The organism is Aliiroseovarius sp. CAU 1755 (genome assembly GCF_054482655.1).
This window is the reverse complement of sequence record NZ_JBTLRH010000003.1, coordinates 500,072-676,565: the sequence shown is the minus strand read 5'-3', so window position 1 is coordinate 676,565 and position 176,494 is coordinate 500,072. Positions and strand designations below refer to the sequence as shown.

The following is a 176,494-nucleotide window of genomic DNA, read 5'->3' as shown; positions in this document are numbered from 1 at the left end:
CAGAACGCGGCCATGTTCGAAGAAACCACAGCCGCCAGCCACGCGCTGACCCGCGAGGCCGAGGCGCTGACCTCGACCATGGCGCGGTTTGAAACCGGCGTTGCGCGTGCCGACCCGGCGCGGATCCTGACCGGCGCGCCCTTCGGCGGATCGGCGCAAGACCCTGCGCCAGACCGCGCCACCGCGCCCAACCCACCACCCGTGGCGCATTCCGGCGCCGCCCTCGCCATCGCCCCGGCCACCACGCCGCCCGACACCCAAACCGACCCGGAACAGCAAAACCTCGAGGCGTGGGAAGAGTTTTGAGACCGATTGACATTTCCGAAGCCATGTTCGACCCCTTGTGTCAACGAAAGGGAGCAACATGGCGGACGGGCAGTGGGAGTTTTGGATTGATCGTGGGGGCACGTTTACTGATGTTGTGGCGCGCAAACCTGACGGTCGACTGGTCAGCCACAAGCTTCTGAGTGAAAACCCCGAACACTACCAGGATGCCGCGATCCAGGGTATTCGCGATCTGATGTCTTTAGAGCCGACCGAGACCCTGCCTGCTGGCAGTATCGCCTCTGTAAAGATGGGCACCACGGTTGCCACCAACGCGTTGTTGGAACGCAAGGGCGACGACACCTTGCTGCTGATCACGCAGGGCTTTGGCGACTTGTTGCGGATCGGGTATCAAACACGGCCCAAATTATTCGATCTTGAAATCAAACGTCCGGATCTGCTCTATTCGCAAGTGGAGGAAGTTGCAGAGCGGCTTGCGGCAGACGGAACAGTTGTCACGCCGATGGATGAGGCCGCTATGCGGGCGACCCTGAACCATGCGTTCCAAAGCGGCCTGCGCGGTGTCGCGATTGCGTTCTTGCACGGATACATCAACCCCATCCATGAACGCCGTGCGGCTGAGTTGGCAAAAGAGGTCGGGTTTACACAGATTTCAGTCAGTCACGAGGTTTCACGACTTGCGAAACTTGTGGGCCGTGGCGATACGACCGTCGTTGATGCCTATCTTTCGCCAATCCTGCGACGCTATGTGGATCAGGTCACCGACGCGCTGGATATCGGCGCGGCCTGTGATCGGCTCTTGTTCATGCAATCCAATGGCGGGTTGACCGATGCTTCATTCTTCCAGGGCAGAGACGCCATTCTTTCGGGCCCCGCCGGTGGCATCGTCGGAATGGTGAAAACAGCGCAAGCTGCTGGATTTGAACGATTGATCGGTTTCGATATGGGGGGAACCTCGACCGATGTCAGTCACTTCGCGGGCAGTTTGGAGCGGAGCTTCGAAACCGAGGTTGCGGGGGTGCGCATGCGCGCGCCCATGATGGATATTCATACCGTCGCCGCCGGCGGTGGATCAATTTGTCAGTTTCGCGACGGCCGTTTTCAGGTCGGACCGGAAAGTGCTGGAGCAAATCCCGGACCGGCCTGCTATCGCCGCGGCGGTCCGTTGACCGTCACAGATTGCAACGTGATGCTGGGGCGGCTCAACCCCGATCATTTCCCACATGTCTTTGGTCCGACAGCAACAGAGCCGTTGGATCGTGACATTGTAAGGTCGCAGTTCGAGGCACTTGCCGCACGCATTGCAGCCGAAACCGGCCAACCCGCCCCGCCCGCCGAAGAGGTGGCGCATGGCTTTCTGCGCATCGCAGTGGACAACATGGCCAATGCGATCAAGAAGATCAGCATCGAACGCGGGCATGATGTGACCGATTATGTGCTGCAATGCTTCGGCGGGGCAGGCGGGCAACATGCCTGTCTGGTCGCTGATGCGCTTGGCATAACGCGGGTCTTCCTTCATCCATATGCGGGCGTTTTGTCCGCCTATGGGATGGGGCTGGCAGAAGTCCGGGCGCTGCGGCAAGAGCAGTTTGATGCACCTCTGGCTGCGCTCGATGTCGCGCAGGCTCGGCTGGATATCCTTGCCAAGGCCGCCCAAGATGAAGTTTCGGCGCAGGGCGTGGCGCAGGCGCGCGTCGCACAGGCCGCTCATCTTCGCTATGAGGGATCGCATCAGGCGTTGGAAGTGCCGTTCGGCACGGCAGAGGAGATGCGTCGCACCTTTGAGGCGCTGCACGACACGCGGTTTGGCTTTCATTCACCAGAACGCGCGATTTTGTTCGAGATGCTGGCCGTTGAAGCGATTGGAGCCTCAGCCGAGGCGCCGCGCGGTCACGCGACCCAAGGCCGACCTGATCCGATTGATCTGGTGCCTATGGCAACTGAAGCAGGCTGGAGCGATGTGTCGCTCTTTGATCGCGGGCAACTAGAGGCAGATGCGCAGATCACCGGCCCGGCCATCATTTGCGAGCCCACCGGAACCAACATCGTCGAGCCGGGCTGGACAGTGCGCCAAGACAGTGTTGGCAACCTGCTGATGGAACGGACATCGCAGAAAGAAAGCCCCCACGCCGCTGGAACCGATGCTAATCCGGTTCTGTTAGAGGTGTTCAATAACCTGTTCATGTCGGTCGCAGACCAGATGGGCGCGACGCTTGCGAACACGTCTTGGTCGGTGAACATTAAGGAAAGGCTCGACTTTTCCTGTGCAATATTTGATCGGCAGGGAGATCTGGTGGCCAATGCGCCGCATGTGCCGGTTCATCTTGGCTCGATGTCCGACAGCATCCGCACGGTGATGCGCGACAACGAAGGCACGGTGCGCGCAGGCGATGCCTTTGTGTTAAACAGCCCTTTCAACGGCGGCACGCATTTGCCAGACGTGACGGTGGTCACGCCGGTGTTTGTCGGTGATGACATTGCCTTCTGGCTGGGCGCGCGCGGTCACCATGCCGATATTGGTGGGCGCACGCCGGGATCTGGTCCACCCGACAGTCGCCATATCGAAGAAGAGGGTGTCGTGATCGAGAACACGCGCCTGGTTGCCGAAGGGCGGTTGCGCGACGCTGAAATGCGCGCGATTTTGGCCTCTGGGCGATACCCCTGCCGCAACATCGATCAGAATATGGCTGACCTGAAGGCGCAGGTTGCCGCGAACGAAACCGGGCGGCAGGCCTTGCTGGGCGTCGTGGCACAATACGGCATCGACGTGGTTCAGGCCTATATGCGCCACGTGCAGGACAACGCAGAAGAAAGTGTGCGGCGGGTCATCGACCGGCTGCAGGATGGCCAATTCACCTATCCGATGGACGGCGGGTCTGAAATCAAAGTGCGGGTCAGTGTCAACCATGCCGACCGGTCCGCCTGCGTCGATTTTAGCGGCACATCGCCCCAGCAAGAGGGCAACTACAATGCCCCCCTTTCGATCAGCAAAGCGGTGGTTCTTTATGTGTTCCGAACGCTGGTCGGTGCGGACATCCCGCTGAACCAAGGTTGCCTTGCCCCGCTTCAGATCATCGTGCCCGAAGGCTGCATGCTGAACCCCGTCTATCCTGCGGCGGTGATCGCGGGCAATACCGAGGTCAGTCAAGCCGCCTGTAATGCGCTTTATGGCGCGTTGGGCGTGATTGCAGGCAGTCAGGGCACCATGAACAATTTCATATGGGGCAATGATGCGTTCCAGAACTATGAAACCATCGCGGGCGGCACGGGGGCGGGGCCGGGGTTTTGCGGCTGCGATGCAGTGCAAAGCCACATGACCAACACGCGCATGACGGACCCGGAAATCCTGGAAAAGCGCTTTCCGGTCCGATTGGAATCCTTTTCGATCCGCCGCGGGTCTGGCGGCGCCGGCAAGTGGCGCGGTGGAAATGGCGTCGAAAGGCGGCTTAGGTTTCTGGCGCCGGTGACGGTCACAACGCTCAGCTCGCACCGCGTGGTGCCACCGTTCGGCGGACAGGGCGGAGACCCGGGCGCTGTCGGGATTAACACCGCAGAAAAAGCGGACGGCACGCGTATCGAGATGCCGGGCAATGGCGAGATCACGCTTGACGCTGGCGATCTGTTCGAGATGCGCACACCCGGCGGAGGCGGTTGGGGGCGAGCGTGAGAGCGACGCGCCCTAACGCGCGGACGTTCCCTTACGGTGACAAGCAGTCAAGGAAGGCTTTTGACTGGCCGCGCAAAAGGGCGTCGTAATGGTCTACCCCTGGCGGGAGCGTCGCCCCACTTGGGTCCAGTAGGCCAAGCTTTGCAGGCGTGCCTTCAACCAGTGTCGCCATGACCTGTTCGTCCTGAAATACTTCGGCAAACGCACACGCAACCTTGCCCGCGGCAATCAGATCGGTGATCTGTCGAAGCCGTGCCGCCGAGGGCGGGGCGGCGTCGCTTTCGCGGACTGAACCAAGGGCGTTTAGCTGATAGTGCTCGGTGAAATACCCGTATGCGTCGTGATAAAGCACGAACCCGACGGTGCGCAGGGGGGCCAGAATTTGCTGTATTTCATGGTCCATCTGGATCAGGTTTGCGCGCGCTTGGGCTGCATTCTTCTGATAGGTTTGGGCGTTTTCCGGGTCCAGCGCCGCCAATTCATCGGCAATCGCAAGAAGCCAGATTGCGGCATTTTCCGGCGACAGCCAAGCGTGCGGATCGACCCGTGCGCCGTCCTGCGGCGTGCTGTCATGATCGTCATTGTGATCGTCGCCATGATCGTGGTCGTGACTTTGGTCACCCTTGCGCAGGTGTGTCCCCTTGACCGTCAACAGCGACAGCGAGGCCGCATCCCCAGTCCCTGTCAGCGCACGTTCCAGCCAAGGTGTCATGTCACGCCCGACCCAAATGACCAGATCTGCGCCAGACAAATGTCGAACTTGCGACGGGCGCATCTGAAAGCTGTGCGGGTCCGCGCCTTGTGGCAGCAAAAGGGTCGGGGTCGCCACCCCGTCCATCACCTGCGCGGCCAAAGAATGGACGGGGGCAATGTCGGCGACAACGCGCGGTGCTTCGGCGCGGGCCGCTGTGGCACCCAGCAAGACGGCAAGAAACAGAGCTCTATACATGTTGGTCCTTGTCGGGTGATGTGTGATGTAATACTATCTCAAAAAGTGATAGTATAACTCAATGATGGTGTCAAACCCTATGCCAAACCCCGACCCTTCCTGTGCGTTTCACAGCCATGACCATGCCGCCTGCACCCAAGATGTGCTGACCCGCGCGGAAACCCTCTGCAAAGAAGGCGGCGCCCGTCTGACGCCTGTGCGGCGGCGGGTGCTGGAAATCTTGCTGGAAGAACATCGCGCGATGGGCGCCTATGATGTGCTGGAGCGTCTGGCCGCCGAAGGGTTCGGAAGCCAGCCGCCCGTCGCCTATCGGGCGCTGGATTTTTTGGCCGAACAAGGGTTGGTGCATCGTATTCGCCGGTTGAACGCCTTTGCCGCCTGCACCGATCCCGGGCAACACCACGCCCCGGTATTCTTCATTTGCAAGACCTGCAACGCGGTGGCCGAAGCGCCGGAGCAATCCGTGCGCGCGGCAATTGACGACCTTGGCCGCACACTGGGTTTTGCTGTCGAGCGCACCAATATCGAAGCCATGGGCCTGTGCCCGACTTGCCACGCGGGGCAGGGTCAGTGAGCTTGATCACAGCGAAAGACCTGACGGTGTCACACGGGCGCAAGCGGGTGCTTGAGCATGTGGATTTCACAATCTCAAAGGGTGAGATCGTGACCATTGTCGGTCCCAATGGGTCGGGCAAATCTACATTGCTGCGTGCGTTGCTGGGGATCTTGCCGGGGTCTGGAAGCGTTCAGCGAAAACCGGGGTTGGTGGTCGGCTATGTGCCACAAAAGCTATCGCTGGACCGCAGTTTGCCGATGCCAGTGTCAAGCTTTCTGGACTTGCCAAAAGCACATTCGCCCGCCGCGCAGGCCGAGGTGCTGCGCAAAGTGGGGATTTCCGGCGTGGAGGGGCAGCAGATCGCCGATTTGTCGGGCGGGCAGTTGCAACGCGTGCTTTTGGCGCGCGCATTGCTGTCTGATCCCGACATTCTGGTGTTGGATGAACCAACGCAAGGACTGGACCAAATGGGCGAAGCGGCCTTTTATCAATTGATCGAGTCCGTGCGGCGGCAAACCGGTGTGGCCGTCCTGATGGTGTCGCATGACCTTCACGTGGTGATGAGCGCCTCGGACCGGGTCATCTGTTTGAACGGACATGTCTGTTGTGAAGGCACACCCCATGTGGTGCGCGAAGCGCCAGAGTATCGCGCGCTGTTCGGGCATGGGACGCATGGCGCGTTGGCGCTCTATCAGCACGACCATGATCATGACCATGCCGCCTGCGATCATAGCCATACGGCGCCAGACGAGGTGCAAGATGCCTGATGATTTCTTGATCCGGGCCGCCGCTGCGGGGATCGGGCTGTCAATTGCCACCGGTCCGCTGGGCGCGTTTGTGGTATGGCGACGCATGGCGTATTTTGGTGATGCAACCGCGCATGCCGCCATTTTGGGGGTCGCGCTTGCGCTCTTATTGTCGTTCCCCATTTTGCTGGGCACTTTGATCGTGGCGCTGGCCATGGCCCTGACCGTCAGCTGGATGACGCTACGGGGTCAGTCTGCCGATACCGGGCTAGGGGTCTTGTCCTACGGGGCATTGTCGGCGGGACTGGTCGCTATCTCTTTTGCGCCGGGGGTGCGGGTCGACCTTTCTGCGTTTCTGTTTGGCGATATTCTGGCCGTCACGCGATCTGACCTGTTGGTGGTCTGGGGCGGCTCTGTCGCCGTGGCCGGAGTGATCGTCTGGCGGTGGTCGCGGTTGCTCCTCTCAACGCTCAGTTCGGATTTGGCGGCTGCCTCTGGCATCAACCCAAGCCGAGAGAGCCTCGTTTTGACGCTTTCCCTTGCGTTGGTCGTTGCGGTGTCCTTGAAGGTCGTCGGCGCGCTTTTGGTGTCGGCCATGCTGATCATTCCTGCCGCAGCCGCACGCCAGCGTGCGCATCGCCCCGCCGTGATGGCTGTTGTTGCGGTGCTGATCGGGTGGGGCGCGACGCTGTCTGGGCTGTGGGGGTCGTTGCGGTTTGACACGCCTGCGGGGCCTTCGATCATCGTTGCCGCCACGCTGATTTATGCAATCATGATGGCGCTGCGTTCGGCGCGGCCAGCATGAAACGGGACCGATTATGAAAATGGGGTGAACCTGACCGCGCCCAGATGCTAGGTTTACGAAAGGGGCGTGCCAGACTCTGGCAACCCATTGCGACCAAAGAAGGAATTGGATGTGTCTGAAGGACAAGAGGCGAAGGCTGCGCAGAAGATGAACATCTTGTTTGTCATGTATGATCAGTTGCGATTTGACTATCTGTCCTGTGCCGGCCATCCGCACCTTGAGACACCGAATTTCGATCGCGTCGCGGCGATGGGCGTGCGGTTCACCAATGCCTACGTGCAGTCCCCGATTTGTGGTGCCTCCCGGATGAGCTTCTATACCGGGCGATATACCTCGTCGCATGGTGCGCAATGGAACGGCTTTCCCCTGCGCGTGGGCGAACAGACCATGGGTGATCATTTGCGCCGCGCAGGTATGGCGTGTTGGCTGATCGGCAAGACACATATGAAGGCCGACGCGGACGGCATGGCGCGGCTGGGGCTGTCTCCAGATACCGTCATTGGCGCGCGACAGGCCGAATGCGGTTTTGACAGCTGGATCCGTGATGACGGATTGTGGGCCGAAGGGCCGGATGGGTTTTATGACGAAAAAAGATCGCCTTATAACGAATACCTAAAGTTAAAGGGCTATCCATCTCAGAACCCGTGGGCGGATTTCGCAAATGCAGGCCGCACCGCAGATGGGGACATCGCGTCAGGATGGATGTTCCGCAATGCCGACCAGCCTGCCAACATCCACGAGCAGGACAGCGAAACCCCTTGGCTTACCCGAAAAACGATCGAGTTCATCGATCAGGCCGACGGGCCGTGGTGCGCGCATGTAAGCTATATCAAGCCGCACTGGCCCTATATCGTGCCTGCGCCCTATCACGACATGTATGGCCCCAACCAGGTGCCAGCCGCCACCCGCCACGATAGCGAACGAGATGACCCACACCCTGTTTTCGGGGCCTACATGAACAACAAGGTCGCGCAAGCCTTCCAGCGCGACGAGGTTCGCCACAAGGTGATCCCGGCCTATATGGGATTGATCAAGCAATGCGACGATCAGTTGGGAGTCTTGCTGGACCACCTTGAGGCCACCGGCCGGATGGACAACACGATGATCGTTTTGACCTCGGATCACGGGGACTATCTGGGTGACCATTGGCTGGGTGAGAAGGATATGTTTCACGAACCCTCGGTCAAGATCCCCCTGATCATCTATGACCCGCGCAGCACGGCCGATGCGACACGTGGTTCGACCTGCGACGCGCTGGTGGAAAGCATCGACGTTGCGGCCACCTTTGTCGAGGCTGCGGGAGGAATGGTGCCAGATCACATCATTGAAGGACGCTCTTTAATGCCTTGGTTGCAGGGGGAAAAGCCGAACTGGCGCACGTTCGTGATTAGCGAATACGACTATTCTTCGACCCCGCAATGTGTCGCCTTGGGGCTGACCCCTCGCGACGCGCGGCTGTTCATGGTCTATGACGGCCGGTTCAAGCTGATCCATGCCGAAGGCGGATTTCGCCCCATGTTGTTTGATCTGCAGGCTGACCCGGATGAATTTCATGATCTGGGCAAGACCACCAATCATCGTGAAAATATTGACCGGCTGTATGGGTATCTTGCCCAATGGGGGCGCCGAATGTCCCAGCGCGTCACGAAGTCGGACAGTGATATCATTGGCGCGCGCGGGCGGTCGATGCGACGCGGTATCCTGCCATTCCTCTATGACGGCTCAGAGGTCGACGAGGCGTTGACGGTCAAGTATCGCGGCCCGTCACCAGCCCATTTTCGCGATGACTAGCGCAGGCTTGATCTGGGCCCGCGCAAAGGTTTACTGGTCTGACAGTCAGGGTCGCCAGGCCCGCCCAGCCCCTGCAAGGAGCATCCATGTCCGTCCTTGACCGCGCTTTTGATATCGCACGCAGCACAAAAGCCCGTGTTGTGTTGCCCGAAGGCGACGACCCGCGCATTGCGGCCGCTGGGCGACGGCTGGCGCAAGAGGGGCTGGCCCAACCTGTGCCCTTGGCGCCAGCATCCGGACGCTATCTGGAAACTCTGCTGGCGCAACGTCCTATGCGCGAAACGGTCGCCATCCGCCTGCTGCAGCGCCCTCTCATGCGCGCGGCGGCCATGGTTGCGAGCGGGGATGCAGAGCTGATGGTGGCCGGGGCAGTGGCGCCAACCAAACGGGTCATCGAAGCCGCTTCGATCGTGATCGGATTGGCCGAGGGGATCAAAACGCCGTCAAGTTTCTTTCTGATGGTGCTGCCCGATGGGCGCAATCTGATCTTCGCCGATTGCGCCGTCAATGTGGACCCGGATGCCGCACAGCTTGCAGATATCGCGCGCGCCTCGAAAGGGTCAGCTCAAGCGCTTTTGGGGCAGAGCGACGTGGCGTTCTTGTCGTATTCCACCGGTGCATCCGGGGTGGGGGCATCCGTTGAAAAGGTGAAAGAAGCGGCGAAGGCGACCGGCTTTCTGGGACCCTTACAGGGAGATGCAGCCCTGAACGAAGCGGTCGCGCGCCAGAAGGGCGCGGGCGCGGGCGGGCACGCCAATGTCCTGATCTTCCCCAACCTTGATGCAGGCAATATCGCCTATAAGCTGATGGTCGAACTGGCCGGCGCGCGCGCCTATGGGCCGATCCTGCAGGGCTTTCAGCGACCGGTATGCGACTTGTCGCGCGGCGCAACGGTTGACGACATCGTCGTCAGCACGGTGTTGGCCATCGCAGGTGACCGCATGGCCTAGCTGACGTCGCTGGCTTGTGCGGCCGTGACGGCGATCATGTGCAGAATGTCTTCGGAAGTGCACCCGCGCGACAGGTCATTGGCAGGTTTCGACAGGCCCTGAAGGACCGGGCCAATGGCGGTTGCACCACCGATCCGTTGGGCGATCTTGTAGGCAATGTTGCCGCTTTCCAAATTGGGAAAGATGAACACGTTGGCAGTGCCTTCCAAGGGCGAACCTATGGCTTTCTTGGCGGCGACATCTGGGACGAAGGCGGCATCGAACTGCAATTCGCCGTCGATCACAAGATCGGGCGCGCGGGTTTTTGCGATGGCCGTGGCGGTCACCACCTTTGACACGGCGTTATGCTCGGCGCTTCCGAGCGTTGAAAAGGACAGCATGGCAACCCGCGGCGCCTCGCCGGTCAGGATTTTGAACGAGACAGCCGACGACAAGGCGATTTGTGCCATTTCCTCGGCGGTCGGGTCTACGACAAGCCCACTGTCTGCAAAGATCATCGCCCCCTTGCGGGCGTGATGCTTTTCGCAAAAAAGCATCAGGAAAAAGCTTGATACCAACGGCGTGTCCGGTCTGGTGCCGATGACTTGTATCGCCGTGCGCACGATCTCGGCGGTGGTTGCAACGGCACCACCGACCGTGCCGTCTGCGTGACCGGCTTTCACCAACAAAGCGGCGAAGACATGCGGGTTCAGAGCAGCCTTGGCCGCGTCCTCTTCCCTGACACCTTTATGCTTGCGCAGCTTGTAGTAGAGCGCCGCCAGTTCGCCAGAGCACGGCGCGTCGGCGGGGTCGAGGGTTTCAATATCGCGGCCCAGCGGCAATCCCAACGCAGCGAATTGCGCTTCGATCTGGGTGCGCTCGCCAACCAAACTGATCTTCGCAATACCTTGCGTGGTCGCATCATGTGCGGCTTGCACAACACGGGGGTCGCTGCCTTCAGACAGGATAATCCGGTGTTGCGACCGTGCTGCGTTTCGCAATAACGTTTCCAGCGGTTTCATAGGGCCTCGTTTCCTGCATCTCGGGCAGTTTGTCGGGCTGCCAAAACGGGCTGACCGGGTCACGCGACGTGAGCGAAAGGCGCCTTCGGCGCAGTGGGCCGGGCAGGGTGAGCGGGCGCCGGAATAGCGCCCACTCTGATCTTATCAGACTTTCTGTGGCTTCATGTCGGCTTTGCTGATGCCGGCGACCACAACGGGTTTCTTCATCGCGTCGCGGCGGAAGGGTTCGCCGAGTTCCTGGTTGATCATGGCTTCGATCAGCGTCGTCTTGCCCGCCTTCTGGTCCTTGATGGCCTGATCCAGCGCCGCTGTCAGTTCATCCATCGTGCGCGCGACGACACCGTGCAAGCCACAGGCGTTCGCAATCCCGGCATAGCTGACTTCGGTGTCCAGTTCGGTTCCGACGAAATTGTCCTCATACCACAGGGTGGTGTTGCGCTTCTCTGCCCCCCATTGGTAGTTGCGAAAGACGACCTGAGTGATCGCGGGCCATTCCTCGCGCCCGATCGCCGTCAGCTCATTGACCGAGATCCCAAAGGCGCCATCGCCCGCGAACCCGACCACCGGCGTATCGGGGTGGCCGATCTTGGCGCCGACAATCGACGGCAGCCCATAGCCACACGGCCCGAACAGGCCGGGCGCCAAGTATTTTCGGCCCTCTTCAAAGGACGGATAGGCGTTTCCGATCGCGCAGTTGTTGCCAATATCGGACGAGATGATCGCCTCTTTCGGCAAGGCGGATTGAATGGCGCGCCATGCCATGCGCGGGCTCATCCAATCGGGTTTGGCGTCGCGGGCGCGTTCGTTCCATGTGGTGCCCGGATCGTCGTCTTCATGGTCCATCGAGCTAAGCTGCTGCGCCCACGCGGATTTCTTCTGTGCAATCCGTGTCTTGCGGTCTTCACGGCCCGCATCACCAGCGGTTTCGGACAGCTGGGCAAGCAGGCTTTTGGCGACTTTGGCGGCGTCACCCACGATGCCGACGCTGACCGTTTTGGTCAGACCGATCCGGTCAGGATTGATATCGACCTGAATGATCTTTGCCTCGGTGGGCCAATAGTCGATCCCATACCCCGGCAAGGTCGAAAACGGGTTGAGCCGCGTTCCAAGGCACAAAACGACATCGGCTTCTGAGATCAACTGCATCGCCGCCTTGGAGCCATTGTAACCAAGAGGACCTGCGAAAAGCGGGTGCGAGCCGGGAAACGCATCATTGTGCTGGTAGCCAACACAGACAGGGGCATCCAGACGCTCAGCCAGATCCATAGAGGCCGCAATCCCCCCCTTCGAAAGCACCGTTCCAGCGCCGTTCAGGATCACCGGGTTCTTGGCGTTCGACAACAGGTCAGCCGCCTGCGCCACGGCCAATTCACCGCCAGCGGGGCGCTCGAATGCGACGATTGCCGGCAGGTCGATGTCGACAACCTGGGTCCACATGTCACGCGGGATGTTGATCTGCGCAGGTGCGCTTGCGCGCCGCGCATTCATGATCACACGGTTCAAAACCTCGGCCACGCGGGTCGGGTCGCGGACTTCTTCTTGATAAGCGACCATGTCCTCGAACAATTTCATCTGTTCGACTTCCTGAAAGCCGCCTTGACCAATGGTCTTGTTCGCAGCCTGCGGGGTAACAAGAAGAAGCGGCGTATGGTTCCAATAGGCCGTTTTGACGGGCGTCACGAAATTGGTAATCCCCGGGCCGTTCTGGGCGATCATCATCGACATCTTGCCGGTTGTTCGGGTAAAGCCATCGGCCATCATTCCGGCCGAGCATTCATGGGCACAGTCCCAGAACGTAATGCCGGCTGCGGGAAAAATGTCCGAGATCGGCATCATGGCCGACCCGATAATCCCAAATGCATGCTCAATCCCATGCATCTGCAACACTTTCACAAATGCTTCTTCCGTCGTCATCTTCATCTTGGCTCTCCCTTGGAAACGGTTCAAGCGACCGAGGTCGCGCGTGACCGGCGCGCTGTGGCGTTGACTTTATTCTTAGGCAGCAGACCGGGTGCCCGATAGGGCCAGTTTTTTCGGCTATTTAGCACCAGTGAGCGCCGCTTGGCGGATCGCATCGCCGATCAGCGCTATGCCCTGTGGGATCAGCGATGAGGGGATCGAACTGTAGGCGATGCGGTAATGATGATCGGGTCGGTCTGGCGTGCCAAAGAAGGGCGCTCCCGGTTCGATCAGCACGCTTTGGGTGTGAAGCTGTTGGGCCAGAAGGGATGTGTCGACCCCCAAAGGAGCCTGCATCCAAAAAGCAGAGCCGCCGAACACGCCGCGACCGGCAATGGTCAAGCCCTGCTCTGAAATAGCGGTGTTCATAACTTCGCGTCGCTCTTGATACGCGGCCCCAATGCGCCTGACCATGGCGTCGTAGTGACCAAGGGAAAGGAAATAGGCCACCGTGCGCTGGATCAATCCAGGCGGATGGCGCAGCACTGCGGATCGAAGCGCGCGCGCCTCGCGAACGAAGGGTTCAGAGCCAACGAGAAAGCCGAGGCGCAGTCCGGGAAACAGCGATTTTGAAAAGCTGCCGACATAAACGACCCGCCCTTCCCGATCCAGGGATTTCAAGGCGGGGGAAGGGGGCTTGAGGAACGACATCTCGAAATCATAGTCATCTTCAACCACGATTGCGTCCAGTTCCCTTGCCCGTTCTAGCAGGTTCTTTCGCCGCTCGATGGGCATAGTGGCTGTGGTCGGGCTTTGATGGCTTGGCGTCGTAAAGATGACGTCGGTGCCTTCGGGCAAACCGTCAGGTGGTAGGCCGTCGCGGTCCACGGGGATCGGGCAGACATGACAGCGGCTTTGCATCAGGATGTCACGGAGCGAATAATAGCACGGGTCTTCGATCGCAGCCGTGCGACGCTGTGTCAGAAGAACCTGCGCTGATAGCCAAAGCGCGTTTTGCGCCCCCAGCGTGATCAGGATTTCTTCAGGTCGGGCCAGAATGCCTCGTCTGGGCAGGATGTGACGGGTGATGAATTCGATCAGCTGCGGGTCGTCTTGATCATAGTAGTCACCCATCATGGCCTTATGATCTTTTTGACCCAGTGCGCGCAGAGCACAAAGCCGCCACGCATTGTGGTCAAACAAATTTGAATCGGCCTGCCCATAGATGAATTGGTATTTGTTCGTGCGCCAATCGAGGGGTTTTTGGGGCGTACTGCCCCCGGTGAAGCTGGTGCCTATGGCGCGCTGCCAGTCGACCGTGTCTTCGCTGCGTGCGCGCAACTTGAAAGACGGAGGTTCTGGCGCGTTTTCAGAGACATAAAAGCCGCTTCTGCCCTTTGACGAGAGGTAATCATTTGCCTGCAGTTCGGTATAGGCCAAGGTCACAGTGATGCGACTGACCCCCAGATGGGCCGACAATCTTCGTGTCGATGGAAGCTTTTCGCCGCGCGGCAGGCGACCGGACAGAATAGCCTCGGCAATCATTTGCTGAATCTGCGCCTGAAGCGTGCCTTGGGCATCTTGATCCAGAAAGAATGTTTCGACGGGTGCGGCCATGTCACTAGCCTAGCGTGGCCTTAGTCGCCATGCAATCTGGATATATCGCAGTGCTCAGCGGTTGGACGAAATCCATGCCGACATCATGCCCGCGTCGCGGAAACATTCATCGGGGATGGCGCGCCGTTTGGCACGCGCGATCCGCTCGGCAAACTCGACCTGCCGCGAGGTGGCATGGCCACCACGGGTGCGCGTTTTCAGCTGCGACTGATGCTCCGAGATCCAAGAGGACAAGGAGGCGCGATCATTGATCTTGTCGCTTGGGATAGTTGCGCCCAGCCGTGCGGCGATGTGGCGGGCGAAATCCACCTGTTTGGGGGTTGGCGGCCGTGTATGAGCGTGTTGCATAACTGTTCCTCCTGTCCTTGGCGCAACGCCATAGAACAAAAGTAGAACAAAATGACCGAAAAGTCCAGCGAATTGGTTTTACACCTTCACGTGATACGGTGCTCGCAGGCTTAGTCTCGGGGGGCAGTCAGCTTGTGGGTCAGGTTGGTGCGCACGGTCGGCCACTCGGCGGCGATGACCGAATACACGGCCGTGTCGCGCAAGGCGCCGTTCGGTCCCTGCATGTGACTGCGCAGAACGCCATCCAGCTTCGCGCCAAGCCGTTCGATCGCGGTACGGCTTTGCTGGTTCATGAAATGCGTTCGAAACTCAACCGCGATGCAGTCCAGCGTGTCGAAGGCATGTGACAGAAGCAAAAGTTTGGCTTCGGTGTTCAAGGGGCCGCGCTGCACAGCCTTGCGATACCAGGTCGACCCGATTTCGAGCCGTCGGTTGGCGGCGTCGATGTTCATATAGGTTGTCATGCCGACCGGTGTGCCATCGGGTGTCATGACCGTAAAAGGCAGCATCGTGCCCGCGGCTTGAAGCGACAGGCGCCGCTGGATATCGGCCTCCATATCGTCGGGCGCGGGCACCCACGTATACCAAAGGCGATGCAATGCACCGTCTGCGCTGGCAGTTTTCAGGTCCGGTGCATGGGCCGGATCAAGCGGCTCAAGGCGGACATGTTCGCCCGCGAGGGAAACAGGCTCAGGCCACATTTGGTGGACCTTTCGAAATGAATTTGAGTGCGAAAAAGCGGCGTCTTGCCAACGCCGCTTTTCCTAGGTGGGTATTGGGTGGGATTACCCAAAGACCTTGGTCAACGCCTTGTCCACGGTGTCGGTGATGCGGTCGATGTCATCCGCCGACGCGATCAGCGCGGGGCTGAAACACAGCGCATTATTGCGCCCCGGAACAGACCTGTTGATCGCCCCGATGATCACGCCCTGCGCGCCGCAATCCGCGACGACTGCGGCGATCTCTTTCTCGGAAACGGGGTCTTTGGTGGTCCGGTCCGTGACCAGCTCGGCCCCAAGAAACAGCCCTTTGCCCCGCACGTCACCAATGACGCGGTGCTTTTCCATCAGGGCGCGCAGGTTGTCCAGCATCCTGTCGCCCATCTGGATGGTGTTATCAAGCAGCCCCTCGTCTTCGATGATGCGCATGTTTTCAAGGGCTGCAGCCGGACCAGCCGTGCAGCCGCCAAAGGTCGAGATGTCGCGGAAATAGTTCATCGGATCGTCGCTGTTGTCCTTGAACATCTCGAAGACATGTTCGGTCGTCACACAACAGGCAATTGCCGCATAGCCTGACGCCACGCCCTTTGCCATGGTGACGAAATCGGGCTTGATGCCGTAGTGCTGATACCCAAACCACGTTCCGGTGCGCCCGACGCCGCAGACCACCTCGTCGATATGCAGGAGCACATTGTATTTCGTGCAAATCTCTTGCACGCGTTCCCAATACCCGGGCGGAGGGGGGATTACACCACCACCTGCGGTAACCGGCTCCAAGCACAGCGCACCCACGGTGTCGGCGCCTTCGGCCAGAATGACCTGTTCGATCGCATCGGCTGCGTGTTGGCCATATTCCTCGCTGGAAAGATGGGCCAGACCCTGTTCGTGCGCGCGGTACTCCATACAGTGCGGCACCCGCACGAAATCAGGCGCGAAGGGGCCATACTGGGCGTTGCGCTCGTCTTGCCCGCCACAGCTCATCGCGGCGAGGGTCGAACCGTGATAGTCGCGGTCCCGATACAGGATTTTGGTCTTCTTGCCACCATAGCGCTTGTGCGCGATCTGGCGAACCATCTTGAAGGCCTTCTCGTTCGCTTCAGAGCCCGAGTTGGTATAATAGACCCGCGTCATGCCTGGCATTTTGGAGATCAGCTTTTCCGAGAACATGGCCCCGGGGATCGACCCGGCAGACCCCGAGAAATAGTTCAGCTTAACCAGTTGGTCGCGCACCACATCGGCGATGCTTTCGCGGCCATAGCCAACGTTGACAGTCCAGACACCGCCAGAGACCGCGTCAAGGTATTCCTTGCCGTTCTGGTCCCAAACGCGCATGCCCTTGCCTTCGACGATGATCCGGGGGTCAACCGTTTCAAACGGTTTATGCTGTGTCAGGTGGTGCCACACATGAGCCTTGTCAGCCTCGACCACCTTCGAGATGTCGTTGTCCTTGATCGCGCCGTCCATGGTATCCTCCGTCACTGGGTGTTCCCGCTGCGACCGGCAGTCATGAGAACAGAGATTCCTTGATCAAAAGAATGACCTCATTTGGGGTCGCAAGAAATAGGGCCAGTGGTTTCTATCTTTATGTCCAGATTGAGCGTGGTTTGGCATTGTCCTCGTGATTGCCACCCTGGTTCCTGGGTCGCTGCAGCTGGGGAGTCGTCGCGGCAATCAGGCTGGGGTGCGAAAGGTGCGGCAGGCACAGCTTGACTGCAAAGCGGTCATGGATCTGTTTGCAACGCTTGGCTGAGACATCGCTCACGCGCTGCGATCATGTTCGAAAAAGCGGACAATCCAGTCGGCGAACATGCCGTTATCAGCTGACTTGGGAAGAGACTTTCGCGCCGCGTCTATGACGGCGGCGGGTTTGTCATCAGCCAGTTCCTCGATCAACGCGGCGATGAAATCATGTGACATCTCAGGATGGTTTTGGGTGGTGAAGATGTGGTCGCCGACCACGAACCCACCGATGGGGCAGCCCGCATGGCGAAACACCACCTGCGCACCGTCTGGCAGGGCGGTAACCTGTTCGATATGTGCACCATATTGCCAGAAGCGTTTGACCTCGAGCCATGGCATGTGGCTGCAAACCTCTACTTCTGTCGAGCCGAACCCCCACCCATCGGGGTTTTGGTCAACCTGTCCCCCAAGGGCCATGGCGATAGCCTGATGACCAAAGCAGGCACCGAACATTGGCACACGTGCGTCCTCCAAGCGTTGGATCAGGTCCAGCAGCTTTACGATCCAACCGGCGTTGTCATGCACCGAGGCAGGGCTTCCCGTTACGATCCAGCCATCGAACTCCGAAGGCGATTGCGGAAATTCGTCATCCTTCACGCTGAACACCGTGAATTTCCAGTCAGGGCGCTTTGCCCCAATCAAGGTCTGCCACTTTTGCCCATCTTTTGGATGGCGTTGTGCAAATGCGCTTTCATCGGTGTTGGTCATCAAGATCGCGATCCGCATGATTTCCCCGCTTTACATATTTAACATGTTCTCTAACATATTTTCAGACGCGCAACATACAACTGCATAACGGCCAAGGAGGCGCGCATGACGGTCTGGACCCCCAATGACGACGGATTTGCCGATCTGTCCAGCCACGACACTTTCGTGAATGGTCCGCCACACAATACGTTTGCCCGCCTGCGCCGTGATGATCCGGTCAGTTGGTCAGATTGGGAGGGCGGAAAAGGCTTCTGGAACATCGTGCGCCACGCGGACATCACCGAGCTGAACCGCAACTACCAGGTCATGTCCTCGGCTCGCGGCATTCGCATGGAGGACCAGTCTTACGAAGAATATCTGGCGCGACGCACCTTTCAGGAAACCGACCCGCCCGAGCATTTGAAAACGCGCATGAAGGTGGGCAAGGCATTTTCGCGCCCCGTGGTGTCGGAGTTTGAACAGCAGATCCGTGATTTGTGCCAGCCAATTTTGGACAAAGCGCTTGCGATGGGCACGTTTGATGCGACCAAGGAGATTTCACGCCTGCTGCCTATGATGATGTTGGGCAGAATTCTCGGCACGCCCGACGAAGACCTGCCCTGGCTGGTTGAAAAAGGCGATGCGCTGATTGCCAATACGGACCCGGATTTCACCGATCATGTGCTTGATAAGATGGAAACCGACGAATACCGGATGATGCCGTTTAACAGCCCGGCGGGCGCCGAATTGTTCGACTATGCCCGCGATCTTTTGGCGAAAAAGGAGCGCGCGGGCGACACGGACGGTGTGCTTCAGATGATCTTGCAACCCGACAAAGACGGCAACGTCATGCCGGAACAGGAGTTTCGCAATTTCTTCTGCCTTTTGGTGGCGGCGGGCAATGACACCACGCGTTATTCGATCGCAGCGGGTATTCAGGCGATGTGTCACCAGCCGGAACTGCTGGGCCAGATGCAAGAAGGCGGCGATGTCTGGGCCACCGCCCCGGACGAGATCATCCGCTGGGCCACGCCCGCGCTTTATTTCCGGCGCACGGCGACATGCGACCATGAAATCCACGGCAAGACGATCCACGAAGGGGACAAGGTGCTCTATTGGTGGATTTCGGCAAACCGCGATGAAGAGGTGTTCGACGACCCGAACCGCGTTGACCTGCACCGCAGCCCCAACCGGCACATGTCCTTCGGGCAAGGCGGGCCGCATGTCTGCCTTGGCATGCATTTGGCGCGTCTTGAGGTGCGGGTTTTGTTTGAAGAACTCGCAAAACGCGTCAAACTGGTCGAACCGGCAGGGGATCACAAGTTCCTGCGGTCTAACTTTGTCGGTGGGATCAAGGAATTGCCTGTCACGATGCAGGCCAAATAACCCCGGCAATCGGGGTTGGCCCGGAAGTGATCGGGCAGGGAGGTTAGATGAAAGACCGATTGCGCGCCCTGTGGTGCGATCACCTGAGCATTCTGCGCGGCAAATACCTGCCCAACCACAAGATCGAAGATGGGAATACGCGCTTCTGCCGGTCCACCTTCGGCGTGCATTACGACAAAGACCTGCTGGACGCCCCCGGCGCAATGATGAAGGAAGGCCTGCCGGATATGGAGCTTCGCTGGCGCGAGGCGGATATCCGCGACAGTTGGGAAAGCTCCACTCAGATCGTGATTGGCGATCTGTATGATCAGGACGGTGCACCGCTTGAGCTGTGCGGGCGACAAGCGTTAAAGCGCGCGATTGCCGCGTGGGAAGCGCGCGGCCTGAAACCCATGATCGGGATCGAGCTGGAATGCTACGCACTGATGGCCAACGAAATCGGGCGCCTTGTGCCTTATGACGCGCCGGGCGGGGTGGTTTACGGGACAGGGCCGTTTTCGGACCCTCTCCGCTTCACCGATGACATCTGGGAACGCGCGGACAATCTGGGCTTCAATGTCGACATGATCACCGCAGAATATGACAGCCCGCAGTTCGAATTTACGCTGACCTTCGATGAAGCCTTGAAGCAGATGGACGATATCGTGTTGTTCCGCCAGATGGCGCGTGAGGTCGCGTTGGAACACGGATTGGTCCTGACCTTCATGCCGAAACCAATTGCCGAGGCTGGTGGGTCCGGCATGCATATCAACTTCAGCTTTCAGGATCAGGACGGGCGCAATGCGCTGGACAATGGCCCGGTTGGCGGACCCGATAACATGAACGAACTGGCGCGCGGCTGTATTTCGGGTCTGATGCATCACCACAAGGGGCTGTCGGGCTTGGTGGCACCCACTTCGAATTCCTATCAACGGCTGCAACCCGGCTCGCTGTCCGGCTATTGGCGCAACTGGGGCGGGGATCATCGCAACGTCACCACGCGCATTTCGGGCGAGGGCGGGGCCAAAACGCGGCTGGAACACCGGATGGCGGACGCGACGGCCAACCCTTACACGGCGGTCGCGGCTGTGCTTCAGGCATCGCTGCTGGGGGTGGAGCAGGGTTATGACCTTGGCCCAATAGAAACGGGCGATGGGTTTGATCGCACCGACGCGCGTGACGGCACGGCCGTCGACCTGAAACGCGCGATGAATGATCTGGAGGCTGACCAGGTGCTGGGTGACGCGGTGGGGCGGCTTCTGGTCGACAACCACATTTTCATGAAGCGCAAGGAAGTCATTAAAACCCGTGATCTGGAAGGCGACGGGCTTAGGGATTTTTATGTGCATTTTGTTTAATCTCAATTGAGGTGACCTGGGGGCCCGTCCGATTTGTGCTACACTGGGCGCACAAAACGGAGGATCACATCATGCAGCTTGGGGCATTTTCAGTCAGTCTTGCCGTCAAGGATTTGGCGAAATCCCGCGCCTTTTATGAGGCGCTTGGGTTCACCGCCTATGCCGGAACCGAAGAGCATAATTACCTGATTATGAAGAACGGAGACACGCTGATCGGGCTGTTTCACGGCATGTTCGAAGGCGCGATGTTGACCTTCAACCCCGGATGGGATCAATCGGCGGGCAACGTGGACCCGTTTGAAGATGTTCGGGACATCAAAGCGCGCTTGAAAGCAGCGGGGCTGGAAGTGACGCAGGAGCAAGGCGGAGATGACGGCCCAGCCAGTTTTGTTGTGATCGACCCCGACGGTGTGCCGGTTTTGATTGATCAGCACCGATAATGAGAAAAGCCGCCCAAATCGGGGCGGCTTTTGCATTTGCGCGACGTGGGTCAGACCGCCGCGAACCCCGCTTCCAATGCGGTCAGGATCGTTTGCACATCATCAGCCGTCAGCACCAGTGGTGGCGATAGAATGATGTTCGGGCCGGACACGCGGATCATGGCGCCGTTCTGATACGTGACCTCTTGAATGGTGTTGACCGTCTGCTTGTCGATGGGGGCTTTGGTGGCGGCGTCCGACACCAGCTCTAGCGCGCACATCAACCCGTGCCCGCCGCGCACGTCGCCCACGATATCATTGGCCGAGCCAATCTTTTGCAGTCCGGCAAACAACTCGGCCCCGCGTGCAGCGGCGTTTTCGTTGACCTTCAAACGCAGGGTTTCCTGCAGGCACGCGATGGCAGCGGCGGCCCCGACCGGATGACCAGAATAGGTATAGCCGTGGCCAATGGCGGCCTTGCCTGTCGTGTCTTTCTCAAACGTCTCCACCACGTGGTCGGCGATCATCACCGCGCCAAATGGGAAATAGCCGTTGGTGATGGCCTTGGCGGTGCACATGAAATCGGGTTGGACACCCCAATAGCGGCTGCCGCTCCAGCCGCCGGTGCGGCCAAAGGCGGTGATAACCTCGTCTGCAATCAGCAGTATGCCGTGTTTGGTGCAAATCTCGCGCACGCCCGGCATGAAGCTTTCATGCGGTGGGATGACACCGCCTGCGCCAAGGATCGGCTCCATGATGAACGCTGCGATGGTGCCTGCGCCTTGGAAAGCGATCTCGTCCTGCAACGCTTGCAGGCAAAGCTGCGCTAGTTTTTCCGGGTCGGTTTCGTTGAACGGGTTGCGATAGGTATAGGGGGCGGGGATGTGAAAGCAGCCCGGCAGAAGAGGTTCATACTGGGTGCGGAAATTGGCGTTTCCGTTCACCGAGGCGCCGCCCATATGGGTGCCGTGATAGCCTTTCTTCAGGCTCAGGAACTTGGTGCGTCCCTGTTCGCCCCTGATTTTATGAAACTGGCGCGAAAGCCGCAGCGCGGTTTCTATGCTGTCCGACCCGCCCGAGGTATAGAACGCGCGCGTCAGCCCGTCGGGCGCGAAAAAATCGCGCAGCATCTCGGACAGCTCGATCACCTTGTCATTCGTGGTGCCCCGGAAGGTCGAATAATAGGGCAGTTGGTCCAATTGGGCGGTGATTGCGTCCTTGATTGGTTGGCAAGAAAAACCAAGGTTCACATTCCACAGGCCGCCGACACCGTCGACCACTTCATGCCCGTCGACATCTGTAATCCGAACACCTTGCGCCCCGGTGACGATGGTGGGCGGATTGGCCAAGCTGTCCGCCGGGTGCGTCATGGGATGCCAAAGTGATCGGGCGTTTTTTTCTTTCAGAAAGTTGGAATCTTTCATTTCAAGCCTCTTTCTGCAGCGTCATCTGCGACTCGTAAGTTGGGAAAGTGTCAGGTGGAAAGCCACCCAGAATGCGGGTTGTATGGCGGGCATGGGCCATCAACTTGTCTCGGATCATCATGCGCAGCGGGTCCGTCATCCGCGACACCGGCGCGGCCACAGCCATCGCGCCAATACAGTATGACCTAGCGTTAAAGATCGGCACGGCGTGCGAGATCACATCTTCCTCAAATCCACCAGAGGATGTAGCGATGCCCTCGGCTCGGATCGACGGGAGTAAAGCGCGGATGTCGTCGGGATCGGTGATGGTTTGGGATGTGCGGGCTTTCAGCGGGCGCGACAGGGTTTCGTCGACAAAGGATTGCGGTGAATAGGCCAGCACGGCCAGTCCCGAACCCGTGGAATGAAGCTCCAACACTTCGGCGTCGTCCATCATCACCATCGTGCCGTGGCGGTTGGAATAAGCATAAGCGAGGTTTGACAGCACCTCGCCATTCAACAGCGACATATGCGCGGTTTCGCCCGTCGCGTCGCTGAGGTCTGTCAACTGATTCAGCGCAACATCGCGCATGGGCACGTGCTTTTCGCGCAGTGCTGCAAGACGGAGAAAGGCGGGGCCAAGGCGGTATTCACGGCCGGTTCCGACCTGTTCGACGAATCCATGCGCGGCGAGCTCACCCAGCAACCGATACACCGTGGCCTTATTAATTGCAGAAAGGCGTGCAAGATCGCTTAGCCCGATCTGAGGGGTGGCGCGGCTGAAATAATTCAGCAATGACAGGGCTTTGGATGGTGTCCCCATTGGTGATCCCATGTTCTTACGGGGCACAAGATCAGGCGCGACCCGCAAAATTACTTCGCATGTTCATTGTTTTGTTGACAGGATTGACCCGGCTCTGTCAATATAAATTTAAACCAAAGGTTCAAATAATGAACCGACACTTGCGAACACGACGTAACAGGGAGATCGTCATGAAAACCAAATCCATCCTTGCGGGGGCCGTCGCGCTGACCGCTGCTGCACTTGCTGGCCCGGCGCTGGCCGAATACCCAGAAAAGCCTGTCAGTTTCATCGTGCCGTGGCCTCCGGGCGACCTGGAAGACGTGCTGACCCGGATGATCGCCGAAGACTTTCAGGCCGAATACGGCGTGTCGGCGGCTGTGGTGAACAAACCCGGCGGCGGTGGTGGTCCGTTCCCCGGCGCGATCGACGTGGCAACCGCCCCGGCGGATGGTTACACCATCGGCAGTTTCGTCCCCGCCGTGCCGGTGATCGGCCACGAGATCGGCATCGACGAACTGACCCCGGCCAAGTTCGACCCGATTGGCATTTTCCTGACTTACCCGTTTGTGATCGCGACCAGCATGGACGCGCCCTATAGCTCGATGGAAGAGCTTGCGGCCTATGCCAAGGAAAACGACGTGGCGCTGGGCCATTTCGGCGACGTTCTGACCCCGACGCAGGTGACGAAAGCCTATGCGATCAATGCTGAATTTAGCTGGGGATCGGATGCGGCCTTCGACGCGCTGGATTGCAATACGCTGGCGTCCGGCGATGCGGACGTCATCAACACCACGTTGCAGTTGATCCTGCCCTGCCTTGACAGCGTAAAGGTTCTGATGGCTGTGACCGACGAGCGTATCAGCCTTATCCCCGACGTGCCGACCATCGGCGAATTGGATGAAAGCCTGAACATCGCACTATGGAACGGTCTGTTTGTCACCAAAGACACCCCAGCAGACGTGCGTGAAAAGATCGCAGCCGTTGCCTCGAAAACCGTGATGAGCGAACGGGCGCAGGCTGTCGCCAAGGAAACCGGCGCGCTGGTCTATTGGATGGATGCAGAGGCCTCGGCGGCCCGCATCGCAACCGATCAGGAAACCGGTGCGCGGATTGGCAAGATCCTCGAATAATACTCCCTGAGCAGGGCCGGCATCGTCTGGCCCTGTTTTCCGATGAGGGGCAGGCATGAGCGACGACATTTCCGAACATCCGGACCGACCGCAGCGCGGCCAAGTGCTGTTCGCAGCCTTGTTCCTGATCTGCGCGACGTTGTTGATCGCGGCCTTGGGCAGCCAGACCAAGTGGCTGGATGGCAAAGATTTCTTTGCCCAGCCCCGGTTCTGGCCCGCCATTGGCGTGGGTGGCATGGTGTTATTCACTGCCCTGCATTTCTGGCATCTACCTCGCAAACCGCGACGTCTGCCGCGCTGGATGCGTGAGGCGGACTGGCTACAATGGGCGGAAAGCCTGTTCTGGGGTGTGCTGGCGCTTGCCCTATCTCTGTGGCTGGGGCCGATCAAGGCCGCACCCTATGTGTTTCTGGTGGCGACCATTCGCGTGACGTGGCTGTACCAACACTGGACCGACCGGCGCGAGGCGAAGGTCTGGGCGTCCGTGGTTGAATGGGCGGGTTGGTTTCTGGCCTATGTCCTTTTGGTGCCGATCATCGGGTATCTGCCGGTGACTGTCGCCTTCACGTTGCTCTTGACATGGCGGGTGGGCTACCGCGACCGCATCATGATGATAAGCGCGGTTCTGTTCGCCATCGCCGTCGTGCTGGTTTTCAAAAGCTTCCTGCAAGTGAAAATCCCCGGCAGCGCGCTGTATGAGTATTTGCCCGGCGCGCTGCGCTCTTTCTTCATCCTGAATTTCTGAGGGGCCGATGGATCTGATTTTCGACTTCCTTGCACAGGTTCAGGCCAGTTCAAATTATCTGGCGCGCTGGGACGTGGTGCTGGCGCTTTTGGTCGGGTCGGTTGGCGGCGTGATCATCGGCGCGATCCCCGGCGTGGGACCAGCGGTTGCCATTGCGATCTTGCTGCCCGCGACCTTTTCGATGGACCCGATTGTTGGGCTGACGGTGCTGCTGGGTATCTATGGAAGTTCGATGTATGGCGGGTCGATCCCGGCGATCTTGATCAACACCCCGGGCACGGCGGTCAATGCGCTGACCACCTATGACGGCTTTCCGATGACCACACGGGGCGAGGCGCGCCGCGCGTTGTCGCTGGCCTACAGTTCGTCGTTTTTCGGTGGCGTTTTCTCGGTAATGTGCCTGATCTTTTTCGCGCCGGTATTGGCGAAAGTCGCCCCGATGTTTGGCAGCCGGGAAATCTTTTTGGCCGCGCTGTTGGGCATCATTCTTGTGGTGACAGCGCACCGCAAACACACGTTGATAGCCGCCGCCATGGCGTGTTTTGGCATTTGGCTGAACACGATCGGGCTGCATTCAGCCAGCTATTCCAAGCGCTATACGTTTGACCAAAGCTGGCTGTCGGGCGGCGTGAACCTAATCGTCGTCGTATTGGGGTTGTTTGCCTTGAGCCAAGCCTTCACGCTGCTGCATGGTGACGACGAAAAAGTTCGCCTGACCAAGCTGAAAGGCAGTTTTTTTCAGGGGTTCCGAGAGCTTGCCCGCCATCCGCGCATCGCCGGTGTGTCCGGAGGCTTTGGCGTGATCATGGGGATGATCCCCGGCGTGGGCGAATTTACCGCGCAGTTCATGTCCTACACCTATGCGCAGAAATCCTCGAAACGTCCCGAAGATTTCGGCCATGGATCAAGCGAGGGGCTGATCGCGGCCGAAACCGCCAACAACGCCGTGCCTGCGGCCGCCATGGTGCCGCTGCTCGCGTTGGGCATCCCGGGCGAGGCGCTGACGGCGATGATGCTGTCGGTCTTTTACGTCCACAACGTGATCCCCGGACCGCAACTGTTCCAAAACGAGATGGACTTCGTCGTCGCGCTCTACCTCGCGCTTTTGATCTTGAATGTGCTGGTGGTGATCTTCTTGCTTGTCGCCACCAACCAGTTGATCAAGGTTGTGAAAATCCCCAATCGGTTTCTTGGCGTCTGCATTCTGATCCTCAGCTTCGTGGGGGTTTATAGTCTGCGCAACTCGTTCACCGACTGCATTCTGGCGGCGGCTTTTGGTATCTTCGGCTTCATTATGAAACGGATGCAACTGCCCGTCGTGCCTATCGTGCTTGGTATGGTTCTTGGCGGCATCATGGAAGTGAAACTGCGCAGCGCCATGGCGCGGGTGAAAACCCCGCTCGACTTCATTGATCGCCCGATTGCGGCGATCCTGTTTACAATGATTATTCTGGTTTTGATCCTGCATTTTCGCCGGGTCTGGCTGGACCACAAGGAAAGAAAGACGGACGAATGGCAGACCAGTCACGCATCAACGAGCTTCGCAGCCATCCTGTCGCGCCGCAGAACCTTTATATTGACGGAGCGTGGGAAGAAGGTTCGGGGGAAACGCAAGACGTTCTCTCGCCGATTGACGGATCGACGCTGACGACGATCATCCGTGCGTCCGCACTGGATGTAGATCGGGCGGTGGCCGCTGCACGGCGCGCGTTTGACGACGGGCGGTGGAGCAGGGCTGCGCCTGCGCATCGAAAGAAGGTGCTGCACAAGCTGGCCGATCTGATCGAGGCCCATGCGCTGGAACTGGCGGTTCTTGGTGTCCGTGACAACGGGACCGAGGTTGGAATGGCGTTGAAGGCGGAACCCGGATCAGCCGCTGGCACGTTTCGGTATTACGCCGAAGCTCTGGATAAGGTTTACGGCGAGATTGCTCCGACGGCGGGCAACGTGTTGGGGCTTGTGCACAAGGAGCCTGTGGGCGTTGTCGGCGCCATTGTGCCGTGGAACTTCCCATTGATGATTGGGGCATGGAAGCTGGCCCCTGCACTGGCGGCAGGCAACTCGGTTGTGTTGAAACCTGCCGAAACCGCTTCGCTGAGTTTGCTCAAGCTCGCGGAACTGGCGTCCGAAGCGGGCTTGCCTGATGGCGTTCTGAACGTCGTGACCGGCAAAGGATCCATCACCGGTGAAGCGCTGGCCATGTCGATGGATATGGATGTGCTGGTCTTTACAGGCTCGGGCGGGGTTGGGCGCAGGTTGCTGGAGTACTCGGCGCGGTCAAACCTGAAACGCTGCTATCTGGAACTTGGGGGCAAATCGCCGAACGTGGTCTTCTCTGATGCGCCTGACCTCGAGATGGCGGCGAAAATGTCTGCCGCTGGGATCTTCCGCAATGCCGGTCAGGTCTGCGTCGCGGGCTCGCGATTGCTGGTCGAGGAAAGCGTGCATGATGAATTCGTTGAAGCTGTATCCCGACACGCCGCGGCCATGAAGGTTGGTGACCCATTGGACCTGACCACCAATATCGGTGCGGTGAATAACTTGACCCAGCTTGAGGGCAATCTGGGTTTTGTCACCCGTGCGCAGGAAGAAGGCGCGCATGTCGCGCTGGGCGGGTCGCGTGTGCTTGAGGACACCGGCGGATATTATATGGAACCGACCGTGCTGACTGGCGTTCAGCCACAGCATCATGTGGCCCAGAACGAGGTATTTGGCCCGGTCCTTGCCGTGACCCCCTTCAAGACCGATGAAGAGGCCGTGCAAATAGCTAATTCTACAAATTTCGGTTTGGCCGCAGGGGTTTGGACGTCGAACCTAAGCCGTGCGCACAGAATGGTGCGCGACATTCAGGCGGGCGTGGTGCATGTGAACACCTATGGCGGTGCGGACGGCACGGTGCCGTTGGGTGGCGTCAAGCAATCCGGCAATGGGCATGACAAATCAATGCACGCGTTCGACAAGTATTTCGACCTTAAGACAGCCTGGATGCAGCTATGAGCGATAAGACAATTCTGGTCGTCGGGACCTATGACACCAAGGATGACGAGCTGAATTACATCGCGGACGTGATCCGTGGGCAGGGCGGTGCGGTCAGGACGATGGACATCTCGGTCCTGGGCGACCCCAACGCGCCGTGCGACTATTCAAAGCATGACGTGGCCCAGGCTGGTGGGTCGACGATACAGGCCGCCATCGACAGCGGGGATGAAAACACTGCCATGCAGATCATGGCGCAAGGGTCGGCGGCGCTGGCATTGAGGCTCTATCGCGAAGGTGTGTTTGATGGGCTGATTGTGTTAGGCGGCACGATGGGCACCGATGCGGCGCTGGACTTGTGTCAGGCACTGCCGATCGGGGTGCCGAAATACGTGGTCTCGACCGTCAGCTTCTCGCCCTTGATCCCGCCAGAACGCCTTCCGGCTGATGTGCAGATGATCCTGTGGGCAGGTGGGCTTTATGGGCTGAACTCGATCTGTAAGGCCTCGCTGTCGCAGGCGGCGGGGGCCGTGTTGGGCGCGGCGCGTGCGGTTGAAAAACCTGACTTCTCCAAGCCACTGATCGGCATGACCAGCTTTGGAAAAACGGTCCTTCGTTACATGGTCAGCCTGAAGCCTGCGCTGGAAGAACGCGGGTTTGAGGTCGCGGTTTTCCACGCCACTGGTATGGGTGGGCGGGCATTTGAGTGTCTTGCCAAAAACGGGGCGTTTGCCGCCGTTCTGGACTTTGCCCCGCAGGAACTGGGCAATCATATCATGGGGTCGACAATTTCGGCGGGGCCGGATCGGATGACTGGCGCGGGGGCGTCTGGCACGCCTCAGATGGTGTCCATCGGGTGCTATGATCTGGTGGATTTCATTGGCTGGCAAGAGGTGCCATCGAAGCTCGCCGGGCAAGAGGTCCACGCTCATAACCGCCTTCTATCGTCGGTGGTGATGTCGCCGGATCAGCGCCGTGAGATGGCGCGGGCCATGTGTGCCCAGCTTTCCGACGCGAAGGGGCCTGTGACGCTGCTCCTGCCTTTGAAGGGTGGCAACGAATGGGACCGTGAAGGTGGACCGCTGCATGATGCCGATGGGCTGGCGGCCTTCATTGATGAAATCCGCACCCAATGCCCGGACAACGTGACCCTTCTGGAATTGGACGCCCATATCAATGACCCGGCGTTTTCAGACCGCGTGTTGACCGAATTCGATGGATGGGTCGCGGCAGGCATCGTCAAGGCATGAGGCAACTTGTTGCACCTACAATGAATTGCGTTTCCCAAGCGCGCGGTGTTTACTGCCAGTGTTAAGGAGTGACCATGCCGCACCTGTCTTTCGAATGCAGCCACGGGCTGGGCCAGCAGGCAGATTTGCCAGCGCTGGCCGAGACCATGCGCGCCGCACTGGCCGCCACGGGGCAGTGCCCCATCGGCGGCATCCGCGTGCGTGGGTTCGAAGCGGACGTTGACGCCATCGGCGACGGGGCAGGCGGGTACCACTTCCTTGATATGATCCTAAGGCTTGGACAGGGTCGGGACGAGGCGACGCGCGACGCCATCGCCGACCAGCTATATGCGGCAGTTGAGGCTGCTCTGCGCCCACAGATGGGCGATACGCCCTTCATTCTTAGCCTTGAGGTTCAGGACATTGAAACCCGCTTCAGCCGCAAAAGCTGGAGCACGATCCACGCGGCCCTCCGCGAAAAGGACTTGGAATGAGAAAACTTGAACGCGCCCTTCCCATCGCGCTGCTTCACGCGCGTGAAGCAACCCTGAAGCCCTTCCGCCACGAGCTGGACCAGATCGACCTGACCGTGCAGCAATGGCGGGTGATCCGGGTGCTGGCCGAGGGCAAAGCCTGCTGTGCGACCGAACTAGCGGAACGCTGCGTGCTGATGCCGCCAAGCCTGAGTCGCATCCTGAAAAACCTGACGGAACGTGGGCTGATTGAGCGGGTGAACGACAGCGACGGCCGCCGTCGAAAGGTGCAGATCGCGCCTGCGGGTTGTGCGAAATACACGCAAATGTCGGGCAAGGCCGCGAAGATCTATGAGGATCTTGAAAACCGGTTCGGGCACGAGAAGATGGAAACGCTGCTGGACCTGCTGAACGAGCTTTACGCGGTGGCCGAAGCCTCCTGACGCTGCAATGCGCTTGCGTCGTGACAGTGCGCGGCTTACCCATGGGAAAGGTTAGATTAGAACGAGGTTCCCATGAGCGACCAACACACCGCGCCCGAAGGCGACATTATCCTGCGAACACTGGCGATGCCCAAGGATACCAACGTGTCCGGGGACATCTTCGGTGGCTGGGTGCTGAGCCAGATGGACATCGCAGGCGGCATCATCGCTGGCGAACGCGCACAAGGCCGCGTTGCCACGGTTGCGGTGAATGCAATGAAGTTCATCCAACCGGTGAAAGTGGGCGACGTGCTGTGCGTCTATGGCCGGGTTGGACGGGTCGGCACCACGTCGATGGCGATTGAGCTTGAAGCCTGGGTCAACCGCGATCGTCTTGGCGAGCGCCAGAAGGTCACCGAAGGGGTGTTTGTGTTTGTGGCGTTGGATGACAAGGGGCTGCCGGTGGCGGTGGAGAAGGGGTAGCGCCCCAAACTGCAATGCCCCGTCCGGTCGATAGACCGGACAGCGCCCCGCTGATCGGCAGGTGATTGCTTGCAATCACCGAGAGATGACCCTCCCCACGGGAGGGCGCTTCACGCCCGCCTAGAGGTCAGGCGCTGTCCTTGTGTACCAAAGAAGAAGGGCGATCCGAAGACCGCCCGACGTTCAAACGAACAAGCCGATGATTGTCAGCAAGAGCGCAATGGTTCCAACAACGTCACCATATGACACTCGCCCCTCTATCTTGTATGAAAATCGCATTGGAATTGTCCTTAGCGATGCCCATGCGCACGAGCGTTAAAGAACACTCAGTGGATTATACTGCCCTTGCTAGCAGTTTGAGCAACCGTTCGGCCGATTGGCTGCTCGAGCGGAGCGCGACCCGCTAGCATTGCTCGTTGAATCACTCGCAGAGTTGCCTCGGACGTCCTTCGCCTTTCACCGCTAGGCTACTCGACTTAGCGCCGCTAAGCACTTCCCAGATCGTGGGCAGGTTTAACCTTGTTCCCGAAGGAGTGGCGCACCTTCCCTACAGCCGACCTCGTCGGCCTCCATGGGCTAGAACAATATAAGAACTTCCGCGTCGAGCTTCAATAGCAAACAAGCGCGAACGCGGATTTGAAGTCAAATCCACTGCCTCGCGCCGATGAAAAACGGCCCCTTAATCGGGGCCGTTTGTTCATCTCGTAAACTTCTTATGCTTCAACCGCTTGGGCTCCAGTGCATCCGGCCCCAGCCTGCGCTTCTTGTCCTCTTCGTAATCCTCGAAGTTGCCTTCGAACCATTCCACATGCGCTTCGCCTTCGAAGGCAAGGATGTGGGTACAGATACGGTCAAGGAAGAAGCGGTCGTGGGAGATGACGATGGCGCAGCCGGCGAAGTCCACCAGCGCGTCTTCGAGGGCGCGCAGGGTTTCCACGTCGAGGTCGTTGGTGGGCTCATCGAGCAGCAGGACGTTGCCGCCCTCTTTCAACAGGCGCGCCATGTGGACGCGGTTGCGTTCACCGCCCGACAGCAGGTTCAGCTTTTTCTGCTGATCGCCGCCCTTGAAGTTGAAGGATGAGCAATAAGCCCTTGAATTGACTTGCGCATCACCCAGTTCGATCAGCTCGGCCCCGCCAGAGATCGCTTCCCACACGGTTTCGTTCGCGTTCAGATCATCGCGGGACTGGTCGACATAGGACAGTTTCACGGTGTCGCCGATTTCGATGGTGCCGTCGTCGGGTGTCTCTTCCCCGGTGATCATCTTGAACAGGGTCGATTTACCGGCGCCGTTGGGGCCGATCACGCCGACGATGCCGCCGGGGGGGACGCTGAAGGACAGATCCTCGATCAACAGTTTATCGCCCATGTGTTTTTTCAGGCCGTCGACCTCGATCACCTTGGACCCCAAACGCGGCCCGTTCGGAATGACGATCTGTGCGCGGCCCACGCGGTCACGTTCAGACTGGCCTGCCATTTCGTTATAGGCGTTGATCCGGGCTTTGGATTTCGCCTGCCGGGCCTTCGCGCCCTGACGCATCCATTCCAGCTCTCGCTCCAGCGTTTTTTGCTTGGATTTGTCTTCGCGCGCTTCCTGCGACAGCCGCTTGGCCTTCTGTTCCAGCCAAGCGGAATAGTTGCCTTCGTAGGGGATGCCACTGCCGCGATCGAGTTCCAAAATCCAGCTGGTGATGTCATCCAGGAAGTAACGGTCGTGAGTGACGATCAGGATGGTGCCTTTGTAGTCGATCAGGTGTTGTTGCAGCCACGCGATGGTTTCGGCGTCCAGGTGGTTGGTCGGCTCGTCGAGCAGCAGCATGTCGGGAGCTTCAAGCAGCAGCTTGCACAGGGCCACACGGCGCTTTTCACCGCCTGACAGCTTGGTGACGTCGGCGTCATCGGGGGGGCAGCGCAGGGCCTCCATCGACACGTCGATTTGCGCGTCCAGATCCCAGAGGTTCTGGGCGTCGATTTCATCCTGCAGCTTGGCCATTTCCTCGGCGGTTTCGTCCGAGTAGTTCATGGCCAGTTCGTTATAGCGTTCGAGGATCGCCTTCTTATCAGCCACGCCTTTCATGACGTTGCCGCGCACGTCCAGCGATGCGTCCAGTTCCGGTTCCTGTGGTAGGTAGCCAACCTTGGCGCCCTCGGCGGCCCACGCTTCGCCCTGGAAATCCTTGTCGATCCCCGCCATGATCCGCATCAGCGTCGATTTACCGGTGCCGTTCACGCCGACCACACCGATTTTCACGCCGGGCAGGAAGCTCAGACGGATGTTCTCGAAGCATTTCTTGCCACCGGGATAGGTCTTGGAAACCCCGTCCATGTGGTAAACGTATTGATAAGCGGCCATGGGATGTGTCCTCGCGTTTGACTTCCGGTTGTCTTAGCCAGACAAAGGGGGCAGGGCAACCCGAAGGAGCTTTCATGACCTACCATCCGGCTGAAGATCGCTATGAAAAGATGGAATATCGGCGTTGCGGGGCGTCGGGTCTGAAACTGCCTGCGGTCAGCTTGGGGCTGTGGCACAATTTCGGGCATGACTTTCCACATTCAAACAAGCAAGCGATTTGCCGCGCGGCGTTCGACAACGGGATCACGCATTTCGATTTGGCCAACAATTATGGCCCGCCCGCTGGCAGTGCGGAGGAAGCATTTGGCGAGATTTTGCGGACGGATTTTGTGGGCTTCCGTGACGAGTTGATCATCAGCTCCAAAGCCGGCTACGACATGTGGCCGGGGCCCTATGGTGAATGGGGCAGCCGCAAATATCTGATTGCCTCGTGCGATCAAAGCCTGAAGCGGATGGGCGTTGATTACGTCGATATCTTCTACAGCCACCGGTTTGACCCTGACACACCGCTTGAGGAAACCATGGGCGCGTTGGATCACATCGTGCGGTCAGGGCGGGCGCTGTATGTCGGGATTTCCAGCTATAACAGTCAGCGCACGCGCGAGGCGGTGGCGATCCTGAATGATCTGGGCACGCCCTGCCTGATCCACCAACCCAGCTACAATATGCTGAACCGCTGGGTCGAGCGGGATGGGTTGAAGGATACACTGGCCGAATTGGGCGTCGGGTCCATCGCGTTCACACCGCTGGCGCAGGGCTTGCTGACGGGCAAATACCTGAAGGGCATTCCCAAGGACAGCCGCGCCAGTCAGGGCAAATCTTTGGCCCCATCGCTGGTGTCCGACAATGTGGTGAAAAGCCTTCGTGCGCTGGCGGGTATTGCAGAGCGTCGCGGGCAGACGCTGGCGCAAATGGCGATCGCATGGGTCTTGCGTGATGGCGGGATTACGACGGCCCTGATCGGTGCGTCGCGGCCTGAACAGGTTCTTGATTGTGCGGGCGCCGTTCACAATCTGGCGTTCACCAAAGACGAGCTGGCCGAAATTGACGCCTGTATCAGCGAAGAGACTGCAAACCTGTGGGCCGCCTCGTCCGAGACGGACTAGGGCAGGCGACACGCGAAACAGGCCGGGCAAAGAGATCCAGATGCGCTACGAACTGCCATATGCACGGCCCGGACAGGTGGTCGGTCTGTTGGGAGGGTCCTTCGATCCGGCCCACCAAGGTCACGCACATATCACGCGAGAGGCGCTGAAACGGTTCGGGCTTGATCGTGTCTGGTGGCTCGTTTCACCGGGCAACCCGTTGAAAGAAAACGGACCCGCAGCGATCGAGGTGCGGCTTGCGCGCGCGCGTGTGGTGATGCAGCACCCGCGCGTCGACGTCACAGACATCGAGCGCCACACTGGAACGCGCTACACCGCGCAAACGCTGAAAGCGCTTCAAGCCATGTATCCCGGTGTTCGGTTTGTCTGGTTAATGGGCGCGGACAATCTGGCCGACTTTCACCGCTGGGGCAGGTGGGAGTGGATTATGGCCAATTTCCCGGTCGGTGTGATCGCACGCCCGGGCAACCGGGTGGCGGCACGGATGTCCCCGGCGGCCAATCGGTTTCGACAGGCGAAAATATCGGGGCGCGCCTCGCATCTGCTGGCGCGCGCGCCATCACCCGCTTGGTGCCTTGTGAATGTGCCGATGGTCGATGTCTCGTCGTCCCAGATCCGCGCGCAGGGCGACTGGTAGGGGCACTCTTGCAGGCCCGCGGCCCCCTCCAAGCGCGACGTTCAGTCGTGGGCGGTTCTTTATCGGCTTGCTCTCATCGGGTCGGCAAGGTTTACTTGCCCGTATGACGGGAGTTATTTCACGGCGTGCGGTTCTTGGGGGGCTTGGATCAGGCCTTGCAAGCGTGGCTTATGCAAATGCACCGACCCGGTCGATCCGACCTGCGTCCAAAGCGCCGGGGTTTGACAAGCTTACACTTCCCAGCGCCGATGCCTTGGTCGCACAGGCAAATCTTGGCGGTAAGCTGGGGTTTGTCGTCGCCGACGCAAACACGGGCGAGGTGCTGGAAGTGCGAAGCCCCCTGTTGCCACTGCCGCCAGCCAGCGTCACGAAGGCCATCACCGCAGTCTATGGCATGTCGGTTCTGGGCGCCGAGCACAGCTTTCCGACCGAGGTGATCGCCACAGGCCCGATCGAGGCGGGTGTCGTTCAGGGTGATCTTGTCTTGGTGGGAGGGGGCGACCCGACGCTGGACACGAACGCACTTGCAGCAATGGCTGCGGCGTTGAAAGCCAAGGGCGTGCTGGCGCTGAAGGGAAAGTTCCTGGTGCACGGTGGACGGCTTCCCTATCAGCGTGTGATAGATCCCGGACAACCTGATCACCTTGGCTATAATCCGGCCGTTTCGGGATTGAACCTTAACTACAATCGCGTTCATTTCGAATGGAAACGCGCAGGGCAAAGCTTTGACGTTGCGATGGATGCAAGGTCGGACCGGTTCCGTCCATCCGTCAATATGGCCAAGATGCAGATCGTTGATCGCAAGGTGCCGGTCTATACCTATGAAGATGCGATGGGGGTGGACAACTGGACGGTGGCGCGCGGGGCGTTGGGCAATGGCGGATCACGTTGGCTGCCAGTCCGCCGCCCTGACCTGTATGCGGGCGAGGTGTTTCAGGTCTTGGCGCGTGCACAAGGCGTGCGGCTGCCGCCACCTGTCGCCTCTGGCGATGCGCCGCAAGGCGTGGTGTTGGCGCAGCACAGGTCACGCGCGCTGACAGAAATCGCGCGGGGTATGTTGAAATACTCAACCAACCTGACAGCCGAAGTCATTGGCCTGTCTGCCAGCACCGAGCTTGGCGCAGCACCAACCAGCCTGTCGGGGTCCGGTGCCATGATGGCCACCTGGGCCAAGGCCGAGCTGGGGGCAAACAGGCCGCAATTTCAGGACCATAGCGGGTTGGGTGATGGATCACGCCTATCGGCGCTGGACATGGTCAAGGTGTTGGTCAGCGCTGGTCCCGCCGGCGCGCTGCAGGGGCTGATGAAAGATGTCACGCCGCTTGACGTCAAGGGTCGGCCGAGAAACGCAGCCCCTTATGGCATTCAGGCCAAAACAGGGACGTTGAACTTTGTCAGCTCCCTTGCTGGCTATGTGACGGCACCGGATGAGCGGCGCTTGGCGTTTGCGTTTTTCTCGGCAGATTTGGACCGTCGCGCCGCGATTAGCCGCCAAGACCGAGAGCGACCCGCAGGCGCAAAGGGTTGGAGCCGTCAATCCCGCTGGCTTCAGCACCAATTGCTGGCGCGCTGGGCCATCATGCATGGCACCTAGGCGCGTTGTGGTGCTGCCAACAGAGGCTAAGGGCGACCCTTCACCGCCTTTGTTTAGGGCCGTGGCGGTATGTTGACCGCGATTTGCGAGGCCGGGCGATCGGCGCATTCGGTGTGCCAGCGCAAGACATTGGCGTAGCTTTCAAGCTGTAGGACATCGGCCGCTTTGTAGCCTGTAAAAAGCGCACGCACCCAAGGCCAGATGGCAATGTCAGCGATGGAATAGTCGTCGCCTGCTACCACAGAACGCCCTTCAAGCCTTTGATCCAAAACAGATAGCAGACGCTTGGCTTCGGCCTTGTAGCGATCCAACGGACGTGGGTCTTCAATCTCTTTCCCGCCATAGGCATAGAAGAAACCGAACTGTCCCAACATCGGGCCAAACCCGCCCATCTGCCACATCAACCACTGAAGGACTTCGGCGCGCTTTGCCGGGTCCGTGGGCAGAAACTGTCCTGACTTTTCGGCCAGGTAGATCAGGATGGCCCCACTTTCCCAAAGCGGCAGGGGTTTTCCGTCTGGTCCATTGGGGTCGATGATCGCCGGGATCTTGTTGTTGGGATTCAGCGACAGGAATTCAGGTGTGAACTGGTCGTCGGTCGAAAAGTTGACCAGATGCGCCTCGTAAGGGAGCCCGGTTTCTTCCAGCATGGCAGATGCCTTGATGCCGTTGGGCGTGGGAAGCGAATAAAGCTGGATCACGCTGGGATCTTTGGCGGGCCAGCGTTTGGTGATCGCAAATTGTTCAAGCATGAACGTCCTTTCAGGGGCGAGCGCCGTGAGATGATTGCAAGAAAGCGGGATTGAGCGCGCTTAAGGCGACAGGGATCCGCTTATAGGGTTGCGTGGCGCGCACGGGCGCCGCGTTCGATGGCAGCGGCATGCAGGCGGTCGATGTTCAACTCATAGCGGATCTCTTCCAGCAGACGCAGCTCGGTCTCGCGCAAGGCACCATCGGCTGCTGCCACGTCGCAGGCCAGCGCATAGGCGGTTTCCCACAAGGCTTCGGGAAGGTTGTCGCGCACGAGTCCGAAAAGCGCATCAAGCCCATCTTCTACACTGAACAGGTCAAACACTGTTTGTGACACTGTCTTGACCCGATCTGCGTCGTATGTCGCAAAGACGGGAAGGTGGTTGACGATGACCTCGATCTTGACCAGTTCGGCCGAGTTGATCTGTTCGTCTGACGCCGAAACCGCGATCATGACAGCGATCAGACAATCTTCGGCAGTCAGGGAATGTGGGATGCTTTGCACGTTGGATGCTCCTATTCGTTGCAGTGCAGAATATTGACCCGACGCGTTCATCGCAATAGGGAGAGCAATGAGCACGATATTGGTGTGCGGGCGTGGTGTCCGTGCCATGAAAGGAAATGCAAATGTCCGAAATGCGAGACGCTGCGATGAGTTCGAAAGCCTGGCCCTTTGAAGAGGCACGCCGGGTTCTCAAACGTTATCAAAAAGGCGCGCCGGAAAAGGGCTATGTGCTGTTTGAAACGGGCTATGGACCATCTGGCCTTCCCCATATCGGCACGTTTGGGGAAGTGGCCCGCACGACGATGATCCAGCGCGCGTTCGAAGTCATTTCAGACATCCCGACGCGGCTGATCTGTTTTTCGGACGATCTGGACGGCATGCGCAAGGTGCCGGGCAACGTGCCCAATTCCGAGGGTTTGCATGAACATCTGCAAAAGCCCCTGACTTCGGTGCCCGATCCGTTCGGCACCCATGAAAGCTTTGGCCATCACAACAACGCCATGCTGCGCCGGTTTCTGGACACGTTCGGCTTTGAATATGATTTCTACTCGGCCACTGATTTCTATCGCTCGGGTCAGTTCGACGAGGTGTTGAAACGCGCCGTCGAGAAATACGACGAGATCATGGAGGTGATGCTGAAGTCACTGCGTGAGGAGCGTCGCCAGACCTATTCGATCTTCCTGCCGCTGCATCCTGAAACTGGGCGTGTGCTTTATGTGCCGATGAAAAATGTCGATGCGGAAAATCACACGATCACGTTTGATGACGAGGACGGACGCGAATGGACCCTTCCGGTCACCGGCGGCAATGTGAAACTGCAATGGAAACCAGATTTCGGCGCGCGCTGGGCCGCGCTTGAAGTCGATTTCGAGATGTATGGCAAAGACCATTCCACCAATACGCCGATTTATGACGGGATTTGCCGGATTCTGGGCTGGCGTCCGCCGGAACACTTTTCGTATGAGCTGTTTTTGGATGAGAACGGACAGAAGATCTCGAAAACGTCTGGGAATGGCGTGTCGATTGACGAGTGGTTGACCTACGCTTCGACGGAAAGCCTTGCCTATTTCATGTATCTCAAGCCGAAAACGGCCAAACGGATGCATTTCGATGTGATCCCGAAGGCAATGGATGAATATCACCAGCAATTGCGGGCTTATGAAACGCAAGATCTGAAAGCGCGGTTGAACAACCCGGTTTGGCACATCCATGGCGGAGACGTGCCGCAATCGAAGATGGTGGTGTCGTTCAGCATGCTTTTGAACCTTGCCTCGGTCGCATCGGCGGATGACAAGGAACAGCTTTGGGGCTTCATCCAACGTTATGCGCCTGACGCCTCGGCCCAGACCCATCCGGATCTGGATGCGGCGGCGGGGTATGCCGTCAAGTATTATCAGGACTTCGTGGCACCTGCGCGCACGTTCCGGCTGCCGACCGATCAGGAACGCGCTGCGATGGAGGAGCTTGCGACCGCGTTCCGCGATGGCGATACCGCACTGGACGTGATCGCGCGCAAAAACGCGCAGATGGGCAATGACGACCCGCTGCCCGAGGTGGATTTCACCTCGGACGAGTTCTTGCAGTCGATTGTTTTTGCAGTTGGCAAGCTGCACGGGTTCGACAATTTGCGCGATTGGTTCAAAGCCCTTTACGAAGTGCTTCTGGGGGCAAGCCAAGGCCCGCGCTTTGGAAGTTTCGCAGCCCTTTATGGAGTGAGCGAAACCGCCGAGTTGATTGAACGGGGGCTGGCGGGCGACTTGACCAGCTAGAGCTTTTTCAACTGACAGAAGAAGAACGGCGCGCCCTATTTGGCGCGCCGTTTTGCGTTGCGGTGTGGCTGTGCAACGCGCGCCCCCGTTAACGCTCGTTAAACCCTTGTTGATAGCCCTTTTGGCGTTTCTTGCCCCGTTCGCGCGCGCGTGTCTGCGCGGGTGGCCCCAGCAGCCTGACAGGCGCAGAGGGTCCGGGGCATGCATGTCTAGACCTGAAAGGGAACTCTATGAACAAGGCGATTACCGACGGGGTGGTGTTCATGCCACCCGCGTTCGAAAACGGGCTTGGCGTCTGGTCCAGTGAGGATGGCACGCCGGGCTCTTTGACTTATGTTGGCGCAGGCAATGCGGCATTGGTCCCGGCGGATCAGGATTTTGATGGCTGTCTTGAGTTGTTCAAAGATCAGAACACGCAAAAATTGCGCTACATGGGCCAGACGCCGTTTGAACAGGGGTGTTATCTTCGTGTCTCGGCGCGGGTGAAAGCGATTTCGGGTCCGTTGCCCGAGGTGCGCGTGGCCACATGGGCCGCGCAGGCGAGCGGAGCGCATGCCGGTGGATACGTAGAAAACGGTCCGGCAACCGCACTGACGGCCTATGGCGAAGTGGTCGAGGTGTCCGCCATTATCGGGTCAGGCAGCCGCAATGGCGTCGACATGATCTGGGGGGCGGATGTCGCCTATGCCCATGTCGGGATCGACCTGACGGGAACGAACGGCGCCGTCGTTCGCATCGACGATATTGTCGTCGAAGATGTGACGGGCGCCTATTTGCGGGACATGATGGACTGGGTCGATGTGCGCGACTTTGGCGCGGCAGGCGATGGCGTCACCGACGACAAGGCGGCGTTTCAAGCCGCAGACGCTGCCGCCAATGGGCGCACTGTTTTGGTGCCCGAAGGCACCTATCGCATTGCGTCGAACCTGACCCTGCACGCCGATGTCCGGTTTGAGGGCACGCTGACCATGCCGGACAACGCCTATCTGTCACTGACCCGCAATTTTGATCTGCCAACCTATATCGACGCTTTCGGGACCGAGCTGCTTGGCTTTCGCAAAGCGTTTCAGGCCCTGTTGCACTATGCCGATCACGAAATTCTGGACATGTGTGGCCGCCGGATTGATGTAACGTCACCAATTGACATGCAGGATGCCTACAATTCAGGCGACAGCTTCCTGATCCGACGGGTCATCAAGAATGGGCAGTTTTATGTCGTCGGTGGGTCCGCTTGGGATGACGAGGTGACCACCGCCACGGCGCAGTATAACGCCGCCAACCCCTATCGGTTGACCAATGTGGCCAATATTTCCGCAGTTATGCCGGGGTCGGTTGTCAGCGGTTTCGGTGTCGGGCGCGAAATCTATGTAAAGACGGTGGATGTCGCCAACTCCGAGGTCGAACTGAGCCAACCGCTTTGGGGTGCGGCCGCAAATCAGACATATACCTTTACGCGGCACAAATACGTGCTCGATTTCGGCGGGTTTGCAGAGGTGAACCGACTGAACCTGATAGAGGTCGAGCTTCAGTGCAACGGGCATGCCTCGGGCGTGATGCTGCCGCGTGATGGCGAAAACTTCGTGTTTCAGGACTGCTTTTTCATCAAACCCAAAAACAGGGGGATCAGCTCGGTCGGGCGCGGGTGTCAGGATCTGCATTTGGATCGCTGCCAATTCATCTCGAACGAACAGGGCATTGCGGCGACTGACCGGGTGTCGGTGGCATTCAACGTGAACGCAAATGACGCCAAGGTCCGCGATAACCGGTTCCAGCGGATGGGCACCTCGATGGTGCTGCACGGATCGGGTCACATCATCCAAGGCAACCACTTGTTTCAAGGTGACGAGGTGACAGATGGCCCACGGGTTGCGGGCCTTGTTTTCACCTATGAAAACAACAAGACCGTTCTGAATGGCAACTACATCGACAATTGTTTCGTCGAATGGAACAACGAACACGATGCCTTCCCAGATTTCGGGTCCGAATACTCCTTTGGCGGCATGACGATCACCGGCAACATCTTCACGGCCAATGATGTCGCATCCTGGTTCAAGTGGATTTATGTCAAACCCTTCGGCACCGGCCACTATCTGTCGGGGCTTCACGTGACCAACAACACCTTCCGGACCATCGCGGGTGCCATCAATCGGGTCGAGGGCGTGTCCACTACCCATGCCGATCTGGATTACTGGAGCATGAAAGATGTCACCTTTGAAAACAATGCATTCGTCGGGATCAGCCAGAAGACGATTTCGCCGGTGACGCTGGAATTCAACCAGAACACTGAAGCCGCCACCTGGGTACTCGACGGCTCGGATTATCTTCCGTTTGGCGGCAACGCGCGAACGGTGCAAAGCGTCACCATCGAAGGGGATCTGCGCGATGCTGGCAACAACCAAGTTTGGGACAATCCGCATGTGTTGGTCAATCAAGGGCCGAGCTACAAAAAGGTGGCGTTGGCGTGGTCAAAAGCGGTGCGTGGAACGGCACATGTAACAATGCGCGTGGATCGGCCGGTCTGACCGGTCGCCGCGCTGTTTCCCTTTCATATGCGACCAAGGCCCGCCGTATGGCGGGCCTGATTTCGTTGGGAATTCTGCAAATCCATTGACCCGGATCAATGCAGCCAACCGACGCCAGTGCTATCAGCAATCTGACAGCACAAAAGGAGAGATGCGCATGACAGCGAAGCAACCCGCAGCAGCCACCCAAAAAGCCACGGCACAAGCCAAGAAAGCGGAAACCAAACCGGACAACGTGGTGCCCGATACGGTATCGTCGGACAAAGGTGGCTTTCCTACCGTCAGCGAAGACAAGATCCGCCAAACCTTCGAGAACGGCAAGTATCCTTATGCGCACAAGCTCGGGCGTAAGGACTACGAGGCGCAGAAGGCGAAGCTTCAAGCCGAGCTTTTGAAAGTTCAGCGCTGGGTCGGTGAGACCGGGCAGAAATTTGTTTTGCTGTTTGAAGGTCGCGATGCAGCGGGCAAGGGCGGCACGATCAAGCGCTTTATGGAGCACCTCAACCCACGCGAAGCGCGTGTGGTTGCGTTGAATAAACCCACCGATGTCGAACGCGGCCAGTGGTTTTATCAGCGCTATATCCAGCATCTGCCAACCGCGGGTGAAATGGTCTTCTATGACCGCTCGTGGTATAATCGCGCCGGGGTCGAGCGCGTCATGGGGTTCTGTTCGCCCAACGAATACTTGGAGTTCATGCGCCAAACACCCGAGTTTGAACGCCACCTTAGCCGCTCGGGTATTCAGCTTTACAAATACTGGTTCTCGGTCACACGCGAAGAGCAAAAGCGCCGTTTTGACAGCCGTAAGGGTGACCCGTTGAAGCGTTGGAAACTGAGCCCGGTGGATGTGGCGTCGCTGTCAAAATGGGACGATTACACCGAAGCCAAGGAAGCAATGTTCTTCTATACCGACACGGCCGACGCACCTTGGACAATCATCAAGTCAAACGACAAGAAACGCGCAAGGATTGCTTGCATGCGGCATTTCTTGTCCACGATTGACTACCCGGACAAAGACCACGAATTGGTTGGTCAGCCTGATCCTCTGATTGTGGGCCATGCCAGTCAGGTGATCCACAATGCGGATCACATTCTGGGCGCAAGCTTGCACCCCGAACAGCGCCGCAACTGATCGCGCGGCCGGGCCGCAGCAATCAATACGACAGGAAAGGGGGCTTCACGGCCCCCTTTTTCTGTGTCGTTGCCCGCTGATTGCCGCCGGGCGTGCGACCAACCCTTGCCTTCGCCCAACGTCCAGCTAAGGTCGGTTGAAAATGGGCAAAGGTGAGCAGGATGTTACAATCAAGACGGTTCTTTACGTTCGGCCTTGCCGGGGTGTTTTTGACAGCGTGTCAATCAGGAGGCGCCACCGCGCCCGCCGCACGCCCTGCAACTGGTGCTGCCATGCGGTCGGTCCCCAACGCGGGCTTTGACGCGTGGGTCGAAGGCGCCAAAGCGCGCGCCATCGCCGGTGGTATCAATCCTGCGACCGTCCGGCAGGCCTTTCGCGGGGTTGGCTTTCTTCCCGGTGTGGTGGAGCGGGACCGCAACCAGACCGAATTCGTCCGCTCGTTCGAAGACTATCTGGCCATCGCAGCCTCTGACGATCGCATTGCGAAAGGGCGTGTGATGTTGCGCAGTCATGCCAGTTTGCTGGCCGCGCTCGAAGCGAAATATGGGGTCGAGAAAGAGGTTCTCGTCGCCGTTTGGGGCGTCGAAAGCCGCTATGGTGAACGGCGCGGCGATGTGCCGGTCATCTCGGCCTTGTCGACCTTGGCGTATGACGGGCGGCGCGGTCGGTTTTTTGAAAGCCAGCTGATCGCGGCGCTCAAGATATTGGAACGCGGCGACACCACGCCTGCACGAATGACGGGCAGTTGGGCAGGGGCGATGGGGCACACACAGTTCATCCCGACCTCGTATTTGGCCTATGCGGTAGACTTCAACGGGGACGGGCGGCGCGACATCTGGTCAGATGACCCGACGGATGCGCTGGCCTCGACGGCGGCCTATCTTAGCCGCTCTGGCTGGAAGCGCGGACAGCGGTGGGGGGACGAAATTACCGGCCGCGCACCGACCGGGCAGGGCAGTGTGGTGAAGCCGGCGGGCGAAAATGGCCCGGTCTTCGAGGTCTACCATAACTACCGCGTTCTGGGGCGTTACAACAACGCGCAGAAATACATTATCGGCGTGGGACACCTGTCTGACCGCTTGGCAGGGCGTGGCCCATTGCGGGCGACGTTCGGGCCGGACGAATATGGGCTGACCTTGGAGGATCGCAAGGCGTTGCAGGTGGGATTGACGCGCGCGGGCCATGATGTGGGTGAAGCAGATGGCGTGATCGGCAAAAAGACTTTTGCAGCGATCGAGGCATTCCAGCGCGCCCGCGGTTTGCCGGTGACGGGCCGTCCCTCGCGGGCGTTGTTGTCCATGCTGCGCTGACCCATGCGCACCTCGCAGACCAGGCGGGGATGGCACGAAACCAAGCTTGCCCCGCCTTACCTTCCGGCATAGGTCTGGGTGATGAACCAAAGCCTGTCCTTCCCCCTTCACATGCGAGCGGTCCTTGTCCTGGGCCTGCCACTTGTGGCGTCGCATCTGGCGCAGTTCGCCGTGCAGATCATCGATACGGTGATGTTGGGGTGGTATGGGGTCGAGGAACTGGCCGCCGTGGTGCTGGCAGGCACGGTCTTTCTGCTTTTCCTGATCGTCGGCTCGGGGCCGGCTTGGGCGTTGATGCCGCTGATTGCCTCGGCGTCCGAGGCAGGCGATGACACGCGGGTTCGGCGGCTGACGCGCATGGCGCTTTGGGTGTCGTTCGGGATTGCCCTGCTGGTCCTGCCGATCCTGTGGTTCGCCGCGCCGCTGTTGCGCGCGATCGGTCAGGACGCAGCGCTTAGCGAAATTGCGCAGGATTATCTGCGCATCGCAGGCTGGGGGTTGATCCCGGCCTTGTTCGTGATGACCCTGAAAAGCTATCTTGCCGCGCTAGAGCGCACCCGCGTGGTCTTGTGGGCCACCATTCTAAGTGCGGCCATGAATGGAGTGATCAATTACGCGCTGATCTTCGGCAATTGGGGCGCGCCGGAACTTGGGGTGCGCGGGGCGGCGATCGCTTCGGTCGTGATCCAGGTTGCAGCCGGGTTGGTGATGGCAGTGTATGCCACCCGCGCCTTGCCGCAACACGCGCTGTTTCAGCGGATCTGGCGACCTGACTGGGAGGCCTTGGGCGAACTTGTGCGGATGGGTGTTCCGATCGGGTTGACCGGGCTGGCCGAGGTCGGGATGTTCTCGGCTTCCACAGTTGTTATGGGGTGGATCGGCACGTTGGAGCTGGCCGCCCACGGCATCGCCCTGCAGATCGTATCGGCGTTTTTCATGGTGCACCTTGGGTTTTCAAATGCCGCCACGGTGCGGGCGGGCCGCGCCCTTGGGCGGCGGGACGAGGACAGTCTGCGCCGCGGCGCACTGGCGGTTTTGCTGATGTCGGCACTGTTCGGCATCGTCACGGTGATGTTGCTGGTCGGTGCTCCCGACCCCATGATCCTTGCGTTCCTTGATCCCGATGAACCCCTGAAGGACGAGATCTTGAGCATCGGACGTTCGCTTTTGATCGTCGCGGCGCTGTTTCAGTTTGCTGATGGGGGGCAGGCGATCACCCTTGGCCTGTTGCGTGGGGTGCATGACACCAAGGTGCCGATGATCATTGCGACAGTCAGCTATTGGATCATTGGGGTGCCGATGTCCTATGTGATGGGGATCACATGGGGCTTTGGCGGCGAAGGTGTGTGGATGGGGTTGGTGATCGGGCTGCTGGTCGCGGGTGTCTTGATGTCGTGGCGGTTCTGGGCGCGATCGTCGCGCATTGGGCAGGCGGCCGAGGTCTAAGGGTCGTCTTATTCCTCTTTCATCAGCCGGTCAGCTTTCTTTCGCACCAAAACCGTCCGCAGATCATGCATCGCCAACAAAAGGGCATCCGTCACCTGCTCCAATGCCTCGTCCGAGGCGCGCGTCTGCGCCCAATGGGCGGTCAGATTCAGGTGGTCAACGGCGCGCAGAATGTCGTCAATATCCCGCTTGGCAAGCGTGTCGCGCCGGTCCCTGATCCAGTTGGAGATCGCGTCCTGATCTTCCTGGGTCAGCTCGCGCCCGCCACTGGCCTTCACCTCGCCATTCTTGATGTTGATCGCAGCGATCTGATCCATCTCGATCCGACGATGACGGTTTTCAGTGTCAACACGGAACACGAAAGCTCCGTTTTCACGGATGCGGAAGTAATAGTCCGGCAGGTCTGCGGGCATGGGTGCTCCTTGCCTTGGCGGCGTCTTGAGATGCTGGTTTCAGGCCAGTGCGGCACAGAAGCCTTGAATGCGTGTGCAGGCTTCTTTCAAAGCCGCGTCCGAGGTTGCATAGCTGACGCGGAAATTGGGGGACAGCCCGAAAGCCGCGCCGAAAACCACGGCCACGCCGGTTTCTTCCAGCAAAGCTTTGGCGAACACCTCGTCATCGGTGATTTTCACGCCTGCAGGCGTTGTCTTCCCGATGCAGCCCTTGATCGAGGGATAGACATAGAACGCCCCGTCCGGCACCGGGCAGTCTAGCCCTTCGGCGGCGTTCAGCATCTCAACCACCAGATTTCGACGGCGCACGAAGGCTTTGTTGTTTTCGGCGATGAAGTCCTGCGGGCCATTCAGCGCCTCGACCGCCGCCCATTGGCTGATCGAACAGGGGTTCGAGGTCGATTGCGACTGGATCTTGCGCATGGCTGAAATCAGCTCGACCGGACCGCCGGCATAGCCGATGCGCCAGCCCGTCATTGCGTAAGCTTTGGACACCCCGTTGCAGGTCAGCGTGCGGTCATACAGGCCCGGCTCTACCTCGGCCGGGGTGCAAAACTCGAACCCATCATAGGCGAGATGCTCATACATATCGTCTGTCATCACCCAGACATGGGGGTGACGCATCAACACATCCGTCAGCGCTTTCAGTTGATCGCGTGAATATCCCGCACCGGTCGGGTTGGAGGGCGAGTTGAAGATCAGCCACTTGGTCTTGGGCGTGATCGCGGCCTCCAGCTGTTCGGGCGTCATGCGAAAGCCCGTTTCAATCGGGCATTCGACCACGACAGGTTCGCCACCGGCCAGCAAGACCATATCCGGGTAGCTGACCCAATAGGGGGCAGGGATGATCACCTCGTCACCAGGATTCAGGGTCGCCATCAGGGCGTTGTACAGGATCTGCTTGCCACCCGTGCCGACCGAGATCTGACCTGGCGCATAGTCCAACCCGTTTTCCCGCCTGAACTTGTCGCAAATCGCCGCTTTCAGTTCCGGCATCCCGTCCGGGGCTGTGTATTTTGTCTTGCCCGCGTCGATTGCGTCTTTGCCCGCCTGCTTGATGTTGTCGGGTGTGTCAAAGTCAGGCTCGCCCGCGCCAAGGCCAATGACATCGCGCCCTGCGGCCTTCAATTCCGCGGCCAATGTCGAAACAGCGATCGTGGGCGATGGTTTTACGCGATCAAGTGTCGCTGATAGGAAAGACATGGGGCCCTCGGTTTGTAAGTTGGTCTCAATTCTTCTAGGGTCAGGCGCGAAACCGATCAAGCGCCAACCTTGGATCGGCGCAAGCGACGCGATGGAAAAGGGTATGACGATGAGCGAAATTCTCGACGATGAGGGCTGGTTTTCGGAAGAGGCTGCAACCTTCGGTGATCGCCTTGCGGGTGCACGCGAAGCCGAGAGGTTGACCCAAGCTGAATTGGCGCGCCGCGTCGGTGTAAAGCTCAAGACCCTGCGCGGGTGGGAAGAGGACCTGAACGAACCGCGCGCCAACAAGCTTCAGATGCTGTCGGGCATTTTGAACGTGTCATTGCGCTGGATGTTGACCGGCGAAGGCACCGGTGTCGAAGCCCCGACCGAGGCGCCCGACGATGCGCCCGACATCCGGGATTTGCTGCTGGAAATGCGCGATATCAAATCCCAGATGGCCCGATCTTCCGAACAACTTGCCCGACTGGAAAAGCGTCTGCGCAAACGTCTGGAAGGAACTGTGGCATGAGCAGCCTATCACTCGATCAACTGAAAGAAACGCCCGGCGCGCGGCCGGGTGAAACGCATGATCACCGCGTGAAGCGGCTGGCAATGCGGTCCATGCGGCGCGGTATAAAAGAGATGGATATCATCCTCAGCAAGTATGCCGACGATCAGCTTGCTGATATGAACGGCGCCGAGCTTGACCTATACGAGGCGCTGCTGGGCGAAAACGATCAAGACCTGTATCAATGGGTTTCTGGCCAGCAGTCCGCGCCGGCGCATCTGTCCGAGCTGATCGAACATATCGCGCGACACACCGGCGCGCGCTAAGCGGCGCCACCGGTTCGGATTTTGCGAAATTTTTCTGCAACTCCTTTCTGCATTTAACTGAATGTTCTTTTTTTGCCGCGAAGGTCGCTCCTGTTAATTAGGTCGGAGAGACGGATGAGCATGCAAACCCCCATTGGGCAGACAGGCAGCCAGACTTTTGTGTATCAGTATCTTGAAGCGCTTGCGTTGGTGGAACGGTTACACCGGCTTCTTCTGGATGTGATCAAGGATGAATTCGAGCGTGTCGGCGTGTTGGAGGTGAACGCCGTTCAGGCGTTGTTGCTGTTCAACATCGGTGACAACGAGGTGACGGCGGGCGAGTTGAAGTCGCGCGGCTATTACCAAGGGTCAAACGTCTCCTACAACCTCAAGAAGCTGGTCGATATGGGGTATATGCACCATCAACGGTGTGAAATCGACCGCCGATCGGTGCGGGTGCGGTTGACGGAAAAAGGTCGGTTCATCCGCGAAACTGTCGCGACACTTTTTGAGCGGCACGCAGACGGTCTGCAGTCGCGTGATGTGCTGAGCGCCTCGGGGATCGAAGACATCAATGCGTCACTCAAGCGGGTCGAACGGTATTGGACAGACCAAATCCGCTATATCTATTGACGGATCACAGTGGTGGTGTCGCCCGAACCGTCGGGCTCGACTTGGCTAACGATCATGCCCTGAAGTTCGCGTAGAAGTTTGCGCACCATCGCCTCTTCATAGTCTTGAAAGCCGAAGGCCTGTTCGACAAACCGTCCCCTGCCGTGGATCACAAGCTCTTTGTAATACGCAACAAGGTCGGACTTTGCATCGCCTGCCCCAATCACCAGACCATTGATCGTGATACCATCAAACCCCGCCAGATGCCTGACATCTTGCGGGCGGGGACCAGTATTCGCTGGCCCATCACCCGAGATATCCAATGTTCGCACCCAACAGTTTTGCTGCGACAACAGCCTCTGGCCGAAAATCATGGCCGCACCCAATCCCGTAGAAGGGTCGGCCTGAATACGTAGGGTCGCGCGCAAGCGATTGGCGACACCAAGCACCGCTGCACGGTCGGTCAACGACACCCAGTCCTGCAACAACCTCTGATGGCGTGGACCGCTCCATTCGAAAATCGAGACCTGAACCGGTGTCTTAGGGAAAGACAGGATCGCGCGCAGCACGTCTTCGTGTTCAAGGGCCGCAGCCAAGCCATTCATTTGCAGCCGATATTCGCCTGCATCGACCGACCCGGAAACATCCAAACCAAGCGCAAGGGCCTGCCGGCAGTCCGCACCAGTTTGGGCGCTGGCATCCGCCGGAGGTGTGATCCAGAACAGCCCGGCTGCGAACAGGAAGCCACAAACCGCAACACACCGTGTGACAACCCCGCGCGCGTGTTTCATCACCAGTGACCGGTGTTTTCCATGTTGACCCATGGCTCTGCCGGGGCCAGACGGTCGCCCGCTTGCAACAGCTCGATCGAGATATTGTCGGGCGAGCGAACGAAGGCCATGTGGCCGTCTCGCGGCGGCCGGTTGATGGTCACACCGTTGTCCATAAGATGCTGGCACATCTTGTAAATATCCTCGACCTCATAGGCCAGATGCCCGAAATGGCGACTGTCCGATGGCAGGCCTTCGTCGCCATCCCAGTTATAGGTCAGCTCCACAGGGCAGTCCGGCTGTCCCGGCGGGGCCATGAAAATCAGCGAAAACCGCCCTTGCTCGCTGTCCATCTGGCGGGTTTTCTCAAGCCCCAGAAGTTCAAAGAACCGAATGCTGTCTTCAAGGTTCTTCACGCGAACCATTGTGTGCAGGTAACGAATTTTCATCTGTATCCTCCGGTGATCAAGGCGGGTTCGCCAACAGCCTAACAGGTCAAGCGCCCAAGAAAAGCGCAAACGCCGCATCTACGGCATCTTGCTGTTTTGCGATCCGCCTCGACTATATATAGTGGCCGGGCAATCATGAGACGAGAGATTCGACATGCCCCTGAGCCCCGAACAGATCCGCGAAATCGAAGAACAACGTAGCACCCCACAGCCGACCCTTCGGGCGGTCAGCCCCGGCATGGAAAAGCACCTCTATACCGCGCATGAAGTGCTGGACCACGGCTTTGTCCGCGTCATCGACTATATGGGCGACGACGCTGCGATCTGTCAGGCCGCGCGGGTCAGCTACGGCAAGGGCACCAAAAGCGTGCAGAACGACGCGGGCCTGATCCGCTACCTGATGCGCCACTGGCATTCGACCCCGTTTGAAATGTGCGAGATCAAGCTGCACGTCAAACTGCCTGTCTTCGTGGCCCGCCAGTGGATCCGCCACCGGACCGCGAATGTGAACGAATACTCGGCGCGTTATTCGATCCTCGACCGCGAGTTCTATATCCCCGCACCCGAACACGTCGCCGCGCAGTCGGTGGTGAACAATCAGGGTCGCGGCGCCGCGCTGGAAGGCGAGGAAGCCGCGCGCGTGCTGGAAATCCTGAAAGCCGACAGCAACCGCGCCTATGATCACTATGAACAGATGATCTCGGATGACGGCCAACAGGGGCTGGCGCGGGAACTCGCGCGGATGAATCTGCCCGCCAATATCTATACGCAATGGTATTGGAAGGTGGACCTGCACAACCTGTTCCACTTCCTGCGCCTGCGCGCCGACCACCACGCACAATACGAAATCCGCGTCTATGCCGACGCGATCTGCAACATCGTCGCCGACTGGGTCCCCGCCGCATACGGCGCGTTCGAGGATTACCGTCTGGGCGGCGCCAACCTGTCCGGCCGCGCCATGGACTGCGTGCGCCGCATGCTGAAAGGCGAAGAGGTCACGCAGGAGAACTCCGGCATGTCGAAGGGCGAATGGCGCGAGTTTGAGGCGGAGTTGAAGGGGTAGCGGATGGATACGCCTGAACATGGGGCTTCAGAAACTAGTGGAGGCAACCGCTATAGCCACCAATACGCTCGCCCAGAGAAACTGTATTCTGATTCAAAACGGTTTAGGTTTCGGATGGCCCAGTTGTTTGAGGCGTTCTGCCGAGAGAAGGTCAAATCGACAGAACTCGGTGAGGAATTGGAATACGAACTCGGCGTCTCCGTGATTTCTCACGGGGGATACGCCCCATATGTCAATTGGGAACGCTTTTTTGAGCATTGCGAGCTGAGGGATGTCCTCGATACAGTTACGATAACCTATAGGTTCCTGAAAGATGAGCGATTAAGTGGCGCTCTTCTCGGTGAAACGAAAAGGTTTATGAAAGAGGAATGTGTTGGTTTCACAATTGATGATTCCGGAGGACTACATCCAATTGTAGATGAAGCTTTCGAAGTGAATCGGCAGCATCTACTTGAAGGGCTAACTGGAGAGCGTTTCGCGGCAGCTCTTGATCATTGCTCAGTAATTGACAAGGCAATGTTGCTATCTCCAATTGATGGAAGGCAGGCAATCAGGTCTTCTTTCGATCTGAATGAGAACCTATTCAAAACGGCTTTTGCGGGTGCAACCCACATCAATTCCAAAACGATAGAAAAGCATCTGAAACCTGCTGCAATGTCTTATGCTGATACCAATGGAGAGGTGCCCCACGTTATTGCAAAGCAAGTTTCTGGATTTGAAAACTGGGTAAACAGCGTGCACTTCTTTCGGCACGAAGCAGGCCGACCTGAACCGATGCAACCTTTAGAGGACACCGCCATCTTGTTGGTCTCTCAAGGATATTCCTACGCACGTTGGCTCTTGCGGGTTCTGCATGCAGGTTAGCCCGTGCGCCGCACGGGCAGCGCCCGACCCTCCCCACAGGAGGGCGCTTCGCACCATCCCAGGGTCGGGCGCTGCCCTTTGAAAACGAAGCGCGTCCCCAATCACTCGATCAGTTCTTAGGCCATAGCAGTCCCCCTTCCGTTTCACCCCGGACCAAGCCATAACAGGCGTTGGGCGGCATTCGTGCCTAGCCAAATTGATGCCAATCTAGGAGGCAATATGCGCGTTTGGGGTCTGAAAAACTGTGACACATGCCGCAAGGCGGTGAAGGCGTTGGAGGCAGCGGGCCTCTCTGTCGATTACGTAGATGTGCGTGCTGACGGCGTTGACCCTGCCGATCTGGCGCGGTTCCATGCGGCGTTTGGCGAGGCGTTGGTCAACAAGCGCTCTACCACGTGGCGCGGCTTGTCTGACAGTGAGCGCGCGGGTGATCCTATTGAATTGTTGACACAAAATCCGACATTGATGAAGCGCCCGGTGATCGAGGACAGGGACAAGTTGACGTTAGGTTGGGACGCAATAACGCGTGACAGCTGGTTGGAGGGCGCCGCCTGAGCGCCTATCTGTTCGGAAAGTAGGAGGTATCTGCATGCGCAACGCTGCATTGGTTTTGGGGATCATCGCCGGGATTTGGGGCATGATCGTTGGATTTTTCGGCTATGGCTATACCGAAGTGATCGCGCGGATGGGCGAGTTGCCCGATCTGGCCGAACAGGTGGATAATCCGGGCCGGGTCCGCGCCTTTGCCCTGATCGCGCCGGTGTTGGCGCTGGCAGGTGGGGCGATGGCCCGCTCGGCCGCGCAGATCGGTGGTATTTTGCTGCTTCTGTCCGCTGCGGGCATGTATTTCGCCTTTGGTTACGGCGTGTTCACCATGTTCCCAATTGCGCTGGCGGGTTTGGGTGGTTTGCTTGCGCTGATCGCGGTCAGGCCTGATCCGCACTAGCCCGCCGCGTCAGCGGATGTTCAGCAGTCGGTCGACAGATATCGGCCCCGCGCCTTTCAGCACCAAAGTCACCAACACCACCATCCAGAACAGACGTTGATCCAGGATTACGCTGTCTGGGATGCGGTCAAACCACGCGCCCAGCGTTTCGGGCTGCGCAATCCCGCCGTGGCCAAACAGGTCGGTCAGGCTTTGCACGATGACAAAGCCGATCATCCCAAGGGCGGTCAGGCGGGTCAGCAAGCCGATGGTGATCAGAAGCGGTAAGGCGAATTCAGCCAAGGTGCCCGCCACGACCACGGCCCAGTGGAACATGCCAAGCTGGCCCACGTCATACGATGCGGCCTCCATCGCTTTGGGGAAAATCTGCGCGTAGGCGCCAAGGCTGGGTTGGAAAACGCCAAGCAGGCCGTCGCCTGTTTTGGTCAGCGCCGAGGCCCAGAAATACCCAAGCAAAGTCGCGGCAAAGGTGAAGCGGGCCAGCGTGGGCAGGGTGGCCGGGGCCAACCGCTCGGCCAAATCAGCAAGCGGATTGTAGAGATTTGCCAAGGCGCGCATGGCGGTATCCTTCCGAGTATTTAGTCTGGTTTGTCGATGCCGATGATAGAGTGTGTTGCGATCAGGACGCCCAGAGTGGCAGTCAGATCGAAATCAGGTGTGTCTGCCGTGGCAAGCCCAAGCGCGGTTCCAAAGCTGCGCCCTTTGATCAGCGATGCGACGAAGCGCGCGCCGCCATCGGGCAGCCGTTCGGCCACGGGATCAAACCCAACACGGCTGATCAGGATGCTCTCAGCGCCACCCGTGGGCTGCGGGCCATCTTTCATATTGAAATCCCAGATCGCCTTGGCCGGCCATTTGGTGACCAAAACCTCGCAGGCAGGCGACATCTTAAGCCGGGTCGCCATTAACGCGCGATGGTCCAGCTTGGTCAGGTCATCAGGGTTAACAGGTGCCGCGTCGCCCGCGTGATAGGCACGCCGCAGGGCAAGTTCCAGCCGCGCCACATCGGGCAGGTATTTCAAATGAAGCGTGCCGGGGAAGCTTTCCAGAAACCCCGGAAGGGCGGCGCCATAATGCATCATAAGGGGCGAGGTTGGCGGGTGAATGCGTAGGTAAACCTTTGCCATTTCGCGAAAAAATTCGTCGCCGACCAATTTGGCAAGCACCGGGAACCCCGTCAGCATCGCCTCGGACAAGCCATGCACAACGTTGTTGCGGTAGACCGAGAACCGCTTGGAGGCTTGTTGACCGTCGGGGTTGGTCAGCCCGTCCGGAACCGCCTGTTGTGGATCAAGCAGCGCTTTGCGAAACGCCGTTTGCGTCACGGATACATCACCTGTGCGGGGAAGGGTTTCAGCGCGCGTCATGCCGAGACCTGCGCGGCCAATGCCGGTTCCATGTGGCGTGTCGCACGGGCGGCTTCGGCTTCCAGAATGTCCCAATCCGGGACGTCATTGTCCCATTCCACAAGGGCAGGGCGCGCGCCTGCACGGGCGATCACGTGGTCAAACAGGGTCCAGACGGGTTCGTCCACCGGCGTGCCGTGGCTGTCAATCAACAGCTTGCGACCCATCTCGTCGGCATCTTCGTCATGGCCAGCAAGGTGAAATTCTTCAACCAAGTCAAGCGGATAGGCGTCGATATAGGCGCGTGGATCAAAGCCCAGATTGGTCGCAGAGACAAAGACGTTGTTCACATCCAGCAGCAGCCCGCACCCGGTGCGCCGGGCAACTTCGCGCAGGAAATCCGGTTCGGACCACGTGCTTTCAGCGAAGGCCAAATAAGATGACGGGTTTTCCAGCAGCATCTTGCGCCCAAGGTGATCCTGCACCTCGTTGATATGCGCGGTGATGCGGGTGAGTGTGTTGGTTGTGTAGGGCAGCGGTAAAAGATCGTTCAGGAACGCGCCGTCATGGGTCGACCACGCCAGATGTTCGGAAAACATCGCGGGGTTCAGCCAATCGATCAAGCGCTTCAGGCGGGCAAGATGTTCGGGGTCCAAACGGGTTTCACCACCGATGGATAGGCCGACACCGTGCACCGAAATCGGGAAATGCTCGGCCAAGTGGCGCAGTTGCGCCATTGGGCGTCCGCCGTCGCCCATGTAGTTTTCCGCGTGAATCTCAAGCCAACTGACCGTGCCGGGGTTGTCGATGAGGGCCGCAAAATGCTGCGGTTTGTATCCGACGCCCGCCCCGTTGGGCAACGTGTTGTCATGGGCAATATCAAGCATGGAAAGCTCCATCGAAAGCTCGGGTCAGGCGGTTGACTTGGCAAAGGGTGCAGGCTGGTCAGGCGCGATGGTGGCTCCGGCCGGACAACCGGCCAGAGCGATTTGCAACCAGATTTAGCTGGCAGGCAGGTTGGTATCCAGAGCCTCCAACGAGCCCTTCATCATCATGCCTTCAGCGTCGGTGACCTCCATGGTCTCGCACGTGCCGGCCGGAACCAGTTTCCAGGCGTTGCCTTGGTAGTCGACGGTGGAAGTGCCTGCGCAGGTGGTGCCGGGGCCAGCGGCGCAATCGTTTTGACCTGCAAGGGACACACCAAAGCATTTTTCCTGCTCGCCATCAGCGAAAGCGGGCACGGCGCTGGCGGCAACTGCGGCAGAGACTGCACCAAGAACGGCGACGGTTTTCATGTTGTTGGACATCAAGTTTTCCTTTCGGGTTTTATTCTCACCGCTCATGGGCGGTAAGGGAAAGGTAAAGCGTGGGGGGCAGGCGGCTCCATTCACGAACGCGTAATTCACGGCTCCGTTAGCGGGAGTGATCGCTGCAAAGGCGCGTTCGTTGGCGTGGTGGCGCGTGGCTTGAGCCCGTTAAGCCCTCATATCAATGGGAAAATCTGGGCGATCGGAAAATCGACTTCGCAAACTTTGCGTGACCCGAGCCAATTGCGATTTCGAAAGTTTCAAGAAAAGCGCCGTCTTCTTGGCGTTTGTTACAGGCTTTTTAGCGAGTCTTTCCGTTTGTCACGGGCAATGTGAGGGGGTGCGACGTATTGGGATAGAAAAAAACCCCCGCGCTTGGCGGGGGTTTAAGGTCTTAGCCCTGCTATTCGGCCAGATCGGGCGGGGTCGCTTCGTGCGCCAGCATCCCGGCCACGTCTTCCAACGGCAGCACCTTCGAATGCTTGTCGCCCAAGCGGCGCATCGATACCGTGCCGTCTTCGACTTCCTTCATGCCGCAGGCCAGAATGACCGGCACCTTGCCGACCGAGTGTTCACGGACCTTGTAGTTGATCTTTTCATTTCGAATGTCAGCCTCTGCGCGGATGCCTTTTGCTTTCAGCGCGGCGACGACGTTTTGCACGTAGTCATCAGCGTCCGACACGATCGAGGCGACAACCACCTGACGTGGTGCGACCCAGAAAGGCAGCTTGCCCGCGTGGCTTTCGATCAGGATGCCAATGAAGCGTTCAAAAGACCCCAGCGTGGCGCGGTGCAGCATGACCGGGCGATGCTTGGCCCCGTCCTCGCCGATATAATTCGCATCCAGACGTTCCGGCAGGACGAAATCCACCTGCAACGTGCCACATTGCCAGTCGCGCCCGATGGCGTCGGTCAATACAAACTCCAGCTTGGGACCATAGAATGCCCCTTCGCCGGGGTTCAGTTCGCAGTCATAGCCCGCCGCTTTGGTGGCCCCCAAAAGCGCGGTCTCGGCTTTGTCCCAGACCTCGTCCGATCCCGACCGCTTTTCAGGACGGTCCGAGAACTTGATCGCGAAGTTTTCGAACCCAAGGTCTTCGTAGATCGCGGACAGAAACTCGATGAAGATTTTCGTCTCGTCCTCGATCTGCGCCTCGGTGCAGAAAATATGCGCGTCATCCTGTGTGAACCCGCGCACCCGCATGATCCCGTGCAGAGCGCCCGACGGCTCATACCGGTTGCACGAGCCAAACTCGGCCATGCGCAGGGGCAGGTCGCGATAGGATTTCAGACCCTGATTATAAATCTGAACGTGGCACGGGCAGTTCATCGGTTTCAGCGCGTTGACGGATTTCTCGCGCGCGTGTTCTTCGTCCACTTCGACGATGAACATATGCTCCTGATATTTTTCCCAGTGGCCCGAGGCTTCCCACAGTTTGCGATCCACGACCTGCGGCGTGTTCACCTCGACATAGCCGCCGCGCTTTTGCTGACGGCGCATATAGTCCTGAAGCTCTGTGTAGATCGTCCAGCCGTTGGGGTGCCAGAAGATTTGGCCGGGGGCTTCTTCCTGCATGTGAAACAGGTCCATCTCGCGGCCCAGCTTGCGGTGGTCACGTTTGGCGGCTTCTTCCAGCATGTGCAGGTGCTTTTTCAGTTGCTCCTTGTTCTGGAAGCCGACGCCATAGATCCGTTGCAACATCGCGCGATCTGAATCGCCACGCCAATAGGCTCCCGCCACGCTCATCAGTTTGAACGCGTCGGCGGGCAGTTGGCCCGTGTGTTGCAGGTGCGGACCGCGGCACAAATCCTGCCAATGGCCGTGCCAATACATGCGCAGCGGCTCGTCACCCGGAATGGCTTCGATCAGCTCGACCTTGTAGGGTTCGTTATTGGCCTCATAGAATTTCACCGCGCGGTCGCGTTCCCAAATCTCGGTGGTGACGGGTTCGCGCTTGTTGATGATCTCTTTCATCTTGGCCTCGATCTGGCCGAGGTCTTCGGGCGTGAACGGCTCTTCGCGGTCAAAATCGTAATACCAGCCGTTATCGATCACCGGGCCGATGGTAACTTTCACGTCGGGCCAGATCTCCTGCACCGCGCGCGCCATCACGTGGGCGAAGTCGTGGCGGATCAACTCCAGCGCCTGCGTGTCGTCCTTCATCGTGTGAAGCGAGATCGACGCATCGTCGTTGATCGGCCATTGCATATCCCAATGGGCACCACCGACCGTCGCGGAAATGGCTTTCTTCGCCAACGAATTTGAGATGCTCGTGGCGACCTCGGCAGGGGTCACGCCCGCGTCATAGTCGCGCGAATTGCCGTCAGGAAATGTAAGGGAAATCTGGCTCATTGGCCTTCTCCTCGTCGTTTTGGCGCCCACGGAACGCCCGGTTGCGGGTTATGTGTGGGCGACTTTTGAACCTTGCGTGCGCGGCTGTCAACGGCTTGAAGGGCAAGTTGGGGATTGCAGAGCATTTCGCGCCCGGTATGGTTTGCGCGACACATCAGACGGGAAAGACCATGACCGACATTCAGTATCTCGACACCGCCAATGGCCGCCGCATCGCTTACGTGAAAACAGACGGGCAGGGGCCGACGATCCTGTTTCTGTCCGGCCTAAAGTCGGACATGGAGGGCACCAAGGCGGTCGCGCTTGAGGCTTGGGCCAAGGCCGAGGGGCGGGCGTTCCTTCGGTTTGACTATTCCGGGCACGGCAAAAGCTCGGGCGAGTTTACCGAAGGCTGCATCGGAGATTGGCATGAGGACACACTGGCAGTTGTCGACCAGTTGATTGACGGCCCCGTTCTGGTGGTCGGCAGTTCAATGGGCGGCTGGCAGTCGCTGTTGCTGGCGCGCGCACGACCGGGCCGGGTGGTGGGTCTTGTCACCATCGCGGCTGCCCCTGACTTCACCGAAGATGGCTATTGGGCCGAATTTAGCGACGATCAGAAGGCGGAACTGGAGCGTAAGGGCTTCGTGACGCTCCCCTCGGACTATGACGAGGATTACATTATCACCAAGCGCCTGATCGAAGATGGGCGCGATCATCTGGTTCTGCGCAGCCTGCTGAAGCTTGATGTGCCTGTGCGTTTTCTGCAAGGGACCGAGGACACCGCCGTGCCGACCGCGCAGGCGGTGAAACTGCTTGAGCATGTCGAAGGCGCCGACATCCGGCTGACGTTGGTGAAAGGCGCCGATCACCGGTTTTCAGACGAAGAATGCCTGCGCACCATTCAGAAGATGGTGAAAGTCGTGCTGTCGCGCGGATGATTGCCGCATCTTTCTGCGGCTTCCGCGATAGCGCTTGCGCAATTCGGCGCTGCGCTTCAAAGTCCCGACCGAGGCAAGACAGACAAGCGAGCGAATGATGCCAGACCCCTTGGTGCTAATTCCGGGAATGATGTGTGATGCGCGCGTTTTCGGGCCGCAGATCAACGATCTTTCGCGTGATCACGCCGTTCACGTGGCCGCCCCCGTGGTGGGCGACACCATTCGTGAAATGGCAGCGCATATTTTGGATCAAGCGCCGGCGCGCTTTGCCTTGGCCGGGCTGAGCATGGGCGGCATTGTCGCGATGGAGATGGCGCGCCGCGCACCCGAGCGGGTCAACCGGCTGGCATTGATTTCAACCACGCCACTGCCCGACACCCCAGCGCAAGCCGCGTGGCGTGAACCGCAGATTGTGCGCGCAAGCGCAGGGCGGCTGGATGAGGCGCTGAACGAAGCAATGTCGCCGGACAATCTGGCCCCTGGCGCCGGTCGAGCTCCGATCCTGGAGCTTGTGCACGACATGGCGCACGGGCTTGGTGCCGAGATGTTCGTGCGCCAATCGCGCGCGCTACAGCGCCGCCCGGATGCACAGCGTGCGCTTCAGAAATTGCGTGTCCCGGCGATGGTCATGTGTGGGGCGCATGACGGGCTGACACCTCCGAAAAGGCATGAAACCATGGCGGCGCTTATCCCGGGGGCAGAGCTTGTCACATTGCAGGATGCAGGCCATCTGCCCACGCTTGAGGTGCCGCTTCAAGTCACGATCGGGTTGCGCGCCTGGTTGGAAATGCCGCTTGAACTTCGGTAGGTAAGTTGCAGAAAACAATAAAAGAAAGGCGCACCGTTCAGGCGCGCCTTCTTTTGTTTTTTCCGCCGGATGCTTGGCTGCTCAGACGGCTTTCAAAACAGCAGACTTGCGTGCTTTGGTCGCCCGTTTCTTCGCGGCTTGCGCGGCGTGGCGCCCTTTGTTCTGGTCAATGAAGTCCAGCACCAAGGGACGGATGTTGTTGCGCCAGCTTTTGCCCGCGAAGATGCCGTAATGTCCGGCGCCTTCTTCCACATGGCTGGCCTTCTTGCTGTCGGGCAGGCCGGTCAGCATCTCAAGTGCCGCGATACACTGGCCCGGTGCCGTGATATCATCTTTGGTGCCTTCGACAGTTTTCACCGCGACATCGGTGATCGCACCGATATTGACCTTGTGGCCGTCGACGACGAATTCGTTCTTGGCGATCTCGCCCTTTTTGAACACGCGTTCAACGGTGGACAGATAGAATTCTGCAGTCATATCCATCACGGCAAGGTATTCGTCATAGAACCGATTATGTTTGTCATTCTCGGTCGCTTCGCCTTTGGCCACGCGCATGACCTGATTTCTGAACGCCTTGGAGTGGGTTTCGGAATTCATCGACATGAAGCCGGCCAGTTGCAACAGTCCGGGATAAACCATCCGGCCTGCGCCCTTGTATTTGAACCCAACGCGCTGGATGGCGAGCTCTTCCAATTGTCCCATCGTCACGCGACGCCCAAAGTCCGTCACGTCGGTGGCGGCGGCGTCGGGGTTGATCGGCCCGCCAATCAGGGTCAGCGTTTGCGGTTGGGCCTCGGGGTCAACTTCGGCCAGATAGGCCGTCGCGGCAAGGGTTAGGGGGGCCGGTTGGCAGACCGCTACCACATTGATGTCCGGCCCAAGATGGCGCATGAATTCAACAAGGTAGAGCGTATAATCCTCGATATCGAACTTGCCTTCGCTGACCGGGATATCGCGGGCGTTGTGCCAGTCGGTGATATAGACCTCGGCGTCAGGCAACAGGCTGGCGACGGTCGAATGTAGAAGCGTGGCATAGTGGCCCGACATCGGCGCAACCAGCAATATGCGGCGCTCTTTCTCAGGCCGACCTAGAACTTTGAATTGGATCAAGTCTCCGAACGGGCGTTCGACCAACTTATCGATCTGCACGATGTGATCACGCCCATCTTCGGCGACGACGCTGGTGATGCCCCAATCCGGCTTCATCACCATGCGGTGAAAGCTGCGTTCTGTGACTTCGCCCCAAGCGGCCATCATTTGAAAGAACGGGGTCGGCATAAGCGCCGTTGCCGGATAGGAACCCATCGCGGCGGCGGTCGCACCGAGCCACTGATTCGTGTTGCGGATGGTTTCCATCAGGTCGTAGGTCGCCATATATCGCATGTGAATTACCCTTTGATTTTTGCTCGCTGCATTCGCATAGTCGAAAACACATGCGGATATCTCGATGCTGCACGTGCGAAATCATACGGGGGAAATTGCTTCATGACAACTGACCAAAATAATCAGGGCCAGGAGTTGAGTGAATTAAACGACAATCTTGCCCGTATCGAGGCATTGTCCACGCGACTTGCAAATATCATTGCGCATCGCAAGCCCGTCAGGTCCAGTTTGCAGGCCCCCGGTCAGGAATTCTTTTTGGAGACAGCCGGCAAGGTGTGGGCAGAGATCTTGGCCAACCCAGCCAAAATGATTGAACATCAGGCGAGCTATTGGGGCAAAACGCTTGAACACGCTATCGAAGCCCAGGCGGCGATCGCCAGAGGCGACTTCAATTCCGCCGATGATGAAACGCCCAAGGATCGGCGCTTTTCCAATCCGCTTTGGGATTCGCATCCGTATTACAGCTACCTCAAGAAACAATACCTCACGACCTCGCAAGCCATGAAAGAGGCTCTTGGCGATGTCGAGGGCGTGGAAGACAGCGAACGCAAGCGTCTGGAGTTCTTCACCCACCAGATCATCGACATGATGAGCCCGACCAACTTCCTGGCCACCAATCCCGAAGCGATTGAGCGCGCTGTCGAAACCAAAGGGCAATCCTTGGTCGCCGGATTGGAAAATCTGGTTGCGGATCTGGAAGCGCATGACGGCGAATTGCTGGTCAAGCTTGTCGACGATACCGCCTTCGAAGTGGGCAAGAACATCGCAACAACGCCGGGGCAGGTCGTCTATCGCAACCGGATGATGGAGCTGATTCAGTATGCCCCGACGACCGAAAAGGTCCACACCACGCCGTTGATCATCTTCCCGCCCTGGATCAACAAGTTCTACATTCTGGACCTGAAAGAACAAAACAGCCTGATCAAGTGGATCGTCGAACAGGGCTTTACGCTGTTCGTGGTCAGTTGGGTAAACCCGGATGCCTCTTACGCCGATGTTGGTATGGGGGATTATATCGAAGACGGCTATCTGGCCGCGATGCGTGAAGTGAAGGCGATCACGGGGCAGAAGAAGGTGAACGTGGTTGGCTATTGCATCGCCGGCACAACGCTGTCGCTGACACTGTCGCTGATGAAGAAGCGCGGCGATACCTCGGTGAAGTCGGCAACCTTCTTCACGACCCTGACGGATTTCTCGGATCAGGGAGAGGTCGGGGTCTTCCTCGACAATGATTTCGTGAACGGGATCGAGGAAGAGGTGAAAGAGGCGGGCTATCTAGACAGTTTCTTCATGTCGCGGACGTTTTCCTATCTGCGTCCCAATGATCTGATCTATGGGCCGGCCATCAACAGCTATATGCTGGGCAAGACGCCACCCGCCTTTGATTTGCTGTATTGGAACGGCGATAGCACAAACCTTCCGGCCAAGATGACGGTCGAATACCTGCGCGGGCTGTGTCAGGGTGACCAGTTCGCCAAAGGGGACTTCCCCTTGTTGGGCGAGCATCTGTCGATCGAAGATGTGAATGTCCCGCTGTGCGCGATCGCATGTGAAACGGACCACATCGCCGCGTGGAAATCGTCTTACGACGGTTTCCGGCAGATGGGGTCGAAGAACAAGACGTTCATCTTGTCGGAAAGTGGCCATATCGCGGGCATTGTGAACCCGCCTTCGAAAAAGAAATACGGACACTACACCAATGAGGACTGGCCAGCAGCGTCGTCGGATTGGCTGGACGGGGCCACGTTCCACGAAGGATCGTGGTGGGGCAGGTGGGCCGAGTGGCTTGGTGCGCAGTCTGGCAAGATGATCGACGCCCGCGAGATAGGCGATTCGGATCATAAACCGCTGGCGCCCGCTCCCGGAACATATGTCGTCGCGAAGCCAAATATCTGAATTTCAACGTCTTCTGAAGAAATTATGCTGCAGTGCAGAAAAAGACTTGATTTGCTGCGCTGCAGCATGCATATTGTCTTCAGTTGAGAAATTCAGACGCCACCTCCTCACATCGGCGTCGCACCACGGAGAATAGAAATGACTAAGACACAAGACTTCACCAAGATGTTCCAAGACATGATGGGTAACTTCCCTGTTGACATGTCGGTCGCTCAAGACGCTTTCAAAAACCAAGCCGCTCTGGCCGAAAAAATGTCGAAAGTTGCTCTGCAAGCTGCAGACAAATCGGCTGAGATTTCGACCAAGTGGACCAAAGAAACGCTGACCAAAATGGGCGACGTTACCACTGCAAAAGAAGAAGCAGCTGATTATGGCAAAGCCGTAACCGACTTCGCTTCGGCTCAGGCCGAGCTGGCCGCTGAGAACCTGGCTGCTTTCGCTGAAGTTGCTAAAAAAGTTCAAGCTGAAACAGTTGAACTGATGATGGCTGCTGGCAAAGAGATCGGTGACGACGCTCAAGCCGCTGTTAAAAAAGCCACTGACGAAGTTCAGAAGGCCGCCAAAAAAGCGACTGCTAAGTAATCGGAACAATCGCCGGACTTACCTCCCAACCGGCATTTTTCCTAAGGGCGAGCATCATGCTCGCCCTTTTTCTTTGTCGCGACTGTTCGGCCGATGCTGCATCAGGTGCGCAAAAGGCTTGCCTTTGAACTTGTCGCTGTTAGGATTTTGCAGTGCAGCACAAAATTGCTGCGGGGAGGTACAATGGCACAGAAACAGGACACGCTGCTGATCAAGCGCTACGCAAGTCGGCGGCTCTATAATACCGAAACCTCGGATTATGTGACGCTTGACGACATCGCCGGGTTCATCCGCGATGGGCGTGAAGTGCAGATCATTGACCTGAAATCCGGGGATGATCTGACGCGGCAATATCTTTTGCAGATCGTCGCTGAACACGAAAGCCGGGGCGAAAGCGTTCTGCCGGTGGATGTTCTGACGGATCTGGTCCGATCCTATACCACGCAGGCGCAAAGCATTGTGCCGCAGTTTCTGGCCGCAAGCTTCGAGATGCTGCGCGATGGGCAATCCAAGATGCTGGGCAACCTTGGCCCGATGGGAAACCCTTTGGCCCAGATGCCAGGGTTCGAGGTGATGCAAGCGCAGCAAGAAGCGTTCATGAAAGCAATGATGAGCGGATTTCCCGGGGCGTCTTCACCGCCGGAAGAGGATGAAGAGGCAGCGTCCACGGACGACAAAGCCGGCAATGACGATCTGGACGCGATAAAAAAGCAACTTGCTGAGCTGCAGAAAAAACTGTCCGGCCTCGGCTGACAGGCAAGCCGCGCGGGAAAGAGCGACTGATCCAAGTTGACGAAAAAAGAGACGCGCCCGAGGCGCGTCTTTTTTTGTGGCGTTGCGACAGATAGCCCGTGAGGGGCGACGCTCAATAGGTGCGGATCAACCCGACCAATTTGCCCTGCACCTTGACCTGACCTTCCGGTAAAAGCCGGGTTTCATAGGCAGGGTTTGCAGCCTCAAGCGCGATCATGTCACCGTTTTTGCGAAACCGTTTCAGGGTGGCCTCATAGCCGTCGACCTGAGCCACAACGATATCGCCGTTCTGGGCATGGCTGGTTTCGCGAATGACGACGACATCGCCATTGTTGATCCCGGCTTCGATCATCGAATCGCCTTTGACCTCCAGCGCATAGTGGCGCCCGCCGGTGCCCAGCATGTTTTCGGGAACCGAGACATGTTGAGCGCCGTCGGTGATCGCTTCGATCGGTTCGCCAGCGGCGATCCGACCCAAAAGAGGCAAGTCGCTGACGCCCATGCCTTCCAAAGCAATCGCGCTGGGGGGCGTGCTGGAGGGTCGATTGCCTTCAATCACCCTTGGTTCGAAACCCGCACGTCCAGCGTTTTCCATTGGTTCGGGCAGTTTCACGATCTCGATCGCGCGGGCGCGGTGGGCAAGGCGGCGAATGAAGCCGCGTTCTTCGAGTGCTGTGATCAAGCGGTGAATGCCGGATTTGGAGCGCAGGTCCAACGCTTCTTTCATTTCGTCGAATGAGGGGGGAACACCATCCTTCTGAATTCGCCCATGGATGAATTCAAGAAGTTCCAACTGTTTGCGGGTCAACATGATCGCGCGCCTCCATTTTTGTCTGATCGGGGATCAACGCGTAAAGATATGCCAATCCCGGCCCCGTGAATGGGGGCGTTCAAGGTATGTTCTATCCATGTTCCCTTTTTGTGTCAACATGGTGCAACTGGAGGGTGTGGGAGGTGTGTCCGATCAGATCGGCAGATACTCTGCCTGGCTGCCCGCATCGCCGGCGGGGGCGTTGACCGGGCGGACCAAAAGCGCGTTGGCTTGGGCCAGGACACTCAGAAGGGCGCTGTCCTGGCTGTCAAAGACCGTGATCTTGCCACCTTCGACGCGCGCGCGCATGTAGTGTTCGCGCGGCCCGTTGGCTTTGACTGGGGCTGCCAGCACCGCTGTTTGGCGCGGGGCTGGGGTCGCACCCAAGCCCAGCATAGCGCGCAGGGCAGGGACCAGAAACACATGTCCGCACACCATCGAGGACACAGGATTGCCCGGCAGTCCGATCATGGCAGCGTCGCCCATGCGTCCGGCCATCAGGGGTTTGCCGGGGCGCATCAGCACTTTGTAAAAGCTTTGGTCCATACCCATTTCGGCCGCCACAACACCGACCAGATCATGATCACCGACCGAGGCGCCACCAATGGTAACGATCAGGTCCGCACCCGCCGCCAGTTCAAAAGCCGTGCGCAAGCTGTCGAAATTGTCACGCGCGATGGGCAACATGCGGGCGTGGCCGCCATTGGCCTCGATCAGGGCTTTCAGGCCAAAACTGTTGGAGGCGATGATCTGGTCCGGTCCCGGTTCCTCGCCCGGCATGACAAGCTCATCGCCCGTCGCCAAAAGCGCCACGACAGGTTTGCGGGTCACGGTCAGCGTCGGCACATTCATTGCCGCAGCCAGCGCGAGATCGGCGGCGGTCAGAACGCGGGGGGCCGGGATCGTGTTACCGGGCGCAAAGTCAGCACCGGCAGGGCGCACATGCGGGCCCTTGTCCAGCTTGCGTGCCAGTGTGATCAGGTAGCCCTTACGCTCCACATCCTCTTGAATAATCACGCGATCCGCGCCAGTGGGCATCGGCGCGCCAGTGAAAATGCGCACGCATTCGCCGGGGCCGACTTTGCCGGCAAATCCATGCCCCGCCGCGCTTTCGCCGATGACGCGGAACATCGCTTCGGGGTCGGCCTCGACCCCGTTCAGCGCATAGCCATCCATGGCGGAGGCGGCAAAAGGTGGTTGCAGCCGGGTCGCGGTAACAGGGGCCGCAAGCACGCGACCAGCGGCGTCGGCCAGCGTCACCTCTTCGCTGTCCAGTGGCGTGACAAGATCGAAGATGGCGTCCAGCGCCTGGGTCACGGAGATCATCCGTCGGCCTCATAGATGCCTGATTTTCCGCCTTCCTTGCGCAGCAGGCGGATGCCGGTGATTTCCATCCCCTTTTCCGCCGCTTTCAGCATGTCATAGACGGTCAGGCAGGCGACGGATACGGCGGTCAGCGCCTCCATCTCGACGCCCGTTTGCCCGCCAGTCTTGACGGTCGCGGTGATCCGCACGCCAGGCAGGTCGGGGGCAGGGGTCAGGTCTAGCGCGACCTTGGTGATGGGCAGTGGGTGGCACAGCGGGATCAGGTCCGAGGTGCGTTTCGCCCCCATGATCCCGGCCAGCCGCGCCACGCCCAGCACGTCGCCTTTCTTGGCGCTGCCCGACGTAACCAACGCCAGCGTCTCGGGCGTCATTTTCACAAAGCCTTCCGCCAGCGCAACCCGGTCGGTCACAGCCTTGTCGGACACGTCGACCATATGGGCCTGCCCGTCGTCGTCGAAATGGGTGAGGGGGGATTTGTCGCTCATGCGGGCACCGGGTTGGCAAGCAGGTTTCGGGTCGCAGCCTCAACATCGTCCTGCCGCATCAGGCTTTCGCCAATGAGGAAGGACCGCGCGCCATATTCGGCCATATCCGCCAGATCCTGTGGTGTCGACAGCCCGCTTTCGCACACAAGGTGACGGTCGGCGGGGGCTAATTTCGACAGGCGGCGGGTGGTGTCGAGCGACGTCTCGAACGTCTTCAGGTTTCTGTTGTTGACGCCCAGAAGCGGGGATTTCAATGCAAGGGCGCGGTCGAGTTCGTCCTCGTCATGCACTTCGATCAGAACGTCCATGCCCCATGAAAAGGCGGCGTCCTCAAGCTCTTGCGCTTGCGCGTCTTCCACGGATGCCATGATGATCAGGATGCAGTCTGCGCCCAAAGCGCGCGCTTCAGCGACCTGATAGGTGTCATACATGAAGTCTTTGCGCAGGGCAGGAAGGCTGACCGCCGCACGGGCTGCGACAAGGAACTCGTCCGCGCCTTGAAAGGACGGTGTGTCCGTCAGAACCGACAGGCAAGTCGCGCCGCCAGCCTCATAGGCGCGGGCCAATGCGGGCGGGTTGAAATCGGCGCGGATCAAGCCTTTGGACGGGCTGGCCTTCTTGACTTCGGCAATCAGGCCATAGCCTGTTTCAGCAGCCTTCATCAGGGAGGCGGCAAAGCCCCGCGTGGGGGAGGCGTCACGGGCGGCGGCCTCAACCTCGGACAGGGGGCGGGCTGCTTTGCACGCGGCCACATGGTCCAGCTTGTAGGCTTTGATCTTGTCTAAAACAGTGCTCATGGGCTTGGTTTATGCCTTCGTGCGCTGGGGGGCAAGGCGTGGAATGTCACGCGGCCGAGGTCAGCTTTGCCAGTGCTTCGATCTTTGCTTTCGCGGCCCCGCTGTCGATACTGTCAGCGGCCATTTCAACACCGGATTTCAGGTCGCCCGCCTTGTCAGCCACCACCAAAGCAGCGGCGGAATTCAGCAGCACTGCGTCGCGAAAGGCGGATGCCTCGCCCGCCAGCAATGCGCGGAAGGCGACGGCATTCTCGGCAGGCTCACCCCCAAGGATCGACGCAAGCCGGTGCACTGGAAGCCCCGCATCTTCGGGGTGAATTTCGCGCGCATGGATCTTGCCATCCTCAAGAGCCGCCACCGACGTCACCCCGGTGATCGAGATCTCGTCCATCCCGTCCGCCCCATGCACCAGCCATGCTTTCTCTGATCCCAGTGATTGCAGTGTTTCCGCCATCGGAAAGATCAGATCGGCGGCAAAGGCGCCGGTCAGTTGGCGTTTGACACCGGCCGGGTTGGTCAGGGGGCCAAGGATGTTGAAGATCGTCTTGCACCCCATTTCCTGCCGCACGGGCATCACATGTTTCATCGCCGGGTGGTGCATGGGCGCCATCATGAAGCCGATGCCGACCTCGTTGATCGCGCGTTCGGCCACATCAGCACCGACCATGACGTTCACGCCCATCTCGGTCAGCGCATCCGCCGCGCCGGATTTGGACGACAGGTTGCGGTTGCCGTGCTTGGCGACCGTCACACCCGCGCCCGCCACGACAAAGGCCGTCGCGGTCGAGATGTTCAGCGTGCCCATCCCGTCGCCGCCCGTGCCGACAATGTCCATCGCACCGTCCGGGGCGCTGACCTTGGCGCACTTGGCGCGCATGACAGCGGCAGCGGCGGCGTATTCCGCGACGCTTTCCCCACGCGCCCGCATCGCGGCCAGAAGCGCACCGATTTGGGCAGGGGTTGCTCGACCATCGAACAGTTCTTCAAAGGCAAGCTCGGCCTGCGCGCGGGACAGGGGGCCTTCGGTCGCGGCATAGATCAGGGGTTTCATCGCGTCACTCATGCCGACACCTTCGTTCTGTTCAGGAAGTTTTCCAGCATCTTGTGCCCATGCTCGGACCTGATGCTTTCCGGGTGGAACTGCACGCCTTCAACCTCAAGCGTCTTGTGGCGCAGACCCATGATCAGACCATTGTCCAGCTCGGCGGTGATCTCAAGGCAGTCGGGCAGGGTGTCGCGATCCACCACCAGCGAATGATAGCGCGTGGCCAAAAGCGGCGAGGGCAGGCCTTCGAACACACCTTTGCCCTGATGGATGATCTCGCCCATTTTGCCATGCACGATCTCGGGCGCGCGCACGACCTTGCCGCCGAACGCCTCGCCAATCGCCTGATGGCCCAAGCAGACGCCAAACAGCGGCACTTTGGCTTCGGCAGCGGCAGCTGTCAGGGCCAGACAAATCCCGGCTTGTGCGGGGTCACAGGGGCCGGGGGACAAAACGATTCCATCCGCGCCCATGCCCATCGCCTCTTGCACATCCAGCGCGTCGTTGCGTTTGACCACAACATCTGCCCCCAACTCGCCGAAATAATGGACGAGATTGTAGGTGAAGCTGTCATAATTATCGATCAGCAAGATCATTTTGCGGCCTTTCGCCTAGTTTTTCGCAGCGGGGGTTACGTCCCGCGTCTGTCGGGCTATACATGATCCACGCAGGCGCCGAGGGTCAAGAGCGGCGCGCGTTTGGATTGAGGTTTCGGGGAGAGAAAGCCATGCCAAAGGGCTTCCTGTCAGGCGTATTGTGGGGATCGGTTGTTTCGGTCCTTGGACTGGGCGTGGTATCGCTTCAGTTGGATCCGGTTTCAATGAAACCATCGACGGTGCCGGTGGCGGAAACTCTGCCAGAACCGGACACAGACACAGCATCCGATGCCGATGCGCCCGAGGCGACAGAAACCGCCCCAGCTGACATCGCCGCACCCGAAAGCGCTCTTGATGATGCAGCGGTCGAACCGGCACCAGATACAGGTGTCGAACCAAGTGCGGCACCGGGGGCCTTGCCGGGTGCAAGTGCCTCGATCGACGCGGCGCCGGTCGAAACGGATGGTCCGGCAGCGGCCCCGGTCCCGGCAGAAACACCGTCTGCATCGGCCGCAGACACACCAGCGACTGCGCCAGATGCGCCGGTCGAAGAGACCACGCCACCGGAGGCCAACGCCCCGGCCCAGTCAATCCCCGAGCTTGCCAACACGCCTCAAATCAGAAGCGAACCTGTGGCGCCGATCAAAGATCAGGCCGACGGCGTGACAACGAACCGGTTGCCGACGATCGAAGCTGCCCCAACCGAAGAGGAAGGCACCGATGCACCAGATGCCGCCGAGGCGCAGCTTCTGACCGACACGTTGTCGCTTGCCATCATGCGAAACGCAGAAAGCTTCGCGGACCCTGAGGGGCGGCCATTGATGTCTGTCGTTTTGCTGGACCAAGGCGAAAAGCGGCGGGCGATGGGTGACCTCAAGAACCTGCCATTTCCGGTCAGTTTCATCGTGGACGCCAGTGCAAGCGATGCAAGTCAGGCGATTGCGTTTTACCGGGCTGCTGGTGCCGAGGTGATCGTCGAACCTGTTCTGCCCCCCAACGCGACGCCAACCGATGCCGAAGTAAACCTGCAAGTGCAGGCCCCGCTGTTGGACCAGGCGGTCGCGATTTACATGGACCAAGACAGCGGCTTTCAGAGCGACAGCCAACTTGCCGCCCAGATTGCCGCGATCCTGGCGGCCTCTGGCCATGGTTTGGTGACCCAGCCACAAGGCCTGAACACCGGCCATAAAACGGCGCTCAAAACGGGGGTTGCTTCGGGCTTGGTGTTTCGGGATTTGGACAGCGAGGGGCAGGACGGCAAGGTCATCCGGCGTTTCATGGACAATGCGGCTTTCAAGGCTGGGCAAGAAGGTGGCGTGATCATGTTTGGTCGCGCCAACGTTGAAACGGTTCAAGCCTTGATCGAATGGAGCCTTGGAAATCGGGTCAAGTCGGTGGCCATGGCGCCTGTGTCCGCGATTTTGTTGGGGAATTGATCACGCACCCGCAACGATCTTAGCTTCGAGGAATATCGAAACTTGGGGGCGCTAGGGTGAAACCTTCGAACCGGAACCCCGGCGACACCGTGCAGCTGACCAGCGTGTATTCACCGGTCGAGACCGCAGACTGCCAATGACCCCTCGGCACGATCAGTTGGGGGGCCTGATCGGCGGAAAGTTCAGGGCCAAGCACGCGGCCCTTCGCAGGCCCCGCGTCAGTCGCCGCCGTAGACAGAACCAATGGCGCCCCCGCGTGATACAACCAGATTTCTGTCGCATCGACCTTGTGCCAATGGCTGCGCTGGCCCTTTCTCAGTAAGAAATAGATGCAGGTGCCCGTCGGGCGACCATCGCTGTCGGCGTCCACCCAAGTCTGACGATAATGCCCGCCTTCCGGATGCGGGGCGAGGTTGAGGTGGCGAATGATCTGCTCAGCCGTCATGTTCATTTCGATCTCCGGTCCGGCCCCGTGGCGCGCGGGCCAAGAAATGACAAAAGCGCGCATCCATGATAGGGTCCGGCCACCAGACTGCACAATGGGGCAGGCGCCATCGGCATGAAACCTTCCAAACAAAAAAGGAAGATCAGATGTCGTTTTATATGTTCAAAGGTCAATACAGCACGGATTCATTGCGCTCCCTCGTGGAGAAACCGCAAGATCGCGAAGCTGCCGCGGGGAAGATGATCGCGGCGATGGGTGGGAAGTTACACCACATGTTCTTTTGCTTCGGCGAAGATGACGTGATGGCGCTGATCGAAGCGCCAAGCGACGAAGTCATGGCGGCATGTGCCTTGGTGGTTGGCGCCTCGGGGACCATGGCGGGTGGATCAACGACCAAGCTCATGACCAGTAAAGAGGCCATGTCAGCGATGAAAAAAGCGCAGGAAGGCCAAAAGTCATATCAGGCCGTGGCAAGCTAGGCGTCTTGATCGGGCCGCGCCGACCCGCGAGGCGGAGCGGCCCACTGCATTTGCTTGTAACGGGCCATCGCCTAATATCGCTTTGTGGTTAGTCAGTTGCGATGTCTGGTGCGTCACCGTCACCGTCACCGTCACCGTCACCGCCTTCATCCAGCAGCCGGTTTACATCTCTTGTCTCAACAGTGGAGGCAAATATTCCGGCTGCGGCCAATGTCGGGACGACATAGACCATTTTATCCGTCAAGTAGGCGACAAGATAGGACGGGACGAGGATCACCGCCGCCTTAAGGAATGACGCTCTAAGGTTTGGGGTGATCCTCTTGTTCATGGCTTACTTCAATATCGACCGCCCGGCATATTCTGCCGTTTCGCCCAGCAACTCCTCGATCCGGATCAACTGGTTATACTTCGCCAGCCGGTCAGAGCGCGCAAGCGAGCCGGTTTTGATCTGGCCGCAATTGGTGGCGACGGCAAGGTCTGCGATGGTGGCGTCCTCGGTTTCGCCGGAACGGTGGGACATGACGTTGGTCATGCGCGCACGGTGCGCCATGTCGACGGCTTTCAGCGTCTCGGACAAGGTGCCGATCTGGTTCACTTTCACCAGCATCGAGTTGGCCGCGCCCTTGGCGATCCCCTCGGCCAGACGTTCGGGGTTGGTCACGAACAAGTCGTCGCCGACCAGTTGGATCTTGTCGCCCAACAATTCGGTCAGCGCGACCCAGCCGTCCCAGTCATCTTCCGACATGCCATCTTCGATCGAGATGATCGGGTAGTCATCGCAGAGCGCTTTCAGATATTGCGCATTCTCTTCCGAGGTCAGCGATTTACCTTCGCCTGAAAAGACATATTTGCCATCTTTGTAATACTCGGTCGCGGCGCAATCGAGCGCCAGATAGATATCCTTGCCCGGCGTATAGCCCGCTTTCTTGATCGCGTTCATGATGAAGTCGAGCGCTTCACGGGTTGATCCGATATTGGGCGCAAAGCCGCCCTCATCCCCGATGCCGGTGGACAAGCCAGCGGCGGAGAGTTCCTTTTTCAGAGTGTGGAACACTTCCGACCCCATGCGCACAGCTTCGCGGATGTTTTCCGCTGCGACCGGCATGATCATGAATTCCTGAATGTCGATCGGGTTGTCGGCATGTTCGCCGCCATTGATGATGTTCATCATCGGCACCGGCAACACGCGCGCGGACGCTCCGCCGACATAGCGATAAAGGGGCAGGGCGGACGCGTCGGCGGCGGCTTTCGCCACGGCCAGCGACACGCCCAGAATGGCGTTGGCGCCAAGGCGGGCTTTGTTGGGCGTTCCGTCCAATTCGCACATGGTCGCGTCGATGGCTTCCTGCTCTGTCGCGTCAAAGCCGACCAGTGCATCTGCAATCTCGCCGTTCACCGCCTCGACCGCTTCCAGAACGCCCTTGCCCATATAGCGCGATTTGTCGCCATCGCGTTTCTCAACCGCTTCATGCGCGCCGGTGGAGGCACCCGATGGCACAGCCGCGCGGCCCAGCGTGCCGTCGTCCAGAATGACATCCACCTCGACGGTGGGGTTGCCGCGGCTGTCCAGAATCTCGCGGGCGAAAATATCGACGATGGTGCTCATGTTAGCGCTCCCAATAAGAAGAAAACTTCAGTTGAGGCTCTTTAGCGCGTCCTGCGCCTTTCGACAACTGTCATGCAGCTTGTTCGGGCGCCTCGTCGCGGGTGGCGCGGCGTTCGCGCAGGAAGGTGTAAATGCCCATGCCGATCACGATGCTGGCCCCAAGATAGGTCCACCTGTCCGGGTTCTCGCCAAACACGATCATGCCAAGGATCATCGAAAAGATCAGCCGGGCATAGCGAAACGGCATGATGATCGAGGTTTCGGCGATCCGCATCGCCAGAACGATCGCGTAATACCCGGACACGCCAAAGCAGATTGCGCCCAGGATAAACGCCCATTCGACCCCGACTGGCATGACGAACGGGGCGGTGAAAATCGACATGGCAAGCCCTGCCGGGATCACTGCGGCGAACCCATAGAAAGCCACGCTGACGGAGGGGATGGTAGGGTCGAGCTGGCGCGTCAGCAGATCGCGCAGTGCGATGCCGAAAACGGCCGCCAGTGGAAGTAGGGCGGCGATTTGAAAGCCCTCAGCGCCCGGTCGAATGATGATCAACACGCCGATAAACCCGACCGCGATGGCGGTCCAGCGGCGCCAACCGACCTGTTCGCCCAGAAAAAGCGCAGCCCCCGCGGTGATCGCCAGCGGCGTGGCTTGAAAGACGGCCGCCACGGTCGAGATCGGGACAAGTGATAGCGCGGTGATGAAGAACATCGCCGATATCGCCTCGGACGCGTTGCGCCACAGCATGATGGGTGCGCGCATGTCGCGATGCACCAGCGGGGCCAATGTGCCGCGTTGGACATAGGTCAGGATGGCAAATGCCACCGACCCGCCAAGCCCCAGCATGACCAAGACCTGCGACACGGGCAGGCCGCGCGACATGGATTTGATGAACGTATCCTCGACCGCGAAAGCGGCCATGGACACGATAACAAGGATGATGCCACGGATGTTTTGCATGGGGCGTCGGAGCTTTGCGCGGTTCGGGGACAGACAGTCACGCGACCAAACCCGTTTTTTCATGACAGGGCAAGTTGTTCCGGGTGATGGGGCAGATCACGCGGCGTGATCGGTCGCGCCTATTTCGGGTCTTTCCGGCGCACGCCATACAGCTCCAGCCGATGCCCTTTGAGCTGATATCCCAGCTTGGCGGCGATCTTTTCCTGCAAGGCTTCGATCTCTGGGTCCAGAAACTCGATCACCTGCCCGGTTGTCAGGTCGATCAGATGGTCGTGATGGTCGCGATCCGCGCTTTCATAGCGCGCGCGCCCATCGCCAAACTCGTTTTTGACAAGGATGCCTGCTTCTTCGAACAGTTTCACAGTGCGATAAACGGTTGCCAGAGAGATACGGCTGTCCAGACGGGCCGCCCGCGCGTGCAGCTCTTCTACATCGGGGTGGTCACGGTGGGCTTGTTCAAGAATGCGCGCGATGACGCGGCGCTGCTCGGTCATGCGCAGCCCAAGCTCTTCACAACGTTTCAAAACAGACGCAGCTGCCATGTAACCTCCGGTCGGCTCAATCAAGTGGTGTCCGTTATGACGTGAAATCGCACCGGGGGAAATGGTCAACCTGACGGAAGCGGCAGGTTGATTGGTCAGTGATGTATGCTTTCCCTTGCAATTGCAGTCACCCGGCGCGGATAGTAGGGCGGTATGATCAACTGGTGACCATTTCAGGGCGCGACTGCAAACGATCGGGGAACAGAATTGGACGGGACAGCGAAACGCGCGCGATCAGTCGACCAGAAAGCCGAGCGGCAGAAAGCGATCCTGTCGGCGGCACGTGGACTGATCAGCGATCTTGGGTTTGACGGCGTCACGATGAGCGCCTTGGCCAAACGTGCCCAAGTCGCCAAAGGCACCCTTTATCTCTATGTGCGAAGCAAGGAAGAGCTGTTTCTTTTGCTGTTCGTGGAGGCGATGGAAGATGTCGTGACCCGCTTCGAAGCCGAGGCATGTGCCGATCAATTGCCCGAGCAGCTGACCCGCCTGGTGTCGGACACACCGTTGTTTCTGCCGCTTTATGCGCGGCTCGCAGCGGTGATCGAGGCCAATGTCGCGGACGAGCCATTGTTTGCCGCCAAGCGCCGGATTCTTGCGACCAGCAACCGGTTTTCAAACAAGCTGGCGACCCTGTTGGAGGTGCCACCCGCCCGCGCCGAGGCGCTGTCTTTGGTGTTGTTTCAGGCTTTGCTGGGGGCGGCGCAGCTTGATTTGCCATCCGGTCGCGACCCCGCGACACTGCCCGCCGATTTGCGCGACAGCTTTGCCGTGCACCAATTCGACCGCGCCTTTCCACCGTCCGTCCGCCACATTCTTGGCGTGGACTGACGGCGCTACATCAGTTCAGGTTCGCGACCCAAGCGGGACGCAAGGGGGGCCACGGTCAAGCCCTGAACGATGATCGAAAACACCACGATGATATAGGTCGCCGTCAGGATCAGCGGTTTCCATTCGTTGTCAGGCAAGCTCAGCGCCAAGGCGACCGAAATCCCACCCTTCAAGCCGCCCCATGTCATGATCGGCACCACGCCCTTGGAAAAACTGCGGAAGGGTTTGAGCAAATACACCGGCACGGCGACGGCAGTCAGGCGGGCAAACAGGGCCAGAACGATCGACAGGACGCCGGCGGTCACGGCGTCGGTGGTGAAGGCGACGGCGAAGACCTCGAACCCGATCATCAGGAACAGGACCGCGTTCAGGATCTCGTCAATCAGCTTCCAGAACGCTTCGACATAGCGGCGGGTTTCTTCGGTCATGCCGTGTTTGGTGCCAACATCGCCGATCAATAGACCCGCACAGACCGCCATGATCGGGCCGGACACATGCAGCGCCACGGCCAGCTCGTAGCCGCCAAAGGCCAGCCCAAGCGTCAGCAGCACCTCAAGCGAATAGTCGTCGATGTGGCGCATCACGCGGAAGGTCAGCCACCCCAGCACAACGCCCAGCACCGCGCCGCCGACGGCTTCTTGAAAGAACAGGGTGAAGGCGGCTTCAATACTCGGGTCGCTGGCATGGTCACCGTGGCCGGACGGAAAGGCCAGCCCCACCAGCACCAAGAAAACCACATAGCCGACGCCGTCATTGAACAGGCTTTCGCCCGCAATCTTCGTCTCAAGCGACTTTTGCAGATTGGCTTCGCGCAACACGCCCAATACGGCCACCGGGTCGGTGGGTGAAATCAGAGAGCCAAACACCAGCGCGATCAGCAACGGTGCGCCAGTCAGCCAACTGAACCCGACGCCGACCACCAAGGTGGACAGCGCGACGCCCATCGTCGCCATCAAAAAAACAACGCCCCATTGCGCCCGCAAATCGCGGATTTTCACGTGCAATGCGCCGGCAAACAGCAGCAGCCCCAACATCCCCTCAAGCAATGTGTCTGAGAAATCGAGGTTCTCCACCGTGGTGCGCACCTGATCGGCAACGCCCATCGCGGGTATGAGAAAGTCCAGCCCCATCAGCGCCAGCGACGCCATCAGAGACACCAGCAAGATCCCGATGGGCGAGGGAAGCTTGAGGAACAGATAGTTGATCGACCCAAAAGCGCCAGCCAGCACGATCAGAAGTGAGGTGATTTGTAGGATGTTCATGCGCGGTCCTGAGAGGTTCAGCCCCCTCTTATCATGCGGGGTCGCCATGACAAATCGCCAAGACTGACCCAACACGACAATTGCGCGCTTAGTCCTTCAGGCGCACAGACGCCCAGACCGGCAGGTGATCGGATGCCACCTTGGCCAGCGGAGACTGGTCCACACCTGCGTCGCGCAGTTCGACACCACGGCTTAGCGCCAGCCTGTCCAACGCAGCAACCGGGCGGGACGCATGAAAGGACCGGCCGGGCGACACCACGTCGAAGCGATGTTCCAATGGCTCGAACCCGCGTTTCGGGGACCATTCGTTGAAATCGCCCATGATGACCGTGGGCAGCGGCGTGATGGCCAGCTTCTTGGCCAGTTGCCGCATCTGCTGGTGGCGATAGGGACGCAGCAGGCCCAGATGGGTGCCCACAAGTTTCAACCGCCCGTCGATCTCGACCGAGACGGCGCCGCGTGGTTCAAGCCCTGGCAGCTCCAGCTGTTCGGCCGCGTGAAAGGTCAGCCCCTTGCGCACAAGGATCGCGTTTCCGTGGCTGCCAAGCGACACGCCATTGCTTGCAAAGGGCACAGCCACGAAATCGGTCTCGTCCGACAACAGGTGATAGGGAAGGGCCGTTGGTCGGGGGCCAAGCCGGCGGTCGGCTTCTTGCAGCACGACCACGTCCGCCTCGAGCCGGTTGATCACGTCCAGAATGCGGTGCGGGTCGCGGCGCCGGTCAAGGCCCACGGCCTTGCGCATGTTGTATGTGACCAGTTTCAGGTCCTTGGCATGGGATTTCATACTCACAACTTAACAACCGCAGCAGGGCATTTCCAGAAGTCGGCCAGTTTAGGTGCCGCAGAACGTGCGCAACACGCGTTCATCTGCGCGCGGCGGGGTGGCGAGGTCCAGATGCTCGGGCAGCGGATCAAAGGGACGGGCGAGGGCATCGACAAGGCGGTGGAAAGGCGCGCAATCCCCGTCAATTCCGGCCTGAATGGCTTCTTCGACCCGGTGATTGCGGGGGATCAGAACGGGGTTGGCGGCGCGCATCGTGGCTTTGGGATCACCGGGTTCGCGTGACAGGCGGGCCTCCCAATCGGGTGCCCAACTGTCCCATGCGCCCTCATCGGTGATGTGGTCGCGCGCATCACCTTCGGTCAGCGCCGTGAAGGTGGCGGTGAAGTCCGCCTGCGAGCTGGCCATGCGGGACAAAAGCCCGGTGATCAGCGCCTCGTCCCCGTCTTCCTGCGTGGTCAGGCCGATCTTGGCACGAAACAGTCGCAACCATTCCGGGCTGAAATGGGTGGCAAACCCTTCCAGCACGCGTGTCGCTTCGCCTGCGGCATGTTCGGGGTCGCCATCCATCAGCGGCAACAGCGAGGTCGCCAGTTGCGCCAGATTCCAGACGGCCACGTTGGGCTGTTCCTGAAACGCATAGCGCCCCTGCTGGTCGATCGAGGAAAACACCATGCGCGGGTGATAGGCATCCATGAACGCGCAGGGGCCATAGTCGATGGTTTCGCCCGACACGGCCATGTTGTCGGTGTTCATCACGCCGTGGATAAACCCCACGCTCATCCATTTCGCGACAAGCCGCGCTTGTGCGGCCACCACTTCGGCAAGGAAGGATAGTGGGTCGTCCGCTTGGGGGTAATGGCGCGCGATGCAGTGGTCCAAAAGCAGGCGCAGGGCGGGGCGGTCGCCACGTGCGGCGAAATACTGGAAGGTGCCGACGCGGATATGGCTGGCGGCGACGCGCATCAGGACAGCGCCGGGATAGCGCCGCTCGCGTTGCACGCCTTCGCCGGTCAAAGCGGCACCCAGCGCGCGGGTGGTAGGGATGCCAAGCGCGTTCATCGCCTCGGAGACGATATATTCGCGCATCACCGGACCAACCCACGCCCGCCCGTCGCCGTTGCGGCTGTAAGGCGTGATGCCGGAGCCCTTAAGCTGAATGTCGCGCCGCCCGAAATCGCCGGCGACCTCACCCAGCAAAATCGCGCGCCCGTCGCCCAGACGTGGCACCCAACCGCCAAACTGGTGGCCCGCATAGACCTGCGCCAACGGATCGGTGCCGGGCAAAAGCGTGTTGCCGGTCAGAACCTCGGCGGTCAGGTCAGAGGGATCTATCCCAAGCTCCCGTGCAAGGGCGTCATTGACGCGCAAGACCTGCGGATTTGCGACCGGGACAGGCGGCAGCTTGGTGTAAAACCTGTCGGGCAGACGGGCGTAGGAATTGTCAAAGTCGTCGCGCATTGCCAGCACCCTATCAAAATTCACTACCCGCTACATCACCCGCGTCATCAGGTGATAGCGGTTGCGGGACTGGAACCCGACCCGTTCATACAAAAGACGCGCGCGGTCATTGTCGGTGTCGACCTCAAGATGCATGGCATTGATGCCCTGTTCGGACAGTGCCCGCACCAGAGCAGACAATGCTTCGCTGCCCATGCCGCGGCCACGGACGCGTTCGCGCACATAGATTTCGTCCAGAAAAGCATCCAAGCCGCCAAACTCGATCGACCAGCCGAAGCTGACAGCGATATAGCCGACCGGGGCGACGCGTGGACCGATCAGCCAGATTGCCCCATGCGGCGAGCCCTCCAGCAGAGGTTGCAGCGCGCCGCGCCGTGTCTCTTCATCTTGTTCGATACCGTTTTGGGCGTGAAAGCCGGCCACAAGCGGCATCAACCGGTCAAGATCTTCCGGGGTGGCAAGGCGCAGGCTGCTCATAACCGGGCGATCCTTTCGGTCAGAAGGGTGAAAAAGGCGTCGCTGTCCAGATCTCCGACAAACAGCGCGTTGGGCGCATGATCGGTCACGCCCCACCAATCGGCAACGGTCATGCCCATGGTCAGTTCGGACTGGGTTTCGATCTGCACATTCACGTGGCGGCCACGAAACATGTCGGGCCGGATCAGATAGGCGATGACGGTCGGATCGTGCAAAGGCGCACCGTCCGAGCCGTATTTTTCCTTGTCGAACCGCTCAAAAAAATCCGTCATCTCTGCCACCGCATGACCCACGTCACCGGGCAGGGCGCGAAAGGCGTCGTTGCGCGCTTTCGTCACCAGCGCCTTGTGGGTGACATCCAACGGCATCACTACCAGGGGCACGCCAGATCCGAACACGATATCAGCGGCTTGCGGGTCAACGTAAATGTTGAATTCAGCGGCGGGGGTGACATTTCCCACCTCGAAATAAGACCCGCCCATCAGGACGATTTCCTGCACGCGGTCGACGATGTCGGGTGCGCGTTCAAAGGCGGTGGCGATGTTGGTCAGGGGACCAAGCGGGCACAGGGTCACGGTGCCGGCATCATGGGCGCGCAGGGTGTCGATGATGAAATCCACCGCGTGCTGGTCTTGAAGGGGCATGGTCGGGTCCGGCAGAACCGGGCCGTTTAGTCCCGTCTTGCCATGCACATATTCCGCTGTGACCAGATCGCGGCGCAGCGGGCGGTCACAACCCGCGAATACCTTGGTGTCGGGCTTTCCGGCCAATTCGCAAACGATCCGGGCGTTCTTGGCCGTCAGCTCCAGCGGCACGTTACCAGCGACGGCGGTGATGCCCAGAACCTCGATATCCTCGGGGCTGGCCAAGGCCAGAAGGATGGCCACGGCGTCGTCCTGACCGGGGTCAGTGTCAATGATGATTTTTCTTACCATGTCAGGTCCTTATGCCGCCAACTCAATCCAAACCGGAACGTGGTCGGAGGGCTTTTCACGCCCGCGCACCTCTTTGTCGATCTGGCAGTCGGTCAGAAGGTCGGCGCATTCTGGTGACAAAAGGAAATGGTCGATTCGTATGCCGTCATTGCGCTGCCACGCGCCGCGCTGGAAGTCCCAGAACGAATATTGCTCTGGCGCTTGATTGCGGGCACGGAACGCCTCGGTCAGGCCAAGGTTCACGATCTTGCGCCATGCCTCACGGCTTTCGGGGCGGAACAGAGCGTCCTCAACCCAATCTTGCGGGCGGGCGGCGTCTTCAGGCTGCGGGATGATGTTGTAATCCCCCGCCATCAAAAAGGGCTCCTCGGCGGCGAGCAATTCTTCTGCACGCGCTTGCAGACGCTTCATCCACGCAAGCTTGTAGTCGTATTTCGGCCCCGGCACAGGGTTGCCATTGGGCAGGTATAGCCCACAGATGCGCACGGCGTGATCGCCGACCACCGTCGCCTCGATATAACGAGCCTGTTCGTCGGCGTCGTCACCGGGCAGGCCGCGCGTCACATCTTCCAGCGGCAGCTTGGACAGAAGCGCAACCCCATTGAAGCTTTTCTGCCCGTGGGTTTCGAGGTTATATCCTTTGTCCTCAAAGACTTCTCGCGGGAAGTTCTCGTCGATTGACTTGATCTCCTGCAAGATTGCGACGTCGGGTTGCGCCTCGTCCAGCCAGTCCATCAATGCAGGCAAACGTGCTTTGATACCATTGATGTTGAAACTGGCGATTTTCATGAGGCCCCTCCTGTTCGTGGCGGACAATGTGGGCGCAAACGGGCGGGTGTGCAAGCGATGCGTCTTAGGTTTCGGCGATATGCCGCCCGGCGGCATGCGCGCTGGACCACGCCCATTGAAAGTTGAACCCGCCAAGCCATCCGGTTACGTCCACACATTCGCCGACAAAGTATAACCCCGGGACCGTCTTGGACATCATCGACTTGCTGTCGATCCCATCGGTCGATATGCCGCCCAACGTCACCTCGGCTGTGCGGTAGCCTTCCGAGCCAGAGGGCGTCAGCACCCAATCCGACAAGTGATCTGTCAACGTGCGTAGCGCCGTATCCGACTGGTCTGCCAGACGAGCGGTCAGGTCGAACTGGTCGGCCCATTCAGTGGTCAGAAATTCCACCAACCGCGCGGGCAGATGGCGCGCAAGCTCGGTCGAGATCTGGCGACGTCCCTCAGTTTGGCGCTGGTCGCGCAAAGCTGTGAACACGTCGCGTCCGCCGGTCAGGTCCACATGGATCGGTTCGCCCTCGCGCCAAAACGATGAGATTTGCAGGATCGCAGGGCCGGACAAGCCGCGATGTGTGAACAGCATCGCCTCGTCAAAGCGGGCAGCGTCGGTCCAGACGCAAACGGGCAGGGACACACCGGCGAGGGCTGCAAAACGGCCTTCGGGGAAGGTAAGCGGGACAAGGGCGGGGCGCGGCTCGATTACCTCGTGGCCGAACTGGCGCGCAATGTCATAGGCAAAGCCCGTCGCGCCCATTTTAGGGATCGACTTGCCGCCCGTCGCAAGGACAAGATTGCGGCAGGTCAGATCACCGAACGAGGTTTTAAGGGCGAACGTCCCGTCTTGACGGTCAATGCGTTCAACCGTTGTGGACAGCCGGATCTCAGCGCCCGCCTCGTTCATCTGTTCCAGCAACAAGTCGATGATCTGCGTGGCTTTGCCGTCGCAAAACAACTGCCCCAATGTCTTTTCGTGCCACGCGATGCCCGCGCGGTCGATCAGCTCGATGAAATCCCACTGCGTGAAGCGGGCCAAAGCTGACTTGTGGAAATGCGGATTCTGACCGGTGAAATTGGGGGGCTCGCAATTCATGTTGGTGAAATTGCAGCGTCCACCGCCCGAGATCCGGATCTTCTCGCCGGGTTTGGCGGCGTGGTCGATCAGCAACGTGCTCTTGCCCCCCGATGCCGCGAAGGGCGCACAGAACAGGCCGGCGGCGCCTGCGCCAATGATGATCGTATCCCAGTCGGTCTTCATGGGCTGCACCTAGCGCGTTCGAATTTTAGGGGGAAGAAAAATGCGACGTTGGGGCAGATTTTCTGCACTTGGTTAGCTTTTGTTAACGCAGATCCGTCAAATTCGACGCAAATCTGCATCATCGCAAAAGGATCGCGACCATGGATCAACTCACACGCGCACAATGCCAACACAGTCTGGATCTTCTGGTCGGGCAGGAACGGGAAATTGCCGACGCCTTTTTTCCACTCCTGTTTGAACGGGCGCCCGAATTGAAGGCGATGTTTCCCAAGGGTATTGACGACCCGATGGTGCAAACTCACACGCTTTATCAGATGATTATAGCGTTTGTCGGGGATGAGCAGGCCTTGGCAACGAAGCTGCAAGTGCTCGGCTTTCGAATGGCAATGCGCGGCATGTATCGTGATCACGCCGACATTCTGGTCAACACGCTGATCGGTTCGCTGAAACGACAGCTCAAACAATCCTGGCAAAGCGATTTTGCCTATGCGTGGCGGATTGCGAAGATGGAAGCCTTGCGCGACATAGAAGCGGGCGCTGTGTTGATGGCAGCTTAGGTGCCGCTACATCGAAAACGACGTGCCACAGCCACATGATGCCGAAGCATTGGGGTTTTCGATGACGAACCGAGCGCCGATCAGCTCTTCGGAAAAGTCGATGACCGCGTTGCCAAGAAATGGCAGCGATACCTCGTCCACCACCACCTGTTCGCCGGCCCCTTCCAGCACCAAATCGCCTTCGGCCGGCTCATCCAGAGAAATGTCATATTGAAACCCCGAACAGCCACCGCCCTCGACGGCAACGCGTAGGGCTTTCCCCTGTGCGCCAGCGCCGATTTCGGCCAGTCGCGCGAAGGCGCGTTCGGTGACGGTTGGGGGAAGGGTCAGATCCATAGGAAATCCATTTCATGTTCACGCTAAACAGAATATAGGGGGGGCATGCGGGCGCGACAAGACGCCCGGACGGCGCGTTTCGGTCGGGACAACCGCACGCACCAGCAGTGACAGGCAAAAAGGGGGCAGAGCATGCTCGCCATTTATGCAACCCAACCGGGCAATTCCCGCGGTCGGCTTCACGATGAACCCGAAAGCGCGTTTCGCGAACCGTATCAGCGCGATCGCGACCGGATCATCCACAGCTCGGCTTTTCGGCGCCTCAAGCACAAGACGCAAGTTTTCGTCGAGCATGAGGGCGATTATTTCCGAACCCGACTGACCCACTCGATCGAGGTGGCGCAGGTCGCGCGCACGATCGCAGGTGCGCTGGGGTTGAACAGCCACCTGACCGAAGCTGTCGCGCTGGCCCATGATCTGGGCCACACGCCCTTCGGTCACACCGGCGAAGACGCGTTGAACGCGTTGATGGCGCCCTTTGGCGGCTTTGATCACAATGCACAGGCATTAAAGATCGTGACATCGTTGGAACGCCATTATGCGGAATGGGACGGGTTGAACCTGACCTGGGAAACCCTTGAAGGAATTGCCAAACATAACGGCCCTGTGGTGGGTGATCTGCCCTATGCGCTGGCCGAATATGATGCGCGGCACGATCTGGAGCTCAACACCCATGCAGGCGCAGAAGCGCAGGTGGCGGCACTTGCCGATGACATTGCCTATAACAACCATGATCTGCACGACGGTTTGCGGGCGGGACTGTTTACCATGGACGAGATTGCCGCGCTGCCCATCGTCGGCCCGGCCATCGCCGATGTCGATGCCACCTATCCCAACCTTGATCCCGGCCGTCGCCAACACGAGGCATTGCGGCGCGTCTTCGGGGTGATGGTCGAAGATGTGCTTGCCACCTCGCAAACCCATCTGGCCCGCGCCGCGCCGCAATCAGTCGAGGACATTCGCGCGCTGGATCATGCTGTGATCGGGTTCTCTGCGGATTTGTGGGGCGATCTGAAGGCGATCCGCGACTTCTTGTTCACCCGCATGTATCGCGCCCCGTCGGTGGTCGCGATGCGCAAGCGCGTCACCTGTGTGGTTGAAGAGCTGTTTGCCCATTTTCAAGCCACGCCAAGCGACTTGCCGGAAGAATGGCGCGACGAAATCGCAGCCGCCCGAAGCGACATCCAACTGGCGCGGCTGGTGGCCGACTATATCGCGGGCATGACCGACCGCTTCGCGCTTCAGGAACACAAACGTCTGGGGCTGGGCAGCTAGGGCGTGGCTGCGTTTGGGTTTCGGGGTTGCACGTTGCCCGCTTGACCTTTGGGGCGGGACTGGTAGGAGTGCGCCACGAGAAAAGGACCCAAGCTATGAACCTGTTTGCCGATATCCGCAGCCTTGTGATCGACGCCCTGAACGCGATGGTTGCCGAGGCAGCATTGCCCGAAGGCCTGAGCTTTGACAACGTGACTGTCGAACCGCCACGCGATGCGGCCCATGGCGACATGGCGACCAACGCTGCGATGGTGCTGGCGAAGCCTGCCAAGATGAAGCCTCGCGACATCGCCGAGGCTCTGGCGGCCAAGTTGGTTGAAGACGCACGGATCGACACAGTCGATGTGGCCGGACCCGGGTTTCTGAACCTGCGTTTGGATGCGGTGATCTGGACCAAGCTGGTAGAACAGGTTCTGGCGTCTGATCACTATGGCCAATCGTCGATGGGGGCGGGGCAAAAGGTGAATGTGGAATATGTGTCGGCCAACCCGACCGGCCCGCTTCATGTGGGTCACACGCGGGGTGCGGTATTTGGTGACGCGCTTGCCAGTTTGCTGGAATACGCCGGTCATGATGTGACGCGCGAGTATTATATCAACGATGGCGGCGCGCAGGTCGATGTGTTGGCGCGGTCCGTTTACCTGCGGTATCTCGAAGCGCACGGTCAGGCCGTCGCGTTCGAAGATGGCACCTATCCCGGCGATTATCTGGTTCCGCTGGGCCACGCGCTGAAAGACAGGGTTGGTGACGCCTATGTCGGTAAGGGCGAACAGTTCTGGTTGGCCGAAATCCGTGAGTTTGCCACCGAAGCCATGCTGGGCCTGATCCGCGAGGATCTGGCGATGCTGGGGGTGAAGATGGATGTCTTCTTCTCGGAAAAATCGCTGTATGGCACGGGGCGCATCGAAGCGGCCCTTGAAGCCTTGGAAAGCAAGGGCTTGATCTACGAAGGTGTGTTGGAGCCGCCGAAGGGCAAAACGCCTGAAGATTGGGAGCCGCGCAAGCAGACATTGTTCAGGTCCACCGATCACGGCGATGATGTCGATCGGCCGGTCAAGAAATCTGATGGCAGCTGGACCTATTTCGCCCCCGACATTGCCTATCATTTCGACAAGATTGAACGCGGCTATGACGCCTTGATTGATGTGTTCGGGGCAGATCATGGTGGCTATGTAAAACGCATGAAAGCCGCGGTATCGGCGCTGTCGGATGGCCGTGTGCCTCTGGATGTGAAGCTGACGCAGCTTGTGAAGCTTTACAAGAATGGTGAACCGTTCAAGATGTCCAAACGGGCGGGCACGTTCGTGACCCTGCGCGACGTGGTGGAACAGGTTGGTTCCGATGTGACCCGTTTCGTGATGCTGACGCGGAAAAACGACGCGCCGCTGGATTTCGATTTCGACAAGGTGTTGGAGCAAAGCCGCGACAACCCCGTGTTCTACGTTCAATACGCCCACGCACGGGTGCGGTCGGTGTTGCGCAAGGCAGAAGATCAGGGGATTGCCCTGACCGACACGCCCAAGATCGAGGACGAGGCCGAAGTTGCGGTGGCCAAGAAGCTGGCCGAATGGCCGCGCCTCGTCGAGATTGCCGCGCGCACCCATGAGCCCCACAGGATCGCGTTTTACCTCTATGAGCTTGCCTCGGATTTCCACAGCCTGTGGAACCGCGGCAATGACAAAGCTGAACTGCGCTTCCTTCAGGATGGCAATAACGCATCATCAGCGGCGAAAATCGCCCTACCGCGCGCAGTAGCCGTTGTTATTTCGGCCGGCTTGGGTATTTTGGGCGTCACCCCGGCTGAGGAAATGCGCTGATCACAAGTGCTGTTCGGTCTTGGGGAGAGGTTGATGCAGTAACCGGAACAGGACGCCGACAGAGCCGAAAACGGCCAGGGTGTCCATCGCCGGATGTGAGGCAAGATGGCAGAAACGAATTGGAGTCACCGCACTCCGCAGGCGACGTATCAGAACCAATATGATCAGGGCCACGCCCCAGCATATCGACCGGAGCCTCCGGTCGTTGATCCGAGACATACCATGGCAGCGTCGCGGCATGTTCATCCCGCCCACGGTGGGCCCGCGCCGCATCCGCAACAACACCCGTCACATCATCACCCGCATCTGAGCGCGGTGCCCTATGGGCATGACGCGCCGATGGCAGACCTGACCGAAGACCCGACACAGACCGACCCCGGTGCCATGGGCGGGCCTGCCGCACCTGGTGGGCTTGGAACAGTCTTCAATTACGCCGGAGCCGCCCTGTCTTTGGCGTTGATCGTCGGGCTGGGTGTCTGGGGCTACAAGCTGGCGGTGCGCGACGTGACGGGTATTCCGGTCGTGCGTGCGCTGGAAGGCCCAATGCGTGTGCAACCTGACAATCCCGGCGGCCTTTCGGCGGCCCATCAGGGTTTGGCTGTGAACAGCGTTCAGTCCGAAGGCCAAGCCTCTGCCCCGGCTGACCGGCTTGTCTTGGCCCCCGCACCTGATGAACTTGCCGACGAGGATATCGCCACCCAGGTATCTGCGCGCAGCGATACATCGCCATCGGAACTCTTGCCCCTGCAAGAGGCATCCGCTGTCATACCTGCGCCCGAACCGCTGCCGGTGGACCCGGTCGCTGCTGCGTTGGCAATTGCCGAACGCGTGGCCGCCAGCGCCGAACCGCTAAGCAGCGATGCTGTGGTGGCCGCTGTCGCCGCAACTCCAGAAACTGCGCCTGCTGCCGAGGCTGCCGACGGGCCGAAGATCATCCCGGCCTCGGTTCCCGGCGTGCGCCAATCGCCGCGCCCCGAAGGCCGACCGATGGATTTGGACACTCGTGTCGCAGCCGCCCCCGCAGCCGGAGCCGCCAACGGTGTGGCCGCCGTCACCGATGTCGCCCCTGACCAGATCGCCGCTGGCACCCGTCTGGTTCAATTGGGCGCGTTTGACAGCGCCGACGTGGCGCGTGCCGAATGGGACAAACTTGCTGTGCGCTTCGAAGACTATTTGGACGGTAAATCGCGGGTCATCCAACAGGCACAATCAGGTGGCAAAACCTTCTATCGCCTGCGCGCGATGGGGTTCGAAGATCTGGCCGATGCGCGTCGGTTCTGTTCGGTGCTGATGGCCTCGAAAGCTGCGTGCATACCGGTCGTAAACCGGTAAAATCATGACAGGGCAGGGCGCCTATATCTTCGGTTGCAAGGGGCCACGACTTACCCCGGACGAACGAAGTTTTTTTGAACGCGCCCAGCCTTGGGGCTTCATTCTGTTCGGCCGTAATGTCGAAACCCCCGATCAGCTCCGCGCGCTGACCGCCGAGCTGCGCGGTGCGGTTGGTCGTGATGCCCCGATCTTTATCGACCAAGAAGGTGGGCGCGTGGCGCGGATGACCGGGCCGCATTGGCGCGAATGGTTGCCTGCGCTGGATCAGGTGACGCTGAACAAACGCGACGCCCTGCGCACGCTCTTTATCCGGTATCGCCTGATCGCCGATGAATTGTTGGCCGTCGGCATCGACGGAAACTGTGCGCCAATCGCTGACATTGCCAACGCCGACACCCATCCTATCCTGCGCAACCGCTGTTACGGCGAAGATGTTGTGCGCGTGGCTGAACGCGCAGGCACGGTGGCGCAAGCGCTTCTGGAAGGCGGCGTCTTGCCAGTGGTCAAGCACATCCCCGGCCACGGGCGCGCCAATTTGGACAGCCACAAAGTGTTGCCGCACGTGAAAACCAAGGCCAAGGAATTGGCGCGCACAGATTTCATGGCGTTTGAACCCTTGGCCGGTCTGCCCATCGGCATGACCGCGCATATCGTCTACGAAGATATCGACGCTGAAAACCCTGCCACGCAAAGTCCCGCGGTGATTAAGCTGATCCGCGACCGGATCGGGTTTGGCGGCCTGTTGATGACCGATGATCTGTCGATGCAGGCGTTGTCGGGCCCGCTGTCTCTGCGCGCGCGCCGGTCGTTGCAGGCCGGGTGCGACATGGTCCTGCATTGCAACGGTGTGTTGGAGCAAATGGAAGAGGTTGCTGACGCCACCGGGCCGCTGGGCGGCCCCGCGCAGGCACGCGCTGATGACGCGCTGACATGGCGCAGGTCCCCCGATCCCATTGACATTCCCGCGCTTGACACCGAGTTTCAGAACCTGATGACAGGTCAGGGGTCTGAACGGGCGGCGGATGAACGAGACTGACGAATTTGAAAGCGACGCGATGTCGGTCTCGGAACGCTTGGCGGCCGAGGCTTTGATCGTGGATGTCGAGGGGTATGAAGGCCCGCTTGACCTGCTGTTGACGTTGAGCCGCACCCAGAAGGTTGACCTGCGCAAGGTCTCGGTTCTGGAACTGGCCGAACAATATCTGGGGTTTGTGGAAAAGGCGCGCCACCTGCGCATCGAACTGGCGGCGGACTATCTGGTGATGGCGGCGTGGCTGGCGTTTCTGAAATCCCGCCTGTTGTTGCCACCTGATCCGTCTGAAGACGGCCCGTCAGGCGAAGAACTGGCAGCCCACCTCGCGTTTCAGCTTGAACGCCTTCAGGGGATGCGTGATGCGGCGGCCAAGCTGATGGCGCGCGACCAGTTGGGGCGCGATTTCTTTGCCCGCGGTATTCCCGAAGACGTGACGCGCGTGCGCCGCGTGACCTATACCGCGACCCTTCTGGACCTGATGCAGGGTTACGCACGCATCCGCACCAAGGATGAATTCCGCCCCTTCGTCATGGACCGTGACGCGGTGATGACGATGGAACAGGCGCTGGACCGGATGCGGGGGCTGATCGGTTATGCGGGCGACTGGACCGACCTGACCTCGTATCTGCCGGAAGGCTGGCAAACCGACCCTGCGCGCCGCCGCTCGGCCACCGCCGCAAATTTTGCAGCCACGCTGGAACTTGCCAAACGTGGTGCCGTAGAACTTAGACAGGGGGAGGTCTTTTCCCCCATTCAGATCCGCAGGAAGACACATGACGGATGATGTAACGCGTGACGATGTACCCGCCGACAAGGGGGCAGCCGCGCCCAATGACAGCCTGTTTGAGGCCCCGCCGATGGGCGAACAGGAACGCATGGTCGAAGCCATCCTGTTTGCCTCTGCCGAGCCTGTGACGGTCAAGGAACTTGAGGCGCGCATGCCGCATGGGTCAGACGCCGCTGAAGCGCTGGTCTATCTGCGCAAACGCTATGAAGGGCGGGGCGTGTCGGTGGTGAAGGTCGGCGACGCGTGGGCCATTCGCACCGCGCCGGACCTTGGCTATCTGATGCAGAAAGAAACGGTTGAGACGCGCAAACTGTCGCGCGCCGCCATCGAAACGCTGGCGATCATCGCCTATCACCAACCTGTCACCCGCGCCGAGATCGAAGAAATCCGTGGTGTCTCGGTCAGTCGCGGCACTGTGGATCAGTTGATCGAAATGGAGTGGATCCGTTTCGGCCGCCGCCGTATGACACCGGGCCGTCCGGTGACGTTCGTCGTGACCCAGATTTTCATGGACCATTTCGGACTGGAAAGCGCGCGCGACCTGCCGGGGCTGAAAGAACTGCGCTCGGCTGGCCTTCTGGAAAGCCGCCCGCCGCCCGGAACCCTACCCGGCCCGGACACGGATGACGAAGATGAAAGCCCTGAAGGCCAGTCAGAGCTGTTCGAGGACTAAGCGAGCCCGCGCGCGATCTGCGGCATGTCTTGTGAAGGGACATGAAAATACCCAAATATTGGGATAGACTGCGCCTGAGCAGGCAAAGGAAACACGGATATGAATGTGAACCAGATCATCAATATGATCATCCGTCGGGTGACCCGTCAGTTGGTTAACAAAGGCGTTGATGCCGGGATTGATATGGCGGCGCGGCGCGGCAAGTCTGACGACGAGATGTCGCCAGAAGACAAGGCGCGCGCGCGTCAGAGCAAGGACTTGGCCAAACGTGCCCGGAAGGCGCAGAAAGTGTCACGCAAGCTGTTCTGATACCGCGGTATGGCCAGACCAAACGTCATACGGATTTGAAATGTTTAGATAATTTCAATCCCTGCCCCTGATAGTTCGATTTGATATCTTCCCCATAAAGGGCGCTCGGCCGGTCCGACATCTTCTCATAGACCAGCCGTCCAACAACCTGTCCGTGTTCCAGCACAAATGGCGCTTCGTGACAGCGCACTTCAAGCACGCCGCGCGACCCTGAGCCACCCGCGGCGTCATAGCCAAAGCCCGGATCGAAGAAGCCTGCATAATGGACGCGAAACTCGCCGACCATGGCAAGGTAAGGGGCCATTTCGGCGGCGCAATCGGGTGGGATTGCGATGGCTTCACGGCTGACCAGAATATAAAACGCACCGGGGTCCAGGATGATGCGTCCCTCGGTGGTGTGCACCTCTTCCCAATAGTCTGCCGGGTCGTAATGGGCGAGCTTTGACAGATCAACCACGCCGGTGTGCCGTTTGGCGCGGTAACCGACCAGATCGCCCGAGCGCGGTTTCAGATCGACCGAAAACCCCAACCCGTCGGAAATTACCGGATCGCCCGACACGATCGGTGTGCGGGCATGAACCGCGAGCAGTTCGTCATCCGTCAAGATCGTTTTGCCCTGCCGAAAGATGATTTGGTTCAGCAATTGCCCCGGCTGCACGACGACGGAGAAGCTTTGGGGGCAAAGCTCGGCATACAAGGGACCGTCATAGCCTTCGGGCACACGGTCAAACTCGATCCCCTGATCGGTGATCACGCGGGTCATCAAGTCCACCCTGCCAATCGAGCTTTTGGCGCTGGCGGCGGCGGTCATGCCCTGGGGCAGCTGCAGGCGCTCCATCAACGGGACGACATAGACGCAGCCTTTCTCCAGAACGGCACCACCGGTTAGCGTGACCTCGTGCATGGTTAACTGGTCCAGGCGCTGGGTCACGGTGGACCCCTTGCCGGGCAAGAACGAGGCGCGCACACGATAGGCGATGTCACCCAGACGCAGATCAAGCGATGCGGGTTGAATCTGTTCGTTCAGGATCGGGGACGAGGCCGCGATTGCGCCGCCCACGACCATCTGCTTGATCTGGTGGTCTGCCAAAACGCCGGTTTTCATACCCATCCTCCCCTTGATCCTGATCGCGGATACAAAAACACCCGCCCGAAAGTCGGGCGGGCGGTTTTGAATTTGGTCGGGCTAGCAGGACTCGAACCTGCGACCTTCCGTCCCCCAGACGGACGCGCTACCAGGCTGCGCCATAGCCCGACTGGAGACCTTACATAGTGATTTTCGCAGGCAGGGCAAGCGGGAAACGGCAGGAAAGTCATGTTTCGCCTGTCCTTTTTCGGGGCGCGACAAAGCGGGGGCCGCAAGCGCTGCCTATGGCTGGCGCCCACGCGCCTGACGCATCTGTGCGGCCAGCGTCTCAAGGCGATCAGCAAGTGCCTGCACCGCTGCAATATGCGCGTCGGTGCCATTGGTCCGCGCTTTACGCAGGGACACGGCAAGGATCGGGGCGTCTGCGATGGCATCCTCATCCGACGGATCATCAGGGATATGCGAGATGTCGGGCAGGGCAGGGCCGCTGGGTGCCGCATCAGCCGAGGGCGGCGATTCGGCTGAAGCTGTTGGGTCGACTGCAACGTCAGAAGCGGTGGGGCCTTCTGGCGTTTCGACTGCGGGAACAGGGTCAGAGGTCACATCATCTGGTGCAGACGCTGCCGTTTCTGCGTCAATTCGCTGGCTGATGTCGTGCTGATCACCGGCGGACGTCGCAGCCTCAGCGGCGACCTCTGACGGGGCGTCAGGTGCTGTGTCAGGCTTGGTGTCAGACGTGTCCACGTGCTCTGCGGCTTTCGATGCGTCAACGTGTTCGGCTTGTGTCGTGTCCTGCATGGGCATGTCAGGCTCGACGTCGGTCTCGACGATCTCGGCATCCTCGACCAAATCGGCCTCAGCGCGTTCGCGCGGCTCTTTGGGCACCTCGGACGTTGTGTCGGTGGATTGCACGTCAAGCGGCACCACATTTGAGGGCGTCACATCGCGCATATCGTCGCTGTCCAGTGATGGCGACATGGCGGCCACGTGTTTGGCGCCTTCTTCGCGCAAAAGCTTCTGCACACCGCGTATGGTCATGCCATCTTCGTGCAGAAGTTTGCGAATGCCGCCCAAGAGCTCCATGTCCGACGGACGATAGTAGCGACGGCCACCCGCCCGTTTAACCGGTTTGACCTGACTGAACCGACTTTCCCAGAACCGCAGAACATGGGTCGGCACGCCCAACCATTCGGCCACCTCGCTGATGGTGCGAAAGGCGTCAGGAGACTTCTTTTCCATGCTCAGACCTGTCCGTTCTACTGGTTATCAAATGGCGTGACCCGCACACAGCCCCACGCGCAGGATCAGCGTTTGTTGCCGTCTGCGACCCGGTCTTTCATAAGGTGCGACGGGCGGAAGGTCAGCACACGACGCGGCAAGATCGGCACTTCTTCGCCGGTTTTTGGGTTGCGCCCGACGCGCGCGGCTTTGTCTCGGACGGAAAAGGTGCCGAAGGACGAGATTTTGACGCTTTCGCCGTCGACAAGAGAATCGGAGATGTGGCCCAGAACGGTTTCGACAAGCTGCGCGCTTTCGTTGCGCGATAAGCCCACTTCGCGGAACACCGCCTCGCTCAGATCCATCCTGGTCAAAGTCTTTTCACTCATGCTGTCCCCCTGAAATGATTTCCGGAAGCATGGGAGGTTTGAATTTCCGAGTCAATATCAATGACTTGTTCTGTTGATCTGCGTCAGGCGTTCAGGCCAAGGCCACGGCCTACCAGCGAAGGACCACAGCCCCCCACGCCAAACCGCCCCCGATTGCCTCGGTGACCAGAATGTCGCCCTGCTTAATCTTGCCCTCGGCCTGTGCGACCGACAAGGCCAGCGGGATCGACGCGGCCGAGGTGTTGCCATGATCTTGAAGCGTGACGACCACCCGATCCATCGGCACACCCATTTTCTTGGCGGTGCCCTGAATGATGCGGATATTGGCCTGATGGGGCACGATCCAGTCAACATCATCATCGGTCAGGCCGACCTTGGTCAGCGCTGTCTCAGCGGTTTCGGTAAGCTTTCCAACGGCTTGGCGGAATAGGGGGTTGCCTTGCATGCGCAAATGGCCCGATGTCTGCGTGGTCGACACACCGCCATCGACATAGAGCATGTCGCGCATCCGCCCATCTGAATTGAGGTCCGCCGACAAGATGCCACGGTCCGTGGTGTCGCCTTTGCCGTCTTGCGCCTCAAGCACCAGTGCGCCGGCGCCATCACCGAACAGCACGCAGGTGGCGCGGTCGGTCATGTCGAGGATCCGCGAGAACGTCTCGGCGCCGATCACGAGCACACGATCAGCCTGTCCCGCCATAATCAGCGCGTTCGCATTGGTCAGCGCAAAAACGAAGCCTGCACAGACGGCTTGCACATCAAAACCGAAGCCACGTGTCATGCCCAGTTCGTTTTGAACCATGGTCGCAACAGATGGAAAGGTCAGGTCAGGGGTCGAGGTCGCCAGAATGATCGCGTCGATATCGTCCACCACCAACCCCGCATTGGACAGTGCGGCGCGGGCGGCATGGGCTGCCATTTGCGAGGTGGTTTCCCCCTCGGCGGCAAAGTGGCGCCGTTCGATGCCAGAGCGGGTGCGAATCCATTCGTCCGTGGTGTCCACGATGTCTTCGAAAAAAGAATTCGGGACAACGCGTTCAGGCAGATAGTGCCCGACGCCTTTGACCACGGCGCGTCTTATCATTCTTGCTGCTCACCTTGCCGGCTTTCCGTAGCGACATCTTGGCGTGATGCGTCCCCGGATGCAACCCGAGCTGCGAGCTTCTGGTTGAAACCGCTTTTGCCCAGTTGAAAGGCCAGCCGGACCGCTGCGGAAATACCTGTGGCATCTGCTGATCCGTGGCTTTTCACAACCGTCCCGTTCAGGCCTAGGAACACACCGCCATTGTTGCGGCTGGGGTCCACGCGCTGGCCCATACGCTTCAGCGGTCCCATTGCCAGAACGGCGGCGATCTTGGAGAAGATCGTGGCGCCGAACGCCTCGCGCAACAGACCGGAAATCAGTTTGGCTGTGCCTTCGCCGGTTTTCAGGGCGACATTTCCGGTGAACCCGTCGGTGACGATCACATCGACGCGATCCGACGGAAGATCAACCCCTTCAATGAAGCCGACAAAGTCGATTTGCGCGCCATCTGCGGCATTCGAGATCAGCTCATGCGCCGCCTTCAATTCGCTGCGGCCTTTGTGTTCTTCGGTCCCGACATTCAACAACCCGACGCGGGGGCGGTTGATGCCCAGCCCGTTGCGCGCATAGGACGCGCCCATCATGGCATATTGCAGCAGGTCGTTTTCATCGGCGCGCACATCGGCACCCACATCCAGCATCACGTTGAACCCGGACGGGTTGTGCGACGGCCAGAGGCAGGCGATGGCGGGGCGGTTGATGCCGGGCAGCTTGCGCAGGCGCACCATCGACAACAGCATCAGCGCACCGGTGTTGCCGCAGCTGACCGCCACATCGGCGTCGCCGTCGCGCACCGCCTCGATTGCCGACCACATAGAGGTCTTCTGACCGTTGCGCATCACATGGCTGGGTTTGTCATCCATCGTGACGACTTCGTCGGCGTGACGCACTTCGCACACCTCGGACAGGCCCTTGGTGCGGGCGATCAGTTGGTCAAGTTCTGACTTGTTGCCGTGCAGGATGAACCCGATATCCGGGTTCTTGTCCGCAGACAGCGCAAGACCGGCAACAACGGCTGCCGGTCCAAGATCTCCGCCCATGGCGTCGACCGATACGATTGTGCGTTTGGGGGCGTCCATTGTCATTCTTCATCCCATGCTCGGGGATTTTCTGACACGACCACCCGCGTCGGGCAAGAGCCTTACGCCGCGTCTTCGTCGTCAAACTCGACTTCGTCGGCAATTGCGACCACTTCACGGTCGTCATAATGGCCGCACGAAGGGCACACGTGGTGAGGGCGCTTCAGCTCGCCGCAGTTCGAACATTCGTTCGGGTTTGCAGCAACCAGAGCGTCATGTGCACGACGGTTGTTGCGACGCGACTTTGATACTTTGTTCTGTTGGACAGCCATCGTCTCAACCTTTGGAATTCGGGGGCATAGAGCCCGGTGTATTTCTGGGGCGGGATCGCCCGGTGTTCTCAAGTCATTCCTGAGTCTCGGCGCCTCATACGCTCTTTGCGGTGCGCTGTCCAACCCATCTTGTGGAAGAAGGCGGGAAAATACTGGGATTCGCTCGCGGCGCAAGGGGGTAATTGCACCGAATTCGGCAGATTTCCGTCGTTTTTGCACGCTTATCGGTGAATACCCCGGATCTGCGTCACAATTAGGCGCTTTGGCACCCTATGCAGCCCCACCTTCACCACCTTCGCCATCATCGCTGTCGCTGTTGTCACCGAATTTGTCGCGCAAGGCGGCCAGCCCGGCAAACGGTTTGGCATCTTCGTCGGTCATCGGTTTGGCGTCAGGTTCGGTAAAGATCAGCTCTCCCGTCTGTGCACCCTCGGCGCGGGGGTATTGCGGCAGGGCAAGCGCAAGCGCCTCGATCATCACCTGACCCAGATCGATCACCTCGGTCAGCGGTTCGGTGCTGACATCCCCAGCCATCTCGACCTCGGATAAGGTGGTGTCCGTTTCGGGCATGTTCTGCAGCCAGCGCAGATCGACAGTGTCTTCCAGCCGCGTGGTGACAGGTGCCAGCGTGACGACACAGTCCTGAACGACGGTGGCGCCAAGCTGCGCCTGCATCTGCCAGTCACGCTTGCCCAAAGGACGCAACGCGCCCGTGAAGCGCAGTTTGCGCAGCCCGGTCAGACCCAGATAGGCAGCGATTGCGTCGCAGTCCTGTGCGGACGGCACCAGTTCGAAAGATGTCGGCGCACTGGTGGAAAGCGCAGCAGGCCGCACCGGATGGGTATAGGGCAGGGCGTCCGAAAGGGGGTCCGCGCCATTGGGTGTCTCAGTCATCTTGCGTCTCCGCGTCCTGTGGTGGATATTCCGACCGGGGTCGGGACATCCAAGAGGGTGTCACGTGCCGGGTGATCGTTTCTTGAACCAGCGGCGATCCTAGGCTAAGCCGATACCCAAGAGCGAGTAGCTAAGGCAAGGGGGGCGGCATGTCTAATCTGCACCAGATAGGCAAAAACATCAGCAAGGCAGTCACTGCATTGCTGCTGGTTGCAGTCGTAAGCGGCTGTTCTGCAACCTTTCGCAACCATGGCTACATGCCACCGAACGAGGATGTCGATCTGATCGTGGTCGGCAAGGACACCCGCGAGACGGTTGCGGCCGCCATCGGCAAACCGGGCACGGCGGGGCTGTTGGTTGACAGTGGCTATTACTATGTGCGCTCGCGGTTCAAGCACTACCTCTATAACGCGCCGCAAGAAATTGACCGCGAAGTGCTTGCGGTCTCGTTCACCGAAAAGGGCGTCGTTGAAAACATCGAGCGGTTTGGCCTGGAAGACGGGCGGGTCGTAGTGCTTGAGCGTCGCGTGACCGACAGCAACATCAAAGGCGTTGGGTTCCTGCGCCAGCTGTTCGGGTCGATCGGACGCATCGACGTGGCAGAGCAGTTGACCGGGCGCTAGACGCCCGGCCGGAATTGCCAACGAATAGAAACGAATAGATAAGGCGCGGGGCTGTCACGGCCGCCGCGCCTTTTTCGTTTGCCAACCTTCAAGAGGGCGTCAGGCGTCCGTGTCGTCGGTGGCCTGATCCGGTTCGAAATCCAGCGCAACCCCGTTGATGCAATACCGCAAGCCGGTCGGGCCGGGGCCGTCGGGAAAAACATGCCCCAAATGGGCGTCGCAATTGGCGCACAGCACCTCGGTGCGGCGCATGCCGTGGCTGGTATCGACCTTTTCCGCCACTGGGGCGGTGTCGCGCGGGGCAGAAAAAGCGGGCCAGCCGCAGCCGCTTTCAAACTTCTCGGCCTTGTCGAACAGGGGTTCACCACAGCATGTGCAGCGAAAGACGCCGTCGCCTTCGGGAAATCCGGGATGCGAAAAGGCGCGCTCGGTCGCCGCATGACGGGTCACTTGAAAAGTAAGCTCGTCGCCAAGTGTGTCGCGCCATTCCGCTTCGGTTTTCTTGATCTTCGCCATAAGGCCTCCTTTTCTATCCGGTCAGGAACAACATCATCCAGTTGCACCTTGCGGCGGTCGTGTGCCGCAGACATATTTAGGAACGAAAGCGCGTTGCGCCAAGGGCGGAGAGCCTTGATGCCGAGTATGTGTAAAGCCCGATACAGGGCAAGGTTTGCCGATGACGCCCGTGATCTGCGTGCCGCGCAAGCCTTGCGCCACCGTTGCTTTCGCAAAGGCAACGGGGTCGACAGCGACCGTTTCGATGACCTGTGCCGACATGTGTTGGTCGATGATGCCACGTCAGGGCAGCTTGCCGCCTGTTTCCGGTTGTTCCCATTGGCGGAAGGGCACCAGATCCATGACAGCTACTCTGCGCAGTTCTATGACCTGACGGCACTTGGCCAGCTCAAGGCCCCGATGGTCGAGGTCGGCCGGTTCTGCATCGACCCAGAGGCCAAGGATGGGGTCGAGGCGCTGCGCGTCGCGTGGGGATCAATAGCGCGGTATGTGGACGAGCAGGGGATTGCAATGCTGTTCGGTTGTTCCACGTTTCATGGCACCGACCCGATCCAATACCGCGACGCCTTCGCGGTCTTGCACGACCGGCATCTGGCGCCCAAGCGCTGGCGGCCTCGCATCAAGGCCCCGCACGTTATCCGATTCTCGCAAGATACAGACCATGTGCCGGATCTGAAACGCGCGGCGCAAACAATGCCGCCGCTTCTGCGGTCGTATCTGGTGATGGGGGGCTGCGTGTCGGACCATGCTGTGGTTGATCGCGATCTGGACACGCTGCATGTGTTCACCGGCGTCGAGGTGAACGCGGTGCCGCCGGCGCGGGCACGCCTGTTGCGCGCACTTGCAGGCGCGCAGGCTGGTTGACGTCATGGCGTCAATTGCCTAACCCGGCGCCATGGCTCGTATACCTCTTTTACAATTGACCGATATCTCGCTGACCTTTGGCGGCGATCCGGTTTTTGATGGTCTGGATTTGGTCATCCAACCCGGCGACCGGGTTGCGCTGGTTGGCCGGAACGGGTCAGGCAAGTCCACCCTGATGAAGGTCATGGCGGGGCTGGTCGAACCCGATCGTGGCGCACGGGTTTTGTCGCCCGGCGTGTCGGTGGGGTATATGGAACAACACCCGGATTTGTCCCAATACGCCACTTTGGGCGATTTCGCGGTATCGGGGCTTGAGCCGGGGCAGGACTATCTGGTTGAACGGGTGGCCGAGGGCTTGAAGATGCGGCTGGACGCCCCGGTCGGCACGGCGTCGGGCGGTGAACGGCGGCGCGCGGCGCTGGCCAAGTTGCTGGCCGAGGCGCCTGACCTGATGTTGCTGGACGAACCCACGAACCATTTGGATATCGAAGCCATCGAGTGGTTAGAAGCCGAGCTGACGCAAACGCGCGCGGGTTTTGTTCTGATCAGCCACGACCGCGCCTTTCTGCGGGCGCTGACACGTGCCACGCTTTGGGTGGATCGTGGGCAGGTGCGCCGACAGGAAAAGGGCTTTGAGAATTTCGAAACATGGCGTGACAAAGTCTGGGACGAAGAAGACACCAGCCGCCACAAACTGAACCGCAAGATCAAAGCCGAAGCGCGCTGGGCGGTCGAAGGCATCAGCGCACGGCGCAAGCGAAATCAGGGACGATTGCGCGCCCTTGGCGATCTGAGGGCGGAACGTTCGGCACAGATTTCCCGGCAAGGTGCTGCTGGAATGATGCTTGACGCGGGCCCGAAATCGGGCCGCAAGGTGATCGAGGCGAAAGGCATCTCTAAATCCTACGGTGACCGTGTGATCCTGCGCGACTTCGACCTGCGTGTCATGCGCGGCGAAACCCTTGCGCTTGTGGGGCCGAATGGGGCGGGCAAGACCACGCTGTTGAAAATTCTGATTGGGCACGAGGCACCCGACACGGGAAGTGTCAGTCATGGCACCGGGTTGGAAATCGCAGTGTTCGATCAAAATCGCACCGGGTTGGTCGAAGATGACAGCCTGTGGGAAAATCTGGTGGGTGATCCCGAAATGCGAGTGTCGGGGAAGGCCGATCAGGTGATGGTGCGCGGCACCCCGAAACACGTTGTCGGCTACCTGAAGGAATTCCTGTTCTCTGACGCGCAGGCCCGCGCACCGGTCCGGTCGCTGTCGGGTGGCGAAAAGGCACGCCTGATCTTGGCCAAGATCATGGCGCGGCAATCGAACCTTCTGGTGATGGACGAACCCACCAACGATCTGGACGTTGAAACGCTGGACCTGCTGCAAGAGCTTATTTCAGCCTATGACGGCACGGTTCTGGTGGTCAGCCACGACCGTGATTTTCTGGACCGCGTCGCCGAACGCACCATCGCGATGGAAGGGGACGGCCGCGCCACGATTTATCCCGGTGGCTGGTCGGATTATCAGTCACAGCGCAAGGCGCGCGCGAGTGAACCAGAGCAAAAAGCCACAAAATCAAAGCCTAACGAGGTGAAGGTCAAGCAAAATCCGCGCCACGAACAGGCAGGCCTTTCTTTCACCGAACAGCACCGTCTTGACGCGCTGCCCGCCGAAATGGACCGTCTGTCTGCCGAGATCGCCAAGCTGGAAGAGTTTCTGATGGACCCCGATCTGTTCACCAAAGAACCGGTGAAGTTCAAGAAAGCATCAGAAGGTTTGGCCCAGCGGCAACATGCCTTGGCCGACGCCGAAGAGGAATGGCTGGCGCTCGAAGAAAAGGCAGAGGCCGCGCGCGGGTGAGGCGGGGCCGCAGGCCCCGCATCTTATCTTTTATACGGGAAGGTGAATGTTGAACCGCGCCCGGATCGCCGCGTCAACTTGCGGGTCAAAGCGCGCACTGCCCCGCTGCGCCAGAATATCCTCTTTCCGCGCGGTGGCGGCAGCGATCAGATCGGGTTTGCCAACCTCGGCCCATTCTTTCGGGGATGTCCGATCGCCAAGGGTCGGATAGACAAAATCTGTCTGCATCCGGCTCAGCGTCTGATCTTCCCCGAGGTAATGACCCGGCCCCCCAAGACAGACCGATCTCATCATTTCGATGCTGACCGAATCCTCAGTGATCTCGATCCCGCGCACGCAGCGCAACGCCTGCCCGACGATGTCGTCGCCAAGGATCAGGCTTTCATGACAGAAGCCCAGAAGCGAAGCGTGCATGCCTGCGGCCTCGTAGACCATGTTCAGACCCGACAGACCGGCCAGCACATTGGAACACATCTGTTCCCAGCCAGCCTGCATATCCGGCAGTTTTGAATCCGAGAACCCGGCGGCCGCCCCACCGGGCAGGCCATAGAACTGGTGCATCTGCGCGCAACCAGCCGACATCAAAGCCTGTTCGCCCGATCCGCCCGACATCGCCCCGGACCGCAGATCGACCAGGAAGGGCCACGTGCCGAAGATCGCGGGGTGCCCCGGTGCGATTGAATTGACATAGACAACGCCCGCCAGACATTCCGCCACGGCCTGAACGATCGCGCCGGCCAGCGTGGGGGGCGCAGTGGCTGTGGCCATGCCGGCTGACAACAGCAACACGGGCATGCCAGCCGCGATGACCTTCTCCATCACCTGACAGCTTTCGGTGGCGAATTTCATCGGCGGCACGACAAAACAGTTGGTGTTCGACACGAAGGGGCGCGTGCGCCACGCGTCCTCGCCGCCCGCGATCATGTGCAGAAGCTCGATCCCGTCTTCTACAAAGTCGGGCTCTGAAAATGAGACGCCGACATGCTTTTTTGTCCCTGATGTGCAGGCGTAGATTGAGTTCAGGTCCATCTCGCGGTTGTCGGGAATATCCCGGCAGACCATGGGCCGCTGAAGGAAATGGATGTTGTCCAGCTGATCGACGATGCGTGCAGCATCATGCAGGTCCTGAACCGTGCTTTCTCGGTATTCCCGTCCATGTGGGTCGACCATGTGAACTGCCGCGCCTGCGGTGCCGTAATGCACGCGCTTGCCGCTGAGGGTCAGGTCGTGCTGTGGATCGCGACCGCACAGGGTGATGTCCTTGGCCGCCTTGGCCAGCATGTCTTCGACCAATGCGCGTGGGAAGCGAAGGCGCCCGTCATCTCCCAGAATGGCCCCGGCGCGGGTCATATGGTCGATGCCTGATCGCGGGGCATCCGCCAGTCCGATCTGTTCGAGCGCGTCCAACGCTGCGGCATGGATGCGCGCGATGCCATCCGGCGAAAGCGGCGTGTATGTTCCGCCTTCCATCCCCGGGCGCACTGGGCGAAGGTCACGGGACAAAGGCGCTGAACGAAGGGCTTGCCGGGCGAGGCGACCACCAGAGCGGCGGGCAGAGGAATTGGTCATGTGAGAAACCTGAGGATAAGGGCAAGGAATGGCGACAAAATTGCGCCTTCAGGGCCGCCCGCGCGCGGCGCGCCCACGCTCTGCACCGATGGTGCGCGTGATGATGGTCACGAGCCAGTCCAGTTGGTCCATTCCGCCCCCTCCTGCCGAGCAGCCTGGAAGACAATTTGCGACAGGTCTATCGCGTTTGCGGCATCCCGCGTCGCTCAGGCAGGGTCAGAAGCCGGCAACCATCACCACAGCCGCATAATGGGCCGCAGCCCCCAGCAGCACATGGGCATGCCAGATCGCCCGATTGAACGGAAGATGATCGCCCAGATGAAATACGATACCTAGGGTGAACAGAACGCCGCCACCGACCAGCAACACAAGCACGACGGGGCTGAACACAGCGATCAACGGGCCGATCATCAGCACAGCCATCCAGCCCTGCATCAGGGTCAGCATAAAGCTGAGCCGTTCGAAACGGCGAAAAAAGAACAGCTTCAGCGTGACGCCGATTAACGCCAGCGTCCATGCCCCGGCCGCCAGTGCGATGCCATTGGTCCCGCCAATGCCGATCAACGCAATCGGCGTGTAAGTTCCTGCAATCATGAGGTAAATGGCTGCATGGTCGAAGCGACGCAAGACCCTGCGCGCTGATTTGTGCAGCGTCATGTTATAGGCTGCCGAAAGCGTGAAACTGGCGATCAATCCGGCACCATAGGCCAGCATGGGAGGCAAATATCCCATGGGCGCATCCCCCAGCGCCCAATAGATCAGAGCCGCTGCGCCGATCAGGGCGGCAAAAACACCAAACCCATGGACAACGCCATCTGCGATATATTCGCGGTATGTAAAGTCCTTCCCGAACTCCATCGAACCACCCTTTCGCTTATCTAATAGATAAGAGCCAATACGGGCATCGGCATGTCGATATGCGGGAAATAAAATGTCAACCGCACGTGACACGACGCACTTTCAGTCTAAAAGCTGGCAGAGAAATGTAAAGAAATAATGACCTTAGAGGCCCTGCGACATTTCCGACAGGATGGTTGGGATCATCATGACATCGTCGCGTGTGCAAGCGAACTGGCCGACCGTGACGCGAATGACGAACTGGCCCTGGTGGCTGGTCTGCGTCAGATAGATCCGCCCGTCCCGGTTCACACGATCCAGAAGGGTGGCCGTTGCCTCATCATCCTTGAAGCGGAAGGTGAACAGCGACAGGATCGGGGGTGTCGTGATGGCAAAGCCGGGCAGGGCCGCGATGGCACGCGCGGCATCATTGGCCCATGCAACATGGTTGCGGATGCGGGTGCGCAGGCCGGACAGTCCCTCGGACCGCAACAAGAACCAAAGCTTCAACGCCCGAAAGCGGCGCCCCAGCGGCAAGGTCCATTCGTTGTAGTTAACGACCTCGTCGCCACCTTGTGTCTTCAGATATTCGGGCCGCAGTCCCATGGCCCCGATCTGGGGGGCGGGGTCGCGCAGAAACTGCACCGCACAGTCGAACTGCGCACCAAGCCATTTGTGCGGGTTGAAGACGATGCTGTCGGCGGCTTCGATCCCAGCCCAGAGCGCCCGAAACTCTTCGCAGATCATTGCCGAGCCTGCCCAAGCCGCGTCGACATGAACGGTCAACCCGTGGCTATGCGCCACTTTGATACAGGCGCCGATATCATCACACGCCCCGATCGATGTGCCACCGACGCACAGAACGACGCCTGCGGGTTTCATCCCCGCCTGAATATCCGCGCGGATCATTGCCTCCAGCGCGTCAGCGTCCATCGACCAGGTGGGGTGGTCGGGGATGGTCGGCACTTTCACAAGGTTGTCTTGCCCGATCCCGGACAGGCGCACCGCCTTGTCCACGCTGGAATGGGTTTGCGCGCTGGCATAGATGCGCAGGCGGGGCGCACCAGACAGGCCCTTGGTGATCCCTTGATGGCTCAACGCAAGCTCTCGCATCGTGGTCACGGCTGAAAATGTCGCGGTGGTCGCGCTGTCATGAATGGTGCCGGTGAAATCGGCAGGCAGCCCCAAGGCGTCGCGCAGCCAGCGGATGACAAGGTCTTCCATCTCGTTGGCCGCCGGCGCCGTTTGCCACAGCATCGCCTGCGCCGACATTGCGTTGGCAAGCTGTTCGGCCAGCATCGAGGCCGGGGCCGCATTGGCTGGGAAATAGGCAAAGAAGCGCGGGTGCTGCCAATGGGTCATCGCGTCGGGCACCAGCCGGGTGAAATCGTCGAAGATCGCCTCGATCGGTTCGGGCGCTTCGGGGACGGGGGCCTCGATCCTGGCCAGAAAGTCGCCTGGCGCGATGTCGGGGCGCACCGGGCGGTCGCGCAGCCCGGCGTGGTAGTCACGCGCCCAGTCGGCTGCGCGTTTTTGCCAGTCTGCCAGTTCTGAATAGTCCATTGCTCGCTCCAACAGGTATATTGTTAACTTGTTAACCGAGTGAGTGGCAGCGTCAAGTTATCCATAGCGTCAACACCAGACGATCGGATCGGCTCAGGCGTTTTCAAGTGCCGTGATGATCGGCGAAAAATCCGCGGCCGACAGGCTTGCCCCGCCCACCAGCGCGCCATCCACGTTGGACACGGCAAAGATCTGGGCCGCGTTGGAGGCTTTGACCGACCCGCCATACAGGATACGCGTCGAGCGGCCGACCCCTTCGCCAAAGCGGCGTTCCAGACGGGCGCGGATGAAATCATGAACCTCGCCGATCTGGTCCAATGTCGGAACCTTGCCCGTGCCGATGGCCCAGACCGGTTCATAGGCGACGACAAGGTTTTCGCCCGTCATATGGTCCGGGATGGACCCTGCCATTTGACCTCCGATGATTTCCAGCGTGTTATGAGCGTCGCGTTCGTCAAGCGTTTCGCCGACACAAACCACGGTTTTCAAGCCTGCGGCGATGGCGGCATACACCTTCTGGCGGATATTTGCGTCGCTTTCCTTGTGGTCTTCGCGCCGTTCTGAATGGCCAAGGATCACAAACTGCGCCCCCGCATCCGCCACCATCCCGGCCGAGATATCGCCCGTATGTGCCCCGCTTTCCTGCGCGTGGCAGTCCTGCCCGCCGATGGCAATTTGTTCAGGCACTATGTCAGCGGCCCGCGACAGAAGCGTTGCCGGGGGACAGATCAGGATGTCGCATCCCGGCGTGGGGTGGGCAGATGCCAGTGCCGTCAACTCGGTCAGGCTGGCGTTGGTTCCGTTCATCTTCCAATTGCCCGCTGCCAGTTTGCGCCGCATCTTTTTTATCCTTCCTCTGTCTGATGGGACCGTTGTCCGATGCAGGGCGGGGGGCGTCAAGCCCCGGCGCAATCCGCAGGCCTTGCGCGGGCAGGTGGGATCGCTACAACCATACGGCACAATGGACTGCCAGAAGGAATGTCGCCATGGTCCCCAGACTGGACGCTGCACTGATTGACGCGCGCGATCCTGCGACAATGGATGCCCTTCGACACGCCGTCGAAAAGGTCGGCTTTTTGACAGTGCACAACACAGCGATTTTGCGCGCCGACATTGCGCGCGTCATCGAAGCCTATCGCGCCTTTTTTCATTTGCCCGACGCTGAAAAACGCGCCGTAGATATGGCCCAGACCGGGGCCAACCGGGGCTGGGGCGCTCAGGGGGCCGAGCAGGTCGACCCGGCGGCCAACCCCGACTACAAGCAAGTCTTTGATAGCGGCTTTGCGTTGGAGGCCGACGATCCCTTGCGCGCCCAAAACCTGTCGGTCTACGGCGACAACCTTTGGCCTGACGTGCCGGGCTTTCGCGACGTGATCGAAGGCTATTATGCAAAGGCCCTTACGGTGGCGATGGGGCTGTTGCGCGCAATCGCCGCCGCGATTGGTGAGGACGAGGACCATTTCGACGCAGCCTTCACCCGACCGATGGCGCTGTTGCGCGGAAATTACTATCCGCCGCGGCCCGATTGGGCGGCTGAAAAAGACTTCGGCATCGCAGCCCATACCGATTATGGCTGCCTGACACTTTTGGCCTCAGACGGCGTGGCAGGGCTGGAGGTTCTGAGCGCCGATGGCAGCTGGTCCAAGGTGAACGCCCCGATCGGAGACTTCGTCATCAATTTCGGTGAAATGCTTGAGATGTGGACGGCAGGGCGCGTCAAAGCAACGTTGCACCGCGTCATTGGCACGGCCGAGGAACGCATTTCGGTCCCTCTGTTTTTCAACCCCAATCACGACACCAACGTCGCGCCGCCGGGCGCGGGGCGGGTCATACTGGCGGGGGATCATATGAAGAAGAGGTTTGACGAAACCTATCTGCACCTGAAAAAGGCCGCGCGGGATTAAGACAAGGCCGCAAGCGCCCGCTGCGCCCAATCGCAGGCAAGCTCCGGGTCATCCAAAGCGGCCTCGGGCAGGGTCCAGTAGCCCATCGTCTTTCCATTCATGCCGAAGATGCGGCTGCCGTCAGCCTGCAAAGCGTCGGCAAAATCGCCCTTGGCCTTCAGAAAAACCTGGCCGTCGCTGGACAGGATCGCAAAGACTTGCCCGTCGGCATAAAAGGTCGCGCCGCCCATCATTTTGCGATGTGTCAACGGGCCAAGTCCGCTGAACAGCTCTTTGACGAAGGCGATATCGGCGTCTGAAACCGCCATCAGCTGGTTGAGGTCTGCGTGGTCAGGTTGTCGTCGAACTTGATCGATTCTCCGCAGCCGCAGGCTTCGCTGACATTGGGGTTGCGGAACTTGAAGCCAGCTTCAAGAAGCGACACCTCATAGTCGATTTCGGTCCCGAACAAGAACATCTGCGCCATCGGGGCGATGATCACACGCGCATTGCCTTGTTCGACAACCTCGTCATGGGGGTCGACCTCGTCGACATAGTCCATGGTGTATTCCATACCCGCACAGCCACCTTTCTTGACGCCGATGCGCAAGCCTTTGTGGCCCCCAGACGCCATAAGCTTGGCGATCTGCGCTTCTGCGGTGGCGGTCATGGTGATCGGCGATTTGCCGGGAATACCAAACATGGATGTCTCCTTCGCCTTCAAGGTAAGGTCTCGAAGGGTGTCACTCAAGTGGCTGGCGTCCGGGCTTACATGAAGCCCAGTTCAAGTCGGGCTTCGTCGGACATCATTTCCATCCCCCAGGGGGGATCCCACGTCATTTCCACGTTCACGTGCTTGATGCCCGCCACCGGCTCGATCGCTTCGACCAGCCAACCCGGCATTTCACCGGCAACCGGACAACCGGGCGCGGTCAGCGTCATGGTCAGATCAACTTCATTCTGGTCGTTGATCTCGATCGTGTAAACAAGGCCCAAATCATAGATATTGACTGGAATTTCGGGGTCATAGACCGTTCGGCATGCCTCGACAACACTGTCATACAGGGGGTGATCCACTGTTGACGGCTTGATCAGGGGTTCGCCTTCAAGTTGGTCCGGAGTGTTCATGGTCATGCTGTGTCCGTCTTAATCCTGACTGAACATATAAGGATTGGAGCGGCAGAGGTCCAGTGGCGGCGTCGCGTTCAATGATGTGTTTGCAGCGCGACCTTTGCGCACAGCGGAACAGACAACCGGCGCGGTGGCCGCTTGGGCCACATTGCGCGGCTGCCTTTCGTTTCTTTTCCGACGCCAATAAGCGTCAAAAGCGAGAACTGTCGCCCAATTGCCAGAGGATTGATGCGCAATCGACAAGAATTTGCCTTAAAATGGACGATATCCGCGCTGACGTTGACGATGGGTCAATCATTTGCGTCCATGCAGAATCCGTGTTGTTAGGGGAGCACAAAGAAGTGAAACCGACAGGTAGTGGCGAAAACCGTTCACCTACATGTAAAGAGCAGTTGGATGAGGCTGCACGCATGGTGCAGGACGTGGCCTATACGCTGGCCAACCGTGTCGACAGCACGACCCTGACGGAGCTCATGCTGGCCTGTCGCAAGCTTGAGCGGCTGTCTGAACGGTTTTCGACCAGCAGCTATGGACGCGTCCCGTTAGAACAGGACGAAACGACCTGACATGTCGCGCCCAACACCCGTTACATCACCTGCGAACAGAAAACTCTTGGCAATCTTGCCGGCATGCGCCACATCAGCCGCATGCAAGATCAAAACCCACCCCGCATAACGTTTTCCCTTAAGACCACGGACGGCAAGGCCCGCACCGGTGTGATCGACACGCCGCGCGGCCAGATCCGCACACCCGCCTTCATGCCTGTCGGAACGGCGGCCACGGTGAAGGCGATGATGCCGGAAAGCGTGGCGGCGACCGGGGCCGACATTTTGTTGGGCAACACCTATCACCTGATGCTGCGCCCGACGGCAGAGCGGATTGACCGTCTTGGCGGGCTGCACAAGTTTATGAACTGGGACAAGCCGATCCTGACCGACAGCGGCGGATTTCAGGTGATGAGCCTTGCGGGCTTGCGCAAGCTGACCGAAGCGGGCGTGACCTTCAAATCGCATATCGACGGCTCGAAGCATGAACTGACGCCGGAACGCTCGATGGAGATCCAGAAGCTGCTTGGATCGGACATCGTGATGTGTTTCGACGAATGTCCTGCGCTGCCCGCTGATCGCGACCGGATTGCCGAAAGCATGCGCCTGTCGATGCGCTGGGCCGCACGGTCGCGCGATGCGTTCGGGGATCGCCCCGGCCACGCCCTGTTCGGGATCATGCAAGGTGGGCTGGAACGCGACTTCCGCGAAGAAAGCGCCGAGGCCCTGAAAAAGATCGGGTTCGACGGCTATGCGGTGGGCGGTCTGGCCGTGGGCGAAGGGCAGGCGGCAATGTTCGATTGCCTTGATTTTGCGCCGGATTTCCTGCCCGACGACAAGCCGCGCTATCTGATGGGCGTTGGCAAGCCTGATGACATCGTCGGCGCGGTCAAACGCGGCATCGACATGATGGACTGTGTGTTGCCGTCACGCTCGGGGCGCACAGGGCAGGTGTTCACCCGTCACGGCGTTTTGAACATCAAGAATGCCCGCCACCAGGACGACCCGCGCCCGCTGGATGAAAACTGCGGATGCCCCGCCTGCCGCAACTATTCGCGCGCCTATCTGCACCATGTTTTCCGCGCGCAAGAGATGATCTCGGGGATGCTGCTGACATGGCACAATCTGCACTATTTCCAAGACATCATGCAGGGTATGCGCGACGCAATTTCAACGCACAGCTTTGTTGATTGGGAAGCAGATTTCCACGCGAACCGCGCGCAAGGCGATATTGAACCGCTTTAAGGGTTCCGAAACCCGGACCATGCCAATTTTGCGCCAGCTTTCCCCTTGTCGTCAGCGCGCGGCAGGGGCAGAGTGTTGGGGCAAACCGGGTTGACGTTGGGCGGCACGATCCCCATCTGAATACCCGAACAGGAGGTGCCCGCGCTGCCGAAACACAGGGGCAGGGCGCTTTGCCAATAACAAGGAAATCCTATGAGTGAGCAACTGAGCCAATCCTTCCCGGTCCTGCCGCTGCGTGACATTGTGGTCTTTCCCCACATGATCGTGCCGCTTTTTGTCGGACGTGAAAAATCCGTGCGCGCGCTGGAAGAAGTGATGGCGGATGACAAGCAGATCCTTTTGTCCAGCCAGATCGACCCGTCGGTGGATGAACCAGACGTGGATGGCATCTATTCTGTTGGCGTTCTGGCGAATGTCTTGCAGCTTTTGAAGCTGCCCGACGGCACTGTGAAAGTGCTGGTCGAAGGGCAATCGCGTGTGCGCATCAGCGACTATGTCGACAATGCAGATTATTTCGAGGCCTTCGCTGAGGTGATCGAGGAACGACCCGGCGATCCCAACGACGTCGAAGCGTTGCTACGGTCAGTCGGGGACGAGTTTGAACGCTACGCCAAGGTCAAGAAAAACATCCCGGAAGAAGCCCTTGCCGCCGTGTCCGAGACGCGCGCGCCTGACAAGCTGGCCGACCTTGTGGCCGGCCATCTGGGCGTCGAAGTTGATCAAAAACAAGAGCTGCTGGAGACCTTCGTGGTCAGCGAGCGGCTGGAAAAAGTCTATGGGCTGATGCAGGGCGAAATGTCCGTGCTGAAGGTCGAGAAAAAGATCAAGACCCGCGTCAAAAGCCAGATGGAGCGCACTCAGCGCGAATATTATCTGAATGAGCAAATGAAGGCCATTCAGAAAGAGCTTGGTGACGGCGAAGAAGGCCAGAACGAACTGAACGAACTTGAAGAAAAGATCGAAGCCACCAAACTGTCGGCCGAGGCGCGCGAAAAAGCGGATGCCGAGCTGAAAAAGCTCAAGAACATGTCGCCCATGTCAGCGGAAGCGACCGTTGTGCGCAACTATCTTGACTGGATGCTGGGCCTGCCATGGGGCACGAAAAGCCGCGTCAAGCGCGATCTGAACAACGCTCAAAAAGTGCTCGACGCAGATCACTACGGGCTTGAGAAGGTCAAGGAACGGATCGTCGAATATCTGGCGGTTCAGCAGCGCTCGAAAAAGCTGAAGGGGCCGATCATGTGCCTTGTCGGCCCTCCGGGTGTGGGTAAGACCAGCTTGGGCAAGTCGGTCGCCAAAGCCACGGGGCGCGAGTTCATTCGCATCTCGTTGGGTGGGGTGCGCGATGAAAGCGAGATTCGCGGCCACCGCCGGACCTATATCGGCTCGATGCCCGGCAAGATCATTCAGGCGCTGAAAAAGGCGAAAACCACGAACCCGCTGATCTTGCTCGATGAGATTGACAAGATGGGGCAGGATTTCCGTGGCGACCCGGCGTCGGCGATGCTTGAGGTGTTGGACCCGGAACAGAACTCGACCTTCGTCGACCACTATCTTGAGGTCGAATATGACCTGTCGAACGTGATGTTTCTGACCACGGCGAACTCCTACAACATGCCCGGGCCGCTTCTGGACCGGATGGAGATCATCACGCTGGCGGGCTACACCGAAGACGAGAAGCGCGAGATTGCGACGCGTCACCTTCTGCCGGAAGTGATCAAGGATCATGGGCTGAAAAAAGACGAATTCGCCGTCAAGGAAAGCGCGCTGACGGACATGATCCGGTATTACACACGCGAAGCGGGTGTGCGGAACCTGAAGCGCGAACTGGCCAAGCTGGCGCGTAAAGCCGTGACCAAACTTGTGAAAAAGGAAGTCACCTCGGTCGAGGTAACGCCCGATCTGCTGGACGACTATCTTGGCGTGCGCAAGCACCGCTTCGGGCTGGCAGAACAAGAAGATCAGGTGGGTGTCGTCACGGGGCTTGCCTGGACCAGTGTCGGCGGTGACCTTCTGTCGATCGAAGCCCTGCGTCTGCCGGGCAAGGGTCGGATGAAGACCACGGGCAAGCTGGGCGATGTGATGAAGGAATCAATCGACGCGGCCAGCTCCTATGTTCGTTCGATTGCGCCTGAAATCGGCGTGGAGCCTCCGAAGTTCGAAAAGTGGGACATCCACGTGCACGTGCCCGAAGGCGCGACGCCCAAGGATGGGCCGTCGGCGGGTTTGGCGATGGTGACCTCGATCGTGTCGGTTCTGACGGGTATCCCGGTGAAGAAGGACATCGCCATGACCGGCGAAGTGACCCTTCGCGGCAACGCGTTGGCCATTGGCGGGCTAAAGGAAAAGCTGCTGGCGGCGTTGCGTGGTGGTGTGAAAACCGTGCTGATCCCGCAAGAGAACGAAAAAGACCTGCGTGAGATCCCCGACAATGTGAAAGAGGGGCTGGAGATTATCCCGGTCAGTCACGTGTCGGAGGTTCTGAAGCATGCGCTTGTGCGCCAGCCCGATCCCGTCGAATGGGACGAAGCCGCCGAAGAAGCCGCCGCCAAGGCCTTGGCCAAGGACGCGGCAGGTGCGGCGCCCATGGCACACTGACCCCAAACGGGACGTATGAAAGACCGAAAGGCGCGGCAGCCGATTGCCGCGCCTTTTGCTTTGCCGCGTTGCAAAGGTGGAAGTCTGCAGCCCGCCAGCCTATGATGTGTTCAAACGCATATAATGAGGTTCCAGACATGGCGAGCAAGCCGAAATCCCCCGCGACCGCGACCCGCAAGACGACTGCCAAGGCGCCTGCCGCTGCAGGGTCCGTCCGAAAGACGGCCAGTACGCCTGTGCCCCGCAAAACGTCCACGTCACCCAAAACCGCGGCATCCGCCAAGCCCGCCGCGGGCTTCCAAACCAGCGACGCGGTGGTTTCGGTCGTCAACAAAAAGGCGATGCTCGCGCGCGTCGCCGCACGGGCCAACGTGCAACCCAATAAAGCGCGAGAGGTCTATGAGGCTGTGCTGGAAGAGCTTGGTGATGCCTTGCTGAATGGAGACACATTGAAGCTTCCACCTTTGGGAACGCTAAAGGTGAACCGCCAAAAAGAGCTGCCGAATGCAAATATCGTCATTTGCAAGTTACGGCGCAAAAAGCCCTCTGCGGTGGCCACAGACCCCCTTGCACCCACTTCGGAGTGAAGCTAAAACCCCGATGGCTTGGGTGATTAGCTCAGTGGTAGAGCGCTTCGTTCACATCGAAGATGTCAGGAGTTCAAATCTCTTATCACCCACCATTTTCTTTTTGAGGTCAGCAAAGACAGCGTTTCCCTGATCGTCTGAGAACAGGTTTTTCAGGCGCCGCGATTTGTCGGAAGCACGCGTGTTCAGCCGCCACCCGCCGAGAATTTGTGCGGCGACATGCCGAAGGCTTCGCGAAAGCGTTTCGAAAAGTAGGCCGCGCTGTCATAGCCGCAGGCCGCAGCCACATCGACCACAGGCATATCCGTTTCCGCCAGCAAAATCCGCCCCCGTTGCAGTCGCAGGTCCTGCAGGTATTTCTTTGGGGTGGTGTTCAGGTGATGGCGAAACAGACGCTCCATTTGCCGCCGCGAGACGCCCAGCTCTTCGGTCGCGATGTCCAGATTGACGTGGTCTTCCAGATGCTCTTCGAAATGGGCGATGATACGCACCAGCTTTTCGTTGCGCACCCCGATCGAGGCCGAGGTCGAGCTTTGTTGCCGGTCGGTTTCAGACCGTTGCACGCTGTGCAGGCACATGTTCAGAACCGCTTGCGACAAAACCGGGCCATGCGTTTCATAGATCAGCTTTAAAAACAGATCGGTGGCCGCCGCCCCGCCTCCGCAGGTCATCACCCTGTTGTCGATCGTATACAATTGCTCGACCGGGGTCAGATCGGGGAAATGTTCGCGAAAGGGTGCGATGTTTTCCCAATGCAGGGTGAATTTATGCCCTGCCAGAATGCCCGCGCGCGCCAGTGTGTAGGCACCCGTGCACAGCGCGCCGACAGTTCGCCCAAGGCGCCATTGTTTGCGCGTCCAATCCGCCACTTTGGCGCTGGTCGACAGGTCTGGCTGGACCCCTGAGCAAATGAAAATCCGGCTGTTGATGGGCGTTTCCCCCAACGCGCAGTCGATGCCGATCTCGATCCCGTTCGAACAGCGCACGCTTTTGCCGTCTTCAGACATGGTGGTCCAGCGATACAAGGTCTTTCCGGTCAACTGGTTGGCAATGCGCAACGCTTCTATGGCCGAGGTGAAGGCCAGCATCGAAAGGTTGTGAAGCAAAACGAACACGATGGTTTCCGGCGTTTCCGGCGCGTCGATTTCGACACGCGCGATACCTTTGGGAATGACGGGGCCGGTCATGCTCACTTCCTTGCAGTTTGGGTGTGTGACACCATATGACACATCGGCCAATGTTCAACTGACAACATCCAAACCGCGAGCTCATGCGCTTGTGAGCGGGAAGGATTTCAGTTGGGTTCAGCCCACGCCTGGCCAGTGTGATCGCCGCAGCGGCGCTGCATGAACTTTTTTCGGGATTTCCGCAATCCGCCTCTTGCATTCAGCATTATGAGGACGCTATTAGCAGGCCTTGGAAGGGTGATTAGCTCAGTTGGTAGAGCGCTTCGTTTACACCGAAGATGTCGGGAGTTCGAGTCTCTCATCACCCACCACTTTCCTGTCTGTATGAATACGGTTGCGAAAAGAGCATGCTGGATGGCATGTGTCGCAGACCTTGCGAGGCGCCTGCTTATGTCGACGACCTATCCCGAACTCTTCGTCATCCGCCACGGTCAGACCCTATGGAACGTGGAAGGGCGCCATCAGGGGCGGCTGGATTCTCGTCTGACGGCCACGGGCACGGAACAGGCGCGGCGCATGGGGACCATGCTGCTAAAGCGGGTGAAAGATCGTCGCGATATGACGGCCGTTACATCGCCGCAGGGTCGGGCGCATTCGACCGCTCAGATCGCCATGGCGCCGCTGGGGTGGCCGGTGACGGTTGATGACCGGCTGTGCGAAACCTCTTTTGGCGCATGGGAGGGGCTGGCCTTGGATGAAATACGCCAAAACTGGCCGCAACAGGCGACTTTTGGCGAAGACAACCCGCTGGAATGGAACTTCAAGTCGCCCGGCGGAGAGAGCTTGACGGACTTGCAGTCGCGCGCTGACAGCTTCTTGGGTGACCTTACCGGACCAGCCATCGTGTTTACGCATGGCATCTTTTCGCGCGTGCTGCGGGCGCGCTGGTTGGGGCTGACAGACGAGGGCATGCTGGCCCTTCCGGGCGGGCAGGGGGTCATCTTTCACCTGTGCCCCGATCACGGCCATCAGCTGATCGAAAAATAATTTGTAAAATCTCTATTGGCCGCTTGACGCCCCCCGGCCTGCGGCCTAGAACGCCCGAACAAGCCGAAAGGCTGGCAGTGAGCGGTTGTAGCTCAGATGGTTAGAGTACCGGCCTGTCACGCCGGGGGTCGCGGGTTCGAGCCCCGTCAACCGCGCCACCGCTGCCCGAAAGACACCCCGCCTCAGGCGGGGTTTTTTCGTTTTGAACCTGCCGTTGAAGGTGCAATTGCGCGGGTCGGACCACGTGATTTCCCCATTGACGCCTGCCCATGCGCGCTGTATCCACGCCGCCACGCGCGGTTGTAGCTCAGCTGGTTAGAGTACCGGCCTGTCACGCCGGGGGTCGCGGGTTCGAGCCCCGTCAACCGCGCCACTTCACCACATTTTCGGCTGTTTGCAGTGCAGTTAGTTTGATGTGGCAGCCGTTCATGGCCAAGAGAAAGGTGAGGTCCGCGCATGTCTGTCATTGATGACATCCCACTTCTGACGGTGCTCATCTTTTGTGCGACCATCGGACTTGCCCCATTCACCCCCCCGCATGTCTGGGAAAAGCTTGTGATGCTGTTCAGCGGCACGTTGGTGCGACCCATAGACATGTTTGATCTTTTGATGCACGGCACGCCGTGGGTGGTGCTGGTTGTGAAGCTTGTCAGGATGCGCGGTGGCGATCAGCCCGGGGAAGAGGGCTGACCGTAGCGGTTTTCGCGGCTGTTGCGGGCACCTTAACTGGGTGGCTTAGGACAGCTCCGCCAGAATGCGCGCCCAGCTACGGATGCCCTTGTGGAAGCTTTCCAGATCGTATTTCTCGTTCGGGCTGTGGATGTTGTCGTCATCCTTTGCAAACCCGATCAGCATCGCGTCCACACCAAGGATGTCCTTGAAATAGCCCGCAATCGGGATCGACCCACCGCAACCCGCAAAGGCAGCAGGGATGCCCCATTCGTCACTCAGCGCCTTGCGGGCTTGTTCGAACATCGGATTTTCCGTTGAGACCTGCGCGGCGGGCGATCCTTTTTCGGTGCGATATTCAACCGTGAAGCCCTCGGGCAAGCGGTCTTCCAGATAGGCGCGGAAGGTCTTGCGGATCGCGTCTGGGTCTTGCTTGCCGACCAGTCGGAAACTGACCTTGGCCGAAGCTTTGCTGGGCAGCACGGTCTTGAACCCGTCGCCGGTGTATCCGCCCCAGATGCCGTTCACATCGCAGGTGGGGCGCGACCACAGCATCTCGATCGGCATACGGTCTTGTTCGCCCGCCGGGTGTTTTAGGCCCACGTCACCAAGGAAAGACACGTGATCAAAGCCCAACCCCTGCCATTGGGCGCGCATCTCGTCTGACAGTTCCTCAACCCCGTCATAAAAGCCGGGCAGGGTGATGCGGCCCGTGTCGTCATGCAGATCGGCCAGCGCACGGGTCAGGATGCGGATCGGGTTCATCGCGATGCCGCCATACATGCCTGAATGCAGGTCGCGGTCGGGGCCGGTGATGGTGAAATCTTCGCAGGTCATGCCGCGCAATTGGGTGATGATCGCGGGGGTCTTTGATTCGAACAGACCGGTGTCGCAGATCAGCGCGATATCGGTGGTCAGCTCGTCTTTGTTGTCCTCCATGAACGGGATCAGCGAAGGCGAGCCTGATTCTTCTTCGCCTTCGAAAAACAGCGAGATACGGGCGGGCAGGCTGCCATGGACTGCGATCCAGGCGCGGCAAGCCTCAACGAAAGTCATCAACTGTCCCTTGTCGTCAGATGACCCGCGGCCCCGGATCACCTTGCCAGCAGGTGTGTCTTCCAACTCAGGTTCAAACGGGGGTGTATCCCACAAATCCAGCGGGTCGACCGGCTGCACATCGTAATGGCCGTAAAACATCAGGTGTGGGCTGCCTTCGGGACCGTCTGCGTGCCCGACGACCATAGGGTGGCCGGGCGTTTGGCGTTTATCTGCCTGAAACCCAATGGTTTTTAGATCCTCCACCAACCAATCCGCGGCCTTCTGACATTCCACGGCATAAGCAGGGTCCGTCGAAATGGACGGGATGCGCAGCAGCGCAAGAAGGCGGTCGATGGCATCGGGAAGGTCTGCGTCAATACGGGCCAGAACAGGGTCGAGCGACATGGGAAAGGCTCCAATTTGGTGGTTGTTGGCGTCGAGCCTACCAGCCCGGTCGCCGCTGTCCAGCCGGTGTGACAACGGAGGCGTAGTGTCGCGGAAATCCCAAAAAGGGTTCCGTTTGCGCTGGATCAATGTAAAACCCGCGTGCAAACCGTTAACACGGCAAGCAGCGACGATCAGGGAAAAACATATCTAATTTTTGAATATGTTTGTGAGGTGATACCCTGTATGTTGAGCGAACGAACAGGATCAGACCGGCCAGGAGGGAACCTTGGACTATAATCACGAGCTCGACGCAGCGCTGCAGCGCCTGCACGACGAAGGCCGCTATCGCACATTCATCGAGATTGAGCGTTGCCAAGGCCAATTCCCCCACGCCACTTGGAACAAACCCGATGGCACCGAAGCGCCCGTCACCGTTTGGTGCGGCAACGACTATCTGGGTATGGGCCAGCACCCCGCTGTGCGCGATGCCATGCACGAAGCGATTGAAGCCACCGGCGCCGGTTCGGGCGGCACACGCAACATTTCTGGCACGACCGTCTATCACAAACGCCTAGAGGCCGAGATCGCGGACCTTCACCAGAAGGAAGACGCACTGATCTTCACCTCGGCCTACATCGCCAATGACGCAACCCTGTCGACATTGCCGAAACTGTTTCCCGGCCTGATCATCTACTCTGATGCATTGAACCATGCCTCGATGATCGAAGGTGTGCGCCGCAATGGTGGGGCAAAACGTATTTTCCGCCACAACGACCTGGCGCACCTTCGCGAGCTTCTGGAGGCCGACGATCCCGCCGCGCCCAAGCTGATTGCGTTTGAAAGCGTCTATTCGATGGATGGTGATTTCGGCCCGATTGAGGCGCTGTGTGATTTGGCCGACGAGTTCGGCGCGCTGACCTATATCGACGAAGTGCACGCGGTCGGCATGTATGGCCCGCGCGGGGCTGGCGTGACGGAACGCGACAACCTTGCCCACCGCATCGACATCATCAACGGCACGCTGGCCAAGGCCTATGGCGTGATGGGTGGCTATATCGCGGCGTCGGCGAAAATGTGTGACGCCGTGCGCTCTTACGCGCCGGGCTTCATCTTCACGACATCGGTGCCGCCTGCGGTTGCAGCAGGGGCGGCGGCGTCGGTCAAGCACCTGAAGACCGATCAAGCGTTGCGCGACGCGCACCAGACGCAAGCAAAGATTTTGAAAACCCGCCTGAAGGGGTTGGGCCTGCCGATTATCGATCACGGTTCGCACATCGTGCCGCTGATCGTTGGCGATCCGGTCCACACCAAGCAACTGTCGGATATGTTGTTGGAAAACTTCGGAATTTACGTCCAGCCGATCAATTTCCCCACCGTGCCGCGCGGCACTGAACGGCTTCGGTTTACGCCGTCGCCGGTGCATGGTCCGAAGGAAATGGATGCGCTTATCAATGCACTTGACCAACTTTGGTCGCATTGTGAGCTAAATCGCGCCGAACTGTCCGCGTAACCTCAATCGTCGACTGCACATATTGTGGAGTTGTGTTAGGTTACCACTAGGGAAGGCGATGGATTCGAATCGTTGCCTTTTTTCGGGACAAGAGAGGCAGTAGGAGCAGCTGGATGATCGGGCGTTGGACCACGTCTCGGGTCGAGGAAGAAGAGAAGCCGACAGGCTTCGATTCCTTTGACCTTCGCTTGGGCGACGTCATGCGTGGCGAGCGTGCGACGCTCGGCAAATCGCTGCTTGATGTGCAGCGCGAACTGAAGATCAAAGCCACCTACATCGCCGCCATCGAAAACGCGGATACCTCGGCGTTCGAGACGCAGGGTTTCATTGCCGGCTATGTCCGGTCTTATGCGCGTTATTTGGGGATGGATCCGGAATGGGCCTATAAGACCTTTTGCGCCGAAAGCGGTTTCACCACCGCGCACGGACTTGCCCCAAGTGCTTCAAGCCAAACTGACAAGGCGGCGAAAGCGGCCAAACGGGCCGACCACAAGGGCGACCCGCTGGCCAATCCAAACGCCAAATGGGTGCCTCAAACCGAAAGCGTATTTGCCGGGATTGAACCGGGTGCCGTCGGATCGGTCGCTGTGTTGGCGGCCTTGGTCGGCGTCTTGGGCTTTGGGGGCTGGTCGGTCCTGCAAGAAATTCAACGGGTCGATTTCGCCCCGATCGAACAAACGCCCGGCGTGCTGTCCGAGCTGCCTGATGTGGGGTCTGGCCCCTCTGTGCTTGGTGAAAGCGACGGCACTGAACGGTTGGCGGATGCAGGTGTCGGTCTGACTTCTCCGCCGTCTGCCGAGGCATTGGACCGGCTCTATCGCCCTCAGGCGCTGGATGTGCCGGTTCTGACCCATCGTGATGCGCCGATCTCGACGCTTGATCCGTCCAGTGTTGGCGTGTTGGCCAGCGTGGCGACACCGACATTTGGTTCAGCGCCAGAGCAGCCGGGCATCGGGCAAGGCATCGGATCTGGCATTGCGTCGTCATTGCCAGGGAACATGGGGCTTGACGATATTGCGGTCGCCGCGTTGGAGGCTGATGGCAACGCTGCCTCCACACCGCGTGCGGTGAAGGTGCTGGGCGACGATGCGGCCGAAGTGGCAGTCTTCGCGGTGCGTCCGTCATGGGTGCGCATCCAGTCTGCCGACGGCACCGTGATTTTCGAGAAGATCCTTGATGCCGGTGAGCACTATGTTCTGCCCAAGACCGAGCAGGCGCCTGTCATGCGCACCGGTAACGCGGGATCGGTCTATTTTGCCGTGAACGGAACGGCCTACGGGCCATCGGGTGACGGGCCATCCGTCGTCAAGAATGTCGCCTTGTCACAAGAGGCGCTGACAGATGCCTTTGCACTGGCTGATCTGGCTCAGGATTCGGACCTCGCGACCTATGTGGCCGAGCTTCAGCCCAGCCAGTAGTCTCACCAGCTAACCTACGAACGAAACTTCGATATCGCCACGACGCAGGGGTGCTTGTGGACGCTGCGCGTGCACGTTATTCCTAGCGCCAAGACAACAGGCTGAAGGGTGGTCCCCATGTCCCACAATCCAATCCGTCCTTGGCGGGATATCGAGCGCCGCAAATCACGTCAGGTGATGGTGGGCAATGTCCCTGTTGGCGGCGACGCGCCGATCGCGGTGCAGACCATGACCAACACTGATAGCTCTGATGTAAAGGCGACGCTTGGTCAGGTCATCGCGGCCGCAGAAGCAGGCGCGGACATCGTCCGTATTTCCTGCCCCGATGTCGGGTCGACAAAGGCGCTGAAGGAGATCACGGCTGAAAGCCCGGTTCCGATCGTTGCAGACATTCATTTCCACTATAAGCGCGCCATCGAGGCCGCCGAAGCCGGCGCTGCGTGTCTGCGCATCAACCCCGGCAATATCGGTGATGAAGGCCGTGTGCGCGAGGTGATCAAGGCCGCGAAAGACCATGGCTGTTCGATCCGGATCGGCGTGAACGCCGGGTCGTTGGAACGGCATCTGCTTGAAAAATATGGCGAACCTTGCCCAGAGGCGATGGTGGAAAGTGGTCTGGAGCATATCCGCATCCTCGAAGACAACGACTTTCGCGACTACAAAATCAGCGTGAAGGCGTCTGACGTGTTCCTGTCCGCCGCCGCCTATCACGGCATCGCAGAGGCCACAGATGCCCCGATCCACCTAGGCATCACCGAGGCCGGAGGCTTTGTGTCGGGCACCATCAAAAGCGCCGTCGGGCTTGGCACGCTCTTGTGGGCGGGCATCGGTGACACGATCCGCGTCAGCCTGTCGGCAGATCCGGTGGAAGAGGTCAAAGTCGGCTTCGAGATTCTGAAGTCCCTTGGTCTGCGCCACCGGGGCGTCAACATTATCTCGTGCCCCAGCTGCGCCCGTCAGGGGTTTGACGTGATCAAGACAGTGGCCACGTTGGAAGAACGCCTTGCTCATATTCACACCCCTATGAGCCTGTCGATCATCGGCTGCGTTGTGAACGGTCCGGGCGAAGCCTTGATGACCGATGTCGGCTTCACCGGAGGTGGTGCGGGGTCGGGCATGGTCTATGTGGCGGGCAAGCAGGACCACAAGCTGGACAACGAGAAAATGGTGGATCACATCGTGGCGCTGGTCGAAAAGCGCGCGGCGGAAATCGAAACGGAAAGCAGTGAGGTCAGTGCGTAAGGGGCTTGCCCCTTTACCGCCCTGCCAATCACAGACCGGCTTAGTTGCGCGCCACGGATTGGATCGGGAACCGCAAGCCGTCTTCGGTGATGACCACCAGCGCGTTGTCGTTCATCACATATAGATCGCAACGTGACACGCCAGTTACAAATGTAACGCAAGCGGTGCTGTCGTTGCCAAGCACATATTGGCCCAGCCACGTGCCACCGCCGCCATAGGTATAGACATAGCGCCCATCAGGATAGAAGGCCGAACGACCCTGATCGTAATAGATCAATGTGTTGCCCGTCAGGTGTTGGGAAAGCTCGGCAGGGCTGAGCAAAACATCATCCGTTCGGGTCTGCCAGTCTGTGGCGAAGGCCGGGCTAGCAAGCATGAAAGAGGCCAAGAAGCGCGCGGTGGTGGCGAAGGGACGGGTCATCGGCAGTCCTTTTACCCCAGCCTGCGCGGTCGGCGCGACCGGGTCACGTCACGAAGAGGTGAGCACGGTCACTCTTTCGCGAGGCGAGCCTTGCGACCCCCACGGCGTTTGGTCAACAGCTCTTTGCGCGCTGGCAGGTCAGCCATGACCGCGCGCCGCGCTGCCGGTGACAAGCGCGACCAAATGCCGATTTCCTCGATCGACCGCAGGCATCCGGTGCAGATCCGGGCCGTGGGGTGGACGACGCAGATCTTGACGCAAGGGCTTTCGACTTCGTCCCGCTTCCACAGCTCATCTGCCATCACAGGTGCCTCATTCGGTCCAACACACCTTGCAGGATATACCCGGCGGCAACGTGGTCGATCACCTCGGCGCGACGCTTTCGGGACGTATCCGCCTCCAGCAGGGCGCGCTCGGCGGCGACGGTCGACAGGCGTTCATCCCAAAAGGTGATCGGAATATCCGTCAGCTTTTCCAGATTGCGCGCGAAAGCTCGGGTGGACTGGCAGCGCGGACCTTCGCTTCCGTCCATATTGCGCGGCAGGCCGAGAACCAAGCCTCCAAGCTGGCGGTCGGTGATGATCTTCAGCAGGTGCGCCGCATCGACCGAGAACTTCGTCCGTTTGATCGTTTCCAGCGGCGTCGCCACCTGCCGGAAACTGTCAGAGACCGCGACGCCAATCGTTTTGGTGCCAAGGTCCAGCCCACCCAAAGCCGCCATCGGGGGCAAGGTGGGTGCGAACGCCTCGATCGTGTCAAAGATCACTTGGCGACCCCAGCCTGTTCAGCTGCCGCGCGCACGGTTGCCAAGGCGTCGGGATAATCCGCAAAGAGGCTTTGCGCTTCGCCCCAGATCGCTGTGGCCCGTTCGGTGTTGCCGACAACGCCAAGAACGCTGATCAGACGCGCCCATTCTTCGGGGCTGCCGCCTTCGGTGGCGAGGCGCTCGGACAATTGTTCGATCATGCTTTGGATCATCGCCGTGCGATCTTCTGCGTCCATGTCCTTTGCCGCTTCGATATCTTCGGCAGTTGGACCAGACAAGCCGGGCATGGCGCTCGGGGCGGTCGGGGCGCTCGGGCGAGTGGGTGCCTCAGGCGGGCTGTAATCTTCGCCGGCATGGGCGGCCAGGCTGCCAATCTGCGACCGGACTGAGGTCCACCAGATCGCCGTTTCAGGCCCTTCTTCCAGCAATCCGCGCCACAGGCGAAAGGCCATGTCAGGTCGTCCGTTCTGGGCGAACAAAAGACCTGTGTAATAGCGGGCCAACTGATGACGGGGCTCGCGTTCCAATGCCGCTTTCAACATCGCCTCGGCTTCGGGCGAGATGAAGCCGCCGGTTGCGTTCACCATCAGGTCCGCTTGCCGGACAAAGTCGTCCGCGGTTGCGGTTTCACCTTTTACCTCAATCAGTTGCCCCATGGCTTTGCGGGCGGCGATCATGTTGCCAAGCGCCGCTTCGTGCTGTGCCAAAAGGTCCAGACCACGCGGATCATCGGGGCGCTGTGCCACGGATTGGCGCAGCCCTTCGATCAATTCAAGGTAATCGGCGGGCGCTTCGGGCGGTGGTCCGGGCCACGCGGGCATGTCGGCTTCGACCTCTGCCTGACTGGGGCGACTTTCACGCATCTCCTGGCTAAGGGCGATCCGTTTGGCGCGGCCAAGGTCCTGATACCCCGGTGTGCCCAGTTGCCAGTAAAGCCCGAAGGCACTGGCGGCAATGATGACGGCGACCACCCCCATCATCACGCGGTTGGTCGTCGCCGGCGCATTTACCGGAGCCTCTTTCGCTTGTGCGATGCGGTCAGCCTCAAGCAAGCGGCGCGAAATCTCGACGCGCGCGCGGTCGGCCTCTTGTGAGGACAGGGTGCCGCGCGCCACGTCGCGCTCCAGTTCCTTCAACTGGTCGCGATAGACCTTCATATCGGAACTCTGTTTGCGATCGCCCGTCGGTTCAGCACCAGACGACGTATGCCCCTGCCGGAGCATCTTTTGCGCCAAGACAAGAATTGTGACGAGCGTCATCGCCCCTACGATCAGCCAGAAAACCATGTTCCCTCCGCGAATTGCGTTTCCCCCCATGTAAAGGGCAAAGCACCGGTGCAAAACCCCCAATGGTCAAGTGCGACAATCACGTTCGCGCGTGTGGCGCGCTTTTTCATGCCATGTCGTCTTTTTCTTTCCAAATGACGCTGGTTCGACTTCTTTTACCGGCGCTTGGGCGTAAAAATTAACAGGAACCGGGAACCCAACAGGGGAATCGCATGCGACGTTATTCTGCATTTGCCATTGCGCGCGAGGCTGCGCGCTATCACCAGGGATGGGAGCGCGCGTGGGCGTCGCCCAAGCCGAAGAAGAAATACGATGTGGTCATCGTGGGCGCGGGCGGCCACGGGTTGGCCACGGCGTTTTATCTGGGCAAGAATTTTGGGATCACCAATGTGGCGATCATCGAAAAGGGCTGGCTGGGCGGCGGCAATACGGGTCGTAACACCACGATCATCCGGTCGAACTATCTGCAAGATCCCTCGGCCGCGATCTATGAAAAGGCGCGTTCGCTTTACGAGACGATGAGCCAGGACCTGAACTATAACGTCATGTTCTCGCCCCGTGGCGTCATGATGCTGGCCCAGACCGAAAGCGAAGTTCGCGGATACGAGCGCACGGCGCATGCCAACGCGCTGCAAGGTGTCACGACTGAGTTCATCAGCCCACAGCGGGTAAAAGAGCTTGTGCCGATCATGAACATCGACGGCCCACGCTATCCCGTTCTGGGCGCGTTGTGGCAGGCCCGTGCGGGCACCGCGCGTCACGATGCGGTGGCTTGGGGCTATGCGCGTGCGTGTTCAGACATGGGCATGGACATCATCCAGAAATGTGAAGTGACCGGGGTGCGCCAGTCGGGCGGCAAGGTCACGGGCGTTGATACCACGCAGGGTCAGATTGATTGCGACAAACTGGCCATGCTTGTGGCCGGAAACGCAAGCCATCTGGCCGAAATGGCGGGCTTCCGTCTGCCGATGGAAAGCGTGGCGTTGCAAGCACTGGTGTCCGAGCCGATCAAACCCTGCATCGACGTGGTTGTGATGGCCAACACCGTGCACGGCTATATGTCTCAATCCGACAAGGGCGAGCTGGTCATCGGTGGCGGCACGGACGGCTACAACAACTACACCCAACGCGGATCGTTCCACCATGTGGAAGAAACCGTGCGGGCCTTGGTCGAGACGTTCCCGATCATCTCGCGCCTGAAAATGCTGCGCCAATGGGGTGGCATCGTGGACGTGACAGGCGACCGTTCGCCCATCATCGGCAAAACGCCTTTGGGCAACTGCTTCATCAACTGCGGCTGGGGCACCGGCGGCTTCAAGGCGATCCCCGGGTCGGGCTGGGCCATGGCCGAAACCGTCGCCAAGGGCGAACCCGGCGCCTTGGCCAGCGAATTCGGCCTGAACCGCTTCACCGAAGGACGCTTCATCGATGAAAGCGTGGCTGCGGGGGTGGCTCACTGATGGCTTTTGAAATGCATTATATGAATTCTTCCGTCGCGCTTGCCGCGACGGATCACGCCCGACCCGCCCCACAGGGCGGGCGTGAATACGCCCACCCTCGGGCCGGGCGCGATCCTCTGTTTATCTTGAAAGGAATGCAGCCATGCTGATCCTTGAATGCCCCTATTGCGGCGTGATGGCCGATGAAACGGACCTGCATGGCGGCGGCGAGGCGCATCTGAAGCGCTATGGCCCCGGCTCGTCCGATGAAGATTTTCAGACCTATCTGTTCCACCGCGCGAACCCCAAAGGCGTTCACTTTGAACGCTGGCGGCACGTGTCGGGTTGCGGCAAGTGGTTCCACGCGGCGCGCAATACCATGACGCTCGAGGTTTACGGCACCTATTCCGCCCAGACCTTTGAGCCGCCCAAAGCGATCATCAACGCGGTTCAAAAGAAACATCCCGAATGGGAGGGCTATAAATGAGCACCCGTCTGGCAAAGGGCGGTCGTCTGATCGACCGTTCGAAACCGAAAAACTTCACCTTCAACGGCAAACGCATGAAGGGGTATGAGGGCGACACGCTGGCAGCAGCCCTTCTGGGCGAAGACCAGATGCTGGTCGGCCGGTCGTTCAAATACCACCGTCCGCGCGGCATCGTGGCAAGCGGCGCGGAAGAACCGAACGCCTTGGTCAATCTGGGGCAGGGCGGGCGTTTTGAACCCAACCAGCGCGTCACCACGACCGAGCTGTTTGACGGCCTGACCTGCACCTCGCAAAACCACTGGCCGAGCCTTGAGTTCGATGTGGGCGTGATCAACAACTATGCCGCGCGTTTCCTGCCGGCGGGGTTCTATTACAAAACCTTCATGGCGCCCGCGCCCGCATGGAAACACGTGTTCGAACCGATCATCCGCAAATCCGCTGGTCTGGGCAAAGTCCCGACCGAGGCTGACGTGGATCGTTACGAGCATTTCTATCACCACACTGATGTGCTGGTGATCGGCGGCGGTGTCGCCGGTCTGGCCGCCGCTCTGGCTGCAGGTCGGTCGGGCGCGAAAGTGCTGGTGATGGAGCAGACGCACCATTGGGGCGGCCGTGCGCCGGTTGATGGCGGCGAGATTGACGGGCTATCGCCTGAAGATTGGATCAATGCCACTCTGGCCGAGCTGGAAGGGATGGACAGCGTCACCCTGCGCACCCGCATGATGGGCTCGGGCGTTTATGATCACGGCTATGCGCTTGGCTATGAACGTGTGGCGGATCACACGCCGGGCGATGACCGCCCGCGCCATCGCCTGTGGCGCATCCGTGCACAGCAGATCGTCACCGCGACGGGGTCGATCGAACGCCCGTTGTCCTTTGCGGGCAACGACATCCCGGGTGTCATGCTGGCCGCTGCCGTGCGTGATTACGCCGTGAATTGGGGCGTGTCGGTGGGCGACCGCACCGTGGTTGTGACCAACAATGACGACGCCTACCGCACGGCACTTGTGTTGAAAGAGGCCGGGCTGGACGTGCCGGTCATTCTGGACGCACGCGACCAAGCCACCGGTCCGCTGGCAGAGGCTGCCCGCGCCGCTGGCATTCGTGTCGAGGTCGGCAAAGCAATTGCCAAGGTGAACGGCGGCAAGCGCGTCACGGGCGTGTCGATCTGTTCGCAGGCAGGCGAGGGTTCGGCAGTCGAAGATATCGCTTGCGACGCGGTCGCCATGTCGGGCGGCTGGTCGCCTGTCGTGCACCTGTGGTCGCATTGCGGCGGCAAACTGATCTGGGACGACGAACAGAGCCATTTCCGCCCCGACCCTGACCGCGCGCCCACAGGCCATGATGGCCAATCCTTTGTGGTCACCGCGGGTGCCGCTTCGGGCGCGATGAGTTTGGCGGATGTGCTGTCGGACGCTTATGCGGCGGGCCAGCAAGCTGCGAAAGCGGCAGGCGGCAAGGCCGTGCGCAAGGCTGGCCCCAAGGCAGACCCCGAGGCGACACAGCCAATGGCTCCTGTCTGGATCATGCCGCAGGGTGCTGGTCATCAGAAACGCATGAAAATGTGGCTGGATTATCAGAACGACGTGAAGGTGTCGGACGTGCAGCTTGCTGCCCGTGAGGGATATGAAAGCGTTGAGCACACTAAGCGTTATACCACGTTGGGCATGGCGACGGACCAAGGGAAGCTATCTAATATCAATGGTTTGGCGGTGCTTTCTGATGCATTGGGTCAACCCATTCCGGCAACCGGCACAACCACCTTCCGCCCGCCTTACACGCCGATCAGCTTCGGCGCGATTGCAGGCGAAGCGCGTCACGAGATCTTCCAACCGATCCGTCGCACGCCGATGCATCAGTGGCACGAAGACGCGGGCGCCTACATGGAACCTGTCGGCCATTGGCGGCGCCCCTATTGCTATGCCAAACCGGGTGAAACCAACGAACAGGCCGTGCATCGCGAAGTTCTGAACACTCGCGAAAAGCTGGGCCTGCTCGATGCCTCGACGCTGGGCAAGCTGATCGTCAAAGGTCCGGACGCGGGCAAGTTTCTGGACATGATGTATACCAACATGATGTCGAACTTGGCGGTGGGCAAATGCCGCTATGGTCTGATGTGCTCGGAAAACGGGTTCCTGTCAGACGATGGTGTTGTCGCCCGAATCGACGAGGATACGTGGCTGTGCCACACGACCTCGGGCGGGGCCGACCGCATCTATGCGTGGATGGAGGAATGGCTGCAAACCGAATGGTGGGACTGGAAAGTCTACGTCGCGAACATCACCGAGCAACTGGCGCAGGTCGCCGTGGTCGGCCCCAACGCGCGCAAGCTGTTGGAAAAGCTGGGCGGGATGGATGTGTCCAAGGAAACGCTTCCCTTCATGCAGTGGAAAGACGGCAAGATCGGCGCGTTCGATGCGCGCGTCTATCGCATCTCGTTCTCGGGCGAGCTGTCATACGAGATCGCCGTGCCCGCCAGCCAAGGCCGCGCCTTCTGGGATGCGCTTCTTGAGGCCGGAGAAGAATTCGGCGTCATGCCGTATGGCACCGAATGTTTGCACATCATGCGGGCCGAGAAGGGCTTTATCATGATTGGGGACGAAACCGACGGCACCGTGATCCCGCAGGATCTGGGGCTGAACTGGGCGATTTCCAAGAAGAAAGAGGACTTTCTTGGCAAGCGCGCTCAGCTTCGTAGCCATATGACAGACCCGGATCGCTGGAAGCTGGTGGGGCTGGAAACGCTGGACGGATCGGTTCTGCCGGACGGCGCCTATGCGGTTGCCGACGGCAATAACCAATACGGCCAGCGCAATATGATCGGGCGCGTCACCTCGACCTACTATTCGCCGACGCTGAAGAAAGGCATCGCGATGGGGCTTGTGAAGCACGGGCCAGACCGGATGGGCGATGTGCTCAGCTTCCCGACCGTGGATGGCTCTAACACCGAAGTAAAGGCGCGGATCTGCGATCCGGTCTTCTATGACAAGGACGGGGAGAAGCAGAATGTCTAATGCTGTATCCGCACTGCAAGGCGCGTCGTTTGATGGCTATTGCAAGGTCGAAGAGGCCGGATTGGTCGGCATGATCACCCTGCGCGGCGATCTGTCGTCTGCGGGCGTTGCCAAGGCGGTCAAGGCCGCAACGGGCGCAGACATGCCAGGGCAGGGCGAAATCATCGAGGGTGCAAAAGGGCGCGCGGGCTGGATGTCGCCGGACGAACTGTTGTTGGTCGTCGATCACGCCAAGGCGGTCGACGTAGTTGCGGCCGCCAGCAAATCGCTGGCGAAAGAGCACGCGCTGGTTGTGAACGTGTCTGACGCGCGTGCGGTCTACCGCGTGACCGGAGACGCTGTGCGCGAGGTGCTGGCCAAGCTCAGCCCTGCCGACACAGCCGCCATGGTGCCCGGCCAACTTCGGCGCACCCGGATCGCGCAAATCCCGGCTGCGTTCTACCTGACCGACGAGAAAACGGCGGAACTGATTTGTTTCAGGTCGGTGGCACAATACGCGTTTGATATCTTGAAGGATGCAGCGATGTCTGGCGGAGAAGTCGGCGTTTAAGAACTGCGCCGGCTCGAAAGCAATTTGCAACCAATGGTTGAGATGCTAGAGTGCGGGAATGCGTATTCTCGCCCTCTTCCTCATACTTCTAACGCCGGCCACCGCGACGGCCACAATCTACAATTGTGACATCACGCCCAGCGGAACGGGGGACTGGCTGCCGACGCGGCTGCTGGTTGAACATGAGGTTGGAGCGCCTTCAGCGGATGTTTGGGACCCCCTGATCAAGTATTTTGTAGGGGCGCCAATGCAGGCCCGTGTTGTTGTAGAGAATTCCAAACGGGTTACCATGACGTGGGACATAACGCGCCTGACAAACACCCAAAGAGGTGACCGGCAATATACGCCAGCGCTCAGTTTTCGGGCGACGATCCTGAAGCCGTCCCTGAAACTGGTAATTCGGTCGAAACCTCGCGGGTATTCGAACGCCTATTTGGGGCAGGGCATTTGCCGAACGAAGTGAACGCGAAATTGGCAGCACGGGTTCATTCGCACGACGCCGGTCGATACGAATATAGCCGGTTCTCTGGGTTGCCCCTTGACCTTCCCCCGCCCGCTGCCCCATCTAAGACGTAACGGAAACACGCACGAACAGGAGGCCAAAATGGCTTTTGAACTTCCCGATCTTCCTTACGCACATGACGCACTGGCCGAATTCGGCATGTCGGCGGAAACGATGGAATTCCACCATGACCTGCACCACAAAGCCTATGTCGACAATGGCAACAAACTGATTGCCGGGACCGAGTGGGAAAACAAGTCGCTGGAAGACATCATCACCGGCACTTACGACAAGTCGGCTGTTGCTCAGAACGGTATTTTCAACAACATCAGCCAGCTTTGGAACCACAACCAGTTCTGGGAAATGATGGGTCCGGGCAAGACCGCGATGCCGGGTGAGCTTGAAAAAGCGATCAAAGACAGCTTTGGCTCGGTCGACGAATTCAAGTCGCAGTTCGCCGCTGCCGGTGCAGGCCAGTTCGGCTCGGGCTGGGCGTGGTTGGTGAAAGACACCGATGGCGGGCTGAAGGTCACCAAGACCGAAAACGGTGTGAACCCGCTCTGCTTCGGCCAGACCGCTCTGTTGGGCTGCGACGTGTGGGAGCATTCCTACTATATCGACTTCCGCAACAAGCGTCCGGCGTATCTGGACAACTTCCTGAACAATCTTGTGAACTGGGAAAACGTGGCCTCGCGCCTGTAAGGCATTGCGGCACGCAACCGAAGATCCGGTTGCGCGACGCATCACAGAATGTCATGGCGGTCACCCCTTGGGTGGCCGCTTTTTCTGTGCCATGACAGTCCGATACGCAGCAGGAGCGCGCCATGAGCGACACCACAAAAGGGATTGCGGCAATAATAGCCGCCTGCGTCGTCTGGGGCACGTCTCCGTTGTTCTACAAGATGCTGGAACACGTGCCGCCGCTTGAGCTTCTCAGCCACCGAACCTTGTGGTCGCTGGCACTGTTCGGGTTGCTCTTGGGCGTGCAGGGCCGGTTGGGCGAAGTCCCAAAGCTGTTGCATGGCCGATCGCTGCTGCTGATCGCGGTTTCGGCTTTCGTCATCTCGGTCAATTGGGGCGGCTTCATCTTGTCGGTGCAGATCGGCATGGTGGTGCAAAGCAGCCTTGGGTATTTCATTTTCCCGCTGGTGATGGTCGCTTTGGGGCGCCTGCTGTTTGGGGAAACCATCACCCGCGCCAAGGCGATGGCCTTGGGGCTCGGTATTTTAGCGGTGTTGACGCTGACGTTCGGTTTGGGTGTCACGCCATGGCTCTCGCTGCTTTTGGGGGGGACATTTGCCGTCTATGGCGCGGTCAAAAAGGTCGTCGCCTCGGGTCCGATCGTGTCTGTAACCGCCGAGGTTTTGTTGCTGGCCCCCTTGGCCATCATCTGGTTGCTGGGCACGCATTTGGCCGGCTGGGAGGGGATCGTAGGCCGCAACGGCGCCGTTTTCGGCCAGCATCTATGGGACAGCGTGTTGCTTGTCACATCGGGTCTGATCACGGCAGGGCCGTTGGTGATGTTCAGCTATGCCTCGCGCCGGTTGGCCTTGTCGACGGTGGGGCTGGTGCAATACCTGAACCCGAGCTTGCAATTCACCTGTGCCGTGGTTGTTCTGGGCGAGGTGATAACCCCGTGGCATATGATTGCCTTCCCAATGATCTGGTTGGCGCTTGCGATCTATTCTGCAGATGCCATCCGTCGCGACAGAGCATCGCGCAAGGCCGCAACGGCCTGATCCACTGTGTCTGCAACGGTGATGAAATCACGCAAGCTGGCCTCGGCGTAGCCTTGGTCGATCACGTGGTCCACCAATCCGATCAGCGGGTCCCAGAACCCGTTGACGTTCAGCAGCAGGATCGGCTTGTCATGCAGCCCAAGCTGGCGCCAGGTCAGCACTTCAAAGAATTCATCCAGTGATCCGGCGCCGCCGGGCAAGACCACGACGGCGTCTGAGTTCATGAACATAACCTTCTTTCGCTCGTGCATGTTCTCGGTCACGATGAAGGTGGTCAGGTCGCGCTTGCCCACTTCGCGCTGTAGCAGGTGCTGGGGGATCACCCCGAAGGTTGTCGCGCCCTGCGCCTTGGCTGCCGCTGCGACCGTGCCCATCAGCCCGACATCGCCCGCACCATAGACCAGCCGCCATTTGTTTTCGGCAAGTGCGGACCCGAGGTCGCGTGCAGCCTCGGTGAAAGCCGGATCAGCGCCAAATCGTGAGCCACAGTAGACGCAGACAGAAGCAGGTAGAATGGGCATGGAGCATCCCTTTGGTGCAGTGGTGAGAATGAGCTTTTGACCGGTGTTAGCGGGATTGATAGACTTCAACAAGGCAGTGCGACGCAAAGATCGCCAGCAGAGGAAGCATATGACAGCAGAAACAGGCGGCACCGGCCCCTCGAAAGGGCTTTTGATTGCAGGCGGGGTGGCAATCGTGCTTGGCCTTGCGGTCTTGGGATATGTGATGCGTCCAGACCCGGCGCCGATGGCTGACACGACCGCTGATCAAACCACTGACACAACGCCCGGTGGGCAGGTCGCGATCACGCAGGACGCCACCACGCCCGACGCGACAGACGCGACGCCACCCGCTGGATTGGCGGGCTTTGATGTGGTGCGCGTGGACCCCGAGGGTCGCGCCGTCGTGGCAGGGCATGGCACTCCGGGCAGCACACTTCAGTTGACGATCAACGGTGCGCCGCTTGAAACGGTGATTGTCGATGCTGATGGAAACTTCGTGACCTTGCTGGACATGCCCGCGGACACGCCGGGCACGCTGGGGCTTGACGCTTTGGATGAAACCGGTGCCGTTATCGAAGGCGGGGCGATGGCGCAGACGGTGTTGATTGAACCTGCTGCCTCTGCGACGGCAGACGACCAAGTTGCCGACGCGGGGCCTGCGCCCGAAACAGGCGACGCCACTGTCCCGACAGTGGAAACAGGCGAACAAGCCGCTGCCCCACGCGTTCTATTGGCCGACGATCAGGGCATTGCCGTCTTGCAGGATGGCACCGGGCGACCTGCGGTGGGCAACGTGGTCATCGACGCCATTTCCTATAACGAAGCCGGAGAGGTCGCGCTGTCCGGGCGCGGGCAGGGCGGCGGCAATGTGCGCGTCTACCTGGATAACACCCCCGTTCGAACGGCCAAGATCGCCGAAGATGGCCAATGGCGTTTGCCGCTGCCCGAGGTCGAGGGCGGCGTCTATACACTCAGGGTCGATGAGTTGTCAGACGATGGCACGGTTCTGTCGCGCACAGAGACACCATTCAAACGCGAAGAGCCTGAACAGTTGGCGGAGGCCACCGCACAGGTGGCGGACGCGGCGGCCCGCGTTCAGGCGGTCACGGTGCAACCGGGTTTTACCCTTTGGGCCATTGCGCGCGACCATTTGGGTGATGGTCCGCTATATGTGCGGGTGTTCGAAGCCAACCGCGACCAGATCCGCAATCCCGACCTGATCTATCCCGGACAGGTCTTTAAAATTCCGGACGCCAACTAGCGCCTCGCCACCGCATCACGCATCTGATGCGCTGCGATCCGGTCGCTATGGCGTGACGCGGTCCGTGCAGGCGCAAATATCCGGGTCGCGGGCGCAGCAATCGTTCAGCAGATAGGCAATGACACCACCAAGGGCGGCGCGGTCGGTGGCGTAAATCACCTGGCGTGAGACCCTGCGCGATGTCACCAACCCCGCGGCCTCCAGTTGCGACAGGTGAAAGGAAAGCCCTGACGCCGAGACACCAAGCGCATCCGCGATCGACCCTGCGGGCAGTCCTTCCTCACCCCGCGGCACAAGAAGACGCACGATCTCCAACCGTGTGTCATGTGCCATCGCGGACAGGGATTTGAGGACTCGACTCTGCTCCATATTTCAAATATCGGTGAAATATTGAAATAACACAAGCCCCAGAGAACCCCTTGCGCGCGTTCCTTAAGTGGGCCTGCGAGAATAAGGTTTCGAATGGCTCCCTCCCGTATCACATCGACAGAAACGCCAAAAGATGGCTGGCGCACGATCAAGCGCGTCGCGCCGTATCTTTGGCCCGAAGATCAGCCCTGGGTAAAACGGCGCGTGGTCATTGCGCTTGTGATGCTGCTGGCATCCAAGGTGATTTCGGTGCTGACACCGTTTCTTTACAAAGGCGCGGTCGATGCGCTGAGCGGCGAGGCGACCAACGAAGCGTGGATGCTTGGGGCGGGCGCGATTGGGCTGACGCTGGCCTATGGTATGGCGCGGATGATGACCAACGGGTTCCAACAGCTGCGCGATGCGGTGTTTGCCCGTGTGGGCCAGCGCGCATTACGTCAACTGGCGCTGGAAACCTTCACCCACATTCACCGCCTGTCGATGCGCTATCACATCACGCGCAAGACGGGCGGGTTGTCGCGGATCATCGAACGCGGGGTGAAGGGCGTCGAGTTCCTGTTGCGCTTCATGCTCTTTTCCATGGGGCCACTGGTGCTGGAACTTGCGCTGATCTCGGCCATCCTCTTTTTTGTCTTTGATGTGTGGTATCTGGCGGTCGTTGTGGGCACGATCGGTGCGTATGTCTGGTTCACCTTCAAAGTGACCGAATGGCGTGTGCGCATTCGCAAGGAGATGAACGACCAGGACACCGACGCCAACCAAAAGGCCATCGACAGCCTGCTGAACTTCGAGACCGTGAAGTATTTCGGGGCCGAAAAACGCGAAGCCGCGCGCTATGATGTGGCCATGGCTGGGTATGAGGTTGCCGCGCTCAAGACCTCGTATTCGCTGGCGTTCCTGAATTTCGGGCAGGCCTTCTTGATCACGCTGGGGCTTGTCGGTGTCATGGTTCTGGCCGCCATTGGTGTGCAGGCGGGCGACCTGACCGTGGGCGATTTCGTCATGGTCAATGCCTATATGATCCAGATCACCATGCCCTTGAACTTTCTTGGCACGGTCTACCGCGAGATCCGCCAATCGCTGGTCGATATGGGCGAGATGTTCGACTTGCTTGAGCAACCAGCCGAAGTGACGGACAAACCGGATGCACCCGATATCAAGGTCACGGGTGGTGCCTTGCAATTTGAAGATCTGAAATTTGGCTACGACGCCAAGCGGCCGATCCTGAAAGGTGTCTCGATCGACGTGCCGGCGGGCAAGACGGTTGCCATTGTCGGCCCCTCAGGGTCTGGCAAATCTACCATCGGTCGATTGTTGTTCCGGTTTTATGACGTCAGCGGCGGCAGCCTGAAGATTGACGGGCAGGACGTGCGCGACGTGACCCAAGACAGCCTTCACGGTGTCATTGGGGTCGTGCCGCAGGACACGGTGCTGTTTAACGACAGCGTCTATTACAACATTGCCTATGGTCGGCCAGAAGCCTCGCGCGACGAGGTCGAAGGGGCTGCGAAGGCGGCCAAAATACACGATTTCATCATGAGCTTGCCTGACGGCTATGAAACACAGGTTGGCGAACGCGGGTTGAAGTTGTCGGGCGGTGAAAAACAGCGGGTGGGCATCGCACGCACGCTGTTGAAGAACCCGCCGATCCTGCTGTTGGACGAAGCCACATCGGCGCTGGACACCCAGACCGAACGGGATATTCAGGAAAGCCTGCGCGAAATGGGCGAGGGGCGCACGGTGATCACCATTGCACACCGCCTGTCCACCATTGTTGATGCCAATGAAATCATCGTGCTGGAAGCCGGCGAGGTGGTCGAGCGTGGCAGCCACGACGCGCTTTTGGATCACGGCGGCCGCTATGCCGCGATGTGGGCGCGTCAGGCCAGCGAAGAAGAAAAGAGCGATATCGCTGCCGCCTGAACAAGTGCCACGCACAACAGGCGCCAGTGGACCCGGAGAATGAAAAAGGGGCGCCCGCTTTGACAGCCGGGCGCCCCTTTTTTTCCACGTGCTGATCGCGTGACCGGTTACTCTGCCGCTTTCATCGAGCTTTCGTCGCCGTCTTCTGGCGCTGCATCATCGATGTCCGCGTCACCCTCGCGCTTCGCGTGTTTCACGTTCAGGTCATCCAGTGTTGCCTGCGCGGTGTTCAGGACCCGCTGCAGGTCTTCAAGACTGACGGGTGTGTCATCGGTGTCGTCGTGTTCGGCATCGTCAAGCTCGCTTGCGGCGACCCAGACGACCTCTCTCACAGGTTGCTTTTTGGCAGCCTTTTCAAGCGCGACATCGCGCGCAGTTTGTCCCGATCGGCGGGCCAGTGCGCGCAACGCATTGGTGGACCGATAGGCGCCCGCTGACACCCAGACCCGCAGCGCCAACATCGAAGGGGTGAAGACCAGCGTCAACACCGTTGCGATGCCAAGCCCGAACACGACTGCCGTTGCCAGTTGTTTCCACCACAACGCCGTGGGCGCGTCGATGGAATAGCCCCCGTTGAAGAAGTCCAGCGACAGGCCGAACATCATCGGGGCAAGCCCCGCCATGGTCGTGATCGTGGTCAAAAGGACGGGGCGGATGCGCGCCTCGGCGGTGCGGGTGATGGCTTCGAGCTTGGGCATGTAGCGCGAATAGTCCTGATAGGTGTCGATCAGCACGATGTTGTTGTTCACCACGATCCCCGCCAGCGCCACAATGCCTGTCCCTGTCATGATGATCGAAAACGGCTGTTGCATCACCATCATCCCCACCAGAACACCGGTGGTCGACAGCACAACCGCAAGCAACACCAACACCGAGTTGTAGACGCTGTTGAACTGCGCCAGAAGGATGATGAACATCAGGCCAAGCGCGCCGAGGAAGGCCTGGCCCAGAAAGGCCTGACTTTCGGACTGGTCTTCCTGATCGCCAGTCCATTCATAGCTGACGCCTGCGGGCAACCCTGCGGCTTCGACCCATTCGGTCAGCGCGGCAATGCGATCATTTGGTGTCACGGGCGTGCGGGTCAGATCTTTGCCGGCATCATCAGCCATGATCTGGTCGGCCTGGGCAAGGTTGACATATCGGTCCGCACCCGCGTCATCTGTCAGGCGCACGAGGTCGGGAACCACGCCCGCTTTCACATCGTAATAGCGGCTTTGATCGACACGGTCGATCTGGGCAAGGCTGGGCACCGGTTTGCGCGTGACGAAGTTGGACAGCGGCACAAGGCCGGTAGCTGTGCGCAGTTTCAGCGCGTCTAGCGTGGACAGCACCCGGTCCTGTTCGGGCAGACGAACACGGATTTCGATTTCCTCGTCCGAGCTGTCGACCCGCATCGTATCCAGCAAGATCCCGTTGGTGATCAGCTGCACCATGCCACCCACGGTCGCCACGTTGGTGCCATAGCGGCCAGCCTCTTCGACATCGACCTGAAGCTGCCAGTCAACGCCAGGCAGGGGCAAGGTGTCTTCGACAGCCACCAGACCGGGCGTGTCGTTGAACTTGGCGATCACAGCGTTGGCGGCGGCCTCAAGTGTCTTCCAATCCTGACCTTTCAGGCGCATGTGAACGGGCTTGGCCGAGGCCGGACCACGATTGAGGTTCAGCACCTCGGACCGCACCCCCGGAATGGTTGCAAGCCGTTCCTCCAACCGGGCCATCACCGCGTCGCCGTCAAAATCCGGGTCAATCTCGGTCGTGGTGAAGGGGATCAGGCCCAAAAGCTTGATTTGCTTCTCGATCGAGGGCCGATCATCCCAAGCCACAAGCTCGATCTGAAGCTGGCCGACCGTGTCGCGCGGACCTTGCGCCCCGCCGGTGTTCTGGTTCAGCCCGCCGGCCCCCGCGAAGGCAAAGACGCTTTCGATGCCCTTGGTGGACAGGGCGATTTCTTCTGCCTGACGCACCATGGCGTCTTTTTCCTGAAGGCTCAGATTGCCACGCGCACGGACATAAACGATCGCCTGTTCCGGCTCGCTATCGGCAAAGAACTCGACGCCCAGATTGTTGCGGCCATAGAACATGAAGGTCGTTGCCACAAAGCCAACCACCAGCGCGATGGTGACCAGCGGCATGACCGGGTTGCCTGAAATGAAGTGTATGAGGTGGCCGAACCATGTGCGCCGATACCCGCCCTTGATCTTCTTGGCCGCCCGCTGGCGCGAGATCGAGCCAAGCGTGATCGAGGTGGCCGAGGTGCCAACAAGAAACATCAGTGCGCCGGGCAGGATCGCCATCGCCCCGTCAAAGGGCGCTGTGCCGCCAAACAGGTAACCGGGGTTCAAGAGCTGGAAGGCCGACAGGTAAAGCACGTAGGCCGAAGGCACCACCAGCGCGAGCCGCACCCAGATCGGAAAGCCGCGCAGCGCAGTTGATAGGGTCGCAAACATTCGACTGATCCGGCCCGAAACGCCGCCCACCACCGGAAGATAAACAAGCGCGACCAGAAGCGAGGCGGACAGCACATAGATCAACGTCTTGGGCAACCAGCCCATGAACTCGCCCGGAATGCCGGGCCAGAACAGCATGGGAAGGAACGCACACAGGGTGGTGGCTGTTGAACTGACGATGGGCCAGAACATCCGTTTGGCCGCCGCCGTGTAGGCCGCCATAGGCCCAACCCCGTCGCGAATTTTCTTGTCGGCATATTCGACAACCACAATGGCGCCATCGACCAGCATCCCGACGGCAAGAATGAGCCCGAACATCACGATATTCGAGATGGTAACCCCAAGGGCGCCAAACAGCGCGAAGGTCAACAAAAACGAGGTGGGGATAGCGAAACCGACCAACAGCGCAGGGCGCGTGCCAAGCGCCCCAAGCACCACGATCATAACCAGTGCAATCGCCGTGATGACCGAGCCTTCGAGTTGACGCACCATACTGTCGACGACAAAGCTCTGGTCGTTGGAGGTGCCGATCCAGACCGCCTGCCGCAGATCTTCTGGCCAGGAATCGCGCGTTTCCGCAACAATTTTGCGCACCTCGGCGGCGGTGTCGATCAGGTTGTAGCCTTTGCGCTTGACCACCTGAAGCGCCACAGTTGTGTCGCCATTGAACCGCGCGGTGCCCTCTCGATCCTCAAAGGTCAGACGGATCGTTGCCAGATCACCAAGCGTGATGACACTGTCGTCGTTCACCTTGACGGGCAAGTTATACACATCCTGCACCTCGTCGAAGGAGGATGGGATTTTGACGGCGGTTGATCCGGTTGGGGTCTTGATATCGCCCGCAGCAATCAGCTGATTGTTGCTTTGCACAACATTGATCAGCTCGTTGGCCGTTACGTTGTAGGCCTCAAGCTTCAGCGGGTCGATTTCGACCTCAAGCATCTCGTCGCGATATCCAGAGAGCGACGCCTCCAACACCGCATCCAGCCCTTCCAGCGTATCCTGCAGATCACGCGCAAGCCGCACCAGCGTGCGTTCGGGCACATTGCCGGTCAGGTTGACGATGATGATCGGGAATTCGGAAAAGTTGATTTCGTTTACGGAATAGCTGTCGAACCCCGAGGGAAACTTGCCTTCAGCAGAATTCATCGCGTCGCGCACGTCGGCCATGACGGTGGTCTTGTCCCAGCCGAACTCGAATTCCAGCGCGACACCGGCATACCCTTCGGCGGCTGTCGCGGACATGGTTTTCAGCCCGTCGATATCGGCCAATTCGGTTTCCATCGGCCGGACCAGAAGCTGTTCTGCATCGGCGGCGGAAATGCCGGGGAAGGGGACCGAGACGAAAAGAGCCGGGATTTCGATATCCGGCTCTCCTTCCTTGGGCAGGCTGACATAGGCGATCGTGCCGGCAAGCACCGACAGGATCACGAAAGCTATGACCATCCGGGCCCGATTGGCGGCCCAGTCAACGATCCCTATCATGTGCCGGGCTCCTGATAGGTGATGTTGAGCGCGACACCATCAATGACATAGTGCTGGCCAATGACGATCACTTCGGCGTTGGCGTCCAGACCAGACACCCAGACCCCTTCGACGCTGTCTCGGATCATCGTCACAATCGCGAAGCCCGCGGTGCCATCGGGGTTGACGATCCGAACCCCTAGTTGCCCGTCATCGTCCAGTGTCAGAGCGCTTTGTGGCAGCAAATGAGCCTCCAGCCCATTGCCGGTGATGACGACTTCGGCCGTCTGACCCGCGCGCACAAGGGCGGCGTCAGGCAGCTGGGCGACCTCGACATCGACACGGAAGGTCCGTGTGACAGGGTCCGCAGTGTCTGCAACAAAGGATACCGCGCCGGTCAGGTCGCGGCCCGAGGCCAGACGCACCGTCGCTTCAAGACCGGGCGTCAGTTTGTCCACCTGCAATTCCGAGACATAGCCCACGACGCGGACGGGATCATATTGAACGACCGTGGCGCAGGTTGCGCCCGGTTGCAGCAAAGTGCCCAATTCAGCACTGTCGGTTTCCAAAATGCCGGGGAAGGGCGCTCGTATCTCAAGCCGCGCAATCTCGCGTTCGGCGGCGGCGACGGCCGCTTCGGCGGATTGGATCTGGGCGGACGAGCTGGCGGCGCCGGATTGTGCGGCGATGAAACCGGCGCGCGCACCTTCAACCGAGGCCCTTTCGCTGGCCACACGCGTGTCCGAGGCGAACCCGCCTGCCGACAGTTTTTCAGCCGCATTCAGATTGATCAACGCTTCGTCCAACCGGGCCTGCGCTTCGATCACGCGGGCGTCGGCCTCTGGTGCGCGGGCGCGTGCTTCGGCCAGCCGGGCGCGCGCTTCGGCAAGGCTGGCTTCGCGCGTGCCGGGGTCAAGGCGGCAAAGCACATCGTCCGTTGCGACCTCGGCACCCTTGCCAAGCTTGGTCGAAATCACCTTGCCCGAGGTTTCGGCCCGCAGTTCAACGCGCCGGTTTGCCTCGGTCTTGCCACGCAGAAGCACTGGCATATCAATGGTGCGCGCTGCGCTTTTCAAGACAACCACCGACACCCCGCCTTGTGCGGCTTCGGTTTCAGCTGTGGCAGATGTTGCTTGATCCGTTTCGACTGTTGCGGCGCTTTCGCTGACCCCCGCTGCAGTTTTCAAACTGTCCCGCTGAAATACCAGCATGAACAGGCCTGCGATTACGAGCAAAGCAGTTAGAATCGGCAAAAGGCGCATAACAAGTCCTGTTCAATAAAGCTTTGCTGTGGAAGATAAGGTTAGTTTACCAGCGTCACAAGCGCACAGGTGCGCTTTTCTTAACGGATCAAGTAAATCTGCCCCCGCCTTTCCTGACCCAAAAACCCATAGCTTTACGCCCCACCGCCTTGCCCTCTTGGCAACCGGGCACCTTTGAGGCAAAAGGAACCAACAACAACACGCCGGAGGCAAAGTCGTGAGCGAGACCGACACTTTTATTGATGAAGTGACCGAAGAGGTCCGCCGCGACAAGTTGTTTGCGATGATGCGCCGTTATGGCTGGATCGCCGTCTCCTTGGTTGTTTTGCTGGTGGGGGGCGCGGCCTATAACGAATGGCGCAAAGTCAGCGAACGCGCTGCGGCGCAAGCCTTGGGCGACACCATACTTGCCGCTGAAGAACAAGATGACGCAGTGGCGCGGGCCGAAGGGCTGGCCGCCATTGACGCCAGCGGTGATGCGGCTGCGGTCATTGCCCTGTTGGCGTCCGTGGACGGGGCGGAGGGCGCGCAGACCCTTCGCGACGTCGCCGACAATGGCGATATTGATCCGCTGTATCGCGATCTGGCCCAGCTCAAGCTGGTGTCCATGACCGAAAGCGGCCTGTCGCCAGTTGATCGCCGCACACGGCTTGAACCGCTGGCCATGGCAGGCGCGCCGTTCCGTGTGTTGGCCGAAGAACAGTTGGCATTGGTCGAGGTCGAAGCGGGCGACGTGGAGGCAGCCCTTGCGCGCCTTCGGGCGCTTTTGGTCGATGACGAAGCGTCTGGGGCCTTGCGTCGACGTGCGTCTCAGTTGATTGTGGCGCTGGGTGGGTCGTTGGAGGCATCCTGACCTGCACCGCTGGGGCTCAACACCCCGGCTGCGCCAAGAAAAAATTATCGGGTATCTCGGGGGACACATCGTGAAATTGACACAGAGCGCCGCAATCTTGGTCTCGCTTGGTCTTTTGGTGGCCTGTTCCCAGCGGGAATACATTTTGCCGGGGGACCGCGAAGAGTTGCGCAGTCCAAATCCGCAGACGTTGGGCGCCGATGCCGCAGCAGCTGCCGCGGCCAAGGCGGATGACCGTCAGGACGGACCCCGCCCCATCGCGCTGCCCGCGCAGGTCAACCACGCCAGCTGGACCCATTTGGGCGGCAGCGTGACGCATCAGGTGCAGCACCCGGCCCTGTCGTCCGCACCGCAGTTGCGGTTTGCCGCCCCGATCGGGCAGGGCAATGACCGAAAACATCGGATCACCGCCGAACCTGTCGTGGCCGGTGGGCGCATCTTCACGCTTGATAGCCGCGCGCAGGTCGTCGCGACCTCGACTTCAGGCGCGTCGGTCTGGGCGCGCGACCTGACCCCTGCCTCTGACCGGTCAGACGACGCATCCGGTGGTGGCTTGGCCTATGCGGACGGCACCGTCTATGTAACCTCGGGCTTTGGCCTTGTCAGCGCGCTAGACGCCGCAACGGGCAAGATCAGGTGGCAACAGAAGATGGATGCGTCTGGCTCGGGCGCGCCTGCCGTGTCAGGCGGGCTTGTCTATGTGGTCAGCCGTGACAACACCGCCTGGGCGATTGAAACGGGCACGGGCCGGGTCAAGTGGCGGCTTTCCGGCACCCCCAGCCTTGAAGGTGTGGTAGGTGTCTCGTCGCCCGCCGTGACCGACCGCATCGTGCTTCTGCCCTTCGCCTCTGGCGAGGTGGTCGCCGCCCTCAAGCAAGGCGGGCTGCGCACGTGGTCGAATTTCGTCTCCGGTGAACGTGCGGGTCGGGGCTATTCGATCGTCACCGACATCACCGGCGAGCCCGTCGTTAAAAACGGCGTGATCTACACCGGCAACCCGGTTGGACGCACACTTGCCCTCAACATGTCAGGCGAACGCCTTTGGACCGCCAAGGAAGGCGCGACCGGCCCCGTTTGGGTGGCCGGTGGATCTGTGTTCCTTGTTTCGGACGAAGCGCAACTGGTGCGGTTGGATGCCGCCACAGGTGAACGCATCTGGGGCGTTCCGCTGCCCTATTACACCAAATCCAAAACACGTCGCCGCAAAGCGATCTATGCCAATTTCGGCCCGGTTCTGGCGGGCGGAAAGCTGTGGGTCGCGTCCTCGGATGGGGTCATGCGCGGGTTTAACCCGGTGGACGGGGCCATGGTCAGTCAGGTCGCCATTCCCGGCGGAGCGGCAACGCGTCCGGTGGTTGTGAACGGCACCGCATACCTGGTCTCGCGTGACGGTAAACTTCTGGCTTTGCGCTAACCGAAAAAACCGTGTAAGCGGGGCGCTTGACGTGACCCGGAGAGCGAAATGAGCTTCACCCTTGCCATTGTGGGGCGCCCGAATGTGGGCAAATCCACCCTGTTCAACCGACTGGTCGGCAAGCGCCTTGCGTTGGTCGATGATCAGCCCGGTGTGACCCGCGACCTGCGCGAAGGCGAGGCGCGGCTGGGGGATCTGAATTTCACCGTGATCGACAGCGCCGGACTTGAAGAAGCCACTGACGAAAGCCTTCAGGGCCGTATGCGTCGGCTGACCGAACGCGCCGTGGAAATGGCAGATGCCTGTCTGTTTCTCATTGATGCGCGGGTAGGTGTTTTGCCATCGGACGAGGTGTTTGCAGACATTCTGCGCCGCAAGAATGCACATGTCATCCTGGCGGCCAACAAATCCGAAGGCAAAGCGGGCGAAGCCGGTTATCTCGAGGCGTTCTCGCTTGGGCTGGGCGAGCCAATCCGCCTGTCGGGTGAACATGGCGAAGGCATGGGCGAGCTGATGGATGTTCTGCGCCCACTTTCAGAGAAATTCGAAGCGCGAGCGGCTGAGCTGGCCCCTGAAACAGATGTGGATTTCGATGAGGACGCAGACGAAGGCCCGCGTGTCCCGACCATCGACAAGCCCCTTCAGGTGGCTGTGATCGGTCGCCCCAATGCAGGCAAATCGACGCTGATCAACAAGCTGATCGGCGAGGAACGACTGCTGACCGGGCCAGAGGCCGGCATCACCCGCGATGCGATTTCGCTGCGGTTTGACTGGGGCGGCGTGCCCACGCGGATATTTGACACGGCCGGGATGCGCAAACGCGCCAAGGTTCAGGAAAAGCTAGAGAAACTGTCCGTCTCGGATGGATTGCGGGCGGTGAAGTTCGCCGAGGTGGTCGTGGTCTTGCTGGACGCGGCCATTCCCTTCGAGCAACAGGATCTGCGCATCGCTGACCTGGCCGAACGCGAAGGCCGCGCTGTGGTCGTCGCGGTGAACAAGTGGGATGCGGAACCTGAGAAACAGGCGAAGCTGAAAGAGTTGAAGGAAGCGTTCAACCGACTGCTGCCACAGCTTCGGGGCGCCCCCCTGATCACGATCTCGGCCAAGACGGGCAGGGGCATGGAGCGGCTGCAAGAGGCCGTGATGCGCGCCCATACCGTTTGGAACCGCCGCGTGAAAACAGCGCAATTGAACGGCTGGCTGGCCGAAATGGTTTCGGCGCATCCGCCGCCTGCTCCGGGTGGCCGCCGTATCAAGTTGCGCTATATGACACAGGTCAAAACGCGCCCGCCGGGGTTTGTTGTGATGTGTTCGCATCCTGACAAGCTGCCGGAAAGCTACAGCCGCTATCTGGTGAATGGACTGCGGGAAGACTTCGATATGCCGGGCACGCCGATTCGGCTGACGATGCGCGGGCAGGGGGACAAGAACCCCTATAAGGACCGCAAAAAATCGACGCCATCGCGGTTGCGCAAGCACCTCGGAAAGGGGCGCGCAGACGACTAGAATGTGGCGCAACCGGCCATCGAATGAAGCTCGAAACGCGCTCTGCTGGTCTGACTGATCGGCAGGGCGTTGCTTTGCAGCTCGGTTAAATTTGCCAAACCAAGCCTTTCACTGTCATGATGAACGCCTAGCCCGTTTCCGTTCACATCTTGACCCGGAGGTTTCCATGTCTCTTACCCTATCACGTCGCGGCTTTCTTGCCGGCACGGCTGGGTTCATCGCCCTGCACCCTTATTCCTTGCGCGCGTCACCCAATCAGGCGCATCTGCGGATCATGGAAACCACGGACCTGCACGTGCATGTCTTCCCCTACGACTATTACGCGGACCGTGAAACCGACACGGTCGGGTTGGCGCGCACCGCGTCGCTAATCGGTGATATCCGTGCCGAGGCGACGAATTCGTTGCTATTGGACAATGGAGATTTCCTGCAGGGCAACCCGATGGGCGACTATATCGCCTATGAGCGGGGCATGAAGGAGGGCGACACCCATCCGGTGATCAACGCCATGAACACGCTGGGGTTTGATGCCTCGACCCTGGGCAATCACGAATTTAACTATGGGTTGGAGTTTTTGTCAAAGTCCCTTGCCGGCGCTGGGTTCCCGGTGGTGTGTGCAAATATTGCGAAGAAAATGGGCGCGACCCCGCGCGAAGATGAAACTCTGCTTCCCCCGTATGTGATCGTGGACCGCGAAATCACCAATGGGGGTGGAACAGTGCAACCTATTCGCATCGGTTTCATCGGTTTTGTGCCGCCGCAGGTCATGAATTGGGACCGGCGCCATCTGGAAGGCAATGTTATGGCGCGCGATATCATCGAGGCTGCCCGCGCCTATGTGCCGCAAATGCGCGAAGAGGGTGCGGATCTGATCATCGCCTTGTCCCATTCGGGCATCGGCGCGGCCGAGCACACAGATGGGATGGAAAACGCCTCCGTCCCGCTGGCCGCGGTCGAAGGCATCGACGCGATCCTGACCGGCCACTCGCACCTTGTGTTCCCGTCTTCGACCTATGCCGATCATGAGGGGGTGGATGTCGAGGCCGGAACGATCATGGGCATCCCCGGCACGATGGGCGGCTTTTGGGGGTCGCATATGGGGTTGATCGACCTGATGCTGGAACATGACGGCGGCGCATGGCGGGTGGTGTCGCATTCCAGCGAGGCACGACCGATCTACAAGCGCAACGAAGACCGCTCGATCACGCCCTTGGTGGAAAGCAGTGCTGCTGTGCTGGCATCGGTTCAAAAGGAACATGACGAGACTTTGGAATATGTCCGCCGTGCGGTCGGCAAGACCGATGCACCACTACATTCCTATTTTGCGCTGGTCGCCGATGACCCGTCCGTGCAAATCGTGTCGAATGCCCAGCGGTGGTATATCGAACAGATGATGAAGGGGACCGAACACGAAGGTCTTCCGATCCTGTCTGCGGCTGCGCCCTTCAAGGCTGGCGGACGCGGGGGGCCTGACTACTACACCGACGTGGCCGTCGGGGATGTGGCGATCAAGAATGTGTCCGATCTTTACCTGTATCCCAACACGGTGCGGGCGGTTCGGATCAACGGGGCAACAGTGCGCGAATGGCTGGAGCGTTCGGCGGTGATGTTCAACCAGATTACGCCGGGATCACAGGACGCAATTTTGCTGAACCCCGAAATGCCGTCCTATAATTTCGACGTGATCGACGGTGTGACATACCAGATCGATCTGTCCCAGCCACCGCGCTATAACAAGGACGGCGAGGTGATCGCACCCGACGCACACCGCATCGTGAACCTTAGCTTCGATGGTCAACCCATTGAAGATGAACAGGAGTTCATAGTCGCCACCAACAACTACCGGGCCGGTGGCGGAGGCCATTTCCCAGGTGCGGGTGGCGATACGACGGTGTTCGAGGGCCCGGACACCAACCGCGATGTGATCGTGCGCTACATCGTTGAAAAGGGCACCATCAACCCGCGTGCCGATGCCAACTGGACCTTTGCACCACTGCCCGACACCAGCGTGTTGTTTGAAACGGGCCCTGCTGCATCGCCCCATGCCAGCAACGTCGATGGCGTAACCATCGAAGAGGCCGGAATGTCAGACACTGGGTTTGCACTGTTCCGCATTTCGCTGTGATCATGTGTCATATCACACCAAAAGGGCCACCTTCGCGGGTGGCCCTTTTGTTTTCAGCAAACACAATGAATGCCGGTTAATTCAAGTAGGGCATAGGGTCGACGGGTTCCGTGCCTTTGAAGACCAGAAATTGCACGGCGTTATACTGGTTCTTCGATGCAACCGCGATCTGTTGACCGCGTTTGATCTTTTGACCCTTCTTCACCTTGATGCCTTCGATGAAGCTATAGGCGCTTTGGGTGCCGTTGCCATGGTCGATGACCACGATCTCTTCCCCTTCGACATCCTTCGAGACAAGCCGGACCGTGCCGTTGGCGGCGGCTTTCACCGGGTCACCCGGTTTGGCCGAGACAAGGATATAGCCCGCCTTTTCAGCGTCAAACAGGCTGGTCACCTTGCCAGCAACGGGCAGTGACATGCGCGATGTGCTGGCTTGCGTTCTGGTGTCCGACAGCTTGGGCGAGGCCGGTGTTTCAACCTTTGCAGGCGTCGCGTCGACTTTTGGCAACGGTTTTGTCGCAGATGGCGGTGTCGGGGTCGATGACCCAGAGCCCGGCTGGCTGATGCGGGTCTGCGCCGCAGGCGTGTCCACCTTGACCGGGATCAGCAGATGCTGCCCTTCGCGCACGTCCAGGCTTGACCCCAGGCCGTTCCAATCCGCAAGCGCGCGGACCGACACGCCGTATAGGCGGGCAATGGAGTAAGCGGTTTCACCGCGTTTCACACGGTGGCGTGTGGGTTCTTCGCCAGATGCCACTTTGCCGGAAGCTGCAGCAGCAGGTTTGGTATCTGCGCGATCAATGGCGTCGCCCGCCAAAGTTGTGATGTCGATGCTATCTGACGGCTGGATCACACCAGTTGCAGGTTCAGCGACACGGCGTGGCAGGGCCAGCACCTCTCCATCGCGCAAGGAGGCGTCGATCGGCAGTCCGTTGTAACGGCCAAGTTCAGCGGGCGCCATGCCGATGCGGCCTGCAACCTGCGCCACGGTATCGCCACGCCGCGCCACGGCGACCTGATAGCCGGGATAAGAAATCACACCGCGCGCGTCGGCCTTGGGCCGGCTTGCCGTCTGAACACTTTGCGCGGCTTGCGTGGTCGAAAACCCGCCATCGGCAAACCGTCGCAGATCCATGTCGAAATTATTGTCGCAGGCCGTCAGCCCGGCCAAAAGCCCGATCAGGGCGGCAGAGCGCAGATGGCGCCCCCGCTTGGCGCGGGGCGCACGCAATTCGGTCGTGCAGTGGAGTGGCATTGCTCGTCTTCCTCAATCCATTGGCCTGTTTTCAGGCTCTGGTTGCGACCCTTTGCGGGCCTTGTCACTAGGGTGCGGGGTTTGGTCCCCGCAGGTCCGGTTCATCCGGCACGTATCTTGGTTCGGGTCCGCTATTCCTGCCCCAGCCCTTCTAAAAGGGGCACGAACCGCACCGGCAGAAGTTCCTCATACTGAAAACCATCTTCGTCGCGCGTGACCTTTATCAGGCTTTGCACGGTGTCGGACTGGCCCACCGGCACGATCATGATACCGCCAATAGCAAGCTGCGCCAAGAGGGGACCGGGAGGGTCCTCGGCGGCGGCGGTCACGATAATGCGGTCAAAGGGCGCTTGATCCGGCAAGCCGCGTGATCCATCGCCGGTGATCGCGGTGATGTTGTGCAGATCCATCGCTTCGAAAAGGTCGCGGGCTTCGCGCACCAGTCTTTGGTGTCGGTCGATGGTATAGACGCGCCGCGCCAGACGCGACAGGATGGCCGCCTGGTAGCCAGACCCGGTGCCCACTTCGAGCACCTTGTCACGCGGGGTGATTTTGGCGGCCTGGGTCATCAGACCGACAACCGAGGGCTGCGAAATGGTCTGCCCGCAGGCGATCGGCAGCGGCATATCTTCATAGGCGCGTTCAGCAAACAGGCCGCGCACGAAGGGGCCTCGGTCGATTTCTTCCATCGCAGACAGCACGCGCGGGTTCGTCACCCCCTTCGAGCGAAGGGCGAACAGAAACTGCATCTTGCGTTCCGCGTCGTTCGCGCTTGTTTCGTTCATGTGAACAGCGACCCCAGTGCATCCAGTTGATCATGCGCGGTCAGATCGGCGCGCATCGGCGTCACGGAGACATAGCCATCAAGGTTGTGCGTCACATCCATGCCCGGCGCGGACCGGTTGGCCTGTGGGCCCCCCTTGATCCAGAGAAATTTGCGGCCTGACGGGCTGTTCTGGGCTTCGATTTTGAAGAAGGCATCATTGCGCCAGCCTTGCGGGGCAGCCTTGACGCCTTTCACCTGATCCGCCCCGACGGGGGGGAAGTTTACGTTATAAAACAGTCGGTAATCTGCCCCGTGTTCCCACGGCGCGTCGGCGAGCAAGAGGCGCACGATGTCGCCACCGCATGCAGCGGCAGCGTCAAAAATGTTATCCAACCCCATCGTGCCCTTGCCCATGTATTGCGACAGGGCAATCGCCGGAAGGCCCTGTAGGGCGGCTTCCATCGCGGCCCCGAGGGTGCCAGAGTAGAGCGCGTTTTCAGCCGAGTTGTTGCCTCGGTTCACGCCGGAAATCACCAGATCGGGACGGTCTGGCATCACGTCATAAATCGCGGCGATGACGCAATCGGCGGGGCTGCCTTCGGCGGCAAAGCGGCGCGGGGCGTGTTCGGCAATCATGAACGGATGGGTGTAGGAAATGCAGTGACCGACACCTGATTGTTCGAACGCAGGCGCGACGGTCCATATTTCAGCCTTTTCGCCTGCAAGCTCCAACGCGACCTCTTGCGCGATGGCTTCGGCCACCTTCAGGCCTGGCGCGTTGATCCCGTCGTCATTGGTGATGAGAATACGCATGGTCTGGCCCTTCCGCCCTTGGCGAGTTGCGGTCTTGTTTTCTCAATAAGACAGCTTGGCGCGCGCGGCAAGCACAGCGCGCCGTTTGGCGAAAGGCTTGTCGGGCAAGATCGCCTAGGTCAGCCCGGCATCGGACAAAATGCGGCGTGCCTCGTCCTCGGCCGCGGCCAGTTTGCTGCGGTCTTCACCGGGAAAAAACCGCGTGCGCATGGTTGTGGCAAGCGGCTTGGGTTCGGCAATGACAATGCGCGGACCAAGCTTGGTGTTCTCAGCCGCCCAACTGCGCACCAAGGCCATCTGAGCAGCCTTCGTGGCTCCGTAACCAGCAAAGAATTTCTGCCCAGCGTGATCGTCGGCAAAGAACAGGGCGGTGCTGTCATCGGTCATAAGGGCGTTGACCATGAAAATCAGGTTGCGCGTCGCTTCGACATTGGTGTTCAGCGCCTGCGTCCAACCCTTATCATCCAGATCCGGCGTGGGCATCAGCGCGGGTCCATAGATCGCCGTATGCGCCCAGACATCAATCGGGCCCCAACGATCATGGATCGAGCGGCACAGATGCGCCATCGCATCCTTGTTGGTGATGTCCATCGGGGCCAGCGTGGCCGCGCCGCCTGCGGCTTTGATCTTGTCGTCCAGTTCCTCGAGCGCGCCGGTGGTCCGGGCCACCGCCACGACGTGGTGGGTCTTGGACAGTTCCAGCGCCAATGCCGCGCCAAGACCGCGCGAGGCACCAGTGACCAATGCAATTTTCTGTGTGTCTGTCATGACGGCGTCATTTCATCCATGTGTTTGTAGGGCAGGGCAAAGCTGGTCGCGGGTTAAGGCGTCACTCTGCCGCTTGAAGCTTGAACCCACTTTCGACCTTGTCAGAAGGCGTAACCGGATATTCACCGGAAAAACAGGCATCGCAGTATTGCGGGCAAGCCTTGTCGCGGCCCTTCGCCTCGCCAACTGCGCGATACAGGCCGTCCAGCGAAATGAATTTCAGGCTGTTGACATTGAGGTGCTGTCGCATCTCGTCTTCGGTCATCGTGGCTGCCAGCAGCTTTTCACGCTCGGGCGTATCCACCCCGTAAAAGCAGGGCCAAGCGGTGGGGGGGCTGGCGATGCGGAAATGAACCTCGGCGGCACCGGCATCCAGCATCATGTCCTTGATCTTGCGCGTCGTCGTGCCACGCACCACGCTGTCGTCGACCAACACCACCCGCTTTCCCTTGATCAGCGCGCGGTTCACGTTGAGCTTCAGGCGCACACCCATGTTGCGGATCTGCTCGGTCGGCTCGATGAAGGTGCGGCCCATATACTGATTGCGAATGATCCCCATCGCATAGGGGATGCCGCTTTCCTGACTGTAGCCGATGGCCGCTGGCGTGCCGCTGTCGGGGACGGGGCAGACGATGTCGGCCTCCACCGGATTTTCGCGGGCAAGTTCGACACCGATCTGGCGGCGGGTTTCATAGACGGACCGACCGTCATAGCTGCTATCGGGACGCGAGAAATAAACATGTTCGAAGATGCAAAACTTCGAGGGTTTCGGACGGAAGGGGAAACTGCTTTCAACGCCGCTCGCGCTGATCACGACCATTTCGCCCGGTGCAATTTCACGGATAAACTCGGCCCCGATGATATCAAGCGCGCAAGTCTCGGACGACAAAACCCAGCCATCGCCCAGTCGGCCCAGCACCAGTGGGCGCACGCCGTGCGGATCGCGCACACCAATCAGCTTGGTGCGGGTCATGGCGACCACCGAGAACGCACCTTCGACGCGTCGCAGGGCATCTTCCATCCGTTCGGGGATGCTGCGCTGAAGTGATCGCGCCATAAGGTGGATGATGCATTCGCTATCCGACGAGCTTTGAAAGATCGAGCCGCGCTCAATCAGCTCGCGGCGCAGGGCATTGGCATTGGTGATATTGCCGTTATGTGCAATCGCTGCGCCACCCATGGAAAACTCGCCAAAGAAGGGCTGCACATCGCGGATGACGGCCCCTTTGGACCCAGCGGTGGAATAGCGCACGTGACCGATGGCGATCGGTCCGGGCAGGGTCTCCATCAAGCTGGCTTTGGTGAAGTTGTCGCGCACATAGCCAAATCGCCGCGCAGAGTTGAAGCCTTGTTCGGCGTCATGGCAGACGATACCGCCCGCCTCCTGTCCACGGTGTTGCAGCGCGTGTAGGCCAAGAGCCACAAAATTTGCGGCATCCACCATGCCAACGACGCCAAATACGCCGCATTCTTCTTTCAACTTATCATCGTCAAAAGGATGCGCAGGCGGCATGGAAGGCGTGTCGTTGGGCGAGGTGTCGGACATGGCAGCGAACTCCGATTCCGTGGCGTTGGCCCCGTCTTAATCGACAGTCCACGATCTGTCACGAAACTATCTGGCAACTGTGATGGTTTTCGGCAACGCTGCGTGGCTGGTTATGCGGCCAAACGCAAAAAAACGCGCCGGGTCAGGCGCGTTTTTCGTTCCGTCGCGGCAAGCCTGCGTTGGTTACTGTGCAGGTCCTGCGCAGGCGCCAACCAGCTCTTCGTATTTACCGACGATCCAGCCCGGCGCATCCTCGGGGATCTGTTCGTTGATCTTATCTTGCGCGCGCGCAAAGATCTTGGCGGTGCGGCTGTCATCAACCATCGGAATGGTGTCCGTGGTGACGATCCGATCATAAACGACCAACGCAATGGCGACCAACAAAAGCCCGCGCAGAACGCCGAAAACGAAACCAAGGCTTTGATCCAAACCGCCAAGTGCCGATCGTTGCACGGCAGAGGAAAAGAGCGGTGTGAAGATCGACACGATCACCAGCGCCAGTGCAAACACACCTGCGAAGGCTGCGATCATCGACAATTCGCAACTGTCGGCGATGAAGTCCTTCAGGACCGGGATTTCCTTGACCAGCGGCAGGGCGCGCGGCGCAAAGATATAGGCCAGAACGGCCGCCGCGATCCACCCGAGGATGGACATGCCTTCGCGCACGAACCCACGCGAATAGGCCAGAATGGCCGAAATCAGGATGACCGCCGCAACGATCCCGTCAATCAAGGTAAAGCCTTCCATGTCGTCTCACTTCGGTCCGGGAAATAGTCCGTAACCGTCCTTTATCGAGGGGCTAACCGGCCCCGAAAATCTCACCAACGAACCCGGTCAGGTCCGCCATCTTTTGTATCTTCAACCCGGAGCCCGAGCCGATCTTGCTGCGCGTGGGCGCGATTGCGGCGGTAAAACCAAGTTTTTGCGCTTCTTTCAACCGATTTTCGGTCTGTCCCACGGGGCGCAACGCCCCTGATAGACTGATTTCGCCAAAAACCACAGTCTCTTTCGGGATTGCGGCGTCCTCGCGCGCGGAAAGTAGCGCCGCCGCCACAGCAAGGTCGGCAGCCGGTTCGGAAATCTTCATGCCGCCTGCGACGTTAAGATAGACGTCAAGCCCGGCAAACGGGATGCCGCAACGCGCTTCCAGCACGGCCAAGATCATCGCCAGGCGCCCGCTGTCCCAGCCCAGAACCGACCGGCGCGGCTGGCTGAGGGAGGAGGGCGCGACAAGGGCCTGAAATTCGACCAGCACAGGGCGCGTGCCTTCGATACCGGCAAAAACAACCGAGCCGGGGGCCGGGTCTTCGCGGTCAGACAAGAACAGGGCGGATGGGTTCAGCACTTCGGCCAAGCCTTTGCCTGTCATCTCGAACACGCCGATCTCATCAGCCGGGCCAAAGCGGTTCTTGACGGCGCGCAGGATGCGGAACTGGTGGCCGCGCTCGCCTTCGAAATACAGCACCGTGTCCACCATATGTTCGACCACGCGGGGGCCAGCGATTTGGCCGTCTTTGGTGACGTGTCCGACCAGAACGACCGAAATGCCGCGTTTTTTGGCGAAGGTTGTCAGCTCATGCGCAGCGGTGCGCACCTGGCTGACCGATCCCGGTGCACTGTCCACGTGGTCGGCCCACATGGTTTGAATGGAATCGATGATCGCCAGCGCCGGGCGTTCGGTGTCCAGCGTCGTCATGATGTCGCGCAGATTGGTCTCGGCGGCCAGGCGGACCGGGGCATCGGTCAGGCCCAAACGCTGCGCGCGCATCCGCACCTGGGCCGAGGCTTCCTCGCCCGAGACATAGATCGTCGGCAACCCAGCACGCGCAAACTTTGCGGCGGCCTGCAACAGCAAGGTCGACTTGCCAATGCCGGGGTCGCCGCCGACCAGAATAGCCGATCCGGGGACCAACCCACCGCCCAACACGCGGTCAAGTTCGGCCATACCGCATTCGGTGCGCGGTGGCGGGGCCTCTTCGGTGGATAGGTCTGTCAGTTTGATCGCCGAGCCGCGCTTGCCTCCCAAGGATTTTGAGGCAGGGCCAGCACTTAGCGGCACCTCTTCAACGATCGAGTTCCATTCCCCACACGCCTCGCACCGCCCCGACCATTTGGACGAGGACGCGCCGCAGGCGTTGCAGGTGAAGGTTTTCTGAGCTTTTGCCATGGGGCTTTTTGCCTGACGGCGCAGGGGTGTGCAAGAGGTGTCAGACCCGCTGACGTTTGGCCGTCGTGAAGCTGATCGAGATGGAGGCCAGAACGCAGGCGGTGAACAGATAAAGGCCCCAGCCGGTTTCAATCTTCGCCATGCCGACACCCTTCACGATCACGATGTAAAGCGCGATCAGGAAGATGTCGGCCATCGCCAGTTTGCCCAAGACGTTGAAGATCGGCAGCATCTTGCGGCGCATCATGCCGAACTGGATCAGCGCGAGGCCAAGCACCTTCATGATCGGCGCAAAAACCGCGAAGAAGGTGACGAGCAGCGCAAGGATCACGTCTGTGTCCCACAGCGCTTGCAGGCCCGAGATCACGCTGACTTCCGTGAGGCCAAAGAGCGGCAGGTTCAGACCCGCGCGCATGAGAGGGGCGAACCATGCGATGGGGAAGGCGATGAGGAGGGCGAGGTTGAGGTATTTGAGCATGGGGAAGTGCCGTCCGGGTTGGTGAGTTTCAAAGAGCGACAGAGGGCTGCAAAGACACGCGGGGTGGCGCAATCGCGCCGCCCCATGGGGGCGGGTCGGCGCGGCCCGGCAGGCCTGCCGGGCGTCTTTCCCTACCGCACCGCTTCAATCGGCCCCTCGGCACTGCCCGAAATAAACTGCGTCAGGTAAGGGTCGCCCGAGGCATCCATCTCACTCACCGGTCCCGTCCACTGGACCTTTCCGCCGTGGATCATCGCAACCTTGTCGGCGATCACGCGCACGGATGACATGTCGTGGGTGATGGTCATGGCGGTGGCGCCCATTTCGACGACGATCTCGCGGATCAGGTCGTTGATGACGCCGGACATGATGGGGTCAAGGCCGGTGGTGGGTTCGTCAAAGAAGATAATCTCAGGCTCGGCGGCGATGGCGCGGGCAAGGCCGACGCGTTTTTGCATCCCGCCCGAAAGCTCAGCGGGGAACAGGTCGGCCACATCCGGGGTCAGGCCGACACGGCGCAGCTTTTCGACCGCGATCTCGCGTGCCTCGGGCCACGGGCGGGCCAATGATCCGCGCAGCAGGCGGAAGGCGACGTTTTGCCAGACCGGCAGGCTGTCAAACAGCGCGCCACCCTGAAACAGCATCCCGAAGCGGGCCAGAAACGCGTCGCGTTCGGCTTTCAGTGTGTCTTCGCCATCCAGCGTGATGGTGCCGCTGTCTTGTGTCATCAAGCCAAGAATACATTTCAGAAGCACCGATTTCCCGGTGCCTGAGCCGCCGATCACCACCATGCTTTCGCCACGCGGAATGGTCAGGTTGACACCTGCCAGAACTTGCTTGGGGCCGAACCCCTTATGGACGTTTGATAATTCAATCATGAGGTAAAGAAGAAGCTGGTGAGAAGGAAGTTGGCGGCAAGGATCAGGATGGCGGCGGCCTCGACCGAGGTTTTGGTGGCCCGGCCCACACCCTGTGCGCCGCGTCCGGAATTCATCCCGTGATAGCAGCCCATCACAGCTGCAATGAACCCGAAAACTGCGCCCTTCACAAGGGACGACACGATGTCAGCGGTTTCAAGGAAGTTCCACGTGTTGTTGATATAGGCGCCCGGCGCGAAGCCCAACTGCTCGGTGCCGACAATATAGCCCCCCATGATGCCGATGATATCTCCGATGCCGACCAGAGCAGGCACGACAAGGATTGCGGCCAGCACACGGGGCGCAGTCAGGTATTTCATCGGGTGGGTGGACAGGGTGACAAGGGCGTCGATCTGCTCGGTCACTTTCATCGTCGCAATCTCAGCCGCAATGGAGGAGGTGACACGCGCGGCAATCATCAGGCCCACCAGCACCGGGCCAAGTTCACGCACCATGCCGATGGCAACGATCTGCGGCACCACGGCCTCGGCCGAGAACCGCTGGCCGCCCGAGTAGATTTGCAAGGCAAGCGCCGCGCCGGTGAAGATCGCGGTGAGGCCCACCACGGGCAGGCTGAAATAGCCTATATTCAAAAGCGCGTTCAGAAACTCGCGCGGATAATAGGGTGGGCGCACGATATGGCTAAGCGACTGGCCCGCGAAAATCGCGACGCGCCCCACCATGGCCAAAAAGCCCAGCGTGGCACGGCCAAGAGCCGCCAGAGGGTATGTGATCGGCTTCATCCGCGACCTCGCGCGTAATAGCGGGCATAACGCGCGCCAAGTTGTGTCAGGACTTCATAACCGATTGTGCCCGCCACGTCAGCCAGATCATCAACGCTTTGGTGGTCGCCCAGTATGGTCAGAGCCTTGGGTGTCTCGCTCAGGTGGGTGACATCGACGCAGATCAGGTCCATGGACACGCGGCCAAGGATTGGGCAGGGCGTGTCTTGATGAAACATGACCGCCTTGTTTGATACGTGCCGGGCGAGGCCGTCTGCGTAACCGCCGCTGACCGTGGCCACGCGGGTCGGGTGTTCGGCGATCCAGGTGTTAGAATACCCAACACTTTCGCCCGCAGCCACGTCGCGAATTTGCACCACAGGCAAGTCGAGCGAGACGACGGGCTGGGCCTTGTCGAAGGGCAAACCACCGTAAAGACCGATACCGGGTCGGGTCAGGTCGAAATGGTAGTCAGGCCCCATCAGGATGCCGCCGGTCGCCGCGAGGCTGCGGGGTGCGTCCACGTCGTCGGTCATTTCATGGAACGCATCAAGCTGTTGGCGGTTCATCAGGTGCGTGGGTTCATCCGCGCAAGCCAGGTGGCTCATGACAAGACGCGGACCTTGTGCCAGAACCAGTTCCCGCAAGGCGGCCCATTCTGCCGGTTCCAGGCCAAGGCGGTTCATTCCGGTATCAAGCTGCACACCGAACGGATGGCCCGGCAGGGCTTCAAAATGGCGCGTCAGCTGATCGACGGAATTCAGCATCGGCACGAGACCCAGATCGTGGATCATGTCGGTGTCGCCAGACATATGCCCGGCAAAAACGCTGATCTCTGGCCCTGGGCCAAGCGCTTCGCGCACCGCGGCGCCTTCTTCGGCCACCGCAACAAAGAACCGTCGCGCACCGGCTGCAGCAAGCGCACGTGCAACTTTTCCGACGCCCAGCCCATAGGCATCGGCTTTGACCACGGCGGCTGTTTGCACACCTTGGTCGCTTTTTGCATCGAGCGCCCGCCAATTGGCGGCCACGGCGTCAAGATCAATCGTTAGTCTACCCGTACTCATGAGGGGGTTTTTGACGTGCGTGTGGCTCAGGTCAAGGCAAAAAGCCTGTCGCAAGCAGTGTCACGCGGATTTCCCCGTCGCGTGTCGTTGAGGTCGCGCGTTGGCAGTCAGTCCACCAATGTCGTTTGGACCTTGCTTGACCCTTCCAATGTGCGGTGAACCGGGCAGCGGTCTGCGATCTCCAACAAGCGGGTCCGCTGTTTTTCATCCAATGTGCCATCAAGGTGAATGGCGCGGTGAAACCTGTCGATCCGGTCGCGCGTGCCTGTTTCTGCGTCCTGTGCATGCACTTTTTCGTGGCTGACATCGACCCAGACATGATCCAGCGCCCAGCCCTTGCGCCGTGCATACATACGAATGGTCATCGAGGTGCAAGCGGCAAGGCCGGCTGCCAAGAAACCATAGGGCGACATGCCCTTGTTGGTTCCGCCATAGGCCAAGGGTTCGTCTGCCAGTGTGTGATGGCTGGGGCCGGACTGAATGTCTTGCAAAAACCCGCGGGGGTCGGCCTCGGTCGCGCGCACGACCCCTTCGGGCGCGCCCGGCGGGGGGGCAGGGGCTGCAAGGCGCACATATCTTGCCGCCCATGCCGCGATCACTTCGGCCACGTATTCCGCGTCTTGCGGACGCGTGATCAGGTGATCTGCGTCATCCAGAGTCACAAAGCTTTTTGGATGCTTCGCTGCGGTGAAGATGCGCGCGGCATTGTCGATCGACACGATGGCGTCGCGGGGTGCATGAAGCACCAGCAGCGCCGGCCGAAACGAGGAGAGCGTTTCCTCCAGCTTGCTTGTGGTCACGTCGTCGAGAAAATCAACCCCGACCTGAAAGGGCCGCCCACCCACAGAGACTTGGGCCACGCCCTCTGACCGGATGCGGGGCACGGCGTCTTCGAAGGTCTTCACCACATGGGCCGGGTCCGCAGGGGCGCCGATCGTGACCACCGCTTTGGTCTTGGGCAGGTTGGCCGCAGCCATGATGACGGCAGCCCCACCCAGCGAATGCCCGATCAACAGGCTGGGCGACATGCCGCGATCGGACAGCGCCTTGGCCGCGTGTTCGATATCGCGGACGTTTGAGGTGAAATGGGTGTTCTCAAATTCGCCGCCCGAATGGCCCAGACCGGTGAAATCAAAGCGTAGAACGGCGATGCCAAGCCCGGCCAGACGGGCCGCGATCCGGCGGGCTGCAATGATGTCCTTGCCGCATGTGAAGCAATGCGCGAACAGCGCGGTGGCCAGATGTGGGCCATCCGGCAGATCCAGTCGCGCAGCCAACGAATGGCCGCCATGGCCGGTGAAGGTGAATTTTTCAGTGGTCATTGGGCCTCCAGACGATGTGAGTTGCACATTGGGTGTCTTGGCGCAGCCTCACAAGGTCGGCGGAGCGTTGCTCACGCACAGGTGATGGAATGTTCCCTTTTTCGAAGGAAGGCGTATCAAGAGCGCATGATAAAGCGCGGTCTGAAAATCTTGCTGGTGGTGCTGCTGTTCGCGGTCGGTGTGGGCTATCTTGGCCACCACCACCCGGCAGGGGACAGTTTCGCGGTGTTTCGCCCGCAACTGGCCGCTGGTCTGTTGGCGCTGGGTGTCCTGCTCTGGCTGGTTTCGGCGCGCAAGCTGGCCGTGTTCGCCATTGCGGTCGCAACCCTTGCTCTGGGTCCAATCTTGCGCATGAACGGTGTTCTGAATGCCGCAAGCGAGATGGACCTGAGCGTGTATCAAAAGAACATGCGGTTCCGTGTGGAAGATCCCAAGCTGCTGGGGGACGACGTTATGAAACGGCGTCCGGATTTTCTGACCCTACAAGAGGTGAGCGGGGCGAATATGGCGCTGTTTGACACGTTGGGGGCAACCTATGGCGCGCGTCAATTCTGTCCCTTTGCCACGGTTGGCGGGGTCGGTGTCGCGTCGCGTTGGCCGATTGTCGAAGGGTCTGGGTTCTGTGCCGAAGCTGACGGGCTTGCCGCTATGCAGGTCACCACCCCGAAAGGCCCGGTCTGGGTGGTGTCGATCCATCTGCACTGGCCATGGCCCTACAGCCAACCCGCCCATCTGGCGCGTCTTTTGCCCCGGCTTGCGAAAATGTCGGGACCGATGGTGATTGGTGGTGATTTCAACATGGTGCCTTGGAGCGACGCGCTGCGCAACGTCGCCATGGCAAGCAACACGATGCGGATCGGGCCGCCCCACGTGACTTTGACCAAGCTGAAGGGCTGGATGCGTGTGCCGATTGATCATATTTTTGTCAGCGAAGGAGAGGGGATCGTCCAGCGGTTGCCGCGTCTCGGATCTGATCACTATGGCCTGTTTGCACGCTTCGCGCTTCCTTTCAACTAAGCGCGCGCGTCGAGCTTGCCTTTGCGCGTTGTCGCGCAGATGCTGCAGGGCGCATGAGAACGAGGCCGCAGATGGTGGAAATCTGTCAGAACGACCTTCCCATACGCCCGTGGGAGGACACCCGCCTGAACCGGTTGCCGGGTCTGAACCCGACCGCGCCTGGCGAATGGTTGATCCAAGACGATGCCTATGCGGCGCAGATGGCCTATCGGGTTACACTTATGCGCGACCATCAAGACGCTGTGCATCGTCTGTCACCTGATGCGCGGGCCGCGGCGCGCGAGCTTCTTGATACGGTGTTGGACGAGCTCGCGAATACGGACGGGTTTCAGGTCTCAAGGACCGAGGTGCGCTGTCCCGACGGGCGGGTGGTCAAGATAGACGAGCGCGCGCCCCTTCTGACCTGTGGGGCATTGGTGCAGGAAGACTTTGTCATCATGCAAAAGCAAGGCGACGAGCATGTGCTGACCGGTGCCATCCTGTGTTTTCCGGCTAGTTGGTCGCTGGCGCAGAAATATATGCGACCAATGCTGCGCATTCACAAACCGGTCGCTGCGTATACGGACGACATCGCCCGACGGGTTCAGCGGTTGTTTGATGGCATACGGACCCAGCGCCCGATGTGGCGCGCCAATCATCTGCTCTATGACGACCCGGAGCTTCATCAACCCAGAACCGAAGAGGACCGTCGCGACGGGTCGGGCGAGGGGCCAAAATGGCTGCGTGTTGAGCGTCAAGGAATGCGGCGGTTGCCGGTGACGGATGCAGTCGTGTTCTCGATCCATACATATGTGCTGTCAGATGTGCGACTTAGGCAGTTGAACATCCAGGTGCCGGGGCTGCACAACTAGGCGCTTTCGCCAAACGATGGGTTTTGGCGCGCTGATATTCTCCTGCAGGTAGGCGAAATTCGCCTCATGAGAGCGGTGCGTTGCCTGTTCGCATCGGATTTAGACTTCGGGTCGAGATGACCGCTTTTTTCATGGTAGATTCTGACAGCAGCAATATGATCCGCCCGAAATTCGGTCACGCGCGTGGTTTTGCACGGGTTGGTCTGATCGGACACCTCGCAACGAGGTGCATTTTATTGTTGAATGAAAGTAGGGTAGATGATGAAGCTCAAAATCTCCATTCTCGCGGTTGCATCCGCAACTATCTTGTCAGGTTGCTTTGATCGGGCCGGCTATGAAACCATCCCCGTCAAGCTTGAGACGCCGGAAGGTGTTGTGACCTGTCAGCTTTACACCCCCAAGCGCGTGATGTGGGATCGCGCGATTGCGGCGCCTGATGGAATGACCACCGAAGAAGCGAACGCCTATTGCGTCGAAGAAGGTCAGCGTCAGGTGGATGCCTACAAAGCCAGCAAAGGCTAGGCGACACACTGTTCTAGAATGCCAAAAACGGGCCAGTCGCGAACTGGCCCGTTTTTTGTTGTCTTGTGGTTCAAGCCTTCACAGCTTTGGCGCAGCCAATCGCGCGGTGGCAGTTGACCTGCGGGTCTTGAGCGGTTCGCGCATCGTATGGCGAACGCGGTGAGAGCCGCTTATTTTGCCGGAGCCTGATTGGTTTTCAAAATGCTTTGCATCCACCGCCGAAGTCCGGTCTGTGCAGCGCCCTTGTTTGGTGCGTCTTTAGACCCGACCTGACGGAAGGCATCGTTCAAGCGAAGCTCGGCCTGGCGAGTTTCTTTCGCAGAACTGCGGTAGTCGCTTTGTGATGTCATCAAGCCCATGTTCATTTCTTTCCCGTAGTAATCCTGACACCTCGCAAGCTGCACACAGAGCATGAGATTTGTTGGGAAAGATTGTGGCATTTTCGCAGAAGATTTGGCGGTGGTCGCCACAATTCAGGGTGGTGGGGTGCCGGGGTGCGCACGCAAAAAGGGCGCCGCATGGGCGCCCTTTCAATTGAAGTGCCGCGCGTGGATCAGCAGCTGTAATAAAGCTGGTATTCCACTGGGTGGGGTGTGTGTTCGTAAACGTAAACCTCTTCCCATTTCAGGTCCATATAGCCTTGGATCTGATCCTTGGTGAACACGTCACCGGCCAGAAGGAAGTCGTGATCCGCCGCAAGACTGTCCAGCGCTTCGCGCAGGGATGCACAGACTGTGTCGATGCCTTCCAGCTCTTCTGCCGGCAGGTCATAGAGGTTTTTGTCCTGTGCGGGGCCCGGGTCGATCTTGTTCTTGATGCCGTCAAGGCCCGCCATCAGCAGCGCTGCAAAGCACAGATAGGGGTTTGCGGCCGGATCGGGGAAGCGGGCTTCCACGCGCTTGGCTTTCGGGCTTTCCGTCCACGGGATGCGGACGCAACCCGACCGGTTACGGGCCGAATAGGCGCGCAGGACGGGGGCTTCAAAACCGGGGATCAGGCGCTTGTAGCTGTTGGTCGACGGGTTGGTGAAAGCGTTCAGCGTCTTGGCGTGCTTCAGGATGCCGCCGATGAACCAGATCGCTTCCTGGCTGAGGTCGGCATATTTGTCGCCCGCGAATAGCGGCTTGCCGTCTTTCCAGATCGACATGTTCACGTGCATCCCGGTGCCGTTGTCGCCCGCAATCGGTTTGGGCATGAACGTCGCCGTTTTGCCGTAGGCGTGCGCCACGTTGTGGATCACATACTTATACTTCTGAAGTTCATCGGCCTGTTTGGTCAGGGTGTCGAAGATCAAGCCAAGCTCGTGCTGGCACGACGCCACCTCGTGGTGGTGCTTGTCGGTCTTCATGCCAAGCTGTTTCATCGTGGTCAGCATTTCCGACCGCAGGTCTTGCGCGTCGTCAATCGGGTTCACGGGGAAATAGCCGCCTTTCAGGCCCGGGCGGTGGCCAGTGTTGCCCATTTCATATTCGGTGTCCGAATTCCACGACGCATCAATCGCATCGACTTCGAACGAGACCTTGTTGATGGTGTTCGAGAAGCGGACATCGTCAAACAGGAAGAACTCGGCCTCCGGACCCATATAGGCGACGTCGCCGATGCCAGAGGCTTTCAGGTAAGCCTCGGCTTTCTGGGCGGTGCCACGCGGGTCACGACCGTAGGCTTCACCGGTGTCCGGCTCGACGATCGAGCAGTGAATGCACAGGGTCTTTTCCGCATAGAACGGGTCGATATATGTGCAGGTCAGATCGGGCATCAGCTTCATGTCTGAGTTTTCGATCGACTTCCAACCCGCGATGGACGAGCCGTCGAACATGAAGCCTTCTTCAAGGAAGTCTTCGTCGACAAGGTCGCAATCCACGGTCACGTGCTGCAGCTTGCCGCGCACATCGGTGAAACGGATGTCGACATAGGCAATGTCGTCTTCCTTGATCTGTTTGAGTACGTCTTTAACGCTCATGTCTCTTATCCTCTGGTTCTTATCTTAACTGGGACTGTGTCAAACCGCGTCCAAACCGGTTTCGCCGGTGCGGATGCGGATCGCTTGTTCTACGGGGGTGACGAAGATTTTTCCGTCACCGATTTTATCTGTCTTGGCGGCCTCGACGATCGCCTCGATGGCTTCGTCCACCTGATCGGCGGGCAGGACGACTTCGATCTTCACTTTGGGCAGGAAGTCGACGACATATTCCGCGCCGCGATAAAGCTCTGTGTGGCCTTTCTGACGGCCAAACCCCTTCACTTCGATCACCGAAAGGCCTTGCACCCCGATGTCCTGAAGCGCTTCTTTCACTTCATCCAGCTTGAACGGCTTGATGATGGCTTCGATCTTTTTCATTGCATCCCTCATGTGGTTGCTCGCGTCGCGACCCAAAGACCACTTTCCCAAGGGCGGGACAATTGGATAGGCTGACGCAGGGCGGTCCCATCTGACCGATTTCCGGGCAACTGCACAAAATTTAGGCAGTTGGTTCAAGATTTGAGCATGTGACGAAAGGTGATCCATGAGTGAATTGCTGACAGCGGCCCAGATGAGGGCCATCGAGCAAGCCGCAATCGACTCAGGCGAGGTCACCGGGCTGGAACTGATGGAGCGCGCGGGTAGGGGCGTGGTTGAAGCCATTTTCGAGGAATGGCCTGAGCTGGCGAAGACCTCTCACAAGGCGGTGGTGCTGTGCGGGCCGGGGAACAACGGTGGCGACGGGTTCGTTGTGGCGCGGCTTCTGAAAGAGTGGGGCTGGGCGGTGGGGGTGTTCCTGTATGGGGACGCCGAGAAGTTACCGCCGGATGCGCGGGTGAACTATGAGCGGTGGCTCTCCATTGGTTCCGTGTCGGGTACTAGCGCCGATACAAGCGTATTCAATGATCAAAACGAGACTCGGGAAGATGTCGCTCTGTATGTAGATGCCCTTTTAGGAACCGGTCTGATGCGTCATTTTGGCGATCTGCCGGTCGTGCAGGACGATTTGAACATTGTAGCAAAGCAGTTTCGTAAGAAAGCTGGTGTTGGACGTGTTGTCGCCATCGATATTCCCAGCGGTCTTTCATCAGATACTGGATATTACCCGGGGTATACTCACAGTGATCCGATTGAGGATTGTATAATCGCAAACCTCACAGTTTCTTTCCATACTAAGAAGGTAGGGCACGTTCGCGTTTTTGGACCTGCTGCTTGTGGCAAGGTTGTAGTCAAATCGATCGGACTTGAGGGCAGTCCCCGGCCGCGGGGGGGGATGCAATCCCCGCCCGGGAGGGCGGTCGGGGATTGCCCGGCGGTTCCACCGGGCGAGATCGTCAAATTGGTCGAGCGGCCTAATTCGTTGGGCAAACAGAGCAACACCCACAAATACTCCCACGGCCACGCCCTCATCCTTGCGGGCTCTTCTGGCAAAGGCGGCGCGGCGCGTCTTGCGGCACGTGGGTCGTTGCGTATCGGGGCAGGGCTTGTGACCGTCGCGCCGACACCTGGCGCGCTTCAGGAAAACGCGGCGCGGTTGGATGCCATTATGTTGTCGCCTGTTGGGGATGCCCCGACGCTTGAGGCCGTTTTGGCGGACGAGCGGCTCAATACACTTTGTCTTGGCCCCGGATTGGGGCAAGAGCGGGCGCGGGAGTTGGTGCCGGTGGCGCTGGCGGCCAAGCGGGCGACGGTGCTGGATGCGGATGCGTTGACGGCTTATGCCGACAACCCTGCCGAGCTTTTCAGCATGCTGCATGAAAGCTGCGTAATGACGCCTCACGCGGGTGAGTTCGCGCGGTTGTTCCCGGACATCGCGGAGAAACTCAACGCCCCCGCCACCAAGGGCCCGGCCTATTCCAAAGTGGACGCGACACGAGAGGCCGCCGCGCGAGCAGGGTGCGTGGTGCTCTTCAAGGGGCCGGATACGGTGATCGCTGCTCCGGACGGACGGTGTTCCATCAACTCCGCTGCATATGAGCGGTCCGCGCCTTGGTTGGCGACAGCCGGATCTGGCGACGTGCTGGCGGGGTTCATCACCGGGCTGCTCGCGCGGGGCTTCAACCCGATGCAAGCGGCTGAGAGCGCCGCTTGGCTGCATGTGGAATGCGCGCTGAGTTTCGGACCGGGGTTGATTGCCGAGGATTTGCCAGAGGCCCTGCCAGAAGTGTTTAGAAAGCTGGATGTTTAGGCGTCTCGGTCGCTGTCTGGCGCGCGGGCGTAGCAAGGACGTTCAGCCCTCCGACGCGGACCAACTGCGGTGTATCAAAATGCAGCTGGAACAGGGGCAGTTCGGCGTCCAGATCCATGTGGCGGATCAGTTCTCCGTCTGTGATGGCGGAGACGGGCACAAGCGCCCGGTCGTGTCCAAACATAGCCCGCGCCATCCAGCCGTCCACCATCACATGCTGCTGATCTGATAGGACAACAGGGTTGGGGTCGGTGCGCGCGCGCCCCGCGGCCAACTCATTGGGCGAGATGCGGCACAGCTTGCGTGCAGGGGCGACATGGCGACTGACAGAGGCAAGACGCGCGCGGGTGCCATCAGAGGTGAGGATGCGGTCGCCGGGGGAGAGTGTGTCGATCGCGCGATTGCCGTGCAAGGTGCGCACCAATGCGCCGGGGCCAATACCAGCGGTTGGACATGTGCTGCGCACATATCCAGCCACCGCGCCCCCTGAAAAGGAGATGGGTGTCATAGGTCGTCCTGCCTTCGTCTGTGGCCCGGTTGTTGGGCTCTGCTCATTACCGGCAGGCTAGCAAGCTGGTGGGCGAAATCACCTGTTTTCTGGTGGGCAACGGGGTCTTGGGGCAGATCGCTGCAATCACTGTGGCCATTTCGTCGCGAATTGCCGCTGATCAATGGCCAAAGCGGGCGTTTTTCCTCTCGCATCCCGTCCATACCGGTGCTAGAAGGGCGCGAATTTGGGCGGCCCCTCCGATTTGGCGCGGGCTGCCCACGGTTTTTTGCGGGTGTGGCGGAATTGGTAGACGCACCAGATTTAGGTTCTGGCGCCGCGAGGCGTGGGGGTTCGAGTCCCTTCACCCGCACCAGAAATGGAAAAGGACAAGATGATGCAGGTCACCGAGACCCTGAACGAAGGTCTGAAACGCGGCTATAAGATTGTGGTTCCGGCCTCTGATCTGGACGCAAAAGTCAACGAAAAGCTGATCGAGGCGCAGCCCGAAGTCGAAATGAAGGGCTTCCGTAAAGGCAAAGTGCCGATGGCTCTGCTGAAAAAGCAGTTTGGTCAACGCCTGATGGGCGAAGCCATGCAAGAAGCCGTTGACGGCGCGATGAGCAAGCATTTCGAGGACAGCGGCGACCGCCCTGCGATGCAGCCCGACGTGAAGATGACCAACGAAGATTGGAAAGAAGGCGACGACGTTGAGGTCGAGATGAGCTATGAAGCTCTGCCCGATATTCCCGAGGTCGACCTGAAGAAGATCAAGCTTGAGAAGCTGGTCGTCAAAGCCGGTGACGCGGATATCGAAGAAGCGCTGGGCAGCCTTGCTGAAACCGCGCAGGACTTCAAAGACCGCAAAAAGGGCTCTAAGGCGAAAGATGGCGATCAGGTTGTGATCGACTTCCTTGGCAAGGTTGACGGCGAAGCTTTTGACGGTGGTGCGGCGGAAGATTACCCGCTGGTGCTGGGGTCAGGTTCGTTCATTCCGGGCTTTGAAGAGCAATTGGTTGGCGTGAAAGCCGGCGACGCGCTTGACGTGAAAGTGGCCTTCCCGGCCGAATACGGTGCGGAGAACCTTGCGGGCAAAGACGCTGTCTTTGAATGCAAAGTGAAAGAGGTCAAGGAGCCTGTTGCCGCAGAGCTTAACGACGAGCTGGCCAAGAAGTTTGGCGCAGACGATCTGGCGGCCCTGAAGGGTCAGATCGGCGAGCGTCTGGAAGCCGAGTTTTCGGGTGCGGCGCGTGCCGTGATGAAGCGCGGCCTGCTGGACGAGCTGGACAAGTTGGTTGATTTCGACCTGCCGCCGTCGCTGCTCGATGCAGAAGCCAAACAGATTGCCCACCAATTGTGGCATGAAGAAAACCCGGACGTTCAAGGTCATGACCACCCGGAAGTCGAGCCGACCGAGGAACATGTCAAACTGGCTGGTCGCCGTGTCCGCCTTGGCCTTTTGCTGGCCGAGCTGGGCCAAAAAGCCGAGATCGAAGTGTCCGACGCTGAGATGACCCAAGCGGTCATGAACCAAGCGCGCCAATACCCCGGTCAGGAACGTCAGTTCTTTGAATTCGTTCAGCAAAACCCGCAGATGCGTCAGCAAATCCAGGCGCCGCTGTTTGAAGACAAAGTCATCGACTATGTTTTTGAACTGGCCAAAGTGTCGGAAAAAGAAGTGTCCAAGGACGATCTTCAAAAGGCTGTTGAGGCTTTGGAAGAAGAATAAGACCGGCCACGCCGATCAAAGAAAAGGCCGCCTGATTGGGCGGCCTTTTTTTGTTTTGGGGCATCGATGGTCTGGGCAAAGATCTAGCCGGGTCTCAAGCCCGTTTCGACCAACAACCCCTTACGCTTGGCTTCGTAGTAGTAGCCCCTCGCATACCATTTCATCGCTCCGTCGATATTGCCACCTGACACGATATAGGCGCCGCGCAGGTATTTGCCGGCGTATTTCAGGTTCACGTCCGGGTTCAATAACTCTTTGGCCGGGCCGCGATGCCCCATTGTTCGTGCCGTCTGTGGAAGGATCTGCAACAGCCCCCAATATGGCCCATTGCGCGCTGACGGACGGTGCGTGCTTTCGCGCACGGCTTGCCGGTGCACCAACTCGCGCGGGATCTGATAGTGGTCCGCCCATTTGTTAATAAGCGCGCGAAGTTCAGGCGTTTCGTTGGGGTAAAGGGGTGGGTTGAATCGTTTACCCGCATTGGTGCTGGAGGCACGTTCAGACCTGTCACGGCCCATGCAGGCAGAAAGCGCCAAGGCGGGGACGGCAAAAAGGAGCGCACGGCGCGTGTGATGTTTCATGCGACGACTGTAAGACGGACAGAAACGCGTGGGTAGGGGCTGTTTCGAAATGGGCGAAAGGGTGCTGGTTGGCGTTAGGGTAACAGCGGCGTATCCCTGTCTTTCCTTGGCGGCCCGCTATAACCACTTGGCGAATTTGAAGATCAGGAACAAAGCGATCCCCAAGAGCGCTGAAACACCGGCCAGAAGCCAGAACGCCATCGGTGCGCTGGTTCCCGGCATTCCGGCGACATTCACGCCGAACAGGCCCGTTAGGAACCCCAACGGCAAAAAGATCGCCGCGACGACCGACAAAACATAGCTATTGCGGCTGAGGGCGTGGGCCCGGTTTGCGTCGACGTGATCGTGAATCGTCGTCAGGCGGTCCCGTGTGGCGTCAAGTTCCTCTACGATGCGCCGTGTTCTGTTGCTGGTTTCGCGCAACTGTGCCAGTTCGTCCGGCGCAAAGATCCACCCTTCGATTGCAGCCAGATTCGCGATGGCGTCGCGTTGCGGGTTGATGAAACGGCGCATTTTTATCACCGCGCGGCGCAGCTTGGCGAGCTGATCCGGGGCAAGCGTGCTTCCTTCTGAGGTGGTCTCTTCCATCTCATCGGTTTCGTCTTCCAGCGCAAGAGAAACAGCTTCGATCCGGTTGGTAAGCCCATTGGTGAGTTCTGCCAGAAACTGCCCAACCGTTGCCGGTGCGATACCATCTTCGGCGGCTTCGCGAATGGCATCGACGGCCCAGACCTTGCGCAGCCGCGCCGACACGATTGCGCTTTCTGTCACCCACATGCGAAGCGATACCATATCTTCAGGATCGGATTGTGGGTTGAGGTTGACGCCTCTCAAGTTCAGGATCAAGCCGCCCTGCAGGCGTTCGCATCTGGGCCGGGTTTCGCTTTGCAACAATGCCCGTGCGGCGATATCGGGCAGGTGTTCGTTGACCCATATCGCCGTTGCCGGATCATCCAAAGCGAAGTGCAACCAACGGTAGCCCTGCACAGCGTCGATGTTGGGCCAATCATCTTCGATTGGCCGTAGTGAGTTGCCTTCAAATGCAAATGCGGCGATGGGCTTGATAGATTTGCTGTCCATAGAACTAGCTTATTGCCGAACCAACCCCTATTGCAAAAGCCTTCGTGGACTTGCGAAGATATTTGTTCGATTGAGACGCAGGACAGTCAAGACGCGACACACGAGCGGCGCTTAGAAAACCAAAAGGCCGCCCCAATCAGGGCGGCCTTCGGTGTTAGCATGAAAGGAGGATTAGTCCTCTTTCTCAGCCTCTGCGGGCGCGGCTTCTTCTTCGACAGCTTCAGCCAGATCGTCGTCTTCGGACGCAGCGGCGCCGATGTCGTCGAACAGTTCACCGATCTCGAATTCAGCTTCGGCTTCGGCTTCAGCAGCCAATTCCTGAATGGACTTGCCCGAGGCTTGCAGTTCGGCCTCTTCGATCGAACGTGCGACGTTCAATTCGATTTCGACTTCGACTTCGGGGTGCAGAACCACGTGCACACTGTGCAGGCCCAGATCCTTGATCGGGGCTTTCAGTGCGACTTGCTTCTTGTCGACGGTGAAACCGGCTTCGGTGGTGACGTCAGCGGCGTCACGCGGGGTGACCGAACCGTAAAGCGCGCCAGCGTCCGAGGCGGAGCGAATCACGACAAACTGCTGTCCGTCGAGTTTTGCGGCCAGTGCTTCGGCTTCTTTCTTGGTCTCCAGGTTGCGCGCTTCAAGTTGCGCTTTCTGAGCCTCGAAATTGTCGATGTTGGCTTGCGACGCGCTAAGCGCCTTGCCTTGCGGCAGAAGGAAGTTACGAGCAAAGCCGGACTTGACGTCGACGACGTCGCCCATCTGCCCCAACTTGGCCACACGTTCCAGAAGGATAACTTGCATGTTCAGATCTCCTTACTTCACGGCGTAGGGAAGCAGGGCGAGAAAGCGGGCGCGTTTGATGGCGCGCGACAGTTCACGTTGCTTCTTGGCCGACACTGCAGTGATCCGTGAGGGGACAATCTTGCCACGCTCAGAGATGTAACGCTGCAGAAGGCGCGTGTCTTTATAATCGATCTTCGGCGCGTTGTCGCCCGAGAACGGGCATACTTTGCGACGGCGGAAAAATGGTTTAGCTGCCATGGTTTAGATCCTTTCGAACTTAGCGGTCACGAGGGCGGCGATCGGCCCGCTCGTCACGCTTTTGCATCTGGACCGACGGACCTTCGGCGTGGTCGTCAACCTTGATGGTCAGAACACGCATGACATCGTCATGCAGGCGCATCAGGCGTTCCATTTCCTGAACGGCCGGTGCAGGTGCATCGGTGCGCAGGAACGCATAGTGGCCTTTGCGGTTCTTGTTGATCTTGTAGGCCATCGTTTTGACGCCCCAATACTCGCTGTCAACGACTTTACCGCCGTTGTCACCCAGCACGGTGCCAAAATGTTCGATGAGGTTCTCAGCTTGCGTGTTGGAAAGATCCTGACGCGAGATGAAGACATGCTCGTAGTGCGGCATGTGAACTCCAGTTCTATTGTAAGCGCGCTTCAAAGGATGGGTGCTTATGCCTTCCCGCTACCCACCCACGAGAGGCCACGCGGTTCATTACTTACGGAAAGGACGGTGCCTTATACACGCCTGACCTTGTGGCGCAAGGCTGTTCTGGCCAAATGGCGAACGGGTGCTGTGCGGAGGCAAGGGGGGGGGCGATGAAACGTTGCTGATCCGCGCAATGCCCTTGAATGACCAGTCGCTTGCCGCAATCCCGTCACAGTTCGGTGCGAGCAATAAACCATACTGGTGGTGGGAAAGACTTCGCCATCAAACGTTGCCAATACTCAAGGACGAGGGTGCCCGATGTCGCTTTCCAACACGTTCAGTCAATTTCAAACACGCCAAGACGAACCCGTCGCCGGGCCAGAGCTTGTGCACACCCATTGGGGCTATCGGCTTCATACCGCAGATTTTGACGAAGGGCTGCCGCGCTTCGGTCGGGCCATCGGACGGTTTGTCGGGCTTGTGCTGTTGTTGGTGATTGCCGGCATCTGGTCTTATTCCGCAAATACCTTTGCTGATCCGCTTATGATGTCGATGAAGCTTGGCATGACGGGGCTTTTGTTTGTGTTCGGCTGGCTTTTGTTCTGGTTTGGTCGCGACACCAGCCGCCCTGAAGCGCAGATCGACCTGAACCATCGTGAAATTCGGATCGGGCGGTCTGACCGGTTGGGCCGCTTCAACCTGGACACGCGAGTGACCTTCAGCGAAGTCGGTTCCGTCCTGATCTTGCGTGACGCAGACACGACAGGCAAAGCAGGGCTGTATGCGCGTATCGGCAGCGGTATGGACGCATTCGAGATTATCTCGGGCCAAGAAGACGTGCTGGAGCCGATCCAGAACCGGTTGGTTCAAGACCTGACAACGGCCCGCCGCACCGTGCGCAACAAATCCGCCTGGCCGTCGTTGTCCGGCGAAGGCTCGGTTTCGCTGGCACGTGTCTCGGCGTCCTGACACGGCGACGCCTGCACACACGAATTAATCTGCATTCAGGCACGCACCGGTATCCGGCTGCGTGCCTTTTGTGTTCTCACCAAAGCTGATTGCGCCAGAGCCCCCCGCGCGCTATTCCCAAGGGGAACGTTCTTGGCAAGAGGAGAGCCCATGAGCCGCGCATTCGTATTCCCCGGGCAGGGCGCCCAAGCGATTGGTATGGGCAAGGCCCTTGCAGATGCATACCCAGCCGCAAAAGCCGTTTTTGACGAAGTCGATGACGCGCTTGGCGAAAAACTGTCGGCTCTAATCTGGGAAGGTGCGCAGGAAGACCTGACACTGACACAGAATGCCCAACCTGCGTTGATGGCAACCTCGCTTGCTGCGATGCGTGCGTTGGAGGCAGAAGGGGTGACGATCGACGCTGCATCCTATGTCGCGGGCCATTCCTTGGGCGAGTATTCGGCACTGGCAGCGGCGGGCACGTTTTCAATAGCGGACACAGCGCGCCTGTTGCGCGCGCGTGGCAAAGCCATGCAGGACGCCGTGCCGGTCGGCGTCGGCGCGATGGCGGCCTTGTTGGGGCTGGACTTCGAAACGGCGACCGCTGTAGCGCTTGAGGCGGCGCATGATCAGGTCTGCCAGGCGGCCAATGACAATGACCCGTCACAAGTGGTCGTTTCAGGCCACAAAGAAGCGGTCGAGCGCGCGGTCGAGATTGCCAAGGCCAAAGGTGCGCGCAGAGCGGTCTTGTTGCCAGTCAGTGCGCCTTTTCACTGCGCCTTGATGCAGCCCGCCGCAGAAGCCATGGCCGAAGCGCTGTCGCAGGTCGAACTGAAGACCCCGAAGGTGCCATTGGTGGCCAACGTCCGTGCCGCCGAGATTTCCGACCCGACTGTGATCCGGTCGCTGTTGGTCGAGCAGATCACCGGGTCGGTGCGCTGGCGTGAAAGCGTGATGTGGATGGCCGAGCACGGTGTCACCGAGATTTGGGAAATCGGCGCGGGTAAGGCGTTGTCCGGCATGATTCGGCGCATCTCGAAAGAGGTTGGAACCCTTGCCGTCGGCAGCCCTGAAGATGTCAAAGCCGCAGCGCTGTCCCTGAACGGCTGACGCCAGAGTTTACAAGAAGAAGGAAGAGCAGATGTTTGATCTGACAGGAAAAACGGCACTTGTGACAGGTGCATCCGGGGGTATTGGCGGTGAGATCGCGAAGGCTCTGCATGAAGCGGGCGCCACTGTTGGCCTGTCGGGCACTCGCGTTGCCCCACTGGACGCCCTGGCGACCGAGTTGGGAGAGCGGGCGCATGTTCTGCCTTGCAACCTGTCGGACGCAGATGCCGTCGATGCACTGCCCAAACAAGCCATTGAGGCGATGGGGTCCGTCGATATTCTGGTGAACAACGCCGGTATCACGCGCGACCAGATTTTCATGCGGATGTCGGATGAGGAATGGGACAGCGTGATCAACGTAAACCTGACCTCGACCATGCGCCTGTGCCGTGGCGTGATGCGCCCCATGATGAAGTCGCGCTGGGGCCGCATTATCAACATCAGCTCGATCGTGGGCGCGACAGGCAATCCAGGGCAGGTGAATTATGCGGCCTCCAAGGCTGGGATGGTCGGATTGACCAAATCCATCGCCTATGAGGTTGCAAGCCGCGGGATCACGGCCAACTGCGTTGCCCCCGGTTTTATCGCCACCGCGATGACCGACAAGTTGACGGATGACCAAAAGGACAAGATCAACGCCCAAATTCCCGCCGCCCGCATGGGCACCCCCGAAGAGATCGCGGCGGCCGTTTTGTATCTTGCATCGCCGCAAGCTGGATATACGACCGGCGCGACGATCCACGTCAACGGCGGTATGGCGATGCTTTAACCCGAACGGCCGGATTGGCAATGATCGACTTGATGATCTATTGTCCTCCGAAAGCGTTTGCCTATCGAATGTGATGTGCTATAGGCGGCGCATGTTTTTCCCCAAAGAGCCCTTTCGGGTCGGGGAGCTCGGCGTAACGCGCTGGAAACTGAGTGGCCCAAGCCGGGTCTATCGAAGAAGGGCCAAGTGCCTGAATAAACGTGAGGATTTATCATGAGCGACGTCGCAGATCGCGTGAAGAAAATCGTTGTTGAGCACCTGGGTGTTGAAGAGGACAAGGTTACGGAATCGGCCTCGTTCATCGACGACCTTGGCGCTGACAGCCTGGATACTGTCGAGCTGGTTATGGCTTTCGAAGAAGAGTTCGGCATCGAGATCCCGGACGACGCTGCTGAAACCATTCAGACCTTCGGCGACGCCGTGAAATTCATCACCGAAGCCGTCTGAGCGCTCGGTTGAAAAAGTCGGAACGCGGCGTCCTTCGGGGCGCCGTTTTCTTTTGCGTTCAGGGATTTGCAGCACGTGGACAAGGTTCTGCTGCCGCCGGATGGCGTTTGCCGCCGATCCTGAGAGGTCTTGGGTGAAGCCTCTTGCCCCTGAACCCTTCACCGCGCTATCAAGCGTGGGATTTCAGACTTCCTGAGAAAGGGCAGCACAAATGCGTCGAGTGGTCGTTACGGGTCTTGGAATGGTTTCTCCCCTTGCGTGTGGGGTCGAAGAAACTTGGAAGCGTATTCTAGATGGTCAATCGGGCGCCGGTCCGATCACCAAGTTTGATGCCTCGCGTGTGACAACAAAATATGCGTGCGAAGTGCCGCTTGGGGACGGAACGGATGGCACGTTCAATCCCGATGATTGGATGGAGCCGAAAGAACGCCGTAAAGTAGATGACTTCATCCTTTACGGTCTGGCCGCTTCCGAGATGGCGGTGAAAGACGCTGGCTGGATGCCGGAAGACGAAGAAAGCCGGTTGCGCACGGGCGTGATGATCGGGTCCGGCATTGGCGGTCTGGCGACCATTGCCGAGACCTCGATTATTCTGAACGAGCGCGGCCCCCGACGGGTTTCGCCCTTTTTCATACCCGGATCGCTGATCAATCTGATTTCAGGTCAGGTGTCGATCAAGTTTGGCTTCAAGGGGCCGAACCATGCAGTTGTTACCGCCTGTTCGACGGGCGCACATGCCATCGGTGACGCCTCGCGTTTGATCCAGACGGGCGACGCGGACGTGATGATCGCAGGCGGGGCCGAGGCTGCGATTTGTGAGCTTGGCATCGCCGGGTTCAACGCCTGCAAGGCGCTGTCGACCAAGCGCGCCGACGATCCGCAAGCCGCAAGCCGCCCCTATGACGAAGACCGCGACGGGTTCGTGATGGGCGAAGGTGCTGGTATTGTCGTGCTTGAAGAATACGAACATGCCAAGGCGCGCGGCGCCAAGATCTATGCCGAGGTGCTGGGCTACGGCCTGTCAGGCGACGCCTATCACATCACAGCCCCGTCCGAGGACGGTGATGGTGGGTTCCGTGCGATGCAGGCTGCCCTTGCCAAGGCGGGGCTTGAGCCGTCGGCGATTGACTATATCAACGCGCATGGCACCTCGACCATGGCCGACACGATCGAACTGAGCGCCGTCGAACGCCTGTTGGGCGACGCGGCGGACAAGGCCACGATGAGCTCGACCAAAAGCTCAATCGGTCACCTGTTGGGGGCTGCGGGCGCGGTGGAGGCGATTTTCTGCATCCTCGCCCTTCGCGACCAAATCGCTCCGCCGACCATCAATCTGGACAACCCCGCCGTTGAGCCGCGCCTGAGTTTGGCCGCCAACAAGGCTGAGAAGCGCGTGATCAACACGGTTCTGTCCAACAGCTTTGGTTTTGGCGGCACCAATGCCAGCCTGATCATGGGCAAGGTCGCTGACTGATGTGGCGTAATATCGCCTCGAACGCGCTAAGCCTGTTCGTTGTCATCATGATCGTTGCGGTCGGGGTGATCGCATGGGGCAAGAAACAGTATACCGGTCCCGGTCCTTTGGCAGAAGCCATTTGCCTGCGCGTCGAGAAGGGCTCTAACTTCTCTCGCGTCGCAGATAAGCTGACGGATCAGGGCGCGATATCCAGCGCCACGATCTTCAGGTTGGGGGTTGAGTATTCCGACAAGACCTCGGCGTTGAAGGCCGGGTCTTTTCTGGTGCCCGAAGCCGCGTCGATGCAGGATATCGTGGATGTTGTGACGCGCGGTGGGGCCTCGACCTGTGGCACTGAAGTGCTGTATCGGATCGGCGTTCTGACGGCGGTCATGCAGGTGCGTGAACTGGATCCGGCAACACAGGAATACGAAATCACAGCTGAGTTTAAGCCGGCTGAACTGGAAGGCGCTGCACCCGAAACCTATACAGAGGTGCGCGGCGAGAGCGACACGCGCTATCGCATCGCGTTGGCGGAAGGTGTGACCAGCTGGCAGATTGTGGACAGCCTGAACAAAGCTGATTTTCTTGCCGGAGATGTCACCGAAATTCCAGCCGAAGGCAGCCTTGCGCCAGACAGCTATGAGGTTAAGCCGGGGGCCGAACGCGCGACGCTACTGGCCAATATGCAGGCGGCCCAGAGCAGCATTCTTGCCGCTGCCTGGGAGGCGCGCGCGCCTGATCTGCCCTATGCCAGCCCGGAAGAAGCGTTGATCATGGCGTCTATCGTCGAAAAGGAAACCGGCGTGGCCGAAGAACGGCGGCAGGTGGCAAGCGTGTTCGTGAACCGTCTGAACCAAGGGATGCGGCTGCAAACCGACCCGACCGTGATCTATGGTGTGACCAATGGTCAAGGGGCGTTGGGGCGAGGGTTGCGCCAGAGCGAGCTTCGTCGCGAGACGCCTTATAATACCTATGTGATTGAGGGCCTGCCGCCGACACCGATTGCCAATCCCGGCAAGGCGGCCATCGAGGCGGCGATGAACCCGGACACGACGGACTACATCTTCTTCGTGGCCGATGGCACGGGCGGTCATGCATTTGCGGAAACGCTGGATGAACACAACCGCAATGTCGCCAAGTGGCGCGAGATCGAAGCGGAGCGTGCGAACCAGTGATTTGGTAAATAAAACATGACCTTGCCGCACGCTGTTGCCGCGGGTCAGTTTGACAGAACGCACGGTCGCCCGTAGGTTCTGAGATACGCTAGAAGACGTGAATGTAACGGCCTTGGGCACCTGCCCGGGGCCGTTTTTTCATGTCGCTCGTGCGGAGAAGAGCATGAGAGGCAGACACAATAATGACAATGATCACGCCCTTGGGGAAGGATGCGGCTTCGGAAGATTACCTGAAGATCGCGGACACGTTTTTTCTGCGTGTTTTGAAAGAGCTAGACCGCCAGTTGAGCGCGGCGGAACTGGCCGATTGCGAGACCACACCGGGATTGGCGCGCGCCGTGACCGAGGTCCGTCGAGCCATGCAAACAGTATTTGAGGAAAGGAAACGTCTTGAACAAAGTGGAAGCAACGCCTTTGGCGGGGCCGGAGCGGTCGCACTCGACCTTGCTCAGGCCCGGGATGAAATCGGGCGCCGATTGGCTTGCCTGCGCGACGCAAGAGGAGCGGGCGGCGTTTCTGAACAGCCTGAGTGATGGTGCCTTGGTGGCATTGCCTTACCTGTTCGAGTTCTGGGCGCTGGATCACCAACTGCCCCCGGAAGGCGACTGGCGCACATGGGTCATCATGGGGGGGCGTGGGGGGGGGGGAGAAGA

The 176,494-nt window shown here is 59.6% G+C and carries 173 protein-coding genes, 6 tRNA genes and 3 pseudogenes; 93 read left to right on the top strand and 89 right to left on the bottom strand.

The window, feature by feature from the left end; genetic code table 11:
* Together ACXYMP_RS15235 and ACXYMP_RS15230 are read left to right on the top strand one after the other, a co-directional pair.
* Positions 1-306, top strand: a pseudogene (locus ACXYMP_RS15235) (hypothetical protein); the annotation flags it as partial.
* Between the two features lie 58 nt (positions 307-364).
* Positions 365-3,952 (top strand): hydantoinase B/oxoprolinase family protein, encoded by a 3,588-nt coding sequence (locus ACXYMP_RS15230; RefSeq protein ID WP_458907337.1) that lies wholly within the window; start codon positions 365-367, stop codon positions 3,950-3,952.
* 31 nt (positions 3,953-3,983) lie between these two features.
* Here ACXYMP_RS15230 and ACXYMP_RS15225 read toward each other — a convergent pair whose 3' ends face one another.
* Positions 3,984-4,901, bottom strand: a complete 918-nt coding sequence (locus ACXYMP_RS15225; protein ID WP_458907335.1) for a zinc ABC transporter substrate-binding protein — start codon at positions 4,899-4,901, stop codon at positions 3,984-3,986.
* Positions 4,902-4,962: 61 nt separating this feature from the next.
* Between ACXYMP_RS15225 and ACXYMP_RS15220 the strand changes: the two genes are divergently transcribed.
* The 5 genes from ACXYMP_RS15220 (at position 4,963) to ACXYMP_RS15200 (ending at position 9,749) form a co-directional block, all read left to right on the top strand.
* Positions 4,963-5,475, top strand: a complete 513-nt coding sequence (locus ACXYMP_RS15220) for a Fur family transcriptional regulator (protein WP_458907333.1) — start codon at positions 4,963-4,965, stop codon at positions 5,473-5,475.
* Positions 5,472-6,224 (top strand): metal ABC transporter ATP-binding protein, encoded by a 753-nt coding sequence (locus ACXYMP_RS15215; RefSeq protein WP_458907331.1) that lies wholly within the window; start codon positions 5,472-5,474, stop codon positions 6,222-6,224. The genes ACXYMP_RS15220 and ACXYMP_RS15215 overlap by 4 nt, the downstream gene beginning before the upstream one ends.
* Complete coding sequence (locus ACXYMP_RS15210; protein ID WP_298566203.1) at positions 6,217-7,008, top strand: metal ABC transporter permease; 792 nt, start codon at positions 6,217-6,219, stop codon at positions 7,006-7,008. Before ACXYMP_RS15215 ends, ACXYMP_RS15210 begins: the two co-directional genes overlap by 8 nt.
* Before the next feature lie 147 nt (positions 7,009-7,155).
* Positions 7,156-8,799 carry a sulfatase-like hydrolase/transferase gene (locus tag ACXYMP_RS15205; RefSeq protein ID WP_458907377.1) on the top strand — a complete coding sequence of 548 codons (1,644 nt, stop codon included), beginning with the start codon at positions 7,156-7,158 and terminating at the stop codon, positions 8,797-8,799.
* Between the two features lie 86 nt (positions 8,800-8,885).
* Positions 8,886-9,749, top strand: coding sequence for a phosphate acyltransferase (locus tag ACXYMP_RS15200; RefSeq protein WP_458907329.1), 864 nt, complete (start codon positions 8,886-8,888; stop codon positions 9,747-9,749).
* On the opposite strand, the gene pta is transcribed toward ACXYMP_RS15200, so the two are convergent.
* The 7 genes from pta to ACXYMP_RS15165 form a co-directional block, all read right to left on the bottom strand.
* Positions 9,746-10,750: a phosphate acetyltransferase gene (pta, locus tag ACXYMP_RS15195; protein ID WP_458907327.1), complete on the bottom strand. Its 1,005-nt coding sequence runs from the start codon at positions 10,748-10,750 to the stop codon at positions 9,746-9,748. The two genes, ACXYMP_RS15200 and pta, sit on opposite strands and share 4 nt — an antisense overlap.
* A 144-nt stretch (positions 10,751-10,894) precedes the next feature.
* Positions 10,895-12,670: a sulfoacetaldehyde acetyltransferase gene (gene xsc, locus ACXYMP_RS15190; RefSeq protein ID WP_458907325.1), complete on the bottom strand. Its 1,776-nt coding sequence runs from the start codon at positions 12,668-12,670 to the stop codon at positions 10,895-10,897.
* A 117-nt stretch (positions 12,671-12,787) separates the two neighbouring features.
* Positions 12,788-14,266 carry a MocR-like pyridoxine biosynthesis transcription factor PdxR gene (gene pdxR, locus ACXYMP_RS15185; RefSeq protein WP_298566211.1) on the bottom strand — a complete coding sequence of 493 codons (1,479 nt, stop codon included), beginning with the start codon at positions 14,264-14,266 and terminating at the stop codon, positions 12,788-12,790.
* Positions 14,267-14,320: 54 nt separating this feature from the next.
* The gene (locus ACXYMP_RS15180) at positions 14,321-14,614 is read right to left on the bottom strand and encodes a hypothetical protein (protein WP_458907323.1); all 294 of its coding nucleotides are present in this window, start codon (positions 14,612-14,614) and stop codon (positions 14,321-14,323) included.
* Positions 14,615-14,724: 110 nt separating this feature from the next.
* Positions 14,725-15,315: a GNAT family N-acetyltransferase gene (locus ACXYMP_RS15175; RefSeq protein ID WP_458907321.1), complete on the bottom strand. Its 591-nt coding sequence runs from the start codon at positions 15,313-15,315 to the stop codon at positions 14,725-14,727.
* Positions 15,316-15,399: 84 nt separating this feature from the next.
* Positions 15,400-16,797 carry an aminotransferase family protein gene (locus ACXYMP_RS15170; RefSeq protein WP_298566779.1) on the bottom strand — a complete coding sequence of 466 codons (1,398 nt, stop codon included), beginning with the start codon at positions 16,795-16,797 and terminating at the stop codon, positions 15,400-15,402.
* Positions 16,798-17,091: 294 nt separating this feature from the next.
* Positions 17,092-17,799, bottom strand: a complete 708-nt coding sequence (locus ACXYMP_RS15165) for a type 1 glutamine amidotransferase (protein WP_458907319.1) — start codon at positions 17,797-17,799, stop codon at positions 17,092-17,094.
* A gap of 87 nt (positions 17,800-17,886) precedes the next feature.
* On the opposite strand from ACXYMP_RS15165, the gene ACXYMP_RS15160 reads away from it, so the two are divergent.
* From ACXYMP_RS15160 to ACXYMP_RS15150, 3 genes are all read left to right on the top strand, one after another.
* Positions 17,887-19,146: a cytochrome P450 gene (locus tag ACXYMP_RS15160; protein ID WP_298566219.1), complete on the top strand. Its 1,260-nt coding sequence runs from the start codon at positions 17,887-17,889 to the stop codon at positions 19,144-19,146.
* 47 nt (positions 19,147-19,193) lie between these two features.
* A complete protein-coding gene (locus ACXYMP_RS15155; protein WP_458907317.1) occupies positions 19,194-20,483 on the top strand; it encodes a type I glutamate--ammonia ligase in 1,290 nt (429 codons plus the stop codon).
* A 71-nt stretch (positions 20,484-20,554) separates the two neighbouring features.
* Positions 20,555-20,923, top strand: coding sequence for a VOC family protein (locus ACXYMP_RS15150; protein ID WP_298566223.1), 369 nt, complete (start codon positions 20,555-20,557; stop codon positions 20,921-20,923).
* 50 nt (positions 20,924-20,973) lie between these two features.
* On the opposite strand, the gene ACXYMP_RS15145 is transcribed toward ACXYMP_RS15150, so the two are convergent.
* The gene (locus ACXYMP_RS15145; protein ID WP_458907314.1) at positions 20,974-22,326 is read right to left on the bottom strand and encodes an aminotransferase class III-fold pyridoxal phosphate-dependent enzyme; all 1,353 of its coding nucleotides are present in this window, start codon (positions 22,324-22,326) and stop codon (positions 20,974-20,976) included.
* 1 nt (position 22,327) lies between these two features.
* Complete coding sequence (locus ACXYMP_RS15140; protein WP_458907312.1) at positions 22,328-23,128, bottom strand: IclR family transcriptional regulator; 801 nt, start codon at positions 23,126-23,128, stop codon at positions 22,328-22,330.
* 170 nt (positions 23,129-23,298) lie between these two features.
* On the opposite strand from ACXYMP_RS15140, the gene ACXYMP_RS15135 reads away from it, so the two are divergent.
* The 8 genes from ACXYMP_RS15135 to ACXYMP_RS15100 all read left to right on the top strand — a co-directional run bounded on the left by ACXYMP_RS15135 (position 23,299) and on the right by ACXYMP_RS15100 (position 30,568).
* Positions 23,299-24,240 (top strand): tripartite tricarboxylate transporter substrate-binding protein, encoded by a 942-nt coding sequence (locus ACXYMP_RS15135; RefSeq protein WP_458907310.1) that lies wholly within the window; start codon positions 23,299-23,301, stop codon positions 24,238-24,240.
* 55 nt (positions 24,241-24,295) lie between these two features.
* A complete protein-coding gene (locus tag ACXYMP_RS15130; protein WP_248363742.1) occupies positions 24,296-24,985 on the top strand; it encodes a tripartite tricarboxylate transporter TctB family protein in 690 nt (229 codons plus the stop codon).
* A 7-nt stretch (positions 24,986-24,992) separates the two neighbouring features.
* The gene (locus ACXYMP_RS15125; RefSeq protein ID WP_458907307.1) at positions 24,993-26,633 is read left to right on the top strand and encodes a tripartite tricarboxylate transporter permease; all 1,641 of its coding nucleotides are present in this window, start codon (positions 24,993-24,995) and stop codon (positions 26,631-26,633) included.
* Entirely contained in the window at positions 26,516-27,982 is a 1,467-nt protein-coding gene (locus ACXYMP_RS15120) for an aldehyde dehydrogenase (protein ID WP_458907374.1), read from the top strand. The genes ACXYMP_RS15125 and ACXYMP_RS15120 overlap by 118 nt, the downstream gene beginning before the upstream one ends.
* Positions 27,979-29,211, top strand: coding sequence for a Tm-1-like ATP-binding domain-containing protein (locus tag ACXYMP_RS15115; RefSeq protein WP_458907305.1), 1,233 nt, complete (start codon positions 27,979-27,981; stop codon positions 29,209-29,211). The genes ACXYMP_RS15120 and ACXYMP_RS15115 overlap by 4 nt, the downstream gene beginning before the upstream one ends.
* A 74-nt stretch (positions 29,212-29,285) precedes the next feature.
* Entirely contained in the window at positions 29,286-29,684 is a 399-nt protein-coding gene (locus tag ACXYMP_RS15110; RefSeq protein ID WP_458907303.1) for a 5-carboxymethyl-2-hydroxymuconate Delta-isomerase, read from the top strand.
* The gene (hpaR, locus tag ACXYMP_RS15105) at positions 29,681-30,106 is read left to right on the top strand and encodes a homoprotocatechuate degradation operon regulator HpaR (RefSeq protein ID WP_298566239.1); all 426 of its coding nucleotides are present in this window, start codon (positions 29,681-29,683) and stop codon (positions 30,104-30,106) included. Before ACXYMP_RS15110 ends, hpaR begins: the two co-directional genes overlap by 4 nt.
* Before the next feature lie 72 nt (positions 30,107-30,178).
* A complete protein-coding gene (locus ACXYMP_RS15100) occupies positions 30,179-30,568 on the top strand; it encodes an acyl-CoA thioesterase (RefSeq protein WP_458907301.1) in 390 nt (129 codons plus the stop codon).
* A 697-nt stretch (positions 30,569-31,265) separates the two neighbouring features.
* On the opposite strand, the gene ettA is transcribed toward ACXYMP_RS15100, so the two are convergent.
* The gene (gene ettA / locus ACXYMP_RS15095) at positions 31,266-32,921 is read right to left on the bottom strand and encodes an energy-dependent translational throttle protein EttA (RefSeq protein ID WP_458907299.1); all 1,656 of its coding nucleotides are present in this window, start codon (positions 32,919-32,921) and stop codon (positions 31,266-31,268) included.
* A 74-nt stretch (positions 32,922-32,995) separates the two neighbouring features.
* Here ettA and mgrA point away from each other — a divergent pair, with 74 nt between their 5' ends.
* The 3 genes from mgrA to dacB all read left to right on the top strand — a co-directional run bounded on the left by mgrA (position 32,996) and on the right by dacB (position 36,258).
* Positions 32,996-34,027, top strand: a complete 1,032-nt coding sequence (gene mgrA / locus ACXYMP_RS15090) for an L-glyceraldehyde 3-phosphate reductase (RefSeq protein WP_298566245.1) — start codon at positions 32,996-32,998, stop codon at positions 34,025-34,027.
* Between the two features lie 40 nt (positions 34,028-34,067).
* A complete protein-coding gene (locus ACXYMP_RS15085; protein ID WP_458907297.1) occupies positions 34,068-34,664 on the top strand; it encodes a nicotinate-nucleotide adenylyltransferase in 597 nt (198 codons plus the stop codon).
* A 103-nt stretch (positions 34,665-34,767) separates the two neighbouring features.
* Positions 34,768-36,258 carry a D-alanyl-D-alanine carboxypeptidase/D-alanyl-D-alanine endopeptidase gene (gene dacB, locus ACXYMP_RS15080; protein WP_458907295.1) on the top strand — a complete coding sequence of 497 codons (1,491 nt, stop codon included), beginning with the start codon at positions 34,768-34,770 and terminating at the stop codon, positions 36,256-36,258.
* Between the two features lie 53 nt (positions 36,259-36,311).
* On the opposite strand, the gene ACXYMP_RS15075 is transcribed toward dacB, so the two are convergent.
* Both ACXYMP_RS15075 and ACXYMP_RS15070 read right to left on the bottom strand, forming a co-directional pair.
* On the bottom strand, positions 36,312-37,010 hold the full coding sequence (locus tag ACXYMP_RS15075) for a glutathione S-transferase N-terminal domain-containing protein (RefSeq protein ID WP_298566249.1): 699 nt from the start codon (positions 37,008-37,010) through the stop codon (positions 36,312-36,314).
* Positions 37,011-37,090: 80 nt separating this feature from the next.
* A complete protein-coding gene (locus ACXYMP_RS15070) occupies positions 37,091-37,462 on the bottom strand; it encodes a tellurite resistance TerB family protein (RefSeq protein ID WP_298566782.1) in 372 nt (123 codons plus the stop codon).
* Between the two features lie 173 nt (positions 37,463-37,635).
* Here ACXYMP_RS15070 and ACXYMP_RS15065 point away from each other — a divergent pair, with 173 nt between their 5' ends.
* The 5 genes from ACXYMP_RS15065 to ACXYMP_RS15045 all read left to right on the top strand — a co-directional run bounded on the left by ACXYMP_RS15065 (position 37,636) and on the right by ACXYMP_RS15045 (position 45,692).
* Positions 37,636-39,282, top strand: coding sequence for a lysine--tRNA ligase (locus tag ACXYMP_RS15065; RefSeq protein WP_458907292.1), 1,647 nt, complete (start codon positions 37,636-37,638; stop codon positions 39,280-39,282).
* A 230-nt stretch (positions 39,283-39,512) separates the two neighbouring features.
* Entirely contained in the window at positions 39,513-41,804 is a 2,292-nt protein-coding gene (locus tag ACXYMP_RS15060; RefSeq protein WP_458907290.1) for a glycosyl hydrolase family 28-related protein, read from the top strand.
* A 157-nt stretch (positions 41,805-41,961) separates the two neighbouring features.
* Positions 41,962-42,936 (top strand): polyphosphate kinase 2, encoded by a 975-nt coding sequence (gene ppk2 / locus ACXYMP_RS15055; protein ID WP_298566252.1) that lies wholly within the window; start codon positions 41,962-41,964, stop codon positions 42,934-42,936.
* Positions 42,937-43,097: 161 nt separating this feature from the next.
* The gene (locus ACXYMP_RS15050) at positions 43,098-44,246 is read left to right on the top strand and encodes a lytic murein transglycosylase (RefSeq protein WP_298566253.1); all 1,149 of its coding nucleotides are present in this window, start codon (positions 43,098-43,100) and stop codon (positions 44,244-44,246) included.
* Positions 44,247-44,327: 81 nt separating this feature from the next.
* A complete protein-coding gene (locus tag ACXYMP_RS15045; RefSeq protein ID WP_298566255.1) occupies positions 44,328-45,692 on the top strand; it encodes an MATE family efflux transporter in 1,365 nt (454 codons plus the stop codon).
* Positions 45,693-45,700: 8 nt separating this feature from the next.
* Here ACXYMP_RS15045 and ACXYMP_RS15040 read toward each other — a convergent pair whose 3' ends face one another.
* Both ACXYMP_RS15040 and ACXYMP_RS15035 read right to left on the bottom strand, forming a co-directional pair.
* Complete coding sequence (locus tag ACXYMP_RS15040; RefSeq protein ID WP_298566257.1) at positions 45,701-46,105, bottom strand: hypothetical protein; 405 nt, start codon at positions 46,103-46,105, stop codon at positions 45,701-45,703.
* Positions 46,106-46,144: 39 nt separating this feature from the next.
* Complete coding sequence (locus tag ACXYMP_RS15035) at positions 46,145-47,347, bottom strand: pyridoxal phosphate-dependent aminotransferase (protein ID WP_298566259.1); 1,203 nt, start codon at positions 47,345-47,347, stop codon at positions 46,145-46,147.
* 103 nt (positions 47,348-47,450) lie between these two features.
* On the opposite strand from ACXYMP_RS15035, the gene ACXYMP_RS15030 reads away from it, so the two are divergent.
* The 3 genes from ACXYMP_RS15030 (at position 47,451) to ACXYMP_RS15020 (ending at position 48,778) form a co-directional block, all read left to right on the top strand.
* Positions 47,451-47,861 carry a helix-turn-helix domain-containing protein gene (locus tag ACXYMP_RS15030; protein WP_458907372.1) on the top strand — a complete coding sequence of 137 codons (411 nt, stop codon included), beginning with the start codon at positions 47,451-47,453 and terminating at the stop codon, positions 47,859-47,861.
* Complete coding sequence (locus ACXYMP_RS15025; RefSeq protein WP_298566263.1) at positions 47,858-48,166, top strand: succinate dehydrogenase assembly factor 2; 309 nt, start codon at positions 47,858-47,860, stop codon at positions 48,164-48,166. Before ACXYMP_RS15030 ends, ACXYMP_RS15025 begins: the two co-directional genes overlap by 4 nt.
* Before the next feature lie 114 nt (positions 48,167-48,280).
* On the top strand, positions 48,281-48,778 hold the full coding sequence (locus ACXYMP_RS15020; protein WP_298566265.1) for a MarR family winged helix-turn-helix transcriptional regulator: 498 nt from the start codon (positions 48,281-48,283) through the stop codon (positions 48,776-48,778).
* Here ACXYMP_RS15020 and ACXYMP_RS15015 read toward each other — a convergent pair.
* Complete coding sequence (locus tag ACXYMP_RS15015) at positions 48,772-49,548, bottom strand: DUF1194 domain-containing protein (RefSeq protein ID WP_458907286.1); 777 nt, start codon at positions 49,546-49,548, stop codon at positions 48,772-48,774. The two genes, ACXYMP_RS15020 and ACXYMP_RS15015, sit on opposite strands and share 7 nt — an antisense overlap.
* Entirely contained in the window at positions 49,548-49,976 is a 429-nt protein-coding gene (locus ACXYMP_RS15010; RefSeq protein ID WP_458907284.1) for a VOC family protein, read from the bottom strand. The genes ACXYMP_RS15015 and ACXYMP_RS15010 overlap by 1 nt, the downstream gene beginning before the upstream one ends.
* A 154-nt stretch (positions 49,977-50,130) precedes the next feature.
* Between ACXYMP_RS15010 and thyX the strand changes: the two genes are divergently transcribed.
* The 4 genes from thyX to ACXYMP_RS14990 all read left to right on the top strand — a co-directional run bounded on the left by thyX (position 50,131) and on the right by ACXYMP_RS14990 (position 52,849).
* Positions 50,131-51,039 carry an FAD-dependent thymidylate synthase gene (gene thyX / locus ACXYMP_RS15005; RefSeq protein ID WP_298566271.1) on the top strand — a complete coding sequence of 303 codons (909 nt, stop codon included), beginning with the start codon at positions 50,131-50,133 and terminating at the stop codon, positions 51,037-51,039.
* A 3-nt stretch (positions 51,040-51,042) separates the two neighbouring features.
* Positions 51,043-51,903, top strand: coding sequence for a hypothetical protein (locus tag ACXYMP_RS15000; protein WP_458907282.1), 861 nt, complete (start codon positions 51,043-51,045; stop codon positions 51,901-51,903).
* Positions 51,904-52,122: 219 nt separating this feature from the next.
* Entirely contained in the window at positions 52,123-52,458 is a 336-nt protein-coding gene (locus tag ACXYMP_RS14995) for an ArsC/Spx/MgsR family protein (protein ID WP_458907280.1), read from the top strand.
* A 34-nt stretch (positions 52,459-52,492) separates the two neighbouring features.
* The gene (locus ACXYMP_RS14990; protein ID WP_458907278.1) at positions 52,493-52,849 is read left to right on the top strand and encodes a hypothetical protein; all 357 of its coding nucleotides are present in this window, start codon (positions 52,493-52,495) and stop codon (positions 52,847-52,849) included.
* Positions 52,850-52,858: 9 nt separating this feature from the next.
* Here ACXYMP_RS14990 and ACXYMP_RS14985 read toward each other — a convergent pair whose 3' ends face one another.
* From ACXYMP_RS14985 to thrS, 5 genes are all read right to left on the bottom strand, one after another.
* Positions 52,859-53,407 carry a DoxX family protein gene (locus ACXYMP_RS14985; RefSeq protein WP_458907276.1) on the bottom strand — a complete coding sequence of 183 codons (549 nt, stop codon included), beginning with the start codon at positions 53,405-53,407 and terminating at the stop codon, positions 52,859-52,861.
* Between the two features lie 20 nt (positions 53,408-53,427).
* Positions 53,428-54,216, bottom strand: a complete 789-nt coding sequence (locus tag ACXYMP_RS14980) for an HvfC/BufC N-terminal domain-containing protein (protein WP_458907274.1) — start codon at positions 54,214-54,216, stop codon at positions 53,428-53,430.
* Complete coding sequence (bufB, locus tag ACXYMP_RS14975) at positions 54,213-55,082, bottom strand: MNIO family bufferin maturase (protein WP_458907272.1); 870 nt, start codon at positions 55,080-55,082, stop codon at positions 54,213-54,215. Before bufB ends, ACXYMP_RS14980 begins: the two co-directional genes overlap by 4 nt.
* A gap of 114 nt (positions 55,083-55,196) precedes the next feature.
* Positions 55,197-55,502, bottom strand: a complete 306-nt coding sequence (locus ACXYMP_RS14970; RefSeq protein WP_248363683.1) for a BufA1 family periplasmic bufferin-type metallophore — start codon at positions 55,500-55,502, stop codon at positions 55,197-55,199.
* A gap of 403 nt (positions 55,503-55,905) precedes the next feature.
* Positions 55,906-57,855: a threonine--tRNA ligase gene (gene thrS, locus ACXYMP_RS14965; protein WP_458907270.1), complete on the bottom strand. Its 1,950-nt coding sequence runs from the start codon at positions 57,853-57,855 to the stop codon at positions 55,906-55,908.
* Between the two features lie 170 nt (positions 57,856-58,025).
* On the opposite strand from thrS, the gene ACXYMP_RS14960 reads away from it, so the two are divergent.
* Positions 58,026-58,775 (top strand): alpha/beta fold hydrolase, encoded by a 750-nt coding sequence (locus tag ACXYMP_RS14960; RefSeq protein ID WP_458907268.1) that lies wholly within the window; start codon positions 58,026-58,028, stop codon positions 58,773-58,775.
* A gap of 97 nt (positions 58,776-58,872) precedes the next feature.
* Positions 58,873-59,583, top strand: coding sequence for an alpha/beta fold hydrolase (locus tag ACXYMP_RS14955; protein ID WP_298566289.1), 711 nt, complete (start codon positions 58,873-58,875; stop codon positions 59,581-59,583).
* A gap of 81 nt (positions 59,584-59,664) precedes the next feature.
* On the opposite strand, the gene phaZ is transcribed toward ACXYMP_RS14955, so the two are convergent.
* Complete coding sequence (gene phaZ / locus ACXYMP_RS14950; RefSeq protein ID WP_458907266.1) at positions 59,665-60,966, bottom strand: polyhydroxyalkanoate depolymerase; 1,302 nt, start codon at positions 60,964-60,966, stop codon at positions 59,665-59,667.
* A gap of 102 nt (positions 60,967-61,068) precedes the next feature.
* On the opposite strand from phaZ, the gene ACXYMP_RS14945 reads away from it, so the two are divergent.
* The 3 genes from ACXYMP_RS14945 (at position 61,069) to phaR (ending at position 64,197) form a co-directional block, all read left to right on the top strand.
* On the top strand, positions 61,069-62,862 hold the full coding sequence (locus ACXYMP_RS14945) for a PHA/PHB synthase family protein (protein WP_298566293.1): 1,794 nt from the start codon (positions 61,069-61,071) through the stop codon (positions 62,860-62,862).
* Between the two features lie 138 nt (positions 62,863-63,000).
* Positions 63,001-63,444 carry a Phasin gene (locus ACXYMP_RS14940; protein WP_298566295.1) on the top strand — a complete coding sequence of 148 codons (444 nt, stop codon included), beginning with the start codon at positions 63,001-63,003 and terminating at the stop codon, positions 63,442-63,444.
* 183 nt (positions 63,445-63,627) lie between these two features.
* A complete protein-coding gene (phaR, locus tag ACXYMP_RS14935; protein ID WP_298566296.1) occupies positions 63,628-64,197 on the top strand; it encodes a polyhydroxyalkanoate synthesis repressor PhaR in 570 nt (189 codons plus the stop codon).
* Between the two features lie 112 nt (positions 64,198-64,309).
* On the opposite strand, the gene lexA is transcribed toward phaR, so the two are convergent.
* The 6 genes from lexA to ACXYMP_RS14905 all read right to left on the bottom strand — a co-directional run bounded on the left by lexA (position 64,310) and on the right by ACXYMP_RS14905 (position 69,257).
* Positions 64,310-65,008 (bottom strand): transcriptional repressor LexA, encoded by a 699-nt coding sequence (gene lexA, locus ACXYMP_RS14930; protein ID WP_298566298.1) that lies wholly within the window; start codon positions 65,006-65,008, stop codon positions 64,310-64,312.
* A 153-nt stretch (positions 65,009-65,161) separates the two neighbouring features.
* Positions 65,162-66,334, bottom strand: coding sequence for a molybdopterin molybdotransferase MoeA (locus ACXYMP_RS14925; RefSeq protein WP_458907262.1), 1,173 nt, complete (start codon positions 66,332-66,334; stop codon positions 65,162-65,164).
* Positions 66,331-66,819 carry a cyclic pyranopterin monophosphate synthase MoaC gene (gene moaC / locus ACXYMP_RS14920; RefSeq protein ID WP_458907260.1) on the bottom strand — a complete coding sequence of 163 codons (489 nt, stop codon included), beginning with the start codon at positions 66,817-66,819 and terminating at the stop codon, positions 66,331-66,333. The genes ACXYMP_RS14925 and moaC overlap by 4 nt, the downstream gene beginning before the upstream one ends.
* Positions 66,816-67,616, bottom strand: a complete 801-nt coding sequence (trpC, locus tag ACXYMP_RS14915; protein WP_458907258.1) for an indole-3-glycerol phosphate synthase TrpC — start codon at positions 67,614-67,616, stop codon at positions 66,816-66,818. Before trpC ends, moaC begins: the two co-directional genes overlap by 4 nt.
* Before the next feature lie 46 nt (positions 67,617-67,662).
* Positions 67,663-68,679, bottom strand: a complete 1,017-nt coding sequence (gene trpD, locus ACXYMP_RS14910) for an anthranilate phosphoribosyltransferase (RefSeq protein ID WP_458907256.1) — start codon at positions 68,677-68,679, stop codon at positions 67,663-67,665.
* Positions 68,676-69,257 carry an anthranilate synthase component II gene (locus ACXYMP_RS14905; RefSeq protein WP_458907254.1) on the bottom strand — a complete coding sequence of 194 codons (582 nt, stop codon included), beginning with the start codon at positions 69,255-69,257 and terminating at the stop codon, positions 68,676-68,678. Before ACXYMP_RS14905 ends, trpD begins: the two co-directional genes overlap by 4 nt.
* 131 nt (positions 69,258-69,388) lie before the next feature.
* Here ACXYMP_RS14905 and ACXYMP_RS14900 point away from each other — a divergent pair, with 131 nt between their 5' ends.
* Entirely contained in the window at positions 69,389-70,693 is a 1,305-nt protein-coding gene (locus ACXYMP_RS14900; RefSeq protein ID WP_458907252.1) for a divergent polysaccharide deacetylase family protein, read from the top strand.
* A gap of 19 nt (positions 70,694-70,712) precedes the next feature.
* Here the strand turns inward: ACXYMP_RS14900 and ACXYMP_RS14895 are convergent, their stop codons facing one another.
* Positions 70,713-71,138 carry a cupin domain-containing protein gene (locus tag ACXYMP_RS14895; protein WP_458907370.1) on the bottom strand — a complete coding sequence of 142 codons (426 nt, stop codon included), beginning with the start codon at positions 71,136-71,138 and terminating at the stop codon, positions 70,713-70,715.
* Positions 71,139-71,203: 65 nt separating this feature from the next.
* Between ACXYMP_RS14895 and ACXYMP_RS14890 the strand changes: the two genes are divergently transcribed.
* Positions 71,204-71,617, top strand: a complete 414-nt coding sequence (locus ACXYMP_RS14890; RefSeq protein ID WP_458907250.1) for a GYD domain-containing protein — start codon at positions 71,204-71,206, stop codon at positions 71,615-71,617.
* A gap of 88 nt (positions 71,618-71,705) precedes the next feature.
* Here the strand turns inward: ACXYMP_RS14890 and ACXYMP_RS14885 are convergent, their stop codons facing one another.
* The 4 genes from ACXYMP_RS14885 to ACXYMP_RS14870 all read right to left on the bottom strand — a co-directional run bounded on the left by ACXYMP_RS14885 (position 71,706) and on the right by ACXYMP_RS14870 (position 74,729).
* Positions 71,706-71,945: a hypothetical protein gene (locus ACXYMP_RS14885; RefSeq protein ID WP_458907248.1), complete on the bottom strand. Its 240-nt coding sequence runs from the start codon at positions 71,943-71,945 to the stop codon at positions 71,706-71,708.
* Positions 71,946-71,948: 3 nt separating this feature from the next.
* Complete coding sequence (gene eno / locus ACXYMP_RS14880; RefSeq protein ID WP_458907246.1) at positions 71,949-73,223, bottom strand: phosphopyruvate hydratase; 1,275 nt, start codon at positions 73,221-73,223, stop codon at positions 71,949-71,951.
* A gap of 70 nt (positions 73,224-73,293) precedes the next feature.
* Positions 73,294-74,187: a DMT family transporter gene (locus ACXYMP_RS14875; RefSeq protein ID WP_458907244.1), complete on the bottom strand. Its 894-nt coding sequence runs from the start codon at positions 74,185-74,187 to the stop codon at positions 73,294-73,296.
* A 119-nt stretch (positions 74,188-74,306) separates the two neighbouring features.
* Complete coding sequence (locus tag ACXYMP_RS14870; RefSeq protein ID WP_298566315.1) at positions 74,307-74,729, bottom strand: Fur family transcriptional regulator; 423 nt, start codon at positions 74,727-74,729, stop codon at positions 74,307-74,309.
* 207 nt (positions 74,730-74,936) lie between these two features.
* Between ACXYMP_RS14870 and ACXYMP_RS14865 the strand changes: the two genes are divergently transcribed.
* Complete coding sequence (locus ACXYMP_RS14865) at positions 74,937-75,560, top strand: TetR/AcrR family transcriptional regulator (protein WP_298566317.1); 624 nt, start codon at positions 74,937-74,939, stop codon at positions 75,558-75,560.
* Between the two features lie 5 nt (positions 75,561-75,565).
* On the opposite strand, the gene ACXYMP_RS14860 is transcribed toward ACXYMP_RS14865, so the two are convergent.
* The 7 genes from ACXYMP_RS14860 to ACXYMP_RS14830 form a co-directional block, all read right to left on the bottom strand.
* Entirely contained in the window at positions 75,566-76,822 is a 1,257-nt protein-coding gene (locus tag ACXYMP_RS14860; RefSeq protein ID WP_458907241.1) for a cation:proton antiporter, read from the bottom strand.
* 88 nt (positions 76,823-76,910) lie between these two features.
* Entirely contained in the window at positions 76,911-77,609 is a 699-nt protein-coding gene (locus tag ACXYMP_RS14855; protein ID WP_298566321.1) for an endonuclease/exonuclease/phosphatase family protein, read from the bottom strand.
* Between the two features lie 48 nt (positions 77,610-77,657).
* On the bottom strand, positions 77,658-79,073 hold the full coding sequence (locus tag ACXYMP_RS14850; RefSeq protein WP_458907368.1) for a protein adenylyltransferase SelO: 1,416 nt from the start codon (positions 79,071-79,073) through the stop codon (positions 77,658-77,660).
* Between the two features lie 24 nt (positions 79,074-79,097).
* Positions 79,098-79,544, bottom strand: coding sequence for a GNAT family N-acetyltransferase (locus tag ACXYMP_RS14845; RefSeq protein ID WP_298566324.1), 447 nt, complete (start codon positions 79,542-79,544; stop codon positions 79,098-79,100).
* Positions 79,541-80,479, bottom strand: coding sequence for a nucleoside hydrolase (locus ACXYMP_RS14840; protein WP_458907238.1), 939 nt, complete (start codon positions 80,477-80,479; stop codon positions 79,541-79,543). The genes ACXYMP_RS14845 and ACXYMP_RS14840 overlap by 4 nt, the downstream gene beginning before the upstream one ends.
* A 9-nt stretch (positions 80,480-80,488) precedes the next feature.
* Positions 80,489-81,268, bottom strand: coding sequence for an exodeoxyribonuclease III (gene xth / locus ACXYMP_RS14835; RefSeq protein ID WP_458907236.1), 780 nt, complete (start codon positions 81,266-81,268; stop codon positions 80,489-80,491).
* Between the two features lie 64 nt (positions 81,269-81,332).
* A complete protein-coding gene (locus ACXYMP_RS14830) occupies positions 81,333-82,526 on the bottom strand; it encodes a BaiN/RdsA family NAD(P)/FAD-dependent oxidoreductase (protein ID WP_458907234.1) in 1,194 nt (397 codons plus the stop codon).
* A gap of 140 nt (positions 82,527-82,666) precedes the next feature.
* Here ACXYMP_RS14830 and ACXYMP_RS14825 point away from each other — a divergent pair, with 140 nt between their 5' ends.
* On the top strand, positions 82,667-83,083 hold the full coding sequence (locus ACXYMP_RS14825; RefSeq protein WP_298566332.1) for a globin family protein: 417 nt from the start codon (positions 82,667-82,669) through the stop codon (positions 83,081-83,083).
* Positions 83,084-83,089: 6 nt separating this feature from the next.
* Here ACXYMP_RS14825 and ACXYMP_RS14820 read toward each other — a convergent pair whose 3' ends face one another.
* On the bottom strand, positions 83,090-83,413 hold the full coding sequence (locus ACXYMP_RS14820; RefSeq protein WP_298566784.1) for a HesB/IscA family protein: 324 nt from the start codon (positions 83,411-83,413) through the stop codon (positions 83,090-83,092).
* Between the two features lie 138 nt (positions 83,414-83,551).
* Here ACXYMP_RS14820 and ACXYMP_RS14815 point away from each other — a divergent pair, with 138 nt between their 5' ends.
* The 8 genes from ACXYMP_RS14815 (at position 83,552) to ACXYMP_RS14780 (ending at position 90,645) form a co-directional block, all read left to right on the top strand.
* A complete protein-coding gene (locus ACXYMP_RS14815) occupies positions 83,552-84,694 on the top strand; it encodes a deoxyguanosinetriphosphate triphosphohydrolase (RefSeq protein ID WP_458907232.1) in 1,143 nt (380 codons plus the stop codon).
* 95 nt (positions 84,695-84,789) lie between these two features.
* Entirely contained in the window at positions 84,790-86,511 is a 1,722-nt protein-coding gene (argS, locus tag ACXYMP_RS14810; RefSeq protein WP_298566336.1) for an arginine--tRNA ligase, read from the top strand.
* 160 nt (positions 86,512-86,671) lie between these two features.
* Positions 86,672-86,821, top strand: a complete 150-nt coding sequence (locus tag ACXYMP_RS14805) for a hypothetical protein (RefSeq protein ID WP_458907229.1) — start codon at positions 86,672-86,674, stop codon at positions 86,819-86,821.
* A 29-nt stretch (positions 86,822-86,850) separates the two neighbouring features.
* Complete coding sequence (locus ACXYMP_RS14800; protein ID WP_458907227.1) at positions 86,851-87,843, top strand: SPOR domain-containing protein; 993 nt, start codon at positions 86,851-86,853, stop codon at positions 87,841-87,843.
* A 4-nt stretch (positions 87,844-87,847) separates the two neighbouring features.
* Positions 87,848-88,879: a glycoside hydrolase family 3 N-terminal domain-containing protein gene (locus ACXYMP_RS14795; RefSeq protein ID WP_458907225.1), complete on the top strand. Its 1,032-nt coding sequence runs from the start codon at positions 87,848-87,850 to the stop codon at positions 88,877-88,879.
* Positions 88,866-89,660, top strand: coding sequence for a segregation and condensation protein A (locus tag ACXYMP_RS14790; protein WP_298566340.1), 795 nt, complete (start codon positions 88,866-88,868; stop codon positions 89,658-89,660). The genes ACXYMP_RS14795 and ACXYMP_RS14790 overlap by 14 nt, the downstream gene beginning before the upstream one ends.
* On the top strand, positions 89,650-90,336 hold the full coding sequence (scpB, locus tag ACXYMP_RS14785; protein WP_458907223.1) for an SMC-Scp complex subunit ScpB: 687 nt from the start codon (positions 89,650-89,652) through the stop codon (positions 90,334-90,336). Before ACXYMP_RS14790 ends, scpB begins: the two co-directional genes overlap by 11 nt.
* 99 nt (positions 90,337-90,435) lie before the next feature.
* On the top strand, positions 90,436-90,645 hold the full coding sequence (locus ACXYMP_RS14780; RefSeq protein ID WP_458907221.1) for a hypothetical protein: 210 nt from the start codon (positions 90,436-90,438) through the stop codon (positions 90,643-90,645).
* Between the two features lie 25 nt (positions 90,646-90,670).
* Here ACXYMP_RS14780 and ACXYMP_RS14775 read toward each other — a convergent pair whose 3' ends face one another.
* The 8 genes from ACXYMP_RS14775 to ACXYMP_RS14740 form a co-directional block, all read right to left on the bottom strand.
* A complete protein-coding gene (locus tag ACXYMP_RS14775; RefSeq protein ID WP_298566343.1) occupies positions 90,671-91,750 on the bottom strand; it encodes a 2'-deoxycytidine 5'-triphosphate deaminase in 1,080 nt (359 codons plus the stop codon).
* A 73-nt stretch (positions 91,751-91,823) separates the two neighbouring features.
* A tRNA-Pro gene (locus tag ACXYMP_RS14770) sits at positions 91,824-91,900 on the bottom strand.
* A gap of 114 nt (positions 91,901-92,014) precedes the next feature.
* A complete protein-coding gene (locus tag ACXYMP_RS14765; RefSeq protein ID WP_458907219.1) occupies positions 92,015-92,971 on the bottom strand; it encodes a MerR family transcriptional regulator in 957 nt (318 codons plus the stop codon).
* 65 nt (positions 92,972-93,036) lie between these two features.
* Complete coding sequence (gene ihfA / locus ACXYMP_RS14760) at positions 93,037-93,339, bottom strand: integration host factor subunit alpha (protein ID WP_298566347.1); 303 nt, start codon at positions 93,337-93,339, stop codon at positions 93,037-93,039.
* Positions 93,340-93,448: 109 nt separating this feature from the next.
* Positions 93,449-94,423: a beta-ketoacyl-ACP synthase III gene (locus tag ACXYMP_RS14755; RefSeq protein WP_458907216.1), complete on the bottom strand. Its 975-nt coding sequence runs from the start codon at positions 94,421-94,423 to the stop codon at positions 93,449-93,451.
* On the bottom strand, positions 94,420-95,508 hold the full coding sequence (gene plsX / locus ACXYMP_RS14750) for a phosphate acyltransferase PlsX (RefSeq protein WP_298566351.1): 1,089 nt from the start codon (positions 95,506-95,508) through the stop codon (positions 94,420-94,422). The genes ACXYMP_RS14755 and plsX overlap by 4 nt, the downstream gene beginning before the upstream one ends.
* 56 nt (positions 95,509-95,564) lie before the next feature.
* Positions 95,565-95,774: a 50S ribosomal protein L32 gene (rpmF, locus tag ACXYMP_RS14745; RefSeq protein WP_091432397.1), complete on the bottom strand. Its 210-nt coding sequence runs from the start codon at positions 95,772-95,774 to the stop codon at positions 95,565-95,567.
* A 270-nt stretch (positions 95,775-96,044) separates the two neighbouring features.
* Positions 96,045-96,668 (bottom strand): YceD family protein, encoded by a 624-nt coding sequence (locus tag ACXYMP_RS14740; protein WP_298566360.1) that lies wholly within the window; start codon positions 96,666-96,668, stop codon positions 96,045-96,047.
* A 149-nt stretch (positions 96,669-96,817) separates the two neighbouring features.
* Here ACXYMP_RS14740 and ACXYMP_RS14735 point away from each other — a divergent pair, with 149 nt between their 5' ends.
* A complete protein-coding gene (locus ACXYMP_RS14735) occupies positions 96,818-97,291 on the top strand; it encodes an outer membrane protein assembly factor BamE (protein WP_458907213.1) in 474 nt (157 codons plus the stop codon).
* Positions 97,292-97,390: 99 nt separating this feature from the next.
* Here the strand turns inward: ACXYMP_RS14735 and msrB are convergent, their stop codons facing one another.
* Positions 97,391-97,807, bottom strand: a complete 417-nt coding sequence (msrB, locus tag ACXYMP_RS14730; protein WP_458907211.1) for a peptide-methionine (R)-S-oxide reductase MsrB — start codon at positions 97,805-97,807, stop codon at positions 97,391-97,393.
* Between the two features lie 117 nt (positions 97,808-97,924).
* On the opposite strand from msrB, the gene ACXYMP_RS14725 reads away from it, so the two are divergent.
* Together ACXYMP_RS14725 and ACXYMP_RS14720 are read left to right on the top strand one after the other, a co-directional pair.
* Positions 97,925-98,671, top strand: a complete 747-nt coding sequence (locus ACXYMP_RS14725; RefSeq protein WP_458907209.1) for a GNAT family N-acetyltransferase — start codon at positions 97,925-97,927, stop codon at positions 98,669-98,671.
* 31 nt (positions 98,672-98,702) lie between these two features.
* Positions 98,703-100,529: an ABC-F family ATP-binding cassette domain-containing protein gene (locus ACXYMP_RS14720; RefSeq protein ID WP_298566366.1), complete on the top strand. Its 1,827-nt coding sequence runs from the start codon at positions 98,703-98,705 to the stop codon at positions 100,527-100,529.
* 30 nt (positions 100,530-100,559) lie between these two features.
* Here the strand turns inward: ACXYMP_RS14720 and ACXYMP_RS14715 are convergent, their stop codons facing one another.
* The 4 genes from ACXYMP_RS14715 to tpiA all read right to left on the bottom strand — a co-directional run bounded on the left by ACXYMP_RS14715 (position 100,560) and on the right by tpiA (position 105,338).
* Positions 100,560-102,098, bottom strand: a complete 1,539-nt coding sequence (locus tag ACXYMP_RS14715) for a trimethylamine methyltransferase family protein (protein ID WP_458907206.1) — start codon at positions 102,096-102,098, stop codon at positions 100,560-100,562.
* 216 nt (positions 102,099-102,314) lie between these two features.
* Positions 102,315-102,956 (bottom strand): PAQR family membrane homeostasis protein TrhA, encoded by a 642-nt coding sequence (gene trhA / locus ACXYMP_RS14710; RefSeq protein ID WP_298566368.1) that lies wholly within the window; start codon positions 102,954-102,956, stop codon positions 102,315-102,317.
* Positions 102,957-103,100: 144 nt separating this feature from the next.
* A complete protein-coding gene (locus ACXYMP_RS14705) occupies positions 103,101-104,498 on the bottom strand; it encodes a pyridoxal phosphate-dependent decarboxylase family protein (RefSeq protein WP_298566370.1) in 1,398 nt (465 codons plus the stop codon).
* Between the two features lie 93 nt (positions 104,499-104,591).
* Positions 104,592-105,338, bottom strand: a complete 747-nt coding sequence (gene tpiA / locus ACXYMP_RS14700) for a triose-phosphate isomerase (RefSeq protein WP_298566372.1) — start codon at positions 105,336-105,338, stop codon at positions 104,592-104,594.
* Between the two features lie 146 nt (positions 105,339-105,484).
* Between tpiA and ACXYMP_RS14695 the strand changes: the two genes are divergently transcribed.
* Positions 105,485-106,402, top strand: coding sequence for an isopenicillin N synthase family dioxygenase (locus tag ACXYMP_RS14695; RefSeq protein WP_458907203.1), 918 nt, complete (start codon positions 105,485-105,487; stop codon positions 106,400-106,402).
* Here the strand turns inward: ACXYMP_RS14695 and ACXYMP_RS14690 are convergent.
* The 3 genes from ACXYMP_RS14690 to ACXYMP_RS14680 form a co-directional block, all read right to left on the bottom strand.
* Entirely contained in the window at positions 106,399-106,710 is a 312-nt protein-coding gene (locus ACXYMP_RS14690) for a TfoX/Sxy family protein (protein ID WP_298566376.1), read from the bottom strand. The genes ACXYMP_RS14695 and ACXYMP_RS14690 overlap by 4 nt on opposite strands.
* The gene (locus ACXYMP_RS14685) at positions 106,710-107,084 is read right to left on the bottom strand and encodes a HesB/IscA family protein (RefSeq protein WP_298566378.1); all 375 of its coding nucleotides are present in this window, start codon (positions 107,082-107,084) and stop codon (positions 106,710-106,712) included. Before ACXYMP_RS14685 ends, ACXYMP_RS14690 begins: the two co-directional genes overlap by 1 nt.
* Before the next feature lie 65 nt (positions 107,085-107,149).
* Positions 107,150-107,515 carry an SUF system Fe-S cluster assembly protein gene (locus tag ACXYMP_RS14680; protein WP_298566380.1) on the bottom strand — a complete coding sequence of 122 codons (366 nt, stop codon included), beginning with the start codon at positions 107,513-107,515 and terminating at the stop codon, positions 107,150-107,152.
* A 389-nt stretch (positions 107,516-107,904) separates the two neighbouring features.
* Between ACXYMP_RS14680 and ACXYMP_RS14675 the strand changes: the two genes are divergently transcribed.
* From ACXYMP_RS14675 to ACXYMP_RS14655, 5 genes are all read left to right on the top strand, one after another.
* Complete coding sequence (locus ACXYMP_RS14675) at positions 107,905-108,078, top strand: hypothetical protein (protein ID WP_298566382.1); 174 nt, start codon at positions 107,905-107,907, stop codon at positions 108,076-108,078.
* Between the two features lie 81 nt (positions 108,079-108,159).
* Complete coding sequence (gene tgt / locus ACXYMP_RS14670; protein WP_458907365.1) at positions 108,160-109,302, top strand: tRNA guanosine(34) transglycosylase Tgt; 1,143 nt, start codon at positions 108,160-108,162, stop codon at positions 109,300-109,302.
* 192 nt (positions 109,303-109,494) lie between these two features.
* Complete coding sequence (lon, locus tag ACXYMP_RS14665) at positions 109,495-111,900, top strand: endopeptidase La (RefSeq protein ID WP_298566384.1); 2,406 nt, start codon at positions 109,495-109,497, stop codon at positions 111,898-111,900.
* A 137-nt stretch (positions 111,901-112,037) separates the two neighbouring features.
* On the top strand, positions 112,038-112,487 hold the full coding sequence (locus ACXYMP_RS14660) for an HU family DNA-binding protein (RefSeq protein WP_298566385.1): 450 nt from the start codon (positions 112,038-112,040) through the stop codon (positions 112,485-112,487).
* 20 nt (positions 112,488-112,507) lie between these two features.
* A tRNA-Val gene (locus tag ACXYMP_RS14655) sits at positions 112,508-112,582 on the top strand.
* Positions 112,583-112,672: 90 nt separating this feature from the next.
* On the opposite strand, the gene ACXYMP_RS14650 is transcribed toward ACXYMP_RS14655, so the two are convergent.
* A complete protein-coding gene (locus ACXYMP_RS14650; protein ID WP_458907198.1) occupies positions 112,673-113,674 on the bottom strand; it encodes a GlxA family transcriptional regulator in 1,002 nt (333 codons plus the stop codon).
* A 235-nt stretch (positions 113,675-113,909) separates the two neighbouring features.
* Here ACXYMP_RS14650 and ACXYMP_RS14645 point away from each other — a divergent pair.
* The 5 genes from ACXYMP_RS14645 to ACXYMP_RS14625 all read left to right on the top strand — a co-directional run bounded on the left by ACXYMP_RS14645 (position 113,910) and on the right by ACXYMP_RS14625 (position 115,351).
* Positions 113,910-113,985 (top strand) — tRNA-Val (locus tag ACXYMP_RS14645).
* Between the two features lie 79 nt (positions 113,986-114,064).
* Positions 114,065-114,661, top strand: coding sequence for a histidine phosphatase family protein (locus ACXYMP_RS14640; protein ID WP_458907196.1), 597 nt, complete (start codon positions 114,065-114,067; stop codon positions 114,659-114,661).
* 81 nt (positions 114,662-114,742) lie between these two features.
* Positions 114,743-114,819: transfer RNA gene (locus ACXYMP_RS14635), tRNA-Asp, on the top strand.
* 138 nt (positions 114,820-114,957) lie between these two features.
* A tRNA-Asp gene (locus tag ACXYMP_RS14630) sits at positions 114,958-115,034 on the top strand.
* 83 nt (positions 115,035-115,117) lie between these two features.
* Entirely contained in the window at positions 115,118-115,351 is a 234-nt protein-coding gene (locus tag ACXYMP_RS14625) for an RND transporter (protein ID WP_298566391.1), read from the top strand.
* Between the two features lie 45 nt (positions 115,352-115,396).
* Here the strand turns inward: ACXYMP_RS14625 and ACXYMP_RS14620 are convergent, their stop codons facing one another.
* The gene (locus ACXYMP_RS14620; RefSeq protein ID WP_458907193.1) at positions 115,397-116,773 is read right to left on the bottom strand and encodes a M20/M25/M40 family metallo-hydrolase; all 1,377 of its coding nucleotides are present in this window, start codon (positions 116,771-116,773) and stop codon (positions 115,397-115,399) included.
* Positions 116,774-117,041: 268 nt separating this feature from the next.
* On the opposite strand from ACXYMP_RS14620, the gene hemA reads away from it, so the two are divergent.
* From hemA to ispG, 4 genes and pseudogenes are all read left to right on the top strand, one after another.
* Complete coding sequence (hemA, locus tag ACXYMP_RS14615; protein WP_458907191.1) at positions 117,042-118,265, top strand: 5-aminolevulinate synthase; 1,224 nt, start codon at positions 117,042-117,044, stop codon at positions 118,263-118,265.
* 113 nt (positions 118,266-118,378) lie between these two features.
* Positions 118,379-118,630, top strand: a pseudogene (locus tag ACXYMP_RS14610) (helix-turn-helix domain-containing protein); the annotation flags it as partial.
* Positions 118,631-119,683 carry a DUF4115 domain-containing protein gene (locus ACXYMP_RS14605; protein WP_458907363.1) on the top strand — a complete coding sequence of 351 codons (1,053 nt, stop codon included), beginning with the start codon at positions 118,631-118,633 and terminating at the stop codon, positions 119,681-119,683.
* A 117-nt stretch (positions 119,684-119,800) separates the two neighbouring features.
* A complete protein-coding gene (gene ispG / locus ACXYMP_RS14600) occupies positions 119,801-120,925 on the top strand; it encodes a flavodoxin-dependent (E)-4-hydroxy-3-methylbut-2-enyl-diphosphate synthase (RefSeq protein ID WP_298566399.1) in 1,125 nt (374 codons plus the stop codon).
* 40 nt (positions 120,926-120,965) lie between these two features.
* Here ispG and ACXYMP_RS14595 read toward each other — a convergent pair whose 3' ends face one another.
* The 4 genes from ACXYMP_RS14595 to ccmI form a co-directional block, all read right to left on the bottom strand.
* A complete protein-coding gene (locus ACXYMP_RS14595) occupies positions 120,966-121,346 on the bottom strand; it encodes a hypothetical protein (RefSeq protein ID WP_458907189.1) in 381 nt (126 codons plus the stop codon).
* A gap of 68 nt (positions 121,347-121,414) precedes the next feature.
* Positions 121,415-121,648 carry a DUF1289 domain-containing protein gene (locus tag ACXYMP_RS14590; protein ID WP_458907187.1) on the bottom strand — a complete coding sequence of 78 codons (234 nt, stop codon included), beginning with the start codon at positions 121,646-121,648 and terminating at the stop codon, positions 121,415-121,417.
* Positions 121,648-122,112 (bottom strand): Holliday junction resolvase RuvX, encoded by a 465-nt coding sequence (gene ruvX / locus ACXYMP_RS14585; RefSeq protein ID WP_298566405.1) that lies wholly within the window; start codon positions 122,110-122,112, stop codon positions 121,648-121,650. Before ruvX ends, ACXYMP_RS14590 begins: the two co-directional genes overlap by 1 nt.
* Positions 122,109-123,398 (bottom strand): c-type cytochrome biogenesis protein CcmI, encoded by a 1,290-nt coding sequence (gene ccmI, locus ACXYMP_RS14580; RefSeq protein WP_298566407.1) that lies wholly within the window; start codon positions 123,396-123,398, stop codon positions 122,109-122,111. Before ccmI ends, ruvX begins: the two co-directional genes overlap by 4 nt.
* Positions 123,399-123,610: 212 nt before the next feature.
* On the opposite strand from ccmI, the gene ACXYMP_RS14575 reads away from it, so the two are divergent.
* The 6 genes from ACXYMP_RS14575 (at position 123,611) to rarD (ending at position 131,129) form a co-directional block, all read left to right on the top strand.
* Positions 123,611-124,858: a sarcosine oxidase subunit beta family protein gene (locus tag ACXYMP_RS14575; RefSeq protein ID WP_458907185.1), complete on the top strand. Its 1,248-nt coding sequence runs from the start codon at positions 123,611-123,613 to the stop codon at positions 124,856-124,858.
* Positions 124,859-125,000: 142 nt separating this feature from the next.
* Positions 125,001-125,324 carry a sarcosine oxidase subunit delta gene (locus ACXYMP_RS14570; RefSeq protein WP_458907183.1) on the top strand — a complete coding sequence of 108 codons (324 nt, stop codon included), beginning with the start codon at positions 125,001-125,003 and terminating at the stop codon, positions 125,322-125,324.
* Positions 125,321-128,338, top strand: a complete 3,018-nt coding sequence (locus ACXYMP_RS14565) for a sarcosine oxidase subunit alpha family protein (protein ID WP_458907181.1) — start codon at positions 125,321-125,323, stop codon at positions 128,336-128,338. Before ACXYMP_RS14570 ends, ACXYMP_RS14565 begins: the two co-directional genes overlap by 4 nt.
* Entirely contained in the window at positions 128,331-128,888 is a 558-nt protein-coding gene (locus ACXYMP_RS14560; protein ID WP_458907179.1) for a sarcosine oxidase subunit gamma, read from the top strand. The genes ACXYMP_RS14565 and ACXYMP_RS14560 overlap by 8 nt, the downstream gene beginning before the upstream one ends.
* A 604-nt stretch (positions 128,889-129,492) precedes the next feature.
* Positions 129,493-130,092, top strand: coding sequence for a superoxide dismutase (locus tag ACXYMP_RS14555; protein ID WP_298566417.1), 600 nt, complete (start codon positions 129,493-129,495; stop codon positions 130,090-130,092).
* Positions 130,093-130,214: 122 nt separating this feature from the next.
* Positions 130,215-131,129, top strand: a complete 915-nt coding sequence (gene rarD, locus ACXYMP_RS14550) for an EamA family transporter RarD (RefSeq protein WP_458907176.1) — start codon at positions 130,215-130,217, stop codon at positions 131,127-131,129.
* Here rarD and ACXYMP_RS14545 read toward each other — a convergent pair.
* Entirely contained in the window at positions 131,072-131,650 is a 579-nt protein-coding gene (locus ACXYMP_RS14545) for an LOG family protein (RefSeq protein WP_298566420.1), read from the bottom strand. The two genes, rarD and ACXYMP_RS14545, sit on opposite strands and share 58 nt — an antisense overlap.
* Positions 131,651-131,759: 109 nt before the next feature.
* Here ACXYMP_RS14545 and ACXYMP_RS14540 point away from each other — a divergent pair, with 109 nt between their 5' ends.
* On the top strand, positions 131,760-132,893 hold the full coding sequence (locus tag ACXYMP_RS14540; protein ID WP_458907174.1) for a LysM peptidoglycan-binding domain-containing protein: 1,134 nt from the start codon (positions 131,760-131,762) through the stop codon (positions 132,891-132,893).
* Positions 132,894-132,938: 45 nt separating this feature from the next.
* Here ACXYMP_RS14540 and ACXYMP_RS14535 read toward each other — a convergent pair whose 3' ends face one another.
* Positions 132,939-133,262 (bottom strand): ArsR/SmtB family transcription factor, encoded by a 324-nt coding sequence (locus ACXYMP_RS14535; protein ID WP_298566424.1) that lies wholly within the window; start codon positions 133,260-133,262, stop codon positions 132,939-132,941.
* A 93-nt stretch (positions 133,263-133,355) separates the two neighbouring features.
* On the opposite strand from ACXYMP_RS14535, the gene ACXYMP_RS14530 reads away from it, so the two are divergent.
* Positions 133,356-135,185 carry an ABCB family ABC transporter ATP-binding protein/permease gene (locus ACXYMP_RS14530; RefSeq protein ID WP_298566426.1) on the top strand — a complete coding sequence of 610 codons (1,830 nt, stop codon included), beginning with the start codon at positions 133,356-133,358 and terminating at the stop codon, positions 135,183-135,185.
* Between the two features lie 107 nt (positions 135,186-135,292).
* On the opposite strand, the gene ACXYMP_RS14525 is transcribed toward ACXYMP_RS14530, so the two are convergent.
* Both ACXYMP_RS14525 and ACXYMP_RS14520 read right to left on the bottom strand, forming a co-directional pair.
* The gene (locus tag ACXYMP_RS14525; RefSeq protein WP_458907171.1) at positions 135,293-139,117 is read right to left on the bottom strand and encodes an efflux RND transporter permease subunit; all 3,825 of its coding nucleotides are present in this window, start codon (positions 139,115-139,117) and stop codon (positions 135,293-135,295) included.
* Positions 139,114-140,358, bottom strand: a complete 1,245-nt coding sequence (locus ACXYMP_RS14520) for an efflux RND transporter periplasmic adaptor subunit (protein ID WP_298566430.1) — start codon at positions 140,356-140,358, stop codon at positions 139,114-139,116. Before ACXYMP_RS14520 ends, ACXYMP_RS14525 begins: the two co-directional genes overlap by 4 nt.
* A gap of 217 nt (positions 140,359-140,575) precedes the next feature.
* Here ACXYMP_RS14520 and ACXYMP_RS14515 point away from each other — a divergent pair, with 217 nt between their 5' ends.
* The 4 genes from ACXYMP_RS14515 (at position 140,576) to ACXYMP_RS14500 (ending at position 146,256) form a co-directional block, all read left to right on the top strand.
* Positions 140,576-141,211 carry a hypothetical protein gene (locus tag ACXYMP_RS14515; RefSeq protein WP_458907169.1) on the top strand — a complete coding sequence of 212 codons (636 nt, stop codon included), beginning with the start codon at positions 140,576-140,578 and terminating at the stop codon, positions 141,209-141,211.
* A 70-nt stretch (positions 141,212-141,281) separates the two neighbouring features.
* Positions 141,282-142,625, top strand: a complete 1,344-nt coding sequence (locus tag ACXYMP_RS14510) for a PQQ-like beta-propeller repeat protein (protein WP_458907167.1) — start codon at positions 141,282-141,284, stop codon at positions 142,623-142,625.
* Positions 142,626-142,673: 48 nt separating this feature from the next.
* Positions 142,674-144,131 (top strand): ribosome biogenesis GTPase Der, encoded by a 1,458-nt coding sequence (gene der / locus ACXYMP_RS14505; RefSeq protein ID WP_298566436.1) that lies wholly within the window; start codon positions 142,674-142,676, stop codon positions 144,129-144,131.
* Positions 144,132-144,297: 166 nt separating this feature from the next.
* On the top strand, positions 144,298-146,256 hold the full coding sequence (locus ACXYMP_RS14500; protein WP_458907165.1) for a bifunctional 2',3'-cyclic-nucleotide 2'-phosphodiesterase/3'-nucleotidase: 1,959 nt from the start codon (positions 144,298-144,300) through the stop codon (positions 146,254-146,256).
* A 76-nt stretch (positions 146,257-146,332) separates the two neighbouring features.
* On the opposite strand, the gene ACXYMP_RS14495 is transcribed toward ACXYMP_RS14500, so the two are convergent.
* The 12 genes from ACXYMP_RS14495 to ACXYMP_RS14440 all read right to left on the bottom strand — a co-directional run bounded on the left by ACXYMP_RS14495 (position 146,333) and on the right by ACXYMP_RS14440 (position 158,077).
* Positions 146,333-147,511: a LysM peptidoglycan-binding domain-containing protein gene (locus ACXYMP_RS14495; protein WP_298566440.1), complete on the bottom strand. Its 1,179-nt coding sequence runs from the start codon at positions 147,509-147,511 to the stop codon at positions 146,333-146,335.
* Between the two features lie 131 nt (positions 147,512-147,642).
* Complete coding sequence (locus tag ACXYMP_RS14490; protein ID WP_298566442.1) at positions 147,643-148,296, bottom strand: protein-L-isoaspartate(D-aspartate) O-methyltransferase; 654 nt, start codon at positions 148,294-148,296, stop codon at positions 147,643-147,645.
* On the bottom strand, positions 148,293-149,090 hold the full coding sequence (surE, locus tag ACXYMP_RS14485) for a 5'/3'-nucleotidase SurE (RefSeq protein ID WP_458907162.1): 798 nt from the start codon (positions 149,088-149,090) through the stop codon (positions 148,293-148,295). The genes ACXYMP_RS14490 and surE overlap by 4 nt, the downstream gene beginning before the upstream one ends.
* A gap of 114 nt (positions 149,091-149,204) precedes the next feature.
* Entirely contained in the window at positions 149,205-149,858 is a 654-nt protein-coding gene (locus ACXYMP_RS14480) for an SDR family NAD(P)-dependent oxidoreductase (RefSeq protein WP_458907160.1), read from the bottom strand.
* A 61-nt stretch (positions 149,859-149,919) separates the two neighbouring features.
* Positions 149,920-151,371 (bottom strand): amidophosphoribosyltransferase, encoded by a 1,452-nt coding sequence (gene purF, locus ACXYMP_RS14475; RefSeq protein ID WP_298566787.1) that lies wholly within the window; start codon positions 151,369-151,371, stop codon positions 149,920-149,922.
* A 216-nt stretch (positions 151,372-151,587) separates the two neighbouring features.
* Positions 151,588-152,151 carry a CvpA family protein gene (locus tag ACXYMP_RS14470; protein ID WP_298566447.1) on the bottom strand — a complete coding sequence of 188 codons (564 nt, stop codon included), beginning with the start codon at positions 152,149-152,151 and terminating at the stop codon, positions 151,588-151,590.
* 52 nt (positions 152,152-152,203) lie between these two features.
* Positions 152,204-153,571 (bottom strand): DNA repair protein RadA, encoded by a 1,368-nt coding sequence (radA, locus tag ACXYMP_RS14465; protein ID WP_458907157.1) that lies wholly within the window; start codon positions 153,569-153,571, stop codon positions 152,204-152,206.
* Between the two features lie 40 nt (positions 153,572-153,611).
* On the bottom strand, positions 153,612-154,049 hold the full coding sequence (locus ACXYMP_RS14460) for a paraquat-inducible protein A (RefSeq protein ID WP_458907155.1): 438 nt from the start codon (positions 154,047-154,049) through the stop codon (positions 153,612-153,614).
* Between the two features lie 131 nt (positions 154,050-154,180).
* Positions 154,181-154,927, bottom strand: a complete 747-nt coding sequence (locus ACXYMP_RS14455; protein WP_458907153.1) for an ABC transporter ATP-binding protein — start codon at positions 154,925-154,927, stop codon at positions 154,181-154,183.
* A complete protein-coding gene (locus tag ACXYMP_RS14450) occupies positions 154,924-155,709 on the bottom strand; it encodes an MlaE family ABC transporter permease (RefSeq protein WP_458907151.1) in 786 nt (261 codons plus the stop codon). Before ACXYMP_RS14450 ends, ACXYMP_RS14455 begins: the two co-directional genes overlap by 4 nt.
* On the bottom strand, positions 155,706-156,755 hold the full coding sequence (gene alr / locus ACXYMP_RS14445; protein WP_298566457.1) for an alanine racemase: 1,050 nt from the start codon (positions 156,753-156,755) through the stop codon (positions 155,706-155,708). Before alr ends, ACXYMP_RS14450 begins: the two co-directional genes overlap by 4 nt.
* 107 nt (positions 156,756-156,862) lie before the next feature.
* Positions 156,863-158,077 (bottom strand): bifunctional alpha/beta hydrolase/OsmC family protein, encoded by a 1,215-nt coding sequence (locus ACXYMP_RS14440; RefSeq protein WP_458907149.1) that lies wholly within the window; start codon positions 158,075-158,077, stop codon positions 156,863-156,865.
* 126 nt (positions 158,078-158,203) lie between these two features.
* Between ACXYMP_RS14440 and ACXYMP_RS14435 the strand changes: the two genes are divergently transcribed.
* From ACXYMP_RS14435 to ACXYMP_RS14425, 3 genes are all read left to right on the top strand, one after another.
* Complete coding sequence (locus tag ACXYMP_RS14435; protein ID WP_458907147.1) at positions 158,204-159,094, top strand: endonuclease/exonuclease/phosphatase family protein; 891 nt, start codon at positions 158,204-158,206, stop codon at positions 159,092-159,094.
* Between the two features lie 71 nt (positions 159,095-159,165).
* Positions 159,166-159,945 carry a heme-dependent oxidative N-demethylase family protein gene (locus ACXYMP_RS14430; protein WP_458907145.1) on the top strand — a complete coding sequence of 260 codons (780 nt, stop codon included), beginning with the start codon at positions 159,166-159,168 and terminating at the stop codon, positions 159,943-159,945.
* Between the two features lie 258 nt (positions 159,946-160,203).
* Complete coding sequence (locus tag ACXYMP_RS14425) at positions 160,204-160,467, top strand: hypothetical protein (protein WP_458907143.1); 264 nt, start codon at positions 160,204-160,206, stop codon at positions 160,465-160,467.
* A 170-nt stretch (positions 160,468-160,637) separates the two neighbouring features.
* On the opposite strand, the gene ACXYMP_RS14420 is transcribed toward ACXYMP_RS14425, so the two are convergent.
* The 3 genes from ACXYMP_RS14420 to ACXYMP_RS14410 all read right to left on the bottom strand — a co-directional run bounded on the left by ACXYMP_RS14420 (position 160,638) and on the right by ACXYMP_RS14410 (position 162,805).
* Positions 160,638-160,907 carry a hypothetical protein gene (locus ACXYMP_RS14420; RefSeq protein WP_458907141.1) on the bottom strand — a complete coding sequence of 90 codons (270 nt, stop codon included), beginning with the start codon at positions 160,905-160,907 and terminating at the stop codon, positions 160,638-160,640.
* A gap of 113 nt (positions 160,908-161,020) precedes the next feature.
* Complete coding sequence (glnA, locus tag ACXYMP_RS14415) at positions 161,021-162,427, bottom strand: type I glutamate--ammonia ligase (RefSeq protein ID WP_298566465.1); 1,407 nt, start codon at positions 162,425-162,427, stop codon at positions 161,021-161,023.
* Between the two features lie 39 nt (positions 162,428-162,466).
* Entirely contained in the window at positions 162,467-162,805 is a 339-nt protein-coding gene (locus tag ACXYMP_RS14410) for a P-II family nitrogen regulator (protein ID WP_248363468.1), read from the bottom strand.
* A gap of 166 nt (positions 162,806-162,971) precedes the next feature.
* Between ACXYMP_RS14410 and ACXYMP_RS14405 the strand changes: the two genes are divergently transcribed.
* A complete protein-coding gene (locus ACXYMP_RS14405) occupies positions 162,972-164,615 on the top strand; it encodes an NAD(P)H-hydrate dehydratase (RefSeq protein WP_458907138.1) in 1,644 nt (547 codons plus the stop codon).
* On the opposite strand, the gene ACXYMP_RS14400 is transcribed toward ACXYMP_RS14405, so the two are convergent.
* The gene (locus tag ACXYMP_RS14400; protein WP_458907136.1) at positions 164,596-165,123 is read right to left on the bottom strand and encodes a Hint domain-containing protein; all 528 of its coding nucleotides are present in this window, start codon (positions 165,121-165,123) and stop codon (positions 164,596-164,598) included. The genes ACXYMP_RS14405 and ACXYMP_RS14400 overlap by 20 nt on opposite strands.
* 270 nt (positions 165,124-165,393) lie before the next feature.
* On the opposite strand from ACXYMP_RS14400, the gene ACXYMP_RS14395 reads away from it, so the two are divergent.
* Both ACXYMP_RS14395 and tig read left to right on the top strand, forming a co-directional pair.
* A tRNA-Leu gene (locus tag ACXYMP_RS14395) sits at positions 165,394-165,478 on the top strand.
* Between the two features lie 21 nt (positions 165,479-165,499).
* Positions 165,500-166,831, top strand: coding sequence for a trigger factor (tig, locus tag ACXYMP_RS14390; protein WP_298566470.1), 1,332 nt, complete (start codon positions 165,500-165,502; stop codon positions 166,829-166,831).
* Between the two features lie 83 nt (positions 166,832-166,914).
* On the opposite strand, the gene ACXYMP_RS14385 is transcribed toward tig, so the two are convergent.
* The 5 genes from ACXYMP_RS14385 to rpsF all read right to left on the bottom strand — a co-directional run bounded on the left by ACXYMP_RS14385 (position 166,915) and on the right by rpsF (position 169,909).
* Positions 166,915-167,412, bottom strand: a complete 498-nt coding sequence (locus ACXYMP_RS14385) for a lytic transglycosylase domain-containing protein (RefSeq protein WP_298566472.1) — start codon at positions 167,410-167,412, stop codon at positions 166,915-166,917.
* A 117-nt stretch (positions 167,413-167,529) separates the two neighbouring features.
* Positions 167,530-168,492, bottom strand: a complete 963-nt coding sequence (locus tag ACXYMP_RS14380) for a zinc transporter ZntB (protein WP_458907133.1) — start codon at positions 168,490-168,492, stop codon at positions 167,530-167,532.
* Between the two features lie 171 nt (positions 168,493-168,663).
* Positions 168,664-169,293: a 50S ribosomal protein L9 gene (gene rplI, locus ACXYMP_RS14375; RefSeq protein ID WP_298566475.1), complete on the bottom strand. Its 630-nt coding sequence runs from the start codon at positions 169,291-169,293 to the stop codon at positions 168,664-168,666.
* Positions 169,294-169,305: 12 nt separating this feature from the next.
* Positions 169,306-169,533 (bottom strand): 30S ribosomal protein S18, encoded by a 228-nt coding sequence (rpsR, locus tag ACXYMP_RS14370; RefSeq protein WP_068246410.1) that lies wholly within the window; start codon positions 169,531-169,533, stop codon positions 169,306-169,308.
* A 19-nt stretch (positions 169,534-169,552) separates the two neighbouring features.
* On the bottom strand, positions 169,553-169,909 hold the full coding sequence (gene rpsF, locus ACXYMP_RS14365) for a 30S ribosomal protein S6 (RefSeq protein WP_298566481.1): 357 nt from the start codon (positions 169,907-169,909) through the stop codon (positions 169,553-169,555).
* 339 nt (positions 169,910-170,248) lie between these two features.
* On the opposite strand from rpsF, the gene ACXYMP_RS14360 reads away from it, so the two are divergent.
* The 7 genes and pseudogenes from ACXYMP_RS14360 to ACXYMP_RS14330 all read left to right on the top strand — a co-directional run.
* Positions 170,249-170,899 (top strand): hypothetical protein, encoded by a 651-nt coding sequence (locus ACXYMP_RS14360; RefSeq protein WP_298566483.1) that lies wholly within the window; start codon positions 170,249-170,251, stop codon positions 170,897-170,899.
* Positions 170,900-171,049: 150 nt separating this feature from the next.
* On the top strand, positions 171,050-171,991 hold the full coding sequence (gene fabD / locus ACXYMP_RS14355; RefSeq protein ID WP_298566485.1) for an ACP S-malonyltransferase: 942 nt from the start codon (positions 171,050-171,052) through the stop codon (positions 171,989-171,991).
* 31 nt (positions 171,992-172,022) lie between these two features.
* The gene (gene fabG / locus ACXYMP_RS14350) at positions 172,023-172,760 is read left to right on the top strand and encodes a 3-oxoacyl-[acyl-carrier-protein] reductase (protein ID WP_458907129.1); all 738 of its coding nucleotides are present in this window, start codon (positions 172,023-172,025) and stop codon (positions 172,758-172,760) included.
* Positions 172,761-172,973: 213 nt separating this feature from the next.
* Complete coding sequence (locus ACXYMP_RS14345; protein WP_248363444.1) at positions 172,974-173,207, top strand: acyl carrier protein; 234 nt, start codon at positions 172,974-172,976, stop codon at positions 173,205-173,207.
* A 211-nt stretch (positions 173,208-173,418) separates the two neighbouring features.
* Positions 173,419-174,681 carry a beta-ketoacyl-ACP synthase II gene (fabF, locus tag ACXYMP_RS14340; protein ID WP_298566492.1) on the top strand — a complete coding sequence of 421 codons (1,263 nt, stop codon included), beginning with the start codon at positions 173,419-173,421 and terminating at the stop codon, positions 174,679-174,681.
* Positions 174,681-175,841 carry an endolytic transglycosylase MltG gene (gene mltG, locus ACXYMP_RS14335; protein WP_458907126.1) on the top strand — a complete coding sequence of 387 codons (1,161 nt, stop codon included), beginning with the start codon at positions 174,681-174,683 and terminating at the stop codon, positions 175,839-175,841. The genes fabF and mltG overlap by 1 nt, the downstream gene beginning before the upstream one ends.
* Before the next feature lie 459 nt (positions 175,842-176,300).
* Positions 176,301-176,494, top strand: a pseudogene (locus ACXYMP_RS14330) (ATP-binding protein); the annotation flags it as partial.

What these genes read in the sequence shown, in the direction of transcription:
- ACXYMP_RS15230 (WP_458907337.1), top strand. Translation starts at nt 365, where the DNA reads ATGGCGGACGGGCAGTGGGAGTTTTGGATTGATCGTGGGGGCACGTTT.
- ACXYMP_RS15225 (WP_458907335.1), bottom strand. Translation starts at nt 4,901, where the DNA reads ATGTATAGAGCTCTGTTTCTTGCCGTCTTGCTGGGTGCCACAGCGGCC.
- ACXYMP_RS15220 (WP_458907333.1), top strand. Translation starts at nt 4,963, where the DNA reads ATGATGGTGTCAAACCCTATGCCAAACCCCGACCCTTCCTGTGCGTTT.
- ACXYMP_RS15210 (WP_298566203.1), top strand. Translation starts at nt 6,217, where the DNA reads ATGCCTGATGATTTCTTGATCCGGGCCGCCGCTGCGGGGATCGGGCTG.
- ACXYMP_RS15205 (WP_458907377.1), top strand. Translation starts at nt 7,156, where the DNA reads ATGAACATCTTGTTTGTCATGTATGATCAGTTGCGATTTGACTATCTG.
- ACXYMP_RS15200 (WP_458907329.1), top strand. Translation starts at nt 8,886, where the DNA reads ATGTCCGTCCTTGACCGCGCTTTTGATATCGCACGCAGCACAAAAGCC.
- pta (WP_458907327.1), bottom strand. Translation starts at nt 10,750, where the DNA reads ATGAAACCGCTGGAAACGTTATTGCGAAACGCAGCACGGTCGCAACAC.
- xsc (WP_458907325.1), bottom strand. Translation starts at nt 12,670, where the DNA reads ATGAAGATGACGACGGAAGAAGCATTTGTGAAAGTGTTGCAGATGCAT.
- pdxR (WP_298566211.1), bottom strand. Translation starts at nt 14,266, where the DNA reads ATGGCCGCACCCGTCGAAACATTCTTTCTGGATCAAGATGCCCAAGGC.
- ACXYMP_RS15180 (WP_458907323.1), bottom strand. Translation starts at nt 14,614, where the DNA reads ATGCAACACGCTCATACACGGCCGCCAACCCCCAAACAGGTGGATTTC.
- ACXYMP_RS15175 (WP_458907321.1), bottom strand. Translation starts at nt 15,315, where the DNA reads ATGTGGCCTGAGCCTGTTTCCCTCGCGGGCGAACATGTCCGCCTTGAG.
- ACXYMP_RS15170 (WP_298566779.1), bottom strand. Translation starts at nt 16,797, where the DNA reads ATGGACGGCGCGATCAAGGACAACGACATCTCGAAGGTGGTCGAGGCT.
- ACXYMP_RS15165 (WP_458907319.1), bottom strand. Translation starts at nt 17,799, where the DNA reads ATGCGGATCGCGATCTTGATGACCAACACCGATGAAAGCGCATTTGCA.
- ACXYMP_RS15160 (WP_298566219.1), top strand. Translation starts at nt 17,887, where the DNA reads ATGACGGTCTGGACCCCCAATGACGACGGATTTGCCGATCTGTCCAGC.
- ACXYMP_RS15155 (WP_458907317.1), top strand. Translation starts at nt 19,194, where the DNA reads ATGAAAGACCGATTGCGCGCCCTGTGGTGCGATCACCTGAGCATTCTG.
- ACXYMP_RS15150 (WP_298566223.1), top strand. Translation starts at nt 20,555, where the DNA reads ATGCAGCTTGGGGCATTTTCAGTCAGTCTTGCCGTCAAGGATTTGGCG.
- ACXYMP_RS15145 (WP_458907314.1), bottom strand. Translation starts at nt 22,326, where the DNA reads ATGAAAGATTCCAACTTTCTGAAAGAAAAAAACGCCCGATCACTTTGG.
- ACXYMP_RS15140 (WP_458907312.1), bottom strand. Translation starts at nt 23,128, where the DNA reads ATGGGGACACCATCCAAAGCCCTGTCATTGCTGAATTATTTCAGCCGC.
- ACXYMP_RS15135 (WP_458907310.1), top strand. Translation starts at nt 23,299, where the DNA reads ATGAAAACCAAATCCATCCTTGCGGGGGCCGTCGCGCTGACCGCTGCT.
- ACXYMP_RS15130 (WP_248363742.1), top strand. Translation starts at nt 24,296, where the DNA reads ATGAGCGACGACATTTCCGAACATCCGGACCGACCGCAGCGCGGCCAA.
- ACXYMP_RS15125 (WP_458907307.1), top strand. Translation starts at nt 24,993, where the DNA reads ATGGATCTGATTTTCGACTTCCTTGCACAGGTTCAGGCCAGTTCAAAT.
- ACXYMP_RS15115 (WP_458907305.1), top strand. Translation starts at nt 27,979, where the DNA reads ATGAGCGATAAGACAATTCTGGTCGTCGGGACCTATGACACCAAGGAT.
- ACXYMP_RS15110 (WP_458907303.1), top strand. Translation starts at nt 29,286, where the DNA reads ATGCCGCACCTGTCTTTCGAATGCAGCCACGGGCTGGGCCAGCAGGCA.
- hpaR (WP_298566239.1), top strand. Translation starts at nt 29,681, where the DNA reads ATGAGAAAACTTGAACGCGCCCTTCCCATCGCGCTGCTTCACGCGCGT.
- ACXYMP_RS15100 (WP_458907301.1), top strand. Translation starts at nt 30,179, where the DNA reads ATGAGCGACCAACACACCGCGCCCGAAGGCGACATTATCCTGCGAACA.
- ettA (WP_458907299.1), bottom strand. Translation starts at nt 32,921, where the DNA reads ATGGCCGCTTATCAATACGTTTACCACATGGACGGGGTTTCCAAGACC.
- mgrA (WP_298566245.1), top strand. Translation starts at nt 32,996, where the DNA reads ATGACCTACCATCCGGCTGAAGATCGCTATGAAAAGATGGAATATCGG.
- ACXYMP_RS15085 (WP_458907297.1), top strand. Translation starts at nt 34,068, where the DNA reads ATGCGCTACGAACTGCCATATGCACGGCCCGGACAGGTGGTCGGTCTG.
- dacB (WP_458907295.1), top strand. Translation starts at nt 34,768, where the DNA reads ATGACGGGAGTTATTTCACGGCGTGCGGTTCTTGGGGGGCTTGGATCA.
- ACXYMP_RS15075 (WP_298566249.1), bottom strand. Translation starts at nt 37,010, where the DNA reads ATGCTTGAACAATTTGCGATCACCAAACGCTGGCCCGCCAAAGATCCC.
- ACXYMP_RS15070 (WP_298566782.1), bottom strand. Translation starts at nt 37,462, where the DNA reads ATGATCGCGGTTTCGGCGTCAGACGAACAGATCAACTCGGCCGAACTG.
- ACXYMP_RS15065 (WP_458907292.1), top strand. Translation starts at nt 37,636, where the DNA reads ATGTCCGAAATGCGAGACGCTGCGATGAGTTCGAAAGCCTGGCCCTTT.
- ACXYMP_RS15060 (WP_458907290.1), top strand. Translation starts at nt 39,513, where the DNA reads ATGAACAAGGCGATTACCGACGGGGTGGTGTTCATGCCACCCGCGTTC.
- ppk2 (WP_298566252.1), top strand. Translation starts at nt 41,962, where the DNA reads ATGACAGCGAAGCAACCCGCAGCAGCCACCCAAAAAGCCACGGCACAA.
- ACXYMP_RS15050 (WP_298566253.1), top strand. Translation starts at nt 43,098, where the DNA reads ATGTTACAATCAAGACGGTTCTTTACGTTCGGCCTTGCCGGGGTGTTT.
- ACXYMP_RS15045 (WP_298566255.1), top strand. Translation starts at nt 44,328, where the DNA reads ATGAACCAAAGCCTGTCCTTCCCCCTTCACATGCGAGCGGTCCTTGTC.
- ACXYMP_RS15040 (WP_298566257.1), bottom strand. Translation starts at nt 46,105, where the DNA reads ATGCCCGCAGACCTGCCGGACTATTACTTCCGCATCCGTGAAAACGGA.
- ACXYMP_RS15035 (WP_298566259.1), bottom strand. Translation starts at nt 47,347, where the DNA reads ATGTCTTTCCTATCAGCGACACTTGATCGCGTAAAACCATCGCCCACG.
- ACXYMP_RS15030 (WP_458907372.1), top strand. Translation starts at nt 47,451, where the DNA reads ATGACGATGAGCGAAATTCTCGACGATGAGGGCTGGTTTTCGGAAGAG.
- ACXYMP_RS15025 (WP_298566263.1), top strand. Translation starts at nt 47,858, where the DNA reads ATGAGCAGCCTATCACTCGATCAACTGAAAGAAACGCCCGGCGCGCGG.
- ACXYMP_RS15020 (WP_298566265.1), top strand. Translation starts at nt 48,281, where the DNA reads ATGAGCATGCAAACCCCCATTGGGCAGACAGGCAGCCAGACTTTTGTG.
- ACXYMP_RS15015 (WP_458907286.1), bottom strand. Translation starts at nt 49,548, where the DNA reads ATGAAACACGCGCGCGGGGTTGTCACACGGTGTGTTGCGGTTTGTGGC.
- ACXYMP_RS15010 (WP_458907284.1), bottom strand. Translation starts at nt 49,976, where the DNA reads ATGAAAATTCGTTACCTGCACACAATGGTTCGCGTGAAGAACCTTGAA.
- thyX (WP_298566271.1), top strand. Translation starts at nt 50,131, where the DNA reads ATGCCCCTGAGCCCCGAACAGATCCGCGAAATCGAAGAACAACGTAGC.
- ACXYMP_RS15000 (WP_458907282.1), top strand. Translation starts at nt 51,043, where the DNA reads ATGGATACGCCTGAACATGGGGCTTCAGAAACTAGTGGAGGCAACCGC.
- ACXYMP_RS14995 (WP_458907280.1), top strand. Translation starts at nt 52,123, where the DNA reads ATGCGCGTTTGGGGTCTGAAAAACTGTGACACATGCCGCAAGGCGGTG.
- ACXYMP_RS14990 (WP_458907278.1), top strand. Translation starts at nt 52,493, where the DNA reads ATGCGCAACGCTGCATTGGTTTTGGGGATCATCGCCGGGATTTGGGGC.
- ACXYMP_RS14985 (WP_458907276.1), bottom strand. Translation starts at nt 53,407, where the DNA reads ATGCGCGCCTTGGCAAATCTCTACAATCCGCTTGCTGATTTGGCCGAG.
- ACXYMP_RS14980 (WP_458907274.1), bottom strand. Translation starts at nt 54,216, where the DNA reads ATGACGCGCGCTGAAACCCTTCCCCGCACAGGTGATGTATCCGTGACG.
- bufB (WP_458907272.1), bottom strand. Translation starts at nt 55,082, where the DNA reads ATGCTTGATATTGCCCATGACAACACGTTGCCCAACGGGGCGGGCGTC.
- ACXYMP_RS14970 (WP_248363683.1), bottom strand. Translation starts at nt 55,502, where the DNA reads ATGTCCAACAACATGAAAACCGTCGCCGTTCTTGGTGCAGTCTCTGCC.
- thrS (WP_458907270.1), bottom strand. Translation starts at nt 57,855, where the DNA reads ATGAGCCAGATTTCCCTTACATTTCCTGACGGCAATTCGCGCGACTAT.
- ACXYMP_RS14960 (WP_458907268.1), top strand. Translation starts at nt 58,026, where the DNA reads ATGACCGACATTCAGTATCTCGACACCGCCAATGGCCGCCGCATCGCT.
- ACXYMP_RS14955 (WP_298566289.1), top strand. Translation starts at nt 58,873, where the DNA reads ATGCCAGACCCCTTGGTGCTAATTCCGGGAATGATGTGTGATGCGCGC.
- phaZ (WP_458907266.1), bottom strand. Translation starts at nt 60,966, where the DNA reads ATGCGATATATGGCGACCTACGACCTGATGGAAACCATCCGCAACACG.
- ACXYMP_RS14945 (WP_298566293.1), top strand. Translation starts at nt 61,069, where the DNA reads ATGACAACTGACCAAAATAATCAGGGCCAGGAGTTGAGTGAATTAAAC.
- ACXYMP_RS14940 (WP_298566295.1), top strand. Translation starts at nt 63,001, where the DNA reads ATGACTAAGACACAAGACTTCACCAAGATGTTCCAAGACATGATGGGT.
- phaR (WP_298566296.1), top strand. Translation starts at nt 63,628, where the DNA reads ATGGCACAGAAACAGGACACGCTGCTGATCAAGCGCTACGCAAGTCGG.
- lexA (WP_298566298.1), bottom strand. Translation starts at nt 65,008, where the DNA reads ATGTTGACCCGCAAACAGTTGGAACTTCTTGAATTCATCCATGGGCGA.
- ACXYMP_RS14925 (WP_458907262.1), bottom strand. Translation starts at nt 66,334, where the DNA reads ATGATCTCCGTGACCCAGGCGCTGGACGCCATCTTCGATCTTGTCACG.
- moaC (WP_458907260.1), bottom strand. Translation starts at nt 66,819, where the DNA reads ATGAGCGACAAATCCCCCCTCACCCATTTCGACGACGACGGGCAGGCC.
- trpC (WP_458907258.1), bottom strand. Translation starts at nt 67,616, where the DNA reads ATGAGCACTGTTTTAGACAAGATCAAAGCCTACAAGCTGGACCATGTG.
- trpD (WP_458907256.1), bottom strand. Translation starts at nt 68,679, where the DNA reads ATGAGTGACGCGATGAAACCCCTGATCTATGCCGCGACCGAAGGCCCC.
- ACXYMP_RS14905 (WP_458907254.1), bottom strand. Translation starts at nt 69,257, where the DNA reads ATGATCTTGCTGATCGATAATTATGACAGCTTCACCTACAATCTCGTC.
- ACXYMP_RS14900 (WP_458907252.1), top strand. Translation starts at nt 69,389, where the DNA reads ATGCCAAAGGGCTTCCTGTCAGGCGTATTGTGGGGATCGGTTGTTTCG.
- ACXYMP_RS14895 (WP_458907370.1), bottom strand. Translation starts at nt 71,138, where the DNA reads ATGACGGCTGAGCAGATCATTCGCCACCTCAACCTCGCCCCGCATCCG.
- ACXYMP_RS14890 (WP_458907250.1), top strand. Translation starts at nt 71,204, where the DNA reads ATGATAGGGTCCGGCCACCAGACTGCACAATGGGGCAGGCGCCATCGG.
- ACXYMP_RS14885 (WP_458907248.1), bottom strand. Translation starts at nt 71,945, where the DNA reads ATGAACAAGAGGATCACCCCAAACCTTAGAGCGTCATTCCTTAAGGCG.
- eno (WP_458907246.1), bottom strand. Translation starts at nt 73,223, where the DNA reads ATGAGCACCATCGTCGATATTTTCGCCCGCGAGATTCTGGACAGCCGC.
- ACXYMP_RS14875 (WP_458907244.1), bottom strand. Translation starts at nt 74,187, where the DNA reads ATGCAAAACATCCGTGGCATCATCCTTGTTATCGTGTCCATGGCCGCT.
- ACXYMP_RS14870 (WP_298566315.1), bottom strand. Translation starts at nt 74,729, where the DNA reads ATGGCAGCTGCGTCTGTTTTGAAACGTTGTGAAGAGCTTGGGCTGCGC.
- ACXYMP_RS14860 (WP_458907241.1), bottom strand. Translation starts at nt 76,822, where the DNA reads ATGAACATCCTACAAATCACCTCACTTCTGATCGTGCTGGCTGGCGCT.
- ACXYMP_RS14855 (WP_298566321.1), bottom strand. Translation starts at nt 77,609, where the DNA reads ATGAAATCCCATGCCAAGGACCTGAAACTGGTCACATACAACATGCGC.
- ACXYMP_RS14845 (WP_298566324.1), bottom strand. Translation starts at nt 79,544, where the DNA reads ATGAGCAGCCTGCGCCTTGCCACCCCGGAAGATCTTGACCGGTTGATG.
- ACXYMP_RS14840 (WP_458907238.1), bottom strand. Translation starts at nt 80,479, where the DNA reads ATGGTAAGAAAAATCATCATTGACACTGACCCCGGTCAGGACGACGCC.
- xth (WP_458907236.1), bottom strand. Translation starts at nt 81,268, where the DNA reads ATGAAAATCGCCAGTTTCAACATCAATGGTATCAAAGCACGTTTGCCT.
- ACXYMP_RS14830 (WP_458907234.1), bottom strand. Translation starts at nt 82,526, where the DNA reads ATGAAGACCGACTGGGATACGATCATCATTGGCGCAGGCGCCGCCGGC.
- ACXYMP_RS14825 (WP_298566332.1), top strand. Translation starts at nt 82,667, where the DNA reads ATGGATCAACTCACACGCGCACAATGCCAACACAGTCTGGATCTTCTG.
- ACXYMP_RS14815 (WP_458907232.1), top strand. Translation starts at nt 83,552, where the DNA reads ATGCTCGCCATTTATGCAACCCAACCGGGCAATTCCCGCGGTCGGCTT.
- argS (WP_298566336.1), top strand. Translation starts at nt 84,790, where the DNA reads ATGAACCTGTTTGCCGATATCCGCAGCCTTGTGATCGACGCCCTGAAC.
- ACXYMP_RS14805 (WP_458907229.1), top strand. Translation starts at nt 86,672, where the DNA reads ATGATCAGGGCCACGCCCCAGCATATCGACCGGAGCCTCCGGTCGTTG.
- ACXYMP_RS14800 (WP_458907227.1), top strand. Translation starts at nt 86,851, where the DNA reads ATGGCAGACCTGACCGAAGACCCGACACAGACCGACCCCGGTGCCATG.
- ACXYMP_RS14795 (WP_458907225.1), top strand. Translation starts at nt 87,848, where the DNA reads ATGACAGGGCAGGGCGCCTATATCTTCGGTTGCAAGGGGCCACGACTT.
- ACXYMP_RS14790 (WP_298566340.1), top strand. Translation starts at nt 88,866, where the DNA reads ATGAACGAGACTGACGAATTTGAAAGCGACGCGATGTCGGTCTCGGAA.
- scpB (WP_458907223.1), top strand. Translation starts at nt 89,650, where the DNA reads ATGACGGATGATGTAACGCGTGACGATGTACCCGCCGACAAGGGGGCA.
- ACXYMP_RS14780 (WP_458907221.1), top strand. Translation starts at nt 90,436, where the DNA reads ATGAATGTGAACCAGATCATCAATATGATCATCCGTCGGGTGACCCGT.
- ACXYMP_RS14775 (WP_298566343.1), bottom strand. Translation starts at nt 91,750, where the DNA reads ATGAAAACCGGCGTTTTGGCAGACCACCAGATCAAGCAGATGGTCGTG.
- ACXYMP_RS14765 (WP_458907219.1), bottom strand. Translation starts at nt 92,971, where the DNA reads ATGGAAAAGAAGTCTCCTGACGCCTTTCGCACCATCAGCGAGGTGGCC.
- ihfA (WP_298566347.1), bottom strand. Translation starts at nt 93,339, where the DNA reads ATGAGTGAAAAGACTTTGACCAGGATGGATCTGAGCGAGGCGGTGTTC.
- ACXYMP_RS14755 (WP_458907216.1), bottom strand. Translation starts at nt 94,423, where the DNA reads ATGATAAGACGCGCCGTGGTCAAAGGCGTCGGGCACTATCTGCCTGAA.
- plsX (WP_298566351.1), bottom strand. Translation starts at nt 95,508, where the DNA reads ATGACAATGGACGCCCCCAAACGCACAATCGTATCGGTCGACGCCATG.
- rpmF (WP_091432397.1), bottom strand. Translation starts at nt 95,774, where the DNA reads ATGGCTGTCCAACAGAACAAAGTATCAAAGTCGCGTCGCAACAACCGT.
- ACXYMP_RS14740 (WP_298566360.1), bottom strand. Translation starts at nt 96,668, where the DNA reads ATGACTGAGACACCCAATGGCGCGGACCCCCTTTCGGACGCCCTGCCC.
- ACXYMP_RS14735 (WP_458907213.1), top strand. Translation starts at nt 96,818, where the DNA reads ATGTCTAATCTGCACCAGATAGGCAAAAACATCAGCAAGGCAGTCACT.
- msrB (WP_458907211.1), bottom strand. Translation starts at nt 97,807, where the DNA reads ATGGCGAAGATCAAGAAAACCGAAGCGGAATGGCGCGACACACTTGGC.
- ACXYMP_RS14725 (WP_458907209.1), top strand. Translation starts at nt 97,925, where the DNA reads ATGCCGAGTATGTGTAAAGCCCGATACAGGGCAAGGTTTGCCGATGAC.
- ACXYMP_RS14720 (WP_298566366.1), top strand. Translation starts at nt 98,703, where the DNA reads ATGGCTCGTATACCTCTTTTACAATTGACCGATATCTCGCTGACCTTT.
- ACXYMP_RS14715 (WP_458907206.1), bottom strand. Translation starts at nt 102,098, where the DNA reads ATGACCAATTCCTCTGCCCGCCGCTCTGGTGGTCGCCTCGCCCGGCAA.
- trhA (WP_298566368.1), bottom strand. Translation starts at nt 102,956, where the DNA reads ATGGAGTTCGGGAAGGACTTTACATACCGCGAATATATCGCAGATGGC.
- ACXYMP_RS14705 (WP_298566370.1), bottom strand. Translation starts at nt 104,498, where the DNA reads ATGGACTATTCAGAACTGGCAGACTGGCAAAAACGCGCAGCCGACTGG.
- tpiA (WP_298566372.1), bottom strand. Translation starts at nt 105,338, where the DNA reads ATGCGGCGCAAACTGGCAGCGGGCAATTGGAAGATGAACGGAACCAAC.
- ACXYMP_RS14695 (WP_458907203.1), top strand. Translation starts at nt 105,485, where the DNA reads ATGGTCCCCAGACTGGACGCTGCACTGATTGACGCGCGCGATCCTGCG.
- ACXYMP_RS14690 (WP_298566376.1), bottom strand. Translation starts at nt 106,710, where the DNA reads ATGGCGGTTTCAGACGCCGATATCGCCTTCGTCAAAGAGCTGTTCAGC.
- ACXYMP_RS14685 (WP_298566378.1), bottom strand. Translation starts at nt 107,084, where the DNA reads ATGTTTGGTATTCCCGGCAAATCGCCGATCACCATGACCGCCACCGCA.
- ACXYMP_RS14680 (WP_298566380.1), bottom strand. Translation starts at nt 107,515, where the DNA reads ATGACCATGAACACTCCGGACCAACTTGAAGGCGAACCCCTGATCAAG.
- tgt (WP_458907365.1), top strand. Translation starts at nt 108,160, where the DNA reads ATGCAAGATCAAAACCCACCCCGCATAACGTTTTCCCTTAAGACCACG.
- lon (WP_298566384.1), top strand. Translation starts at nt 109,495, where the DNA reads ATGAGTGAGCAACTGAGCCAATCCTTCCCGGTCCTGCCGCTGCGTGAC.
- ACXYMP_RS14660 (WP_298566385.1), top strand. Translation starts at nt 112,038, where the DNA reads ATGGCGAGCAAGCCGAAATCCCCCGCGACCGCGACCCGCAAGACGACT.
- ACXYMP_RS14650 (WP_458907198.1), bottom strand. Translation starts at nt 113,674, where the DNA reads ATGACCGGCCCCGTCATTCCCAAAGGTATCGCGCGTGTCGAAATCGAC.
- ACXYMP_RS14640 (WP_458907196.1), top strand. Translation starts at nt 114,065, where the DNA reads ATGTCGACGACCTATCCCGAACTCTTCGTCATCCGCCACGGTCAGACC.
- ACXYMP_RS14625 (WP_298566391.1), top strand. Translation starts at nt 115,118, where the DNA reads ATGTCTGTCATTGATGACATCCCACTTCTGACGGTGCTCATCTTTTGT.
- ACXYMP_RS14620 (WP_458907193.1), bottom strand. Translation starts at nt 116,773, where the DNA reads ATGTCGCTCGACCCTGTTCTGGCCCGTATTGACGCAGACCTTCCCGAT.
- ACXYMP_RS14605 (WP_458907363.1), top strand. Translation starts at nt 118,631, where the DNA reads ATGGATCCGGAATGGGCCTATAAGACCTTTTGCGCCGAAAGCGGTTTC.
- ispG (WP_298566399.1), top strand. Translation starts at nt 119,801, where the DNA reads ATGTCCCACAATCCAATCCGTCCTTGGCGGGATATCGAGCGCCGCAAA.
- ACXYMP_RS14595 (WP_458907189.1), bottom strand. Translation starts at nt 121,346, where the DNA reads ATGACCCGTCCCTTCGCCACCACCGCGCGCTTCTTGGCCTCTTTCATG.
- ACXYMP_RS14590 (WP_458907187.1), bottom strand. Translation starts at nt 121,648, where the DNA reads ATGGCAGATGAGCTGTGGAAGCGGGACGAAGTCGAAAGCCCTTGCGTC.
- ccmI (WP_298566407.1), bottom strand. Translation starts at nt 123,398, where the DNA reads ATGGTTTTCTGGCTGATCGTAGGGGCGATGACGCTCGTCACAATTCTT.
- ACXYMP_RS14575 (WP_458907185.1), top strand. Translation starts at nt 123,611, where the DNA reads ATGCGACGTTATTCTGCATTTGCCATTGCGCGCGAGGCTGCGCGCTAT.
- ACXYMP_RS14570 (WP_458907183.1), top strand. Translation starts at nt 125,001, where the DNA reads ATGCTGATCCTTGAATGCCCCTATTGCGGCGTGATGGCCGATGAAACG.
- ACXYMP_RS14565 (WP_458907181.1), top strand. Translation starts at nt 125,321, where the DNA reads ATGAGCACCCGTCTGGCAAAGGGCGGTCGTCTGATCGACCGTTCGAAA.
- ACXYMP_RS14560 (WP_458907179.1), top strand. Translation starts at nt 128,331, where the DNA reads ATGTCTAATGCTGTATCCGCACTGCAAGGCGCGTCGTTTGATGGCTAT.
- ACXYMP_RS14555 (WP_298566417.1), top strand. Translation starts at nt 129,493, where the DNA reads ATGGCTTTTGAACTTCCCGATCTTCCTTACGCACATGACGCACTGGCC.
- rarD (WP_458907176.1), top strand. Translation starts at nt 130,215, where the DNA reads ATGAGCGACACCACAAAAGGGATTGCGGCAATAATAGCCGCCTGCGTC.
- ACXYMP_RS14545 (WP_298566420.1), bottom strand. Translation starts at nt 131,650, where the DNA reads ATGCCCATTCTACCTGCTTCTGTCTGCGTCTACTGTGGCTCACGATTT.
- ACXYMP_RS14540 (WP_458907174.1), top strand. Translation starts at nt 131,760, where the DNA reads ATGACAGCAGAAACAGGCGGCACCGGCCCCTCGAAAGGGCTTTTGATT.
- ACXYMP_RS14535 (WP_298566424.1), bottom strand. Translation starts at nt 133,262, where the DNA reads ATGGAGCAGAGTCGAGTCCTCAAATCCCTGTCCGCGATGGCACATGAC.
- ACXYMP_RS14530 (WP_298566426.1), top strand. Translation starts at nt 133,356, where the DNA reads ATGGCTCCCTCCCGTATCACATCGACAGAAACGCCAAAAGATGGCTGG.
- ACXYMP_RS14525 (WP_458907171.1), bottom strand. Translation starts at nt 139,117, where the DNA reads ATGATAGGGATCGTTGACTGGGCCGCCAATCGGGCCCGGATGGTCATA.
- ACXYMP_RS14520 (WP_298566430.1), bottom strand. Translation starts at nt 140,358, where the DNA reads ATGCGCCTTTTGCCGATTCTAACTGCTTTGCTCGTAATCGCAGGCCTG.
- der (WP_298566436.1), top strand. Translation starts at nt 142,674, where the DNA reads ATGAGCTTCACCCTTGCCATTGTGGGGCGCCCGAATGTGGGCAAATCC.
- ACXYMP_RS14500 (WP_458907165.1), top strand. Translation starts at nt 144,298, where the DNA reads ATGTCTCTTACCCTATCACGTCGCGGCTTTCTTGCCGGCACGGCTGGG.
- ACXYMP_RS14495 (WP_298566440.1), bottom strand. Translation starts at nt 147,511, where the DNA reads ATGCCACTCCACTGCACGACCGAATTGCGTGCGCCCCGCGCCAAGCGG.
- ACXYMP_RS14490 (WP_298566442.1), bottom strand. Translation starts at nt 148,296, where the DNA reads ATGAACGAAACAAGCGCGAACGACGCGGAACGCAAGATGCAGTTTCTG.
- surE (WP_458907162.1), bottom strand. Translation starts at nt 149,090, where the DNA reads ATGCGTATTCTCATCACCAATGACGACGGGATCAACGCGCCAGGCCTG.
- ACXYMP_RS14480 (WP_458907160.1), bottom strand. Translation starts at nt 149,858, where the DNA reads ATGACAGACACACAGAAAATTGCATTGGTCACTGGTGCCTCGCGCGGT.
- purF (WP_298566787.1), bottom strand. Translation starts at nt 151,371, where the DNA reads ATGCCGCCTGCGCATCCTTTTGACGATGATAAGTTGAAAGAAGAATGC.
- ACXYMP_RS14470 (WP_298566447.1), bottom strand. Translation starts at nt 152,151, where the DNA reads ATGGAAGGCTTTACCTTGATTGACGGGATCGTTGCGGCGGTCATCCTG.
- radA (WP_458907157.1), bottom strand. Translation starts at nt 153,571, where the DNA reads ATGGCAAAAGCTCAGAAAACCTTCACCTGCAACGCCTGCGGCGCGTCC.
- ACXYMP_RS14460 (WP_458907155.1), bottom strand. Translation starts at nt 154,049, where the DNA reads ATGCTCAAATACCTCAACCTCGCCCTCCTCATCGCCTTCCCCATCGCA.
- ACXYMP_RS14455 (WP_458907153.1), bottom strand. Translation starts at nt 154,927, where the DNA reads ATGATTGAATTATCAAACGTCCATAAGGGGTTCGGCCCCAAGCAAGTT.
- ACXYMP_RS14450 (WP_458907151.1), bottom strand. Translation starts at nt 155,709, where the DNA reads ATGAAGCCGATCACATACCCTCTGGCGGCTCTTGGCCGTGCCACGCTG.
- alr (WP_298566457.1), bottom strand. Translation starts at nt 156,755, where the DNA reads ATGAGTACGGGTAGACTAACGATTGATCTTGACGCCGTGGCCGCCAAT.
- ACXYMP_RS14440 (WP_458907149.1), bottom strand. Translation starts at nt 158,077, where the DNA reads ATGACCACTGAAAAATTCACCTTCACCGGCCATGGCGGCCATTCGTTG.
- ACXYMP_RS14435 (WP_458907147.1), top strand. Translation starts at nt 158,204, where the DNA reads ATGATAAAGCGCGGTCTGAAAATCTTGCTGGTGGTGCTGCTGTTCGCG.
- ACXYMP_RS14430 (WP_458907145.1), top strand. Translation starts at nt 159,166, where the DNA reads ATGGTGGAAATCTGTCAGAACGACCTTCCCATACGCCCGTGGGAGGAC.
- ACXYMP_RS14425 (WP_458907143.1), top strand. Translation starts at nt 160,204, where the DNA reads ATGATGAAGCTCAAAATCTCCATTCTCGCGGTTGCATCCGCAACTATC.
- ACXYMP_RS14420 (WP_458907141.1), bottom strand. Translation starts at nt 160,907, where the DNA reads ATGCCACAATCTTTCCCAACAAATCTCATGCTCTGTGTGCAGCTTGCG.
- glnA (WP_298566465.1), bottom strand. Translation starts at nt 162,427, where the DNA reads ATGAGCGTTAAAGACGTACTCAAACAGATCAAGGAAGACGACATTGCC.
- ACXYMP_RS14410 (WP_248363468.1), bottom strand. Translation starts at nt 162,805, where the DNA reads ATGAAAAAGATCGAAGCCATCATCAAGCCGTTCAAGCTGGATGAAGTG.
- ACXYMP_RS14405 (WP_458907138.1), top strand. Translation starts at nt 162,972, where the DNA reads ATGAGTGAATTGCTGACAGCGGCCCAGATGAGGGCCATCGAGCAAGCC.
- ACXYMP_RS14400 (WP_458907136.1), bottom strand. Translation starts at nt 165,123, where the DNA reads ATGACACCCATCTCCTTTTCAGGGGGCGCGGTGGCTGGATATGTGCGC.
- tig (WP_298566470.1), top strand. Translation starts at nt 165,500, where the DNA reads ATGCAGGTCACCGAGACCCTGAACGAAGGTCTGAAACGCGGCTATAAG.
- ACXYMP_RS14385 (WP_298566472.1), bottom strand. Translation starts at nt 167,412, where the DNA reads ATGAAACATCACACGCGCCGTGCGCTCCTTTTTGCCGTCCCCGCCTTG.
- ACXYMP_RS14380 (WP_458907133.1), bottom strand. Translation starts at nt 168,492, where the DNA reads ATGGACAGCAAATCTATCAAGCCCATCGCCGCATTTGCATTTGAAGGC.
- rplI (WP_298566475.1), bottom strand. Translation starts at nt 169,293, where the DNA reads ATGCAAGTTATCCTTCTGGAACGTGTGGCCAAGTTGGGGCAGATGGGC.
- rpsR (WP_068246410.1), bottom strand. Translation starts at nt 169,533, where the DNA reads ATGGCAGCTAAACCATTTTTCCGCCGTCGCAAAGTATGCCCGTTCTCG.
- rpsF (WP_298566481.1), bottom strand. Translation starts at nt 169,909, where the DNA reads ATGCCGCACTACGAGCATGTCTTCATCTCGCGTCAGGATCTTTCCAAC.
- ACXYMP_RS14360 (WP_298566483.1), top strand. Translation starts at nt 170,249, where the DNA reads ATGTCGCTTTCCAACACGTTCAGTCAATTTCAAACACGCCAAGACGAA.
- fabD (WP_298566485.1), top strand. Translation starts at nt 171,050, where the DNA reads ATGAGCCGCGCATTCGTATTCCCCGGGCAGGGCGCCCAAGCGATTGGT.
- fabG (WP_458907129.1), top strand. Translation starts at nt 172,023, where the DNA reads ATGTTTGATCTGACAGGAAAAACGGCACTTGTGACAGGTGCATCCGGG.
- ACXYMP_RS14345 (WP_248363444.1), top strand. Translation starts at nt 172,974, where the DNA reads ATGAGCGACGTCGCAGATCGCGTGAAGAAAATCGTTGTTGAGCACCTG.
- fabF (WP_298566492.1), top strand. Translation starts at nt 173,419, where the DNA reads ATGCGTCGAGTGGTCGTTACGGGTCTTGGAATGGTTTCTCCCCTTGCG.
- mltG (WP_458907126.1), top strand. Translation starts at nt 174,681, where the DNA reads ATGTGGCGTAATATCGCCTCGAACGCGCTAAGCCTGTTCGTTGTCATC.